General features: G+C 42.1%; 183 protein-coding genes, 16 tRNA genes, 1 other RNA gene and 2 pseudogenes. 79 read left to right on the forward strand and 123 right to left on the reverse strand.

What is annotated here, in order from left to right:
* Positions 1–108 precede the first annotated feature (108 nt).
* The 6 genes from U9670_RS04520 to U9670_RS04545 all read right to left on the reverse strand — a co-directional run bounded on the left by U9670_RS04520 (position 109) and on the right by U9670_RS04545 (position 5,186).
* On the reverse strand, positions 109–1,449 hold the full coding sequence (locus U9670_RS04520) for a type IV pilus secretin PilQ (protein ID WP_323841249.1): 1,341 nt from the start codon (positions 1,447–1,449) through the stop codon (positions 109–111).
* Between the two features lie 28 nt (positions 1,450–1,477).
* On the reverse strand, positions 1,478–2,071 hold the full coding sequence (locus U9670_RS04525) for a pilus assembly protein PilP (protein ID WP_323841248.1): 594 nt from the start codon (positions 2,069–2,071) through the stop codon (positions 1,478–1,480).
* A gap of 43 nt (positions 2,072–2,114) precedes the next feature.
* Complete coding sequence (locus U9670_RS04530; protein ID WP_323841247.1) at positions 2,115–2,792, reverse strand: type IV pilus inner membrane component PilO; 678 nt, start codon at positions 2,790–2,792, stop codon at positions 2,115–2,117.
* Positions 2,789–3,442, reverse strand: a complete 654-nt coding sequence (locus tag U9670_RS04535; protein ID WP_323841246.1) for a PilN domain-containing protein — start codon at positions 3,440–3,442, stop codon at positions 2,789–2,791. The genes U9670_RS04530 and U9670_RS04535 overlap by 4 nt, the downstream gene beginning before the upstream one ends.
* Positions 3,439–4,854, reverse strand: a complete 1,416-nt coding sequence (gene pilM / locus U9670_RS04540; protein WP_323841245.1) for a type IV pilus biogenesis protein PilM — start codon at positions 4,852–4,854, stop codon at positions 3,439–3,441. The genes U9670_RS04535 and pilM overlap by 4 nt, the downstream gene beginning before the upstream one ends.
* A gap of 80 nt (positions 4,855–4,934) precedes the next feature.
* Positions 4,935–5,186 (reverse strand): hypothetical protein, encoded by a 252-nt coding sequence (locus U9670_RS04545; RefSeq protein ID WP_323841244.1) that lies wholly within the window; start codon positions 5,184–5,186, stop codon positions 4,935–4,937.
* A 326-nt stretch (positions 5,187–5,512) separates the two neighbouring features.
* On the opposite strand from U9670_RS04545, the gene U9670_RS04550 reads away from it, so the two are divergent.
* Positions 5,513–7,201, forward strand: a complete 1,689-nt coding sequence (locus U9670_RS04550; protein ID WP_323841243.1) for an NAD+ synthase — start codon at positions 5,513–5,515, stop codon at positions 7,199–7,201.
* Between the two features lie 169 nt (positions 7,202–7,370).
* Here the strand turns inward: U9670_RS04550 and ribF are convergent, their stop codons facing one another.
* Both ribF and U9670_RS04560 read right to left on the reverse strand, forming a co-directional pair.
* Complete coding sequence (gene ribF / locus U9670_RS04555) at positions 7,371–8,345, reverse strand: riboflavin biosynthesis protein RibF (RefSeq protein WP_323841242.1); 975 nt, start codon at positions 8,343–8,345, stop codon at positions 7,371–7,373.
* Positions 8,346–8,408: 63 nt separating this feature from the next.
* Positions 8,409–9,041, reverse strand: a complete 633-nt coding sequence (locus U9670_RS04560; protein ID WP_323841241.1) for a UPF0149 family protein — start codon at positions 9,039–9,041, stop codon at positions 8,409–8,411.
* Between the two features lie 296 nt (positions 9,042–9,337).
* Here U9670_RS04560 and U9670_RS04565 point away from each other — a divergent pair, with 296 nt between their 5' ends.
* From U9670_RS04565 to U9670_RS04590, 6 genes are all read left to right on the forward strand, one after another.
* Positions 9,338–9,691: a hypothetical protein gene (locus tag U9670_RS04565; RefSeq protein ID WP_323841240.1), complete on the forward strand. Its 354-nt coding sequence runs from the start codon at positions 9,338–9,340 to the stop codon at positions 9,689–9,691.
* An 87-nt stretch (positions 9,692–9,778) separates the two neighbouring features.
* Positions 9,779–10,117 carry a cell division protein ZapA gene (locus U9670_RS04570; RefSeq protein WP_323841239.1) on the forward strand — a complete coding sequence of 113 codons (339 nt, stop codon included), beginning with the start codon at positions 9,779–9,781 and terminating at the stop codon, positions 10,115–10,117.
* Between the two features lie 198 nt (positions 10,118–10,315).
* On the forward strand, positions 10,316–11,335 hold the full coding sequence (locus tag U9670_RS04575; RefSeq protein WP_323841238.1) for a TAXI family TRAP transporter solute-binding subunit: 1,020 nt from the start codon (positions 10,316–10,318) through the stop codon (positions 11,333–11,335).
* A 2-nt stretch (positions 11,336–11,337) separates the two neighbouring features.
* A complete protein-coding gene (locus U9670_RS04580; protein ID WP_323841237.1) occupies positions 11,338–11,859 on the forward strand; it encodes a DUF1850 domain-containing protein in 522 nt (173 codons plus the stop codon).
* Positions 11,860–11,896: 37 nt separating this feature from the next.
* Positions 11,897–13,879, forward strand: coding sequence for a TRAP transporter permease (locus U9670_RS04585; protein WP_323841236.1), 1,983 nt, complete (start codon positions 11,897–11,899; stop codon positions 13,877–13,879).
* Between the two features lie 188 nt (positions 13,880–14,067).
* A complete protein-coding gene (locus U9670_RS04590) occupies positions 14,068–14,850 on the forward strand; it encodes a glutaminyl-peptide cyclotransferase (RefSeq protein WP_323841235.1) in 783 nt (260 codons plus the stop codon).
* Between the two features lie 80 nt (positions 14,851–14,930).
* On the opposite strand, the gene clpB is transcribed toward U9670_RS04590, so the two are convergent.
* Positions 14,931–17,504, reverse strand: a complete 2,574-nt coding sequence (gene clpB / locus U9670_RS04595; protein WP_323841234.1) for an ATP-dependent chaperone ClpB — start codon at positions 17,502–17,504, stop codon at positions 14,931–14,933.
* Positions 17,505–17,976: 472 nt separating this feature from the next.
* Here clpB and U9670_RS04600 point away from each other — a divergent pair, with 472 nt between their 5' ends.
* Positions 17,977–18,540 (forward strand): carboxymuconolactone decarboxylase family protein, encoded by a 564-nt coding sequence (locus U9670_RS04600; RefSeq protein WP_323841233.1) that lies wholly within the window; start codon positions 17,977–17,979, stop codon positions 18,538–18,540.
* Positions 18,541–18,764: 224 nt separating this feature from the next.
* On the opposite strand, the gene U9670_RS04605 is transcribed toward U9670_RS04600, so the two are convergent.
* The 6 genes from U9670_RS04605 to U9670_RS04630 all read right to left on the reverse strand — a co-directional run bounded on the left by U9670_RS04605 (position 18,765) and on the right by U9670_RS04630 (position 24,483).
* Complete coding sequence (locus tag U9670_RS04605; protein WP_323841232.1) at positions 18,765–19,043, reverse strand: hypothetical protein; 279 nt, start codon at positions 19,041–19,043, stop codon at positions 18,765–18,767.
* 18 nt (positions 19,044–19,061) lie between these two features.
* The gene (locus U9670_RS04610) at positions 19,062–19,856 is read right to left on the reverse strand and encodes an ABC transporter ATP-binding protein (RefSeq protein ID WP_323841231.1); all 795 of its coding nucleotides are present in this window, start codon (positions 19,854–19,856) and stop codon (positions 19,062–19,064) included.
* A complete protein-coding gene (locus U9670_RS04615; RefSeq protein ID WP_323841230.1) occupies positions 19,856–20,803 on the reverse strand; it encodes an ABC transporter permease in 948 nt (315 codons plus the stop codon). The genes U9670_RS04610 and U9670_RS04615 overlap by 1 nt, the downstream gene beginning before the upstream one ends.
* Before the next feature lie 194 nt (positions 20,804–20,997).
* Positions 20,998–22,011, reverse strand: a complete 1,014-nt coding sequence (locus tag U9670_RS04620) for an ABC transporter substrate-binding protein (RefSeq protein WP_416381483.1) — start codon at positions 22,009–22,011, stop codon at positions 20,998–21,000.
* 239 nt (positions 22,012–22,250) lie between these two features.
* Positions 22,251–23,291, reverse strand: coding sequence for an ABC transporter substrate-binding protein (locus tag U9670_RS04625; RefSeq protein ID WP_323841229.1), 1,041 nt, complete (start codon positions 23,289–23,291; stop codon positions 22,251–22,253).
* 295 nt (positions 23,292–23,586) lie between these two features.
* Positions 23,587–24,483, reverse strand: coding sequence for a hypothetical protein (locus U9670_RS04630; protein WP_323841228.1), 897 nt, complete (start codon positions 24,481–24,483; stop codon positions 23,587–23,589).
* Between the two features lie 211 nt (positions 24,484–24,694).
* On the opposite strand from U9670_RS04630, the gene U9670_RS04635 reads away from it, so the two are divergent.
* Positions 24,695–25,507 (forward strand): methyltransferase domain-containing protein, encoded by an 813-nt coding sequence (locus U9670_RS04635; protein WP_323841227.1) that lies wholly within the window; start codon positions 24,695–24,697, stop codon positions 25,505–25,507.
* A 162-nt stretch (positions 25,508–25,669) separates the two neighbouring features.
* On the opposite strand, the gene U9670_RS04640 is transcribed toward U9670_RS04635, so the two are convergent.
* Entirely contained in the window at positions 25,670–26,386 is a 717-nt protein-coding gene (locus U9670_RS04640) for a 16S rRNA (uracil(1498)-N(3))-methyltransferase (protein ID WP_323841226.1), read from the reverse strand.
* 219 nt (positions 26,387–26,605) lie between these two features.
* Positions 26,606–28,798 carry an FAD-dependent oxidoreductase gene (locus tag U9670_RS04645; RefSeq protein ID WP_323841225.1) on the reverse strand — a complete coding sequence of 731 codons (2,193 nt, stop codon included), beginning with the start codon at positions 28,796–28,798 and terminating at the stop codon, positions 26,606–26,608.
* A 260-nt stretch (positions 28,799–29,058) separates the two neighbouring features.
* Here U9670_RS04645 and U9670_RS04650 point away from each other — a divergent pair, with 260 nt between their 5' ends.
* The 8 genes and pseudogenes from U9670_RS04650 (at position 29,059) to U9670_RS04685 (ending at position 35,894) form a co-directional block, all read left to right on the forward strand.
* The gene (locus U9670_RS04650; RefSeq protein WP_323841224.1) at positions 29,059–29,409 is read left to right on the forward strand and encodes a protein tyrosine phosphatase family protein; all 351 of its coding nucleotides are present in this window, start codon (positions 29,059–29,061) and stop codon (positions 29,407–29,409) included.
* 136 nt (positions 29,410–29,545) lie between these two features.
* Positions 29,546–30,337: a type I methionyl aminopeptidase gene (gene map / locus U9670_RS04655; RefSeq protein ID WP_323841223.1), complete on the forward strand. Its 792-nt coding sequence runs from the start codon at positions 29,546–29,548 to the stop codon at positions 30,335–30,337.
* A 200-nt stretch (positions 30,338–30,537) separates the two neighbouring features.
* Positions 30,538–33,282: a [protein-PII] uridylyltransferase gene (gene glnD, locus U9670_RS04660; protein WP_323841222.1), complete on the forward strand. Its 2,745-nt coding sequence runs from the start codon at positions 30,538–30,540 to the stop codon at positions 33,280–33,282.
* 35 nt (positions 33,283–33,317) lie between these two features.
* On the forward strand, positions 33,318–34,106 hold the full coding sequence (locus tag U9670_RS04665; protein ID WP_323841221.1) for a WG repeat-containing protein: 789 nt from the start codon (positions 33,318–33,320) through the stop codon (positions 34,104–34,106).
* Positions 34,107–34,176: 70 nt separating this feature from the next.
* Positions 34,177–34,535, forward strand: a transfer-messenger RNA (tmRNA) gene (gene ssrA, locus U9670_RS04670).
* A gap of 379 nt (positions 34,536–34,914) precedes the next feature.
* Positions 34,915–35,005 (forward strand) — tRNA-Ser (locus U9670_RS04675).
* Between the two features lie 260 nt (positions 35,006–35,265).
* Positions 35,266–35,388 (forward strand): annotated as a pseudogene (locus U9670_RS04680) (Fic family protein); the annotation flags it as partial.
* Between the two features lie 308 nt (positions 35,389–35,696).
* A complete protein-coding gene (locus U9670_RS04685; protein WP_323843766.1) occupies positions 35,697–35,894 on the forward strand; it encodes a type II toxin-antitoxin system HicB family antitoxin in 198 nt (65 codons plus the stop codon).
* 307 nt (positions 35,895–36,201) lie between these two features.
* Here U9670_RS04685 and U9670_RS04690 read toward each other — a convergent pair whose 3' ends face one another.
* Positions 36,202–36,549 (reverse strand): helix-turn-helix domain-containing protein, encoded by a 348-nt coding sequence (locus tag U9670_RS04690; protein ID WP_323841219.1) that lies wholly within the window; start codon positions 36,547–36,549, stop codon positions 36,202–36,204.
* 264 nt (positions 36,550–36,813) lie between these two features.
* Here U9670_RS04690 and U9670_RS04695 point away from each other — a divergent pair, with 264 nt between their 5' ends.
* The 4 genes from U9670_RS04695 to U9670_RS04710 are packed head-to-tail and all read left to right on the forward strand — an operon-like array spanning position 36,814 to position 42,219.
* The gene (locus U9670_RS04695; RefSeq protein ID WP_323841218.1) at positions 36,814–37,482 is read left to right on the forward strand and encodes a hypothetical protein; all 669 of its coding nucleotides are present in this window, start codon (positions 36,814–36,816) and stop codon (positions 37,480–37,482) included.
* Between the two features lie 28 nt (positions 37,483–37,510).
* Positions 37,511–39,871, forward strand: coding sequence for a GTPase (locus U9670_RS04700; protein ID WP_323841217.1), 2,361 nt, complete (start codon positions 37,511–37,513; stop codon positions 39,869–39,871).
* 13 nt (positions 39,872–39,884) lie between these two features.
* Positions 39,885–41,582: a LeoA/HP0731 family dynamin-like GTPase gene (locus U9670_RS04705; RefSeq protein ID WP_323841216.1), complete on the forward strand. Its 1,698-nt coding sequence runs from the start codon at positions 39,885–39,887 to the stop codon at positions 41,580–41,582.
* Positions 41,572–42,219, forward strand: coding sequence for a HEPN domain-containing protein (locus tag U9670_RS04710; RefSeq protein ID WP_323841215.1), 648 nt, complete (start codon positions 41,572–41,574; stop codon positions 42,217–42,219). The genes U9670_RS04705 and U9670_RS04710 overlap by 11 nt, the downstream gene beginning before the upstream one ends.
* A 72-nt stretch (positions 42,220–42,291) precedes the next feature.
* Here the strand turns inward: U9670_RS04710 and U9670_RS04715 are convergent, their stop codons facing one another.
* Complete coding sequence (locus U9670_RS04715) at positions 42,292–43,419, reverse strand: aminotransferase class V-fold PLP-dependent enzyme (RefSeq protein ID WP_323841214.1); 1,128 nt, start codon at positions 43,417–43,419, stop codon at positions 42,292–42,294.
* Between the two features lie 151 nt (positions 43,420–43,570).
* The gene (hemA, locus tag U9670_RS04720; protein ID WP_323841213.1) at positions 43,571–44,902 is read right to left on the reverse strand and encodes a glutamyl-tRNA reductase; all 1,332 of its coding nucleotides are present in this window, start codon (positions 44,900–44,902) and stop codon (positions 43,571–43,573) included.
* A gap of 294 nt (positions 44,903–45,196) precedes the next feature.
* On the opposite strand from hemA, the gene U9670_RS04725 reads away from it, so the two are divergent.
* The 5 genes from U9670_RS04725 to U9670_RS04745 all read left to right on the forward strand — a co-directional run bounded on the left by U9670_RS04725 (position 45,197) and on the right by U9670_RS04745 (position 49,009).
* On the forward strand, positions 45,197–47,164 hold the full coding sequence (locus tag U9670_RS04725) for a tetratricopeptide repeat protein (RefSeq protein ID WP_323841212.1): 1,968 nt from the start codon (positions 45,197–45,199) through the stop codon (positions 47,162–47,164).
* Between the two features lie 54 nt (positions 47,165–47,218).
* Positions 47,219–47,824: a lipoprotein insertase outer membrane protein LolB gene (gene lolB, locus U9670_RS04730; protein ID WP_323841211.1), complete on the forward strand. Its 606-nt coding sequence runs from the start codon at positions 47,219–47,221 to the stop codon at positions 47,822–47,824.
* Positions 47,825–47,845: 21 nt separating this feature from the next.
* Positions 47,846–48,730: a 4-(cytidine 5'-diphospho)-2-C-methyl-D-erythritol kinase gene (ispE, locus tag U9670_RS04735; protein WP_323841210.1), complete on the forward strand. Its 885-nt coding sequence runs from the start codon at positions 47,846–47,848 to the stop codon at positions 48,728–48,730.
* Between the two features lie 100 nt (positions 48,731–48,830).
* A tRNA-Gln gene (locus tag U9670_RS04740) sits at positions 48,831–48,906 on the forward strand.
* Between the two features lie 27 nt (positions 48,907–48,933).
* Positions 48,934–49,009: transfer RNA gene (locus U9670_RS04745), tRNA-Gln, on the forward strand.
* Positions 49,010–49,018: 9 nt separating this feature from the next.
* Here U9670_RS04745 and U9670_RS04750 read toward each other — a convergent pair.
* Positions 49,019–49,228 (reverse strand): hypothetical protein, encoded by a 210-nt coding sequence (locus U9670_RS04750; protein ID WP_323841209.1) that lies wholly within the window; start codon positions 49,226–49,228, stop codon positions 49,019–49,021.
* On the opposite strand from U9670_RS04750, the gene U9670_RS04755 reads away from it, so the two are divergent.
* Positions 49,222–50,175, forward strand: coding sequence for a ribose-phosphate pyrophosphokinase (locus U9670_RS04755; RefSeq protein ID WP_323841208.1), 954 nt, complete (start codon positions 49,222–49,224; stop codon positions 50,173–50,175). The two genes, U9670_RS04750 and U9670_RS04755, sit on opposite strands and share 7 nt — an antisense overlap.
* Positions 50,176–50,325: 150 nt before the next feature.
* Here U9670_RS04755 and putP read toward each other — a convergent pair whose 3' ends face one another.
* The gene (putP, locus tag U9670_RS04760) at positions 50,326–51,822 is read right to left on the reverse strand and encodes a sodium/proline symporter PutP (RefSeq protein ID WP_323841207.1); all 1,497 of its coding nucleotides are present in this window, start codon (positions 51,820–51,822) and stop codon (positions 50,326–50,328) included.
* 447 nt (positions 51,823–52,269) lie between these two features.
* On the opposite strand from putP, the gene U9670_RS04765 reads away from it, so the two are divergent.
* The 6 genes from U9670_RS04765 to hemN all read left to right on the forward strand — a co-directional run bounded on the left by U9670_RS04765 (position 52,270) and on the right by hemN (position 60,856).
* The gene (locus U9670_RS04765; protein ID WP_323841276.1) at positions 52,270–52,941 is read left to right on the forward strand and encodes a 50S ribosomal protein L25/general stress protein Ctc; all 672 of its coding nucleotides are present in this window, start codon (positions 52,270–52,272) and stop codon (positions 52,939–52,941) included.
* A gap of 137 nt (positions 52,942–53,078) precedes the next feature.
* Positions 53,079–53,654, forward strand: a complete 576-nt coding sequence (gene pth / locus U9670_RS04770; RefSeq protein WP_323841206.1) for an aminoacyl-tRNA hydrolase — start codon at positions 53,079–53,081, stop codon at positions 53,652–53,654.
* 302 nt (positions 53,655–53,956) lie between these two features.
* On the forward strand, positions 53,957–55,153 hold the full coding sequence (locus U9670_RS04775; RefSeq protein ID WP_323841205.1) for a hypothetical protein: 1,197 nt from the start codon (positions 53,957–53,959) through the stop codon (positions 55,151–55,153).
* A gap of 18 nt (positions 55,154–55,171) precedes the next feature.
* Complete coding sequence (locus U9670_RS04780) at positions 55,172–56,455, forward strand: porin (protein ID WP_323841204.1); 1,284 nt, start codon at positions 55,172–55,174, stop codon at positions 56,453–56,455.
* A gap of 83 nt (positions 56,456–56,538) precedes the next feature.
* Positions 56,539–59,133 carry a prolyl oligopeptidase family serine peptidase gene (locus U9670_RS04785; protein ID WP_323841203.1) on the forward strand — a complete coding sequence of 865 codons (2,595 nt, stop codon included), beginning with the start codon at positions 56,539–56,541 and terminating at the stop codon, positions 59,131–59,133.
* Between the two features lie 322 nt (positions 59,134–59,455).
* A complete protein-coding gene (gene hemN, locus U9670_RS04790; protein ID WP_323841202.1) occupies positions 59,456–60,856 on the forward strand; it encodes an oxygen-independent coproporphyrinogen III oxidase in 1,401 nt (466 codons plus the stop codon).
* Between the two features lie 50 nt (positions 60,857–60,906).
* Here hemN and U9670_RS04795 read toward each other — a convergent pair whose 3' ends face one another.
* The 3 genes from U9670_RS04795 to U9670_RS04805 form a co-directional block, all read right to left on the reverse strand.
* Positions 60,907–61,458 (reverse strand): RDD family protein, encoded by a 552-nt coding sequence (locus U9670_RS04795; protein ID WP_416381495.1) that lies wholly within the window; start codon positions 61,456–61,458, stop codon positions 60,907–60,909.
* A gap of 242 nt (positions 61,459–61,700) precedes the next feature.
* Positions 61,701–61,777: transfer RNA gene (locus U9670_RS04800), tRNA-Arg, on the reverse strand.
* Between the two features lie 117 nt (positions 61,778–61,894).
* Positions 61,895–61,984 (reverse strand) — tRNA-Ser (locus tag U9670_RS04805).
* A gap of 205 nt (positions 61,985–62,189) precedes the next feature.
* Between U9670_RS04805 and U9670_RS04810 the strand changes: the two genes are divergently transcribed.
* The gene (locus U9670_RS04810; RefSeq protein WP_323841275.1) at positions 62,190–62,978 is read left to right on the forward strand and encodes a hydroxymethylpyrimidine/phosphomethylpyrimidine kinase; all 789 of its coding nucleotides are present in this window, start codon (positions 62,190–62,192) and stop codon (positions 62,976–62,978) included.
* A gap of 51 nt (positions 62,979–63,029) precedes the next feature.
* Here the strand turns inward: U9670_RS04810 and U9670_RS04815 are convergent, their stop codons facing one another.
* From U9670_RS04815 to U9670_RS04920, 22 genes are all read right to left on the reverse strand, one after another.
* Positions 63,030–63,896, reverse strand: a complete 867-nt coding sequence (locus U9670_RS04815) for a CBS domain-containing protein (protein WP_323841200.1) — start codon at positions 63,894–63,896, stop codon at positions 63,030–63,032.
* A 114-nt stretch (positions 63,897–64,010) separates the two neighbouring features.
* Positions 64,011–64,487: a YcgN family cysteine cluster protein gene (locus tag U9670_RS04820; protein WP_323843767.1), complete on the reverse strand. Its 477-nt coding sequence runs from the start codon at positions 64,485–64,487 to the stop codon at positions 64,011–64,013.
* A 73-nt stretch (positions 64,488–64,560) separates the two neighbouring features.
* Complete coding sequence (locus tag U9670_RS04825; protein ID WP_323841198.1) at positions 64,561–66,063, reverse strand: aminoacyl-histidine dipeptidase; 1,503 nt, start codon at positions 66,061–66,063, stop codon at positions 64,561–64,563.
* A 70-nt stretch (positions 66,064–66,133) separates the two neighbouring features.
* Entirely contained in the window at positions 66,134–67,495 is a 1,362-nt protein-coding gene (gorA, locus tag U9670_RS04830; RefSeq protein ID WP_323841197.1) for a glutathione-disulfide reductase, read from the reverse strand.
* A gap of 114 nt (positions 67,496–67,609) precedes the next feature.
* Positions 67,610–68,836, reverse strand: coding sequence for a phosphoglycerate dehydrogenase (gene serA, locus U9670_RS04835; RefSeq protein ID WP_323841196.1), 1,227 nt, complete (start codon positions 68,834–68,836; stop codon positions 67,610–67,612).
* Between the two features lie 248 nt (positions 68,837–69,084).
* Positions 69,085–73,311, reverse strand: coding sequence for a DNA-directed RNA polymerase subunit beta' (gene rpoC / locus U9670_RS04840; protein ID WP_323841195.1), 4,227 nt, complete (start codon positions 73,309–73,311; stop codon positions 69,085–69,087).
* A gap of 94 nt (positions 73,312–73,405) precedes the next feature.
* Complete coding sequence (gene rpoB, locus U9670_RS04845; RefSeq protein WP_323841194.1) at positions 73,406–77,515, reverse strand: DNA-directed RNA polymerase subunit beta; 4,110 nt, start codon at positions 77,513–77,515, stop codon at positions 73,406–73,408.
* 411 nt (positions 77,516–77,926) lie between these two features.
* Positions 77,927–78,298, reverse strand: a complete 372-nt coding sequence (gene rplL / locus U9670_RS04850) for a 50S ribosomal protein L7/L12 (RefSeq protein ID WP_323841193.1) — start codon at positions 78,296–78,298, stop codon at positions 77,927–77,929.
* A gap of 69 nt (positions 78,299–78,367) precedes the next feature.
* Complete coding sequence (gene rplJ, locus U9670_RS04855; protein WP_323841192.1) at positions 78,368–78,871, reverse strand: 50S ribosomal protein L10; 504 nt, start codon at positions 78,869–78,871, stop codon at positions 78,368–78,370.
* Between the two features lie 329 nt (positions 78,872–79,200).
* Positions 79,201–79,902 (reverse strand): 50S ribosomal protein L1, encoded by a 702-nt coding sequence (gene rplA, locus U9670_RS04860; RefSeq protein ID WP_323841191.1) that lies wholly within the window; start codon positions 79,900–79,902, stop codon positions 79,201–79,203.
* On the reverse strand, positions 79,902–80,333 hold the full coding sequence (rplK, locus tag U9670_RS04865) for a 50S ribosomal protein L11 (RefSeq protein WP_249101405.1): 432 nt from the start codon (positions 80,331–80,333) through the stop codon (positions 79,902–79,904). Before rplK ends, rplA begins: the two co-directional genes overlap by 1 nt.
* A 128-nt stretch (positions 80,334–80,461) precedes the next feature.
* Positions 80,462–80,992: a transcription termination/antitermination protein NusG gene (gene nusG, locus U9670_RS04870; RefSeq protein WP_323841190.1), complete on the reverse strand. Its 531-nt coding sequence runs from the start codon at positions 80,990–80,992 to the stop codon at positions 80,462–80,464.
* Positions 80,993–81,007: 15 nt separating this feature from the next.
* The gene (gene secE / locus U9670_RS04875; protein WP_323841189.1) at positions 81,008–81,487 is read right to left on the reverse strand and encodes a preprotein translocase subunit SecE; all 480 of its coding nucleotides are present in this window, start codon (positions 81,485–81,487) and stop codon (positions 81,008–81,010) included.
* A gap of 65 nt (positions 81,488–81,552) precedes the next feature.
* Positions 81,553–81,628, reverse strand: a tRNA-Trp gene (locus tag U9670_RS04880).
* Positions 81,629–81,870: 242 nt separating this feature from the next.
* On the reverse strand, positions 81,871–82,995 hold the full coding sequence (locus U9670_RS04885) for a GDSL-type esterase/lipase family protein (RefSeq protein WP_323841188.1): 1,125 nt from the start codon (positions 82,993–82,995) through the stop codon (positions 81,871–81,873).
* A 43-nt stretch (positions 82,996–83,038) separates the two neighbouring features.
* Positions 83,039–84,115: an SGNH/GDSL hydrolase family protein gene (locus U9670_RS04890; protein ID WP_323841187.1), complete on the reverse strand. Its 1,077-nt coding sequence runs from the start codon at positions 84,113–84,115 to the stop codon at positions 83,039–83,041.
* Positions 84,102–85,601, reverse strand: coding sequence for an MBOAT family O-acyltransferase (locus tag U9670_RS04895; RefSeq protein WP_323841186.1), 1,500 nt, complete (start codon positions 85,599–85,601; stop codon positions 84,102–84,104). Before U9670_RS04895 ends, U9670_RS04890 begins: the two co-directional genes overlap by 14 nt.
* Before the next feature lie 254 nt (positions 85,602–85,855).
* Positions 85,856–87,046, reverse strand: a complete 1,191-nt coding sequence (tuf, locus tag U9670_RS04900) for an elongation factor Tu (protein WP_323841173.1) — start codon at positions 87,044–87,046, stop codon at positions 85,856–85,858.
* Between the two features lie 140 nt (positions 87,047–87,186).
* The gene (gene fusA / locus U9670_RS04905; protein WP_323841185.1) at positions 87,187–89,316 is read right to left on the reverse strand and encodes an elongation factor G; all 2,130 of its coding nucleotides are present in this window, start codon (positions 89,314–89,316) and stop codon (positions 87,187–87,189) included.
* Positions 89,317–89,488: 172 nt separating this feature from the next.
* Positions 89,489–89,962, reverse strand: a complete 474-nt coding sequence (gene rpsG, locus U9670_RS04910; protein WP_323841184.1) for a 30S ribosomal protein S7 — start codon at positions 89,960–89,962, stop codon at positions 89,489–89,491.
* A 112-nt stretch (positions 89,963–90,074) separates the two neighbouring features.
* The gene (gene rpsL, locus U9670_RS04915) at positions 90,075–90,449 is read right to left on the reverse strand and encodes a 30S ribosomal protein S12 (protein ID WP_029102685.1); all 375 of its coding nucleotides are present in this window, start codon (positions 90,447–90,449) and stop codon (positions 90,075–90,077) included.
* Positions 90,450–90,638: 189 nt separating this feature from the next.
* Complete coding sequence (locus U9670_RS04920) at positions 90,639–92,372, reverse strand: EcsC family protein (RefSeq protein ID WP_323841183.1); 1,734 nt, start codon at positions 92,370–92,372, stop codon at positions 90,639–90,641.
* A 323-nt stretch (positions 92,373–92,695) separates the two neighbouring features.
* On the opposite strand from U9670_RS04920, the gene U9670_RS04925 reads away from it, so the two are divergent.
* The 6 genes from U9670_RS04925 to bioD all read left to right on the forward strand — a co-directional run bounded on the left by U9670_RS04925 (position 92,696) and on the right by bioD (position 98,757).
* Entirely contained in the window at positions 92,696–93,928 is a 1,233-nt protein-coding gene (locus U9670_RS04925; protein ID WP_323841182.1) for a beta-ketoacyl-ACP synthase II, read from the forward strand.
* 174 nt (positions 93,929–94,102) lie between these two features.
* Complete coding sequence (locus tag U9670_RS04930) at positions 94,103–95,485, forward strand: anthranilate synthase component I family protein (protein ID WP_323841181.1); 1,383 nt, start codon at positions 94,103–94,105, stop codon at positions 95,483–95,485.
* A gap of 63 nt (positions 95,486–95,548) precedes the next feature.
* Entirely contained in the window at positions 95,549–96,199 is a 651-nt protein-coding gene (gene nadD, locus U9670_RS04935) for a nicotinate (nicotinamide) nucleotide adenylyltransferase (protein ID WP_323841180.1), read from the forward strand.
* A 35-nt stretch (positions 96,200–96,234) separates the two neighbouring features.
* Entirely contained in the window at positions 96,235–96,618 is a 384-nt protein-coding gene (gene rsfS / locus U9670_RS04940; RefSeq protein WP_323841179.1) for a ribosome silencing factor, read from the forward strand.
* A gap of 142 nt (positions 96,619–96,760) precedes the next feature.
* The gene (bioA, locus tag U9670_RS04945) at positions 96,761–98,077 is read left to right on the forward strand and encodes an adenosylmethionine--8-amino-7-oxononanoate transaminase (RefSeq protein WP_323841178.1); all 1,317 of its coding nucleotides are present in this window, start codon (positions 96,761–96,763) and stop codon (positions 98,075–98,077) included.
* The gene (bioD, locus tag U9670_RS04950) at positions 98,074–98,757 is read left to right on the forward strand and encodes a dethiobiotin synthase (protein WP_323841177.1); all 684 of its coding nucleotides are present in this window, start codon (positions 98,074–98,076) and stop codon (positions 98,755–98,757) included. The genes bioA and bioD overlap by 4 nt, the downstream gene beginning before the upstream one ends.
* 73 nt (positions 98,758–98,830) lie before the next feature.
* Here the strand turns inward: bioD and U9670_RS04955 are convergent, their stop codons facing one another.
* Positions 98,831–99,607, reverse strand: coding sequence for an NUDIX hydrolase (locus tag U9670_RS04955; RefSeq protein ID WP_323841176.1), 777 nt, complete (start codon positions 99,605–99,607; stop codon positions 98,831–98,833).
* Between the two features lie 61 nt (positions 99,608–99,668).
* On the opposite strand from U9670_RS04955, the gene U9670_RS04960 reads away from it, so the two are divergent.
* A complete protein-coding gene (locus U9670_RS04960; protein ID WP_323841175.1) occupies positions 99,669–100,232 on the forward strand; it encodes an NUDIX hydrolase in 564 nt (187 codons plus the stop codon).
* Positions 100,233–100,290: 58 nt separating this feature from the next.
* Here U9670_RS04960 and U9670_RS04965 read toward each other — a convergent pair whose 3' ends face one another.
* The 9 genes from U9670_RS04965 to polA all read right to left on the reverse strand — a co-directional run bounded on the left by U9670_RS04965 (position 100,291) and on the right by polA (position 111,651).
* The gene (locus U9670_RS04965; RefSeq protein ID WP_323841174.1) at positions 100,291–102,435 is read right to left on the reverse strand and encodes a M3 family metallopeptidase; all 2,145 of its coding nucleotides are present in this window, start codon (positions 102,433–102,435) and stop codon (positions 100,291–100,293) included.
* Between the two features lie 228 nt (positions 102,436–102,663).
* Entirely contained in the window at positions 102,664–103,854 is a 1,191-nt protein-coding gene (tuf, locus tag U9670_RS04970) for an elongation factor Tu (RefSeq protein ID WP_323841173.1), read from the reverse strand.
* Positions 103,855–104,138: 284 nt separating this feature from the next.
* Positions 104,139–104,213 (reverse strand) — tRNA-Thr (locus tag U9670_RS04975).
* A 13-nt stretch (positions 104,214–104,226) separates the two neighbouring features.
* Positions 104,227–104,300, reverse strand: a tRNA-Gly gene (locus U9670_RS04980).
* A gap of 27 nt (positions 104,301–104,327) precedes the next feature.
* A tRNA-Tyr gene (locus U9670_RS04985) sits at positions 104,328–104,411 on the reverse strand.
* Between the two features lie 54 nt (positions 104,412–104,465).
* Positions 104,466–104,541 (reverse strand) — tRNA-Thr (locus U9670_RS04990).
* A 490-nt stretch (positions 104,542–105,031) separates the two neighbouring features.
* Positions 105,032–106,855: an autotransporter domain-containing protein gene (locus tag U9670_RS04995; protein WP_323841172.1), complete on the reverse strand. Its 1,824-nt coding sequence runs from the start codon at positions 106,853–106,855 to the stop codon at positions 105,032–105,034.
* A 228-nt stretch (positions 106,856–107,083) separates the two neighbouring features.
* Positions 107,084–108,589, reverse strand: a complete 1,506-nt coding sequence (locus U9670_RS05000) for an anthranilate synthase component I family protein (protein ID WP_323841171.1) — start codon at positions 108,587–108,589, stop codon at positions 107,084–107,086.
* A gap of 170 nt (positions 108,590–108,759) precedes the next feature.
* Positions 108,760–111,651: a DNA polymerase I gene (gene polA, locus U9670_RS05005; protein ID WP_323841170.1), complete on the reverse strand. Its 2,892-nt coding sequence runs from the start codon at positions 111,649–111,651 to the stop codon at positions 108,760–108,762.
* A gap of 169 nt (positions 111,652–111,820) precedes the next feature.
* Between polA and U9670_RS05010 the strand changes: the two genes are divergently transcribed.
* Entirely contained in the window at positions 111,821–113,404 is a 1,584-nt protein-coding gene (locus U9670_RS05010; RefSeq protein ID WP_323841169.1) for a peptide chain release factor 3, read from the forward strand.
* A gap of 111 nt (positions 113,405–113,515) precedes the next feature.
* Here U9670_RS05010 and glyS read toward each other — a convergent pair whose 3' ends face one another.
* The 5 genes from glyS to U9670_RS05035 all read right to left on the reverse strand — a co-directional run bounded on the left by glyS (position 113,516) and on the right by U9670_RS05035 (position 119,551).
* Entirely contained in the window at positions 113,516–115,597 is a 2,082-nt protein-coding gene (gene glyS, locus U9670_RS05015) for a glycine--tRNA ligase subunit beta (protein ID WP_323841168.1), read from the reverse strand.
* Between the two features lie 123 nt (positions 115,598–115,720).
* A complete protein-coding gene (locus U9670_RS05020; RefSeq protein WP_323841167.1) occupies positions 115,721–116,641 on the reverse strand; it encodes a CfrBI family restriction endonuclease in 921 nt (306 codons plus the stop codon).
* Positions 116,638–118,023 (reverse strand): DNA methyltransferase, encoded by a 1,386-nt coding sequence (locus U9670_RS05025; RefSeq protein ID WP_323841166.1) that lies wholly within the window; start codon positions 118,021–118,023, stop codon positions 116,638–116,640. The genes U9670_RS05020 and U9670_RS05025 overlap by 4 nt, the downstream gene beginning before the upstream one ends.
* An 18-nt stretch (positions 118,024–118,041) precedes the next feature.
* On the reverse strand, positions 118,042–118,992 hold the full coding sequence (glyQ, locus tag U9670_RS05030) for a glycine--tRNA ligase subunit alpha (protein WP_323841165.1): 951 nt from the start codon (positions 118,990–118,992) through the stop codon (positions 118,042–118,044).
* Between the two features lie 328 nt (positions 118,993–119,320).
* Entirely contained in the window at positions 119,321–119,551 is a 231-nt protein-coding gene (locus tag U9670_RS05035) for a PspC domain-containing protein (RefSeq protein ID WP_323841164.1), read from the reverse strand.
* A gap of 286 nt (positions 119,552–119,837) precedes the next feature.
* On the opposite strand from U9670_RS05035, the gene nadR reads away from it, so the two are divergent.
* Both nadR and pnuC read left to right on the forward strand, forming a co-directional pair.
* Positions 119,838–120,851: a multifunctional transcriptional regulator/nicotinamide-nucleotide adenylyltransferase/ribosylnicotinamide kinase NadR gene (gene nadR / locus U9670_RS05040; RefSeq protein WP_323841163.1), complete on the forward strand. Its 1,014-nt coding sequence runs from the start codon at positions 119,838–119,840 to the stop codon at positions 120,849–120,851.
* Between the two features lie 44 nt (positions 120,852–120,895).
* Positions 120,896–121,639, forward strand: coding sequence for a nicotinamide riboside transporter PnuC (pnuC, locus tag U9670_RS05045; protein WP_323841162.1), 744 nt, complete (start codon positions 120,896–120,898; stop codon positions 121,637–121,639).
* A gap of 81 nt (positions 121,640–121,720) precedes the next feature.
* On the opposite strand, the gene pgsA is transcribed toward pnuC, so the two are convergent.
* On the reverse strand, positions 121,721–122,368 hold the full coding sequence (gene pgsA / locus U9670_RS05050; RefSeq protein ID WP_323841161.1) for a CDP-diacylglycerol--glycerol-3-phosphate 3-phosphatidyltransferase: 648 nt from the start codon (positions 122,366–122,368) through the stop codon (positions 121,721–121,723).
* 305 nt (positions 122,369–122,673) lie between these two features.
* Between pgsA and U9670_RS05055 the strand changes: the two genes are divergently transcribed.
* Both U9670_RS05055 and U9670_RS05060 read left to right on the forward strand, forming a co-directional pair.
* Positions 122,674–122,749 (forward strand) — tRNA-Gly (locus U9670_RS05055).
* Between the two features lie 42 nt (positions 122,750–122,791).
* Positions 122,792–122,867: transfer RNA gene (locus U9670_RS05060), tRNA-Gly, on the forward strand.
* 208 nt (positions 122,868–123,075) lie between these two features.
* Here U9670_RS05060 and U9670_RS05065 read toward each other — a convergent pair.
* On the reverse strand, positions 123,076–123,921 hold the full coding sequence (locus U9670_RS05065; protein ID WP_323841160.1) for a DUF3025 domain-containing protein: 846 nt from the start codon (positions 123,919–123,921) through the stop codon (positions 123,076–123,078).
* Between the two features lie 137 nt (positions 123,922–124,058).
* On the reverse strand, positions 124,059–125,987 hold the full coding sequence (htpG, locus tag U9670_RS05070; RefSeq protein ID WP_323841159.1) for a molecular chaperone HtpG: 1,929 nt from the start codon (positions 125,985–125,987) through the stop codon (positions 124,059–124,061).
* Between the two features lie 350 nt (positions 125,988–126,337).
* On the opposite strand from htpG, the gene U9670_RS05075 reads away from it, so the two are divergent.
* Both U9670_RS05075 and U9670_RS05080 read left to right on the forward strand, forming a co-directional pair.
* On the forward strand, positions 126,338–127,492 hold the full coding sequence (locus U9670_RS05075) for an aminotransferase class I/II-fold pyridoxal phosphate-dependent enzyme (RefSeq protein ID WP_323841158.1): 1,155 nt from the start codon (positions 126,338–126,340) through the stop codon (positions 127,490–127,492).
* Positions 127,474–128,274, forward strand: a complete 801-nt coding sequence (locus U9670_RS05080; protein ID WP_323841157.1) for a methyltransferase domain-containing protein — start codon at positions 127,474–127,476, stop codon at positions 128,272–128,274. Before U9670_RS05075 ends, U9670_RS05080 begins: the two co-directional genes overlap by 19 nt.
* Here U9670_RS05080 and U9670_RS05085 read toward each other — a convergent pair.
* From U9670_RS05085 to U9670_RS05110, 6 genes are all read right to left on the reverse strand, one after another.
* Complete coding sequence (locus U9670_RS05085) at positions 128,271–129,158, reverse strand: class II glutamine amidotransferase (protein WP_323841156.1); 888 nt, start codon at positions 129,156–129,158, stop codon at positions 128,271–128,273. The two genes, U9670_RS05080 and U9670_RS05085, sit on opposite strands and share 4 nt — an antisense overlap.
* Positions 129,159–129,172: 14 nt before the next feature.
* Entirely contained in the window at positions 129,173–130,195 is a 1,023-nt protein-coding gene (locus tag U9670_RS05090) for a homoserine kinase (RefSeq protein WP_323841155.1), read from the reverse strand.
* Positions 130,196–130,387: 192 nt separating this feature from the next.
* Complete coding sequence (locus U9670_RS05095) at positions 130,388–131,116, reverse strand: amino acid ABC transporter ATP-binding protein (protein WP_323841274.1); 729 nt, start codon at positions 131,114–131,116, stop codon at positions 130,388–130,390.
* Between the two features lie 110 nt (positions 131,117–131,226).
* Entirely contained in the window at positions 131,227–131,889 is a 663-nt protein-coding gene (locus U9670_RS05100) for an ABC transporter permease subunit (protein WP_323841154.1), read from the reverse strand.
* Positions 131,886–132,629 carry an amino acid ABC transporter permease gene (locus U9670_RS05105; protein WP_323841153.1) on the reverse strand — a complete coding sequence of 248 codons (744 nt, stop codon included), beginning with the start codon at positions 132,627–132,629 and terminating at the stop codon, positions 131,886–131,888. Before U9670_RS05105 ends, U9670_RS05100 begins: the two co-directional genes overlap by 4 nt.
* Positions 132,630–132,715: 86 nt before the next feature.
* Positions 132,716–133,666 carry a glutamate/aspartate ABC transporter substrate-binding protein gene (locus tag U9670_RS05110; RefSeq protein WP_323841152.1) on the reverse strand — a complete coding sequence of 317 codons (951 nt, stop codon included), beginning with the start codon at positions 133,664–133,666 and terminating at the stop codon, positions 132,716–132,718.
* Positions 133,667–134,042: 376 nt separating this feature from the next.
* Here U9670_RS05110 and hisF point away from each other — a divergent pair, with 376 nt between their 5' ends.
* The 10 genes from hisF to glmU all read left to right on the forward strand — a co-directional run bounded on the left by hisF (position 134,043) and on the right by glmU (position 144,674).
* Positions 134,043–134,828 (forward strand): imidazole glycerol phosphate synthase subunit HisF, encoded by a 786-nt coding sequence (gene hisF, locus U9670_RS05115; RefSeq protein ID WP_501993682.1) that lies wholly within the window; start codon positions 134,043–134,045, stop codon positions 134,826–134,828.
* A 183-nt stretch (positions 134,829–135,011) separates the two neighbouring features.
* On the forward strand, positions 135,012–135,503 hold the full coding sequence (gene ribH / locus U9670_RS05120; protein ID WP_323841151.1) for a 6,7-dimethyl-8-ribityllumazine synthase: 492 nt from the start codon (positions 135,012–135,014) through the stop codon (positions 135,501–135,503).
* A gap of 220 nt (positions 135,504–135,723) precedes the next feature.
* Complete coding sequence (gene nusB / locus U9670_RS05125) at positions 135,724–136,287, forward strand: transcription antitermination factor NusB (RefSeq protein WP_323841150.1); 564 nt, start codon at positions 135,724–135,726, stop codon at positions 136,285–136,287.
* Between the two features lie 284 nt (positions 136,288–136,571).
* Complete coding sequence (gene thiL, locus U9670_RS05130) at positions 136,572–137,549, forward strand: thiamine-phosphate kinase (protein WP_323841272.1); 978 nt, start codon at positions 136,572–136,574, stop codon at positions 137,547–137,549.
* Complete coding sequence (locus U9670_RS05135; protein WP_323841271.1) at positions 137,549–138,136, forward strand: nucleotidyltransferase family protein; 588 nt, start codon at positions 137,549–137,551, stop codon at positions 138,134–138,136. Before thiL ends, U9670_RS05135 begins: the two co-directional genes overlap by 1 nt.
* Positions 138,133–138,723 carry a phosphatidylglycerophosphatase A family protein gene (locus U9670_RS05140; protein ID WP_323841149.1) on the forward strand — a complete coding sequence of 197 codons (591 nt, stop codon included), beginning with the start codon at positions 138,133–138,135 and terminating at the stop codon, positions 138,721–138,723. Before U9670_RS05135 ends, U9670_RS05140 begins: the two co-directional genes overlap by 4 nt.
* A 58-nt stretch (positions 138,724–138,781) precedes the next feature.
* Entirely contained in the window at positions 138,782–139,927 is a 1,146-nt protein-coding gene (locus U9670_RS05145) for an efflux RND transporter periplasmic adaptor subunit (protein ID WP_323841148.1), read from the forward strand.
* 1 nt (position 139,928) lies between these two features.
* Positions 139,929–141,872, forward strand: coding sequence for a MacB family efflux pump subunit (locus U9670_RS05150; RefSeq protein ID WP_323841147.1), 1,944 nt, complete (start codon positions 139,929–139,931; stop codon positions 141,870–141,872).
* Between the two features lie 5 nt (positions 141,873–141,877).
* Complete coding sequence (locus U9670_RS05155) at positions 141,878–143,254, forward strand: TolC family protein (protein ID WP_323841146.1); 1,377 nt, start codon at positions 141,878–141,880, stop codon at positions 143,252–143,254.
* A 61-nt stretch (positions 143,255–143,315) separates the two neighbouring features.
* Positions 143,316–144,674, forward strand: a complete 1,359-nt coding sequence (gene glmU / locus U9670_RS05160; RefSeq protein ID WP_323841145.1) for a bifunctional UDP-N-acetylglucosamine diphosphorylase/glucosamine-1-phosphate N-acetyltransferase GlmU — start codon at positions 143,316–143,318, stop codon at positions 144,672–144,674.
* A 136-nt stretch (positions 144,675–144,810) separates the two neighbouring features.
* Here the strand turns inward: glmU and U9670_RS05165 are convergent, their stop codons facing one another.
* The gene (locus tag U9670_RS05165) at positions 144,811–145,503 is read right to left on the reverse strand and encodes a CPBP family intramembrane glutamic endopeptidase (RefSeq protein ID WP_323841144.1); all 693 of its coding nucleotides are present in this window, start codon (positions 145,501–145,503) and stop codon (positions 144,811–144,813) included.
* 215 nt (positions 145,504–145,718) lie between these two features.
* On the opposite strand from U9670_RS05165, the gene upp reads away from it, so the two are divergent.
* Positions 145,719–146,360, forward strand: a complete 642-nt coding sequence (gene upp, locus U9670_RS05170; RefSeq protein ID WP_323841143.1) for a uracil phosphoribosyltransferase — start codon at positions 145,719–145,721, stop codon at positions 146,358–146,360.
* Positions 146,361–146,480: 120 nt separating this feature from the next.
* Here the strand turns inward: upp and U9670_RS05175 are convergent, their stop codons facing one another.
* From U9670_RS05175 to tauD, 4 genes are all read right to left on the reverse strand, one after another.
* Complete coding sequence (locus U9670_RS05175; RefSeq protein WP_323841142.1) at positions 146,481–149,450, reverse strand: insulinase family protein; 2,970 nt, start codon at positions 149,448–149,450, stop codon at positions 146,481–146,483.
* Positions 149,451–149,687: 237 nt separating this feature from the next.
* Positions 149,688–149,993 carry a PepSY domain-containing protein gene (locus tag U9670_RS05180; protein WP_323841141.1) on the reverse strand — a complete coding sequence of 102 codons (306 nt, stop codon included), beginning with the start codon at positions 149,991–149,993 and terminating at the stop codon, positions 149,688–149,690.
* A 181-nt stretch (positions 149,994–150,174) separates the two neighbouring features.
* Entirely contained in the window at positions 150,175–151,617 is a 1,443-nt protein-coding gene (locus tag U9670_RS05185; protein WP_323841140.1) for an APC family permease, read from the reverse strand.
* A gap of 122 nt (positions 151,618–151,739) precedes the next feature.
* Complete coding sequence (gene tauD, locus U9670_RS05190) at positions 151,740–152,606, reverse strand: taurine dioxygenase (RefSeq protein WP_323841139.1); 867 nt, start codon at positions 152,604–152,606, stop codon at positions 151,740–151,742.
* A gap of 293 nt (positions 152,607–152,899) precedes the next feature.
* Here tauD and U9670_RS05195 point away from each other — a divergent pair, with 293 nt between their 5' ends.
* Positions 152,900–153,349: a universal stress protein gene (locus U9670_RS05195; protein WP_323841270.1), complete on the forward strand. Its 450-nt coding sequence runs from the start codon at positions 152,900–152,902 to the stop codon at positions 153,347–153,349.
* 82 nt (positions 153,350–153,431) lie between these two features.
* Complete coding sequence (locus U9670_RS05200) at positions 153,432–154,433, forward strand: adenosine kinase (protein ID WP_323841138.1); 1,002 nt, start codon at positions 153,432–153,434, stop codon at positions 154,431–154,433.
* Between the two features lie 64 nt (positions 154,434–154,497).
* Here U9670_RS05200 and nfuA read toward each other — a convergent pair whose 3' ends face one another.
* Complete coding sequence (gene nfuA / locus U9670_RS05205; protein ID WP_323841137.1) at positions 154,498–155,124, reverse strand: Fe-S biogenesis protein NfuA; 627 nt, start codon at positions 155,122–155,124, stop codon at positions 154,498–154,500.
* A gap of 162 nt (positions 155,125–155,286) precedes the next feature.
* On the opposite strand from nfuA, the gene U9670_RS05210 reads away from it, so the two are divergent.
* A complete protein-coding gene (locus tag U9670_RS05210; RefSeq protein ID WP_323841136.1) occupies positions 155,287–156,279 on the forward strand; it encodes a bifunctional nicotinamide-nucleotide adenylyltransferase/Nudix hydroxylase in 993 nt (330 codons plus the stop codon).
* 82 nt (positions 156,280–156,361) lie between these two features.
* On the opposite strand, the gene U9670_RS05215 is transcribed toward U9670_RS05210, so the two are convergent.
* The 10 genes from U9670_RS05215 to U9670_RS05260 all read right to left on the reverse strand — a co-directional run bounded on the left by U9670_RS05215 (position 156,362) and on the right by U9670_RS05260 (position 169,239).
* Positions 156,362–158,158 carry an aminopeptidase P family protein gene (locus U9670_RS05215; protein WP_323841135.1) on the reverse strand — a complete coding sequence of 599 codons (1,797 nt, stop codon included), beginning with the start codon at positions 158,156–158,158 and terminating at the stop codon, positions 156,362–156,364.
* 338 nt (positions 158,159–158,496) lie between these two features.
* On the reverse strand, positions 158,497–160,023 hold the full coding sequence (locus tag U9670_RS05220; RefSeq protein WP_323841134.1) for a peptide MFS transporter: 1,527 nt from the start codon (positions 160,021–160,023) through the stop codon (positions 158,497–158,499).
* Positions 160,024–160,102: 79 nt separating this feature from the next.
* The gene (locus U9670_RS05225) at positions 160,103–160,579 is read right to left on the reverse strand and encodes a hypothetical protein (protein ID WP_323841133.1); all 477 of its coding nucleotides are present in this window, start codon (positions 160,577–160,579) and stop codon (positions 160,103–160,105) included.
* 175 nt (positions 160,580–160,754) lie between these two features.
* The gene (lnt, locus tag U9670_RS05230; RefSeq protein WP_323841132.1) at positions 160,755–162,374 is read right to left on the reverse strand and encodes an apolipoprotein N-acyltransferase; all 1,620 of its coding nucleotides are present in this window, start codon (positions 162,372–162,374) and stop codon (positions 160,755–160,757) included.
* A gap of 172 nt (positions 162,375–162,546) precedes the next feature.
* On the reverse strand, positions 162,547–163,116 hold the full coding sequence (locus U9670_RS05235) for a YggT family protein (RefSeq protein WP_323841131.1): 570 nt from the start codon (positions 163,114–163,116) through the stop codon (positions 162,547–162,549).
* Between the two features lie 50 nt (positions 163,117–163,166).
* Entirely contained in the window at positions 163,167–164,012 is an 846-nt protein-coding gene (gene proC / locus U9670_RS05240) for a pyrroline-5-carboxylate reductase (RefSeq protein WP_323841130.1), read from the reverse strand.
* A gap of 88 nt (positions 164,013–164,100) precedes the next feature.
* Entirely contained in the window at positions 164,101–165,450 is a 1,350-nt protein-coding gene (gene tilS, locus U9670_RS05245; protein WP_323841129.1) for a tRNA lysidine(34) synthetase TilS, read from the reverse strand.
* Positions 165,451–165,586: 136 nt separating this feature from the next.
* A complete protein-coding gene (locus U9670_RS05250; RefSeq protein WP_323841128.1) occupies positions 165,587–166,384 on the reverse strand; it encodes an acetyl-CoA carboxylase carboxyltransferase subunit alpha in 798 nt (265 codons plus the stop codon).
* A gap of 121 nt (positions 166,385–166,505) precedes the next feature.
* A complete protein-coding gene (gene ppx, locus U9670_RS05255) occupies positions 166,506–168,032 on the reverse strand; it encodes an exopolyphosphatase (RefSeq protein ID WP_416381496.1) in 1,527 nt (508 codons plus the stop codon).
* A 202-nt stretch (positions 168,033–168,234) separates the two neighbouring features.
* A complete protein-coding gene (locus U9670_RS05260) occupies positions 168,235–169,239 on the reverse strand; it encodes an RluA family pseudouridine synthase (protein WP_323841126.1) in 1,005 nt (334 codons plus the stop codon).
* A 775-nt stretch (positions 169,240–170,014) separates the two neighbouring features.
* Between U9670_RS05260 and U9670_RS05265 the strand changes: the two genes are divergently transcribed.
* Positions 170,015–173,662: an Rne/Rng family ribonuclease gene (locus U9670_RS05265; RefSeq protein WP_323841125.1), complete on the forward strand. Its 3,648-nt coding sequence runs from the start codon at positions 170,015–170,017 to the stop codon at positions 173,660–173,662.
* Positions 173,663–173,796: 134 nt separating this feature from the next.
* On the opposite strand, the gene U9670_RS05270 is transcribed toward U9670_RS05265, so the two are convergent.
* The 9 genes from U9670_RS05270 to U9670_RS05310 all read right to left on the reverse strand — a co-directional run bounded on the left by U9670_RS05270 (position 173,797) and on the right by U9670_RS05310 (position 182,345).
* Entirely contained in the window at positions 173,797–175,326 is a 1,530-nt protein-coding gene (locus U9670_RS05270) for a fumarate hydratase (RefSeq protein ID WP_501993683.1), read from the reverse strand.
* Between the two features lie 214 nt (positions 175,327–175,540).
* Complete coding sequence (hisC, locus tag U9670_RS05275; RefSeq protein ID WP_323841123.1) at positions 175,541–176,632, reverse strand: histidinol-phosphate transaminase; 1,092 nt, start codon at positions 176,630–176,632, stop codon at positions 175,541–175,543.
* A 47-nt stretch (positions 176,633–176,679) separates the two neighbouring features.
* Positions 176,680–177,999, reverse strand: coding sequence for a histidinol dehydrogenase (gene hisD, locus U9670_RS05280; protein WP_323841122.1), 1,320 nt, complete (start codon positions 177,997–177,999; stop codon positions 176,680–176,682).
* A gap of 14 nt (positions 178,000–178,013) precedes the next feature.
* Positions 178,014–178,661: an ATP phosphoribosyltransferase gene (hisG, locus tag U9670_RS05285; protein ID WP_416381487.1), complete on the reverse strand. Its 648-nt coding sequence runs from the start codon at positions 178,659–178,661 to the stop codon at positions 178,014–178,016.
* Positions 178,662–178,741: 80 nt separating this feature from the next.
* Positions 178,742–180,004 carry a UDP-N-acetylglucosamine 1-carboxyvinyltransferase gene (gene murA / locus U9670_RS05290; protein WP_323841120.1) on the reverse strand — a complete coding sequence of 421 codons (1,263 nt, stop codon included), beginning with the start codon at positions 180,002–180,004 and terminating at the stop codon, positions 178,742–178,744.
* 39 nt (positions 180,005–180,043) lie between these two features.
* A complete protein-coding gene (locus tag U9670_RS05295) occupies positions 180,044–180,286 on the reverse strand; it encodes a BolA family protein (protein ID WP_323841119.1) in 243 nt (80 codons plus the stop codon).
* Between the two features lie 217 nt (positions 180,287–180,503).
* Positions 180,504–181,367 carry a BON domain-containing protein gene (locus tag U9670_RS05300; RefSeq protein ID WP_323841118.1) on the reverse strand — a complete coding sequence of 288 codons (864 nt, stop codon included), beginning with the start codon at positions 181,365–181,367 and terminating at the stop codon, positions 180,504–180,506.
* Positions 181,368–181,463: 96 nt separating this feature from the next.
* Positions 181,464–181,880, reverse strand: a complete 417-nt coding sequence (locus U9670_RS05305; RefSeq protein WP_323841117.1) for a YraN family protein — start codon at positions 181,878–181,880, stop codon at positions 181,464–181,466.
* Positions 181,881–182,345: an RDD family protein gene (locus U9670_RS05310; RefSeq protein WP_323841116.1), complete on the reverse strand. Its 465-nt coding sequence runs from the start codon at positions 182,343–182,345 to the stop codon at positions 181,881–181,883.
* Positions 182,346–182,480: 135 nt separating this feature from the next.
* On the opposite strand from U9670_RS05310, the gene rlmH reads away from it, so the two are divergent.
* Positions 182,481–182,963, forward strand: coding sequence for a 23S rRNA (pseudouridine(1915)-N(3))-methyltransferase RlmH (gene rlmH / locus U9670_RS05315; protein WP_323841115.1), 483 nt, complete (start codon positions 182,481–182,483; stop codon positions 182,961–182,963).
* Positions 182,964–183,023: 60 nt separating this feature from the next.
* Here rlmH and U9670_RS05320 read toward each other — a convergent pair whose 3' ends face one another.
* From U9670_RS05320 to rsmH, 7 genes are all read right to left on the reverse strand, one after another.
* Positions 183,024–184,256, reverse strand: a complete 1,233-nt coding sequence (locus U9670_RS05320) for a multidrug effflux MFS transporter (RefSeq protein WP_323841114.1) — start codon at positions 184,254–184,256, stop codon at positions 183,024–183,026.
* A gap of 165 nt (positions 184,257–184,421) precedes the next feature.
* Positions 184,422–185,519 (reverse strand): phospho-N-acetylmuramoyl-pentapeptide-transferase, encoded by a 1,098-nt coding sequence (gene mraY / locus U9670_RS05325; protein WP_323841113.1) that lies wholly within the window; start codon positions 185,517–185,519, stop codon positions 184,422–184,424.
* A 60-nt stretch (positions 185,520–185,579) separates the two neighbouring features.
* Positions 185,580–187,055: a UDP-N-acetylmuramoyl-tripeptide--D-alanyl-D-alanine ligase gene (locus U9670_RS05330; protein WP_323841112.1), complete on the reverse strand. Its 1,476-nt coding sequence runs from the start codon at positions 187,053–187,055 to the stop codon at positions 185,580–185,582.
* 77 nt (positions 187,056–187,132) lie between these two features.
* The gene (locus U9670_RS05335; RefSeq protein WP_323841111.1) at positions 187,133–188,659 is read right to left on the reverse strand and encodes a UDP-N-acetylmuramoyl-L-alanyl-D-glutamate--2,6-diaminopimelate ligase; all 1,527 of its coding nucleotides are present in this window, start codon (positions 188,657–188,659) and stop codon (positions 187,133–187,135) included.
* A gap of 34 nt (positions 188,660–188,693) precedes the next feature.
* Positions 188,694–190,721: a peptidoglycan D,D-transpeptidase FtsI family protein gene (locus U9670_RS05340; RefSeq protein ID WP_416381488.1), complete on the reverse strand. Its 2,028-nt coding sequence runs from the start codon at positions 190,719–190,721 to the stop codon at positions 188,694–188,696.
* Positions 190,718–191,092: a cell division protein FtsL gene (gene ftsL, locus U9670_RS05345; protein ID WP_323841109.1), complete on the reverse strand. Its 375-nt coding sequence runs from the start codon at positions 191,090–191,092 to the stop codon at positions 190,718–190,720. Before ftsL ends, U9670_RS05340 begins: the two co-directional genes overlap by 4 nt.
* 60 nt (positions 191,093–191,152) lie before the next feature.
* Entirely contained in the window at positions 191,153–192,124 is a 972-nt protein-coding gene (gene rsmH / locus U9670_RS05350; RefSeq protein WP_323841108.1) for a 16S rRNA (cytosine(1402)-N(4))-methyltransferase RsmH, read from the reverse strand.
* A 401-nt stretch (positions 192,125–192,525) separates the two neighbouring features.
* Here rsmH and gltX point away from each other — a divergent pair, with 401 nt between their 5' ends.
* The 3 genes from gltX (at position 192,526) to U9670_RS05365 (ending at position 194,449) form a co-directional block, all read left to right on the forward strand.
* Positions 192,526–194,052, forward strand: a complete 1,527-nt coding sequence (gene gltX / locus U9670_RS05355) for a glutamate--tRNA ligase (RefSeq protein ID WP_416381497.1) — start codon at positions 192,526–192,528, stop codon at positions 194,050–194,052.
* A gap of 168 nt (positions 194,053–194,220) precedes the next feature.
* Positions 194,221–194,296 (forward strand) — tRNA-Ala (locus U9670_RS05360).
* Positions 194,297–194,373: 77 nt separating this feature from the next.
* Positions 194,374–194,449: transfer RNA gene (locus U9670_RS05365), tRNA-Glu, on the forward strand.
* 211 nt (positions 194,450–194,660) lie between these two features.
* On the opposite strand, the gene pnp is transcribed toward U9670_RS05365, so the two are convergent.
* From pnp to tpiA, 11 genes and pseudogenes are all read right to left on the reverse strand, one after another.
* A complete protein-coding gene (gene pnp / locus U9670_RS05370; RefSeq protein ID WP_323841106.1) occupies positions 194,661–196,751 on the reverse strand; it encodes a polyribonucleotide nucleotidyltransferase in 2,091 nt (696 codons plus the stop codon).
* A 231-nt stretch (positions 196,752–196,982) separates the two neighbouring features.
* Positions 196,983–197,249 (reverse strand): 30S ribosomal protein S15, encoded by a 267-nt coding sequence (gene rpsO / locus U9670_RS05375; protein ID WP_323841105.1) that lies wholly within the window; start codon positions 197,247–197,249, stop codon positions 196,983–196,985.
* Positions 197,250–197,525: 276 nt separating this feature from the next.
* On the reverse strand, positions 197,526–198,449 hold the full coding sequence (gene truB / locus U9670_RS05380; RefSeq protein WP_323841104.1) for a tRNA pseudouridine(55) synthase TruB: 924 nt from the start codon (positions 198,447–198,449) through the stop codon (positions 197,526–197,528).
* On the reverse strand, positions 198,449–198,850 hold the full coding sequence (locus tag U9670_RS05385) for a ribosome-binding factor A (RefSeq protein WP_323841103.1): 402 nt from the start codon (positions 198,848–198,850) through the stop codon (positions 198,449–198,451). Before U9670_RS05385 ends, truB begins: the two co-directional genes overlap by 1 nt.
* Positions 198,851–199,043: 193 nt before the next feature.
* Positions 199,044–201,599, reverse strand: a pseudogene (gene infB / locus U9670_RS05390) (translation initiation factor IF-2); the annotation flags it as partial.
* A 160-nt stretch (positions 201,600–201,759) separates the two neighbouring features.
* Positions 201,760–203,241 carry a transcription termination factor NusA gene (nusA, locus tag U9670_RS05395; RefSeq protein WP_323841102.1) on the reverse strand — a complete coding sequence of 494 codons (1,482 nt, stop codon included), beginning with the start codon at positions 203,239–203,241 and terminating at the stop codon, positions 201,760–201,762.
* A gap of 45 nt (positions 203,242–203,286) precedes the next feature.
* Positions 203,287–203,784: a ribosome maturation factor RimP gene (gene rimP, locus U9670_RS05400; protein WP_323841101.1), complete on the reverse strand. Its 498-nt coding sequence runs from the start codon at positions 203,782–203,784 to the stop codon at positions 203,287–203,289.
* Positions 203,785–203,944: 160 nt separating this feature from the next.
* A tRNA-Met gene (locus tag U9670_RS05405) sits at positions 203,945–204,021 on the reverse strand.
* 212 nt (positions 204,022–204,233) lie between these two features.
* A tRNA-Leu gene (locus U9670_RS05410) sits at positions 204,234–204,318 on the reverse strand.
* 71 nt (positions 204,319–204,389) lie between these two features.
* Positions 204,390–204,749 (reverse strand): preprotein translocase subunit SecG, encoded by a 360-nt coding sequence (secG, locus tag U9670_RS05415; protein ID WP_323841100.1) that lies wholly within the window; start codon positions 204,747–204,749, stop codon positions 204,390–204,392.
* 42 nt (positions 204,750–204,791) lie between these two features.
* Positions 204,792–205,550, reverse strand: coding sequence for a triose-phosphate isomerase (gene tpiA, locus U9670_RS05420; RefSeq protein ID WP_323841099.1), 759 nt, complete (start codon positions 205,548–205,550; stop codon positions 204,792–204,794).
* 397 nt (positions 205,551–205,947) lie between these two features.
* Between tpiA and U9670_RS05425 the strand changes: the two genes are divergently transcribed.
* The 5 genes from U9670_RS05425 (at position 205,948) to coaE (ending at position 211,337) form a co-directional block, all read left to right on the forward strand.
* Entirely contained in the window at positions 205,948–206,511 is a 564-nt protein-coding gene (locus U9670_RS05425; RefSeq protein WP_323841098.1) for a phosphatase PAP2 family protein, read from the forward strand.
* 331 nt (positions 206,512–206,842) lie between these two features.
* Positions 206,843–208,516, forward strand: coding sequence for a type IV-A pilus assembly ATPase PilB (pilB, locus tag U9670_RS05430; RefSeq protein WP_323841097.1), 1,674 nt, complete (start codon positions 206,843–206,845; stop codon positions 208,514–208,516).
* Complete coding sequence (locus U9670_RS05435; protein WP_323841096.1) at positions 208,509–209,762, forward strand: type II secretion system F family protein; 1,254 nt, start codon at positions 208,509–208,511, stop codon at positions 209,760–209,762. Before pilB ends, U9670_RS05435 begins: the two co-directional genes overlap by 8 nt.
* Positions 209,759–210,682, forward strand: coding sequence for a prepilin peptidase (locus U9670_RS05440; RefSeq protein WP_323841095.1), 924 nt, complete (start codon positions 209,759–209,761; stop codon positions 210,680–210,682). Before U9670_RS05435 ends, U9670_RS05440 begins: the two co-directional genes overlap by 4 nt.
* A 19-nt stretch (positions 210,683–210,701) precedes the next feature.
* The gene (gene coaE / locus U9670_RS05445; RefSeq protein WP_323841094.1) at positions 210,702–211,337 is read left to right on the forward strand and encodes a dephospho-CoA kinase; all 636 of its coding nucleotides are present in this window, start codon (positions 210,702–210,704) and stop codon (positions 211,335–211,337) included.
* 140 nt (positions 211,338–211,477) lie between these two features.
* On the opposite strand, the gene U9670_RS05450 is transcribed toward coaE, so the two are convergent.
* The 5 genes from U9670_RS05450 to U9670_RS05470 all read right to left on the reverse strand — a co-directional run bounded on the left by U9670_RS05450 (position 211,478) and on the right by U9670_RS05470 (position 219,342).
* A complete protein-coding gene (locus U9670_RS05450) occupies positions 211,478–214,531 on the reverse strand; it encodes an efflux RND transporter permease subunit (protein ID WP_323841093.1) in 3,054 nt (1,017 codons plus the stop codon).
* A 2-nt stretch (positions 214,532–214,533) separates the two neighbouring features.
* Positions 214,534–215,775 carry an efflux RND transporter periplasmic adaptor subunit gene (locus U9670_RS05455; protein ID WP_323841092.1) on the reverse strand — a complete coding sequence of 414 codons (1,242 nt, stop codon included), beginning with the start codon at positions 215,773–215,775 and terminating at the stop codon, positions 214,534–214,536.
* Positions 215,776–215,835: 60 nt separating this feature from the next.
* The gene (locus U9670_RS05460) at positions 215,836–216,366 is read right to left on the reverse strand and encodes a GNAT family N-acetyltransferase (protein ID WP_323841091.1); all 531 of its coding nucleotides are present in this window, start codon (positions 216,364–216,366) and stop codon (positions 215,836–215,838) included.
* A gap of 111 nt (positions 216,367–216,477) precedes the next feature.
* A complete protein-coding gene (gene recG, locus U9670_RS05465) occupies positions 216,478–218,583 on the reverse strand; it encodes an ATP-dependent DNA helicase RecG (RefSeq protein ID WP_323841090.1) in 2,106 nt (701 codons plus the stop codon).
* A 189-nt stretch (positions 218,584–218,772) separates the two neighbouring features.
* Positions 218,773–219,342 (reverse strand): hydrolase, encoded by a 570-nt coding sequence (locus U9670_RS05470; RefSeq protein ID WP_323841089.1) that lies wholly within the window; start codon positions 219,340–219,342, stop codon positions 218,773–218,775.
* Between the two features lie 214 nt (positions 219,343–219,556).
* Between U9670_RS05470 and argA the strand changes: the two genes are divergently transcribed.
* Positions 219,557–220,867 carry an amino-acid N-acetyltransferase gene (argA, locus tag U9670_RS05475; protein WP_323841088.1) on the forward strand — a complete coding sequence of 437 codons (1,311 nt, stop codon included), beginning with the start codon at positions 219,557–219,559 and terminating at the stop codon, positions 220,865–220,867.
* Positions 220,868–220,949: 82 nt separating this feature from the next.
* On the opposite strand, the gene bamJ is transcribed toward argA, so the two are convergent.
* The gene (gene bamJ, locus U9670_RS05480; RefSeq protein ID WP_323841087.1) at positions 220,950–221,732 is read right to left on the reverse strand and encodes a BamJ family beta-barrel-assembly machinery protein; all 783 of its coding nucleotides are present in this window, start codon (positions 221,730–221,732) and stop codon (positions 220,950–220,952) included.
* Positions 221,733–222,023: 291 nt separating this feature from the next.
* Here bamJ and U9670_RS05485 point away from each other — a divergent pair, with 291 nt between their 5' ends.
* The 3 genes from U9670_RS05485 to U9670_RS05495 are packed head-to-tail and all read left to right on the forward strand — an operon-like array spanning position 222,024 to position 223,526.
* The gene (locus U9670_RS05485; protein ID WP_323841086.1) at positions 222,024–222,992 is read left to right on the forward strand and encodes a mechanosensitive ion channel; all 969 of its coding nucleotides are present in this window, start codon (positions 222,024–222,026) and stop codon (positions 222,990–222,992) included.
* A complete protein-coding gene (locus U9670_RS05490) occupies positions 222,973–223,266 on the forward strand; it encodes a hypothetical protein (RefSeq protein WP_323841085.1) in 294 nt (97 codons plus the stop codon). The genes U9670_RS05485 and U9670_RS05490 overlap by 20 nt, the downstream gene beginning before the upstream one ends.
* 8 nt (positions 223,267–223,274) lie before the next feature.
* Positions 223,275–223,526 (forward strand): hypothetical protein, encoded by a 252-nt coding sequence (locus tag U9670_RS05495; protein ID WP_323841084.1) that lies wholly within the window; start codon positions 223,275–223,277, stop codon positions 223,524–223,526.
* Between the two features lie 259 nt (positions 223,527–223,785).
* On the opposite strand, the gene U9670_RS05500 is transcribed toward U9670_RS05495, so the two are convergent.
* Both U9670_RS05500 and ettA read right to left on the reverse strand, forming a co-directional pair.
* Positions 223,786–224,910 carry a hypothetical protein gene (locus U9670_RS05500; protein WP_323841083.1) on the reverse strand — a complete coding sequence of 375 codons (1,125 nt, stop codon included), beginning with the start codon at positions 224,908–224,910 and terminating at the stop codon, positions 223,786–223,788.
* Between the two features lie 60 nt (positions 224,911–224,970).
* Positions 224,971–226,632: an energy-dependent translational throttle protein EttA gene (gene ettA / locus U9670_RS05505; protein WP_323841082.1), complete on the reverse strand. Its 1,662-nt coding sequence runs from the start codon at positions 226,630–226,632 to the stop codon at positions 224,971–224,973.
* 359 nt (positions 226,633–226,991) lie between these two features.
* On the opposite strand from ettA, the gene U9670_RS05510 reads away from it, so the two are divergent.
* The 3 genes from U9670_RS05510 (at position 226,992) to U9670_RS05520 (ending at position 228,431) form a co-directional block, all read left to right on the forward strand.
* Positions 226,992–227,249, forward strand: a complete 258-nt coding sequence (locus U9670_RS05510; RefSeq protein ID WP_323841081.1) for a hypothetical protein — start codon at positions 226,992–226,994, stop codon at positions 227,247–227,249.
* Positions 227,250–227,527: 278 nt separating this feature from the next.
* Entirely contained in the window at positions 227,528–227,782 is a 255-nt protein-coding gene (locus tag U9670_RS05515) for a GNAT family N-acetyltransferase (protein WP_323841080.1), read from the forward strand.
* Positions 227,783–228,113: 331 nt separating this feature from the next.
* Positions 228,114–228,431 carry a hypothetical protein gene (locus tag U9670_RS05520; RefSeq protein WP_323841079.1) on the forward strand — a complete coding sequence of 106 codons (318 nt, stop codon included), beginning with the start codon at positions 228,114–228,116 and terminating at the stop codon, positions 228,429–228,431.
* A gap of 404 nt (positions 228,432–228,835) precedes the next feature.
* Here U9670_RS05520 and U9670_RS05525 read toward each other — a convergent pair whose 3' ends face one another.
* The gene (locus tag U9670_RS05525; protein ID WP_323841078.1) at positions 228,836–230,236 is read right to left on the reverse strand and encodes a Na+/H+ antiporter NhaC family protein; all 1,401 of its coding nucleotides are present in this window, start codon (positions 230,234–230,236) and stop codon (positions 228,836–228,838) included.
* Between the last annotated feature and the right edge of the window lie 450 nt (positions 230,237–230,686).

Here is a 230,686-nt window from a genome sequence, read left to right on the forward strand (position 1 = left end):
TGAATAATTTTTGAATAATTTTTGAATAATTTTTGAATAATTTTTGAATAATTTTTGAATAATTTTTGAATAATTTTTGAATAATTTTTGAATAATTTTTGAATAATTTTAGTGAATTGGCACCAGCTTTGGTGTAACAAAAATCAGCAACTCTTCTTTTCTGTCGGTGCGATTTTCCTGACGGAATAAGTGCCCAACAGCTGGTAAATCACCAAAAAATGGTACTTTGGTCACGCCTGCATGATTTGTCTGTCGATAGATGCCACCTAAGACAACCGTTTGTCCATCATCAACTATGACATTGGTTTCAAGAGCATCTTCTTGAATGGCGATCACCCCCAAATTGGTTACAGGCGTGCCGTTTTTAACATTAAGTTTTAAATGAATTTTACCATCTAAGGTGATGGTCGGCGTGGCTTCAAGCACCAGTGCCGCCTCTTTAAATGCGACATTGGTTGCACCGCTAGAGGTTTCTTCTTGATAAGCAATCTGCATTCCTGACGAAATGCGTGCCGTTTGTTTGTCAGCAGTCAAGACCTTTGGTGTGGAAATCACCTCGCCAAGGCGGTTTGCCTGCATGGCAGACAGCTCCAAATCCAAGAGTACATCGGGCAAATTAATAAGACCAAAAGCAATACGGCCTGCAGGGTTGGTCGCTCCTAAATTGACCGATAAGTTAGCTGGGCGTGTGATTTTATTGGTCAGATCCCCAGAGCGACGCATATCCCAAAGCGACGCATGAGAGCCCCCAATTTGTAAGTGCTTGGCGTTTGATAATAAACCAAAACTTACCCCCAATTCACGACTAAATCCATCATTAGCACTGACGATTCTTGCTTCTATCATCACTTGTTGCACAGGCACATCTAAGCGAGTTACAAGTGCCAAAATATCATCAACAACAGGTTTGATGTCCTTAATGATGAGTGTATTCGTGCGTGCGTCAACATTGGCCATGCCACGCTTAGAAAGCATGGTGGTCGAGCCGTCGCCATCATTTTTATGAGTGATGAGTGCCAAAATATCCTTAGCCTCGGCATGATTGATGTGAATATATTCAGTCTGCAAAGGCAAATATTGCTCAGATTGATGGCGTGATTGGGCGTGTCTTTGGCTGATTTGTGCAAGCTCATCGGCCGACGAAATACGAATCACACCCTCTTGTTCATGCTTGATAAGATGCTTGGCATCAACAACGACATCAAGGGCCTGTTCCCATGGAATATTATTGAGTCTCAGGGTGATATTCCCCGTTACACCATCACTTGCCACGATGTTTGCCTCTCCTGCGTGTGCCAACACATCTAAGACTGTACGCACAGGCATATCTTGAAACTCTATTGAAATGCGTTTACCCTGGTAACTTTTTTGTGAGGGCTCGCTGGCCAATGCTTTGGGTGCCAGCAGTAGCATGAGTATTATTGCCAGTTGTATTTTTATGATATTCATTATCCGACCAATCCAAATTCATCATAACCTATTCATTACCAACAAATTTTAGCTGCACCAACCGCTCATAATATTGCCCATCTGCCTGCACTACCGCCTCTGCGACGGTGATTTTCTCACGGTCGATATGTATGATTTTACCATGATTTTGCCCAACATATTGACCAATATGCACAGGATACGCCACCTTATCAGGGCCGATAAGTAATGCCGTCAGGCGACCATCTTGTTCTATCCGACCTTGATATTTTAACGATGACAACAAATGTTTTTCAAGCATTTGGCGTGAGCGATTGGGGTTTACCAAAACCTTTTTGCCAAAAACAACTTCCGCAACCACAGCATTTTCTTGCCTTTGATTCTGAGTGGTTTTGGGCATTTGATTGCCTACCAATTCAGCACTTGTATTTGCTGATTGTGCCTGCGTCTTTAAATCGGTTTGGCGTTCTGAATTGGCAACATAAAACGGTGAAACAAAAGGGTTATTTTTTGCCTGATAGTGTGTCTTTTTGACCACCATATCAAGATGTCTGACAGCAGGCGGTGGTGTGCTGACAGCATGAATGCCAGCAACTTTGGTATCAATCTCATCACTGACAGTTGATTGACGACAACCTGCCATACTTATGCCACATACCATCAGTATGAAGATCAGTTGCAAATTTTTAATTGGCATCATTGGTATTGTCAGCCCTCTTTTCCAGCTCTTTTTTACTCTTAGCTCGATAAGTCTTGGCTTGAATGCTGAGACGAATTTCGCTGACAGCTTGATGTTGGGTAAGTTTGGTCATTTCAAAATCATGAAAGGTAAGCGGTATGGGCAATAACGATAGCTCGGCCAACATTTGCCCAAGCTGATGATAATTACCAATAAAAACCAGACTTACTCTGCGCTCAAAAAACATCGGCGATTCACTTTGTACACCTGTTTTGACATCAGCCACCTGTACACCACTGCGTATCGCTAACGCATGAATCTGCTCAATCAGCGAGTTCATATCAAAAGCATTTGGTAGCTGTTCGGTAATGTCAGTCAGCTCATGATGCAGTGCTTGCGTCTGCAACTCAACTGCCTTTAATTGCCCTGCTTTGGTATATTTTTGAGCGTATTGTGCAATCAAAGTATTTTCTTGGACAACCAGCGAATGTCTTTCAAGCATGATTGGCTTGATGAACAACAACCAACCAAACAGTGCAATAAATACCGCCAACATGACAAGCACCAGTACTCTTAACCAAGCAGGTGCTACACCAAAATTATCCACAGTCAGCTCACCGAGCTGACGCCATGTCTGACGAAACTTGTCAAAGTCTGGACGATCATCTGGTAACTGATGATTCATGGATTATTCTCCATATTCATCGCACCAGATGACAAATCCTCACCCAGCGTTGCTGCATGATTGTCCGTATCATGATTTTTTATTTTATGTGCATCGCTCATTAAGTTTAGCCGAGCTGTCATCACAAAACTCACCCAAGGACCCTCAGATGACTGTTGCAAACTGGTTACTAGCACATCACTCATCATGGGTGTATCTGACATATCAGCACTCAGTCTTTGAGCAAATTGACTCACAGTAGTAGAATTTTTGGATACGCCTGTCATGGTCAATGTCTCGCCTGCATGATTGATGTGTGTAAAATAAACCAAACCGTCACTTAGATCTGCCAGCTGTTCAAAAAATTGCACCATCATCATTCGATTTGACCGCAAATTATTGATACTATTTGCTTTATTTATTAGTTCTTGCTGTTCGTTTTCAAAGGTAGCAATACGGGCAATATCATCATCAAGCGCCGCCATACGCTGCCTAATACCATCATTGATGGCCTGTTGATGGTCAAGTCTGTATTTTTGATAAGCATAAATCATTGACACCAATACCAAAGCTCCAACCGCCACCAACAAGAATGCACGACGAAATTGTGCATTTTGACGAATTTGGCGAAGCTGTCGCCATGGCAACAAGTTTATCATTGGTACATTCATGCGATACCACCCACATCAGCTCGCATGGCAGCACCGCATGCCATCATCATTTTTGGTGCAAGACAAACATCAATCCGCCCCAAACTCATACCCTCAAAAGCATTGGCCAACAGCACCGTTTTAGTAGTTTTTGCCGATAGTGCACTTGCCAGCCTCTCATCTACCAAGCCTGACAACACCACCACATCAACCGCTGATTGTGTACCAAGTTCATAGGCATCTACCACCTTTTGAATACTTGCTACATCATCGGCATGATTGATATTGTTGGCGTTAGCACCCATCGTCATGTGTTCGGTTTTTTTGCCCAAATCATCATTTGGTTCATCATCACAGTCATTTAAGTCATTAAAACAAATCGCATAGTCATTGTTGCTCTTTACATGATGATGCGTAGCGATTGATTCATAAGATGTTAATGCACAATTTTCTGGCTGGGCGACAGTTCCACAAGCAACATGATCGCCATCACTGATTTGGGTATTGATTTGGGTGATGCTTAGGTGTGTACTCTCATGAGTTTGGTCTTGTGCAACATATTGCTTGCTGTGCATCGCCAAAAATTCATCAAAACCCATGCCAGTAATTTCTCCGCCATTACTTACGCCCATGTCATCACTTACTTTAGTTTTAGTATCAATTGTGGTGTCCTCTTGGTTTGTTTCATCATTCAAAGATGGATTTAATGTCAAAATCTCGCCCAATTCATCTGCCACATCATGCGACTGCATTGAAGGCTTTAGACTTGCCCTTAGGTACTCTTGACGATAATCAAAGCCTTCAAAATCACCATCATTGTTGATATGGACAGCATACACATGAATCTTAGCATCATTCATGTGTACAACCAACACACGACCATGCACACTTGTTATCGTTAGCAAAAGTGCACGAGATAATGCAAATTCAGACACATCAAACACATTGATTTCAAGCCCACAAGATGCCAAAAGATTCACACACTCATCTATCACCACTGTGCGCACCACCACAAGCAACACCTGCATTTGCTTGCCATCATCGCTGACTACCGAAAAATCAAAATTCACCTCATCAAGCGGATAAGGAATGTGCTTGTGTGCATCTAGACGAATATGGACATCAATCTCATCATCACTTAGACCTGTTGGTAGCATAATCATGCGGCTCATCACAGGTGCAGATGACACCACCGCCACCCGACCTCTATCAATACTTTGCTTTGTCAGCAGTTTGGATAACGCCAATTGCACAGCAGCCACATCATCGCCATCAACATATTCCATGGCACACTTTTTGACATGAAATTTTCCCAAATGGCGAGTAAGTACAACCGTCCGCACCGACAGTGCGTCCAGCTCTATGCCAATCAAATTGTCATTTGGCCGCCAAAAGCTCAGCCAATCCAAGATACGCTCAAACCATCGACCCACGAGACATTCACACCCATAATTTTAAAACATTTTGATGATTTTATCAGTCGTTTTGCCGACTGTTTTGCCGTGTATCCATATCATCGTTGGTCTTTTTTAAATTGAAAAGCATTTTGATGCTCATCATTACAAAAAAACCACTGACCATCGCCATCATTTTGCAAAATCCCACGATAAGTGGCAAGTGAATGCCCACAATAATCGCAAGTACGCAGGCTTGTATCATCGCCTTGTTTTGGAAAAAATGCTTTGGGCGGCTTTGGATACATGAATTTGAAAAAAATTTTCATCGCAATTAAGATGATGATGACATTAATAAAAAAAGCAAACATAAGACCTTCAACCAAAATATCAATTACACAAACTTATCAAACTTTTTAAAAATAACATTCGCCATCTGACGATTGATAACCCCATCTTAATATAGCATAAAAATCCCCCACAAAACACGCAAGCGATGCCAAAAAACGCCAAAAAGTGAATTTTATGCTATACTACTAAGAGTGTGCCGAGTTATTTTACAAAAGAAGTTTAATCATTAAACCAAACACAGGATTTGGCACAAGTGCAAATATGGAATTTGCCCAACACGCCAATGATTCATGGCGATTAACCAAGATAACACTTTTTAAATTTTAAATCATTTGGAATTATAAAAATGTCAAAAATCACAACCAATAACCAAGAAATGTCTATACAAAGTACAGATACGCCACTGGGTAAAATTACTTTTGCCATCATGCAGACCAACTTTTGGGTTGGGGACATCGCAGGCAATGTAAAAAAAATGAGTGCGTTGGCAATTGATGCTAAAAACAAAGGTGCGGACATTGTCATTTTCCCAGAGTTATCACTCATCGGCTATCCACCAGAAGATTTGCTACTTCGCCCAACACTGGCAGAGCGTGTAAAATTTGCCATGGACGAGCTGACCAAAGTTGAGGACATTGTCATCATCTTAGGATACCCACATATTGACCAGCACGGTACATTCAACTCTGCTGCCATATTACAAGGTGGCAGTCAAAAAGGATTTTATCACAAGCAGTGCCTACCTAATTATGGCATTTTTGATGAACATCGCTACTTCACCAAAGGTCGCAATCAGGTACTTTTTGACTACAAGGGCATAACGATAGGATTGCTGATCTGCGAAGACATCTGGCATGAGGCACCCATTCGCACACTCAAAAAAGAAGGTGCCGACCTTGTTGTGGTCATCAATGCCTCGCCATTTGAGGTGGGCAAACAGCAACAGCGTCAAGCGTTATTGCATCAACAAGCCAAAACTAATAGCCTTCCTATCATCTATGCCAACACAGTCGGCGCACAAGATGACATTGTCTTTGATGGTGGGTCACTCATCATGCAAGCGGACGGTGCTATTGCTCATGAAGGTTCAAGATTTTTGAATCAGCTGATCATGGCGAAGTTTGACCCAAATACCAAGACCTTTGATAAACAAATAAAAGCTCCTCTTGTACTGTCTGAAGAATCTGAAATGTATCAGGCACTTGTTGTCGGCCTGCGTGATTATGTCAATCGCTCGGGATTTAAGGGCGTGATTATTGGATTGTCTGGCGGTATTGACAGTGCCTTGACACTGTGTCTTGCGGTTGATGCCTTAGGTGCGGACAAAGTGTATGCCGTAATGATGCCCTATGACTATACCTCAAACATGAGCTTAGAAGACGCTGCTGCCCAAGCTGCACGCCTAAATGTTTCGTACACAGTATGTCCAATTCATGATGCGGTTGAGGGCATGCGTGCAACACTTGCCCCACTACTTGCCAACAGCACGCCTGACAACACTGAAGAAAACCTGCAAGCTCGTGCTCGTGGCAATATTTTAATGGCTTTATCCAATAAGTTTGGTCATATGGTTGTCAGCACAGGTAATAAATCTGAAAATGCGGTCGGTTATGCTACGCTATATGGCGATATGGTGGGCGGGTTTGACATGCTAAAAGATGTCTACAAAACCGATGTCTACCGCCTTGCCAACTACCGAAATCGCCTAGAAGATGATCCTGTCATTCCAGAACGAGTCATCACACGCGCACCATCTGCCGAGTTACGCCCAGATCAAAAAGACCAAGACAGCTTGCCAGAATATGAAGTGCTTGATGCCATCTTGCGTATGTATATTGATGAAGATTTGGGCTACAAAGCAATCTGTGCAGCAGGATTTGAGCCCTCACTTGTTGAAAAGGTATTGCATATGGTTGATAATGCCGAGCATAAACGCCGACAAGGAGCCATTGGCACAAAAATCAGCAAAAAATCTTTTGGTCGTGAACGACGCTATCCGCTTGTAAACGGCTGGTCAGTTACTGGGTCGTTTTAATTGTCTGTACAAAAAGCACCGTCAGTAAGCGGTGCTTTTTACTTTTGACTTACCTTTGAGCAGTCTTGTTTGCTTTTCTTGCTTGCTTTGCTGCCAAACATATAGACGATTTGACCATGCAACAAAGCCACAAAGGCAAAACAACCACAGCAATGATTTAAATGACTTATCAAATCTGATTTGCACGCCACAAAAGCAAATCCGCCACATCTTTAGCGATGCCCTGCTTTAGATCATCTAGGTTTGCATATTTTTTCTCACCATGTAAAAAAGTGCGAAAAACCACCTTTAAGGTCAAACCGTATAAATCCGCCGAAAAGTTTGGCAAATGCACTTCTAGGCGGTTTTGTACACCATTGACACTTGGGCGTGTGCCGATATTGACCGCACCCCATAGACTGCCCTTTGCCACACCTGATATGCCTTTTTGGTTACCAAGTAATGACAAGTCAATCACTCTATCATCTTGATAAGCAAAAATATCCGCACCATAAATTCCCCACAAAGCAGGCTTTGGACGATTTAAGGCGACATTAGCAGTAGCAAAATTTAGCGTGCGACCTATCTTATCGCCATGTTCTACCACACCTTTGATGGCATAATCTCGCCCCAAAAGTCGCTTGGCAAGGAGAAAATCATTATCCATCAATGCCTGACGCACCGCTGTTGAGCTGATGCGTACACCATCATCAAATACAGTCGCCAAGTTGCTCACGCCCAACCCTGATTGGGCGAGCAACTGAGTATCACCCAATCTGCCATAGCCAAAACGAAAATCATCACCAAGCACCAAATGCTGGACATTTAAAGAGTGTAAAAGTTGGATAAAATCATCAACTGACAGCGAACGAAACTCATCATTAAACTCAGCAACGATCAGATAATCGATACCAGTCGCAGCCATAATCTCTGCTTTTTCAGACAGGCTTGCCAATCTGGGCGGTGGATCGTCAGGACAAAAAAATTCCCTAGGCTGGGGCTCAAATACCATCACTGCCGTTGCCAAATTTCTTGCCTGTGCATCTTTGATAAGGGCACCAAGCATCGCCTGATGACCCAAATGCACGCCATCATAATTGCCAATTGTCAAGGCAATCGGGGGTAGGCTGGCAGGGTTGGCAGGGTTTAGACAAATGATTTGCATGATATTATGTGATGATAAAAAAACCATTTTAGCATATTTGCCATCAAAATTTGGCGGTTTTGATTATTGTTTTTGTGCCATTGCATCAATAAACAATCCATCTTTTTCGTTGGCAATCTCCCAAGCAGTCTTAGCATTAATATCTAGCCCCTTGATGATCGGCAGACTCATCACATCAATACGCTTTCGCACTGATAGGCTGACAGGAACCATGCGTGCAAACTCAAACAAATGCAACCACATTTCTTCCCCACCATCAAAGTCTTCTGTATCATCTAGGCGAATGGCAGCAATTTTTGATAAGTCTTTAACCACTTCTTGTTCTTCTTTGGTGAGTACCACACCTGCCACGCCAAGCCCTGTGATATAGCCACCTGCCCAATCTTTCAGAGCAAGCACACGCTCATGCAAATCATGCTCATCATCTGGTACAAGTGGTTCATAATCATAAGCATCGTCCTTATCTTTTAGGGCAAAACTCACATCTTCGCCATATTCAGTCAGCAATTGTAGTGCAGTATCGCTTGGCATCTCAAAGCTCAGCTCTTCTAGTAGTCTTGCCCAGCCTGCTTCATCGGGTGCATTGCACGCTGTCATCACGCCTGTCATGATGCCATGCAATTCACTGATAGAAACATCTGACCAACCGTCAAATGCAGTCGCCCAATCATCAAAACCTGACAAAAAATCACTCACACCCAATCTCCTAACTTAGAACTTAAAACTTAGATTTGTTATGCAATACCAATCAATGCCAACCCCATTCACCAACAGCGACAAAGTAAGCAAACATTGATATTAAGAAAAATGACAAAAACTGCCTCGTTTTTATGATAAAAATTTATCCAAATCAATGTATTATATCATTTTTAAGAAAAATTTTTATGCAAAATATCATTTGACAGCACACATCATGACAGCGATAATATGATCATTATAAATGAATCAGTTTCATATTTTCATACTTTATTTTAAGTTTTCAAGGAATCACCATGCTAAGCCAGCTGCAAACGCTAGAACAAAACATTTTAGAGATAAAAAAACAGCACAATGTTACAGCAACCGAGCTTGCCAATCTCAAACACAAACTTGCCAATGATGACAGCCCCGCCATCATTCATAATTTACAGCTAAATCTAGACAAAGCCGAACAAGATTTAAAAGAACAAACCAAGCGAGCAGATGGCCTTGAACAATCTCGCAATGCCTTACAAGCACAAATCGAAGAATTGATTGAAAAAAATCAAACACTTTTGGCACACAACCAAGAACTGAAAGATAAAAACAAACTTGCCATCTCGCGTGCTGAAATCATTCAAGAGTGGCTTGCTAAAATTGACAATTAGTACCAGCTTTTAGCAATGTTGGTAAACAGCACTGACCATAACACAACCTATTAGCATTTTAGCAAAATTAAAAATTAAGGATACGCCATGACCAATCACAATGACCTAAATATCAAAGACGCCACCGAGTTCAAACCAGTTCATATCAGTATCGCAGGCACGCCACACCGCATCATTTGCCCCATTGATCGCATCAAATCACTTGAAACCAATGCCGACAAACTTAACGAAAAAATCCGAGAGATTCGCCAAGCCACCAAAGGCAAAATGCTCAACAATGAAGAGCTTTTGGTCCTTGCTTGCCTAGATTTGTATGACCAAGTACAGTTTTTGACAAATGATATTCAGCTACGCACCCAAACAACCACTCAGGCTGCTGCTTTGCTTGAAAAAATCAACAAAGACGCAAAATCAATACTCAGATGACATAAATTCTAGATGCTTATTCATCTGACACACAATCTGATGCTTGCCCAATCTGTATATTTAAAATAAATCTATAATCTATGCGACATTGTATGGCCGATTGTTATTGACAAATGATGGCAGATTGGTTAAATTTACCATCAAGACGGTTTAACTTTTTATTGGTTTTATATTATTGATTTTATAAGGATATGTCTTATGACCATAAATTTCAAAACTTTGGCACTATCTGCCACTTTCGGTTTTTGCACCCTTGCTTTGTCTGCTTGCGATGGCAACAAAACCAAGACCGCTGATACTGCCAATGAACCACAAACCCAAGTTGCTACTGCCGATGACAAGCTAGAAACCAAATTTGTTACCGTTGGTACAGGCGGTGCGTCTGGCCCTTACAATATCATTGGTACAGCATTAACCGACCACTATGCCAAACTGTTTGGTGCAAATGCCAAAACTCAAACTACAGGTGCATCGGTTGAAAACCTAAATCTACTGGCACAAAAAAAGCTTGAAATGGCATTTGTGATGAGTGATGCATTAAGCGATGCAGTACAAGGTCAAAACAGCTTTAAGACCAAAATTGATAATGTCTCACAAATCGCCAGTTTATATCCAAACTATGTGCAAATTGTTGCATCTGGTGCATCAGGCATTAAGTCTATTGAAGACTTAAAAGGTAAGCGTGTCGCCGTAGGTGCCCAAGGCTCTGGCGTAGAAGTGGCAACTCGTGCCTTACTCGAAGGCTTTGGCATGACCTATGATGACATTACTGCTGACTACTTAGGTTATGCAGAAGCTGCTGACAGCCTAAAATCAGGCAAACTGGACGCAGCATTTTTGACCAGCGGACTACCAAATTCATCATTGATGGAGCTACAACAAGGCTTTGATTTACAAATTGTTAGCATACCTGCCGATAAGCTCAATGAAATCGCCAAAACCAAAACTTTCTTTATCCCAATGGATATCCCAGCTGGCACTTATAACAATAGCGGTGCCGTACCAACAGCAGCCATTTTAAACGCCTTGGTAGTACGCTCTGACATGAGTGATGACGATGTTTATAAGCTGACCAAAGCCTTTTTTGAAAATTTAGATTCACTCAAAAATGCTCATCAGGCCGCTGCTGACATCAGCATCAAAAATGCTCAAAACGGCTTGGTCGCACCACTACACCCAGGTGCCAAACGCTACTATGACGAAGTTGCTACCAAATAAATATGCCTCTTAGCCTCAGTCATAAAACAGCCGTCGTGTCAGTCATGGCGGCTGCTGTGGCTATTTTTATGTTTTTTATGCCAATAAAAAGTACGCCTGTCGTATTTGGCGATAACATCACTTGCAAATTACCCAGTACATTTAGCCTAAAATGGCAACATTCTGTTGAGAAACAATACTGGCAGGAAGTGTATCAGCTAGATTTTCCCAAACTGATCCTGACCAAAGCTTATCTACAAACCTTTGGTGCTGGCACACCCAGCACAGGCAAACCTACGCTTGCACCCAAAGGCTATCTTGGCAAACGGCTTGATATACCAGTAGAGACACTCAACTGGCTTGTTTCAACCAATATGCAAGGCGAGATTTTATTAGGCGACGCCATTCAAAGCACGCCCAATGTTTTGCCAATTCACCAAATTGTAAGCAACCAAAGCACTGTCGTCATAAAACCAATACGGCTGACTGTTTGGCAAAGCGTGCAGATTGACAGTTGCCAAACCTTTTCTCATCAACCAAGCTGATCGCCTCATGACACCTTAATATCACATGGATAGCATCATGAATAACAACCAAACCTCCACCAGCCCAGACCATACCCAACAAATTTTAGAAAAATATGACCGTGAGTCAGTCACTCGCAATGGGCTTAACAAGATGACCAATCACATTATCGCTGTCATCGCTGTCATTTATTCAATTTTTCATTTATACATCACATTTAACCCCATGCCAGAACTATTGCAACGCTCCATTCATGTTGCAGTAGGCACCGCCTTGATCTTTCTGATTTATCCTGCCACCAAAAAATCTGCTCGCAATAAGATTGGCATCTTTGATTGGCTGTGGTCGGGTGCTTCTTTGACAAGTGCAGGCTATTTGTTATGGCAATATCAAGACATCGTTACTGTGCGTGGTGGCATACCAAACAGTATAGACATTGTCTTTTCGGTCATTACCGTGTTGGTGGTGCTTGAAACAGCACGACGCATCACAGGTTGGGTTCTGCCAGTATTTGCACTTATCTTTTTGGCTTACCCATTCATCAGCCATATGGATTTTATGCCAAATCGCTTACTAACCAGACCTTATGATTTGGGTGATATTTTTGGGCAATTATACCTAAAAACCGAAGGCATATTCTCTACCGCCATCGGTGCATCAGCAACCTTTATTTTTCTATTCATCTTATTTGGTGCATTCTTAGCACGCTCTGGCATGGGGCAACTATTTAACGACCTAGCACTCGCCTTGGCAGGGCATAAGCAAGGCGGACCTGCCAAAGTGGCTGTCATTTCAAGTGGTTTTATGGGCTCCATCAATGGTGCTGCGGTTGCCAATGTCGTTGGCACAGGTGCATTTACCATTCCGCTGATGAAGAAAGTTGGTTATGACAAAAACTTTGCAGGTGCGGTCGAAGCCAGTGCATCTGTTGGTGGTCAAATTTTACCTCCTATTATGGGTGCAGCAGCATTCATTATGGCAGAAACCACAGGCGTTAAATACAGTACCATTGCCCTTGCAGCAGTACTACCAGCCTTGCTCTACTATTTAGGTGTGGTCGCCCAAGTGCATTTTCGTGCTGGCAAAAATAACCTAAAAGGCATTCCAAAAGCCGATTTGCCAAGAGTTAAAGCGGTTCTAAAAGTTCGTGGGCATATGCTCTTACCCATTGTATTTTTGGTATATCTACTAAGCAAAGGCATGCCTGTTGGCTATGCAGCAGCCTACACGATTGGCATGACTGTTGTTGTTAGCTGGTTGCGTCCTGAAACACGCATGGGGTTTGCCGATATCATCGCAGCACTTATCGATGGTGCTAAGCAGTCACTGTCTGTTATGGTTGCCTGTGCAGTGGTTGGCATCGTGATTGGTGTTGTAAACTTAACAAGCTTTGGCATGGTGATGACCTCATCAATCGTGGCTTTGGGTGCAGGCTCATTATTGCTAACACTATTTTTGACCATGCTGGCATCAATGGTGCTTGGCATGGGTCTGCCATCTATCCCCGCTTACATCATCACAGCAACGATGGCAGCACCTGCACTTGCCAACTTTGATGTACCTGTGATCGTTGCTCATATGTTTGTATTTTATTTTGGTATTTTTGCTAACATCACACCGCCAGTAGCACTGGCCGCCTTTGCTGGAGCAGGCATCTCTGGTGGAGACCCCATGAAAACTGGGTGGCAATCGCTCAAACTGGCCCTAGCAGGATTTATCGTACCATTCATGTTTGTCTATAACCCCAACATGATGATGATTGATACAACAGGCATTGCTGTTACGGCTAAAGAATTTACCATGCCAGCATGGCACATCATCGCCAGTGTTACTATAACATCAGTCATCGGAGTGCTTGCTTTGTCTGCTGCTGTTGAAGGCTACTTTAAAACCCTGATGCCCATCTGGCAAAGACTGGCTCTCTCGGTAGGTGCGTTTTGCTTGATTATGCCTGAAACCACAACCGACATCATTGGCATCATTATAGTGTCAGCGATTGTCTTACTCAATACTCGCTCTGCCAAGCACGCCACCATTTAATCATCAAATGATCAGACCACAGCACCAAAAAACAAAAAACCAAGTTTAGGCTTGGTTTTTTGTTTAATAGTCCAATCGCACGCCCTTTTGTCAATCAGAGTTTATCAACAATTTGCTTGACGCTTGGTTTATTATGAGGTATTTTTATTCGCAGACAACTTTTTTTATTAATTTACCTATCATCTTATATGCTACGATATTTTTTACGCCATAGCAATATTAAAATCATTGCCATCTTATTTGTTTTATTTTTACAATTTGCCCACGCCACCATCACAGCCCCCACTCTCATTGCCATTCATGACAGCGACGAAAATGCTTTTGTGCAGGGCTTTGAAGTGATAAAAGACGACAAGCTACTCATGGCAACAGGTCTTTATGGCAAGTCTTTCATCGGGGTTTTTGATTTAGCGACGCAACGCTATACAATCAAAGACACATTGCCTGCTGAATTTTTTGGTGAAGGAGCAACAGTTACCCCTTACGGCATTTGGCAGCTCACATGGCGTGAAAACACAGCGTTTTTGCGTAGCTTACAAGATTTGCGACCAATACACACCAAACACTACGATACAGAAGGCTGGGGGCTGGCTTATGATGATGCCAACGACCGTCTTTATATGTCTGATGGCACATCAAAACTACAAATCCGAAACGCCCAAACCTTTGAACTCATTAGCACCCTACCAGTGCGTTATCATGGAAAGGACATCAAATTCATCAATGAGTTGGAATTTGCCAATGGTTTTATTTACGCCAACATCTGGCAGACCAATTTCATCATAAAGATAGACCCAAAAAACGGAAACATCTCCCAAATTTATGATGTCAGCAACCTGCTTAGCACCCATCTCAACCAAAGGGTACAACAAAATATAGATGTCCTAAATGGCATTGCCCACATCAAAAATGATCGATTTTATATTACAGGTAAGTTTTATCCTGTGATTTTTGAGGTTGAGCTACCCTAGTGTTTGCTGGTTCAATCCACCCTACAAATACAAAAAAAGCAGGTCTGACAACCTGCTTTTTTAAATGATGAAACCAAAAATTAGCTAAAACGCAATTTTTCAAACACAAGCTGACCATCATCCACACTCACCGAGATGGTATCACCTGCAACAAAATCACCTGCCAAAAGCTTTTGGGCCAATGGATTTTCAATTTGCTGGGCGATGGCACGCTTTAAGGGGCGAGCACCGAACACAGGGTCATAGCCTGCCAAGACCAACTCACTCATCGCTTCATCGGTCAGAACCAGACCCAAATCACGCTCTTTTAGGCGGTTACGCAAACGGTCAAGCTGAATATCTGCAATACCTGCCACCTGCTCTTGCCCAAGTGGGTGAAACACGACAATTTCATCAATCCTATTGATAAACTCTGGGCGAAAGTGTGCGTTTACCGATTCCATCACAGCGGATTTGATGTCCTCATAGTCGCTTCCTGCCATATCAAAGATGCTATGGCTACCCAGATTTGAAGTCATGATGATTACTGTATTCTTAAAATCCACCACACGCCCTTGTGAATCCGTCAAACGACCATCGTCTAAGACTTGCAGCAGAATATTAAACACATCAGGGTGTGCTTTTTCTACCTCATCAAAAAGCACCACGCTGTATGGCTTGCGGCGTACCGCTTCGGTCAGAACACCCCCCTCTTCATATCCCACATAGCCTGGTGGTGCACCCACCAGACGACTCACGCTGTGCTTTTCCATGAACTCGCTCATGTCAATACGCACCATCGCCGTTTCATCATCAAACAAAAAATTTGCCAATGACTTGGTCAGCTCTGTTTTACCCACACCAGTAGGCCCAAGAAATAAGAATGAACCGCTAGGCTTATTTGGATCAGAAAGGCCAGCTCGGCTACGACGCACAGCATTAGCAACGGATTTAACCGCCTCATCTTGACCAACGACACGATCGTGCAATTTATCTTCTATTGCCAGCATTTTTTCACGCTCCCCTTGCATCATCTTGGCAACAGGAATGCCAGTAGCGGCAGCAACAACTTCGGCGATTTCTTTATCGGTCACTTTATCACGCAACAACTTAGGCTCGGTATCATCAGCCATCTCATCATGTTCAAGCTGTTTTTGTAGCTCTGGAATCACGCTATATTGTAGTCGCCCCGCTTCGGTGTAATCACCTTCTCGCTGAGCCTTTTCCAACGCAATACGAGCTTGATCTAGTTTTATTTGAATATCTTTTGTGCCTGCAACCAAAGCTTTTTCTGCCTTCCAAACTTCCTCTAAATCATTGTATTCTTTGGACAATTCAGCAATCTGACTTTCTAGATGTGCCATCTCAGACTTAGCACTTTGACCATCATCGTTTTTTACTGTTTCTAGTTGCATTTTTAACTGAATGATTCTACGATCCAGTTTGTCCATGACCTCAGGCTTGCTGTCAAGCTCCATCTTGATACGACTTGCCGCCTCATCAATCAAATCAATCGCTTTATCAGGCAATTGACGATCAGTGATATATCGATGCGACATTTTAGCAGCAGCAATAATGGCACTGTCTAATATACGCACACCATGATGCAACTCATAGCGTTGTTTTAAGCCACGCAAAATTGCAATCGTATCCTCAACACTTGGTTCATCAACCAATACTTTTTGAAAACGACGCTCCAATGCAGGGTCTTTTTCTATATACTGACGGTATTCGTCCAAAGTTGTCGCCCCCACACAGCGTAGCTCGCCTCGTGCTAAGGCAGGCTTTAACATATTGCCTGCATCCATTGCCCCACTTGTCTTACCTGCACCAACCATCGTATGTAGCTCATCAATGAACAAGATGACATTGCCATCTTGCTTGGCTAGGTCGTTTAGCACACTTTTTAGACGCTCTTCAAACTCACCATGATATTTTGCACCTGCGATGAGCGAACCCATATCAAGCGACAATACTTCTTTGTTTTTTAGGCTGTCAGGCACTTCTGCATTAACAATACGCTGAGCCAAACCCTCGACAATGGCGGTCTTTCCCACACCAGGTTCACCGATTAAAACAGGATTGTTTTTGGTGCGTCGAGACAAGACTTGCACAGTGCGGCGAATTTCATCATCTCGCCCAATTACAGGGTCCAATTTGCCATCACGGGCACGCTCGGTTAAATTGATGGTGTATTTTTCTAGGGCCTGTCTGGTATCTTCAACATTTTGGTTTTTCACGGTATCTCCCCCACGAATATGATTAATAATTGCTTGAAGTCTTTGGGCGTTCACACCCGATTTTTCTAAAATGGTCTTGGTATCAGAAGTTTGCATCATGGCAAACAACAGCCATTCACTTGCCACAAATTCATCACCCGCCTTATCGGCAAATTTTTGTGCCAAATTCAAGACCTGCACCAAATCAGGTGCAAGATTGGCTTGACCTGTTGGTGTGGCCAGCGTTGCCAGTGCTTCTAGTTTACCAGCAAGCTCGCTTTGTACCCGACCCAAATCCGCCCCAGCTTGAACAAGCATGGACGAACAACTTTCATCTTCAATCATCGCAGACAACAAATGCACGGCAAAGATGGCGGTATTATCACGAGCCACCGCAAGAGCTTGGGCGGCCTGCAAGGTTTTTTGTACTTTTTGAGTCAATTTATCAAAATTCATATTATTTTTTCACCCATTCGTTGTTTATGGGAAAAATATTTTCCCCAGATGCCAAATATATGCTTGACAAATTTAATTTTTTCAATGAAGTTTTTTTTCATTATGCCAAAAATTTTGTAACTTATTGATTGTAATGGTAAATTATAAATTTTTTAAAAGACCTTGTAATTTCTTAAACAATTCCTATAATAGATTGATGGCACAAAATTAGTGGAAATTAGTGGAGCAAAATAGTAGCGTAAAATAGTAAAAATTTGGTATGAATTTGTTGGTATATGCCATCACAGCCATTTGATTAAAACATTTGATTAAAAATAGCAAATACCAAATAACCTAATTAACAAAGTTGCCATACTTAAATGGCTTAAATAAAATCACTAAAAAATAATGAACCTTAATTAATAAAATATCTAATTAAATCAATATCTTAATATTACCATCACAACCAAGCATGAATTTTAATAGGAGCAAAATGATGACTCGTCTGACCTTACACACCTTAGACACCGCCCCAGAAAAGGCCAAAGAGCGTGTAGAAGCAGTACAAAAAGCCAATGGTTTTATCCCCAATCTGATCGGTGTACTGGCAAACTCGCCACAAGCTCTTGAAATGTATCAAGAAGTAAGTAAACTCAACAGCAAAAACTCTCTGACCCCAGAAGAAATAGAAGTTGTACAGATCACCGCTGCCGTACATAATGGTTGCGATTTTTGTATTGCAGGACACACTAAAATTGCCGAGTCTCGTCTAAAAATGTCGCCAGCAGTGGTCGAGGCTTTACGCACTCGTACTAATATTGACGAGAATGCCAAATACCAAGCATTGGCACAATTTACCATGGCACTTATTGATCAGCGTGGTCAGATTTCTAACGAAGAGCTGGCTGTTTTTAAATCGGCAGGTTACAATGACCAAAATGTCCTAGATGTCATCATGGGTGTAGCACTGGCCACTTTGTGCAATTATGCCAATACCGTCGCACAAACAGACATCAACCCAGAATTGATGGCATTTGCTCCAAATCGTTCAGCCTGATTAAAACCGATTAAAAAAATTAATTCAATCATCATTTGATCCAAATGATTTTATTAAATAAATTAAAAAAACCTGCTGACATGGCAGGTTTTTTTAATTTTGGTATTTTTTTATTAAAGAGCTTTTGTCTTTTGTATTGACATCACAAAACCATCTCATCACATTGAATATAGGCCTAAATGATACAAAACTTGTAATGATGAACGATGAGTATTCATAAAGATTTAACTTGGATGAAACAGCTTAAAGTGGTAGATCAGCCATAAACCTATCGCCCAAACAATAATTTGAAACATCAACACAAAACGCTTTTGCCCCACGGTGGCAGTCGCCATCTTATTGCCTGATTTAATACTGATCAAGTCAGCCAACACCGACAATAATGCACATAATGCAAAAGCATGATAAGCATAGCCATTATTCTGAGTGATACTGATGGCAACCGCCACCACGCCAACAAAAAACAGCGTCAAAGATAAGACATTGGCAAGTCGTTTGTTCATAAAAATCCTACTGGTTCATCAACCCAAAATCAGCGAATCGTCTGTTACTTTTTCACCACGAGTTCGTTCAAACATTTCCAATAAATCATTAACCGTCATGCCACATCGCTCACTACCTGACACATCAAGCACCACTTTACCCTGATGTAGCATGACCGTACGAGTGCCATGCGTGAGCGCCTGATGCATGGAATGCGTAACCATCATGGCAGTAAGCTTACTGCCGTGGACGATTGTGTCGGTCAATTCTAGCACAAAGGCGGCTGTTTTTGGGTCTAGGGCAGCAGTATGCTCATCTAGTAGCAAAATCTTGGACGGTTGTAGGCTTGCCATCAGCAAACTCACTGCCTGACGCTGACCACCAGAAAGCAGGCCCATGCGATCAGTCAAACGATTCTCCAAACCCAATTTTAATACAGACAGTTTTTCACGAAAAATTTCACGGTTATTTTGATTAAGTGCCGCTGACAAAGTACGCACACTGCCACGCTTAAAGGCAAGTGCCATATTTTCTTCAATCGTCAACGCTTCACAAGTGCCTGCCATTGGATCTTGAAACACTCGTGCGACCAAGTGACTGCGCTGATGCGTGGGTAGCTTTGTAACATCTTTGCCGTCAATCACAATAGAGCCTGAATCTGGGCGTAATGCACCACTAATGGTATTTAAAAATGTGGATTTTCCTGCACCATTAGTGCCAATGACAGTAACAAATTCACCAGCGGCAATATTTAAGCTAACACCTTGTAAAGCAGGGTTTTCAATGGGCGTGCCTTTATTAAAGGTCAAGTATAAATCGTTTGCGGTCATCATTAGGCTGTCTCCTTTGACCTACTTTTCGATAAGTCTTTTTGGGTATTTCTACCAAAACCCAAGACATACAAGGCTTTTGAACGATATTTTGGCAACATCAGCACAATCACAACCAAAAGTGCCGTTACTAGGTTTAAGTCTTGGGGTCCAAACCCAACACTACGCAAAGTCTGATTAGACAAGGCAATCTGAATGAACAACTTATATAACACTGCACCAATAACCACCGATAAAGTAATCCAAAAAATCCGCTTGGCAGTCAATACTGTCTCACCAATAATGACCGCCGCCAAGCCAATCACAATTGTTCCGATACCAATCGATACATCAGCACCACCTTGGGTCTGTACAAATAGTGCTCCAGATAAAGCAATCAGGCCATTACTGATCGCCATACCAAGTATGATGACCGCCGAGGTATTGATGCCTTGTGCTTGTGCCATCTTGGCATTTGAGCCAGTAGCACGCATGGCAAGACCGATTTGTGTACTAAAAAACCAATCCAGCAACAGCTTAACAACCACAACCACGCACAGTGCCACAACCACTCGCACCCATACGCCATTAGTGCCATCAGTAAAGATGCTAAAAATAGTGGATTCACCAAGCAATGATAGATTTGGCGCACCCATAATTCGTAAGTTCACCGAGTACAGTGCTGTCATCACAAGAATACCCGCCAGCAAATGCAAAATGCCCAGCTTGACATTGAGCAATGCCGTCGCCATGCCTGCCATCATGCCTGCCATCATGGCAAAAATACAAGCCAACCAAGGGTTAAATCCCGAGACAATCGCCAACGCTGCCACCGCACCGCCAAGCGGAAAACTGCCGTCTGCCGTTAAATCTGGAAAATCTAAAATACGGAACGAGATAAGCACGCCCAACGCCATCAGTGCATAAATCAAGCCACTTTCTAACGCCCCAAAAAAGGCAATCATCGACATAAGTATTCCTAAAACTGAATATAAAGACACACACCAAAAAAATTGCGGTGTGTGCCCAACTATCCTATTGTAACATTTTAACAATCGTGATGGCTATTTTGTATGCAGCCATCACAAGAACCAATCAATACATCAATTTATTCATGTCATTCATAAAATCTAACAAGATTGGTTTGTACCACGAACCAACACAATCACTCAGCCACTTTACTGGCACGGTCAATGATAGATTGAGGCACGCTGATGCCTTGTTCGGCAGCGTATTTTTTACTCACCAACAAGTCAAGTTTTTGTGATGAATATACAGGAATGTCGCCTGCTTTTTCACCTTTTAAGATGCGTGCAGTGATTTTGCCTGTTTCACGACCCAAATCCAGATAATTCACACCAAGTGCAACTGCCGCACCACGCTCAATCGCTGATGGATCAGAAGACACCAATGGAATTTTGGCCTCTTTGGCGACCTGAGTCAAGGCCTCATAAGCATTAATGACATTATTATCTGTTGAAGTATAGATGACATCTACTTTGCCAACCAAACTTTGGGAAGCCATAGCAATATCACTAGATTTTTGTGCTGGGGCTTCAACAATATTTAAACCTTGCATTTGTGCTATCTTTTTTAGGTTTTTTAGGGCAACTGTTGAATTAACTTCACCTGGGCTATACACAAAACCGATATTTTTCACGCTTGGCAAAAGCTCTTTAATCAGCTCAATTTGTGGTTCAAGTGGTAAAACATCAGAAGCACCTGTAACATTGGTGCCAGAGCCATCTAGCTTACTAACCAATTTGGCCTCAACAGGCTCGGTTACCGCAGAAAAAACCACAGGAATGGTATTGGTCGCTGACACAACAGCCTGTGCTGATGGCGTAGCAATAGCAATAATGACATCGGGCGTATCTGCCACAAATTGCTTGGCAATTTGTCCTGCGGTCGCCATGTTGCCTTGTGCTGATTGGAAATTGACCGTTAAGTTTTCACCCTCTTTATAACCTGCCGCCGCCAGCTCTTCAATCGCACCTTTGCGAACCGCATCAAGTGCTGGGTGCTCAACGATGGCGGTGATGGCAACTGTTTTTGTTTCTGTGGCGGTATCAGCTGGCGTGCTTGCTGTTTTATTATCACCACAACCAAATAAGACAGCACCCAACAAAGTCATACCCAGCAGTTTTGAAAATCCATTCATGCGATTGGGGTTGAACATAACATTCTCCATTTTTTTAAGATGACGCCTCACAGAGCGAAAATTTAATAAGATATCATTCATCATAAACAAAATATTTGTAAATTTCAATCATATATTGAAAAAATATTTAATTTATTGGATATTCCAATAATTAACCAATGAGCCACAAAAAACACCCACAGATTGCAACTAAACCCTTGGGGTGTTTTTATGATGAAATTTAAACAAAAACAGATGTTTTGACAATCAAATAATCATTATTTTTTAGGCACTACATCTACATCAATGGCGTCTTTTTTGATTTCATCAACCAAGGCTGCCCCCTGTTCTAAAGCGTGCTTTGGACTGATATACAGCGTCAAATCATTCATGATACTAGGCTTGATGTCAGCAGGTTTTTTACCATCAAGCACGCCTGCAACAAGCTTGGCAGTTACCACACCAAAATCAAAATCATTCACACCAAGAGCAGCCGCCGCACCACGACGCACCGAAAATTCATCTGAGGCGATGATGGGTAAGTCAAGCTCATTTGCCACCTGAACCATCGCTTCCATGGCTGAGGCGACATTATTATCAAGCGATGTATAAATCAAATCAGCACGGCCGTCCAACGCACGAGTTGCAGCCGCCACATCTGCTGAACGATTGGCAGGGATATCCACAAGCGTCATGCCGTATTTTGGCAAGAGTTCATTTAAGCGGTCTTTTAAGGCCACCGAGTTGGCCTCACCTGGGCTGTACACATACCCAATGCGTTTGGCATTTGGCTTTACCTTGGTAAATAACTCAATCTGCGGTTCAAGAGGCAACTGACTTGATAAACCTGTAATATTAGCCTGAGTAGCCACACCGTTATTGTCAATGAGCTTGGCTGCCACAGGGTCGGAAACAGCAGTGTAAATGAGCGGAATGGTTTGGGTTGCTGCCGCAAGACTTTGGGAAGTTGGTGTTGAAATGGCAACTATTGCATCTGGGTTTTCTGAGGCAAATTGTTTTGCGATTTGGCTGGCGGTTGCCATGTTGCCTTGTGCTGATTGAAAATTCACTGTTAAATTTTGACCATCTTTATAACCCAAATCTGCAAGACCTGACATGATGCCACGACGAATGTCATCAAGCGATGGATGCTCAACAATGGCACTGATGGCGATGGTTTTTGAGTCTTTGGCGATTTCAGCTTGTGATTCGGCCTTGGCAGAATCGGCAGTATCCACTTTTTTTTCTTGGTTACAACCAAATAAGGTGAATGCTGACAGCATAAAAGCTGATAACTTAAGAACAGGATTATATTGCATCTTTTTCTCCAAAAGGAATTTGCCAAATTGGGCAAATTCGACACTATTAATTTTTCCGTTGTGCTAATACTTGGGTACTAAGCAGTCTTGGCTTAGCGATTAATAAAGTCTCAACATGAGTTTTTGATAAAATGGCGATATTTTTTGATTAATTTGCCTGCAATTGCCAAGACCGCCTGCCATTATACCGCATTTGTCAGCGTTTTTTATCATGATTAGTAAATACATCAAAACCCCAAATTAAGCATATAATTTGGGGTCGTCAAATCAATCATTAAAATGATATTGGCTGATATCAGTAAGTTTCATTGCTTTCAACAATGGTCAGCTCAACATTTTCATCTGCCACATGATTGCGTTTTGGCTTAGATTCGGTTTTCGTTGACTCTGCTTTTGACTTGGTCTCAGCTTTTGGTTTAGCCTCAGCTTTTGGCTTGTTTTTGGCAGGCGTATCAACTGGTGAACGACCTTCTGTTGGTGGCAAAAAAGCCTCATGCTCACGAGCTTGTGGCTCTCTTACCGCTTCTTCTGACGATTGAACTCGTGGCGTGGCAATTGGCTCAACTGGCTCTAAGCGAACTGGTGCATTTTGAGCATTAGTTCGTGATTGGCGTGCCATGCTGTGCGTTGATGCCACAATGGTATCTGCCACCAAATCAAGAATTGCATTATCCGAATCGAGCAAGGCTCTATTGTCCTCAATGGCATAAGAAAAACCTTTGGTCATCAATCGATTATTACCAATGAGTGCCGAACCAATCTCAGCGGCTTGCTCATCAAGCGGTGCAAGACCCGATTTTTTAAAGGCTTGACTGGCATGAGTCATGGTTTGAGCAGGCAAGGTAAAATGCACATCAGCACTACAAGTCGCTCCAGACGATGCGACATTTTGTAGGTCAATATTCACCTCGGTAAGTTTTTGACGAACTTGTTGTTCCAATCCCAAACGCATGGCATCATCGTAGTTTTGAATCGCCATCAAAGCACTGTCAAGCAAGCCTGCTTGCAGAGCATCAACCAGACGGTTACGCAAACTTGGCTCATCACAGACAACCTGAATCTCTTGAACCACAGGCTCAGCAACTTCCATTTCTGGCTCAGCAGACTGCCCCTCTTTATTGCCACATGCCGACAGCACCACAGCCACCAAAGATGCACTCACAGCATATCTTAATGCGTTGATTTTTCTCATAAAATACCTATTTGCTTTTTTAATTTAACAATTCCGCACAGCTTTGCTTTATGATAAAATACACACAAAGTCCGTCCGATATACTTTTTGTTATTATAACACAGCAATAACACAGCCATCACGACTTTTTGAGCACAAACCCAGACAAAAACCCAATTCAAACCCAAATCTTGTTAAATATTCGCCATTATTACCAAAATGCGACAACATCATGAATGAAATTTTTACACCAATCATCACACCCACCGACCGCAATTTTGACTGCATTGCCGACCACTTTGCCAAAAAAATCTATGGCGGTCTAAAAGGACAAATCCGCTTGGCCGTACTCAGCCGAGACATTGACAAGATGACAGCAAAGCTTGGCAAAAAACTTGGCAGACCTTTAAAAATACTTGATGTTGGTGCAGGACTTGCTCAGATTAGCCTACAACTTGCCAAAACTCATCACTGCACCATCAACGACATTTCTGCCAATATGCTAAACAAGGCACGCCAGACTGCCTGTGATGAAAATCTGGCAAATCTTCGCTTCATCACTTGCCCTTATCAAGATTTACCAAGCACCATTAAAGGTGAAAAATTTGATCTTATCTTATGTCATGCCGTACTTGAATGGCTTGGCAATCCTGAACAAATCATGGATTTTTTTGATGAGTTTTTAGCAGATGATGGTGTGCTTTCGCTGTGTTTTTATAACCCTGCTAGTCTGGTTTATCGCAATCTGATTATGGGAAACTTTTATCAGCTCGATAAACCAAAACCTGCCGACAACAACAGCCTGACACCAAACAGCCCTGTTGATAACAACACGGTCGAACATTGGCTGTCATCTTACGGTTATACCGTTTATGCTCACTCTGGCATTCGGGTGTTTTCAGACTACACGCCCTTAAAGCGTGGTGGGCTAAATAATGATGATGCCGTCATTGAAATGGAGCTAAAATATTCACAAGTCATGCCATTTCGTCTGATGGGGCGGTATTTGCACATTTTGGCAGGTAAAAACCGTTCATCGCCTTAAACGGCTTGGGCTTGGTGTTATGATTCACGCCAAGCCAACCAAAAATTTGTCGCCAAATTCTAATGGTTGGTTCAATATATTTGCCGCAAAATATTTGCCATAAATAGCGTTCTAACCATACACCAATTTGCCGTCATCAAGATTTAAAATCTTTGTTAATCATCATAATAAATAGCGACCAAGTACCGCATTAACCACACCCTCGGTGCGTAAAATTCGCTCGCCCAAAGCCACAGAGACAACACCAATTGACCTTAATAGCTCAATCTCATATGGCACAAATCCGCCCTCTGCACCGATAGCAACAAAAATAGGCAAGTCATTTTTACCACAAAATTCACCAAAACCCTGAGAATCATAGGGGTGAAACACCACCGCACGATTTGGCGTGATAAGAGCTGGCAAGCTATCTTGAACAAAAGGTTTAAAACGCTTAGCAAGGGTAATCTTTGGGGCCATCGTATCTACACCCTGCTGCAATCCCTCTATGATAAACTCATCAAGGCGACCAAGCAGGGGCGACCCCCAATAGCTTTTATCAGTACGGACACTGTTGATTAAAATGATGTGATCAACCCCAATGGCTGTCATATCTATGATAAGCCGTCTTAACACCTTTGGGCGTGGCAAAGCAAGCATGAGAGTAACGCCAAGTTTGGCAGGTGGCGACTTGTCCAGCACAACATTGGTAAACACCGCTTGAAAATCACTCAATTTAGCCAATACACCAATGCCCAAATGGCCACCAAGCTGACCTATTTTTAAAACATCGCCAATTTTGGCTTTTAATACGGTTTTAATGTGCAAAATTTGCCCTGCATTTGTGATGACGGCTGTATCACCATTAAAGCATTCACTACCTAACAATAAGACATTCATCTTAGTTTTCCTAATCATACATTACCAGTATCAATTGATGTGCCAAATTGATGAACTGGCATGGCAATGCCAACCATCACCCACAACCATTGTCATATGACTAAAACATATCAGCATTTCAAGATGATACGCATCATACACCAAAAAAAAATGCACAAAAATCAGCCTTACAGTTTTAAGTTGTCATATCAACAACCAAGTTTTGGCTCACATTTTAGCTCACACCAAAAGCCCAATTTCAAAGCCTTCTTTAATCGCACGCTTGGCATCTAGGCGTTCAGACTTTTTTGCCCCACCGATGACATGATACTGTGCGTGCGGTGCATCGCCAACATGAGGCATGAGTGCATTGACCGACTCTTGCCCCACACAAACAACCACCGTATCCACACGCAATAATTGCAACTGACCATTCACGGTGATCCACAGACCCTCATCAGTGATTTTGTTGTAAGTCGCCCCACCAATTTGCTTCACGCCCGCTTGTTTAATGACAGCTTTATGCACCCAACCTGTGGTCTTATTTAAAGTTTTTCCAAGCTTGCCCTCAGAGCGTTGAAGTAGATAGACTTGACGACATGGCTTGGCAGGACACGGCTTAACCAATGCCCCACCAGTTGTATAGTGAGCATTGCCATCTACACCCCATTGTTTAAAAAATTCATCTGGCGTCTGCCCATGGGGCTGATGATTGAGTGTATTGATCTGCCTATCAATACCCAACCCATGCACCAAAAATTCCGCCACATCAAACCCAATGCCACCAGCCCCAAGCACCGCCACACGCCTGCCAGCCACCTTCTTACCCGACAGCAGATCAGCATAGCTCATCACATTTGGCAAATTCACCCCTTCAATATCAAGCTGTCTTGGCATGACGCCAGTTGCCACAATCACATCATCAAACGCCATATCATCTAGCATTTGGCGAGTTACGCTTGTATTGACACGAACATCAACCTGATGCAAGGCCAGCTGTGCATGAAAATAACGAATCGTCTCAAAAAACTCTTCTTTGCCAGGGATAACTTTTGCATAATTAAATTGCCCACCCAATATCTCTTTGGCCTCAAACAATACCACACGATGGCCACGACGCGCTGCTGTCAAAGCTGCCATCATACCAGACACACCGCCACCAACGACAGCAATATCTTTGGGCTTTTTGGTAGATTTGATGGTATATTCACTCTCATGGCACGCCAAAGGATTTACCAAGCAACTGACACGATGATGATCAAAAACATGATCCAAACACGCTTGATTACAACCAATGCAGGTATTAATTAGATGCACTTGATTACGCTCTACCTTATTCACCCAATGACTATCTGCCAAAAATGGGCGTGCCATTTGAATCATGTCCGCCTGACCATCTGCCAAAATCTTTTCGGCAGTTTGGGGCATATTGATGCGATTGGCGGCAATAACAGGAATGTCAACCGCCTGTTTGACCGCTTCGGTATAACGCACAAAACTGCCACGAGGAACAGAGGTTATGATGGTTGGTATGCGAGCTTCATGCCAGCCGATGCCTGTGTTTAGCAAAGTTACGCCAGCGTCCTCCAACCATTTGGCAAGCTTGATGACATCTTCCATAACCATACCGTTGTCTACCAGCTCCACCATAGACAAACGAAAGCTGATAATAAAATTCTTGCCCACCTGCTCACGCACAGCACGAACAATATCAAGGGCAAATCTGGCACGATTTTCAAGGCTACCGCCATAATCATCGGTACGCTGATTGGTGCGCTTTGATAAAAATTGGTTAATCAGATAGCCCTCTGAACCCATGATTTCCACACCATCATAGCCTGCTTTTTTGGCAAGACTTGCTGTATGAGCAAAATCCTGCACCGTTGCATGGATATTTTTCACACTCATTTGGCGTGGCTTAAAGGGGGAAATTGGCGACTTAATCGCACTTGGCGCCACCACAAAGGGGTGGAAACCATAGCGACCTGAATGCAAAATCTGCAAAATAATCTTTGCCCCATGTCGATGCACCGCCCGAGTAACACGCACATGATGAACAACATCACCCAAGGTATTGAGTGTGCCACCTAATGGGGTCAGCCAGCCTTCACGATTAGGAGAGATGCCACCTGTAACAATCAACCCAACACCACCTTTGGCACGCTCTTCAAAATACGCCGCAAGCTTTGCATAATTAAAAAATCTGTCTTCAAGCCCTGTATGCATTGACCCCATGACAATGCGGTTTTTTATTGTGGTAAAACCCAAATCCAACGGGCGTAGCAGGTGTGGATACGCCAGATGCCCCTCGTTTTGTTCGGCTGGTTGATTCGGCTGGTTGAGGTTTTTGGCTGATTTATTAAGCAGTTTGGCAGATGGTTTTTGGCTGATTTGTAGGGCGTTTTGCAGTACTGACTTCAACAATGCTTTCATAATGATCCTTATGGCTGGCGTGAGCTGGCATCTTGTCAATTTTATCATAATACCATCTTGATATTTTAGGATTTTTTGGGCGTTTGACCACATGGTCATGACACACTCAGAATAAAGCTTTGTCTTTTTTATTATCATAATCATTATCATAAAATACCATTTGCCAAAAACCATAAAACAAGGTAATCTAATCTTTTTCCCCCATGCTCATATTTTTAATATTTTAAGTACCAACTTTTAAGCACCAACAAGGATAAAAAATGACCGAAGTCGCCCCAGAATTTCGCATCACCATCTCAGGACAAATCACAGCCAATGATGTTGTCAATCTTGCCGAACAAGGCGTAAAAACCATCATCAACAACCGACCAGATGGTGAAGAAGCAGGTCAGCCAACTTCTGATGAAATCAAAGCCGCCTGCACCAAACATAACATCGCCTATCAACAAATTGCCTTTGCTGGTGGTATGCTTGACATGAATCATGTACAAGAATTTGCCGATTTTTTCAATGCCACTCAACGCCCATTACACATTTTTTGTCGCTCGGGCAATCGTTCTAGCAACATATTGCAGGCAGCTCGAGAACAAGATTTGTTAGATGAAGAGTAATTTTCACTGAAAAACTAAGCAAAATTTGTCAATTTTTAGTAAAATGGGCGTTAAGATTCGCCCATTTTTCATTCTAAAAGTGTGCAACCAAGTTCGTTTATGAGCAAAAAAACATGAGTAAATAGAGTAAAAAACCATGAGTAAAAATATCCCCATTTTAAGCAACGAAGAAATTGAAAAAATGAAAATCGCAGGTCGTTTGGCCGCAGAAGTATTAGAGATGCTAGACTCTCATGTCAAAGCTGGTGTCAGCACAGGTTTTTTGGACGATTTGGCATACAAGCACATTACCGAAGTTCAAGATGCCATTCCCGCCTGCCTAAACTATCAAGGTTATCCATTTACGCTTTGCACCTCAATCAATCATGTGGTCTGCCATGGTATGCCCGACCATGAGCGTATCTTAAAAGATGGCGATATCATCAATATTGATGTTACTGTCATCAAAGATGGCTACTATGGCGATACTTCGGCCATGTGGATCATTGGCGAGGGGTCTATCATGGCAGAACGCATTTGCGACACCGCTCAAAAAGCCCTGTACGCTGGCATGAAGGCTGTCAAAAATGGTGCATATCTTGGCGACATTGGTGCTGCCATTCAAGAGGTGGTTGAGCCTGAACGATTTTCTATCGTGCGTGAATTTTGTGGGCATGGCATTGGCAAGACATTTCATGCCGAACCACAAGTGCTACATTATGGCAAAAAAGGCACGGGCGTACAGCTAAAAACAGGCATGGCACTCACCATAGAACCTATGATTAATCAAGGCGTGTGGCAAACCAAAATCATGAAAGATGGTTGGACTGCCATCACCAAAGACCGCAAACTATCCGCCCAATGGGAGCATACACTGATTGTTACTGACAATGGTTGTATTGTTACCACACAAAGACAAGGTGAGGATTTAAGTTTTTTGCGTGCATAATTGTTTAGCATGGCCTAATTAAAATGGCATACCAATCAAGCCATCAATCAAAATGCCAAGCACAAGATATTTTAATGGATTATTTTTTATCCATTAAAATATCCACCCAATAAGCCAATAAATCAATAGGCCATCAAGTTGCAATAAAACTAAAAAAATAAAACTAAAATTAGCCACAATGTTTCAATTTTTAAACCGTCATGAATGCACTTGCAACCCTACCACCCTTACCGCAAATTAATCAGCCAGCCGATAACACACCCTTTGATGGCACAACCATCAAAACATGGCTTGATGAATTAAATCGCCAAATTGATGAACAGTTATTAATTTCAGACGACCCCACCAGCCAGATTGGCAATTTAATCAAACAACGCACACACGCTGTTGATTTGTTACTGACCAAGCTATTTGATCAACACCTGCCCAATACCCTTGCCTTATTTGCCATTGGCGGTTATGGACGCACGGAGCTATTTCCTCAATCCGACATTGACATACTCATCTTGGGCGATGAAATACAGCCCTTTGAACAATCCATTGAACGCTTTGTGGCGGTGCTATGGGACATTGGCATCACACCTGCCATCAGTGTACGCACAGTAAAAGACACCGCTTTTGCCGTTACCGATCACACCATCGCCACGGCATTGCTTGAATCTCGGCTCATTGCAGGCAACCTTCATCTTAAAAATATCCCCATGCAGTCAATAAAAAAAGCATGGAGTGTCAAGACTTTTTTTTATGCCAAATTTGATGAATTAAAGACTCGCCATTTGGCTCATAACGCCACCGAGTACAACCTAGAACCCAACATCAAAAACGCCCCTGGTGGACTTAGGGACTTGCATATTTTGGTTTGGCTTGGCAAGTTTTATTTTGATGGCGTGCATGATTTGGCAGATTTGGTCAAGGTGGGCTTTATCAGTGATGATGAATTCATTGACCTAAAAAATGCCCAGCAATTTTTATGGTGCATTCGTCATCATCTGCATATGCTGTCAGGTCGCTGTGATGATCGCTTGCTTTTTGACCAACAAAAAAATATCGCCAAACGCCTAAATATTTTGTCAGATTCAACCGATGGTAAAATACTCACACACGCCCTAGAGAACATGATGCGTACTTATTATCAACACGCCATGCAAGTTGCTGCCCTTTGTGAGATGCTGTGTGCCTACTATCAAGAGTCCCATCTGACGCTTAATCATCATCACATCAGTATTGATCAAGACTTTTATCAAATCCTCCAAGCACATCAAACTGCAGAAACCAACAGCCAAAATAATTCAAATTCACCCGCACAAATCGCCGCTAAAGATGGCAATATTTTTATCAAAAAACCTGAAAACTTGCTAAAAATTTTTCTCATCATGGGGCAGCGTGGCATTAAAAAGATTGCCGCCAGCACACTTCGTGCTCTACGCCTTGCCAGCCATCAAATTGATGATGATTATCGTCAAAGTCATATCAATCGCACGCTGTTTTTGGCCAACTTACAAGAGAGTAACTTGCTTTTTTACCGCCTACAAATCATGAAACGATATGGCATTTTGGGCAACTATTTACCTGCTTTTGGGCAAATCATGGGGCTGATGCAGTATGACTTATTTCATCGCTATACAGTAGATGAGCACACGCTGCTACTTGTAAAGATTTTACACCACTTTGGTGATGCGAATAATATTGAATATCAACAAAAATTTGACCTAGTTGGCGAGGTGTATCAAAAAATCAACCGCAAAGACCTGCTCATCATCGCTGCTATTTTTCACGACATCGCCAAGGGGCGTGGTGGCAACCACAGCGAACTTGGTGCAGACGATGTGCGTGAATTTGCCAGCTTACACGGGCTGTCAGATGAAGATACAGATTTTGTGGCTTGGCTGGTGCGTGAACATTTAACCATGTCTTTAACCGCCCAAAAACAAGACATTTTTGACCCTGATGTGATTCGCAACTTTGCCAGATTTACAGGGACGATTGCACATCTAAACCATCTTTATGTATTGACAGTTGCTGATATGAACGCCACCAATTCACAGCTTTGGAACTCATGGCGTGCATCGTTATTAAAACAGCTTTATATCAGCACCCACCGTGTACTCAGTCTTGGTGAGGAAGTCATTGATAAAGACGCTGTCATCACTCACCGCAAAGAACGAGCAAAAGTCTTGATGAATGCACCAAATGATGCGATTGATACGCTATGGACAAATTTTGGCGAAGATTTTTTCTTAAAGCAAAAACACTCCGACATTGCATGGCAAAGCCAAGAAGTCATCACCCATGCCAGTCAACTCAAAGAACATCAGCCCATAATCTCCTTACGCAGGCATTCTGATTTGGCATTAAATGCAGTGCAACTATTCATCTGCACACAAGACCAAGACGATTTGTTTGCCGCAACAGTGAATGTGCTTGACCAGATGGGGCTGTCCGTGCTAGATGCAACAATTTTAACTGCAGACATCGATGGCATATCTGCCGCACTAGACTCTTATGTCTTGATTGACCGCTATGCCATCGGCGCTGGCAATGAACAAGACAACATCTTAACCAACGACATTCGCAGGCAAATGCTCATTGACAATCTAAGCAGAGCTTTTAAAGATGGCAAAAGTAAATTTGCACCACGCCGTTTTAGTTTGGATAGACAGCTTAGACATTTTAGCGTACCAACACAGGTACAATTTAGCGAAGCGACATCATTAACTCGCTCAGGTCAACACATGATGCTCATCACCACCAAAGACCGCCCCACACTATTGGCAAAATTAGGTAATGTATTTAGCCAGCTTAATATTGAGGTGCACGGTGCACGCATTACGACACTGGGTGAGCGAGCCGAAGATATATTTTATTTAAGTGATAAACACAAACAAGTGTTAAGCAGTGATAAACTAAATGCCCTAAAAATCGCTGTCATCGATGTTTTGTCATGATACAATAGGTACAACTTGATTAATGATATTTGATTATGAAACCAGCAACACTCAAACCAATACCAATATCTCTTGCCACAAGCATCATCTTGTCTTGTACTGTCAGCCATGCCATGCAATCACAACCACTCAACTTACCAGAATCGGCCATCGCTTGCGAAAGTCAAATCACCCTATCTGATGGCTATCAATTTTTGCACGAAAGCGAAGACTGCCAATACAACGAAAATCTCACTGTCGTCAAAAAAGGCAATCTGTATGGTTATGCCAACGCCCAAGGTAAAATCATCATTGAAGCACAGTTTGATATGGCAGCCAACTTTGATGATGGCTTGGCACTCATCAAAAAAGGTGGTAAATACGGCTACATCAACCCCAAGGGCAAAATCATCATAGAGCCACAATTTTCTAACGCATGGGGCTTTTGGGAAGGTCGTGCCAAGATCAAACAAAACGGCAAATACGGTTTTATTGACAAAAAAGGCAAAATTGTCATTGCCCCTATTTATCTTAATACTGGTGATTGGTTTGAAAATGGCTTGGTGCGTGTGGCGGTTAATGGCAAATGGGGCTTTATCAATAAAGATGGTAAAATTATCGTTGAACCAAGATTTGACACAGCAGAGGATTTTTCCGAAGGATTGGCATCTGTCGGCATTAAAGTTGATGATGGCTATAAATACGGCTACATCAATCCCAAAGGCGAGCTGGTCATTGCCACCATCTATGATACACCTGCCAATTTCATTGATGGCACCGCCTTTGTTATCAAGGACAATCATGCTTACTACATTGATAAATCTGGCAAAGAGGTTAGTTTTTGATACCAAGATACAAAACACTACATTCAAACCGTTGCAATTTGGCAGCTTATTTGTTAGGATACTAAGAATTGGGGATGTTCTGGCTTCGACGCTGGTAATGAAACTCAATAGTGCATGTCAAGAGTGGTAATCTCTTGTAAATACAATACCAATTAAAATAGTCGCAAACGACGAAACTTACGCTCTAGCAGCCTAAGGGCTACTTGGGTCGGCACAGATTGCCTTTGGTCTGGTTGCTCACCCCGAAGCGAACGCACAAAGGATAGTGCCTGTTAGTGTTGCGATGACAGGTGCGAAACTTTTAGCAAATCGTCCAATCCATCCTGACTGTCGGTTCGGTGCGGATTAAAGCCATAGACAGATTCTAAGCATGTAGAACTATGGGCGTAGTGCTGGCGGACGCGGGTTCAACTCCCGCCATCTCCACCATTTACATAAATCAAAGAAAATTAAAGTTAATCAAACTTAGTCAAAAACCCTTGAAAATAATAGTTTTCAGGGGTTTTTTGTTGTATAATCTTAGGCAAACTTAAACACGGTTAATCAAGGTTAATCAAGGTTAATCAAGGTTAATCAAGGTTAATCAAGGTTAATCAAGGTTAATCAAGATAAAAAGTTACATTTTTGTTACATAAAATGTAACACCTAAGACGGTACAACTTATGCTAACAGATACCAAAATCAAAAGCCTTGTAAATCAAGGCTTTTTTGATGGTTTGTTGTGCATCATAGTCAATCAACAAATATTAAAACAATCGCCAAAATTTTTAAGACAAATCCAAAAAAATGCGTTATAATACTTCAGACTGGAGACGTGGCTGAGTGGTCGAAAGCGCACGCCTGGAAAGTGTGTATACGTTAATAGCGTATCGAGGGTTCGAATCCCTCCGTCTCCGCCAAACTGGATTTTTAGCAGTAAAATCAATCATTATCACACCGTATCAAACAACATAAAAAACCCCATTCAAACCCTTGTAGCATAAGACCTACAGGGGTTTTTAATGCCTTGTCATTGTCTCAAAGCGTATCAAAAAACATCAATGGTTTGCTTGCAAGCTCAAGTTTTTAACAGTAAAATTGACAGTAAATAAATTTACCGTTAGGGCTTTTTTTGGCATAGCAAGAACCACTATGCCGCCCAAATCATCAAAACCACCAGCCCAAAATCTACAGCCGTGAATTGGTTGATATGATTTTTGAGATGTCGTATTGTCAGATTATCAATGTGATTGATAAGGGCATTGCCAAATACCAAACCGCCAGAAGTGTGAGTAAAATCTAGGTAATTTAGCAAACAGGCCGTCTTTGAGCAGATTAATGACCGTATCGTCAAATTGCGCTATGTTATTTATAATAGCCTATGTTTGTATTGTTGAGATTTTTATGGTATCGATACTTGCATTGGATAATATTTATTGATACTATGGCGTGATGCCAGACAAGTCAATATCTTAAAAAACATCAAAATACCACAAGCCATTTTAGACCACACCCAAACCCAAATACCAACAAAATGGAGAGGGTAGGTGTAAAAAAACGAGTTGATGGTACAAACATCGCACCAACGGAGCTAAAACAATGACCAACACCATGACAATTAATGACCATGAAGCCATCATCACTTTTGACAGTGAGATTGGTTTATTTTATGGGGAGTTCATCGGACTAAACGGCAGTGCAGGCTTTTATGGTGATAGCACAGACGACTTATACGAGCAAGGGGCGTTGTCATTACACAGGTTCTTGGAAGTATGTAGTGAACAAGGCATCAACCCCTATCAATCATAATCACATTAGAGCAATCGCACGCCCGCCAAAAAAACCATACAAAAACCCTGCTTGCACTGGCAGTCTTTAGTTATACAGTATCAATAAGAAAGTGGTGAATTTGACTCAGCCATCAAATTGACAGCCAAGCGTTAGACAGCTCAAAAACCCGCTTAAATGCTCCAAATAGGTTTGTATGTATAGTCATTATTACCGCATGGGCTGTAGGGCAGGGTCTGATCCCCCATATAATATCTAATTTGGTACAACAAATCTCACCAAACAGTGATTTGTACGGCTTTAAAACATCAATGACGCCACCTATAGCTCACCGATGATTTAAGTGCCAATCTACCATACTCTCCACCATATCTAAAAATTTCTCTCGCTCCAGCTCATCTAATCTGGACAAAATATCGTGCATGCGTTCAAGTTGATCTATCAGCCGTGGACTACTACCAATCAAAAAGTCCGTCGTCTTACAATCCAAAATCTCTGCAAGCTGTATCAATCGTGGTATGCTGGGCATGATGCCACCCCGCTCCATTCTGGACATGGCATCATTGCTGATATTCATCTTTTCAGCAAGCCCAGCCTGAGTAAGCCGCTTTTGTTTACGATATTTAGCAATCATTTGTCCGATACGTTCTGCAATTTTTTGATTATCATCACTCATGGCCGTCATCTTATTGGCATAATTTTACGCAATATTAGACATTTACCACTTGATGTACAGGGAGTTTTAGTTATATACTAAGAGTTTAATTCTTATATATGGCTATTTGGTTTAATTTTGTAAGCATATCGTAAATTTTTACCAAAGAAAACAGCCAACAGACAGTGTTGCGACATACTATGACGGAGCTTTTAGACAAATGCCTATATTTTTGGTGGGGATTTTGTTATTTTATTAACAACTTAACAAACTTAGTGAAACAAAATGAGTATAACCAACGAAAATCACATCAAAAGACAATGGCAGATTATCCAGTTTTTAATCGGGCAAGGCAACTATACATCTAGCGATGATGTATTGAGGCATTTGCAAAATTTGGGCTTTGATGTTAAAGAACGCACTGTGCAAAGAGACCTAAATGCTTTGGCAAACATCTTTCCGCTTGAATGCCGAAAAGATGACAAGCCGTACAGCTGGCGGTGGCAACGAGTAGCGGGTAGTAAAAAGAATAAAATGAGCTATGAGCAGGCGTTGATTTTTATGTTGATGGATAACGAATTAAGAGATATGCTGCCTGATGATTTGCTACAGCGATTGCAACCACTATTTGTCAAAGCAAAAATGGTGATGGCAGGGGTAGATTATCAAAAACGTGAAATGTCCGCACTTGACCGTAAAACCACCTTACCTGGCTCTCATCTCTATAATCGCAGAAAAAATGCAATTCCACCAGGGCCGCCCAAAAAGTTTTTTGCGATTGCGGGCAAGTTAAATGGTTTGTTTAGAAAAGATAAACTTGGTGTCATGCTGGGTTTTTATGATGATGGTGTGGATAAGGACAGTTTGCTTGCTTTAAAAAGTGAATTGGAAAAATTTGGACTGTCAGAATTTGTTGTAGAAGTGGAAAAATTTATTCAGTTGAATAGATTGTGAATTTGTATTAACTTTTTGGAGTAAGATTGTGTCTCAAATCAGGAATTTGGATATAGAAAATCCCAAAACTGTTTATAGTTTTGTAAAAAATATGGTTGATGTTATTGTCCAAGATTTAGGTAAGGTTCAAGGCAATACAAAAATGGATAAAGAAAGCTATCAAAAATCTGCTGAGATTTTGCAAAAAGTTCAAAGCGAGATTGACGGGTCTGTCATTCAGCTAGAAAATAATGCTGAGTGGGATACATTTTCTATTGCTTTTTTTGGGGAAACCAAAGCAGGTAAATCAACTTTAATTGAAACTCTGCGTATTTTAATGAAAGAGAAAACCAAGCTGGAACAGCAAGAACAATTTAATAATTTAGCCAATCAACTCGGTTTATCTGAAGATAAATATTTAGATGCAAAAGAAGAATTAAATAGCATTCAAGAATTACTTTATAGATTAAATGATAAAAAATCAGAAATCCATGCTACATTTAATGAAAATATTTCAAAAATTCAGCATAAAAAAAACGATATCGAAAAACAATTTCGGCAACAACTCATTAATTTTGGTAGAAAGCCAAAGATTAAACAAAAAAAGCATCACAAACCAAAAAATGACATTGCAGAATGGCAAGAGAGTTTAAGATTTTTTGAAAAGCTTTTTTATATAATGATCGATTTTTTAAGAAAAACTGATGCTGAGAAAGAGTTTATTTTATCAACCTATCGTCTGAATAAGTTGACAAAGAAAGATGAGTCAACCGAAAAAATTAGCGAATTAATGAATCAGGAACTTAGCCATATACAACCAAAAATCAACCAACTGCAACAAGAAAAATCAAATAAACTAAACCAAATTGAAGGTGAAATCTCTAATGCAAACGACGTATCGGCTAAATTAACAAACTGGCTAAATAGCTTTGAATTCCAAACCAAGCAATTAGAGCCTTATGCTGATGGTGGTATTATTGGTGATGGTACGTCCGACTTTACAAAAAATATAACAGCTTATTTATTTAATATTAGCAATCAAAACATTAGCATTTTTGATGTGCCAGGTATCGAAGGCAACGAAAAAATTGTTACTCAAGAAATTAATAAAGCTGTGCAAAAGGCTCATGCCGTGATATATGTTATTAATAAAAATGGTAAACCAAATGAAGGAACTTTAGAAAAAATAAAAAGTTACTTAACCAGTCAAACGGAAGTTTGGGCAATTTATAATAAGTCTATAAGAAATCCTAAGGCCTTAAAAGAGAACCTGATTTCTAACGATAATGAAAAAAATGCCCTTGATGAATTTGAGACTACATTAAAGCAAAGCCTAGGTCAAAACTATAAAGGGTTGCTATCAATAGCAGGGTTACCCGCATTTTTATCACAGGCAAAATGCCTGGTTCCTCTATCACAACATTTTAATTACCAAAAAAAATTTTTGGAAAACACCGATTCTGATGGTTTATATTCAGCATCAAAACTTGATAACTTAGAAAAATTGCTAACTGAAAAAATTATTTATAATGCTCAGGGTAAAATTAAAAAGAGTAATTTTAATAAAGTGAAAGTTGTCTTAGACAAAACAGCAGAACAACTAAAACTTGCGTTAGAGACCTCAAAATTATTTGAACAAGATATCACAAAAAAAGTACGATTAGCCAATAAAAATATTGATAGTCATTTTCAAACAGTTGAAATGCAATTAACGGCTAAGCAAAATACTGAAATTAATAACTTTAGAAATTGTGTCCGTAAAGAGATATATGCATACATCGATTCAGATGTCAGCAATGATAGCTTTAAATCTGAATTTAATGATATTTTAAAATTTCAATCAAATGATTTTGAAGTGGCATTAAAAGACTCGTTTGGGCAAGTTTTTGATGAACTTCGTGAAAATATTGAAAAGACACAAAATGAATTGATGCATAATATACAAAAATTAAGCTCAGATTATCAAAATTTTTTTGATATGAATAATAGCCTTGACTTTGATTTAGATTTTAATATTTCAAATGGCATTAACAAAATGGGACTGATAAGTGTTGCTATTGGTATTGGTATGGCAATATGGTGGAATCCCGTCGGTTGGGTAGCGATTTCAGCAACAGCACTCGGCTTGATTTTTAGTTTTGTTAAATCTGTGTGGGGATTTTTCTCTAGTGATTACAAAAAATCCCAGCAAAAGAAAAATGTTGATAGCAATCTACCAAAAGTCACTAAGCAAATGGAAAAAGGAGTTAGTAAGAATATTCAACAAATAACTCAAAATTTGATACAGGAAAACCAACAAATAAAGCAACAATTTGATAGTATTGTTGCTAATATTAAATCAGTCAATAAAAATTTAGAATCATCAATTCTTTCACTAACCAGACTATCTGCCAAACTAGATATTAACTAATCGGAGTGCTATCATGAATGACACTATTCAACTATATCATCAAAGACAACAAGCTTTGGGTAAATTAACAGAGAAACTAGCGAAGTTTATTCAAAAAGGTCAGCAATTTGGTTTACAACCACCCAACAGTCTTAAAGAAAAAATTAAGGCTTCGGTTGATTTGAAACAAAATGAAAAACTAAAGATTGCCTTGATTGGTGGATTTTCTGAAGGTAAAACATCGATTGCTGCCGCTTGGCTTGGCAAAATTGATAAATCAACAATGAAAATTAGCGCCTCAGAATCATCAAACGAAGTAACGATTTATGAGATTGACGATGATTGTGTACTAATTGACACACCTGGCTTGTACGGCTACAAAGAGCAAAAAAGTTCTGATAATGAAGTTGAAAGATATAAGGACATTACCAAAAAGTATGTCAGTGAAGCACATATTGTGTTATATGTAATGAATTCAAGTAATCCAATTAAAGAAAGCCATAAGGAAGACTTAATTTGGCTATTTAGAGAATTGAATTTATTATCAAGAACTGTGTTCGTGTTAAGTCGTTTTGATGAAGTGGCTGATGTTGAAGATGAGACAGACTATCAAAACAGTTTAAAAATAAAAAGAGATGATGTTACTAAGCGTTTAAACGATTTTTTAAATTTATCTATTGAAGAAAAAAATGCGTTACATATTGTTGCGGTATCCGCTAATCCTTTTGATGAAGGTGTGGAGTATTGGCTTGAGAATCTAGAAGAATTTCGCCAATTATCACATATTGATACTTTGCAACAAGCCACTAAGGATATTGTTGTACAAAACGGTGGGCTCGATAATGTCGTAGTACAGACTCAAAAGTCAATTATTAACGATATTTTATTGCAAGAAGTGCCAAAGATTGAAGAAAAAAATCATGAGTTGGTAAAAATAGGTAATGAGTTAAATGATTTATACGATTTAAAGTATAATGAACTTCAGCTTTTAAGCAAAAAAATTCAGCAAGCACGTGTGAATATTAAAAGTAGCTTAAGAAATTTATTTGATGATATTTTCATACAAGCCGATGGCGTTAGTATAGAAACAGCACAAAATTTTTATAATCTAAATTTTGGCAAAGATGGCTGTTTAGTGCAAAGTGCTATCAATCAAGTTTTGCTGAATGAAACAGCGAGTATTACCAATGAACTGAACGATCAGGTAATTAAATTCAACGCTGATATTGATAATATTGACAGTGCTGTGAATAAAATGGCAAAGCAAGGACTAAACCACCTTGTAAAAAATGTAAAAATAAATAATGCTCACGTTTTGGCAGTCAGAGATGGTATTCGCTCTATGGCTAGTATGGCAGGTCTTGATTTTTCCAAGGCATTAAAATTTAAGCCTTATGGAGCAGTTAAGTTTGCAAAAAACCTAAATGGTGCCATTGCAATTTTAGGCGTTGCAATGGAATTTTATGATTCGTATAAAAAACAAAAAGCAGAAGAAGCATTTCAGCTTGCAATGGAGGCCCTAAGAGATGATTTGCAGTCACAACAAAAAGATTTATTGGCTTTTATTGATAGCAATAAATTTATTCCGATGTTTTTTGATGGATTTTTTGATTTGGATAAGGCGGTGAATAGCTTAAAGCAAGAGCAGGACAATATTGTGAATCAACAAGCCAATTTCAATCAGTGGAAACAAGAAGGTGAGATTATTGAAGGTGAGTTCCGTGAGCTATGAAAATATCTACACCCAATTTACCAATGACAAACCCAACCGTCCCGACAACCTAAACCTACGCCTGCATCGTGCTCTAAGCTGGCTACAAAAAGCAGAAAACAGCCAAGATGATTTGGACATACAGTTCATCAGTCTTTGGGTTAGCTTTAATGCCATTTATGCCAAAGAGCTCGGCACACATAGCTCTGATAGGTATAATTTTGTAGAATTTTTGCGTCATATCTGTCAGTTGGATAAAGATAAAAATATTTATCAGCTCATCTGGCAAAAATTCTCTCAAAGTATTCGTACCATGTTAAACAATCACTATGTATTTCAGCCATTTTGGGATCATCATAATGGCAAAATTAGTCAGACGGCATGGCAGGAAGATTTTACAAAATCCAACAAAAAAGCCTATCAAGCCCTGTCTAACAAAGATACTGATGCAATGATGATTGTGATTTTTGATAGGCTTTACACCCTAAGAAATCAAATCGTTCATGGTGGTGCGACCTATGACAGCAGTATTAATCGCAAACAGCTCCAAGATGCCTGCCAAATTCTAAAGAGCATCATTCCAATCGTCATACAGATCATTCTGGACAATCCACACAGAAATTGGGGCAAACCATTTTACCCTGTGGTTATTGATTAGCTACTTGATAAACCAATCCCCTTTTGGTAATTTTCACCAAAGGGGGTTTATGATTGATATAATCAATTTCTATCAGGCAAATACTTTGTCCGCCGTCGCTTTAAACCGTGCAATTGTTCCATCAACATCGGTCAGCTTATCAAGCCCAAATAGCCCAATGCGAAAACTCTGATAACCTTCAGGCTCACCCACTTGTAGTGGCGTACCTGCAGCAATCTGCAATCCCTGCTCAGCAAATGCCACACCCTTATGCACCGCCTCGTTTGGTGCATGGCACACAACCACACCACTTGCTTGATAGTCTGGGTGAGCAACACTGCTGATGCCTTTATCATTTAGTACCTTTAAAATACCCTGACCCAGCTTGATTTGGGCGGATTTTAGGACATCATAACCAACCGCCCTTGCTTCAAAAAGAGCATCTCTTAGCTGTCTTAGCCCATCAGTAGGCATGGTTGCATGATAGGCATGACCGCCCTTTTCATAGGCCATCATTATATTTAGCCATGCTTTTAAATCCAGAGCAAAACTGCTTGGCACACTTGCCAAAACCATTTCACAAGCCATCTCATTCATCATCACAAGACCAGCGCATGGCGTGCTAGACAGACCCTTTTGGGGCGCGCTAATCAGCACATCAACCCCAAGTGCCTGCATGTCCAGCCACATACAACCTGAGGCAATACAATCAATCACTAAGACACCACCCACTTCATGTATCGCCTTGCCTAATGCCTTGATATAATCATCTGTCAGCATCATGCCAGATGCAGTCTCAACATGTGGAGCAAATACCGCTTGTGGCCTGTGCTTACCAATAAATGCCACCACCTCATCAATATCAGCAGGAGCAAATACCGCTTGTTCGGCCTTGTCATGGCTGGCACAAAACGCCTTGCTTGACTTTGCCACGCCCGTTACCTCCAAAATCTGCGTCCAGCGATAACTAAACCAGCCATTGCGGATAATCACAACATCTTTATCCTTAGCAAAGACCCTCGCCACCGCTTCCATGCCAGAAGTTCCAGAACCAGGCACAATGGCAACCGACTGAGCATTGTATAGTGATTTTAACTCACTTGATAAATCACACATGACAGCTTGAAATGCCTTGGACATATGATTTAAAGCACGGTCCGTATAAACCACAGAGTACTCAAGCAATCCATTTGGGTCAATATCTTTTCTTAAAGCAGGCATCATCTTCTCCTAAAATAATCAAGCCGTCTTGTCAGTCAATTTATCAATCTTATGGACAAAAATCAACCATCAAATCAGGCAAATGCCAAATTTGCACAAAATCTTGATCATTTATTAGATGAATAACCATTCAATAAAAGATTTAAAAAAATCAATCACGATAGGCGTGGTTTAGCGTGTGCGTTATCATATCAAGCACATCAGGTTCGGCGGTTTGAGCGGTATGGCGAATCAGCTTAGATGGAGCGTGCACAAGTGTCTGTGTGAGAGTGCGCGCCAACTCCGTCATCACTTCGGTGGCATCATCACCATCAGCCAATCGAGCTAAGGCGATGTTCAGTAGGCGTTTTTTGTGATTTTCGGCGGTTTGGCGATAGCTGGCGATCTGCGTGCGTGAAGTCCGCACCTGCATTTGATGCTCAATATCAAGCACAAGCTGACTGACCAAAAGCTCCGCCTCTACTGCTGCTTGCTTTCGCTCTTCTAGGTTGCCTGCGATGACATGTTGCAAATCATCAACTGAATACAAATACACATCATCAAACTCACCCACAGATGGCTCAATGTCTCGTGGTACGGCCAAATCCACCATCAACATAGGCCGATGGCGACGGGTCTTTAAGGCGGATTTTACCATCTGATGCGTGATGAGTGCATTCATGCTGCCGCTACAACTGCTCACCACATCTGCCTGAGGCAAATAATCATCAAGTTGATTGAGTGGCACAAGCTCAATCTGCATGGTGCGATTGGCATTTTTTGCCATATTCGCCAATTCCATCGCTAGATTTTCAGCACGCTCACGACTACGATTGGCAATGATAACACGGCCCACGCCAAGTGATGCCACATTGTGTGCCACCAGACGATTCATCTCACCTGCTGCAACCAGCATGAAAGTCAGTTGATTTGGTTCATCAAAAATTTGTGTAACCAACTTGGCGGTAGCAAAACCCAATGTTACCGCCTGTGCCCCCACCTTGGTATCACGGCGAACCGTGCGTGCAGCAGCAAAGATTTGCTGAGTCAGCCAATCAAAACCCTGCCCCATGCCCCCATACTCACGAGACAAAGCAACCGCTTGACGAATTTGCCCCAAAATCTGTGGTTCGCCCAAAATCATTGAATCAAGTCCTGCTGCTACGCGTAGCCAATGATTTAAAGCTCGGTTGTTTTCATAAATGTATAAAAATGGTGCAATCTCATCAAGGCTCAAGCCTTTAAAATCCGCCAGCCAATGGCGTAACTTTTGTACAGCTTCGCTCATCAAATATGCATCATCATCGTCCTCACCAACCGTATTTGCATCACTGGGCAGTTTGGCATAAATTTCGCTACGGTTACAGGTTGAGACAATGACCACACCGTCTGTCAGTGCTTTTAGCTCATCAATCGCACACGGCAAATCCTGCCCAAACGACAACTTCTCACGAAGCTCGACAGGTGCGGTTTTGTGATTGACTCCGATGACGGCTAATTTCATCTCATTACTTTACTTTTGACTTGATTAAATTGATGGCAGACGGCAATTTTTGCCAAAAAACAATAAAATAACAATAAAACCGCTATTATAACAGCTTTTGGGCAATTTGTGATAAGATTGATGGTAATCACTGATAAAAGCATGGATTTGGCGAAATAAAACCAAAACAAACCACCATGCAATAAACATCATTTCCCCTTGCACTTATTAAAAATCCTCTTATAATAGATGAGTCAAAAAGCCCACTCTTTTGTTGCAATGTCAAGCACCAACCAAATAAAGCTCTAAACCACAATGAAATTACAATTCTGGCAGCATCTTTACCCCACCAAAAAAGACAGTCAACCACCGTCTTTGGGTGCCTTATTTGCCAAAACAAAACGCTCAAAAAGCGTGGTTACTGCCATATTTTGTTGTGCCATACTGCTACCAAACATCACACCTGTATATGCAGGCGTATTTGACCCATTATTAAAGATTTTATTGCCACTTTATAAAAAAAATAATCAAAACGATAAAGATGATGATTTGGTAGAAGAAGAGCCAGTTCAGCTCATTGATGATGGTAAAGATGATGACTATGTACCTGCACACCACAGCCTAACTGACTTGCTGGCTGATGATATCTCAACCAAAGAAGATGTGCCAACGCTGGATACGCCAGACTTATATGCACTATTGATGGCAGAGTTTGCTGTTGACCGTGGCAATATTGAGCAGGCTTTGGCGATTTATAAAGCCGAATCATTCAAAGCCAATGCCACTGCAGTTTTTGAGCGAGCACTCAGCCTATCTATTGAATATGAGCAACCACAAGAATCTCTTGTCTTTGCAAATACTTGGCAAGCCAAAAACCCTGATCACATTCCTGCATGGTTTTATATAACACATCTGGCATTAAAGGCATATGATTATAATCAAGCAGCAAGAATGCTTACGATGATTTTAAAATACGACCCCAAAGCAGATTTGACACAGATTTTTGGTAGCATTTTTCCCAACGAGCCCACAGACCAACAAGCACTTTTGCACGCTTTGCGGGAGATTGACAGCAAGAACACTTCGGTGGCAGCACTACGCTCAGGTCTGCTGATGCGACTTGGCGAGTATGAATTATCACTGTTTCATATTAACAATGCTTTAAAAGCTGAGCCGAATAATCTGGCTTTCATCAACCTAAAAATTGACATCTTAAACATCGCAAAACGCAAAGATGAGCTGTGGCAATTTTTGCACGCCAAACGCAAAGCCCTACCCCAAGAAACATCGCTGTACTTGTACGAAATTCGTCATTTCATCAGCCAAGGCAACCTACAAGACGCTTGGCGGTTACTATTGACTGCCAATAAAAACACCCAAAACCCTGATGTTACGCTCTTAGCAGGGCTTGTAGGGCTTGACATCGGCAAACACAAACAAGCCATAGAACTGCTCACACCATTGACCAAAAATCCTGACTTTGCCAGTCAGGCACACTATTATCTAGGCATTGGTTATGAGCGATTGGGTGATGCCCTGCACGCACGACAGCATTATGAAAAAGTTAAAAATGACGATAATGTCCTAGAAGCACGCACCAAAGTTGTAGGTTTTTATTTGCTTGACAACAATGTTGAGGCCGCCATGTCTACACTCGTGCGTCTGCGTGATGAATACGAAATTTATGCCACCGACAGCTACATCTTGCAAGCTGAAATCCGTTTACGCCAAGGCGATACTGAGTCTGCCAAGGACATCTTAACCACAGCAAACCGCCAATACCCCAATGATGACCGCTTACTTTTTGCCAGCTATCAATTGCTTGAAAACGAACTTGGCGATGATGAAAAGCAAGACATCATCGCCAAGTTGGTCAAATTAGACCCACACAATCTGGCCTATCAGCTTTCTTTGGCCAAGCTGAATTTACACGCCAATCCAAACGATGAAAACGCCCTTGCTATCGCCAAAGCCATCAGCCAGACTCGTGCTGACGATCCTTTGTATGACAAAGATTTGCAACTAAACGCACTCATTTTACTGAGTGAAAACGCCCTATTAAACAACGACTATCAAGCCATCATCAGCCACCTACAAGCACCTTATGAAGTGTCGCTTGATTTGAATGCAGGGATTTTGCTATTGCGTGCCTATCAGGGCTTGGGCAATGAGGACATGGTTCAAAAAATATTAGCAGAGTTGCAAGCCAAATACGACTTTAACAACCCAAACGATAATAACCCAAACAATCGGCCCAACACCAATATTACCCAACTTTATTGACAAGATGGGCAAATGATCTGCTCACTAATATTACAGGACATTCAAAAAATATTCATGAACAACACCAAAAAACCCCATCGCTTGTTTGCCCCATTGTGTGTGGGCATTTTATTTGTCAGCACAGTATTTTTGGCAGGTTGTCAAACAATTCTGACCCCTTTGCCCCCATCAATTGACCACAACATCAATGCACCAATAAAGTTTGATATCAGTGGCAAAATTGGCATCGCCAGCACATCAACTGGCAAAACTCAATCAGGTTCAGCATTTTATTCGTGGAAACAAGCAGGCGAGCGATTTGCGATTGGTTTGGTCGGTGCATTAGGGATTGGCACAACAACCATCAGCTTTGATGGACGCACTGCCACTGTTGATAATGAACTGACAGGCCCAATCACCGCCGATACCCCAGAACAGCTACTACAACAAGCGACAGGTTGGCAAGCACCGATCAGCCAATTGCCACATTGGATAGTTGGGCAAAATGCCCCAAGTGACAGCAGTCAGGACACAGATGGGCAAAATAGACTCATCAAAGCCATCAATGGTGATTGGACGGCGTATTTTGAATACAAAGATCAGGATAAAACACCGAGTCGTTTACGCATTACCCATACCGACGGTCATCGCATCATCATGACCATCACTCATCACAAATGACCTTATTTGGTCGGCTCATACATGAATAATTTTGACATGCAAACAATTTGCCTAATTTCTCCTGCCAAGATAAACTTATTTTTACACATCACAGGCAAGCGTGCCGATGGCTATCATGATTTACAAAGTGTATTTCGTGCAATCAATTTTGGCGATGAGCTCAGTTTTATGTTATGTGATGGCAACGAGCTATTACAACTTCATGGTGCCAATCATCTGACGGACACTCTTAACGATAATCTTATTGCTAAAGCCGTCTACACACTTGCCAAACATTATCCAAACCATGCCAAATCTGTACGCATTACCCTTAAAAAACATATCCCCACAGGAGCAGGTCTTGGAGGAGGCTCATCAAATTGTGCAAGCACACTCATCGCCATCAACCTACTCTGGCAGCTTAATCTATCCACCCAACAGCTGATTGGCATCGCTGCCACCTTAGGAGCTGATGTACCATTTTTTATCTTTGCCCATACTCATCGCTCAGACGCCATCGCCACAGGTATCGGCGAGAGACTATCAAGCATTGATTTGCCAAAACGCCATTATCTATTACTCATGCCAAACGCACATCTTGCCACTGCACATTTTTTCAGACACCCAAATCTTAAAAAAAATACTCATCTGATTCATGATTTACAGCAACAATATGCAGCATTTGACGCCAAGCTCACCCCACCATTTCACAACTGCTTTGAACACATTGCCAGCACCGACAGCCCGCCTGTCAAAATCGCACTTAACTACTTAGACGCTCTACCCAGCACCTCAACACCACGCATGACAGGCACAGGCAGTGCAGTATTTTTGCCATTAGCTGATGATGATTTGGTGCACGCCGAGCGATGGCGAGATAGTGCACCGTGCCGTGCAGTCATTTGCAGTAGCCTTTATGGTTCATGATCACCAAACAAAAGAAAAATTTAATCAATAATTTTTTTTAGATTTTTTTAAAAAAATACTTGCATAATATAAATTTTTCGGTATAATTATCCGCCTATATAGGGGCGTCGCCAAGTTGGTAAGGCATCAGGTTTTGATCCTGACATTCGTTGGTTCGAGTCCAGCCGCCTCTGCCATTTTTAAACTTTTTTAAAAGTTTATCTAGGGGTATCGCCAAGTTGGTAAGGCATCAGGTTTTGATCCTGACATTCGTTGGTTCGAGTCCAGCTACCTCTGCCATATTCAAGCCTAGCTTGAAACAAAAGCCAATTCTTCGGAATTGGCTTTTGTTTTATCCAGCCTTGACCTAATTTTCACACCATATAAAAACCAACAGCCTGCATCAGTTACAAGAAAATCAACCAAAGCGATGCAAATTTTGTATAAAAATGTTAAAATAAACACTAAGATTTTTTCTTTTATTTCTTTTAGCCTTTTTATAGGATTATCATATGTCATACATGGCCATCTTCTCAGGTAGTGCAAATCCACAGCTTGCTCAGATTGTCGCTGACCATCTTCATATCCCTCTAAGTAAAGCCGACATTACCCGCTTTTCTGATGGTGAAATTGCCATCGAAATTAAAGAAAATGTGCGTGGTAAAGATGTATTTATCCTACAGCCTACCTGTGCACCAACCAATGATAATCTCATGGAGATTGTGCTATTGGCTGATGCACTTCGTCGTTCAAGTGCAGGTCGTATCACAGCGGTAATTCCTTATTTTGGCTACGCCCGCCAAGACCGACGCCCTCGTTCGGCTCGTGTGCCCATTTCTGCTAAGGTGGTTGCTGATATGCTGTCAATCTCTGGTATTGACCGTGTGATGGTGGTGGATTTGCACGCAGACCAAATTCAAGGCTTTTTTGATGTGCCTGTGGACAATCTGTACGGCACGCCTGTATTGCTCAGCGATTTAAAACAGCAAAACTACGAAAATCTCATGGTTGTATCGCCTGATGTGGGTGGCGTGGTGCGTGCTCGTGCCATGGCAAAACTGCTTGGTGATACCGACCTTGCCATCATTGACAAGCGTCGTGCTCGTGCTAACGAATCACAAGTCATGCACATCATCGGTGATGTCAACGCTCGTGATTGCGTCATCATTGATGATATTGTAGATACCGCAGGCACGCTGTGCAAAGCCGCTCAAGCCCTAAAAGACAATGGTGCACGCCGTGTGGTTGGCTATATCACTCACCCTGTCCTATCAGGCAAGGCGATTGACAACATCAGCAATTCAGCATTGGACGAAATTGTTGTTACAGACACCATTCCGCTATCAGATGCTGCCAAAGCCTGCCCAAAAATCCGCCAAGTAAGCATCGCATCGCTACTGGCAGAAAGCCTACGCCGTATTAACAATGAAGAATCCATCAGTGCACTGTTTGACTATGGTGCATAAGGTTTTTATCAATTTTAAAAACCCATCAAGCCGATGGGTTTTTTATTTATACCTTTTATACTGCACTACTGGTCTTTACTATTAGTCTTTCAATCACCAATGAATAAAAAAACACCGTCAATGCGGTGTTTTTTTTATGGATCGATATCTTTATTTTAAGATTTTTTCCATTTGTTCAAAACGCTCAACAATGTAGGCTTTTGGTGGTGCTGTCATCAAACTTACCACAACAGTTGCAATGGCACTAAACACAAAGCCTGGCATGATAGAATAGATGGCATCATTGGCAGGCTGGCCATTAATTTCAAAACCGCCATATACCCAGATAATCACCGTCAAAGCACCGACAATCATACCAGCCAACGCCCCATGGCGGTTCATGCGTTTCCACATCAAACTAAACAATACCAAAGGGCCAAATGCCGCACCAAAGCCCGCCCAAGCGTGCGATACCAGTTTTAATACTGAACTGTCTTTATCACCTGCAATGATGATGGCAACGATTGACACCACAACGACCGAGATACGACCCACCAAAACTTGTCGTGCCTCCGAAGCCTCTTTATTCAAGAATAACTTATATACATCACGAGTAAGTGAGCTTGACACTACCAAAAGTTGGCTTGAAATGGTACTCATGATCGCCGCCAAAATTGCAGCAAGCAAGAAACCAGAAATCAGTGGGTGAAATAAGATTTGTGAAAATACCAAGAAAATGGTTTCTGGATCATCTAAGGTCATGCCTTGGTTATGAATATATGCCAGACCAGACAGACCCACCATCAACGCACCAATCAAGCTCAAAATCATCCAGCTCATGCCAATGGCACACGCTGTTGGCACATCTTTGTGTGAGCGAAGTGCCATAAAACGTACGATGATGTGTGGCTGACCAAAATAGCCCAAACCCCATGCCGCCAAAGAGATTGCTCCCATGACACTCACACCACTCATGATATTAAGATAGTCAGGATTAACTGATTGTGCTACCGCAAACCCCTCAGAAATACCACCGATTTGGGTAAAAGCCACAAATGGTACAAGTAACATAGCAACCAACATGATGATGCCTTGCACAAAGTCAGTCAATGACACCGCCAAAAATCCACCAAATAATGTATAGGCCACAACCACGCCTGCCGTTACCCATAGGCCAAGCTCATACGACAAACCCAATGAGTTTTCAAACAGCTTACCACCACCAACTAAGCTTGCTGCCGTATAAACCGTGAAGAACAAAATCACCACCAACGCAGAGCCCAAACGCAATGCGTGTGATGAGTCATCAAAACGATTGGCAAAAAAGTCAGGCAATGTGATTGCATTGTCTGCCAATTCGGTATAGATACGCAAACGAGGTGCAACCAATAGATAATTGGCAAATGCACCAACCATTAAACCGCCTGCAATCCAAAAACTGACAATACCAGAGGCGTACATATAGCCTGGCAAGCCAAGCAACAACCAGCCTGACATATCCGACGCACCTGCCGACAATGCAGCCACCGCAGGGCTTAGATTACGACCGCCAAGCATATAGCCTTCAACATCGTTTTGTTGTCTAAAATAAGCATACACCCCAATAGCAATCATCAATAGAAAATAGATTGCCAGAGAAATCCATACGCCAGAAGCCACATTGCTCATGACATTCTCCTTAAAATTTTTTAACCGTTAAAAGCATTTTTTGCAAACTTAAAAGCTTAAGCAAAAATTCAGTCTTGTCGCCTTGTTTTTTTGCTGATATGAGCCATATCATTACAAACATCATTCAAGGCGTGTTATTTTTGTAACAAACTTATCTATTATATAACAAAAACCTCCAAAATAGATAAAGAATATGAGACTTGTTCTCAATAATGGTGGATTTTTTAAATATTTTTACCAAAATTAACCATGAAACAACCATCTTTTCTTGGTAATAAGCTCAAATCAGCACGAAAACCTTTGCCAATGATAAAAATTTTTAGTATAATTGATGGCTAATTTTCCAAGCATAAAGCGAAGTTATCCTTCTTTTTTGCCAACTGCCTTGGAAGATGATTAGGCTGGTCGCAAGCCTAAATCTTTCATTCATTTCCCATTTAAGGAATCATCATGAGTTACACTCTAAATGCCGTAGCACGCGCTACCGAACAGCAGGGCAAAGGTGCGAGCCGCCGCCTGCGTAAAGAAAATCTAATTCCTGCCATCATCTATGGTGGTGAAGGTGAGCCAGTTTCTATTTGCGTAAAAACAAATGAATTAGTTAAAGCCATTTCAGAAGACGCGTTCTTTTCTAGCATCATCAGCATTGAGCTAGATGGTCAAAAGCACGAAGTGGTCATCAAGGCACTACAACGCCATCCGTCAAAGGGTTTTCCGCTACACGCTGACTTCCAACGCATTGTTCGTGGTCAAGAGATGAACTTTAATGTACCTGTACAGTTTGTTAATGAAGAAGCATCAGCTGGCAAAAAAGCTGGTGGCGTACTTACTCAGCTGATGAACGACATTCAAGTAACTTGCCTACCACGCAACCTACCTGAATTCATTGAAGTTGATGTGGCTGCACTAGAAGTGGGCGACAACATTCGCCTAGGCGATGTTGTACTACCAGAAGGCTTGACATTGGTTCTACATGACGACAGCGAACTAGACAACGCCGTTGTTAGCATGCAAGCACCAACTGTAGAAAAAGTTGAAGAAGAGAGCGAAGAAGAAAGCACTGAAGCACAAGCTGTTGAAGCACCTGCTGAAGATGCACAAAGCCAAGAAGAAGAATGATACAACCATCAGGGTAAATCATTCTAATGATTCAAAAGCCAGCAAAATTTTGCTGGCTTTTTTGTTACCAATTTATTTTCATTTTATTAAAAATTAACTATAATAATCGGTAATTTTTTTACTCATAAAGACAAGACATGACCATAAAACTCATCGTTGGACTTGGCAACCCTGGCAACGAATACAAAGACACTCGCCATAATGCAGGATTTTGGTTTATTGATAAAATTGCCGAGCAATTTAACATCAACCTAAGCCATGATAAAAAATACCACGGTCATGTTGGTCGTGGTATGATTTTTGGTCAAGATGTACGCCTATTAAAACCCGATACCTTCATGAATCGCTCTGGGCTTGCTGTCGCTGCCTTGGCAAAATTTTATAACATTTCACCAAATGCAATGCTTATCGCTCATGACGAATTGGATATTGATGCAGGCAGTATCCGCCTAAAAACAGGTGGTGGGCATGGTGGGCATAACGGACTAAGAGATATAGTACCGCACATCGGTGCTGATTTTCATCGCCTACGCATTGGCATTGGCCACCCTGGGCACGCCAGCAAAGTCAGTGGTTGGGTGCTGTCCAAGCCAAGTTGCAATGACTTCATCAGTATTGATAAAGCACTAGATTGTGCCATCGATAATCTAAAGCTTATCATGTCAGGCAATCTTGATAAAGCCCAAAATAACATCAACAGTTTTAAACTTTAACTCACATACAAGCTTGACGCTCCGTGCTATTGTTAGCCATGACACACATCAATCAGGCTGTTGATCACAAATATTTACATACAAAACAGATAGTCAGGCTTTTATTATTTATTTTTTAAAATTGTTGCTTGATTTTCAATATTTGTCATGCTAATCTAAACAAACCAAGAGTTTTGTATCATTTTACTAAATGAGCACTTTTGGTAATATTTGTCTTAAGACCCTTTCTTGCCATGACTGCTTTTTTTAAATTTACAGACACCGCTAGGACTGGTTTACTTGTTAAGGAGAACCGAATTTTTATGCTTAAGATAACCCCCCACACCAAACTTAAATCTACCTCAAAATTTTTATTCATCTCCATTCTGGCAGCTTTGGCAATGCCTGCTCACAGTGTGTGGATCAGCACTCCAAATGTCCGAGATGGTCTACAATTATATGTTGGTGGTAGTGTCAATCCTAGGCTTAGCACCACTTCAGATAAGTTTAACTATACCATGGCAGACCCTGCCATTTATGGTAAAGATGGTACATTAGCAGATGTACTGGCTGACCAAGACCGTAAAGATGCCGATGAGCGTCTCAAAGCAGAAGGTCTTGATGATGCAGGCATTGAGCTGTATGTTACTCAAGCATTGACCAAAAAACTTAAATTAGGCGGCACCACTTATCTGTATTACAACCAAAATTCTAGTACTAACTACGGTGCGCTTTGGGGTGTATCACTCGATTTTGGATCATTTGGAGAATTGGGTCGTGTTACTGTTGGTGATGGCTGGACTCGTTTGCCTGTCAAGCAGACCGATGTTGACAATATTCTCCAAAGCAGAGGTACAAATATCTCAGCTCGCTACACCAAAATACCCAACTTAACACTGGCTGGCTACCATTTATTTAATGCCTCGCCTGATGTCAACAGTCGCTATCAGTTTGGTTTGCATAAAAGTAGCGGTGTCTCAGCGGGATATGAGTTTGATTTTGGGGCAAGAAACAACTTAACGCTGGCGGCAGGCTACACCAAAAGCGAAGGACATAAAGACCCTTATTATGCTGAGGAAATCAGTCAGGGAGAATCTTATCTTGTGGGCATCGGTTTGCAGGACAATAATCTAAAACTTGGCTTAGATTATGGCCAAAGAAACAACAAGTACAATGGCTTTTGGTGGGACAACTTAAATACCAAAGTATATGGTGTTAAAGCAACCTATGAATTTACGCCTCGCCTGAGTGGCACTCTAAGCTACGCTCATAAGACAGACACCAATGGCAAAGCTGTTAGTTTCAAAGATTTGGCCAAACACCAAAATGTAAACGAAGCTCAATTTTTTGAAAAAGTTAAACAAGATCGCTATCTTGCCAAGCTAGAATATCAGCTATATAAAAACATCAGCCTAAATGGTGAGGTGTCAAACACCCAAACCAAGAACTATGTTACAGAGGGTGAATTTAGTAAGCGTGATAGACTTTATACTTCTGTTGGTGCTTCTTTCTCATTTTAATTTTAAAGGACTTTTTATATGAATAATACAGCCACTTTTCGCTTAACCAAACTTGCTTTAACCCTCAGTGTCATTGGTCTTGGCATGAGCAGCCATGCTGTGTATAATTTGTACACCAAAGACGGTCTAAGCCTTGACATCAACGGTCAGATTGATATGCAAGCCACCAACCAAGATGCCAAGCACCATATCCTAAACGATGGTGATGGTGAAGATTGGCACAGCGATGGCGGAGTATCACCTGTAGAGACTCCAAAAGATGCTACAGACAAACAAACCAGATTGGGACAAAATCAAGGGGTTTCTTATGTGGAATTTCGTGCCTCTCAAAAACTGCCTAATGACTGGCGTACCACTGCCAACATTGGTCTAGGATACAGCGACAGTCGCAATATGTATCTATCAAACTCAAGCTTATCAATTGACAAAAAGGGCATTGGTGCAGTCAGCTTGGGTCGTCAATACCTACACACCAATTATGTCAATCGCACAGGCACTGACACACCACTTGACATATTTAGCACCTCAGCACTTCGCTTAGACTACTATGGCCAAAAAGGACTGCACGCCAGTGCTTATTACAGCTTCTCTGGTGTGAATGATGTACGAAAAGATGATAACTCTGGCATCAAATCAGGCTATGGTGCTTCACTAAGCTACCGCTACCCAATCAAAGCAGACCACAGTGTTCGTTTTGGCTTGGGTTATAGCCAAAAAGAGGCAAATCCAGCATACACGCCTATTGTTTTAAACTCAGGTGGCAATCGGGTTGATTTTGGGTGGATTAATAACACCCTAAACCAACACCCCGCCCAAACCCAAAGTGTGGCTGGCTCTGTTGAATACCAAGTAGGCAAATTGCTGGTTGCTGCTGATATTGGTCGCAAAAAAGAGACTTTCTCAAAAGATGAAAAAACGCCACTTGACACCAAAACCAGCGACTACTTGGGTGCAAAAGTTGCTTATGACATCAACCCTATTTTCCAAGTCAGTGCAGGTCATGGCATCAAAAAAGCCAGCACGCAGCTTAAAAAAGGTGCAAAACCTTTAAGTACAGACCTTAGAACCCTTGATCCTAATGATCCCAAGCAATATTATTCTTATGTAGATGGTGATGAAACTCATCTGTTTGACAATGCCGATACCAAAGAAAGCTATGTTCAGCTTGACTACCGTGTGCGTCCTAATGTGCGTCTATACACCCGTTATGATATCGAAGAGACCACATTTAAAGTTGCAAGCAAAGACATCAGCCGTCTTAGCGATAAGAATGTTCGTGCTGGACTTGTCTTCACTTTCTAAGACCCATCACATGACCATCAAGAGCATTTTTACAATGTGATTGATGGTCATATTGAGGGACTGACTTATAGGAATAATTGTAAATGAAACCAACTCAATTAAGCACGCTTTTTCTTGCTTTGGCTGCTTGCCTATCTGCAGGTATGGCCCATGCAGAAGATGACAAAAACCAAGTAAAAAAATTAAACTACCCACACACACCCATTCATCAAGAACAGCTGGATCCATTTTTGTATGGCGAATTTGGCATATCAGCCAATACAGCTTCTACAAGAAATGCCGTACACAGCTCCAATCCTCATGCACCTGATGATGGCATTGACCATTATGCTGCCGCAACTCATGTTGATAAATATCGCTGGTTGGAAGACTACGATAATATTGATGCTCGTATTGCTAAAGAGAGCAGTAAAGATAGAGAACGCAACCTCATTGGCACCATTCAAGAAGACGACAAGCCTCTTACCCAAGCAGTTGTCGAGTACTTGCAAACCGTTCCAACACCAACCTCAAGCCGTGTCAATGACTGGGTTAATGCCCAAAATGCCGTCACTGAAAGCTACATTCAACAGTTACCTGTTTATGAACAGCTCAAAAAAAATGTCGACGCTCTAAAAAATGTCGAACACACCGTTGAGAGAATCTATCGCAAAGACATTGGTGAGATTCGATCGTATCGCCACAGCGATGGTTATTTTCGCATTGAGCGAATTGCTCCTGATGGTACACGGACCGAGCTTGTCAATGAGGCAAACATCTCTGCTGATGGCGAGAAAGCACCTGATGGCAAAGCAACCATTCGTGGCAGTGTCAAAGCCAGCAAAGACGGTTCTTACATTTCTTTTTTTGTAAGACAAGGCAGTGCTGATGTTGACCCTTGGTTCCTGCACATCATCAACACCAAGACAGGTGAACTTGCTACCCCAATCATCGGTCGCATCAATCGCACAAACCCTGCTGCAGAATGGTTCGATGATGATACCATCTACTATGGAGCGGTTGAAGAGCATCGTTCATTGGTCTTTTACCGTGACATTGGCAAGGAAAAGTTCATCGATCCTATCGCCATACCTCTTTCGCATGTTGATGGAGCTAGTATCAATAGCATCTCCTTTGAAGGCAAGGACAAACGCTATATCGTCATGGACACTTGGAACAGTGCTGACTCCGTTTATATTAAAGACCGTCAAACAGATTTAAGCTATCGCCTGCACAGCAAGAAATTCTTTGATGAAGTGTTCAAAAATAATCCATCTTTTAATAATAACATCTTAGCAAAACTGGTTCATTTTGATCCAGAGACACGCGATGCCTATATCATCAGCGGTGAGAATAACCGCAAGGGCGAGATCATCAAAATCAATCTTGACAACCTAAATAAGCGTGAGGTATTTTTAACCACACCGCCTGAATACGACATCATGCGTGAGGCCTACTATCACAAAGAAGGCGATGGCTACTTCTTGGTGAGCTATCTAAAAGATGGGGTGAGTCGCCTGATTCTTATAGACATCAAAACAGGAGAAAGTAAAGATCTGACCCCAGCACAAGGTGCAGGATATATTTCCAAGCTTTCAGGCAATGTCGTTGATGACTCTTCAGATGAGGAAGAAGACGCTGAAGCCAAAAAGCATGACCCAGAAGCCTCAGAAAACTATATCAAATTCCGATTTAGCAATCCAACTTTACCATCAACAGACTACAAGTATAGTATTGCCAAAGGAAAGTTCTTGGATATTCGTCGCTTCGACCTGACGCCTTTTGATGACAGCCAGTTTGAAACCAAGTTGGTATTTTACACCGCCAACGACGGCACAAAAATCCCAATGAACATCAGCTACAAAAAGGGCATCAAATTAGACGGCAAAAACCCAACATTACTATATGGTTATGGTGGTTATGGGGTTATCTATGACCAAGTGTTTGGTTTTCCTGCCAATGCCATCTGGCTAGAAAACGGTGGTGTGTGGGCACACGCCTTCATTCGTGGCGGCGGTGAATACGGTGATGCGTGGCAAAATGCTGCCAAACATGATAAACGCTTGGTAGGCTACGATGACTTCGCCTCTGCTGCTGATTATCTAAATAATGCAGGTTATGCCAACCCTGATCATTTGGGCATCATTGGTGGCTCAAATGGTGGTTTGCTGATTGGTGCAGCGATGGTTCGCCACCCTGGCAAATACCGAGTGGCATTCCCACAAGTTGCTGTACTTGACCAACTTCGTCATGAAAAAGCTGGCATCACCCAATTTTGGATGGAAGAATACGGCACACCTGAGGAAAGTCGCCATGTGTATGATGTTTTGATGAGTTATTCACCTTATCAAAACCTAAAATCAGGCAATTGCTACCCATCTACACTCATTCAGACCTCAAAACGAGACGACCGAGTCGTACCTTCACACTCCTACCGCTTTGCTGCCAAGCTACAAGAGGTTCAAAGTTGTGACAGACCTGCTTTGTTAAGTGCTTCTGAAGATCATGGCCATGGTCCTAACACCTATGCCGAACGCGTAGAGGATGAACTAACAACTGTGGCGTTTGCATTGAATGAAATGGGCATTACCAGTGTGCCAAATCTTGAGCAACGCCCAACTGCTGATGAGATGAAAACTGCTAAATGGCGTGCAGAAGATGCCAAAAAAGAGCAGGAATATTTAAAGCATAGACAATAAGTCAAATAACCTGTACTAAAAAAATAAAAACCGCTCGTGATGGGCGGTTTTTATTTTTTTAAACCAAAATCATCATTGTTAGCACAACTGCCAGAGCATAGCCCCCATCTGATCATCACTAGCAAACCAAACCTCCACCTATCACCCATATCAAAACCGCACAATCAGCACCATAAAAAAACACACCGCTAAAAAAATGAGCAAATCACTCTTTTAAAACATCTTAGCAAATATTGCCCGATAAATTGATAACCCATTAAAAGCAAGGTATAATAATCCAAACATACCAACTAAAAACAAATGCTAAAAAAAGGGGCGAGCCATGAATCCTTATGCCAATCATCAACCTCTACATTTTAGCGATGTACACTTTGATGAGTCCTTAATTAAAAAATACAACCGACAAGGTCCAAGATACACCTCCTACCCCACCGCACTTGAATTCTTGCCCATCGCTGATGGCGTAGAACAACAGATTTTAGCAAAAAAAGATCCCAAAACACCCATTTCACTGTATTTTCACATTCCATTTTGTCGTCATCTATGTTATTACTGTGGCTGTAATAAAATCATTACCAAAAAAAATAGCGATGCTGGCGATTATTTAGATTATCTCATCAAAGAGGTCAAGCACAAAAAATCCTATTTAAATGGCAATCCAATCGTCAAACAGCTACATCTTGGTGGGGGTACACCGACTTTTTTTAGTGATGATGAATTGGTGGCACTTTGGGAGTTTTTACAAGATGAGTTTGAGTTTGCCCCAGATGGTGATTATTCAGTAGAAATAGACCCACGAGAGCTTGGGGAGCATACACTGACCACACTCAGACAGTTGGGATTTAACCGCCTAAGCTTTGGCGTGCAAGATTTGAATGAAAAAGTGCAGATTGCTGTCAATCGTATCCAGCCAGAGTCTTTAATCCGCCAAGTAATGGCAGATGCTCGCAAACTTGGATTTTGCTCAATCAACATTGACTTAATTTACGGCCTGCCACACCAGACAATAAAAAGTATGGCAGATACAGTAGCACGAATCATCGACATCAGCCCTGACCGCCTATCGATTTTTAATTATGCACACCTGCCAGAACGGTTCGCCGCCCAGCGTCGTATCAAAAACGAAGACTTGCCAAGCCCTGCTGATAAATTGGTCATGTTTGGCAATACCATCAATACACTCAACGATGCAGGCTATCAATACATCGGTATCGATCACTTTGCCCGTCCAGATGATGCCATGGCAATCGCTCAACGAGAAGGAAAACTGCATCGCAACTTTCAAGGTTATGCCACCCTTGGTGAATGTGACTTACTTGCCTTTGGCGTATCCTCCATCAGTCAAATTGGCCAAGATATTCTTCAAAATCACACCGACCTGACTGAATATAAACACATGATTGATGATGGCAAATTGCCCGCTGTCAAGCACATCAAATCTAACGCCAAAGACAAACTTCGCCGTTATGTCATCATGAATCTTTTATGCCATGATCGCCTAGATTTTGCCGATATTAACGCAAAATTTAACATTGATGCAAAAAGTTATTTTAATAATGAGCTGATTCAGCTTGCCGACATGGCAGATGATGAATTGGTTGTCATCAATGAATCAGGTGTTGAAATCTTACCAAAGGGAAGGATTTTAGGACGCAGTGTGGCCATGCTGTTTGATGAATATCTCACACAAAAACACACCAACCGATTCTCAAAGGTCATCTAAAAAAAGCGTTCATGATGAATTTCATGAACGCTTTTTTAGCACAATCCATTTTATTTATTCAAACCCTTACGCCTTAATGAGGCAAAAAGACCTTCATGCTCAAATTTTGGCACCTTTAAAGTCATGGTGTTGGACAAAATATCATGCACCGATAAACCACGACGATTGAACCAGCAAAATACATAATTAAACATCAAGCCAAAAAAAGCACTCAGCAGAATCGCCAAACGAGAACCATTGACCATTGCACCTATCAACGCAAATAAAAATGGCACAGCACACGCACCGATAATACGCTTAAAGCTATCACCCCAAGTCAAAAGTTGACCATCTCTTGTAACGGTTTTTAGTCGCCAAGTCTGCATACCGAGCGTTTGTCCAGACTTTCGCCAAAATATGCCATAAAACCCCACCAAAGTCAGTACAAAGGCAGGGGTCATCACGCCGTTTTGATACCAAACTGGCAAAGATTTTGCATCAGCAGCACTGCCTCCCACCTCAAAAAACATCAGCGTACCAACCACTGATAATACAAGCCCCATTAAAAACAACATCGCCAAAATAAGCATGCCATCATACAACATGGTTAATAAACGAACCACAGGGCCTGAGATAACAATTGGCTCATCTTGAACAGTTTTGGTTTTTGGTGATTGAGAAATTTTTTGGTGTTGCTTCATAAACTTGGTCATGATGTATGATGAATTAAAATTTCGTTTTATTTTAGCATGAAACAACAAGAAATTCCCCAAACATTTTAATTAAAGTCTTTGCTACATTTCACCAGATTTTTAGCACAAAAAAAACCACCAAAACTATTTTGTTTTGATGATTTTTTGTTATATGGCGCACCCGGAGAGATTCGAACTCCCGACCCCTTAGTTCGTAGCCAAGTGCTCTATCCAACTGAGCTACGGGTGCATATTATCAAGATTTAACATCAACTGCTTTCATCTTGATGGTGTACTATTATACTAAAATAATTCAGTAAGTCAAGTATTTTTTTAATTTATTTTCAGAGTAACTCAAAAAAATAAATGGCGGTGACGGAGGGATTCGAACCCTCGATACAGTTTCCCGTATGCATCCTTAGCAGGGATGTGGTTTCAGCCACTCACCCACGTCACCGTTTTATTTGACAAAATGCGTGTAAATCACAGCATGTTGTGGGCGGTAATTATAACAAAGTTTTAATATTTTGCAAGCAATTTTTGACAAAAAAGCTAAAATTTTCAAAAAAAGCATATAAACCTATGAAAAAATCCGTAGAATTTGCTATGATATCATCAATCTAGCAAGCTCTATGATAAGGATTTTTATGGCCATACATACCATGCGTCCCACCGTGCTGTGTTTTTCTGGGCTTGATCCATCAGGTGGGGCTGGATTGCAAGCTGACATCGAGTCTATCGGTGCATCAGGTGCACACGCAGCGGTGGCGTGCACAGCCATTACAGTACAAAACTCTCAAGCGGTGCTTGGCTTTGAGCCAGTATCAAACACGCTACTAAAAGCTCAAGCACAGGTCGTACTTGATGATTTGCCCGTCAAAGCCATTAAATCAGGCATGTTAGGCACGGTAGACAATATCGCCATGCTCACCGATTTATTTGTCAGCAACATCATAGATGCAGGCACGCCATTTGTACTAGACCCTGTTTTGGTGGCAAACTCTGGCGGTCATCTTGGCGACAAAGACACGCTAGTCAAAGCATTCGCCCAACTATTACCTCACGCTACGCTCATCACACCAAACACACACGAACTGCGTGCATTAACAGGATTTGACGACCTACACGATTGTGCCAAGGCATTAAATGGTACGGGCGTAAAAGCTGTACTGGTCAAGACTTCACATGATTTTGAAAGTGGTAACATTGAACAATTTTTATATATCAATGAAAAAATTGCTCACACAAGCATCATTGAACGGTTAGATGGCGAATTTCACGGCTCAGGTTGCTCGCTGGCCAGCTACATTGCAGGAAGATTGGCAATAGGGGACGACTTAATTGGTGCGGTCAAAAATGCTGATACATGGGTCATCAACACCCTAAAAAATGCCGACAGACCACACCCAGACAATCCAAAAGCACAACTTATCCCCAATAGATTCATATAATAAAAATAAAAAAGCACAATTGATGATTGTGCTTTTGATGAAATTTAGATGTTAAACCTCTGATTGTGGGCAATAAGCTACTTCTAGCAGATGAATGAATCGCCCCTCTACATCAATGACCGTGACCTGCCAATCATCAATCTGTACCATCTCGCCCTCAAGATGGCCTACCGAACCAAGTGCCTGCATGACCAACCCACCCATCGTATCCACATCTTTGTCATCAAACTGTGAACCAATGGTTTCATTACAGCTACCAATCAGTGTTGATGCTTGAATCAGCCACACACCCTCTTTGGTGGCGTGCGGAACAATATTATTAATATCGCTGTCTTCATCAATATCATCATGCTCATCAACGATATCACCGACAATTTCTTCTAGCAAATCTTCCATTGTCACAATGCCTGATACCGAACCAAACTCATCAAGCACCACCGCCATATGAACTTGTGCCTTTTGCAATAGGCGAAGAAGGGTATCTGAGCGTGCTGATTCGTTGATATACAAAGGCTTTCTGACAATATCTTTTAATATAAACGGCTCATCAATGCCTTTTGCATGCTTGGCAAAAATAGGTATCAAATCCTTAGCAAGCAAAATCCCAATCACTGCATCATTATCATGGCTATCAAATACAGGATAACGGGAGTGCTCTGTATCAAGAAGCAATGCCAAAATGTCAGCGATACTGTCATTGCTATTTACAGCAGCAAGCTGTGGGCGTGGTGTCATGATTTCACGCACTTGGGTTGCTGGCAAATCAAGCACACCTTCAAGCATATCTACTGTATCAGGCTCCAAAAATTGGCGTGAATCCTGCACCAACTTCAACAAATCATCACGAGTTTCAGGGGCAGTGGAGAGCCAACGCTTTAGCCCTCGCCTCCAACTGCCCGATTGACTGTCGTCAGACATTGCAAATCCCTTAGAATTGATAGAAAGTTTCGTTTAATTTAGCGGATTTATCAAGATTATTCAAGCGTTAATTCAAATAATTTTTGTTGATTTCGCAATAAGCATACATCGCTTTTAGACTTTCACCCAGCGAATCACTCTTTCTTCAATATCTTCTTCGTCAAATAAGCTTTCAGACACACAGCGACCACGCACACCAACATCACTCATCGCTTTATTGTGCATTGTCTGCCCTGCAACAAGATAGTGCCAATATGGCAGTTGTCGCCCCAAATGCAGTCTTTTATAGGCACAATGCCTTGGTAGCCACATCATATCTGCCACCATGTCAGCGGTCAGACGAATACAGTCAGGAACATATTGTTTACGATTAGCATAATCAGAACAATGCCCAGTTGTGCAGTCAAGCAATTGACAGGCCACATCAGTATATGTGGTAAATTTTGGATCATCATCGTCCAAAAATTTTACCAAACAGCACACACCGCAACCATCGCACAGTGCTTCCCATTCATCATCATTAAGCTCGCTTAAAGGATATTTTTCCCAAAATCGCTCTCTGAGTTGGTCGGTTTGGCTGTTATGGTGCATTATCATGACTGGTGAGTGAATAAAAGATTTATATTGTTACAACAAGAATGATTTTTAAAAATTCAAACAAAAGTTAGGCTTTTTTGGGTGCGTTAGCTAAAATCTGCGTAAGCAACTGCCAATAAGTATTCACGCTATCAATATGTACCATCTCTTGTGGCGAGTGGGCATTTTTAATGGTTGGCCCGATAGAGACAATATCCATCTCAGGGTGGCTTTGCTTAATCAATCCACATTCTAGTCCTGCATGAATGACCTTTACCTCTGGCTCATGCCCCAGTATTTTGGCGTACAATTCATTGGTCAAGCGTGTGATTTTTGAATACTCATCAGGATTCCAGCCCACATAACTGCCCACAAATTCAGCACTCGCCCCTGCCAATGTTGCCAAGCTATTGATGGTCTGGCAAACAGCATCTTTGCCAGACTCCACCAAAGAACGAATCAATAAATTGGCATTTAGACCCAGTTCATCAAGGCTTAGCACACCAAAAGACAATGAAGTTTCTACTGTATTATTTGCCATGTCAGAGTTTCGTACCACGCCATTTGGTAGGGCATTCACCAGATGAATGATGCGTGCCGTATCTTTTATGCCTAGTACTTTATTTGCTTTTGCTGTTTTTTCAATCACACAAACAGCTTTTGGCTCTGCCTTTTTGATTTCATCAAACACCACATCAAAAGCCGATTGTAACGCCGTCATCAAGTCGCCTTGTGTCATTTCATCACACGCCAAAGTAATATTTGCTTCTCTAGGAATGGCGTTTCTAAGTGTGCCACCTTTTAGATTTGCAATAGCAAACTTACCATCAAATTTTGGCAAGACCATCGCCAAAATGCGAGACAAAATTTTTATGGCATTACCTCGATTCTTGTGAATGTCGATACCAGAATGCCCACCGCTAAGACCTTTTATGGCAAAAACAAAACTGCTGTCAAAATGATTGTCAATCTGCTTGCAAGGTAGGTGTACATTGGCATCTATACCGCCAGCACAACCAACATAAACCTCACCAATCTCCTCAGTATCAGTGTTGATCATCAGCTTTGATTTAAGCTCTCCTGCTTGCAATCCAAACACACCCACCATGCCTGTCTCTTCGGTCATGGTAAGCAGTACCTCAATGGCAGGGTGAGCCAAATCATCACTTTGCAACACCGCAAGACAGCTGGCCACGCCAATGCCATTATCCGCTCCCAAAGTCGTACCAGTCGCCATGAGCCAATTTGGATTTTCAGGGTTTGTTCGCAAAATAATAGAATCTTGTGTAAAGTCATGCAGTGTATCAGCATTCGCCTGTGGCACCATGTCAAGATGTGCTTGTAGGGCAATTGGCTCACGGTCTTCCATGCCACAAGTGGCAGGTTTGGTGATGATGACATTGCCTACACCATCACGGCGAGCGGACAGCCCACAAGATATGGCCCAATCCATGATATGATTGGCAAGTGCCTCTTCATGATGGCTTGGGTGCGGAATGGCACAAATTCTAGCAAACCATTGCCAAAGCAGGCTTGGTTTTAGATGTGCTACGACAGATGCATTGCTCTGATAAGCCGTCATATTTAGCATATTCTCACCTTCCTTTTGGTTTTAGATGCACCCATTTTATCACATTTAAGCATAAATCTCATGCTTGCCCTCATCTCATCGTAACAAATTCTTCTGAACCTGTTGGGTGAATGGCAACTGTATCATCAAAATCACGCTTAACCGCCCCCATCTTAATGGCGACAGCAAAGCCTTGAATCATCTCGTCCACACCCAAGCCCACACCATGCAAGCCCACCACTTTTTCATCATCTCCCACGCACACCAATTTCATGCGACATGGCTCACGATGGGCAGTGATGGCAGAATACATTGGCGTAAAGTTTGATTGATAGACCTTTACTTTATCTACACCAAACTGAGCCACCGCCTCACTCTCAGTCATGCCGACTGTGCCAATTGGTGGGTGGCTAAATACAACTGTAGCAACATTGCTATAATCTAAGCGTTCGTTAGGCTTGTTATTAAAAAGTCGCTCAGAAAGCCTACGCCCTGCAGCAACTGCCACAGGGGTCAATTCAATACCATTTTCAATGATATCGCCCACAGCATAAATACCATTGACATTGGTATTTTGAAATTCATCAGTGATGATTTGCCCTTTGACATTCGTCGCCACGCCCAGAGCTTCCAAGTTGATTGTATCAGTAGCAGGAACACGGCCTGTCGCCCAAATTAGGCATTCAACATTCAAATTCTCGCCACCATCTAGATGAACGGTTAAACCCTCGCCTTTTTCAATCTTTGTCGGATTGACGCCCGTATGGAAGGTGATGCCATCTTTTGTCATGATATCAGTTAACACCTCAACGATGTCATCATCAAAACCCTTTAAAATACCACTACGCACACAAAGGTGCGTCTGCACACCCAGTGCATTCATCACGCCCGCAATCTCAACACCAATATAACCGCCGCCTATAATAGCAACGGATTTGGGCAATTTGGTCAAATCAAAAAACCCATCTGAATCAATGCCAAATTCTGCACCCTCAATGTTAGGGCGGTAAGGACGGCCACCTGTGGCAATTAAGATATGATCGGCTGTGATGACCTCACTGGTACCATCTTCATGGTTGATCTCCACCGATTGAGCATCAACAAATTTAGCGAATCCATTGATTAAAGTAACACCATTTTTTTCAAAAGTATTTTTATAGGACTGATGAATACGGCCAATGTAGGCTTGTCTATTTTTGACAAGCGTGGCAAAATCAAAATCCTGAACATCTAATTTAAAACCATAATCAGGAGCGTAGTGATGGATTGCAGCTGCCATGTTTGCACCATACCACAGCACTTTTTTTGGGACACAACCAACATTCACACAAGTACCGCCGACATGCTTAGCCTCAATAATGGCAACTTTTTTGCCATACATAGCAGCACGATTTGCTGATGCAATACCGCCAGAACCACCGCCGATGGTGATGTAATCAAAATGTCTGGTCATGACTTTTTTCCTTATAAATTTTAATTAAAACTGCCCAAAAAATTAGCTCATTTTATCACAAAATAAAACCACCTCATCAAGAAAGCGGTTTTATTTTGTTAATGATTCGGTTCGTCAAAATAGTACCCGTACTCGAATTGTCTCAGCGACAGCACGCAAGCGAGTCATTGCTTTTTCAGAATCATTATCATCTACATCCATTACTAGATAACCGACATCACCCTTAGTCATGAGTGATTGTGCGACAATATTAATACCAGCATCAGCAAATGAGGCGTTAATTTGCGACAAAACACCAGGGACATTCTTATGAATGTGTAGCAGACGGTGCGTACCTACAATAAATGGGATTGAAACATTCGGAAAATTGACTGCACTGGTCGTATCACCTTGGTCAGAATACTTAACAAACTTCTCAGCGACTTCTAGGCCAATATTTGCTTGTGCTTCTTGAGTTGAGCCCCCTACATGTGGCGTCAAAATGACATTATCAAAAGCACGAAGCGCAGAGACAAATTCTTCATTGGCAGATTTAGGCTCTTTTGGAAACACATCAATTGCCGCACCCAAAATTTTGCCACTTTCTAGGGCCTTTGCCAATGCATCAATGTCCACACAGCCACCACGAGCTGCATTAATAAAGAATGCACCATCTTTCATTTTAGCAAATTCAGCCTTGGTCATCATGTTACGCGTACTTGGTAAATCAGGCACATGTAGTGTTACCACATCAGCGTTGGCAAGCAACTCATCTAAACTGGCAACTTGAGTGGCATTACCCAAGGGCAATTTGGTCATCGCATCATGATAAATCACTTTCATGCCCAAACCCTCAGCAAGCACTGACAATTGAGAGCCAATAGAACCATAGCCTACAATGCCCATCGTCTTACCACGCACCTCAAAGCTATCTTTGGCAGATTTATTCCAACCGCCACGATGCACAACCGCATTCTTCTCAGGTATGCCACGCATCAGCATGATTGTCTCAGCCAGCACCAGCTCCGCCACCGAGCGAGTATTGGAATAAGGAGCATTAAACACAGGAATGCCCAATTCCAAAGCAGCATCTAAGTCTACTTGGTTGGTACCAATACAAAAACAACCAATTGCGATCAACTTCTCGGCAGATTCTAACACCTTGCGAGTTAATTGTGTGCGTGAGCGAATACCAACAAAGTGTGCGTCCTTGATTTTTTCAATCAGCTCAGCCTCATCAAGTGCAGATTTGATGTATTCAATATTATGATAGCCTGCATCATTTAGTACTTTTAAGGCGTTATCATGCACGCCTTCAAGAAGTAAAAAGCGAATTTTGTCTTTTTGGAGCGATAAAGTCATAAAAAATTTCTCACATAGTAAAAACAAGGCAGAATATAGTTATACACTGATTATATCAATTTTGCAACCAATTGCCTTTAAAAAGCAATACAAAAATCTCTCAAACCAATCAAAAAGCCTTTGCAAATAGCAAGTAATCATCAGCTTTTTTAATAAATTCATTCAAAGTCAGTATCATGCTTGGTACTAAAATCAGTATCATCATGCCATAAAAAAAAGCTCACCATCAGTGAGCTTTTTTTATATTTTTAGCTGTCTTGACCCAGCTCATCAGCAAAGGCCTTGGCAAAGCTGTCCTCTGTCGATAAAGCATCGCTTGGTGCTAAAATATCATCAAGCGTGATATCGTCATTGGTTGTTGTATTTTCCAAGGCAAGCTCTGCTTTACGCTTGCGGTTTTGGTGATAAGCAAGTCCAGTACCTGCTGGAATCAAGCGACCCACAACAACATTTTCTTTTAGACCTGTTAAGTCATCAACCTTGCCCATTGTCGCAGCCGCAGTAAGCACTCGGGTAGTCTCTTGGAATGATGCTGCCGAAATGAAGGATTCGGTTGCAAGCGATGCCTTGGTGATACCAAGTAGCTGACGCTCAAACTGTACTGGGAACTTATTGTTTGCAATCAGCTCTTCATTCAGTGCACGAATCTTCGTATATTCAGCCTGATCACCTTTGAAGTAGCTAGAATCGCCACCATCGGTGATTTCAACTTTACGCAGCATTTGACGCACAATGACTTCAATGTGCTTATCATTGATCTTAACACCTTGTAGACGATAAACTTCTTGCACTTCATTAACGATGTAATTGGCAAGTGCTGTTTCGCCTTTTAAGCGTAAGATATCATGCGGATTTTGTGGGCCATCAGACACCACCTCACCACGCTCAACAGTTTCACCTTCAAACACATTGATCTGACGCCATTTTGGAATCAATTCTTCATGAACATTACCATCTTCATCAGTGATGATAAAGCGGTTTTTGCCTTTGGTTTCTTTGCCAAAAGAAACCACACCGCTCATTTCTGCCATAATAGCGTGATCTTTTGGACGGCGTGCTTCAAATAGGTCAGCAACGCGTGGCAGACCACCCGTAATATCTTTTGTGCCTGAGGTAGCTTGTGGCACACGACCTAACACCGAACCTGCAGTAACTTGCTCGCCTTCTGACACACGAATGACCGTCTCAGCAGGTAGGAAATAAATCACTTCCTTGCCATCAGCAGTATCCAAAATGATTGCAGGACGCAAATCTTTTGCGATACTTGGGCGGTCTTTACTTGCCAAAATTTCAAATGAACTCATACCTGTGGTTTCGTCCACTTTTACGGTTGCTGTCATGCCATCTGTGATATCGCTAAATCGTGCCACCCCTGCAAACTCTGTGATGATTGGGTGAGTATGCGGATCCCACTTGGCAATCACATCGCCTGCCAATACCTCAGCACCATCACGGAGCAATACATTAGAACCATAAGGCACTTTATAGCGTTCACGCTCACGACCTTGTGTGTCTGCAACGCCAATTTCTGCCGAACGAGACACCACCACCAAATGACCATCAGCATGTTCTACAGTTTTCATGTTGTGGAAACGAACAGTACCGTTGCTACCTACAGAAACACTGTTATCAACAGCTGCTGCACTTGCTGCACCGCCCACATGGAAGGTACGCATCGTAAGCTGTGTGCCTGGCTCACCAATTGATTGAGCCGCCATCACGCCCACAGATTCACCAATATTTACCAGATGACCTCGTGCCAAATCACGGCCATAGCACTTAGCACACACACCATGACCTGACTCACAGGTAATCACCGAACGCACATAAACCTCATCAATTGCGTTGGCATCTAGTTTTTCAACCATACGCTCATCTATCAGCGTACCAGCAGGGGCAATAACCTCGCCATCAGCGGTTAATACATCTTTTGCAGTAACACGACCAAGCACACGATCGCCCAATCGTTCAACAATTTCGCCACCATCAATCACAGGCGTCATACGCTGACCAGACTCTGTACCACAGTCATCAATGGTAATGACCAAATCTTGTGCCACATCAACCAAGCGACGAGTCAAATAACCAGAGTTTGCGGTTTTTAAGGCGGTATCAGCAAGACCTTTACGAGCACCGTGTGTCGAGATAAAGTATTGCAATACTGTCAAGCCTTCACGGAAGTTTGCCTTAATTGGTGTTTCAATAATAGAACCGTCTGGCTTTGCCATAAGTCCACGCATACCAGCAAGCTGTCGAATCTGGGTGGCACTACCACGAGCACCAGAATCTGCCATCATATAAATTGAGTTGAATGATTTTTCACGCTCAGTCTCACCATCGCTATTAACAACCTCATCGGTTGATAAATTATCCATCATCGCGTTGGCAATCTTATCTGATGTACGAGACCAAATATCAACAACCTTGTTATAGCGTTCACCTGCAGTTACAAAACCTTGCTCAAATTGTTGCTCAATTTCTCGCACTTCTGCATCAGCTGCTTCCATAATTTCTTTTTTGGCAGGTGGAATGACCATATCCTCCATACCAATTGAAATACCAGACAAGGTCGCCTGAGCAAAACCCAAGTACATCAAATGATCGGCAAATAGTACAGATTCTTTTACGCCCAATTTACGGTAGCACGAGTTCAGCAACTTAGAGATGTTTTTCTTGGTCATCTCCTGATTACATTCACTAAACGCCATGCCTTCTGGCATAATATTCCAAATAAGCAAACGCCCAGCTACAGTATCTTTAACTTCGGTTTTGGTGGTTTTTTCGCCTGTTTTTTCATCAATGATGGTTTCTGTAACACGCACCTTAATCTTAGCATTTACAGACAAATCATCAGAGCCAATCGCACGCAAGGTCTCATTAACGGTGCTAAACACCATATTTTCGCCTTTGGCATTAACATGGCTACGACTGATATAATACAGACCCAAAACAACATCTTGCGATGGCACAATGATTGGCTCGCCATTTGCTGGCGATAAGATGTTGTTAGTAGACATCATCAAGGCACGAGCTTCTAGCTGAGCTTCAAGTGTCAGTGGCACATGCACCGCCATTTGGTCACCGTCAAAGTCGGCGTTAAATGCCGCACAAACAAGTGGGTGCAACTGAATCGCCTTACCTTCAATCAACACAGGTTCAAATGCTTGCAAACCCAAACGGTGAAGAGTTGGTGCACGGTTGAGCAGTACTGGATGTTCACGAATGACGCTTGCCAACATATCCCAAACGGCTGGTTCTTCACGCTCTACCATTTTTTTGGCAGATTTAATGGTTTGAGCAATGTTGTTTTGCAACAACTTAGCATAAGTAAATGGCTTGAACAGTTCTAGTGCCATTTTTTTAGGCAAACCACACTGATGTAGACGAAGCGTAGGACCTACCACAATCACCGAACGACCCGAATAATCCACACGCTTACCTAGCAGGTTCTGACGGAAACGACCTTGTTTACCTTTGATCATGTCAGCAAGTGATTTTAGTGGGCGTTTGTTAGAGCCAGTGATTGCACGCCCACGACGACCATTATCCAATAAAGCGTCCACCGCTTCTTGGAGCATACGCTTTTCATTTCTGACAATAATATCAGGGGCATTTAATTCTAAAAGGCGTTTTAGACGGTTGTTACGGTTAATAACACGACGATATAAATCGTTCAAATCACTTGTGGCAAAACGACCACCTTCAAGCGGCACCAATGGACGCAAATCTGGCGGTAACACTGGTAATACTGTCATTACCATCCATTCAGGCTTATTGCCAGAATCACAAAAAGATTCCAACAACTGCAATCGTTTTGACATTTTTTTCAGTTTAGTTTCTGAACTGGTCTGTGGAATGAGTGCACGCAGTTCGTCAATTTCACCATCAACATCAATATCTTTTAGTAGATCTTGAATGGCCTCTGCACCCATTTTTGCAATAAATTCATCGCCATATTGTTCAAGAGCAGTAAAATATTCTTCATCGTCAAGCAACTGATATTTTTCAAGAGCGGTCATACCAGGGTCGGTAACAATATAGCTTTCAAAATATAGTACTCTTTCGATATCACGCAAGGTAATATCAAGCAGTAGACCAATACGGCTTGGCAATGATTTTAAGAACCAAATATGAGCCACTGGACTGGCCAGCTCAATATGCCCCATGCGGTCGCGACGAACTTTGGCAGTGGTAACCTCAACGCCACATTTTTCACAAATGATGCCTTGAAATTTACGGCGTTTATATTTGCCACACAGACATTCAAAATCTTTGACAGGGCCAAAAATCTTGGCACAAAACAAGCCATCACGCTCAGGCTTAAAGGTACGATAGTTAATCGTTTCTGGTTTTTTAACCTCGCCATGCGACCATGACTTGATGGTGTCAGGACTTGCCAAGGAAATTTGAATGCTGTCAAATTCTTTAATGCCGTTATCGGCAGGGCCTTTCATGATGTCTAATAAATCTTTCAAAAGGATTCTCCATTATGTTCGTCAAATCGGTATTCGTTAATTCATTCACCTAGGCAATGACAAGCCTAGATGAATGTGATTTCTCGGGTTTGACTTATTTTTTCTTTTCTTTTAAATCAATATTAATACCCAACGAACGAATTTCTTTGGTCAGTACATTAAATGACTCTGGCATACCTGGGTTCATATATTGCTCACCATCAACGATATTTTTATACATACGAGTACGACCTTCAACATCGTCTGATTTGACGGTAAGCATTTCTTGCAAGGTATAAGTTGCCCCATACGCCTCCAATGCCCAAACCTCCATCTCACCAAAACGCTGACCACCAAACTGGGCTTTACCACCAAGCGGTTGCTGGGTAACAAGGCTGTACGAACCAGTTGAACGGGCGTGCATCTTATCATCAACCAAGTGGTTTAGCTTAAGCATGTACATATAGCCTACAGTTACAGGACGGTCAAACTTCTTACCAGTACGACCATCGTATAGCGTCTGCTGGCCCGATTTATCAAGACCCGCAAGTTCCAACAGCTCTTTAATTTGTGTTTCTTTAGCGCCATCAAAGACTGCCGTACCCATCGGTACACCTTTGCGTAAATTTTCTGACATCGCTAAGATATCTTCATCAGATAGGCTATTTAAATCAACTTGCTCGCCACCAACTTTATTGTAAATCTTATCTAAAAATTCACGCAATTCTCTGACAGCCACCTGAGCACGCATCATATCATTGATCTTATCTCCAAGACCACGAGCTGCCATGCCCAAGTGAGTTTCTAACACCTGACCGATGTTCATACGCGACGGTACACCCAGAGGATTTAGCACAATGTCCACAGGATTGCCATTTTCATCATAAGGCATATCCTCAACAGGCATAATGCGTGATACCACCCCTTTGTTACCATGGCGACCTGCCATCTTATCACCAGGCTGAATACGACGCTTAACCGCCAAATAAACCTTAACGATTTTTTGTACGCCATGAGCCAAGTCATCACCTTGCGTTAATTTGCGTTTTTTCTCAGCAAATTTGTTATCAATTTCTTTTTGCTTGTCGCTAAGATACTCAGCAATTTGATTAAGACGCTCAGACACATCTTCTTTGGCTGGCTGAATATCAAGCAGACTTTCAAGCGATAAGCTTTCCATATCAGTACCACTTAGTATCGTACCTGCTTTAAAGCCTGCACCACCACTGATGGTTTCACCTTCTAGCAAATGTACAATACGACTGCGAGCTGCTGCCTCAAAGATGACCAACTCTTCTTTTAAGTCTTTGCGATAACTGTCAAGCATGGCTTTTTCAATTGACTTGGCACGGCTGTCTTTTTCTAGCCCATCACGGGTGAAAACCTGCACATCAATGACCGTGCCTTTTGTTGATGAAGGCACACGAAGAGAGGTATCTTTCACATCGGCTGCTTTTTCACCAAAAATCGCACGCAACAGCTTTTCTTCTGGGGTTAGCTGACTTTCACCTTTTGGTGTTACTTTACCCACTAAGATATCACCTGCATCTACTTCTGCACCGATATAAACAATACCTGCCTCGTCTAGATTGGCAAGTGCTGCCTCACCCACATTAGGAATATCGCCTGTAATCTCCTCAGGTCCTAATTTGGTATCACGAGCCACACAGGTTAGCTCTTGAATATGAATGGTGGTAAAGCGGTCTTCTTGCACCACACGCTCAGAAAGCAAGATAGAGTCTTCAAAATTATAGCCATTCCAAGGCATGAATGCCACACGCATATTTTGACCAAGAGCCAATTCACCCAAATCAGTTGATGGACCATCTGCCAAAATATCACCACGAGCAATGGCATCACCTTGGTTCACAATAATACGCTGATTGATACAGGTATTTTGGTTCGAGCGAGTGTATTTGATCAGATTATAAATATCAATGCCCGCCTCACCTGCGGTCATTTCATCTTCGTTCACACGCACAATCACACGGCTGGCATCTACTTCTTCAATCGTACCACCACGCTTGGCAACCACACACACGCCAGAATCTCGTGCGACATGACGCTCCATGCCAGTACCAACCAATGGCTTATCAGAACGCAAAGTAGGCACAGCTTGGCGTTGCATGTTTGCACCCATCAAAGCACGGTTGGCATCATCATGCTCCAAGAAAGGAATCAAGCTAGCAGCAACAGAGACAACTTGGCGTGGCGATACATCCATGTGTGTTACTTTATCCACGCCCATGCGTACCGATTCACCTTGATGGCGTACCATGACCATTTCTTCAGTCAATTCACCCTTGTCATTCATTGGTGAATCTGCCTGTGCAATCACAGAACCAACCTCTTCAATGGCACTCATATATTCAATATCATCGGTTACTTTGCCATCAATAACCCGACGATACGGCGTTTCTAAAAAACCAAAATTATTGGTTTTGGCAAATACCGCCAATGAGTTAATCAAACCAATGTTTGGACCTTCAGGTGTTTCAATCGGACAGACACGACCATAATGAGTATTATGCACATCTCGCACCTCAAAGCCTGCTCGCTCACGAGTTAGACCGCCAGGACCAAGTGCAGACACACGGCGTTTATGGGTAATCTCAGATAATGGATTGTTTTGATCCATAAACTGCGATAACTGTGATGAACCGAAAAACTCTTTAATTGCCGCTGCAACAGGTTTTGAATTAATCAAATCCTGCGGTGATAAACTGTCTGACTCAGCTGTGGTCAAACGCTCTTTTACTGCACGCTCAACACGAGCCAGACCGATACGAAACTGATTTTCGGTCATCTCGCCCACCGAGCGAATACGGCGGTTACCCAAATGGTCAATGTCATCAACTTCGCCACGACCGTTACGGATTTCTATCAACTCTTTTAGTACATCAACGATATCTTGGTTTGATAATACGCCTTGTTCACGCTGTGCATTGATATCATCGGTTTCAATGAACTCACGCCCCAAACGACGATTAAACTTCATACGGCCAACATTAGATAAGTCGTAACGCTCTTGGCTAAAAAACATTTGTTCAAACAACTTTTCAGCCGTCTCTAGCGTTGGTGGCTCACCTGGACGCATGACTTTGTAAATTTCAATCAAAGCCTCTTCACGACTAAGCACCGTATCGGCGCGTAAAGTATCGGCAATATACGCACCATGATCAATATCATTTGTAAATAAAATCTTAAATCCTTTGATATTCTTATCAGCAAGTTTTACCAAAAGTTCATGATCAATCAACGTATTTGCACGAGCAATCACCTCATCATGATAAACAATATCTTCTGCCAAAATACGCTCATACAAATACTCATCAGGCACAGCCAGCTTAGTCATGCCAGATGCCATGATTTCTTTGATGCGGCGAGCATTAATACGCTTGCCCTGCTCAACAATCACCTTGCCCTCTGGCGACACAATATCAAATTGTGCCATCTCACCTTGCAAACGCTCTGCCACCAATTGCACTTCAAAAGATTCTTCACCTTTATATACTTCAATGGTTTCAAAGAAAGTATTTAAAATATCGGCAGTATCCATACCAATGGCACGCAAGATGATGGTTGCAAGCAACTTACGGCGACGGTCAATACGAGCATATACCAAGTCTTTGACATCAAATTCAAAATCAAGCCAAGAACCACGATAAGGAATGATACGAGCATTATAAAGCACCTTACCACTTGAATGCGTTTTACCTTTATCATGATCAAAAAATACGCCAGGTGAACGATGTAATTGAGAGACGATGACTCGTTCAGTACCATTAATAATAAATGTACCATTATCTGTCATCAATGGGATTTCTCCCATAAATACACTTTGCTCACGAATGTCTTTGATGGCAGCCTTGCTATCTTTGTCCTTATTGTCTCTATCTTTTAAAACCAAACGGATTTTTACACGCAGTGGTGCAGCAAAAGTCGAGCCACGCATGATGCATTCACGCTCATCAAATTCTGGTTCACCTAAATAATATTCAACAAACTGTAATTCAGCATTACCTGAATGGCTGGTAATTGGGAAAATTGATGAAAAAGCTGCCTGTAAGCCAACATTTGCACGCTCTCTTGGCTTTTTATGCTCTTGCAAAAACTGCTCGTAAGAATCCACTTGAATGGCCAATAAATATGGCACATCCATGACGTCTGGAAGTCTAGAAAAACTTTTACGAATGCGTTTCTTTTCGGTATAAGAATAAGCCATTAAGATTCCTTACGTTAATTTGGAAGGGCCCATTGCAAGAACAAGAGCCAACCTTTAAAAATGAAAAACTGTCAATAAAAAGGACGGCTGTCAAACGCCCAGCAAACCCATGAAACCACCCAAACACACACGATGTGCCCAAACTGTAAGCCAACCACACAAACACGACAAAGTGCCAAATGCCATATCGGCACTTAGCTAAATCTTTGGTTATTGCTGAACAATGTCGTTTTGCATAGAGCGTGTTTGTCCTTTTAGGTTGTGTTACCCGATTGACAATTCGGATAGACACAAAAGGTCAAATACTAAATTATAATAAAAAAAAGCCAAAATTGCAAGTGCAAAATTGGCTTTTTAATAAATAATTTCATTCAGCTATTAACTAGATATTAATAGCTTGAACAGACTAAATTATTTAAGTTCAACAGAAGCACCAGCTTCTTCAAGTTTTTTCTTAAGCTCTTCAGCTTCAGCTTTAGATGCGCCTTCTTTAACAGTTTGTGGAGCACCTTCAACTAGGTCTTTAGCTTCTTTTAGACCTAGGCCAGTTACTTCACGCACAACTTTAATAACAGCTACTTTCTTGTCGCCGCCAGAAGTTAGAACAACATCAAAATCATCTTTTTCTTCAGCTGCCGCTGCTTCGCCGCCAGCTGCTGGAGCTGCTGCTAGAGCTGCTGCAGATACACCGAATTTTTCTTCCATCGCAGAGATAAGCTCAACGATTTCCATGACTGATTTTTCTGCGATTGCATCTAAGATTTGTTCGTTAGTTAGTGACATAGCAATTATTCCTATGAAATAAAATTATGAATTGAATAAAACGGATAATTTTCAAAAAAATTAAGAATATTAAGCCGCTTCTGCTTGCAATTTGTCGCGAAGTGCAGCAAGAGTACGCGCAAGTTTGCCTGCTGCTGCTTCTTTCATTGTACCCATTAGGCGGGCGATGGCCTCGTCGTAAGTAGGTAGGGTAGCAAGCTTATCGATTGATTTAGCATCAATAAATTCGCCTTCAAAAGCCGCGCCTTTGATTTCGAACTTGTCGTTGCCCTTTGCAAATTCTTTAAACAGACGCGCTGCCGCACCTGGATGTTCATTAGAAAATGCAATTAAAGTAGGACCAACGAATACATCATTCATGCAAGCAAAATCAGTATCTTCCAAGGCACGGCGTAATAAAGTATTACGCACAATACGCATGTCGACACCTGCTGCACGAGCTGATTTACGAAGTTCGGTCATCTGTGCCACTGTTACGCCACGAGAGTCGGCGACAACAGCAGAGAGCGCACCTTTGGCAGTTTCATTTACTTCAGCAACAATTGCTTGTTTGTCTTGAAGATTTAGTGCCATGGGTTGTCTCCATATTTATTATCTAAAAAAAGATAATAAGCAAATTTCACAAATCTATACAGATTTGCACCAATATACGGCGACTTATCGTCTTTCCGTCTGCGTAGGCTCATAATTTTATTTATAATTTAGGTGACTGCTTGCTAACAATCAATCACACCTACGGTCTTAGACAGCACAACCCGCTGTGCTGAACTAATAAAAATCGTTGTATTAATGAACTGTTACGGGAAATCATTAATCAATCGGTCATTATAAGTGAAAAACCACAAAAAGCAAGGATTATCTCAATTTGGTTTTTCACCAGTCATGACATCAATCATGAAAAATTATTTGTTGGCACGATGTGGAACTGGATCGATTGCAATACCAGGACCCATAGTGCTAGACAAAGTAATTTTCTTAATATAAACACCTTTAGAAGTAGCTGGTTTAGCACGCTTCAAATCATTCAACAACGCAGTTGCGTTTTGTTCAATCTGTTCACCAGTAAAGCCAATTTGACCGATAGAAGCATGGATAATACCTGCTTTATCAACACGATATTGAGCCTGACCTGCTTTGGTATTTTTAACCGCAGTAGCAACATCAGCTGTCACTGTACCAACTTTTGGGTTTGGCATCAAACCACGCGGGCCAAGAATAGTACCTAGTTGACCAACCACACGCATGGCATCTGGAGATGCAATCACCACATCAAAATCTAGATTGCCAGCTTTGATACTGTCTGCCAAATCTTCAAAACCAACAACATCAGCACCTGCTTCTTTGGCAGCTTCAGCAGCTGCGCCTTGAGCAAAAACAGCAACACGCTTGGTTTTGCCAGTACCTGCAGGTAGGTTGGTAGCACCACGAACCACTTGGTCAGATTTACGAGGATCAACACCTAGGTTGATAGCAATGTCGATAGACTCTTTGAATTTTGCCGCTGGCAAATCATTTAAAATCGCAACCGCCTCTTCAATGGTGTATAGTTTATTACCATCAATTTTTTCATTGATTAGCTTTTGACGCTTAGTTAGCTTAGCCATTACACACCCTCCACATTCAGACCCATTGAGCGTGCAGTACCTGCAATGGTACGAATACCCGCTTCAAGTTCAGCAGCGGTTAGGTCTGCCTCTTTGGTTTTTACGATTTCTTCTAGTTGTGCACGAGTTACAGTACCAACTTTGTCTTTATTAGGTACGCTAGAACCCTTGGCAATGCCTGCTGCTTTACGCAGTAGAACGGCCGCAGGTGGCGACTTCATGATGAAAGTAAAAGACTTGTCGCTAAAAACAGTAATAACAACTGGGATTGGCAGGCCTGGTTCAAAGTTTGCAGATGCTGCATTAAACTCTTTACAAAAAGCCATGATATTTACACCTTTTTGACCCAAAGCTGGACCAATTGGTGGTGATGGATTCGCCTTACCAGCAGGCACTTGTAGTTTGATGTAACCATCAATCTTCTTTGCCATAAAATTTCTCCAATGGTGGGTGATGACGCTAAAAAACTTAGCTCCCCAAGGTTAAGAATTAAAAAAACATTTAATTCAACGAAAAGCTCCAAGCATAGCTTAGAGCCAAAAAAATAATTATATCAAAATCAGTTTAATTTTTCAACTTTTGTAAATTCAAGTTCAACCTCTGTCGGACGATTGAACACGCTGACAGTTAAGTGTAACTTAGATTTATCATAATCCACTTTTTTCACCAGACCTTTAAAGTCGGTGAATGGACCATCAATCACCAACACCTCTTCACCTGGCTCAAACATTGTTTTTGGACGAGGTGCTTCACTGCCTTTTTGAATGCGATTTAAAATACGGTCAGCTTCAATTTGTGTGATGGGTGCAGGATTTTCTGGCGTACCCCCAATAAACCCTGTAATGTTTGGGCAACTTCTTACAATATGCCAAGTATCTTCTGTCATGTCCATATTAATAAGCACATAACCTGGAAATAACTTATGCTCAACGGTGCGTTTTTTACCATCACGCATCTCTATTACTTCTTCGGTTGGCACAAGCACATCACCAAAAGATTCGACAAATTCACTACGCTTAATACGCTCTATCAAAGAACGCTGAACTTGCTTTTCATAGCCAGAAAATGCTTGGATAATGTACCAACGCATCACATCACCTTTAAATTAGTTAAGGATTAAACCAATAATTTTATTAAAAATATTATCTAACAACCAAACCACCACACCAAAGATAATTATCATCAAAATGGTTTGCCATGTATAACGGAAGGTTTCATCTTTGCTTGGCCAAGTAACACGACGAAGCTCAATGCCTGCGTCTTTTAAAAGCGTCTTAAAAGCAGAACCTTGGTTAGTAAAAGCCAGACAAATAAGAGCAAAAATAACCAATCCTGCCGTGTTGGCCAACTGCACCCAAATATTATTGGCTGCTGGCAGATATCTGGGCAGATATTCTGATACCAAGGTCGCACCAATTAAAGCCAAAATTGCCAAACTCCATAACAAATAATCTTTTGCTGAGCGAGTTTTGGCAACTTCGACTACATTCTCTTTGGAAACGGTAACCGCCTTTTTTTGCTGAGCTGAGCCATTTGACGCCACAGTCTCTACTCGTGTATCAAAATTATCTTTATTATCGCTCATGCAGAAGTTTGCCTTGGAGTGACCAATTTTTATAAAATTAAAAGAATGGTTTAGAAAATATAAGATGGCAGGCGATGAGGGACTCGAACCCCCAACCCTCGGTTTTGGAGACCGATGCTCTACCAATTGAGCCAATCGCCTAAGGTGTTAAGGGCTGTTATTATAGCAGATTTTTTCTGCCACGCAAGTATTTTTTTCGATATTTAATTAATTTTTCATATCCTCTACACCGACTGCTTGATCATAATAAAAGTTACCCAAACTGGCATAATTTAGTCGGTTAAGTTTAAGTTTAACAGCTCTTATATTTACCACATCACAATGATTCATCGCAACCTAGCAATATGTTTTATCATTTTAAATAAAGACTCAAAACTTAAAATTTAGTAGGTGAATTCTATTAAATCATTAGCAAGCTGCTTGCCAAGCTGAGCATAGCCAGCATGAGTAAAATGCACGCCATCTTTAGCGGCTTTGCCATCACGCATCCATGTCGCCATCGAACACTCACCACCCATTGCTTGTTGCCAATCCCAAAATAAAGTTTGCTCACTCATGGCAACATCTTTTTGGGCCTGCTGAATCTGCGTAAGACCACTTGGACGAGTACCACACTGCCCCGAGGTACTTTTTAATGTCTCAGGCGATGAAACAATCATCACGGCCGCACTTGGCACAGCTTGACGAATGCTACGAACTTTCTCTTGTAGCACCTGCTGTACTACTTTTGGCTCCCTGTCGTTATACGCTTCATTCGTTCCATACGCCAGAATGATTAGGTCAGGAGCAACATCTTTCAGCTCATTTTGCCACGCCAAATCATTCCAACGATTCCAATGAGCCAACTCAGCACCATTAATGCCCAAAGCTGACACCACTGCCCCCGCTCGATTTGGCTCAAAAGCCCACCAGCCGCCAAGATAAGAATCACTCATCGCCCCTTGTGCTGTAATGATAAATGGCAACTTAGCTTGAATGTGAGCGGTTTGCCAAGTGCCATTTTTCACTGGTGCCTCTAACAAAAAAGACCTACCGTAAGCATCAATACCACTAAAAAATCCATCGCCATCACCTTGCTTGATACTCACCACAATATGCTGTTCTGGTTGATCTTGTCTGGATTTAATGGTCAGCTGGCTACCCATGCCATTTGGTTTGGCCAAAAGACCACCAATGGTATAATCTTCTTGATGATTACGGCGGCTAGAAATGGGGGTCCAGTCTTGTTTATCGTAGCCAAATTTTAACAATCTTTGACCACTAAAATACATAGGCATTGACCAGCCCATACCACCATTGCCATACCTACTTTGAAGCTCATCACGAAGTGTGCCTGTCATGCTGTCGCCTGCGGTATGCGAATCCCCCAACTGCACAACATGAAAGCTATGCCGTCTCATCGCTTCAATCAACTTGGTGGCATTTGGTTCATTATAGTTGCTAAGATAGTTGGCAAAGCCATGCGTACTGACAGACAATACCAACAAACCCATGAATATTTTTTTCATCTTTCACCCCAATCATTAATCAAAGCAGTCACTTAATGAGAACCTAAGGAACAATGCTCAGATGCTGCTCCAATACTTGTGCCAATAATTTTTGCCCCTGAGCCGTAAAGTGGATGCCATCAGAGCTACGCATTTTAATCTGCTCACCATCTTTTACAAGATAATCATTGTAAACATTGTTACTACCCCCTACCAAGGGGCGAGTATCAATGACCAAGGCATTGTGCGTTTTTAACTCAGCTTGCATGATTTCATTAAGATGAGTCATTCGCTCGTTAAGACTGACCTTTTTCATGTTTGGTGGCGTCATCCAAATCACCTTGACATCATAGTTTTTGGCAGTATTTAAAATACTTGCCATGCGTTCACGATAGCTCATGTCCCACTCTGGTGTACCATATTTTAAAAATTTACCACCTTTCAAATTTGGCATATCCCAAGGGTCATTTGGTCCCAAAAATACCACTAAAATCTTAATCTTTGAATTATTTGCCAAAGTTTCCTCAATGGTTTTTGGCCAATTAAAAAAACTTGGATAAGAAAGCCCTGTACTTTGCTTACTCAGATTGACCGACTTGATGTTGTGAATTTTTTGTAAAAATTGCTGCGTATGAGGCGCCACTCCTTGCATCATCGAATCACCAACAAAAAAAATTTCATCGCCAGCAGAGATGGATAGTGCGTACTGATTTTTCGCCTCAATTTCTTTGGACTGCTCATCAACCAGCGTTGCTTGCTCAGCGACAAGACGCATTTGCTCAGCAATTTTAGCCTTGTATTTAGGTGTATAAGCATGATGCTCATTAAAATAAACCACCATTTGCTCATTGGCGGACACAATCGCATCGGTAAACCTTCCATGATACCAATACAATTGATCGCCGATTTCTCCACCAGTACGCCATAGCTGATGATGTTCCAACATCGTCAAGGGGCTAGGCTTGTGGTATGTCTGCAAGTAGTAAGCATTGACTGAGTTTTGCATGATCCAAAGACCTAGTACAAAAAATGTACTCAGCACACCCAATAGATAGGCTAAGGTTCTACCATGCTGATAAGCATCGCTTGCCTGTGTTTGCGATTGGCCTTTTGGTTTGATGATACGATTAAAAGTTTGCATAAATAAACCCTGGAATTCCTGATGGTGCAAAAATCAACACAATCACAAAGCCAATAAACAACAGCCCAACGCATAGCACCTTAGGAAGTCTGTCCGCTTTTTTTACCCAAACAGGCAAGCGAGGGTATACCAATCCATAAATTGGCCATGCCAATAAAAAAATAGCAAGTATATACAAAGGATTGTTATGCCAAATAACATCATGACGATTGCCAAACAACGCCATAAAAACCTGCATGGACTCCGACCATGTTGTCGCTCTAAAAAACACAAAACAAATACTGACAAAAGTAATTGTAATAAAAATACTCAATGCTTTACCCATGAGGCTGTGCTTATACAACAAATTGCGAGCATCTTTGGTAGAAAGCTGATAATAATTTTGGCAGAATTTGTCCGTACAATTTAACCAAATAATCGCCAATCCATGCAGCAACCCCCACACCAAAAAATTCAAGCTAGACCCATGCCAGATACCTGATAAACCCATAGCAATCAATAGGTTTAACTGCGTGCGTGCAAAACCACCTCGACTACCCCCCAAAGGGATATAAATATAATCACGAATCCAAGTGGACAAGGTGATGTGCCAACGATCCCAAAAAACACGAATATTATGAGCAAGAAGTGGTGCTTTAAAATTTACAGGCAAACGAAAACCAAGTAACAACCCAAAGCCAAGCATCATCTCACTATAACCTGAAAAATCCAAAAACAACTGCAAGGTATAAGCATAAATCGCCACCAATACTTCTAAACTATGAAATTGCATGGGGTTGGCAAAAATGGGATTAACCCAATGGTCTGCCAGCCACCCTGCCAGCCACCATTTTTTAATCAGTGCCAACAAAATCAGTGCCAAGGCCACTGTCGGTAACAATATTCGTCTTGGGGTCTGTTGGCGAATTTGCACACTCATGCTTACTGGATTATCTTGCAAGTCTGTCAATCCTGACGCTGATTGAGCTCGTGCAATCGGCCCTGCACTGATAGTGGCAAAAAATGAAAAATGCGTTAATAGCTCAAACAAGTTAAATGATGGGACTTCGTTCTCATCATGATAGCGACTCACCAAATAACTGATTGCCTGAAATGAATAATAAGAAATCCCCAGAGGAAATAAGATGTTTGCCATCAGATGAGATGAATCTAATTGCAACAAATCCAAACCATATTTGATATTTTCTCTAAAAAAATCATAATATTTAAATACGCTTAATTGTAGCAATGTCATGATGACGCCAACAACCAAGAATATCTTTTTATGATCATGATATTTATTCATCAACTGACTGATCAGATAAATCAGTATGCTAAAACAAAATAACACACCAATTGCCACAACGCCCGCCATCAGATAAATAATCGCATGGCTGATCAAAATAAGTAAGAGGTTTTGCCATTGTGGCTTTTGGCGAAATGACCAATAGATACCCAAAAATACAATCAGCAATAAGGAAAATTCTACAGAGAGAAAGGAAAACATATCAAACACAAAGAGGTGATCATAAAGAATGCAAAATTATATCACACAGTCTGTGCTATTGCATGGTCATATCAATAGGTCGTTTTTGTTTTGGCGGTTCAAACTGGCGAATACTCATATCAAAAAAAGGTGGTCAGACGATCCCATAGAACACTCAATACCAAACACCCACAAACTTTAACCAACCAAAAACCCCCACCATCAAGGCAGGGGTTTTTGGTTTTAGATTCGTGCTTTGGCACTATTGTTAAAGATTAGCCTTTAACATTGGCAACAACACCAGCACCTACGGTACGGCCGCCTTCACGGATAGCGAAGCGTAGACCTTTGTCCATGGCGATTGGGTGGATAAGCTCAACGCTCATCTCAACATTGTCACCAGGCATAACCATTTCAGTACCTTCTTGTAGAGTGATGGCACCAGTTACGTCGGTAGTACGGAAGTAGAACTGTGGGCGATAGCCGTTTAGGAATGGCGTATGACGACCACCTTCTTCTTTTGATAGTACATATACTTCTGCATCAAACTTGGTGTGCGGGGTGATTGAACCTGGCTTAGCAAGTACTTGACCACGCTGAACCTCTTCACGCTTAGTACCACGAAGAAGAACACCACAGTTCTCACCTGCACGACCTTCGTCTAGTAGCTTACGGAACATCTCAACACCAGTACAGGTGGTTTTGGCAGTGTCTTTGATACCAACGATTTCAACTTCATCACCAACTTTGATGATACCAGACTCAACACGACCAGTTACTACAGTACCACGACCTGAGATTGAGAATACATCTTCAATTGGCATTAGGAATGGACGGTCAATGTCACGCTCTGGCTCTGGAATGTAGCTGTCTAGAGTGTCTAGTAGTTCAAGAATGGCTTGCTCACCATATTGACCTGCATCACCGTTTAGACCCAAAAGTGCAGAACCTTTGATGATTGGTGTATCGTCACCTGGGAAGTCATAGTCAGATAGAAGCTCACGCACTTCCATTTCAACAAGTTCAAGAAGTTCTTCGTCATCTACTAGGTCACACTTGTTCATAAATACCATGATGTATGGTACACCAACCTGACGAGACAGTAGGATGTGCTCACGAGTTTGTGGCATTGGACCATCAGTTGCTGCAACAACCAAAATGGCACCGTCCATCTGTGCTGCACCAGTGATCATGTTTTTAACATAGTCAGCATGGCCTGGGCAGTCTACGTGTGCGTAGTGACGAGCTTGTGTGTCATACTCAATGTGAGAAGTGTTAATGGTAATACCACGCGCTTTTTCTTCAGGTGCTGAGTCAATAGCAGCATAGTCTTTTGCTTCACCACCGTGATGCTTAGCAGCAACAGTAGCGATAGCAGCTGTTAGAGTAGTTTTACCGTGGTCAACGTGACCGATGGTACCAACGTTGACATGGGGTTTGTTGCGTTCGAACTTGGCTTTGGCCATGGGTATGATTCCTTTTAAAGTACCAAAAATAAAAAAATACTTTGGCAAATGATTAAATGGTTTAATTCACGCTCTTAGTCATATACTAAGCCACAACTAAGAGCATCTGCTTTTAAATATTAAGTTAAATAAACAATGAATTACTCATCATCGTCATCTTTGGCAGAGAATTTCTTAATGATCTCATCAGCAACATTCTTAGGAGTTTCTTGGTATTTAGCAAATTCCATAGAATAAGTTGCACGACCTTGAGACATAGAACGCATCTGGGTTGCATAACCAAACATCTCTGCCAATGGGACTTCTGCACGAATGGCTTTAGTACCACCAGGCAAGTCATCCATACCTTGAACCATACCACGACGACGGTTTAGGTCGCCCATGATATCGCCCATGTAGTCTTCTGGTGTCTCTACCTCAACTTTCATGATAGGTTCAAGTAGTGCTGGAGACGCCTGCATGAAGCCTTTTTTGAACGCCATAGAGCCTGCCATCTTAAATGACAATTCGTCAGAGTCAACATCATGGTAAGAACCATCATATAGGGTTGCTTTAACATTGACCACTGGGTAACCAGCCAAAACGCCATTTTTCATGCGTTCTTGGATACCTTTATCAACCGCACCATGATATTCTTTTGGCACAACACCGCCAACGATTTCTTCTGCAAATTCATACTCTACATCGCCTGTTGGGTCAAGTGGTTCTAGGCGTAGCCATACATGACCAAATTTACCACGACCACCAGTTTGGCGAACAAATTTGCCTTCAACTTCAACAGTTTGGCGAATGGTTTCACGATATGCAACTTGCGGTGCACCGATATTTGCTTCAACACCAAACTCACGCTTCATACGGTCAACAATGATGTCAAGGTGCAACTCGCCCATACCTGAGATAATGGTTTGACCAGATTCTTCATCAGTGCGTACGCGGAATGATGGATCTTCTTTTGCAAGACGGCCAAGTGCGATAGACATCTTCTCTTGGTCAGCTTTGGTTTTTGGTTCAACAGCCAATGAAATAACTGGGTCTGGAAATTCCATACGCTCAAGCGTAATGACATTGTCATTATCACATAATGTATCACCAGTAGTTACATCTTTTAGACCTACAAGTGCAACGATGTCACCTGCACGGACTTCATCAACCTCATTTTGTGAGTTGGCATGCATCTCAACAATACGACCAATACGCTCACGCTTCATCTTAACTGGGTTGTAAACGCTATCGCCTTGTTTTGCTACGCCTGAATACACGCGCACAAATGTCAAGTTACCGACATACTTGTCGTTCATGATTTTAAATGCCAACGCAGCAAACGGTTCATCATCAGAAGATACACGACTACCCTCAGACTCGTCTTTGTCATCTAAGATACCTTTAATGGCATCAACATCAGTAGGTGCTGGTAAGAATTCAATGACAGCATCAAGCATTCTTTGTACGCCTTTGTTTTTAAAGGCTGTACCACATAGCATAGGCTGGATTTCGCACGCAAGAGTACGAGTACGCAAGCCCGCTACGATATCCTCACGGCTCAAATCACCTTCTTCTAGGTATTTGTCCATCAGCTCTTCTGAAGACTCAGCAGCTGCCTCAACCATATTGTTACGCCATTCTTCGGCAACATCAGCCAAATCAGCAGGGATTTCACCATACTCAAATTTCATACCTTGAGATTCTACATCCCAAATGATGGCTTTCATTTCTAGTAGGTCAACAACACCCTCAAAAGTATCTTCTGCACCAATTGGCACAACTACTGGCACAGGGTTACCACCTAGACGGCTTTTAACCTGCTCAACCACACGGAAGAAGTTGGCACCAGTACGGTCCATTTTGTTAACAAATGCCAAGCGTGGCACTTTATATTTGTTAGCTTGACGCCATACAGTTTCTGACTGTGGTTGAACACCACCAACGGCACAGTAAACCATACACGCGCCATCAAGAACACGCATAGAACGCTCAACTTCAATGGTGAAGTCAACGTGGCCGGGGGTGTCAATTAGGTTGATGCGGTGTTCTGGAAATTGGTTAGACATACCTGACCAAAAACAGGTTGTTGCAGCAGAAGTGATGGTGATACCACGCTCTTGTTCCTGCTCCATCCAGTCCATCGTTGCAGCACCTTCATGCACCTCACCAATTTTGTGGCTTTTACCTGTATAAAACAGGATACGCTCTGATGTGGTGGTTTTACCTGCATCAATGTGAGCCGAGATACCGATATTACGATATCTGTTTAAAGGGGTTTTACGAGCCATAATTTTTCCTAGAAAAATTCTGATTAAATTGGGTGCCTGATGCGTAGATTTTATTAAAATTGACTAAAATCACAGCATCAGACTGATTGGAATTAAATTGGGCAATTAGGTAATTGACTTTTTCCAATTTAATTTAATACAGCTTTAAAAAAAAGCCTAAATACACCTTGAATTAGAAGCGGAAGTGTGAGAACGCTTTGTTTGCATCTGCCATACGGTGAACATCATCACGCTTCTTAATGGCAGCACCTTTGCCTTCTGCAGCATCATTTAGCTCGCCTGCTAAACGAAGTGCCATTGATTTTTCAGAACGCTTGGCAGCAGCATCAGCCAACCAACGCATTGCTAGGGCTGTACGACGGGAGGGACGCACTTCCATAGGCACTTGGTAGGTAGCACCACCGACACGGCGAGCTTTAACCTCAACCGTTGGACGAACACTTTCTAATACTTCTTCAAAGAAAGCCACAGGATCTTCAACATTGCGTTTGGTAGCAACAGTCTCTAGTGCACCATAAACAATTTTTTCTGCAACTGATTTTTTGCCATCAACCATGACATGGTTGATGAATTTTGCGATGGTTTGGCTGCCGAATTTTGGATCTGGTAGGATTTCACGGGCAGCAACAACACGACGTCTTGGCATAATAGTTCCTTATATCTTCAGGATAATCTGGTATAAAAGCTAGCTTAACCAGCCTTACTGCGTAAATGGGCTTGACACACCAAACCCCAAGTACGCAAATGATGTCTTAGGCTTATGCCTTAGGACGCTTAGCACCGTACTTAGAACGGCCTTGCTTACGATCTTTCACGCCTGCACAGTCAAGTGCACCACGCACGGTGTGATAACGCACACCTGGTAAGTCTTTAACACGACCACCACGGATTAGCACAACGCTATGCTCTTGAAGGTTATGGCCTTCACCACCAATATAGCTAGATACTTCATAGCCAGAAGTTAGACGAACACGGCACACTTTACGCATGGCTGAGTTAGGTTTTTTTGGAGTCGTAGTATATACACGAGTACACACACCACGGCGTTGTGGGCATGCTTGTAGTGCAGGTACTTTCGACTTTTCGGTAATGGTCTTACGACCCTTACGGATAAGTTGGTTTGTGGTTGCCATTGGCAATTTCTCCCGTTATTAACAAAATGGCTAATTTTTTTATAAAAAGCCGACTATTCCCCACTTGGGGGCAATACATTATATGTGTAAAGAAAAAAAAATACAAGAGTAAAACAAAGAATTTCGTTTTACTCTTGCGGTTCTTATTGACGCCCATTTGCTCAATATTTATTTTTCATGATGAACGACTTAAGCGTTTGGTGATTGTTCGGTATGATCATTCAATAATTTTGGGTTTTCTGGACGGAAAGTCGCCATCGCAGTACCAAGCACTTCCTCAATCAACTCATGGTTGTAATACACGCCCACACCTACCGATGTGACCGGTAAAATACGCTTAAACCAGCTTGTATTAAGCTTATCAATGTCAATAAAATTTGACAAATCATCAAGCTGTTTGGCGAAAGTGTCGCCTGTGCGATATTTTAAACCTACTTTTTCAAGTTCTTGTTTTAGGCTTGAATCCTGAGCGTTGATAAAAAAAGCATTGCCAAGTGCCAGTGCTGTCAAGAGAACTTGCTTTTCTTGCAATTTGCTCAAATTGGCACCAGACAACACGCCATAGGCAAGTTTTACGCCATCTGCACCCAGCAGTGGCTTATCATAAATGAGTGCCAGCTGATAAACAGATTTTAATGACACCATAAGTAGCCAAGCGGTATCAGCGATGACACCTTTAATGCCAAACAGTCCTGACAACCCACCCATCACCGCCAAGGCACGATTTTGGTTTGCGACATCACGAGCAAATTCATCACGCTCAGCTTCACTAAGCGTTGTTAGTTTATCAAAACGAGCATCTTTACTCAGATCCTTTTCTGCCCACTTATTCGCCCAATTTGCCACTTTATCAAACACAACTTGTGAAATGCTCTGAGCATTGGCATTAGGAGCCACCTTACTTACCAAAGACTGTGCGGTAGCAAGCTTTCCACCAAATAGCTGTGAACCAATGGTTGCTACCTGCGCTCTAAACGCATCTTCACCAAAATCTTCATTATTCAAATCCACTGACGAAAAGTGCGTTTGCTTAGCATCATTCATGCCAGCAAAATATGTGCCAATTTTTGCCAAAATACCTGAATTTGACTGCAAAGCATCATCGGATTTGATGCGTTCAACATCGCCAGAAAGACTCTCCGCCTTATCTTTGGCAATTTGTGTCAATTGCTCTACTTTATCTTTAACTTCCTCGGTCAGCTGTTCAGCTTTGTTTTTTAGCTCACCAACTTTTTCTTGAGCATCAACTTTTAAGGTCTCGGTTTTTTCTTGTGCATCAGCCTTGACATGGTCAAATTTATCTTTGACATCACCGATGACATCATGAGCAACTTCTTTGGCGTTATCAATGGCGTCTTGGACTTGTTGTTTTAACTCAAATGCTTTATCTTTAGCAACATCAAGAGCATCGCCTGTCTTGTCTTTCAACTCTTCAGCTTTATCTTGAATATCACCCTTAATGATTTGTGCCTTATCTTTGGCATCTTGCAAGGCTTGCTCGGCTTTTTGCTTGACCTCATCAACAGCATCTTCACCTTTTTCCTTCAGCTCTGCCACTTTTTCTTGAGCATCCGCTTTTAACTCTTGTGCCTGATCAACCACCTCTTCTTTGATGTCCGCCACTTTTTGCTGAGTATCCAGCTTAGCTTCTTCCACCTTGTCCTTGGCGGCTTCTACTTTGTCATGGACGGTCTTTTTTACTTCATCTTTTACCTCATCAAATTTTTCTTGGGCGTCTTTTATGACTTTGTCATCAAGGTCATCGCACTGCTTGTCATCATCTTTTTTAAAAGAACCTTTTACCACCAGCACATCTTGTACCGACTTGTTGGCGATATCAACATGACCCACCACTTCCATGTCATCAGCATTTTTAACACTTTCTGCAAGCTGGTTAAGATTTTCGTTTTTTGCGTTTGACACCATCATCTCCTTTAACATTTTTTTAACATTTTTTTCAATTTCCAATAATTACATCGGACTGGCTAAGATTACCACAAAACCATCAGTTTCATCAAATAAAAAGTTAGGTAAATTGTTACCATGTCAAGCAAATATTACTAGAGTATGATACAAAATGGTGGACAAGTGAAAAATTATATAAAAACGCTTAATCTTGCATGAAAAATTGGTAAATTTTTTTAGAAAATTCTTCCATATATTAAATAATTTGTTACAATAGAGTCAAAATACAAGTGTAAACTTTTTATTGAATTGATTAAAAAAAGCAAATAAAGGAACATCTTATGAAGCGTGTTGTCATCACAGGCATGGGCATTGTCTCTAACATCGGCAACGACCTAGCTAGCGTAACCAAAAGCCTACAAACAGGTCAATCAGGCATCATTTTCAACCAAAGCTATGCTGATCACGGCTTCAAATCCTGCGTATCAGGCTCAATTGACCAAAGCCTACTTGACACCCATGCCATTGACCGCAAACTAAAACGCTTTATGTCAGATGCAAGCCTTTATGCCTATGTCTCAGCCTTATCTGCCATTGAAAATGCTGGACTGACCATAGATAGTGTTGCAAACAACACACGCATAGCTGTGGTAGCAGGCTCTGGTGGTGCCAGTACTGCTGATGTGGTGAGCAGTGTGGATAATATGAAAGAAAAAGGACTGCGTGGGGTAGGTGCGGTTGCCGTACCCAAAATCATGAGTAGCACGGTATCTGCCACATTGACTACAGGTCTAAAAATCAAAGGGGTCAGCTATTCTTTATCATCTGCATGTGCAACTTCTAGCCACTGCGTAGGTCACGCAATGGAGCTGATTCAACTTGGCAAGGCGGACATGGTGATTGCTGGGGGTGGCGAGAGTGAGCATTGGACACAGTCATGTATGTTTGATGCGATGGGGGCAATGAGCACCCAACATAACGATACACCCACCACTGCCAGCCGTCCTTATGACAAGACTCGTGATGGCTTTGTCATCGCAGGGGGTGGTGGTATGGTTATCTTGGAAAGCTTAGAATCCGCCCAAGCTCGTGGGGCAACCATACTTGCCGAAATCGTGGGCTATGGGGCAACATCAGACGGGGCAGAAATGGTTGCTCCAAGTGGAGAGGGGGCGACTCGCTGTATGCAAATCGCTCTTAACCAAGCAGGGCTGGACACTGTAGACTATATCAATTCTCATGGAACAAGTACGCCACTAGGAGACATTACCGAACTTAATGCCATTGCTGATGCATTTGGAGGTGTGGACAAAACTCCGCCCATCAGCTCAACCAAATCGATGACAGGACACAGCCTAGGGGCAGTGGGTGTACAAGAGCTGATTTATTGTGTGCTGATGATGAATCATGACTTTATCGCCCCAAGCATCAACATCACTGCGTTGGACGAAGGTGCAAAAGGCTTTGACATCGTAACAACCACTCGCCAAACCGACATCAAAACCGCCATGAGCAACAGCTTTGGCTTTGGTGGGACAAATGCAGCATTGGTGGTTAGAAAATTTGAACAGTGATATGAATGCCATAGGGGGTTAGAGTGAGGTCAGAAGTAGTGGCGGCCACACACAACCACAAATTTAATCACATCGGTGAATCTGTCATAGAAGATTGAACAGTACAAGCTCACTTTTCTCTTTTCACCTTCTACATTTTGCTTTACAATTTGCTTTTTTATCGTTATTTTAAAAATGCTTACACATCGCTTTATTACGCCACGCACACCAAGCCAGATGACCTCGCTCATCGCTATACACCGCCCCCATTGGCAGGTGTGTTTTTTAAACAACACTTGCCACCCCATCATTGGCATTTGCCCTGCGGTGTCATGGACAGCGACTTTTTCAGGCAATCTAAACATTCACAAAAACAATCGCCAAAACCAAAGTCAAACCTACCCATCAACCTACACCGATTGGCAAAATGAGCTGATTGCCTACAGCAAGAATTTTAGCACACATTCTGGTCATAGCGATTATACAAATGGCTTGATGGGTTTTATTGGCTATGATTTATCCGCCCATCATCTAAATCCCACCATCTCCATTAAGCCCAACCAACCTTGTGCCTATTTAGGACATTATGATATTTATTTAAAATTTAATAAAAATGGTTTTGACTTGGTTGGGGTAAATGACGATGACGATGACGATGACGCTTTTGCTATTTTGCTGACACACATCAAAAACGACCTTGAAGGTTTGTTAACCAAGCACCTACCAACGCCTAAACCAGCCCGCTTTACCCCAACTTGGACACAAGCAGATTATCAAATCGCTTTTGACCAAACCCAAGAATACATCAAAGCAGGCGATACTTATCAAATCAATTTGACACAAAAATGGCAGGCAGATTTGGACAATTTGGCAGTTCATCTGCCTCATTTACAAGGCACCATGAATGCTCCATTTGCTGGGTTTTTAAAAATAAATGATTTTGAAATTTTATCAGTATCGCCAGAGCTATTTTTTGAGTTTTATCAAGAAAATGGCAGTATTCATTTAATCACCAAACCCATCAAAGGCACACGCCCACGCCACAATGATGGTCAGATTGACGAGCAACTAAAAAACGAGCTGGCAAACAGCGAAAAAGACATCAGCGAAAACTTAATGATAGTAGATTTGCTCAGAAATGACTTGGGAAAATATGCCAAAATTGGTGCAGTCAAAACACCCAAACGCTTTGCGATTGAAAGCTTTAAAAATGTACATCACATGGTCAGCACCATTTGGGCAGAGCTGGACAATACACACGCCCTTGCCGTGCTTTTTGGTTCATTACCAGCAGGATCAATCACAGGTGCACCAAAAAAGCGTGCCTGCGAGATCATTCATGAGCTAGAAGTCGCACCTCGTGGGGCATATTGTGGGACCATGGGCTATATGAATTTTGATGGTACTGGCATTTGGAATGTGCTGATTCGCACTGTACAAAAATCAGATCAAGCTGAAATTTGGGCAGGTGGTGGCATCACTATCCAATCTAAATCAGATGAAGAATATCAAGAATGTATAGATAAAGTGGGGGTGATTTTGGCGTGTTTTGACAATTCAAAACCCGCCAAATCATAATAAATTTGTCAATCGGTCAAAATTCTGCTACACTCAATACCAAATTCTTTTACCCATCAAACCATGAATATTCGTGCTTTTCTTGGTGGCTCTTTTGACCCTGTTCATTCATCGCACTTATCAATGGCACTGAGTGTACACACCTCACTGATGAGCTTTGCGAATGCCAAAAACATCACCGTAAGCCTAATGCCCACCAAAGGCAATCCTTTTAAGGATAAGCCCACTACTGATGAACATCGCCTTGCCATGCTACATCTTGCCACAAAAAACACACCGATTAATATTGAACCATGCGAACTTAATCGCACACCGCCCATTTATACAATACAAACCGTACAACTACTAAAACAGCTTTACCCCACCGATAGGCTGATTTTTATTCTAGGACAAGACAGTCTATACACTCTGCCAAGTTGGAAAAATGGCAATGAAATCTTAAATCACATCAATATCTGGGCCTTTTGGCGTGGTGAGTTTCAACAAAATGGTGAATTTTCGTCATCAATCTTAACAAATTTGACCGATGATTTGAGTGAGTTTTTAACTCATGACGGCAAAATTTACCAAGACAATACGCCCATTCCACCCATGTCATCAAGCCACATTCGTCACTTAATCGCCAACAAAGATCCCGAATCTGCAAAATTTTTACCACCAGAAGTATTGGGCTACATTCACAAAAACACACTTTATGACACAACTGTGCTATAATCTTGAGTTTATCTCATTCAAATTTGACAAAAAATATGAACAATCAACACAACACCAAAAACCTAAGCCTGGATGGGCAAATACAGCTTGCCACAAATGCCCTAGACGACCTAAAAGCAAGCAACATCACCGTCATGACTGTTGAGCATTTGACCGAAGTCGCTGAACGCATCATCATCGCTAACGCAACCTCTAAACGCCATGTCAAGGCATTGGCAGATAAATTGGGTGCCAAAGCCAAAGAAGCAGGACTCATGCCATTAGGTCGTGAAGGCGACAAAGACAGCGACTGGACACTGGTGGATTTGGGTGCGGTGGTAGTGCATATCATGACACCACAAGCTCGAGAGTTTTATGATTTAGAAGGCTTGTGGTCATCGCCAGAGTCTTTACGAGCATTGGCTGTACAAAAAGAGTAATCTATTGGCTTAAAAAAGTCGCTTGATATTAATATCATTAATATCAGGTGGTTTTTTGTAACTATTCTAGTCTAAATTTTGGCAGTTTTGGCCAAATGCGTAAAATTAAATTATAATAGTGCTTTTAACATCAGAAGGCCACATGGATTTGAACCACTCACAAAAAGCACAAATCTTTGACCGCACCCATCTTTGGCATCCGTACGCCAGCCTGCCCCCAGCTTATGACAATCATTTGATTGGCCATGCTCATGGTGTACACCTGCATATGGCAGATGGTACGGCACTCATTGATGGTATGTCGTCTTGGTGGGCAAGTGTTCACGGCTATAATCACCCTACTTTAAATCAGGCCATCATAGAGCAACTTGGCAAAATGAGCCATGTCATGTTTGGCGGGCTAACACACGAACCTGCCATCAAGCTTGGCGAGAAATTGCTTGGCATCACCCCAAAAAGCCTAACCAAAATATTCTACGCCGACAGTGGTAGTGTGGCTGTGGAGGTCGCTTTAAAAATCGCACTACAATACCAATTGGCTCAAGGTCTGCCACACAAAAACACCTTTGGTAGTACACATTCTGGTTATCACGGAGACACTTGGCACGCCATGAGTGTCTGCGACCCCATCAACAGTATGCACGCCATCTACGGCAAACAACTTCCAGTACAGCACTTTTTACCATCGCCGCCGATGGGTTTTGATACACCACTAGATGACGCTACTCGCCTGAGCATGGATAGGTTTTTTGGGCGATACCATGACAAATTAGCAGGGTTTATCATTGAGCCGATTGTACAAGGAGCAGGTGGCATGAGATTCTATTCGCCTGCGTATTTGTCTCATTTGCACGCACTTTGTCAGTATTATGATGTGCTACTTATCTGTGATGAGATTGCCACAGGTTTTGGCCGAAGCGGTGAAATGTTTGCGGTAAATCATGCCAATATCTGCCCTGACATCATGACATTAGGTAAGGCTTTGACAGGTGGATATATGAGCTTTGGGGCAACCATGAGCACCGACAAAGTAGCTGATACCATTCATGACAGCGACCACGCCTATCTTATGCACGGCCCAACTTTCATGGGCAACCCACTTGCCTGTGCCACAGCCACGGCAAGCATTGAGTTAATTTGCCAAAATGACGCACCCAATATCGCCAAGAATATGCAAATTAAGCTGAATGATCATCTGCAAGTCATTCAATCATGGAGTATGATTGCCGATATTCGCACGCTTGGGGCAATCGCAGTCATTGAAATGACCAAGCCGATTAATATGCCAATTTTTCAACAGCTTCTACCTAAATATGGCATTTGGGTACGGCCTTTTGGCAAGCTGGTTTATCTCATGCCTGCCTATGTGATGAGTGATGAAGATTTGAAGAAATTGTGTGAACAGCTGATTAAACTTTTAGAAGAGTATTTTTACATCACAGAAAAATCATTCAAATGACTACTTATTTCATCACAGGCATAGACACCGACATTGGCAAGACTTATGCCACAGGTATTTTGGCTCGTCAGCTGATGGCGTATGGCAAATCGGTCATCACCCAAAAACTGATACAAACAGGGGTAACAGGCGACATCGCTGATGATATCATCACGCACCGACAGCTCATGGGCATGACACTACACACGCTTGATATCAATGGTACAAGTTGCCCCATTGTCCTTGCTAAGCCTGCCAGCCCTCATCTATCAGCACGCTTAGAAAACCGCACGCTAGACACAGACGCCATCACAGATGCCACCGCACGGCTACATGAGCACTTTGACATCGTTTTATTAGAAGGGGCGGGTGGTGTTCTGGTGCCATTGACTGACAAGCTACTGACGCTAGATTATGTTGCCAAGAAGCACTATCCTATCATCGTGGTAACATCAGCAAAGCTAGGTAGCATCAATCATACTTTGCTGACACTAGAAGCAATCAAGGCTCGTGGACTTAACTTATTTAGCGTAATATTTAACCATCATTTTGATACCGATACCGACATCAGTAGTGATACACAGCTATTTTTGCAAAAATATGTGGCAAAAAATCATTCAGGCACGCTATTTTTACGATTGGTCAATGGAAAGATTATTAGCGCTCATGAAAAGATGGCGGATTTTATGAATAAATTTTAGATTTAAATGTATAAAAAACACTCTCAATAAGGTGAATCAAATAGATTTTTATTCATCACAAACAGCACATCAATTAAATACCAAGGCCATCTTGTTTAACAATTCGGTAATACCATTCATACTGCAAGCCAAAGCCAATTTTCATCAAATTTGCCAAAATTCGCCCAGTCAAACCCCAGATAATCTCTGTCATACCATCATTGTTTACATCATAGACCCATGCAAGGGTGTGTAGCTTGGCTGTTTGGTCAGTCAATTGCCCATCAAAGACATAGTTAGTGGGGGCAGTTTTTAGCAACTCAAAGGGCAACCAAAATACTCGTGCTATCTCATCATCATTTGGCATAATCTTATCCACGGCATCAATGGGGATTGATACCACCACAGGTCGTACAAGCAGACCTTTTTTAGAAATTTGCATCGGCAGATAGCCGATGATATCCACCCCCAACCCATCAAGCCCCACCTCCTCGTACGCTTCACGCAAAGCAACATCAACAGAACTTTTGTCTACCTCATCACGCTTACCACCCACAAAGGATACCTCTCCAGCGTGACTGCTCAACCTATTTGATCGCCGTGTCAGCAGCAGCCTAGGGTTTGGCTCGTCTGTGATGGCAACCAGCACGCAAGCCTGCGGCAAAGGATTTTTCTCTAATAAATCTTCATCATGCTCCGCCGCCTGTTTACCAGTCAATCCTGTCGGTAGTTCATTATTGTTAGCATACAAGCAAATATCTAATCCCTGATAAGCATTTATCTTGACAGATAAATCATAAAAGCGGTGGTCAGTTGGTAGGCAAACAGGGGCTTTATCTATAAAATCGTTTGTTATTTTAAGCATTTTCATTTAAACTTACCCAGTCGGCATTGACATTACTTTTATTATAACACCAAAACAACACCCAGCCATGCCCTACTGCTTAGAATGTGGTCATCAGGCCACACACATCATTCCTGATGGCGACACCAAAAAACGCCTTGTTTGCCCTGACTGTGGTCATATCCACTATGAAAACCCCAAAGTGATTTGCGGGGTGCTTGCTGTACACAAAGACCGCATTCTACTATGTCGGCGTGCCATTGAGCCACGCTATGGTCATTGGACCTTGCCAGCAGGATTCATGGAGCTGGGCGAAACAATGGCACAAGGGGCTGTTCGTGAAACAGCAGAAGAGGCAGAAGGTTTGGCAGTAAACTTAAAATTATACGCCCTGTTTGACCTGCCAAATCTAGGGCAGATTCATGCCATGTATTTGGCAAATTTACAAGACGGAGCATTTGGTGTGGGGGCAGAAAGCCTAGAATGCAAGCTATTTTTTACACATGAAATAGACATGAAAAACCTTGCTTTTGAGACTGTCCGCCAAACCATTGAGAAATATTTAGCAGACAAAGCAGCATTAGAAAAGCTCGGCAAGGACAGCGGTAATTTCAATCACTATCCATTACACGAAATATGTATTTGTCGTTAATTCACCAAATAACAAAAAACCACAAATATTTTGTGGTTTTTATGGTTTATGTTTATTATCAAATAATACCTCTTGCCTTTAAGAACGCTGTCACAGTCGGCTTTCTACCCATAAATTGCTCAAATAGCACCATTGGCTCATTTGAACCACCTTGTGACAAAATCGCATCAACAAAATCCTGCCCAGTCTTACGATTGAGCAATCCTTCATTTTCAAAGCGGGTGAAACCATCGCTTGCCAGAACTTCCGACCACAAATAACCATAGTAACCAGCTGAATAGCCACCAGAAAATATATGACCAAAACTGTGTGCCATGCGTACCCAATCAGGTTCATTAAGCAAAGAGATATTTTGGCGAATATTCTCACGAATTCTTGCAATCGCATTGTCATCGCCTGATTGATATTCAAAATGCAACCTAAAGTCAAACAACCCATACTCAAGCTGACGGACGATGCTGGTTGCTGACTGATAATTTTTCGCTTCAAGCATTTTATCAATGATGTCTTTTGGCAAAGGCTTTCCTGTCTGGTGATGCTTGGAAATGATCCTAAGCGTGTCTGCATTCCATGTCCAGTTTTCAAGCAGCTGGCTTGGAAACTCCACAGCGTCCCAAGCGACACCGCTGATGCCTGATACTGCTTGTACATCAACTTGGGTCAGCATATGATGCAGGCCATGCCCAAATTCATGAAACAGTGTTTCTACATCGCCATGTAATAATAAAGCGGAATCGCCAGTACCCGCAAAATTACAAACAATCATGGACACAGGCAGTTGAATTTTTCCTTCCGCAGTTTTGTAACGCCCCATAACACCACTATGCCATGCACCACTTCGTTTGTTTTCTCTGGCAAACAAATCCAAGTAAAAAGACGCAATGTGCTTATCATCTTTAAACATCTCAAAAAACCGCACATCTGAATGGAGTATAGGCACGCCCATCTTTTCACGCACCGACACACCAAACAAACGCTTAACAATCTCAAACATTCCAGACAATACATGATTGACAGGAAAATAAGCTCTTAGTGCTTCTTTGTCAATGCTGTAACGCTCTTGTTTCAACTTTTCGGACACATAAGCAAAATCCCAAGGCATGAGTTCATCAGATTCTGCCAAAATTCCTTTTTGCTTACCATAAGTTTTAAGCTCTTGAATTTCTATTTGAGATTTTTTATGGGTTTTTGTCAGCAAATCATTTAAAAAATCAAGCACCTGTGCTGGGCTTTGCGCCATCTTTGTGGCAAGTGAATACTCAGCATGCGATGCAAAACCAAGTAATTTTGCACGCTCCAATCGGAGCTCCACCAGCTCGTTCATGATGGGTGTATTATCCCATTTTCCAGCATTAGGTCCTTGATCCGAGGCACGAGTACGAAATGCTTCAAACATTTGATGTCGCAATTGACGGTCATCGGCATAAGTTACGATAGCAGCATAACTTGGATAATCCAAACCAAAACGGTAGCCCAGCTTACCTTGTGATTCTGCTGACTTTTTAGCATTCGCCAACGCCGTTTCACCCAGCCCTGCCAGCTTTTCTTTGTCATCAATGAGCATTTCAAAACCCATCTCTGAGTCAAGCACATTGTTGCTAAATTGAGTAGACAGCTCAGACAGCCTCGCAGACACCTCAGCATAACGCTTGGCTTTAGCCCCCTCTAAGGTTACGCCTGACAATCTAAAATCAAGCAAGGCGTTATCAATCGCTTTTTTTTGGGCTTGCGAAAACCGAGCATACTCCCCGCTCTGCTTAAGCTTATTAAAAGCATCATAAAGCGGTCGATACATACCAAACCATGTATCAAATTCTATTAAAGATTTTTGTGCATCGTCATAGACCGCTCTTAGCTCATCAGAATTTTTCAAAGAGTGAAGCTGATTGACCACTGACCATACACGCTCAATCTTATTTTGAGCGTCTTCTAAGGGTGCATAAAAATTCTGCCAAGTGATGTCTTCTTGTGCAGTTATTGCTTTGACAACATCGGTGTTATATTTGATGACATGAGTTATGGCAGGTTTGATATGCTCAGGCTTGATGACAAAAAAGTTAGGCAAGCTTGCAAAATCCAGCAAAGGATTCTTTTGCAATTCCTCACTTAGTGTCAATGGTAAAGAGCTGGCCATGCCAAATTTTGGCAAACTGATGGCAAGCACACCACCAAGCCCATATTGCAAAAAACCTCGACGCTTCATAAAATCTCCTTATTTGTTTATATTTCATCTAATAACTTTGATGATATTTAAACTCGCTCAAAGCAGTGATTAGCCTATGCAAAACCCATCAATAAGTCAAGATTTTCTTATGAAAAGTTTACAAAAAATTTTTCATCTTCAATCTATAAAATCCACCAACCAAAAACCCCCACCATCAAGGCAGGGGTTTTTGGTTTTAGATTCGTGCTTTGGCACTATTGTTAAAGATTAGCCTTTAACATTGGCAACAACACCAGCACCTACGGTACGGCCGCCTTCACGGATAGCGAAGCGTAGACCTTTGTCCATGGCGATTGGGTGGATAAGCTCAACGCTCATCTCAACATTGTCACCAGGCATAACCATTTCAGTACCTTCTTGTAGAGTGATGGCACCAGTTACGTCGGTAGTACGGAAGTAGAACTGTGGGCGATAGCCGTTTAGGAATGGCGTATGACGACCACCTTCTTCTTTTGATAGTACATATACTTCTGCATCAAACTTGGTGTGCGGGGTGATTGAACCTGGCTTAGCAAGTACTTGACCACGCTGAACCTCTTCACGCTTAGTACCACGAAGAAGAACACCACAGTTCTCACCTGCACGACCTTCGTCTAGTAGCTTACGGAACATCTCAACACCAGTACAGGTGGTTTTGGCAGTGTCTTTGATACCAACGATTTCAACTTCATCACCAACTTTGATGATACCAGACTCAACACGACCAGTTACTACAGTACCACGACCTGAGATTGAGAATACATCTTCAATTGGCATTAGGAATGGACGGTCAATGTCACGCTCTGGCTCTGGAATGTAGCTGTCTAGAGTGTCTAGTAGTTCAAGAATGGCTTGCTCACCATATTGACCTGCATCACCGTTTAGACCCAAAAGTGCAGAACCTTTGATGATTGGTGTATCGTCACCTGGGAAGTCATAGTCAGATAGAAGCTCACGCACTTCCATTTCAACAAGTTCAAGAAGTTCTTCGTCATCTACTAGGTCACACTTGTTCATAAATACCATGATGTATGGTACACCAACCTGACGAGACAGTAGGATGTGCTCACGAGTTTGTGGCATTGGACCATCAGTTGCTGCAACAACCAAAATGGCACCGTCCATCTGTGCTGCACCAGTGATCATGTTTTTAACATAGTCAGCATGGCCTGGGCAGTCTACGTGTGCGTAGTGACGAGCTTGTGTGTCATACTCAATGTGAGAAGTGTTAATGGTAATACCACGCGCTTTTTCTTCAGGTGCTGAGTCAATAGCAGCATAGTCTTTTGCTTCACCACCGTGATGCTTAGCAGCAACAGTAGCGATAGCAGCTGTTAGAGTAGTTTTACCGTGGTCAACGTGACCGATGGTACCAACGTTGACATGGGGTTTGTTGCGTTCGAACTTGGCTTTGGCCATGGGTATGTCCTCTTGTTGTGAAGCCCAGACCCTAATGGGTAGGCTAGTTGTTGTCAAAATAACTCATGAAAAATGATAAAATTTTTCATATATTGCCAATTATACCACAAAAATCTGGTTTTGATACAACCCTATTTATGTGTTTTTCTTAACATTTTACTAAGTTTTTCAAAAAACTCACAAATTATTAACAATGTCAGACTCGTGAATATAGCATAAATATGAATGACATACACGGTATTGGTCAAAAACCCTTGAAATACTCATTTCAAGGGTTTTTTGTATGGAGCTCTTATCGAGAATTGAACTCGAGACCTCTCCCTTACCAAGGGAGTGCTCTACCGCTGAGCTATAAGAGCAAAATTTTAATAATGGAGCGGGTGGCGGGAATCGAACCCGCACCATCAGCTTGGAAGGCTGAGGTTCTACCACTAAACTACACCCGCAGGGTAGTAAATATAAGGCAGGAATAATGGTGGTGGGGGAAGGATTCGAACCTTCGAAGCTTTCGCGACAGAGTTACAGTCTGTTGGGTTTGACCGCTCCCCAACCCCACCAAGATGGTACAGATAATTTTATTATAAAGATATCTGAATAAGTTTTTTTAGGATTGGTGCCGGCTGCCGGAATCGAACTGGCGACCTACTGATTACAAGTCAGTTGCTCTACCAACTGAGCTAAGCCGGCGGTACTTCCTAAGTGGTGCGTATAATAACATATTTTTGATATTGTGCAAGATTTTTTTTTATTTTTTTAAAATAATTTTTTTAAGTTATTGTTTTTATTATTATTTTAAAATAATAATATTTTGATTTAAAAATAACCAGCAGGCACGGTCCACTCATCGGCATTCCACACTCAGACCACCTGCATCTTACCTTAATCGTGGTTTTTATTCATTGAGATTAGCATTAGCTTAAATTCTACTGCAAAATCAACATCAATAATTCACAGCATTAAATCAATCAAATGTAGTGGCGGGCTCAATTTCAATCAAAATAAGATAGTAATTTTAATATCTTATCCAAAACAGTTTCAAAGATTACTGGCTGGCGAATTTAAAAGAGTATGATTTAAAGTGATCGTAAAGCGATAAAATCTAAATACCCTCTTGATATAATAAACAAAAAAGCGACATTGTCGCTTTTTTGTTGTGGTTAATATCGTATATTTAGCATTAAAAATTCTGTACGATGCTAGCAAATCCCATAACATCTGGTTTGTTTTTACCCAATTGCTTGGTCGCATGGGCACCCACTTGCAGTGCTGTGTGTTCAAATTGACCGTTAATGGCTAAATGATAATTAACAGCATACTCTTTATTGGCATCAACAACAGTATTAAAGCCCTTGCTGTACTGCTGAATCGATGTCAATGACGCATTGATGGCTTGTTTATCATTGATGAATTCATGCCCATAGCTAACCCCACCCACCATAGAGACAGCTGGGCTAATGGCATAACCAACATCAACACCCACCTCACCTTGTAGCGATTTGCGTTCTTGCTCGCCAAACCTCATGGCAGTAGACAAATTAGGCTTACTTTCGGTTAATGTGTGAATTTTTAATTTTTGAGCGTTGGCACCAATATGTGGACGAATTGTGGCCTGACCAACATCAACACCATAACCAATTTTTACGCCACCATGAAGGCGTCTGCCAGATGTATCAGCTGTATGAGCACGAAATTCACCTTCCCAATCAATGCGGCGATTTGTGCTGATGGACAGTTTGTCAACGCCAACATTGGCGTTTAAAGACAAATTGCCAAAATTGTGGCGATGATACAACGCAATGCCAGTAATACCAACATCTGAATCCATATTATTGCTTAGTTTATAAGCATATTTTTGACGATTCAGATAAGTACCTGTATGACTATTTTCGCCAGCAAAATCAAGACCAACATTTACCGAATGTTTGTTATTAGAACTGGTAGAGACATCTGCCCAAATACCACTTGTCTTTTTGCTAAATTGGTCAATTTGACGATTTAAATGACGGTCATTAACACCAGCTGAGCTTAGGATTTTTTGAGGCAATTGACCTACTGTGGCAGGCGTATCAATGATAGAACGGTAATATTGGGCTAAGATGCGATGCGTACGCCCTGCTGGGTGAATATCATCAGCAAAAACATAAGTTTCGTTTGCAGTTGGCGTTTTCCAAAAGTCTTTTTTGCATTGTGTTGATAGTGGCAAAAGAGATGATACATCTTTACAAGCATAATCATTGGCATTTTGAAAACCAAAGGCTTCTTTATGTGCAACGGTTTCTTGCAATAAGGCAAATGTATTAGCAGGGACGACATTCGCTTGGCTTTTATTTAGGCCTGTAAATAGCATATTGTTGTACAATGTGGCAGCCCTGGTCGACTTCATCGAGCTCTCTGAGTCTTTGAGCATTCTTGGCGTTAGGCCCACATCAGGCAAGTTTGGTACCAAAATGGTGCTCGCACCTGCATCATGTAAGCGATTGATAGATGAAATTTCAGATGTTGCCGCCTCTGTTAAAATGGCAACAGCCTGTTTTATATCCCTTTGATTACCGGCCTCTATCAAATCATTTGCACCAATCCATACTGTGTATAAAGCCTTAGGGTCGGCCTTATTATTAGCTTGCAGATGGTTATTTATTTGCTTTTCAACCGATGGAACAGTAAACAACACAAAATTCGCATCTTTCTTAGCCTTGGCACCACCAAAGGCATAATTGGTACCTTTTAAGGTCTCATTGTCATTGGGGTCTGCGGTATGCCCATAAGATGATGCCAACACGCCCGCCCAGGTCGTATCTGGATTGGTGATAAAAGATGGCTGAGCCTCGCCAAGTATAGGGGCTTTATCAGCTATCGTCTTAGCAAATGCTCCTGTATCTGACAAGCTATCACCAAATGTTATCAATTGGCTATAAGTTGCAGCGTGTGTAAAAGAAGCGTACAAAGCCAATGACAAGGTCAAAGCAAGCGGAGAGTATTTGGTCAATAACGATTGTTTCATGTGCAAATCCTTTTAAAATTAGACTTATAATTCTATAGGCATTCTGATAGCAATACAAGTGTTTTTTTAGCCGCTGGCAAAAATTTATGGCCGATATCATTGATAAAAAAAACCTTCTTAGCCTCAGCCAACCCAATTTGATTGACTTAATTTAGCCTGACCAAATAGAAGTCTGTTATCAATCGATGCCCACCGTCAAATTCAAAGCCAAGAGTTTGTCATATCAAGTTAAACTTCCAGCCCCTCGCACGCCATCTCCACCGCCTTAACAATAGCAAGGGCTTTTTTGTTGGTCTCGTCCCACTCTGCCACAGGATCGGAGTCTGCCACCACACCTGCCCCCGCTTGAATGTGTACCTGCCCATCTTTAAGGACCGCTGTGCGAATGGCAATTGCCGTATCCATATTACCAGCCCAACCCAGATAACCAACCGCCCCACCAAACACGCTGCGACGGACAGGCTCAACCTCATCAATAATCTGCATGGCTCGAATTTTAGGAGCACCCGACAATGTCCCTGCTGGGAAAGTCGCACAAAAAACATCAAGTGCATCTTTATCCGCCGATACCACACCCTCAACATTGCTGGCAATGTGCATCACCTGAGAATAGCGTTCAATAAACATTTTGTCGGTAACTCGCACCGTGCCAATGTCACATACCTTGCCGATGTCATTACGCCCCAAGTCAATCAGCATCAAATGCTCAGCGATTTCTTTGGTGTCAGCAAGTAGCTCTGTTTCTAGTGCCAAATCCTCGGCCGAATCTACGCCACGCCGTCTTGTACCTGCAAGCGGTCGTACTGTTACTTTGCGTTCATCGCCCACCGTCTCAATGCGTGAGAGAATTTCAGGAGATGCACCAACGATGTGAAATGGCTCATCATCTAAAAGCTCGCCTTGAATGAGAAAAAGATATGGAGATGGGTTTAAATATCGCAATGCACGATATACCGCCAATGAATCACCCTCAAACTCCCCACTCAAACGCTGAGCAGGGACGACTTGCATGACATCGCCCGCCCTGATGTATTCTTTGATGCGATTAACATCGTTGCAAAATTTATTTTGCCCTGTTTGTGAAACAAAATGAGGCAGAGCCTGTTTTTTTACAATCAAATCAGGCTTATGATTGAGCAGGCTTTCAATGATTTCTAAGTTTTTCAATGCTTTTTTAAAGCCATCTTTTACATTTGTATTGGCATAAACCACAATGGATAAAGTATTTTGTAAATTATCAAAAACCACCACTTGATCAGATAAGGTGAGCCACATATCAGGCAATGCCAAAGGGTTGGGGGAATTAGAATCGCCCACACTTGGCTCAATAACTCTTATCATGTCATAGCCAAAATAACCCACCAGACCACCACTAAATGCAGGCAAATCGGGCAATTCTTTATTTGTTGGCGTTTTATAATTTGCCATAAATTGCCGAATAAAATCAAAAGGATTTTGTTCGCTTTGTGTCATGGTGTCGCTGTGCTTATCTTTTAACAAAACTTTGCCATCGTGATAGCTGATGCTGATGTCCGAACCTAGCCCAATCATCGAATATCTTGCCCAACGCTCACCCCCCACCACTGATTCAAACAAATAAGCAGACGAAAAAAATTTACGCAAATTAGCAAATACCGAGACAGGGGTGGCGTCGTCCATTAGGCGTTTTTTGATGAGCGGGATATGCGTATACCCTTGTTCAGCAAGGACATTAAACTCTTTTAAGGTTATCATGGTTCTTCCTAATTTGTCATAAAACCGACCAAGTGGCATTAATTGGCCGATCATCGTATTTTATCACAACTGCTTTCACATGATAATACGATAAGACATAAACAACTTAAATTAAAATCATGACTATGTAGCCAGCCAACTTTACTCAAGCACTAAGCCTTACCGCATCATCAATGAGCCTTATCCCAACTGTCTCCTATGCCGATCTCCACCAAAAGTGGTACAGCAAAATCAACATTCCAGCCCAACTCTTTGGCAGTATGAGTAAGAACATTTTGCATTGCCGTTTTGATCATCTTGCCAATCTCTTCTGCTTTATCATCATCTACTTCAAAAACAAGTTCATCATGCACTTGCAATAATAATTTGGCATGGTCTTTTGGCAAAACTTTGTCCACTGCCATCATCGCAAGTTTAATGATCTCAGCCGCCGAACCTTGTAAAGGTGCGTTAATGCTTGCTCTTTGAGCCCCCTGCCTTATCATGGCATTGCTGGCATTAATATCAGGAGTATAAAGCTTACGACCCAATATGGTAGTAACACAACCTGCTGTTTTTGCTTGATTTTTGGTATCTTCCATATAATCATTAATCGCAGGGTAGCGAGCAAAATACCGTTTGATATAATCTTTGGCAACATCATTACTCACGCCCAACTGTTTGGCAAGTCCAAACACGCCCATACCGTATAACAACCCAAAGTTTACCGCCTTAGCTGAGCGTCTCTCGCTGGGCGTTACTTCTGATAAGTCTTTGCCCATAATCTCGGCAGCAGTAGCAGTATGAATGTCTAGATTTTGCTTAAAAGCACTGATTAGGCCTTCATCACCGCTAAAATGAGCCATAAGTCGTAGCTCAATCTGCGAATAGTCCGCTGCCAATATCACACGCCCTTTTGGAGCAATAAAAGCCTCACGAATGAGCCTACCTGTGTCGGTACGAATGGGGATATTTTGCAAGTTCGGATCGCTCGATGACAATCGCCCTGTACTTGTTAATGCCTGATGATAGCTTGTGTGCACCCGCCCATCTTTGTCCGCTGCCTTTGCCAATGCGTCTGTGTAGGTGCTTTTAAGCTTAGATAAGCTACGATGTTCTAGCACAACCTCTACAAGTGGATGCTCAATCTTGGCAAGCACGGCTTCTGAAGTGGAGTACTGCCCTGTTTTGGTCTTTTTTCCACCTTTAACGCCAAGTTTTTCAAATAAAATCTCGCCCAACTGTTTGGGGCTGGCGACATTAAATGACTCTCCTGCTAGGGTGAATGCTTGATTTTCAAGCAGGCTGATTTGATTGTCAAAAGCAAGTGATAATTGGCTCAAAAATTCGGTCTTAATTAAAATGCCATCATGCTCCATTTGTGTGAGTATTTGAGCAGTTGGTAGCTCTAATTTATCCAATAAATGCTTGGCGTTATGATCATTTTTTAAATACTCATCAAATACGCTAAATAGGCGATAAGTAATGTCCGCATCTTCACAAGCATAATGGCCTGCCGTTTTTATGTCCACTTTATCAAAGGTAATTTGTTTGGCACCTTTGCCTGCCACCTCTTCAAAAGTGGTGGTTTTAACACCCAAATAGTGCTCTGCCAAACTGTCCATATTGTGCCGAGTGGCGACTGAATTGATGACATAGCTGGCCAACATCGTATCCATGTGCCAATTGACCAAATTAATGCCATAATTTTTAAAAATATGTGCATCGTATTTAATGTGCTGACCAATTTTGCCAATGCTCACATCTTCTAAAATGGGTTTGAACTCATTTAGAACAAAATCCCTATCAAGCTGATTTTCTAATAAAATATCAAAATCGCCCGTATGTCCCACAGGAATATAATAAGCTTCGTAATTGGCAGTGGCAACACTTATACCAACCAGCTCTGCTTTTTGCCAATTGATATCAGTGGTTTCAGTATCAATGGCAAAATAAGAAACGGCTTTTAATTGGTGAATGAGTGCCAAAAAATCAGCCTTATTATCAATCATCTTATAAGTGGCTTGTTTAAGTGGCAAGGTTTTGACAGTCAGCTCATGATTGACATCATCATTTATAGGATCTGATGGGTTTGTATTGTCATCTTCAAACAAACCACTCGTCGTGGGCGAATCAGCAACGCTCAGCAAAGCTTTTTGTTCTGCCATTTCTTTTTTAAATTCTAATTGCTCAAATAAAGGATAGAGCTTTTGAGCTCGTTGGGTCTGGATTTGTTTGCTGTTATTTAATCTGATGTCATCAAACGACACAGATAAATCAAGATTGGTGACAATAGTTGCCAGCGTACGATTTAAAGGAATGGTGTTGGCATATTCAGACAAATTTTTACCTACCATGCCTTTGATTTGTGATAAATTGGCCAAAATGCCCTCAATATCGCCGTATTCATTTAACAATTTGCTGGCTGTTTTTTGCCCAACCTTAGGAATGCCTGCGATGCCATCAGACGCATCACCCATGAGTGTAAGATAATCAGCGATTTGAGTATTTGCCACACCAAATTTTTCTATCACGCCCGCCGTGTCAGTTACTTTATCTTTAAAGCTGTCTTCCAAAATGACACACTCATTGACAAGCTGTGCCATGTCCTTATCGCCTGTGGATATGACCACAGGATAGCCATGAACACAAGCGGTATGGGCAAGTGTACCGATGATGTCATCGGCTTCGTAGCCATCAATTTTGATCAGTGGTATGCCCAAGCTTTCAATCATCTGATGAATATAAGGAATTTGTACTCGTAAATCTTCATCCATTGGCGGACGATGAGCCTTATAAGCATCTGACAGCACATGGCGAAAAGTAGGAGCTTTGGTATCAAAAGCAACCGCCATGTGCGTAGGTTCATACTTCTTAATCAGCTTATTTAACGCATTTAGTACACCACGAATGGCATTGGTGGGCAATCCGTCTTTGTTGGCGAGTGGTGGCAACCCATGAAAACAACGAAACAAATAATACGAGCCATCCACAAGTATGACTGGCGGTTTATCTTTATCAATTAAAGTTGTATCAAAGGTGGCAAGATTGGGAATGGTGGTGTAATCGGTTAGGTTGGTCATGATATCTGCATTGGTTTTTTTAAATTGAATCTATTATAACCAAAAATCCAATACTTTGGGAAAGTCATTACAAAAAACCAATCCGCAAGCACATCTGTTGGTTAATTATCCCATCAAAACATGATATAATCATAGACTTTATCCACTTTTATTCATATTAATTAGTATCATGACCAACCTCAATCAAGAAATCGCCAAACGCAGAACATTCGCCATCATCTCGCACCCCGATGCAGGTAAAACCACCATGACCGAAAAACTGCTACTTTGGGGGCAGGTTATCCAAAAAGCAGGCGAGGTAAAATCTCGCAAAACTGATAAACACGCCACCTCCGACTGGATGAGCATGGAACAAGAGCGTGGGATTTCTATCACAACCTCAGTCATGCAGTTTCCTTATAAAGACCACATGGTGAACCTGCTAGACACCCCTGGTCATGCTGACTTTTCAGAAGATACTTATCGCACGCTGACCGCTGTGGATTCTGCCTTGATGGTGATTGATGGTGCAAAAGGTGTAGAAGAACGCACCATTAAACTCATGGAAGTTTGTCGTATGCGTGATACGCCCATCATTTCATTTGTGAACAAACTTGACCGTGAAATCCAAAATCCACTCGCTTTACTGGATGAAATTGAAAATGTACTAAAAATCCGCTGCGTGCCCATCACATGGCCGCTTGGCATGGGACAGGATTTTGTGGGGGCGTATCACATCGCCGAAGACAAATTATACATGTATAAAAAAGGACATGGTGGCGAAATCACCGACATAGAGATACGAGATGGCTACGACCATGCTGACATCAAAGAAAGACTTGGGGATTTGGTTTTTAATGAATTTAAAGAAACATTAGAGCTTGCCCAACTGTCTGCCAGCGACTGGAATGAAGAAGATTTCTTAAATGGTAAAATCACACCTGTACTGTTTGGTACAGCCTTGGGCAACTTTGGTGTTAATATGGTGCTAGATGTATTAACACAATACGCCCCTGCACCAAAAGACCACACCGCTGTTGAACGCATCGTCAAGGCAGATGAGCCCAATTTCACAGGGTTTGTTTTTAAAATCCAAGCCAATATGGATCCAAAACACCGAGATCGGGTTGCTTTCATGCGTATATGCTCTGGCAAATATGAAAAAGGCATGAAAATGAACCATGTGCGACTTAATAAAGAGGTGCGAGTATCGGACGCTCTTATGTTCCTAGCAGGCGATCGTGAAAGCCTTTTGGAGGCCTATGCAGGCGATATTATCGGCCTGCACAATCATGGTACAATTCAAATTGGTGATAGTTTTACCGCTGGCGAAACCTTGAATTTTACAGGCATTCCACACTTTGCCCCAGAGCTGTTTCGCCGTGTCGTACTAAAAGACCCGATGAAATCCAAACAATTACAAAAAGGGTTGCAGCAGTTATCTGAAGAAGGTGCAACTCAGGTATTCATGCCTCAAATCAATAATGATCTCATCTTAGGTGCGGTAGGCGTATTGCAATTTGAAGTGGTGGCACATCGTTTGCTAGAAGAATACAAAGTACAATGCAGTTTTGAACCAATTTCCATCGCTACCGTGCGTTGGGTGCACTGCGATGATAAAGTGGCCTTTGAAAAATTTAAGAAAAAAGCTCACGATCAATTGTCTGTAGATGGCGGTGGCTATCTGACTTACCTGGCACCAAGTCGTGTCAATCTGCAACTCATGCAAGAGCGCTATCCTGAGGTAGATTTTCGTGCAACTCGTGAGCACTAAGACCATTGGGCTTAGATAAAATCCTCAATCCTTTGCCTTACTGCCAGTTACCAACAACAAAAGCCCACCAAGTTGATGGGCTTTTGTTGTTGGTGATACTTTGAGAATCAGCTAAAGCACAAGCTCGCCCACATCTGCCACACTCAAAAACAGCTGACGCACTTGCTTTAACAATGCCAAACGGTTGGCTTTTAAATTCACATCATCGCTATTGACCATGACATTATCAAAAAAGGCGGTAAGTGGTTCATCTAAACTCACAAGCGTTTTTAAAACGCCTTCATAATCGGCTCGTTCAAGTAGCGGTTGGCACGCTGTTTGAGCATCAACCAAAGCACCAAACAAGGCTTTTTCGGCAGGCTCTATCAATAAACGCTCGTCAATATCCGCCAAAATGCTTTCATCTGCTTTTGCCAAAATGTTCGCCACTCGCTTGTTATTTTGTGCCAGCGTTTTGGCAGACGGTTCATTTTTAAAGCCTTGTACCGCCCAAATACGGTCATCAAAATCAAGGGGCATATGCGGATTGACCGCTTGCACCGCCAAAATCGTATCCACCGCCACGCCCTGCTCTTCGTACATCGCCCGATAGCGTGCATTGATAAATTCCATCACATCGGTAAAGGTTTTGGCAAGATTGGGCAGTTTGTTGCCATAGCCTTTTAGGGCTTGTTCAATGAGTGCCACAAGGTTTAGGGCGATTTTCTTTTCAATCAAAATCCGCAAAATCCCAATGCTGGCTCGGCGTAGGCTAAATGGATCTTTGGAACCTGTTGGCACTTGCCCAATCCCAAAAATCCCAACCATTGTGTCAAGGCGGTCAGCGAGTGCCAAACACACGCCAATGTCGGTTTTGGGTAAGTCATCGCCTGCAAAGCGGGGTAAATACTGCTCGGCGATACTTTCTGCCACTTCACTTGGCTCATTGTTAAGCCGTGCATAATAAGTGCCTGCAATGCCTTGCAATTCTGGGAATTCGCCCACCAAAGTGCTTGCCAAATCGCATTTTGACAAAAGTCCTGCTCGTGTGGCGTTGTCCACATTGGCGTGGGTTTGGGTAGCGATAAAGGCGGATAATTTGGCAATACGTTCGCACTTTTCCCAAATCGTGCCCAGCTTGTCTTGAAAAATGCGTGTTTTTAGGTTTTCGGATAAGGCAAACAACGGGCGTTTTTGGTCTTGCAAAAAGAAAAACTGGGCGTCCGCTAGGCGTGGGCGTACCACTTTTTCGTTGCCTTTGATGACTTGGTTTTTGTCCTTGCTATCAATGTTGCTCACAAACACAAAATAAGGCAACAGTTTGCCCGCATTATCAGTCAGACAAAAATATTTTTGGTCGGCTTGCATGGTGCTAATCAATGCCTCTTGTGGCACTTGCAAAAAGCCCTCATCAAAGCTTGCTCGCAGGGCAACAGGATAATCCACAAGGGCGGTAACCTCGTCCAATAAATCCTCTGGCACGATGGCGGTCGCCCCCACTTCATCGGATAGCTGACTGACTTGCTCAACAATCTTGGCTTGGCGTTTGGCAAAATCGGCAATCACTTGATGATTTTCAAGCAATTTTTCATAATTATTGGCATTATCAATCACAAAAAACGCTGGCGAATGATAGCGGTGTCCACAAGTTTTGTTGTCCGTTTTTAGCCCTTGAATTGTGGCGTCAATGACCGTCTCATCACGCATCAAAACCACCCATTTGACAGGTCGCACAAACTCGTGCTTGTCCGCTCCACTTCGCATACGCTTGGCAATGGGTAGCTCATCAAGGGCTTTTTGGATAATTTTTGGCAAAATATCGTCCACTTTTTCGCCTTTGACACTCATCTCATAAGCGATATACTCGCCTTTTTTGTCGGACACAGTGATTAAATCGTCTTTGGTCAAGTGAAGACTCGTTGCATTTAGCCCTTGCAAAAAGCCCTGCCCTGCTTTTGTCAGCTCGCCTGCCTCATCAAAACTTGCCTTGATGTTAGGGCCTTTTTTGATTTCCACCTTGTCAGGCGTAGCGGCCGCCACTTTCAAAATCTGCACCGCCAAACGCCTTGGGGCGCAGAATGCCTGAATGCTCTCAAAGGCGATTTGACCGTCCACAAGCGATTTTTCAAGGCTTGTTTTTAGGGCGGTTTCTAGGGTTTTGAGTGATTTTGGCGGTAATTCTTCACAGCCAAGTTCAAAAAGAATAGTGTTCATTGTTTGACCTTTTTTGGTTAAATTTTAAAACTTAACTGTTACAGTTTTCAAGATAATTATTTTTCTAGATTAGAAAACTTTACAATTACTTATGCTTAATACAACTTAATTGTCTTAGTCACATTATTCCGAAAAAACAATATCCAGTACACTATCCAAATTTTTCAAATTATCTTGATAAGTTTTATGGGGTATTTGCAACTGTTGTAAGATTTCTTCAAATTTAGCAAAACCATTTTGCTCTCTTAATGCAACCCATTTGACATTAAGCTCATCACATTGGTTCTTATTTTGCTTAGATAATGTATCGGCGATAAAAATATCTGTGTTTCTAGCAATAATTGCATCTGCACTTTCAGGATTTCCCTTGCCCATAAGTTTTACTTCACATAAGTATTGTTTACCAGATTGATCAATAAGATAAAAATCAATTTCTCTATCTACCTTTTTACCTTTATTTTTGACAAAGGTTGTAGCGTTATAATATTGTTTTGGTATCTTATACAAATGGCATAATGTTAGCATCAAGGGCTTTTCTACCGTTTTTCCAGCAGTACTCCACAATCCACCTCGCAATTGGGAGCGTTTTACAGCCAATGTATTGATAACAATCAAACTTTCACTGATATTTAATTCAACACTTGCATTTTTAAATTTAATGGTTAGATAGATATCAAGTTCATTATTTTCTAACTCTACTAACTTCTCAATATTATCGTATAATGCCGAAAAATGTTCGGAAGAAGCATCAATTACAATTTGCTTATTTGCACTACCATACATATTAGAAATCGTTTTTTTATTTAGCCCAGAATGAATGATGATATCTTCGGTAGATGTAGTAGTTGGGGATAAAAAATGTTTTTTATACCAATCTATAGTAATGTCTTGAGAATCTAATTTTGCACTAATAATTTTTTTGAAAAAATCAATCGTAAATTGTAAAAATTCAGCATTTAATATATTGACAATTTCAATCCGATAATCTTGCGATTTTAAGAGTCTTGAAATAATATTTCTTGCGACTTGATCTGTAATTTTCATTTTATGCTTTCCTTAAATTCATCAAAAGTTAAAAAATTCGTTTCTAGCATATTATCCATCACCTCATTTGATTTTAAACTTTTCATATAATTAAAATATTCATCATTTTGTTCTGTTAAAAAGAAATACCGTTGCATCATTTTGGCCGTTCTACCCAATGTACCACTACCCGCAAAAGGATCAAAAACCAAATCACCCTTGAATGAATAATAACCAATCACTCTTTGACACAATTCCACAGGAAATACAGCAGAATGTACTTTGTGTGATTTTGGGCTAATTTGCCAAACATTTGTTGTCTCAAAGCCGTCTGCAACTTTACTTTCATTAACCACATCAAAAGGATACTGCTTGATATTCCAGTCAATCAATTTTTGAGTTTGTTTTCTGTAAACCATCAAATATTCAGTTACAGAGTTTGGTTTATATGCAAGTGGCTTTCTGTGCTGCTGAAAACCACCAATGCGATTTTTAACGCTGTACTCTGGTTTCATCCATACGATATCATCAACAAACTCCCAACCTAAATTTGTCAAGCGTGCGTGCAAATCAAAGGGTATAGGGTAACGCTTACTAGAATGCGCCCTGCTAACTCGTGGTATAATAACAGGTGATGTATTAATAATCAAAAACCTACCTTCTTTTGTAATCCTGTGCACCTCATCAAACACCTTTGTTAAAAAATCCAAATAAGCAGCATAGCTACTGTAAATAGAGTAGTCTCGAGCATTATAGTAAGGTGGTGATGTAAATGTTAAATGAATACTTTCATCAGAAATTAATCGCATAGCATCTAAAGTATCACTGTGTACAATAACATTTTTTAAATAATCAGGGCTCTTAATATGCGACTGCAAGGTATTTTTATCTGATTTTAAGAAATACTCTTTTAATATGACACTTCTAACCATCTCATTGTCGTGATTTACAAGATTTTTGAGATGATTATCAACTACTATTTCGCCTTTAAATACCAAAAGCCCACGAATAGCTTGACAAACAATCTTGGGATCATCATCACCTAAAAGACAAATCAAAAATTCCTTTACACCATTATCTCTCAATCTACCAATAGCCGATACTGCTTCTCGCCTAACAGTAGTATCAATATCGTTATTAATAACATTTTTAAGCAAGTTTAAATATTGCATATCTTTTAGTTTTGCAATATTTTTTATAGACCAGTATCTTACTAAAGCATTGTGATGCATCACATAGTCCAACAAAAAATGACTATTAAAATTTTTAGGGAGTTGCCCTAAGTTTTCTAGGACAAAAACAATAGAACTAACATCCTGATACTGTTTAATTAAATGCCCTATATTGTCATTTTTTTTATGCTGGATAACCAATTCTTTTGTTAAGATTTCAGAATTATACATAAAAATTCTCGCAATTATTTATATTTTGATATCTTTGCAGATGACAACTTCATCGCCCAACCACTTCTCCAATGCTTCCTTTTTATGCTCATCATCAGCCAATGGAAAGCCCAATTTGGCTCGTGCCACCGTGTAGCTTTCGGCGACTTTTTTTGCCAAAGTGCGTACTCTTAGGATAAATCTTTGGCGTTCGGTAACGCTAATCGCCCCACGAGCGTCAAGCAAATTAAAGCTGTGCGACGCTTTTAGCACCATTTCATAGGCAGGCAAAGGCAAATTCACGCCGACCAATCTGTCCGCCTCTTGTTCATAAAAATCAAACAGTTCAAACAGTTTATCCACATCGGCATATTCAAAATTATAAGTAGACTGCTCCACTTCATTTTGGTGGAATACATCGCCATAGCTCACACGCCCAAACTCACCGTCCGCCCACACCAAATCATAGACGCTGTCCACGCCTTGAATGTACATCGCCAGACGCTCCAAGCCATAAGTAATCTCGCCTGTTACAGGAAAGCACGCCAAGCCCCCCACCTGCTGAAAATAGGTAAACTGGGTAACCTCCATACCGTTTAGCCACACCTCCCAGCCAAGCCCCCACGCCCCAAGCGTAGGACTCTCCCAGTTGTCCTCCACAAAACGCACATCGTGGGTCAGCGTATCAATGCCAAGTGCCTGCAATGACCCCAAATACAGCTCTTGGATATTGTCAGGATTGGGTTTTAGCACCACTTGAAATTGGTAATAATGTTGCAAGCGGTTGGGGTTGTCGCCATAACGCCCATCGGTGGGTCGCCGAGACGGCTGAACATAGGCGGCGTGCCATTTTTCGGGCGTTAAGGCTCTTAAAAAAGTGGCGGTGTGAAAAGTCCCTGCCCCCATTTCCATATCATAAGGCTGTAAGATGACACAGCCTTGATTTGCCCAGTAATTTTGTAGTGTTAAGATGATTTGTTGAAAAGTCATGATGAATAATACCTAATAAAAATAATTTATTAAAAAACTCATTAATGTACACAAAAACCGTTGATTTGGCAACTTGTTTTTAATGAAGCAAACAAGACAGCCAAGTTGCACGATCAAACCTTAGCACTAAAAAATATTGATAATAAATAGTGAATAGATTCTAACCATATCTAGCAACACAGCCCCATTTTGTTGATGAGATTTGATTGCAAAAATTCATGTTTTTACATCTTACAGTCAAATATTAATATTGCCCTTAAACACTCAATTTCATAATAAAAAACACCCAAATTCATTGGGCGTTTTTATGTAAAGCATTATCAAAGCTTTAATGCTCTATGGCATAAGATGCTGGCGTCGCCTCTGGCATGACAAACCACAAAATAAGATAAGCCAGCATAGCCATCGGCAAGGTAACGCCCGCACTTAAAATAATGACGGCAAAAAACAGCATACGAACCATATTTGGTGACCACCCCAAATATTCAGCAATACCGCCCAGCACACCCGCAAAAACACGATACTTAACAGAGCGATGAAGCTTCATCATTTTTTTCATGATATTTTCCTTAGTTAGTGTGTCAGCCCAACAAACAATGACCGATGAGTAATGATTTATGGCTAAGTTTTCTAAATTTCAATAAAAAAGCCTGCCCAGTTTACCAAAGTAACACAATTTTTTTAGGTCAGGCATGTGATGTTAAATTTTGTAACTTCACCCAAAGGTTGTCATGCCTTATTCATATTCGTAATGACGCCTATTGTAATTATTAGAAGCAAGTACTAAAACCGTTCAATAAGTTTGCTATAATACTGTTTCTCCAACCACCAAACTGGATAAAAACATGAAGACAAGCACAGGATTGCTCATTGGGCATTTTGAGCCACTGCATTTAGGGCATTTAAGGGACATCAATACTGCCGCAGGTCAATGTAACACCCTACACATCATCATCACGCCAAAGCTAGGCAACAGTCGCTTTCGCCCCACCATGCAGGATAAGGCTCGTTGGGTACAGGTAGCTTGCCAGCACTTTGACTTCATCAAAGTACATACAACAGATGGCCTTCATATAAATGCACTGGGCGATTATGGCAAAACCCTCTACCTTGATGAGCTGATTGTTAAAAAATTGGGCATAGATGATAACAACAATCACCTAAAAATTTTCATCAAAGATGGCGTAAGTTTAGACGAAAAGTTTTCAAAGGTGATTTTGCCAAATTGGGTTTATGATGATGACAAGATTTATCAAAACCCCATCGCACATTTTTATGACATTGCAGCACCTGCCAGACCCAACTATGTGCAGACGGTGTGTATCGTGGGTGGCGAAAGCTCTGGCAAAACAACTTTAGTGCATAAACTGGCAAACCATTATGGTGCAAGCATTGCCCTTGAAATGGGTCGGATATACACATACAGCAATTTAGGTGGCACAGAGCTTGGATTGCAATACAGTGATTATACACCAATTGCCATCAGCCATGCACAAGCGATTTTTGACGCAAAAAAACACGCCACTGCACCGATTGTACTGGTTGATACTGACTTTGCCACAACACAAGCATTTTGCGAAGAGTATGAAAATCGTCCCAATCCTGTGGTAGCCGCACTTAGCAATGACATACGCATGGATTTTACCATTTACCTAGATAATAATGTCGAATGGGTGGCGGATGGCATCAGACGGCTTGGTGGCACCGCTGAGCGTACACGCTTTGCAAATAGAATCTTAGAAATGCTGGCTCGCCATGACATCACACCTTTTGTGATTGATGATGCCGATTATCACGCACGCTACGCACAGGCGGTGAAGTTCATTGATGAGAATGTATTGCGCCAAGATGCGGCGTGACCTGACAATATTATAAAAAATAAAAAAAAGCGGAGTATGATTGCATGAAAATTGCATTTTTAGACAACATCACAGGCCATGGTGAAAAAGACTGGACAGCACGATGGATCTTAATCTGGTTTACTTTGGGTGCGATGGCGTTATTTACTGGTTTTTGGCAGACGACAGAGCGAGCACCGCTTGATTGGTTCTATTTTGGCGTATCCATCATCGGCCTTTTGTGTGTGGTTGGCTTGTCTTTTCGCAAAAACTTGCTTGGCAATGGGCTTGGTATGGCTGCCACCGCAGGCGAAGTAATTGTACAGGGTACGGCTGGGGCGGTTGGCCTGATGCTTGCACCGATTTTTAACTTTTTTACGCACGCTTATGGCATGATAAATTGGCGTGAACACACCGACAAAAATGGCAACATGACCCCCAAATCTGCCAACAAATACATCTGGGGTATTACCGTCATATTTATTACCATCGGTCTGGCATCATTCCCACATATCAATGAATGGCTCATCAACCAAGGCTACGGTGTGATTGAAGATGATGGTGGTAGGTTTTTGGGCATTGTTAGCTTTTTTTGGATCAATGTCATTGCTTTTGTACTGTCTATCACCGCCCAAGTAACGATGATTTTACGATATTCCTTTAATTGGTGGCTGTGGATTTTGGTCAATATTGTATGGCTGATTGTCAACATCATGTCAGGCAATGTCATTTTTGCCATTCAGACAATGATTTACCAAGTCAATGCCATCATTGGGTTGTATGGCTGGCAGCGAAGCGAAAGCCAATGACTAAACTCTTAATGACTCATTGATGGCAATTAAACCCTAAACCAAATCTCAAATGATGGGTTGTGAGTACTTATTTGATCATTAGGGCTGTTTTAAATATGGCCAAGCCGCTCTTAGATAAATCATCATTGACCACAATGTCAGTAGCACCGCAATCATCATCAACACATAGCCAATGACATCAAGACTTTGCCAATTTAAAAGCAATACAGAGATGGCTATCATCTGAAAAGCTGTTTTTAACTTGCCTACATATGACACCGCCACACTTGTGCGTGCACCAAGCTCTGCCATCCATTCACGCAATGCCGACACCGCAATCTCTCGAGAAATAATAACAATAGCACAAACCGCCATGATGATATTGGCATGCCACTGCACCAAGACAACCAAAGCAGCAGCAACCATCAGTTTATCTGCCACAGGATCTAAAAACCGCCCAAATGCTGATGTGATGTTGAGTTTGCGTGCCAAATAACCGTCTAGCCAATCCGTAATCGCCGCCAAAATGAACAAAAAAGCCAATAAAAAATGACGAAGCATACTGTCACTGTATTCAAGCATACCAAGACGTGCAATCGCATTGTTGGTGATGGCTGGTACGCCAATCCCAAGTGCAGGCGGCCAATAAGCAATGGCAATAAACAGCGGAATCATTGCGATGCGTGCGATGGTCAAGTTATTTGGCAAATTAAAAATTGTGTGCTTGGCTTGGCTTGGCTTGGTCATGGTGGTTTTATTTTGACTTAAAATCAATAAAATTAGCAATTATCAATGATGAATGATGATTTTAGAGATTCTTAGATGTTTGGATAATTACTGTATCATTGTACTGTATGATACCTTAATTTTGCTATTTTTTGGCGATTATTTGTGTGCTTTAAACAAACTTTTTCAAAATTTTTAAAAAAAGTTTGAAAAAATGGTAAATTTTTCAAAAATTTTGAAAAAAAAATATTGACACCTGCTAAAAAATCTATATAATACGCTCCCATGCAATGATGTATGTCATCTTAAATCAAAGATGAAAAATTGCGGGAATAGCTCAGTTGGTAGAGCACAACCTTGCCAAGGTTGGGGTCGCGAGTTCGAATCTCGTTTCCCGCTCCAAATTTTCAAATACACATTGAATACCAAAACATATGACCATATGCGGGAATAGCTCAGTTGGTAGAGCACAACCTTGCCAAGGTTGGGGTCGCGAGTTCGAATCTCGTTTCCCGCTCCAAATTTTAAAGTCCAATTCAAAAGAATTGGACTTTTTATTCATTCAATTTTTTTACATTGACTACTGTTCAAATGCCATCATTTAACATGAACTGATGATTGTTACGGGTCGTTTTCTGTCCAGCCCACCCGACTATGGGTTTGAATTTAATAAGCTTTTTTGACACCCTCTTTGCATATTAATAGATGTTTTATTCATCAACACACCATCACGCCTTTCTGCCTCTTCTAAACACAAATTCATCTTCATAAAACGACAGACTTGCATTATCCCAAAAGAACGGTACGCCCAAAATTGGTAGTGGAGACAAATCTTTTGGTGTTGCTCCATCAACCAACCAATCACCCAATTCTTTGCTTAGCCTATCATCAAGGTCAGTTAATTTTTCAGTCAAACTTTTGGCAAAAAAATCATCACCAACCTTGATAATCCAAGTATGACTACACAGAGGCTTTCTAGGATTGATGAGCTGTTCAAGCAAGGCATGGCCAAAAATAAAAGCTTGTGCTTTGTCATCATCTTTTGGTTGGGTAGGATTACACCAAAACCGCCTTGGGGCGACCAAAGCATTGTACCAATCAAAATCTCTTAAAGACTTGCCAATATTTTCATCACTCACCACCAAAATCGCTCCATTTTCATCAAATACCGTAATGGCATCACGCACACGATTTCTTAAGCCCTTATCGCCATTATTTGCCATTTCACGAAGATGCACATGATTTAGGATCGCTTTTGATTTGGGAAACACTGACCAAATACACGCACCAAACCAGTCGTGTAAGTTATTTCTGGTAGGAATGTGTGCTGTGGCAAAAATATGCCTTTCATAAGCTGTGCCATGCGGCAAATCATCTTGGCTGACAAAATATAGCGGTCTATTTGTACCATACAAGGCTGGTGCGATGTGGTTTTTGGCAAAATAATCATTCAGCCAATCGGCCAGCTCGCCTGTATGCTTGCACTCACTAAAAGCATGATGAATGTGTGCATAAGGCTCCAGCCAAGGTGCTGATCGGTCAATGGTTGCAAATAGGATAGAAAAATCACTCATAAGAAAAAATAGCTTAATTTTTTTGGTTTATTTTACAACTTTTTAATGTTTTACGCATGAATTTATATAATACATCAACCCACGAGCAATAAAAAAACGCCCAAAGGCTGAGCGTTTTTTTATGGATATCAACAAAATCATTTAAGCAACAACTTATTGATGCGTTTTAAATAGCCTGCTGGGTCATCAAGCTGACCACCATCAGCAAGCAAGGCTTGATCAAAGATGACCTGTGCTAAGTCATCAAAATCACCATCATCTTCCAAGCGAGTGATGAGTGGGTGCGTCGGATTAATCTCCAAAGTCGGCTTGATATCAGGCACGGCCTGCCCCATCGCCTTTAACATTTGTACCATTTGTGGAGACAACTCACCATCTGCCACCACAAGACAAGCTGGACTATCCACCAAACGACTAGACACTCGTACATCTTTGGTTCGTTCGCCAAGTACAGATTTGAGGCGTTCAACCACAGGTTTTAGGCTCTCTTCTTGTTGCTTGACTGCTTCTTTTTCAGATTCGTCAGTCAGGTCGCCCAAATCCACCGCCCCTTTGGCAATATTTTGCATTGGCGTACCATCAAACTCGGTCAAAAAGTTCATCGCCCATTCATCGACTTTTGAGGTCATTAGTATCACCTCAATGCCTTTTTTATTAAACAATTCAAGTTGCGGAGAATTTTTGGCACTTGCCATATTGTCAGCAGTCAGATAATAAATTGCCTTTTGCCCATCTTTCATGCGTGCCTTGTAGTCTGCCAAACTTGTGGCAATCTGGCTGTTTGTGGTGGTGGCATAGCGAAGCAGCTTGGCAATTCGCTCTTGGTTTGGTACATCTTCCCCCAAGCCTTCTTTTAATACATCGCCAAATTCGGCATAAAATGCTTTGTATTTGTCTTGCTTTTCTGCATCTTCAGAATTGGCCAAACTCGCCAATAGCGTTAAAATACGGCGGGCATTCCCATCACGAATCGCCTTAACATCTTTGCTTTCTTGTAAAATCTCACGGCTAACATTCAGCGGTAAATCCTGACTGTCAATCACACCTTTGACAAAACGCAAATACATCGGTAGTAATTGCTCGGCATCGTCCATAATAAAGACACGCTTAACATAGAGTTTAAGCCCACGCTGCTGCTCTCGTGCATACAAATCCATCGGTGCCTTAGATGGAATATAAAGCAGCTGCGTATACTGCACACGCCCCTCAACTCGATTGTGCGTCCATGTCAGCGGATTGGCAAAGTCATAACTTAATGTCTTATAAAATTCATGATATTCATCAGTAGTAATGTCATTTGTAGGGCGTGTCCATAGTGCCGATGCTTTATTAATTGTTTCGTATTCCTCTGTTAAAACATACTGCCCCTTGCCCGCCATAACTTCGCCATTTTCATCTAGCTCATCTTGCCATTCTTGCTTACGCATTTGGATTGGCAGGCTAATGTGATCAGAGTACTTATTAATCAGCGATTGAATTTTATGGCGATCCAAATAGTTTTGCTCGCCTTGTACATACTCATCTTTTAGATGTAATGTAATCGCTGTACCGTGCGTGTCTTTGTTAATGATTTCTGTGGTGAATTGCCCTGTACCGTTTGATATCCAGCGTACGCCTTGATTGGTTGGCTCGCCCGCCTTACGACTTTCCACAACGATTTTATCCGCAACAATAAAGCCAGAATAAAAACCCACACCAAACTGACCAATTAACGCACCGTCTTTTTTGTCGCCATCAGATAATTTGTCCAAAAAAGCTTTTGTGCCCGACTTGGCAATCGTACCTAAATTGTCAATCGCATCAGCTTCGTTCATGCCAATGCCATTATCACTGATGGTCAATGTCTTGGCAACAGAATCAATATCAATTTTTACTTTCAGTTCACTGTCATTTTCATACAGACTGTCATCACTGGTTGCCAAAAAGCGTAATTTATCACAAGCATCTGACGCATTAGACACAAGCTCACGCACAAAAATATCAGCATTGGAATACAACGAATGCGTTACCAAATGCAACAACTGTTCAACTTCGGTTTCAAAATGATGCTGGGTAGGATTGGACATGATTTCTCCTTGATTGATAAAATGACCAATTGATAAAATAGCCAATTGATAAAATAATAATGTTGAAAAAATAAGGATACTTTAAAAATTTTCAAGACATCTTACTCAATCCATATTCTTTTAATCAAAAAAAAATACAATGTTTTGTGATTAATGTCATGTCCTTGACAACAAATGCAACAACCTAAAACCAAAATCAAACCAAAATCTTTTTAAAAGTGCCAGCAACACCGATGCTTTTGATTTGGACATTGTTAATTTGATATTATTAAAACACAATTCAATACTTGCATTTGTGCCATATATTTTTTAAGATACGCCAAAATCAATACACCATAACCAACACACCAATGCACAAATTCCACCGCCATCAGGCATTGCTTGCCAACCTAAAAGCCACAGACAGTCTACGCCAGTTACGCCTCACCCCTCACAAGATACTCAATTTATCCAGCAACGATTACCTTGGCGTGGCAAATGACTTAGACCTTAAAAATCAATTCATTAATACCCATCAAGACCATGCCGACTTCGTATTTGGCTCGTCGTCATCACGGCTTTTGACAGGCAATTTCACCGCTCACGATGAATTAGAAGACACACTGAGTACAGCCTATGGTCGCCCTGCCCTGACTTTTAATAGTGGCTATCACATGAATATTGGCATTTTGCCTGCCATTGTAGATGATAAGACGCTCATTTTGGCAGATAAGTGGGTACACGCCAGCATGATTGATGGCATCCGCCTTGCCAAACAATGCGGAGCAAAATTTTATCGCTTTAATCATCAAAATTTTCATCAATTAGATGAGTTACTCACCAAGCATCACGCCCATTATCGCCATATCATCATCATGACAGAATCGGTATTTAGCATGGACGGTGATATCACAGATTTGGCCCTATTGGTAGCCATCAAGCGTCGATTTGACAATGTCTCTTTGTATGTTGATGAAGCACACGCTGTGGGTGTATTTGGTGAGCGTGGACTTGGCGTAGGCGAAATGATGGGTGTGATGAATGAGATTGATTTTTTAGTAGGAACCTTTGGCAAAGCATGGGCAAGCGTAGGCGGTTTTATCATTTGTGATGGCACAATTAAAGACGCATTGATTAACACCGCAAGGCCTTTGATTTTTAGTACCAACATTCCGCCTGTTAATGCACTATGGTCAAATTTTATCGTCAGACAATCTTTGTTGATGACAAAAAAACGCCAGACTTTGCTTGATAATAGCCAGTACTTCATTCACAAAATTTGTCAACTGGGTCTTAGCTGTCCAAGCACCAGTCAAATCATTCCCATCATCATCGGCAACAACCAGCAAGCCATCAATCTTGCACAAAGCCTACAAACACAAGGCTTTTACGCATTGCCCATTCGCCCACCTACCGTGCCCATGAACACTGCACGCATCAGGGTATGCTTAACAGCAGACATCACACGAATGCAGATTGATGAGTTTTGTCACATCTTAGAACACACATGGCAGAGCGTGCAATGACCACCAAAAACACCCATATTGATAGTCAAATGGTTGCTAAAAACTTCGCCAAAGCATATCTAAGCTATGACAAAAATGCCATCATTCAACAAAAAATTTGTCAAGAGCTGATACAACGATTACCAAACATCAGCCCAAGCTCTGTTCTAGAAATTGGCTGTGGCACAGGCAGTCTAACCAATCTTTATGCACAAAGATGGCAATTGGACAAACTGTATCTTAGTGATTTGCATGACAGCGTCAAAGACAACCTTGTTTATTGTCCAACCGAATATCTGATTGGTAATATAGAACACTTACCATTGCCAAAGATTGATGTGGTGCTGTCAAGCTCTGCCTTGCAATGGATTAAAAATCTGCCATCTTTAATGGCTCGCATTCATCACGCTTTGCATGATGGCGGTATATTTGCATTTAGCAGCTTTGGCATGGATAATCTCAAAGAGATCAGGTCATTAACGGGTAAAGGCTTAGATTATCACGCCCTAGACGACATTAAATTCATGTTAAAGCAAGCAGGTTTTAAGGTGATGTACGCTTGCCAACGGTACCACACACTCAACTTTACTCACCCAAAAGATGTTTTACACCACATTAAAGATACTGGTGTATCGGTAGGTGGCGGTGTATGGAATAAATCATCGTTGCAGACATTTTATGATGACTACCACCAACGCTTTGCCATTCACCAAGAGGGCAAAGAGAATCGATGGCTATACCCCCTTACTTATGATGCACTGATTTTGGTTGCCAAAAAAGCCCACCAACTCCATCAATCCTAAACGCTTGCACCCACACTTCTGGCCAAAGCGATACCATCTTCAATGCTCATGTAGGTCTTTTTGCTTGGCGTGTCACAAAACACCACTTCACCTTCACAAAATACCAAACATTCATCAACAGCAATCTGTTGCCATTTTTCATTGGTGGTCAAAGGAATCGTTACCAAAATTGTTACCCTATCCTTGTTGGTTGTCATGTCGCCAAAGTTCACACTCACCTCACCATCGGTCAAGTGTGCCTCACCAAACGGTGCTTTGCGAGTCAGATAAAACAGCAGACTGCCTGCATAAGCCAACTGCCAATTACCATTGGAAATCAAGCAATTAAACAGGCCATTGGCCGATAAATAGCGACACTGCGCCGTCAAAAATGCAAACAACATCTCATCAGATGGGCGAGTTTTGAAGGTGGCTTTTAGGCGATTTAAAAGATAACAAAATGCCAATTCACTGTCCGTCGTCCCTACGGGTGAATAATATTCAGCATTGCCATTAGTGTGCAAGCGTTCAGTGCGACGGATAAAACTGTTGGTCATCTGGCCATTATGTGCAAACGCCCACTGCTCGCCCCAAACCTCACGCACAAAGGGGTGTGTGTTGGCAAGGTTATTTTTTTCACCTGTGGTTGCCTTACGAATATGAGCAATGACATTCATCGCCTTGATGGGATAATGATTAATCAAATCTGCCACAGGCGATAGATGGCTTGGTTGATTATCATGAAACTGTCGCAAACCAATCCGACCTGATTCACTTTGCTCAAAAAAGGCAATCCCAAACCCATCAACATGATGGTCGGTCAACCCCCCACGCTGGCGAAACCCCTTAAAACTAAACCCAATGTCGGTGGGTGTGTTACAGTTCATTCCTAATAGCTGGCACATATCGGCTCACTTTTTTAGCTCAAATTTAAGTTTTGTGATTTTGCATTATTCCAATGCCAACTTGCCAAGCGTTTCATTAAGTCGGGATTTTTTACCATGATATCATCACCCGTCCGCCCTTGTTCACGATTATAGTGAATGACATTTAAGCGAAGTAGCCAAAAGATGGTTGCACTATAAGCCAGCATGATGGGCAGGGCAGATTGTTCGTCAGCGGTCAGTGGGCGGATACTCTCATAACCCTCGATAAAAGCCTTCATTTTATCCGTATTAAAATTCACGCTCTCGCCATCGGTTGCATCACCCCAAGTGGTACAAAAGTCATTGATGGTGATGGCAATATCCATCAAGTAATGCTCAACAGACACTTCAGTGAAATCAAGCAAGCCTGTCAGTTTGGCGACATGACCAGAAAAGTCCCACAGCGTATTGTCGGTAAACATATCCAAATGACACAAGCCTTTTGGTAAATTGGCAGGTAAGTTGGCATAAGCGTCCCAAATATCATTCATCAGCCGAGCCTCATCAGCAGGCATAAAACCAGTTTCACGCTGTTTGACCCTTGTCCAGTCATAAAGTGGTACACCATAATCTTCGGCAGGTTGCAAAGTTTGCAAAGTTTCGTGCAAAACAGCAAGAGCCTTGCCCATCTCAAAACACATTGGTTCATCGGTCGTTGTTGGGTGCTTGCCTGCCAGTTTTGGCACAACCAAAATCGCCTTGTTTTCATATCGCATCACACAATCTTCACCGACATTATTGCCCTTGGCGGTCAGTTTTATCAGCGGTGGTGCGATGGGCAACTTATCCTTCAAAGCGTGCATGACGGTTACCATTTTGATGATATCAGCAGGCACTCGCTCTTCATACAATGTGAATACATGACTAAATTCATCGCCAGCACCACCACCTGTCTGAATGAACCAATTGGAGTTTTTAATGCCCTGTGTGATGGGAGTGGCACGCTTAAATTTCACACCAAACAAGCCACAAAAAGCAAAAAATTCATCTTCGGATAAATGGGTATAAACAGACATGATGCTCTCGACAAAGTGATGGGATACCGTGATGGGATAAGTATGGCAATCAACCTATTTTAAAACTTTTTGGATCAATTTACCATCATTTATGTAAACATACCAATTCAACATCAAACCACGCCCCAAATCCAAACTAACATTCAATCAAGATAAAGGGCTGGCTTAGGTATGTGGTTTTTGTCTTGCGGATTAATGATTTAAAATCTTACTTAAAAATGACTGTGCTCGCTCACTTCTTGCACCGCCAAAAAACTCATCACGACTACAATTTTCTACAATGTTGCCCTGGTCCATGAATATGATGCGATTTGCAACTTGGCGTGCAAAGCCCATCTCATGCGTCACGCACATCATCGTCATGCCATCTTTAGCCAGACTGACCATCACATCTAAAACCTCTTGAATCATTTCAGGGTCAAGTGCCGATGTCGGTTCATCAAACAGCATAGCGACAGGATCCATTGACAAGGCACGAGCAATCGCCACACGCTGCTGTTGTCCTCCTGACAGCTCGGCAGGATATTTGTTGGCGTGTGCAGACAACCCCACTCGGTCAAGATATGCCAGACCTTTGGTATTGGCCTCAGACTCTTTGCGACCCAGCACCTTAATCTGGGCAACGGTTAAATTATCCTTGATGGACAAATGTGGAAACAGCTCAAAATGCTGAAAGACCATGCCCACACGACTACGCAATTTGGCCAGATTGGTCGCTTTATCACCTACCGATATATCACCTACCATGATTGTGCCAGCTTGAAACGATTCTAGTCCATTAACCGTCTTAATCAAGGTTGATTTACCAGAGCCAGACGGTCCACAAATCACCGTTACATCGCCCTTATGCACATGGGCCGTGCAGTCGGTTAATACCTGAAAATCACCATACCACTTGGATACATTGCTGATTTTAATCATCATTTCATCAGTGGCATGCCCTGCGTCGGACACCAAGCCACCAAATTCATTTGTCCATGTGGTTGCATCAATTTGTTGTACGATTGTCATAATTTTTCCTTATTGTTAGCTTAAAATCTCAAACGGCGTTTTAGTGCATTAACCGCTGTGGAAGCTGTCAAGCTGATGATGAAGTACACCACGCCGGCCCCTAAAATATATGGCGTAAGTAGCCCCATCAAATCTCCACGCACATAAGATGCACGGAAAAAATCCACCAAACCAATGGCAAATACCAAGGTTGTATCTTGGAATAAGATGATACATTGTTGCAACACAAGCGGTAACATTCTGCGAAATGCTTGTGGCAAAATGATGAGTTGCATTGTCTGCTTATAAGTCATGCCCAGTGCATAAGCTGCCGAAACCTGACCCCGCCCAATAGACTGAATGCCTGCTCGCACAATTTCTGAAAAGTACGCCGCCTCAAATACCATAAACGCCACCACGCATGAGGTAAAGGCGGTATCTAATGTAAAAAACTTCCCCGTAATCCAGTTATACATCATTGGTACAGCAAAATAAAACCAAAGTAACACAAGTAGTAGCGGTACTGAGCGAAAATAATTCACATATAAAGTGGCAGGCACCGACAGCCATTTTTTGCCAGACAATCGCATCAGTGCCAGCACTGTACCGATGGCCAGACCACCAATAATGGCAAGAATTAGCACCTTTAAGGTTACCCAAAAACCCATCATCAAAGCAGGCATGGCAAGCTGTAATTCACTCATACTGCACCCCCAATCTGTCCTTTGATACGCACTTTTTTCTCCAAAACTGTCATGCCAAAAATCAGCGTCATATTAAAAATTAAGTAAATGATGGTTGCAAAAGTGTAAACCTCAAAGTGATTTTGTGTGTATTCGCTGATTGTTTTGGTTTGACTGATCAGCTCTGCCACACCAACAAGCGATGCTACTGATGCATTTTTAAAACAGTTGGTCAACTCCGAACTCATTGGTGGCAATATCACTCGAAATGCCTGTGGCAAAAGCACATGACGATACACCTGAGCTGTATTAAATCCAAGTGCATAGCCTGCATTCGCTTGGCCTCTTGGCAGTGATTCAATACCAGTTCTAACCTGTTCAATAATGCGTGCTGCGGTAAACAAACCCAAGCCGACACTTGCCGAAATGACAGCCGTCGTGTTAAAAGACAGTGATTTAAACCACCAATCCTGCATTGTTTGCGTCAAAAAACTCGGTGCCACATAAAACCAGAAAAATAACTGTATGAGCAATGGTACATTTCTAAAAAACCCCACATATACTGTGGCAATCGTGCGTGCCGTCTTGTTGGGCAGAGTTTTCATCACGCCAAGCACACTGCCGATGACAAGTGCAATCAGCCATGCTGCCGAGCCAATGACCAGTAACCAACCAAGCCCTGTTAGCAGCCAGTGCCAGTATAACTCACCACCCACACCAGTAGGCTGTAACAACACACCCCAATTCCAATGATAATTCATGCAAAATTCCTATCTATTCCAAAAAACCACTCAAAAAGAGTGGTTTTGTCAACGCTTTTGGTTGCATCAAGCAACCGTATTAAAAATTATTGCGGATCTGCTTTATCATGTGGGTTTGCCAATAGTTTTTTTAAGTTATCAGACATTGCAAAGTCCATATTGACATTTTTTGGTGGAATTGGTTGAGTGAACCATTTGTCATAGATGCCATTGATCTCGCCAGATGCGTAGACAGATGTCAAAGTATCATCTACAACTTTCTTAAAGTCGGCATCACCCTTACGAACCATACAGCCATAGATTTCAAATGATTGTGGCTCACCAACGATATGCCATTTGGCTGGTTCTTTTGACTTGGCACGCTCGCCTGCCAACAGCACATCGTCCATCATGAACGCATCAGCACGACCACTTTCTAACATTAAGAAGCTCTCGCCATGGTCTTTGGCCGAAACAATATTGATGCCAGCTTTTTTCTCATCGTTATATTGCTTGATGTAACGCTCAGATGTTGTTCCTGCGGTAGTTACCAAAGTTTTGCCCTTAAGGTCAGCAAAATCATTGATGCCAGAATCGGTGGCGGTCAATAGACGCGTACCAATTTCAAAAAAACCAACTGAAAAATCAACTTGCTGTTGGCGTTCGGTGTTATTGGTGGTAGAGCCACACTCCAAATCTACTGTGCCATTTTGAATCAAAGGAATGCGAGTTTGAGAGGTAACCAGATTGTAGCGTACTTTCAAATCAGGCATTTGTAGTTGATTTTTAAGTGCTTCGACAACTTTTAATTGTAGGTCGTGTGCATACCCAACTGGTTGATTTGGATCATCTGCAATATAAGAAAATGGAATGGAAGAATCACGATGTGCCAAAACGATGGTGCCTGATTGCTTGATTTTATCCAGTGTACTTTGAGTGGTGGTGGCTGGTTCTTTTGTATCAACTGCTGCATCTGTCGCAGGGGCTTTATCACCGCCACAAGCTGCCAACAATGCTGCCGATAGTGCCAAAACGGCAAATTTTGGTAAATGCTTCATAAAAATCCTCTTTTTATGCAAATAGTTAAATAAAGTAGGTAAAACAGCCAATCTATCATGACCATATCACAAGACAGCATACAGCCAAAAATAAATTGCATGACTTCATCATAAAAGAAATTCACCCCAAGTGCAATATTTTTTTAACATTAATGATACTTTTGTGCAAAGATTGGTTAAATCAGCCGAATAAACATCAATTCTTGTCAATTCTTGTCGTTATCGATTCATCAAATGCCAAACCCAGTTGGCAGACTTTGCCAAGAAAATTTTTCTTAACGAAAAATAGAATATTAGGCATCTTAATGGTTGTGTAAATTTTTCTTTATTGTCATAATAGCCCACCAAATCCTCTTTGCTAAAGTAAAGGAAAATCATGCTAGCCAAACGCCTAATTCCCTGTCTTGATGTTGAAAATGGTCGAGTCGTCAAAGGGGTGAATTTTGTAGACATTAAAGATGCTGGTGATCCTGTGCAAGTCGCCACTCGCTATAATGACGATGGTGCAGACGAGATTACTTTTTTGGACATCACCGCAACATCAGACGGACGCAACACCACTTATGATATGGTTGAACAAATCGCCAAAAATATCTTTATTCCACTCACAGTGGGCGGAGGCGTGCGTAAAATTGATGACATTCGCAATCTTTTAAATGCAGGGGCGGACAAGGTTGGCATAAACTCTGCTGCCATCACTAACCCTGATTTGGTCAGTACAGCTGCCGCACGCTTTGGCTCTCAGTGCATTGTTGTATCCATTGATGCAAAACGCGTGGTCAAGGCTGATGGCAGTATTGGCTTTGAGATTTTTACACATGGTGGTCGCCATGCGACAGGCATTGATGCGATTGACTGGGCAGTACAAATGACTCATCGTGGGGCAGGAGAGTTACTCGTTACCAGTATGGATGGCGATGGCACAAGGGCTGGCTACGATTTGCTACTGACACGCACCATCAGCGATCTGGTAGATATCCCTGTCATTGCATCAGGCGGTGTGGGCAATCTGCAACATTTGGCAGACGGTGTACTACAAGGTGGTGCAGATGCGGTGTTGGCAGCAAGCATTTTTCACTTTGGCGACCACACAATCCAAGAAGCCAAAGAGTTTATGGCAAATCAAGGTATTTTGATGCGACTGATTAAGCAAGCCCAATAAGCAAACTTGCTTTAATTAAGGCAGTTTTGCTAGATAGTCCACCAAATTATTTTTTTAGGTTGTTTTTAGGTGTTTTGAATTTTTAAATAAATGCTTGCAAAACCATCTAAAAATCGCCCTATTTTGATCAAAATATGCTATCATAGTCGGCAATTTTTTTTAATCAATTTAAACGAGCAAAATATGAATTACACCACTCAAAAGTTCGCCGTCAGTCATATTGACGGTGCTTTGGACCAAAGCCAAGACCTACGCATTGGTATTGCCGTTGGTCGTTTTAACGGATTTTTGGTAGAAAGTCTGGTTGAGGGGGCGCTTGATGCTCTGCTGCGTCATGGTGTCAAAGGTGAGAATATCACAGTCGTGCGTGTGCCAGGAGCGTTTGAATTGCCATTGACCGCAAAACGCTTGGCGACATCTGGTAAATACGATGCCATTGTGGTGCTGGGGGCAATTATCCGTGGGGCAACACCTCATTTTGACATCGTAGCAAGCGAATCTGCCAAAGGCCTAAGCCATGTCGCCCTGCATCATGACATTCCTGTAATTAATGGCATCTTGACCACCGAGAATATCGAGCAAACCATTGAGCGTGCTGGCACCAAAGCAGGCAACAAAGGCTATGAAGCCGCCATGACCGCCATTGAAATGGCAAGCGTGCTAAAAGCCCTATAATCAACGCACCTCAGGACAAATTTAAGCGGTTTGCCCTTTTTTATTATTTAATAGCACAATCAGTCGTTTTGACACTCAGTTTCATCGTTCCAAGGTGTTTTTATCAATAACTATCCAAAAATTTCCAAAAAAGCTTGATGATAAAGATGAAAAAATAAGATTTTTGGTTTTTTGTTATGATCAATCAGCACCAAAACAGACACCCAAAAGAGCCATATCCATGACAGACCAAAATACCGAATCCATCATCAAAAATGATGATTACAGCTATAAGACCAGCTACACTGCCGTGCGTAAGGCACGACGCTTTGCCCTACAAGGTCTTTATGAATGGCTGATGACCGATCATCGTTTTGCCAATGAACACCGTGATTTTTTAGGCGGTAACGAACCACACGCCATTGTCGCTCGCACCCGTGCAGATAACGCCATGCACACCGTACATTTGGGCTATTATCACGAGCTTATGCGTGAGATTCCAGAAAAAGCAGGCGAGCTGACGATTGAAATTTCGCGTTATCTTGACCGTAGTTTTGACCGCCTAGATCCCATTGAACGCGCAGTATTGCTCATCGGTGCTTATGAGCTTAAGTATAGCCTGCACATTCCTTATAAGGTCGTATTGGACGAAGCCATGCAACTGAACACTTACTTTGGGGCGACAGACGCACACAAGCTGATCAATGCCGTACTAGACCGCTATGCCAAACTGGTCCGCCAAACTGAGAAAAATGAAAAAATCACAGAGCCCAGTAAGACTGGCGATGTACCAAATTTGGGTTGAGTGTTTACAAAATGCGTCATTGAAAAATGGCGTATTTTTGATACATCAACACAAGCATCAAATCAGCCGTTGCATTCATCATTCAATTCAATTAACTTAGCTTAAACCTAACAAAAAACTTTATGAAATTGCCTTAAAATGTATTTTCCTTTAAATATATTTTAAGGCAATACAAAAGTCATCAATGGCTGACCATTTAATTCACCCATAGAAATAAGAACAATATTTTGGGCGTTCAATTTAAATCTGCAATTTGCAAGCCAAGTCTGCGAGTACCACCTAAAATGTCCGAATTTTCTTTGATTGACCGCCATTTTCAAAATGCCACCGCCTGCCACAAAAACACCGTGCTTGGCATTGGCGATGACTGTGCGATAAGCGTGCTACCGCCAAACTGTCAATTAGTTAGCTGTGTTGATGTGTCGGTGGCAGGACGGCATTTTGTCCACCAAACACCGCCCCACGCTATCGGCTACAAATCGGTGGCGGTCAATCTGTCCGACCTTGCCAGTATGGGGGCGACCCCTTATGCCATTTTGCTGGGGCTATCCCTACCCACGCATTTTGCCAATGACGCATTTTTGACGCCCTTTGCCCAAGGCATTGGCGACATTTGCAATGATTTTAAGGTCTCGCTCATTGGTGGCGACACCACAAAATCGGATATTTTAACCATTTCTATCACCGCTTTGGGCTTTATTGGACAAGGGCAAGCCATTCAACGAAGTGGGGCGAAAGTTGGCGATATTATTTGTGTCAGTGGCAATATTGGCACGGCAAGTTACGCCTTGCACCACATTCTTGACGATTTAAATGGCGACGGCAATGCCTGCCCAAATGCGTTGGCAAATCTGCCCACACCGCTCAAAACCGCCTTGCAATACCCAGTCCCAAAAGTGGTTTTGGGGCAACAGCTTATCGGTTATGCCAGCAGTATGATTGACATATCGGACGGTTTGGGGCAGGATTTGGGGCATATTTTAAAGGCAAGCGGTGTGGGGGCAAGATTGGATTTGGACAAAATTCCGTGTAGTGCGTTTTTGGACGCTCTGCCCTTTGCACAAAAATACCGCCATATTGTCAATGGGGGCGATGATTATGAATTGTGTTTTACCATAAATCCAGATAAATTTGCCAAATTTAATGCACAAAATCCCAATACCATTTATCCGATTGGACAAATTACACAAAATACAGGCATAAAGTTTTATTTTGATAACAAACCAGTGGATTTTGTGGTTAAAGGGTGGGAGCATTTTTGATGATTGATGTTATGGGCAACCCTATCAATATAGAAAAAACAGAACGGCTTATTCGTGAAATCAACCTCATTCACGCCAAATATTCTACTGATTATTTTGAAACAGGCAAAGTACAAAAAATCAATCTAAGCCATACCCTAAATAAAGTACCAATCGAGCATATTTTTTCTTATCGGCTGAATTTGCACGAAGCAATCAACGATTACTTGTTGTTTGCTGACACCAAGGACATTGCTTTTTATTATCGGGTCAAAACCTCTGAAAGTATCCAAGATAAAATCAATCGCTATTTACAACGAGAAAACCAATATCCTGTCAATAATATTTTAAATGATATTTTTGGTGCAAGGATTGTTCTGCCATCTGCTGATATTGCGGTAATTTTGGCTAATTTAGACCATTGGAGAAAAAAATATGGTTTAAAAAATTGGTATTTGCGAGATGTGGACGGCTATATCGGCATTCATATTTACTTTAAGAATGCCAGTAACTTTTATTATCCGTGGGAATTGCAAATTTGGGATGAAAAAGATGCACGAAGCAATATCAAAAATCATATTGCTTATAAAAGAGGATTTGTTAAATGACCAACCGCAAACCCAATATCTACAAATCAAACCCTTGCCCCCCTTGTCCGCCTACCGCCACCGCCTTTGACAAATTCATTTATTGGCTGGGCATTGGCTTGGGTTCTGGCTTACCCAAAAAAGCTGCTGGTACTTGGGGGACGGTGGGTGGACTTGTGATAGCATTGCCGATGTTATTATTAGGCTTTTTGGGGTTTTTTGCCATTACTGTTTTGGGTTGTTTGATTGGCAGTTTTATTTGCGGTAAGACATCAGATTTAATGCAAGTTCACGATGACCCGCATATTGTCTTTGATGAATGGGTAGGAATTTGGATTGCGTTGTTGCCAAGCGTATGGCTATTGGCAAATACACAAGATGAGAATAAAACAGGATTGGCATATCTGCACCCCAGTTTGCTTTTGTTATTTATCATACCCTTTGTCTTGTTTCGTTTTTTTGATATCATCAAGCCGTTTCCGATTAAATGGGTGGATAACAATGTCTCGGGCGGATTTGGTATTTTGATTGATGATGTGCTGGCGGGGCTTATGGCAGGGGTGATTTGTTATATGCTTTTTATGCCAGGGGGGGGTTTAGATAATTGAGGACAAGTTGAGTTTAGATTATTATTTGTTATAATATATTATTTTTTGGCGGTATCACATGACTTTTAAAAAGAAATTATTCATTGCTATTATTATCATCGGTCTTTTTGTGGTGGTTTGGTTTTGGCAACGGCAACAACCGCCACAATTAGAATACTTAACCGAAACCGTAACGCTCACCGACATTGAAGAGACCGTGATTGCAGGTGGTCAGGTGTATGCTGAAGAGTTGGTTGATGTGGGGGCACAAGCGACTGGGCGAGTGGATAAACTTCATGTTAAACTTGGGCAACGGCTCAAAAAAGGCGATTTGATTGCTGATATTGATGCGACACAACAACAAAATACCCTAAAAGATGAACAAGCCAGTTATCAGGCGTTAATCGCCCAACATGACATAAAAAAATTACAACTTGCCCAATCACAAAACGATTTTAATAAACAAAAACAAGGCTTTGATGCAGGGATTGTGTCAGAAGTAGACTTGAACAAAGCCAAAAACGCCTTGTCAGTTGCTCAAAAAGAGTTATCTGCCAGCACATCACAACTTGAGCAGGCAAAACTCAAAATCGCCACTGCCAAAACCAACCTTGCTTATACTCGCATTACCGCTCCCATTGATGGCGTGGTGGTGTCGGTCGTTACCAAAGAAGGGCAGACCATCAATGCCATGCAGTCATCACCTACCATTATTAAACTGGCTCAAATTGATACGGTACAAATTAAAGCCAAATTCTCTGAAGCCGACATTCCCAAATTAAAAGTCGGTATGACGGCGAATTTTACTATCTTAGGCTTGCCAAATCAAAAGTTTAACGCCACACTAGAAGCGATTGAACTTTCCCCCATTGGCGATAGTTCGCAATCTGGTGCGGTGTACTATTATGGCTTATTAAGCGTGCCCAACCCCAATCACGAACTGTTTATTGGTATGACTGCCAATGTAACGGTGATGATTGCCAAAAAAGCCCAAACCCTTGCCATTCCACTCACCGCTTTGGGCAAACAAGTTGGCACGGACGAATTTGATGTGCAAGTCATAGACAATCAAGACAGCGATACGCCCACGATTAGCACTCGTAAGGTCAAAGTTGGTATCAACGATAAAATCAATACCGAGATAGTATCAGGCTTAAAGCAGGGCGAAAAAGTCATCGTCTCACAGTCAGACGGCAAAATAGCAACGCTAGATGTGGGGCTATAACATGAATACCCCCATTTTATCATTGGCAAACATTACCAAAAAATTTGGCTCTGGTGAAAACGAATTGCAGGTGCTACATGGCATTGATGTAGAGATTTTTGCAGGGGAAATGGTCGCTATTGTGGGTCAATCAGGCTCTGGCAAATCCACGCTAATGAATATTCTAGCGTGTTTGGACACCCCAACATCAGGCGATTATGCCATTGACGGCGTACCCACGACTGATATGGACAGTGATGCGTTGGCAAGTTTACGGCGGGATAAATTTGGCTTTATTTTTCAGCGTTATCAATTACTTGGCAGTCTAAATGCCCTAGAAAATGTCGCCATGCCTGCCATTTATGCAGGAACAAAAAACCACGAACGAGAACAAAAAGCCAAGCTATTATTGACAAAATTAGGCTTGAAGCAACGGCTTTATCATTATCCCAATCAGCTATCAGGTGGACAACAGCAACGAGTGTCTATCGCTCGTGCCTTGATGAATGGCGGTCAGATTATTTTTGCAGACGAACCGACAGGGGCGTTAGACAGCAAAAGTAGCCGTGATGTGATGGATATTTTAACCCAGCTTAATCAAGAAGGTCATACGGTGATTTTGGTAACACATGACCCAAAAATCGCCCAAAGTGCCGAGCGAGTGATTGAAATTTCAGACGGTCAAATTTTAACCGATACAAAAAAAACTCAAAGTAAGCCACTGAGTGTTTCAGTAAATTTTTCCCAAAAAGCCAAAAAAAACTTTAATATTCAAGCCATCAGTCGTATTAAAGAGGCATTTCGCATGGCGGTTTTAACCATGATTGCCAATAAGATGCGAACACTTTTAACCATGCTTGGCATTATCATTGGCATTGCTTCTGTTGTGTTGATTGTCGCTTTGGGTAACGGCTCAAAACAGCAAATTTTAACGCAAATTAACAGTATCGGCTCATCAACGATTAGTGTTTCTACAGGGGTTGAAAATGGTGATGATAGCGTTAAGCCCAATGATTTGACCCTTGATGATATGTATGCACTTGAAAAATTGCCCTTTGTAGAGAGTGTGTCGCCTGATTTGTCAATGACCATGCAAGCCCAATTTGGTAATCACACCAAAAGCGTACAGGCGGACGGCGTGGGGGTTAATCACCACCGATTACAAAATGTGGAATTTGTCGCAGGGGGTATGTTTCGTCAGTCGGACTTGGATAATTTTAGCCAAAAAATTATCATCAGTGAAAAAGTCAAACAAACTTTTTTTAAACAAAATGATGCCCTAGGGCAAGTGATACTGTTAAATGGTGTACCGACGACGGTTGTTGGCGTGTTTAAATACAAGGGCATTGAGGGTAATTATGACCGTGGTTTAAAATTTTGGTTGCCTTATCGCACATATCAAGCTCGCTTTGCAGGCGAGTCGCCACAACTTAATAGCATTACGGTACTCTTAAAAAAAGACCAATCTTCTGCCTTGGCAAGCGAAAATATCAGCCAAGTACTCACCAAACGGCATGGCAAAAAAGATTTTAGCCTATTTAACAGCGATAGCCTTGCCAAAACGGTAGAAAAAACCGCCCAATCTTTGACCTTGCTTATCGGAGCGATTGCGGTAATTTCGCTACTGGTTGGCGGTATTGGTGTGATGAACATCATGCTGGTGTCAGTTACCGAACGCACAGGCGAGATTGGTGTGCGTATGGCGGTGGGCGCGACCTATAAAGACATCGTTTGGCAATTTTTGATTGAGGCAATGGTCGTTTGTGCATTGGGCGGTGTTTTGGGCGTATTATTGGCTGCTGGGCTGGGTATGCTTGTGCAACTATTTAATATTAAAGTGATTTTTTCCATTGCGTCTATTGTGCTTGCGGTGGGTTGTGCCAGTCTGATTGGGCTTGTGTTTGGCTTTATGCCTGCACATCGTGCAGCAAAAATGAACCCAATTGATGCGTTAAACAAAGGATAATGACAATGACAATCAAATCTTTGAGCTTAGTATTGGCAATTTTGACCTTATCGGCTTGCCAAACCGTGCCAAAACAGATACATTTATCAGAAAATCTAAACAATTATCCTAAAAAATGTACAAACATTGATGATGAATCTTGTAATAATAACTGGTGGCAAGCGTTTGACGACCCAGTGTTAAACCACTATATGCACCATGTCATCACGCATAATCGCGAATTATCTGTCGCCACGCTTACCCTACAAAAGGCGATTTTTAACCACCAAAAAATCCAAGACAACAAAAAAATTATGATAAGTAGCACCGCCCTTGCCAATCAGCGTGCACAAAAATCGCTTGCTACAGGTGAAACAAGCACAACGGGTGGTTTTGAGGTGAATGTCAATGCCAGTTGGGAAATTGATTTATGGGGAAAACTGGCGTTACAACAAAACATCAGTGAATGGGAAACACACGCAAGTCATGCCGACCGCCAAGCCGTGTTTATGAGCCTTACTGCCACAGCAGTCCGAGAATATTTTAACTTTTTGGGCATTGTGCAAAAACGCATAGACAATCAGCAAGCCTTAAATCACCAACAAAAACAACGCCAATTTTTACAAAATCAGCTAAAATTAGGACTGATTGCCCCTGCTGACACCGTACCGATTGAACAGACAATCAATAACCTACGACAAACCGCCAATAATCTAGTGCAACAACAACACGAAAGCCTAACCACGCTGTCATTGTTAAGTCAAATTAATAAAAATGATTTGGAAAATCAGTTAAATACGCATCAATTTGCATTCAAATTACCAGAAAATATTCAAAAACTGCCCATGAATGTGATAAATAACCGTCCAGACATTCAAGCACAACTATCACGACTGACGGTCAGTTTGGCACAAAAAAATCTCATCAAAAAAAACCAATATCCAACGCTGGTATTCACAGCAGGGGCAAGCTCACAACACAGTCATTTATTAGATTTACTAAAAGTGCCTGTACTTAACTGGGGGGTTTCGCTAAATATTCCGAATTTTAATGCAAAAGATTATCAGCATCATTTAAATCTTGCAAAAATTGATGAGCATATTGCAACATTGCACTATCAAGACAGCGTGTATAAGGCGTTGGCAGATGTGCAAAACAAATTGAAAAATTTAGCAAATCTTAAACAAAATCATCAACTTATCTTAACAGCCGAACAGCTTGCCCAACAGCAACGCTCGCACCAACAAAAACGCTACGAATTAGGGTTTATCTCTGCCAGAGAACTAGAAGACAGTAAAGAACAAGCCCGCCAAACCCAAACAGCGGTTATTGATAGTTTGGTTAATCAAGCCCAAGCCCTAGTGAATATCTACCAAGCGGTGGGCGGTGTGGTTGATTTGTAAATGCTAACGCTTGTGTTATAATGATTTGATTACTCTATTTTTAATAGTGCAGGGAATTATTATGACACTTACCACCATCATCATGTCCGCAGGCAAAGGCACTCGTATGAAGTCTGCCAAACCCAAAGTCTTACAGCCCTTAGCAGGCAAGCCACTACTGGCTTATGTGCTGGCAACTGCCAAACAATTAGGCAGTCAAAAAACCATTGTCATTTACGGCTTTGCAGGCGAGCAGGTCAAAGACGCTTTTGCCTGTGAGCAGATTGACTGGGTGGAACAAAAAGAGCAACTTGGCACAGGACACGCTGTGATGATGACCTTGCCTGTATTGCCTAGAGACGGTAAAAGTCTGATTCTATCAGGTGATGTACCGCTGATTGAGGTAGATACCTTACAAAGACTTACCCAAACGGACAGCCCATTTGCGATGCTGACGATGGACACAAAAACCCCCTTTGGGCTTGGGCGGATTATCCGTAGAGACGGACAAGTTGTTGCCATTGTAGAAGAAAAAGACGCCAACCAAAGCCAAAAACAAATCACCGAAATCAACAGCGGTGTGTATTGTATTGACAATAAAATTTTGCATACCTATTTAAATAAACTTACCAATGACAATGCACAAGGCGAATATTATCTGACCGATATTGTTAAAATGGCGGTAGATGACGGCATTCACATTGCCACCGTATCGCCAACTTATGCCTTTGAAATTGAAGGGGTAAACGACCGCATTCAACTTGCCAACCTAGAACGCACGTATCAAAGATTTCAAGCCCAAAATCTTATGAAATCTGGCGTGCATATCATTGACCCTGAGCGTTTTGATTTGCGTGGTCATTTGACTGTGGGGCAAGATGTTGAGATTGATATCAATGTGATTTTTGAAGGCGATTGCGTTTTGGGCGACAATGTCAAAATTGGTGCTGGCTGTGTCATCAAAAATACGACCATCGCCAGTAATACCGTAGTACAGCCGTACAGTATTTTTGACAATGCGGCGGTGGGCGAAAATAACCAAATTGGACCTTTTGCAAGGTTGCGACCTGATGCCATTACCGCCCAAGATGTCCATATCGGCAACTTTGTGGAGCTTAAAAACACCCAAATGGCAAATGGAGCAAAAGCCAATCATCTGGCGTATCTGGGCGACAGCACGGTGGGCGAGCAGACGAATATCGGTGCTGGCACGATTACCGCCAATTATGATGGCGTGAATAAATTTAAAACCACGATTGGGGCGGGCGTGCGTGTTGGCTCAAATGCGGTGTTGGTCGCACCTGTAACATTGGGCGATAAAGTAACCATTGGGGCAGGCTCTGTCATTACCAAAGATTGCGATGATAACAAACTGGTGATTGCTCGTGGCAAGCAAGTAACCATTGAAGGGTGGGTAAGACCTGAAAAGCCGAAAAAATAGTTAAAAGCACATAATACTAAAAATGATTTTAAACTAAAAGTATAAATTTTGATTACAAAGTTTTTAGGTTTTATACACCCTTACAATCATCTTTTCAAGTTGTAAGGACATCATAAAAAAATAGCAATAAAACTCATTACAAAAATAAAAATATGATCCCCGCCCCAAACACATCAAAGACAGCGTGCGCTATCGCAAAAGGCGTGATGGATTTTATTTTTTGGCGTAATGCAATAAAGACAACACCCATCATGGCAATCGCTACTGCCGACCACAAACCCTGATAAATATGAAAAATAAAACGAACAAACACGCTGCTTATCAACGCATAAAGGCGATGCTTGGGCAAGACAGCAAATGTCAGACCCATGAAAAACAATTCTTCATAAAATCCATTGATCACTGCGAACAATAACAATGCAATGCTAATATGTGCAAATAAATCAGTTTGTGCTTGGGTTGCGTCAGGAATAAAAGGACTACCCCCTGTTGATATGCCATAACTGACATACAACACCAAATCTGTAGTCAACCCTCCCACGATGAGCAAACCAATGACCATCGGCAATGTCATTTTATTAACTGAAAAATCCAGCAATTTAACATCAAATTTTCGCCACCACAAATAAATACCAGCTACCACTAAAAATGTCAGCTCAATCAGAATGCTAGACCAGTTGGCATCATCAGAAAAAGACGATGCCAAAATGGGGTCTGGTGTAGGCTCATGAATATAGCCCACAACAGAAACATAAGCAAAATACCCAAAAAATATGAATGACAAAACGACAAAGTCAAGATAAGTTAAAGGACGCTTTGCAGACTTCATAAACTTCACAAAAAAGTAGCCAAAAGCATTATTCTACAACAAAGTCTTTAAGGGTGTCAATTTGACCATTCACAGCGTGTCTAAGTTTGGTTTAAAACCCACATTAACAGCCATATTAACGCCGATCAAACAAAACCATATAAAAATATTCAAATATTTGGTATCATAAGCAAAATCAATTTAAACCATTTTAGTTAATTTAAAAAGAGGACAATATGACCGACCTAAACATACAAGTCATCAATCACCCCCTTGTCCGCCATAAACTTTCACTCATGCGTATGGCTGATTGCAGTACTTATAAATTTCGCACTTTAACCAAGGAGCTGGGCAGATTGATGGCGTATGAAGCCAGCCGTGATTTTGAAATTGAGACCTTTAAAATGCAAGGCTGGTGTGGCGAGATTGATGGTGAACAAATCAAAGGAAAAACCGTAACGCTTGTGCCAATTTTGCGTGCAGGCATTGGTATGCTTGATGGCGTCTTAGACCTATTACCAACCGCCAAAATCTCTGTTGTGGGTCTGCAACGAGACGAAGAGACATTAGAACCTGTGCCATTTTTTGAAAAATTTGTCAAAGACATTGACCGTCGCCCTGCTCTCATCTTAGATCCGATGCTTGCCACAGGGGGCAGTATGGTTGCCACTATTGATATGCTCAAAAAACACGGCTGTACCAACATTAAAGCTCTTGTGCTGGTTGCTGCACCAGAGGGCGTACGCTTGGTTAATAAGGCGCATCCTGATGTCAAAATCTACACCGCAGCACTTGATGACCACCTAAACGAAAACGGCTACATCATTCCGGGCTTAGGAGATGCTGGCGATAAAATTTTTGGCACAAAAGAACTTTAAGCGATTCAAACTTTAATCATAAAAAACACCTTCCATAACCACCCCAAAAACCATATGTTATTGGGGGTATGGAGGGTATCTTTTTATTGGGTCAGCTTACAATTTAAGCCAGATTACAATCTAGGCTAATTTTTTAATCACAAAACCAAAATCCTTCATCTTGGTTTCTTGTTCAAGTGGGGCAAGGCTGGCTTTGGTATGTGGTTTATCTTTAAGATATTTTTGAGCCACTCTTTTTAAATCATCAAGCGTTACCGCCAAAATCTTGGCACGCAAGGCTTGCTGGTATGCCTTATCACGCCCATGAAGCTCAGCAAAACAAGATTTGACCGCCTCGCCTGCAGGTGAGCCTGGCTTATCCATGCCAGCAATGATGCCCAAAATCGCCTCTTGCAATTGCGATTTGTCATGTTCATGTTCAATCAGCCAGTCAATGCTTGATAAAAAATGCTCAAAAGTCGCCTCACAGTTGGGATCTCGATAACTATAAAATTTAAATGACGCTGCATTGCCATCAAAGCTTGCACCACCGCCATATGCACCACCTTTTTCCCGAATGGCAGAATGCAGATAGCCATTACGCAAAAACGGTGCAAGCACCATAAGAGCAGGTGTATCAGGGTCATCTGATGTGGTCGCAGGATAGGCAGAAGCATTGTGATAAACATTGGTTGGAATAAGCCAAGCGATGTCCTTGTCATCTTTACCACCCTCATCATCTGGCAAGTCTGACAACTCATCAAAAGGAAGTGATTTGGTGTTTGCGGTGATGGGTCTTGCACCCACATTCAAGGTGTTGCTAATCTGAGCACTCAAAGTCTGTGCTACTTCTTTTTCACAAACCAAAATGACATCTTTTGGCAAATTGATCATCTGTGCATGAAGTGCCGATAGGCGTTCGGATAAGATTGTCCATTTTTCATCATTGTCATCTGCCAAAAATGCCTTTAATGCCACAAGTGCAGGCAATCCAGAAAATGCATATTCAATCTGTGCAAGCCTACTCATACTTCGGCTGGCGGTCTGCATGGCATAAGCATGACCCGACCCTGCTAAACGAGATTGCCAGCTGGTTTGCTTTTGTTGTAATAGCTCACGAATGCGGTCAGTTTCGCCAAATATCGTCTCATCAAGCACTTGATTAACCAGTTGCATCGCTTCTGTTTTGCGGTTTAACGCACGAGTCGCTAGCACAAAATAGCTGGTCATTTTATCTTTATCTATCATGTCAGTACGCTGACTGATACGAGCGGTCACACCTGATGAACACGCTGCCTGCACCGCTTGAAACTCTCGTGCGTCATACTTGCTTGTACCCACTTCTGACAGCAGTGTCAGATAAATAGGCAATAAAGGATTGCTTAAAATTTCATCTGCCTGATCACCCAACGGCATCACCACTTGATAGTAATACAAGCCGTTGGTTCCTGCGTGATATTGATACAAAGTACGCTTTTGACCACTCAAAGTGATGGGTTTTTTATCAGCGTGTATGAAATGAATGTCAGCTGGAATGTCTTGTAGCCCCACTTTTGGTAGCAGATCAACATCATCAGCCATCATTTGGCGAGCCTGCAAATCGGCCATTTTTTGACGAATGACCTGTCGCTCTTTGTCGCTTAGCTTTTCATCAAGTTGTTCAAGACTCGCCTGCTCATCAGCCACCAATTGACTTGCTTTGTCTTTATCTGGCAAGGCAGTCAGGCGGACACGATGCGGATTATCAATCAAATGTTTTTTGATCAGTTCTGGTACAAAGCTTGGATCGCTCGCTTGTTCCCTAAGCCAACTTAAATGCTCATCAATCTGCCAAACATCTAAGGGGTCTGCCCCATGAACTGCTGTACTAAATGCCTCTAGCATCAGTGTTAGGCCATATGGCATACCATCACCACCGATGTGCCTTTGATCAAGCTCTATTTGATGCAGTACAGTCTCAATGGTGTCATTATCCACACCCTGACTTACCACATCTTTGAGCAATGCCAAAATCCCCTGCTCAACATCATCAGCATATTCAGCATCAGAGCCACGCACACCAGCATAGAACACCATTTCATAATGACTGTCATCAAGTCCTAATAATGGACTTGGGGCGACAGCATGCTCATAGCTTTCTAAATACGCACGCAGCGGTGAACCAGAATGTTCTACCAATACCCCCTCCATAAGACGAAGTGCCAATCTTTGCTTTGGGTCACTGATGGTTGGTAACAACCACGATAAAATATGATGGGTCATCTGCTCACCATCATCATCGGCAATATAAGTATCTTGCACACGAACTGGACTGGTTAATCGCTGTTCAGTAACCGAAGTAAACTTTTTGCCAACTTTTGGACGCTCAATATCATTAAATCTATCTAGCACATTGTCCTGCAAATACGCTTGAATGTCGCTTGCAGGAATGTCGCCAAAACTCATGACAATCGCATTTGATGGGTGATAATGCGTTTTGTGAAAGGCAACCAAATCATCATGAGTCAAATCAACGATATGTTTAGGGTCGCCCCCAGAATTATAATGGTAAGTTGTCGTTGTAAATAAATGTGGCATCAGCGAATGATAAATCTGATCAATCTCGCCACTCATCGCCCCTTTCATTTCATTAAAAACAATGCCATGATATTTGGGTTTATCATGCTCATCAAGCTCAATACGAATGCCCTCTTGAGCAAAATCCAACTCATGAATATTGGGAAAAAAACACGCATCAGCATAAACGGACAATAAGTTAAAAAAGTCATTTTTATTTTGAGTAGCAAACGGATATACCGTCCAATCTGCTGCCGTCATGGCATTCATAAAGGTTTGTAAAGAACGCTTAATCATGCTAAAAAACGGGTCTCTGACAGGATACTTTTCAGAGCCACACAGCACAACATGTTCTAAAATATGAGCCTCGCCACGAGAAGTCATTGGCTGTGTGGCAAAGCCTATCATCAGTGCATTTTCATCATGATCGCACGCCAAATGATAGTGGATTAGTCCAGTTTCAAGATGCCGATAGTGCATCACATCAATGTTCAAAGCATCAATTGTGGTTGTACTAATCAGCTCAAAAGCAGGATTTGTTGCACAATTAGTCATATCTCCCCCTATTATTTTTTTTAGATATAAATTTAGACACAATAAGGGTGGTAGTTTAGCATAATTTGCCATAAAAGATGATGGCCAGTGGATACATTTTTGGCAAAATATGCCTTAAAAAACAAAAAACCGTAAATTATTATTACGGTTTTTTGTTACCAAGAGCTTTAAAGACTTTGACAAAATGACAAAATTGCACAAAATTTTTAAATCATATCAATCATCAATCATCAATCATCAATCATCAATCTCACTTTTTAATATTTTGCCAGTTTTTGCATCAACAGATACATGATACTCAACGCCTTTTGCATTGACGACATCAACATCAAAATGTGCGCCAAGATGATGGTCATGATCAAACTCCACTTTTTTGACCGAAGTACCTTTGATGTGGGCTTTGGCAAGCTTACTCGCTTTGGCAAGCGAAATGTATTGTGCTTTATTTTGTTCATAAATACGCATATCATCGTCTGCCATCGCAGGAGCGGCAAATGCTGTAGCAGTTAATGCAAAAATAGATAAAGCCAAAATGTGTTTCATGGATAATCTCCGTTGGTTACTTATTCAAATTACTTATTCAAAACAAAAACATAATAACAGCAAAAACTCAGCTTGATATTGAATATTTGCAACTTTTTGTAAAATTTTCAATCATTTTGTCAAGTTTAAAAGCACATTGGCTGATGTAGCAATTTGGCCACTGGTATTATTTATCATCAATTTAGCCAAGTTTGGCAAAAATAATTTGTTTAAGCTCAGCATCACTTTTATGCTGAACATCTGTGCGTCTGGTCGCATAAAAGATAACGCCAAGCACGATCCACACCGCCAAAGCATAACGAGACGGTGTGCTTAATGCACTGATGGAATTTGGCAACAACAAAAGCAGTAAAAACCCCACTGAAATGATCATGCCTAAGACACCCACGAATGCTTGCAAGGCACTCTTTGGTTGTACACGCATACCAAATACCACACCCTCACGCCCCAGTTTGTACGCACAAGCACAAGTATAAAAAAAGGTTATTGCGATACCGACGCTAGCCATATCAACAATCCACAATAACGCTCCTCTCCCAAACCAAGGGCTAATCATACACACCGCCATGATTGCGTAAAAAGCCACTGTTGGCGTTCCATGTACAAAATGCACTTTACCAAACACAGGTGGTAGCATTTGGCTGCGACTTAGCGTCAAGACCACACGACTGGCTGCCACATAAAAACCATTCAATCCTGTTAGCACACCCATACTGACCGCCACAACCATCAGCACCAATCCAAATTTGCCCATCACCGATGCCATCACTGCACCTGTCGCCCATGAACTGCTTGCAAAATTTGACAAATCATCACCAAAAGCAAGAGCTGCTGCCACAATGATTGCAACATACAAACAACTTGCACTCAAAACACTGGCAAGGAGCAACTTCATAATCTTGGTACCACAAAAGCGAAACTCGCCAGCCAACTGCGGAATACCATCAAAACCCACATAAGCCCAAGGCACAAAAGCAACAATCGTTGCTACTGCCGACCAAAAACTCACGCCATTTGGCGGTAACAACAATGGCCCTACGCCATGATTGGTATAATGAATGCCTGCACCAAACAACACTGCCGCCACCGCAATAAACATCAACATGACTGCCAAGAATTGAACACGCCCAGAGATGGCAGTATTATTAGCATTTAAATACGCAAAAGCCACTAAAAATAGCGACGACACCGCCACCTCTGGTGCATAAATTTTCCAACCAGCGATCTCATACAACTCCCCTTGCATCATCATCTCAGGGACAATCAACCTCAGTACAAGCGTTACCGCTGACGCATTGAGCGAAATGATGCTGATATAACCCAGCATGAGTGCCCAACCTGCAATAAATCCATGTATGCGTCCAAAGCTCGCCAACGCAAAAGCAATGCCACCACCTGTTACAGGCAAAGATTTGGTGGCATAACCATAGTTAATCGCAATAACGCCAATCAAAATCGTACCAATCAAAAAACCTGTAATCACAGCCATCAGACCGGCTGATGACAACCATTCGTAGGGCAACACAAACGCACCCCAGCCCACCGCAGAGCCAACCGCCATCGCATAAACCCAGCCCATCTTAAAACCTTGGTTGATTGGTACAATTTGGTTGGAATGATTCATTAAAATCCCTCATCACTGATGATTAAAATTTGATTAAAAAAGATTGATGGTTTGTTGTGAGGCGTATTATTTATCATAAGATGATTTTAATGAGCACGCTGACCGCACAGTCTACTCATCAATCAAGCCACATAATATGGCACATCGCCATTGATGGTGGCACGATGCATGATACGATGAGCATCACCATAGTCAAATAATGCCTTATGCTGCGTAACACGATTATCCCAAATTGCCACATCACCTTCTTGCCATTGCCAACGCAAATGAAATGCCTCTTTAACAGCGTGCTGAGTCAAAAAATCAAGCAGCTCACGGCTTTCACTTTCTGGCAATTCATTGATTTTGGTGGTAAATCCTTCACTCACAAATAATGCCAGCTTACCTGTGTCAGGGTGTGTGCGTACTACAGGGTGGGAGACGGGTGGATTTTTGCGGTAAATTTCTTCAAGCCTTGCTTTTTCTGCCTTGCTTGCACCACCAAATCGCTCCTTTGGAAAAGACAGGCGAATGTCGTGCGTGGCGGTCAGACCCTTGATCTTATCTTGAATTTTTATATCCAATGCATCAAATGCCGCCGTACCACTTGCCCACAGCGTATCACCGCCCGACTTAGGGACTTTCACTGCTCGCAAGACACAGCCCAATGGTGGCGTTTTGCTGAAAGTTACATCGGTATGCCAAAGTTCATTATCCCTTAGGTCTGTCTCATGACTATCTAAAACGATCACCTCAGGGAAATTTGGCACTGTTGGAAAAACTGGGTGAATGTGCAAACTGCCAAGCGACCTAGCAAGATTGACCTGTGCTGGTGTTTGTAAGTTCTGATTACGAAAAAATATCACTTGATGCCTTAATAACGCTTCTTTTATTTGAGCAAGCACCCCACCCTTAATGCTGGCACCATCAAGGTGGTTTAGGTCTACGCCACTGATGATTGCACCAATGGTGTCTTTGATGGGCGTGATGGTAAAAGATTGTGATGTCATGATAAATCCTTTGGGCAGACCGCCCTAAAAAGCCAATGATATGGCAGCATGGTAATGACAATCATCAAAAGTTTAAAACAATAAAAATGAATTAACTAAGTATTGATTGGCATAAAACACGATTGGCATCAATCTTGTTTTATTTTGTGGATGAATTACCCAATACTCATCACCAAAAGCACGCTTTTTAAAGGAAATAAGCTGACGATGGTCATAAATTTTGTTATACTAAAAATGTCGCAATCATCAATTTTTGTATCTATGAGTCTTATGCTTACAAAGGGAGAAATATGATGTATCAGCATGTTTTATTGGTTACAGATTTGCAAGATGACACCGATTTGGTTGCCGCCAAGGCAAAATGGATTTTGAACGCCTCACCAAATGCACAGCTTTCGGTTTTGCACATTGTTGAAGAAACCATGCTTGGTTTTGGCTATGAACTGATTCCTGCATCCGCCTTGCATGAAGAGATTGACAACGAACGCTGTCAAGAAGCTCGCATACGCCTAGCACAGGTGCTTGCTAGAAATGATTTGCACGCACATAATATCAACATTAAAACCGCCATTTCGGGGAGAAAAGGCATTGTTGATTATTGCCATAATCATGCCATTGACCTAATCATTATTGGTCGCCACAAGCGTACAGGGCTTTCTGCATGGTTATCTGGTGCAACAGCAGACAGCATTTTGCCTGATGTAGATAGTGATTTACTCGTAGTACAACTTACGGCCGAATGATTTTGTCTTTAAAAAACTTGGACGCATCTCTTTTGAGCAATCGTGTTAACTTTCGTTTAATTTAAACCAACTTAGGATTACCATGTACGACATCATCGCCATTGGCAACGCCCTTGTGGATACCGAATTTAAAATCACCGACCAAACTTTGGCCGCCACAGGGCTGACCCGTGGCAACATGACGCTTGCCGAACTCAACACCCAAAATAGCTTATTTGCCACATTAGATCAAGCAGGACATCAACCTGCTAAGCAAGCAGGCGGCGGCTCGGCAGCCAACAGTATGGTAGCATTTGCATCATTGGGCGGTCGTGCATTTTATAACTGCCGAGTAGGTGGCGATGACATGGGCGATTTTTATCTGGCCGACCTTGAAAAGTCAGGCGTAGCAACCGATGCTGATATTGCCATTGATGCCGATGGCACAACAGGCTCGTGCGTGGTATTGGTTACACCAGATGGTGAACGCACCATGCAGACACATTTGGGCACAAGCGGTCAGATTGATGAAAGCAACATCAGTTTTTATGCCCTAAAAGATGCAAAATGGCTTTACCTAGAAGGCTATCTTGCAATGTCTGAATCCATCACAGATGGCATGGCAAAACTACGCACCCAAGCCAAACAAGCAGGCGTAAAAATTGCCGTCAGCTTTGCCGATCCTGCGGTAGTAAAATTTGCCAAAGACAAATTAAAGGCCATATTATCAGAGGGTATTGATGCAGTTTTTTGCAACCTTGAAGAAGCCATGCTTTATACAGGTGCAGACAGCCACGAATCAGCAGTGCGGGCACTAAGGCAGTTTTCTGATTTGGTCGTAGTAACCAACAGCGACAAACCAACCCTAATCGCTCAGCATGATGACATCATCAGCATACCCTCAGCCACCATCAAGGAAGTATTGGACACCAACGGTGCAGGTGATAACTATGCAGGTGCATTTTTATACGCTCTAAGCCACAACCACTCAATAGAACAATGTGGAAAACTTGCAGCTCATGTCGCAAGTCGTGTTGTCACACAATTTGGCCCACGGTTATCAAAACAAGACTACCAAGCCATTAAGCATGACATCTTGGACTAAATCAAAACAAAAAAAATCGCTCAAAAAACTTGGGCGATTTTTTGTTTTTTTAATGATGAGTGTGTCATTTATAATAAGCATTCTGACTTTGACTATGGTCAGTCTCATCAACAACCTGCATCAGCTCTGGAATTTGCTGTTTTAGTTGCACCTCCACGCCTTGACGCAAGGTAACATCAACTGCCGAACAGCCTTGGCAACCACCACCAAATTTCAACACTGCCGTCAAACCTGCTTCATCTTCTATCAGGTCTATCAGCTCTACCATACCGCCGTGGCTGGCAAGATTTGGGTTAATCTCTGATTGCAAGACATAGTTAATACGCTCTTCAATGCTTGCATCAGCACCAACTTGTGGGACTTTGGAGTTTGGTGCACGAAAAGTTAATTGCCCACCAAAACGATCTTTATTATAATCAATCACCGCATCATGCAGATATGGAATGCTTGGTGCATCAATATAAGCATTAAATGCCTCAAACACAATTTGTAAATCCTCTTCATCAACCTCATCAGGCTGACAGTAGCTCATACAGCATTCAGCGCGTGGTGTGCCAGCGTATTCTACAAAAATACGCACACCAACGCCTTCAATGTCTTGTTTGGCAAGCAAATCTGCCAGATAGGCTTGGGCTGATGGCGTGATGATGATATTGCTGGTCAATGGGGCGTTATTGTCTTTGTCGTGCATGACTTGTCTCTTTATAAAAAAATAATCTTGACCAAATCGGTCGGTTTATTCTCTTTTATATGGTAACATAAGATGGTTTTATCAAGGCAATTTGATGAACTTTTTCTTGTTGTTGTGTTTTTTTGATCATTGGTTATGATTTTTTGATTATTGTAGGTTTGTATGAATGATAAATTTGATTATTTGATTTTTATTGGGCGTTTTCAACCTTTTCATCATGGGCATGAATTTGTTGTCAAAGAAGCACTCAAAAAAGCCCATCGTGTCATCATGCTCATCGGCTCAGCCAACAGCCCACGCACCATCAAAAACCCTTTCACTTTTGATGAGCGAGCCGAGATGATTTTAAAAGCCTTTGATGATGAGTGTAGGCATCGCATTTGGTGCGCTCCTATTGATGACAAACTGTATAACGACCATCAATGGTTACAAAATGTGCAAACCGCCGTCTGCCATTTGGTAGAAAAAAATGCACGCATCGGCGTCATCGGACACACCAAAGACGACAGCTCTTATTATTTGTCATTATTTCCAAATTGGGAGGCGATTGAACTGCCCAATTTTGAAAATCTATCCGCCACACCGCTAAGAAAGCGTTATTTAAAAAATGGCGAAATTGATGAACAAATGCCAAAATCCTCACAAGAATTTTTGGCAAAATTTAAAAATACCAGCGATTATACTCATCTAACTGATGAATATGCCCACATTCAAACTTTTCAGGACGCTTGGAAAAACACGCCCTACCCACCCATATTTAATACCGCTGACGCACTCGTCATACAATCAGGTCATGTTTTACTGATTGAGCGTAAGGGAGATTATGGGTATGGACTGTGGGCATTACCAGGAGGGTTTTTAAACTCTCACGAAAGTTTGCTTGATTGTGCGGTGCGTGAACTACACGAGGAAACTGGACTGACCGTAGACAAACACAGCTTAAAATACAGCCAAATCTTTGACGCACCAGAACGCTCTTTGCGCGGCCGTACAATCACAAGCGTGTTTTATTTTGAGCTGACAGGTGCCAGCTTACCAAAAGTTGTGGGCAAAGATGATGCCAGCCAAGCCTTTTGGTTGCCCCTTGCCAACCTTGATGGCAAAATGATGTTTGAGGACCATTACAGCATCATCACCAAGATGCTCGGATTATAACATTCATTACATAACAGCACCCCAAAAGTAGTGCGTCCAACCTTTGGGGTGCTGTTGATTATTGCTAGTTTGAGGGCATCAATCAAATCGCCTTTGTACGCTCAATCAGCCACGCTTTTGCATCGCCATGCACACGATCAATGATCTCATCACAAACCTTTTTATGATAGTGATTAAGCCACTCTTTTTCTTGGGCGGTCAATAGCTCTGGTAAAATCAGACGAGTATCAAACGGACATAAAGTCAGGTCCTCAAACTTGGCAAATTCACCAAACTCAGTACGATGTGCTGGTACGGTTGCCACCAAATTTTCAAGACGAATACCCCACTTCCCTTCACGATATAGCCCCGGTTCGTTGCTGGTAATCATACCAATTTGCATGGTGCGTTCTGGTGTCGCAGGTGCATGATAAGAGATGACCTGAGGGCCCTCATGAACATTTAAAAAATATCCCACACCATGGCCTGTACCGTGGCCATAATCAAGACCTTGTTGCCACAATTGATTGCGTGCCAGCACATCAAGATGAGCAGATGAAATGCCCACAGGATAAACAGCCATCGCAAGGGCGATGTGCGCCTTTAATACATAGGTTACATCTTGTTTTTGTTCATCACTGATCTTACCCACGCTTGTCATGCGAGTGATGTCGGTCGTGCCATTATAATACTGTGCACCTGAGTCAATCAGCAACAAGCCATCACCTTTTAGCGCCATGCAAGTTTCTGGCTCGGCTTTATAATGGACAATCGCCCCATTACTACAAAAACCCACAATTGAATCAAAACTGGCTGATACATGATTTGGCTGACGACTACGCGCATCATTTAGCATGGCATCAATATCCACTTCATTTAAAGACTCACCTGACGCCACACGCTTTTCAAAGTCACTAAAAAATTCACAAAGTGCTGCACCATCTTGACGCATGGCTTCACGCACATGATCAAGCTCCTTGTCAGTTTTTATCGCTTTTAAAACAGTACTAGGATTCATCGCACGCAATATCTTGACATCATTCGGCACTTCTTTGATGGTTTTGACTGCAACTTTGGCAGGGTCAATCAGTAGCGTCCCTGAAACATTCGCCAGACCATCTATGACATCAGCATACTCTGCCACAACGATATTGGCAGATTGCAAAGAAGCCTTTGCATCAGCATTTAGCTTGGCAGTACCCACAAACAAAGTTGCTTTGTCTGCACTGATGAGCAAATGCCCCAAAAACACAGGATTAAAAGGTACATCAGAGCCACGCAGATTGGTTAGCCATGCAATGTCATCAAGGCTAGACACTAAATGAAAATCCGCACCAAGCTCACGCATTTTGCTACGCACCTTGGTCAGTTTATCCACCGACAAACCATCAACAAACTCCTCAGCATGAGGATAAATTGGTGCAGTAGGCAAGCTAGGGCGGTCTTGCCATATCTCAGCAAGCAAATCAATGTCGGTAACAAGCTTGATATTTTTGTCTTTAAAAGCCTCTGTCAGGCTGTCGGATTCCGCTACTGACAACACCGCACCATCAATAGCAACTTTTGCATCATTCGGCAAATGTTCTGCCAAAAATTTAGCAAAAGTCGGACGACCTTGTTGCATTTTTTGTAGCTCAATACCCACACCTTCAAGCTGAATCGGTGCTTGCACCCAGTAACGGCTGTCCGTCCACAATCCTGCAAAATCCTGACTGATGACCAGCGTACCGACCGAACCTGTAAAACCAGAAACCCAGCTTCTTCCCTCCCAATGCACTGGCAAGTACTCCGACATATGTGGGTCAGCAGATGGAATGATAACAGCATCAACATCATGTGATTGCATGAGTGTGCGAATTTTGGCAACGCGTTCACGGCGGATTTGAACTGAATTTGACATACGATTCCTTTTTGACTTTGGTATTTAATTGGTGGATAAGGCGTTTGCATCACAAAACGCCATTTTATCACAATCATCACCTTTTCCCAACATCAGTTACACCCAGCAATCTAAAATTACTCATACTTACTATAATCATGGCAAAATATAATACTTTTATTTTTCCAATTTAGCTCTTTATCGCTCTTTTGTAAAGACAACAGCACATCGCAATAACGATAAAAATGACCAAATAAAAAAAGGGGCAAATCCTGCTAACCACAGCAATTTGACCCCATCAAAGTAAACCTAATTTTTAGGTTAATTTAGGTTTGTAATGCTGGTTGTTTTTTTCAACATCACTTTTCAACACCACTTAGCATCTTGGTGATTGGCTTTGATAACACCAACAAAAGTACACCAGATACCACCAAGAATATTGCCAATGTCAAAAACAGCTTTGGCAAATCAACGATGGTCTCAGCCGACACATAACCAGCAGAAATAGAACCAATCAGGCCGCCCAATGAGACCGAGGTATACCACAGACCCATCATTACCCCTTGCATTCCTTTGGGAGCAAGTTGAGTCATACTACTCATGCCCACAGGTGAAATGAACAACTCAGCCAATGTCAAAAAGAACATTGATGATATCAGCCACGCCATTGAGACACCTGCACTACCACTCACAATAAGCTGACTTGCACCAATCATAATCGCAAAAGCCACTGCGGCAATCAGCATACCGAGCGCAAACTTCGTCATGCTATTTGGATTTTTGTGATGCTTGCCAAGCTTAATCCAAACCATGCTCACCACAGGAGCAAACAGAATGATAAAAATCGGATTTAACGACTGAAACCATACCGTTGGAATGCTAAAATCACCCAAATGACGATCAGTATAACGCTCAGCAAACAGATTAAATGACGCAGGTTGTTGTTCAAAACTTGACCAAAATAAAGACGCACCGATGATTAAAAAAAAGCACACCAACAGGCGTATCTTATCCGCCTTATCAAAACGCAAGCTCAAAAAAGCCCACCCAAAAAATAAGAACAACGCACCGATAATCAGATAGGTCAGCATATCACGAAGCATGACCACATTAATGCTGATGACATCTGTTATGATAAAAACCACCAAAGTGCACAATATCAAAAACAGTGTAAAAACCGCTTTGCCCACATGATTAACCTTGCGTACAGGTTTCTCCCAGCTTACCGTCATGCCTTTGCTATTGGCGTATTGAGCAAGCTGTTTTTTGGCAACAAAGCGATATATCAACAACGCAACAAGCATGCCCACACCACCGATGGTAAACCCTGTATGCCATTGCCCTTTTTCAGCAAAAAAGCCTGTCACCAAAGGGGCAATCATCGCACCAATGTTAATTGCCATATAAAATACAGTAAAACCAGAATCACGACGCTCATCATCTTGTGCATACAATGAGCCAACCATGACCGCAATACAAGTTTTAAATAAGCCTGTACCAAGCACCAGCAAAACCAAACCAATAAAAAACATCGTCATGCCAAGCATGGGAAAGGCAGACATACCAATGGCCAAATGCCCCAGTGCCATGATGATGCAACCCCACCACAATGAACGCTCCTGACCCAGCCAATTATCAGCCAACCAACCGCCAGCCAATGGCACAAGATAAAGCATACCACTAAACAGACCATAAATCGCCGCTGCCGTCTCATCATTAAAGCCAAAACCACCAGAGGCGATGGCAGTTGTCATGAAGAGCAATAATAGCGGACGAATGCCATAATAAGAAAAACGCTCCCACATTTCTACAAAGAATAATCCTTGTAGTGGTTTTGGGTGGCCCAAAAAATCTTTATCCAGTTGTTGAAAATCAGAATTTGACATCTTAACTCTTTTTTGTTTGTTTTAAGTATGATTTTTTGGTTAAAAACCAATTAATCGCATTATTTATTTTGGTAGCAATTCATACAATAAAAACAACCTTGCCGTACAACAAGGTTGTTTTAGGTATTGATGAATGATAAAACATCATTAAAAACTTATTTTTTTCGTCAATTTTAGCTTCGGTTTGTGCTTGTGCTTTTTGCTCAGCTGTTTCTGATACAGGTGCTGGATTTGTTGTTTCAGTAGGGGCAGTTTCAGCAGCTGGTTTATCTTCGGTAGCTGTTGCTTGTGTTGGTGCTTGGGTGTTTTCACCTGTTTGCTCAAGTTTTTCTTGAGCCTCCGCTACCGCAACACCGCTCGCCTGCGTATCCGCCGCTGGCATTGCTTCGGTTGTAGGGGCAGACTCCGCTACTGATGCTGTTGGCTGATGCTCTCCTGCTGGACGCAGCCATGCAAAAATAGCAATACCTGCAATCATCACAAGTAAAAGAACGATGCCAACTAGTGCCGATAGCGTTTCTTTGGTTGGGTTGTTATTTGATGCATCATGTGCCATAAATCACCTGTCGTAACGATGGTTGGTTGTTAAGTTAAAATAAATTTACTCTATTATATACCAAATTTTACTTTTTTGTACAATTCCTTTGACATATCAAGGAATTATTGTGCAAAAAAGCAATCAGCTTCATCAATGATTACTGATTATCTTTTGATGAAATTTTTGGTAGACATCAATCACGCACGCCTTTAGCTGTGTAGTATTTTTGGTTAAGACTGGTAGCAGATTGGCTATTTTTGGCCATAAAACTTAGGATAATAAGCAGTGCACTTAGCCCCAAAATAGGATAGCTACCAAACCGCACAAAAGGTGTTACACCAACCACCATTGGTACCTCGCCACGCAAAATGGTGCGTTTAAACTGTGGTGCCTGACTTTCGATTTGTCCTTTGTGATTGATGATGGCTGTAATGCCTGTGTTGGTCGCTCGAATGAAATAGCGTCCCGTTTCAAGACTACGCATTTGCACCATTTGTAGGTGCTGCCAAGGCCCTGCTGTCGTACCAAACCATGCATCGTTAGAAATTGTCAGCAGTACCTCGGCATTTTTGGCATTGAGGCGTGTCGTGTCTGGATAGGCCACTTCATAGCAGATGGCTGCACCCATGTTTTTATCCTTGACAGTCAGTGGCGATTGGGTGTCATCACCTGCACTGATGTTCACCGTCCCTTGCATATTGGCAAGGTCTGGCAAAATATTTAACAGCCCCGCAAAAGGCACATATTCCCCAAAGGGCACAAGGCGTTGTTTTTTATAAAGACCAACACCAGTATTGTCAATGGCAACAACACTATTATAGATCGATGGATAAGCATCTTTGGTCTCATCATATCCATCAAAATCACGATACATCAGCCCTGTTACCCAAGCTGAATCATGTTGTATGGCAGTGCTGGCGATATGATTGATAAAAGGTCTGGCCTCATTTTGAGACATTGGAATCGCTGCCTCTGGCCATATGACGACATCACGACCCCACTCGCTTTTGGATAAATTTTCATAAATTTCCAATGTATGTGTGCGATATTGGGTCAGCCATTTTAAGTCTTGAGGAATGTTGCCTTGCACAAGAGAAACGGACAATTTATCATTATTAATTTTGACCCAGTCAGCTTGACCGACTAAAAAACTTGCCAATAACGCCAAAACTGACAGAACAAAAAAAGCCAATTTTTGGCGGAACAACTCCACTACCGATGCTGCAAAAAATACCGCCACAAAACTGATACCAAACACCCCAAAAATAGGTGCAAGCCCATTTATCCAAGACTGCTCAGTAAATACATAACCAACAAAAAGCCAAGGAAAGCCAGAAAATACCCAAGTTTTAAGCCACTCTTGAATCACCCAAAGCGATGCAAAAGCAAGAGGTTGTCGGCCGACAAAGCGTACAAAAACCCATGCAAACACCGCATGAAATAGCCCCATCACCATCGCCATCATGCCAATCATGATGACCGCCAACCAAGACGAAATGGCACCATATTCATGAATCGAATGATACAGCCAAAAGGCACCAACCGCCCAAGTACCAAAACCATAAGCCTGCCCAATCCAAAAAGCCCTGCACGCACCATCTTCATTGATGAGCAGTGCATATAAAGCCATGACAGAAAATATCGCCACAGGCCATAAATGATAGGGGGCAAGTGCCAAACTAAACACCCCACCAGCAAGCAATGCCAATAGCATTGCCACACCCACAGGCAAGCCAATGGCACGCTTTTGTCTGATGGTTGATTTGGCTTTGTTGGTTGGAATGACTGGGTGGTAAATGGACTTTGTTGTCATAAAAATTTTCTTATGGTGATTTAAAAGAGGCTTTAACAGTGCTTAAAATGATACGCAAAGAAACACAAAGCAAGGTTTGTGTTTTTAAAGTTGAACAACTGGCTTTTGACAACCTTAAAAAAACACCAAATCCATGCCTTGCAAACTTTTTTGGTTTTTTTTGGTGATTAATTTACATTCTTCCCAAAATATTGCCACCAATAATGGTGATGAACTCTTGTGCAAGTAATAATCCAAAAATCGCCGCAATCGGAGATAAGTCAAGCATACCAAGATTAGGTATGATACGGCGAAACGGTGCAATGATCGGCTCGGATAACTGCATGATGAGATATGCCACAGGGTGTGAGACATTCATCAACATCACAACCCAGCTTGCAATCACCGACCCAATGATGATGTAGCGTAGCATCGCTAAAAATTTAATGATGGCCTGAAGCGTCCCCACAAAAAACAGCGTTATTGCATCTATTGATTCTTTTAAAATAAAAACATTTGCTGTCATATTGACCCAATACAACAATAACATCAACACAATCGCCGCTGTGCTGATATGACGCTCCGAGCCAACATTAGGAAAGATACCAGAGAACACATCAACCACGCCTGTCATACGCTTGGTAGCTTGCATATAAGGGCTTTTTGCATCCACTTGGGCAAATTCAAACATAAACCGTAAAAATAACACCACCAATGCAAAATTAATCACAGCATTAGCAAGAATAAAAAGAGGTGTATTCATAAATACCAAACCATTACTCAAATCCAAATTTTAATCAAACCGCCAACAAGTCAGCCTTGGCTTAATATGCCACCAAGCTCACGACTGCGATAAGCACAAGCGTCCATGCCATCTTGAATGGCTCCTGCCAAGCCTTTTTCATCAAAAGCCGCCAATGCTGCAGCGGTCGTACCGCCTTTTGAGGTTACCTGCGCACGCAAAGTTGCTGGCTCAGCGTTTTTTGCCAGCTCGCCTGCACCGATAAGGCTTTGAATGGCCAGAGCCTTAGCACTGTCTTTATCCAGCCCCATTTGTATCGCTTTTTCAATCATATTTTCTAAAATATAGAAAAAATATGCAGGTGCAGAGCCTGCAACTGCTGTTACTGCGTGCATGAGATTTTCATCATCAAGCCATACAACAAGGCCAGAGGCACTCACGATGGCATTCACGATGGCCTTATCATCATCATTCAGATGATGGGCAAACAGCCCTGTCGCCCCAAGTCCTATGGCTGATGGTAAATTTGGCATACTACGGACAATTTTTGTGTAGCCATTGAGCATATTTTGTAAAGCCTCAACCGATAGCCCTGCTGCCACAGACAGCACAAGCTGAGTGGATAGATGCGGTGCAATTATTTGACACACCTCTTTCATCACTTGTGGCTTGACCGACAGCACCACCACATCAGCATCAGCAACAACAGTCCATGCCTCATCTGGGCCAATCGCTTGCACACCCTTGGCTATGAAAGATTGACGCTTAGGCTCATTACGGTCGGATACGCAAATTTCAAAATCAAGCCCTGTGGCATGTTTAACTTTCAACAGCCCATCAATGATGGCATTAGCCATATTACCACCGCCAATAAAGACGATTTTTTTGTGATTCATGACATTATTCAAATTATTCATAGCATTCCTTAATGACCACCACTCATCAATATATCATATCGGTTAATACATCAGCGATTCACGCACCATTGTACACCATCTACACCCATCAAGCAAAGTAAGCACCCTTTATCATGACATCTTTATTGTCAAGTCGCCATGCACACCCGACTGTAAGCAACAAAACTGGCCTATCCTCACAACAAACAAGCCATAAATTATCCCTTAGCCATACAGGGATACCAAGTGTCTGCATAAGCTTTTTACCGTGTAGATGTTTATGAAAAAATGGCACAACCATTTGTCGTGTTACGCTTTTTATGGTGATAAATCGCCCTATCAAGTCATCAGGGATCTGCCAATGTATCATACAATTTTTGCAATTTTTTAGGGTAAAAATACCACCACAGCCCCCAAAATCAATGGCATCATCTCCTTGATTCTCCGCCAGTAGACAGTCCCAAGCATCATCACGATAACGGTAGATATACTTGCCATATCGACCAATGACATAACCGCTTTCCCCTTGCCAAAACAGCTGTGTCTGATGGTCATTGCTTGTGCGATGAACAAGATGCAACACATCTTGAACCAGCCTATGACTTGGCGGTAACGGCTCATCTTGTGTCAGCCACGCATGAATCAGGGCAGATTGCAACAAGTGTGGGACAGTTGTCAATTTATCAATATCCAACACCTCACAAAATGGAGGCTGTGAAAATGTAGCACTCACCACCCAAGCCATTTTTTCACCAACAACCCAATCCACAATCTGGGCAGACTGTGCTAAAAGCTCGCCAGTTCTTGCAATATTTTGTATCGCTTTTGGGTTAATTTGCTTTAAAGTCGGCATGACATGATTGCGAAGTCTGCCACGCACATACTTATCATCAAGATTGGTCAGATCGTCCACATAAGGCAAATGATGCTGTCTGGCAAATTGGCTAATCTCATCACGAGTGATGGTCAGCATGGGGCGAAAAAGCCGTATTGTCTTGTCTTTGCAACATTTTTGTTGCCAAACTTTGATTGCTGATAAACCCTGCACACCCGCCCCATTAATAAGACGCATCAGCATGGTTTCGGCTTGGTCGTTCGCATGGTGAGCAACCAACAGTACATCGCCATCATTCATCACATTCATGAAGGCATCATAACGAGCAATTCTAGCAGCGGTCTCGCTATTTTTTTGTAAACTGACAGGCAATATCTGGCAGATAAAACCTTGTTCGCCTGCCCAATTTTGCACCAACTTAGCCCAATCATCATTGACGCTTTGCCAACCATGATGCACATGAAGCAAGGTTGGTAACATTGGTAATTTGCCTTGTTCATAGAGCAATTTGCACGCCCACGCCAAGGCAAGCGAATCTCGCCCACCACTACACGCCAAAAACAGCTGACCGTCTGCCAAGTTTTTTTGATGAATTTTTAGAATTTGCGATAATTGATCAAGCATGAATCAAACTGACAATAAAATTAATAGCAAAGTAGAAAATAGATGGTAAGACTGGCAATAAAAAAGCTAGAATATCATCATTCTAACTTTTTTAAGCATTTTTTGTGAAGTTTTTTTTAAATCAAACCAACAACAATCACAGCGAAACCGTTGAGTTGAACGACATCAAACGCTGATAACGCTGTTCTAACAGCTCGTCAGTTGGTAGTTGTTTAAGTTCATCAAGCTGACGAGCCAGTGTGGCTTTTAGCGTGTCCATGACCAATTTAGGTTCTTGGTGTGCACCCAAACCCTCTTGAATGACCTCATCAATCAACCCAAGCTGATACAAATTATTGGCGTTTAGTTTTAATGCCTCAGACGCATCAGGTGCTTTTTCAGCGGTTTTCCACAAAATAGATGCACAGCCCTCAGGGGAAATGACCGAATAAATACTGTTTTCAAGCATATTGACTCTGTCTGCCACACCAATAGCAAGTGCACCACCTGAACCGCCCTCGCCAATAACGGTGGCAATGATAGGTGTTTTAAGGCTACTAAATACCGCAATTGACTTAGCAATCGCTTCTGCCTGACCTCGCTCTTCAGCACCCACGCCAGGATACGCACCTTGTGTATCAATAAAAGTAAACACAGGCAGGCCAAAACGCTCAGCAAGCTGTACTAGGCGGATAATTTTGCGATAGCCTTCTGGGTGTGCCATACCAAAATTATGGGCGATACGCTCACGAGTTGAACGGCCACGATGCTGACCAACCACCAACACAGGCTCACCATCAAAACGAGCCAAACCACCGATAATCGCTCTGTCGTCTGCAAAGGCTCGATCACCATGTAGCTCATCGAACTCAGTAAACATCTCCGACACATAATCTAAAAATAATGGTCGCTTGGCATGGCGAGCAAGCTGAACACTTTCCCAAACTGTACTCATCTTTTTATCCTAAATGAACAAATGTAAACTTAGTTAGTGTAGCATATTTTTTGATATTTGCTAATTATTTTGTCATTTTTTTAAATGGCCAATGTCAAATTCACTGCTTTTTAGATGCCACCTAGGCCACTTCAAGCACCACACCCCATTTGGCAAACTGTACCACATCAGCATTTAGCTGCGTACCGATCAGCTCTGCGTGCAAGCCCTCACCCACCGAAACTTGCCAATGGTCTTTTTTTACAATTTTAAGCGAAATTGGCGCTGCTTTGGTGGTACGGCTTTGATTAGCTTGCACCGCCAAACGCAAAATTAAGCAAAGATAGAGCAATTTGCGACCACCTAAATTCTCCACAGTCTCAAGTGCATCTGCCTTTAATTTGCGTCTATGGTGCAAGGCAATTTGTGCCATCATCGCCTGCCCCGCCTGAGAAAATCCTGCAATGTCAGAAAATTCTAGCAAATAAGCACTGTGCTTTTGATAATTACTGTGTCCAATCGCAAGCCCAATTTCATGCAGATTTGCCGCCCGTCTCAATAAATCACGGTCTTCATCATCAAAATCCAACTTGTCTTTACTGCTTTCAAACAGCCTTGCACAAGTTGTCATTACCCGATTTGCCTGCTTGATATTGACCGAATATCGCTCTGCCATCGCTGCAATGCTACGGTCTCGCACATCTTCATCACCAGACCGACCCAACATATCATACATCACCCCCTCACGCAATGCTCCATCAGAATAGCCAAGTTGCTTGATGCCAAGCGTCTGCATGATGGCATATAACTCTGCCACACCCGCAGGAAAAACCGCTTGTCGGTGTGCCTTTACACCTTCAAAGTTAATCTTATTGACTTTACCAATCTTGATGAGCTGGTGTTTTAATTTCATCATGCCTTCAATGGTGATAAACTCATCTGCCAAACCCAGCTCTTGTAGCACAAGCAGTGTTGCCTTGGCCGTACCACTTGATGCAATGACATTATCCCAGCCAACTCTTTTATAGCGTTTTGCAATAGATAATAGCTCGGTTTCAGTGGTTTTCATGGCATTATCAAAAGCAGTTTCGGTAATCTTGCCATCGGCAAAAAATTTTTTGGTGAATGACACACAGCCCATCTGCAAACTTTCCATTTCAAGTGGCTCAAAACCCTGACCAATGATGAACTCGGTTGAACCACCACCGATATCAATCACCAAACGCTTATCAGTACTGGCGTTTGAGTGCGACACACCCAGATAAATCAAACGCGCTTCCTCACGCCCTGCAATGACCTCAATGGGGCGTGGCAACAACCGATTAGCACGCCTGATGAATTCTTGTGCATTCACCGCCTTACGCAAGGCATTGGTCGCCACAATGCGTAGTAGACTTGGATTGACCTCGGTTACATGCTGAGCAAAACGATGCAGACAATCAAGTCCTCGTTGCATTGCTTCACCAGACAGAACATTGTTTTCATCAAGCCCTGCGGCCAACTGAACCTTCTCAGAAATCGATGCCACCTTACGCACTTCACCATGATCAAGGCGTGCGATGGCAAGATGAAAGCTATTTGAACCCAAATCAATCGAGCCGATCAGCTCTTCTCGACCAACCAAAGCCTCCGCCTCGGTGATGGATTTGGCGATTTGCTCATGACGCATGGTGGTATCAATTTGCACAGTTTTCATAAGTTTTCCTAAATTTTTATTTCAATACAAGTACATTTGGCAAGCAGTCAATAAAACAACAACATTGTGCTTTTTTGTGTTTTGTACAACATACAATCAAACCATCAGTATTGACAATTTGACATTTTTTTGATGATCAAATTTTATCAAACCTTTTACCTTTTTCTCATCTCATTTAAGCAACAAAAAACCCACATTTTTCTGGAAATAAGTTTGCCATATCAGATGGCACATCGGCGATGAATTTAGTTGGCAGATTAGCATCGCCATGAGTAAACACCAATTGCCAAGCGTGCAAACACAGACGAGGTACAGCAGGAGCATCTTGGGTCAAGTATTTATCATCGCCCAATAGTGCATGACCGATACTTGCCATATGCACACGAATCTGATGAGTCCGCCCTGTCAGTGGCGACGCTTGCACCAAACTAACCGCCTGCCCATCAATCTCAAAGCGTGCCAAAATTTGAATGCGAGTCTGGCTGGGTTTGCCATCTTTATCCACTTTGACACGACGCTCTGAGCTTGGCAAAGTGTATTTTAACAACGGCTTATCAATGATTTGCGTATCTGCTTTAACATGGCCTGCCGCCAAACACAGATAACTTTTTTGAATACTTTTTTCACGAAAATTTTCTTGCAAGCTTTTTAAGGTGCTGCGTTTTTTAGCAATGAGCAACAGCCCTGAGGTGTCTTTATCAATGCGGTGAATGAGTTCAAGATATTTTTTGCCAGTTGCCACACGCATCGCTTCAATGACCCCAAAACTTTCGCCAGATCCACCATGCACCGCCATGCCACTTGGCTTATTAAGCACAATCAAACCCTCATCTTCAAAAATGATACGATTTAACAATGAGTTGGCAAAACCCTCGCTGATCACAGGCTCCTCACGCACCGACAGACGCACAGGCGCAACACGCACCACATCTCCTACTGCCAAACGATCGTGAGGCTTGCAGCGTTTTTTATTGATACGAATTTCATCATCTCGAATGAGTTTATAAAGGTGCGAACGAGGCAATCCTTTAAGCCTTGCCAGCAAAAAATTATCAATACGCTGACCATCTTGGTTAGGTGTTACCGTGATAAAATTAACCCGACTAAAATCACTGATGGCATCATCAGCACTTTGAATTTTTTGGACCAATTTTGATGTTGATTTGCGTACACTTTGCATTTTATTGGTCGTATTTTTGGTGAATTGGCGTTTTTTTTGCATAATTTTAGTAAAAATTGTTAAAAATAGAAAATTTTTGGTAGGAAAATGACTGAAATTTTGGTATAGTTTAGCATGTTGCACGCAAAAAGGCGAAATTCTCAATCAAAAACGCCTTTTTACCAAATCTTTAAATCAATTTTATGAAATATCGGTCACAGATGGCTTGATTTTATAACTGCACAGAGCAGCGTATCGGTCTGACACACCGCATTGATTTATATGGCAACCCAACAAATTTTTTGGCAGTAAATGCCACAACATCCGTTTGAGATACACAAAAAGATTATCAATATGAATGTAAGAATTTTGCCAAGTTTTAAGCTGATTTGCAAAGTTCTACACAATGAAATTTTTATTAATTTTTGTGGTTAATTTTGGCTCATTGGCACAAGACAAACTCTGCCTTTGAAAGAAGACAAGCCCAAAATACCACTTGCAACCTTGGTGCAGGCAACGGTTGTGGCTGTGTTGTGCAATCAACACAGCTAAGCATATTAAGAATTTTTTATACCACCTGTTGCTATGTGAGGGTGGTTAAATTTGACAAATAAAATGAGTCAATGGTTGACCAGCTTATCTTGTGAGTCACTCATAAGATAGATACACCATCTTTATAATAATCTTTTAATCACCTAAGAAATGTCAAATCCAAAAAACATCTCTTAGGCCATCATCAAACGGTGTTGCCAAACTTTACTTGGACAATCCAAGTCAATTTTAGTTAAGGAACACCATGAAACGCATTCTTATCAACGCCACACACAACGAAGAAGTTCGTGTTGCACTGTGCAAAGACAATCACCTATACGACTTTGACCTAGAAAATCGCACTCGTGAACAAAAAAAAGCCAACATTTACAAAGGCCATATCACTCGTGTTGAGCCATCGCTAGAAGCGGCTTTTGTTGAATATGGCTCAGTACGACAAGGTTTTTTGCCCTTGCGTGAAATCGCTCCAGAATACTTGCATGGTAATGCACGAGAAGATAACATTAGACAGCTTTTAAAAGAAGGCGATGAAGTTATTGTACAAGTTGAAAAAGAAGAAAGAGGCAACAAGGGTGCGGCATTATCAACTTATATCTCACTGGCTGGTCGCTATCTTGTCTTAATGCCAAATAACGCCAAAGCTGGCGGTATTAGCCGTCAAATATCTGGCAAAGTCCGTGAAGAGATGAAGCAAATCATCGCAAGCCTATCCATTCCAAAAGGCATGAGCGTCATTGTACGCACAGCAGGTCTTGGTAAAGGCTTTGAGGATTTGCAAAACGATTTGAACCATCTGTTAGACATTTGGACATCTATCCTAGATCAAAACAAAAAGCGTCCCAGCCCATGTTTGGTACATCAAGAAGCTGGCGTGGTAACTCGTGCGGTGCGTGACTATCTGCGTGATGACATTAGCGAAGTGTGGATTGACAGCGAAAACGCCTATAACGAAGCGGCGAATTTTATCGCTGCGGTCATGCCAACTCAGCTTGATAAATTACGCAAATACACCGAATATGAGCCAATGTTTGCACGCTTTGGCATTGAACGCCAGATTGAAACAGCCTATCAAAGAGAGGTACGCTTACCGTCTGGTGGCTCTATTGTGATTGACCAAACTGAGGCAATGGTCGCCATTGACATCAACTCATCAAGATCTACCAAGGGCTCTGATGTCTCTGAAACTGCCTACCACACCAATCTAGAAGCGGCTGACGAAATTGCACGACAGCTACGCCTAAGAGACATGGGGGGGTTGATTGTCATTGATTTTATTGATATGGCAGATGCTCGCCATCAAAAAGATGTGGAGAAACGCCTCATTGAAGCAACTCGCCACGACCGTGCTCGTGTGCAGTTTGCCGAAATTTCTAAATTTGGTTTGATGGAGATGAGTCGTCAGCGTCTGCGTCCTTCATTAGAAGAATCCACAGGCTATATCTGCCCTCGTTGTCATGGCAATGGCATGATTCGTGATTTACGCTCGCTTTCTTTATCCATCATGCGTCAAATTGAACAAATTGCCCTAAAAGAACGCATGGGCGAGATCCAAGCTGAGGTACCAACTGAAATCGCTGCATTCTTACTGAATGAAAAACGCGAAAGTCTTGTGTATTTAGAGCAAGACAGTGGCACACGCATCACCGTCTTGCCACACGCCCACTTAGAGAGCCCAAATTTCAGCCTGCACTTCAACCCAGATGGCTTTGCACCATCAAGCTATGAACGCATCGCTCACGCCGAAGAAGAAGAAATGGGCGACCGTGGTTATGATACCAACTGGCACACCGAAAATGAACAGGTTGAAAATAAAGGCAAAGACACGCCAAATCGCTGGCAAAAAGCCAATACCGCCAACGAAAAGCGTGAAAAAGCCATTGAAAAACAAGCGGTCGCAGAAGTCAAAGCTGAGCCACAAGTTGCTGCTTGGTTATCCAATTTATTTGCACCAAAGCCACAGGCACAGCTTGCAGGCAGTCTGAACAACTCAAATGCAGCCGCCGCCATTGAATCCATCATCAATGCAGGCGGTGTCAGCCTTGGTGCAAGTGGCACAGCAAACCTTGTCCTACACACAAACAACACAAAAGACAGCAGTAACAATGAAGGCAGCGATCGTAGCGGCAATGACAATCGCCCAGCAAGAACAGCAAACACTAAGGCCGAGCGAAACGCTCGTGAAGACAACCAAGAACGACGCAATAAGAAAAAAGTAAAAAAAGAAGTTGTTATTGAAGAAGCAAAAGAAAAGGCAGACAAAAAACCAAAAAAAGAAGAATCAAGCCATCCTAAACGCGAATCAGGCTCTCGCCGTGATTCTCGTGGTGAGATTTTGCGTGGTGAGACACTGAGCATTGACAACATCAGACCCAACCATAAAGCTGATGAAAGAGCCAAGCAAGCCCATAAAGAATCATCGGTTACAAACACGCCAAACGAAGTTGTGGTGAATGTTACACCGATGATTAAGGAAGAAAAGACAGGCGAAACCATACACATTTCGCTAGATGGTAGCAAGCCTGATGTCGTCAAGGCAGACAAACCCAACAAAACAATCAACGCACAATCAGATCTGACTACACCTGATGCAAAAATCCAAACTACTGATGAAGTGATTAATGCTGCTGACACGCTTAGCATCACGCCAGCACATAATCAAGACAATACCACTCCTACTGTTGCGGAGGTCAGCGCATCCGTTATAGCCACTGACAATGCCCAGCAGGCAGAGATGGGCAAGATGGAGGAGCAATTTGCAGACCAAGCTAGCAACCAGACCATCGCACCCAATTCACGCCTGATTGAACTGGCTCGTCAAATGAATAAAGCAGTCAATGACCCTAGAGTCGTCATTGCCAATGAAAGTAAACCAAATGCTGTCTTTGGTACAGCTGGCGAATTCATTGAGCGTGTACTTGGCACGGATAAAGGTGATGATTTTGTGCAAAATTTCATCAATGCTTGCACCAAAAATCAGGTCTCTGTTGCTGAATTTAATTTTTCTAATTATGGGTATGCACCATTGGCCACTACATACCTAGCAGCATTTGACAAAAAAACCAGCGTCGCATCACGCATCAGTGCTCCGCAAGGCAAAACCAAAGCCCCAGCATTACGCATTACTCGCCGAGCCACCAACGACCCACGAGGTCAGCACCCAGACTTTGTTGAGGCAGGCAATGAGTCAGATGCAACAGTGAACACAACCAAACAAAACACAAATCAGGACGAAACATTGCCCAAAAAGACGGTGGGTTTATCGGTTGGTTTGGCAGTTGATGAATCAAAAGTTGATACCAGCAAATCTGCTTCTTCAACCAAGCAGATGGACGCCACATCTGATGAACAAGCACAGGTAGCAGACAACAGCAACGACGCCAAACAGAGCAAAGCTGATGAGGCAAACACGGCAAAATCCAAAGAAAAGCCAGAAGAAACCCTCATTGAGCAAATCAAAGATGGTTTGGAGTCTGCCATTGATGCTCTTGGCGACACCATTGGCGACTTATTCAATGAGACTAATGAGACCGACAAAGCAACCAAAGCAAATGAAACTGATGAAGTCTCTACCACCGACCAAAAGGCGTCAAGCAAGGCACCTGCTGATGTAGCCGACTCATCAGTAACGCCAGATGCCAGTAGCTCTGAAGACAACAAAAAGTCTAAAAAGCGTACCAACAGTTATAAGGACATGATTGAAAATGTCGCAGGTCAGCTACTGCCCCAAGTAGGCATTTTAAACCTAGCACAACCAAAACCTGCCAAGACACGCATCAAAAAGACTGCAAGCAAAAGCGGTAATAAGCCAAAGTCTGAAGTGCGTAAGGCGGGTGAAAAAATTTCAAAAAGCAAATTAAAAAAAGACCCCAATGAAAGCGACACCAACAAATAGTCTGGCTTAACAAATACAAAGCATTTGTTATTTTAATGCCTATTTTTCAAATGACTTTATAAAAAAATGTCTGATTTAATACAAAAAACCCAAGCCATATTGGTCTTGGGTTTTTTGTATTTTTTGGTAGATAATCACGCTTCGGTGACTGGAATTTTACCAATTTTAGCTTGCCAAATTTTTGGTGCAGTGGCATGTACCGACACACCATTACTGTCAACCGCCACGGTAACTGGCATATCCTTCACCTCAAATTCATAAATCGCCTCCATGCCAAGCTCAGCAAATGCGACCACTTTGGCCTCTTTGATTGCCTTAGAGACCAAATAAGCTGAACCACCCACTGCCATCAGATAGACCGCCTTATTATCAGCAATGGCTTCGCACGCCACTTTACCACGCTCAGACTTACCAATCATGCCAAGCAGACCTGTTTGTTCTAGCATTTGCCGAGTAAATTTGTCCATACGAGTGGCGGTAGTTGGGCCTGCTGGACCGACCACTTCATCACGCACAGGATCCACAGGGCCGACATAGTAGATCAGCTTATTGGTAAAGTCAACAGGCAACTTTTCACCATTATTTAACATATCTATCATTTTTTTGTGAGCGGCATCTCGTCCTGTATAGATTTTACCGTTTAAAAGCAATACATCGCCTGTTCTCCAAGTTGCCACCTCATCTTTGGTTAGGTTATTGACATCAACCCTCTTGCCATTTTCAGGATTATAAGTAATGTCAGGATATACCGATAAATCAGGTGGTGTTAAAACAGCTGCTCCACTGCCATCTAGTTCAAAATGAATGTGGCGAGTGGCTGCACAGTTGGGAATCATTGCCACAGGCTTAGAGGCCGCATGAGTTGGGTAGTCCAAGATTTTAACATCTAGCACAGTTGTTAATCCACCCAAACCCTGTGCACCAATACCCAATGCGTTCACTTTTTCAAAAATCTCTAAACGCAATTTTTCAGTGGTTGATAAATCCGCACCCTCTTCTGCTTTTTGTTTTAGCTTATGAATATCAATATGACTCATCAGGCTTTCTTTGGCCAAAAGTGTGGCTTTTTCTGGCGTACCTCCGATGCCAATACCAAGAATGCCTGGTGGACACCAGCCTGCACCCATTGTTGGCACAGTTTTAACCACCCAATCCACAATGTCATCAGATGGATTGAGCATGGAAAGTTTAGATTTATTCTCACTACCGCCCCCTTTGGCGGCACAGGTTACATCTACGGTATCGCCTGCAACCACCTCCATGTGAATCACCGCTGGGGTATTGTCCTTAGTATTTACTCGTCTGCCAGCAGGGTCAGCAAGAACACTGGCACGCAAGGTGTTATCAGGGTGATTATAAGCACGGCGAACACCTTCATTGACCATCTCAGTAACACTCATGGTAGCATCCCATTTAACATTCATGCCAATTTTTAGGAACACGGTGGCAATGCCTGTATCTTGGCAAATAGGGCGATGTCCTTCGGCACACATACGACTATTAACCAAAATCTGGGTCATGGCATCTTTGGCAGCGGGATTTTCCTCACGCTCTAAGGCATCAACAAGTGCAGTGATGTAATCGGTAGGGTGATAATAGCTGATATATTGGAAGGCATCGGCAATAGAGGCAATAAAGTCTTCTTGTTTGATGACGGTCATGATTATTCCTTTTGGCTGGTTGTAAACAATCCAACCTATTCAAAACAATACCTTCAAACTTACTTGCCGCACTACCTGTACAATTTCGTTCGTTTGTCTTGTTTTAAATTGGCTAAATTGGCAACTGGCTGATAAATTAATACAAAAAAGCTCTGTCATTGTAGCATAAAATGACAGAGCTTTAAAACATTTAACCACGCTCAAATCAGCTCAAAACCTATAAAATCTGCCTAAGTGCATCAAGCAAACGCTGATTTTGTGCATTTGTGCCTACCGTAATTCGTAAATAATCCTGAATGCGTCGTGCGTCCCAATGCCTCACGATGATGCCCCGCTCACGCAATTTTTCAAAAACATCTTTAGCAGAAAGCATGGCATGATTTGGCTTGACAAATAAGAAATTTGCCGATGATGGCAACACATCAAAACCAAGATTTTGCAAAGACTTGGCTAATTTTTCACGCAGTTTAATCACCGCTTGGCGTTTTTCTTCAAAATACTCATCATCTAAAATACTGGCCATCGCCCCTGCCTGTGCCACTTTATCCAAAGGATAGCTATTAAAGCTATTTTTATAGGTTGATAATGCGGCAATCAAATTGGCATTGGCAAATGCCGCACCCACACGCAAACCTGCCAATGAACGAGATTTTGAAAAAGTCTGTGTTACCACAATGTTGTCAAACTCACCAATCAAGCTGACCGCCGAGGCACTGCCAACATCGTCAGCATAGTCAATATACGCCTCATCAATAACAATAACAGCATTAGGATGTTCATCAGCAAGCTTACGAATACCATCAATTGGCAATAACACACCCGTTGGGGCATTTGGATTTGGCAAAATCACACCGCCACACGGAATGCGATAATCATCAGGATCAATGCTAAAATCATCTTTTAGGGCGATGGTCTGCACATTCACATCAAAGGTCTGTGCGTAAACAGGATAAAATCCATAACTGACATCAGGCATCAGTAGCGGACGCTCTTTGACAAAAAAACAAGCAAAAATAAACGCCAATACTTCATCAGAGCCATTCCCCACAAAGACCTGTTCACGACTTAGCCCGTGATAATCTGCCAAAACCTGACAAAGCTCGTCTGACTCAGACTGAGGATACAGTCTGAGTGCATGGCCATCGTCAGCAAGCACCGATTGCATGGCCAAGATTGCCTTTGGGCTTGGCGGAAATGGGTTTTCGTTGGTGTTTAATTTACACAAGTTATCCATTTTTGGCTGTTCGCCTGCCACATAAGGGGTTAGCCTGCGGACCTTACCACTCCAAAGCCTTGTGTCAATACTCATATTTTATCCTAATTTGACTGTCTTATTTAATAAGTATTTGATTGATGTTATTGTAAATCCACCACATCATGACGATAGCGTGCCGACAAGGCATGTGCATTTAGGTCTTCTTGCACCGCCAATATGTCTGCAGTTTTTGCTAGTGGCTTTGAGCCATCTGCCGTACAATAAATGATCGATGTTTTTTTGGTGAAATCATACACGCCAAGTGGTGAGCTAAATCGTGCTGTGCCTGATGTTGGTAAAACATGATTTGACCCTGCACAGTAGTCGCCAATGGCTTCTGGTGTATGGCGACCTAAAAAAATCGCCCCCGCATGACGAATAAGCCTCTCAACTTCCTGTGGCTTATCCAATGACAACTCCAAATGCTCTGGGGCAACTTGGTTAATCACCGCGACCCCTTCATCTCGGTCTTTGACCAAGATTAACGCCCCACGAGCAGACAAAGCTTGCCGTGCAATGTCGGCTTTTGGCAATCTTTTCAACGCTTTATCCAACGCATTTTTGACATCATTGAGCTGTTTGGCACAAGTGGTAACAAAAATCGCCTGTGCCACCGTATCATGCTCGGCTTGACTCAATAAATCCATCGCCAGCCAATCAGCATCATCGTTTTTTTCACCCTCAGCATAGACCAACACCTCTGATGGGCCTGCAATCATATCAATACCTACCTGACCAAAAACAGCTCGCTTAGCAGCGGCAACAAATTTATTGCCTGGGCCTGTAATTTTATCTACTTTGTCAATACGCTTTGTGCCGTACGCCAATGCTGCCACCGCCTGAGCACCGCCAATTGTAATGACATTATCCACGCCCGCCAAGTATGCCGCCGCCAAGACAAGCGGATTTAGCCTGCCATTTGGTGCAGGAACAACCATCGTAATCACGCCCACGCCTGCAACTTTGGCTGGAATGGCATTCATCAATACACTAGAAGGATAACTCGCCAAACCACCTGGTACATAAATGCCTACACGATCAAGAGGTGTCACTTTTTGCCCCAATGTATTCCCCAAAGCATCAGTGAATAAAAACCCTGCTTCTTTTTGATGTTCATGAAAATCAAAAATACGCTGGGCGGAAAATTCTAGGGCAGTTTTAATCTCATCTGTCAAACCATCAAAAGCCGATTTTAGCTCATCAAAGCTGATAAATAATTCATCAATACTGTCAGCTGGATGTGCATCAAAGCGTTTGGTCAATTCAAATACCGCCTCATCACCTTGGGTACGCACCTGAGCGATGATGTCATCAACTGTCTTAATCAATGCTTGATCAGTGATGGTTTCAAAAGCAAGCAACTTAGATAATTTTTCTTTAAAATCAATATCTTGACTATTTAATATGGCTAAATTTGGCATGATTTACCCCAAGATTAAGTATGGTTATTTTGGACAGCGTTTTGCAAAATATCCAAAATTGGTTGTAGCTGGCCAAACTTTCGCTTGTAGCTGACAGGGTTGGCAATCAGTCGTGATGAAACATGGCAAATCTCATCAAGTGGTTCAAGACCATTGGCACGCAAAGTATTGCCAGTATCCACCACATCAACAATCAAATCGCCCAAGCCCACCAGTGGTGCAAGCTCCATTGAGCCATACAGCTTGATGATATCCACCTGCTCACCTTTGCTGGCAAAGTATTCTCTGGCAACATTGGTGTATTTGGTGGCAATTCGCAAACGGCGAGACGGTAAGACAGCCCCTTTAATGCCTGCGGTCATCAAGCGACATTTGGCAATATTTAGATCAATAAGCTCATAGACATTGGCATCATATTCCATCAGCACATCTTTGCCAGATACGCCAATATCTGCCGCTCCATGCTCAACATAGGTTGGCACATCAGAAGCACGCAACAATAAAAATCGCACATTAGGATCATTACTTTCAAAGATCAGTTTGCGTGATTTATCCATATCATCTATCGGATGAATGCCAGCCTCCCGAAATAAAGGTAGGGTTTCGTCCAAAATCCGCCCTTTGGACAGGGCAATGGTTAAACCGTTAAAATCTGTCATCATCTCATCTTTTTCAAATTTTAAACTTATTAAATTTTATCTTATCAAAATAAGACGCACCGCCAACAGGCAGTGCGTTCAAATCAACCCTTGATGCGTTCAATATTCACACCAAGTGCTTTTAATTTATTTTCCACATCATCATAGCCCCTATCAATGTGATAGATGCGATCAATGATACTCTCACCCTCGGCACACGCTGCCGCCATGACAAGCGACATAGATGCACGCAGGTCTGTCGCCATCACAGGTGCAGGGGTAAATGTCTCTACACCTGTGATAATGGCGGTATGCCCATCAATACGAATATTTGCCCCCATGCGATTAAGCTCTGGCACATGCATGAAACGATTTTCAAAAATACTTTCAATCACTGTACTTGTGCCTTTTGCCAAACAACACACCGCCATCAATTGAGCTTGCATGTCGGTTGGAAATCCAGGGTGAACTTGTGTGCGAATATCCACCGCCTTTGGGCGACCTTTCATCACTGCACGAATCCAGTCATCGCCTGTGGTGATGCTCGCACCCATCGCCTCAAATTTTTTCAAGACAGGGTGTAAAAATTCTGCTGATGTATTTTTAGTTAATACATCACCCTCACTCATCAAAGCACCTGCCAAATATGAGCCAGTCTCAATACGATCAGCAATCACGCCATACTCACAACCATGCAGACTCGCCACACCTTCGATAATCATCGTAGGCGTACCGATGCCACTGATTTTTGCACCCATGGCGACCAGCATATTTGCCAAATCAACCACTTCAGGCTCACAAGCACAGTTTTCTAGGCGGGTCGTACCTTTGGCAAGTGATGCTGCCATGATGACATTTTCTGTACCGCCGACCGTTACCATATCAAAAGCAAAGTTACAGCCAATCAAGCGTCCACCAGCAGGTGCCCTGGCTTTGACATAACCATTTTCCACAACAATGCTTGCACCCAATGCCTCAAAAGCCTTTAAATGCTGGTCCACAGGGCGAGAGCCAATAGAGCACCCGCCAGGCAACGACACCTCTGCCTCACCAAAGCGAGCAAGTAGCGGTCCTAACACCAAAATAGAAGCACGCATGGTGCGTACCAACTCATAAGGGGCATAATAGCTGGTAACAGAGCGTGCATCTGCAATGACGGTATTGCCTTGTTTTTTGATACTAACGCCAGTGCCTGCAATGAGCTTGATAAGCGTTTCGGTGTCTTTTAGGGTTGGCACATTATGCAGGACGGTTTCATCATTTGGCAAAAGCATCGCAGCAAGCAATGGCAATGCTGCATTTTTTGAGCCAGAGATAGTAACCTCGCCAGCAATGCGACTTTTGCCAATGATTTTAAATTTATCCATGATAAATCCTATTTTATTTATCTGTCAGCTATTGATCTATCAGCCTTGTTTGGTTTGATATTCAGCAGGTGTCAAGGCATGAATGGTCAAAGCGTGCATTTCTCCACTTTGAATGCGTGGATTGACGATGGCATAAACGCTCTGCTGGCGTTGCACAAGGCGTTTGCCATGAAAGCATTCATCAACAATTAACACCTCAAATTTATTACCTTGATTTACCGCTTGAATTTCAGCATCTGGGAAATGTGGGCGTAGCAATTTAATCAAATCATCAGCATTCATGGTTTTTTCCAAGTATTTAAAAATTAAAAAAGCAGTTTATTATAGCAAAAGTTGTACTTTTTATACCCAGATTTATGGCATTTTTGTTAAAATTTTTCATGCCCAAGCAACTTTGAGCAATAGATCAAGCAATATTGGTCAAAAAGCTGGGGTACTTGACGCATTTTTAAAAATAATTTGCGATTAGGTTTTAACAACTGCCATCAACGGATACAAGTTAAGGCGTGCTTGTGCCTTGATATAGTTGCACATAATCACTGGTCGCCTTGCCTTTGGGTGCATAGACAGGAGCACTGTTGGTTGGGGCATTAGTACTTGCATTTGGAATATAGATTTCTTGCAAGGCATACGAAGTCGTCTGCTTATTACCACCATGGGTTGCACCGTTTGGTGCATTTTTTACAGCATTTACAGTAACAGCACTGGCTGATGTATTGGCATTGGTCATACCGACATCAGCTGTACTAGAGCTTATCATGCCAGTGTTTGGCACATTGTCATTACCGACCAAAGTTGTCAAAGTAACCGCCGATGCCATGCCTGCGGTTTGTTGCACTGCTTGTAATATGTAATCTTGCTGCATGGCTGTCATATAGCCCATAATGTACGCTGTGCGATCACGAACAATAATTTTATATTGCGATGCCTTGATGCCATGATTGGTAATAAGGCGTGCGTTAATCTTAGATTTTAGATAGCTTTCATGCACCGTATGACTTTGGCTTTTTGGCGTATCAGTAACAGTTAAGTAGTTGTACACCACTGCCACATCTCTCATTGATTTTAGCATGGCTTCAATATCGGCCTTGACGGCTTGACTTGGCACTTCGCCTGTTACCAAAACTTCACGGCGAAAGCTATCTAATGCAATACGCACCGTACTTTCACTCACCCCATTGATGTGTAATAGATTCTTGCGAGCAGTAAATTCAATACTTTCATCAATAATACGCTCAGGCAAGCTACGACCCAACTCATAGGAACCAAAATTTTGATTGGCATCACCACTTATGGTCAGCGTACTACACCCTGTCAGTGCCATCATCGCACCAAACACAGTAATAGATATTAACTTTTTCATAACTTCCACCTTTTTTAAGCTTCTTTTTTTTAGGTTTTTAGTTCAAACTTTTTGGTTGTCAGTTTTTTGGTCCAAAATGGCTGGCACGCCACTTTATCATTCCACCAAAAACGCCGCTTTTAGCCAGTAACTCATGCTGTTTTGTCCATTTTTTCCATACTCATCAAAGGCAATGACATCAAAACGACAGTCATGCTTAATAAACTCTACATGGTTTTGTAAAAAATGATTCGCAGCTGCGATGATTTTGCTTTGCTTAGCAGGGGTGATACTCTCAATTGCACTGGCAAATTGATGATACTGACCATGCCTCCTAACACGCACCTCAATAAATACAAGCGTTTTTACCAACCTTCCAAGTCGGTTGGTCTTGCATTCCTCAGCAATGATATCAATCTCGCCCAATCTTGGCACATTGTAATTACGCATAATGATGGCCAGTCCGCCATCTTGCACCATTTGGCAAGCACGGTTCTCATAGGCATTGCCAACACGCTTTGCACTCTGGTGCATTTAGCGTTCACGCACAACAACGCTTTTGGCAAGTTTATCATGCCAGCTTTGTTTTTTCTTATCAAACGCCGCCCAAATATAGCCCAAGCCAAACACCAAAGACGATAAAATATAGCCAAAATATCGAACAAGTGATTGCCCAACAGTCAGATAATTACCCGTTTTATCATCTAACACTTTTAGACCAAAAAGCATTTTGCCAGGCGTTGCCCCTTTTTTTAACCAAAACCAAATGGTCATCACAATTGGTAAAACCCAAGTAACCAGCACATTAACAACACCAAAAGAATGCTCATCACTAGAAAAATAGGCATCACCATAAGTCAGATACAAAATTGGTAAAACAACAAGCAAAAACAGCACGCCGTCCACAAGATGTGCGGCAAAACGCACCCAAAAACCTGCGTATTCATACACAATATTATTGCGTGCAGGGTGGTCAACATGATAAAAATCGTTATTCATGACTCATACCTTACAAAAAAAATTTGGCCCTTAGCATAGCAAAGTTTTTAAATTTACGCCATTTTTTTGCATCAATAAACAAGATTTTTTTGTGATTTTTCTTTAAAATAGACAAAAAATTAACACGAGATTATCATGAAACTAAGAATTTTGAGCATCGGACATAAGATGCCTGCATGGGTGCAGTCTGGCATAGATGAGTATTTTAAACGCATTCAACCAATGATAAGTACCGAGATCATAGAACTTACACCTGCCAAACGCACCAAAAACCCATCGCCTGCCGACATTGAAAAATACAAACAGCAAGAAGGACAGGCCATCTTGAATGCTCGCCACCCAAAAGAACAACTCTGGGTGCTAGAAATCAAAGGAAAAATGCTGTGTACCGAGCACTTGGCAGACAAATTGAGCATGGCAATGACCGATGGTGCAGATATCGCTCTTGTCATTGGTGGTGCTGATGGGGTATCAACAGAAGTGTTGGCAGCTGCAAATTTTAAATGGTCGTTGTCCAATTTGACTTTGCCACATCCTCTTGTGCGTGTGATTTTGGTTGAACAGCTTTACCGAGCAATGAGTATCATCAACAACCACCCTTATCATCGTGGCGGTTGATTTGAACCAAAATAAAGGCTGTGTTGTGCTAACAGCACCCAAACACACCAAAAACAAATCTCAATCAACTTTGGATAAATCCAGCTTGGCATCTAAACGATACACCAAAAATGTACCAGCGACTGTCAAAATAGTCGCCGTAATGCCAAGTTTTGACACAGGATTGACATCAAATATGCTTAGTATTAATCCACCAAAAATCCCCACCGAAAACTGCAATGCACCTTGCATTGCTGCCGCCATGCCTGCGCGCTTTTTTTGAAAAGCCAGTGCAATCGCTCCTGCATTCGGCTGTGTAAAGCCAAGCCCTGCAATACAGACAAAAATCGCCACAAAAACCAACACAAAATTTGCCCCGCCACCAAATATCAGCCCAAGCATTAACAGGCATATTGCTGAAATGACTTGCATCAGTGCCCCAAAACGAAGCAACTGCACCAAACGAAATTTTTTGGTCAAAAACTGATTAACCTGAGTCAGTGCAATGAAACCAAAGGCATTTGTCCCAAAAGCAATTGCAAATTCTCTCTCAGACAGCCCATAATTTTCCATAAAGAGTATACTAGCAATTGATAAATAAATAAAAAACGAACCTTGTAGCAGACCTGCTGCCACCGCAGGAATGGTAAAAGTGCTGTCTTTTAACAAATCCACATAGCCAATAAAAGTCTCGCTCACAGGACGAGTATTGCGATTTTCTGGCAGTAAAGTTTCTTTTAAAAACAACTTGGTTAAAATAACAATCAGCACGCCATAAGCTGCCAAAAACCAAAATAGCACATGCCAATCAAAAACCTGCAAAATCATCGCTCCAAGCGTTGGTGCCAAAATAGGTGCAACCCCCATAACCAGCACCATCAAGCTAAACGCACGAGCCGACTGAATGGGGTTGAGTGTATCACGAATGGTCGCACGCGTTACCACACCTGTTACGCACGCCCCTAGTGCCTGTATGGTACGAGCCACAAACAACACCCATTCATCATTAGTCATGGCACAAATCACAGATGCGGTAATAAAAATCGTCATACCAATGTACATTGGCTTGACACGCCCAACTCTGTCGGAAAATGGACCATAAAACAGCTGACCAAATACCAGTCCGATAAAATAAGCAGGCACAGAGCGAGCCACATTGGTGGTGCTCACACCAAATTCCTCTGCCATACTTGGCAAAGCAGGCAAATACATATCAATCGCCAGCGGACCTATGGCAATCATCACACCCATGATAAGCACCCACAGTGTTGGGAAGGGCTTTTCTTGCACAATTTGGTTTGGACTATTATTCATCATTTGCCTATGTCTATGGTTTATTCATTGTTAATTTTAGCTTTAACAGCTGGTATTTTTTGATTTGCGTTATTCTAGCATAACTGCCACACATCATGTGTTTTGATATGATATAAAATTAAACCCATGCAAAACATGGGTTTAATTCATTGATTAGCGATGGATTTAACGCAGCTTTAAGGTCATCAAACCCAAAACAACAAGTATGATACAAACGATATAAAATCTTGCCACAACTTTGGTTTCTTTTAGCCCCTTCTCTTCAAAATGATGATGCAAAGGTGCCATTAAGAAAATGCGTTTTTTGCGAAGCTTATAAGAGCCAACTTGTAAAATTACCGACACCGCTTCAGCAACAAAAATCCCCCCCATAATCACAAAAGCAAGCTCCTGACGAGTCATCACTGCCATCGTCCCCAACATACCGCCCAAGGACAACGCCCCCACATCACCCATGAATACATCTGCTGGGGCAGCGTTATACCACAAAAACCCAAGCCCTGCACCAATGATGGACGCACAAACGATGATGACCTCAGCATTATAAGCAATATATGGCACATGCATATAGGCTGCATAATTTGGCGAGCCAGAGATGTATGCAAACACCCCCAAGCCCGCTGCCACAAGAACCACAGGTAAAATCACCAGTCCATCAAGCCCATCGGTTAAGTTAACAGCATTTGACGAGCCATTGATTGTAAAATAAGTCAAAATGATAAAGCCCAGCCCAAATGGAATCACCGACAAGGGAATGACCCAGCTTTTAAATATTGGCACCAGCAAATCTTGCATGGCAGCAGCGGTCACCGCATTTTGTTGCATGGCAATATAATACAATGAAATACCTACAAATAACGACCCTACCGATAGCCAAAAATATTTCTTTCGGGCAATCAAACCTTGTGGGTTTTTATGCTTAATTTTGAGCCAGTCATCTGCCCAGCCAACCGCTCCAAAAATCACCATCACCACCATCAAAATCCATACATAAGGATTGGATAGGTCCGCCCATGACAAAGTGGCAATGCCAATCGCTGCCAGAATAAGCACACCGCCCATTGTTGGCGTACCTTGCTTAACCAGATGCGTTTTTGGGCCATCATCACGCACTGCTTGACCATATTTTAAAGTACGAAGATAATTGATGACAGGCTTGCCTGCCCCAATCACAATCAAAAGTGCGGTAATGACCGCAAGCAGTGCTCGCAATGTCAAAGAAGAAATAGCGATGTCGCTATGTTGAAACAACCAATAAAGCATTATCAAACCCTTGTGGCATTCTCACTCATGCCGTTTTACTAAATTTTATTTCAAAATCAACTATTGATGGCCCATCAAATGCTCAATGAGCGTCTCCATTTTCATGCCACGAGAACCTTTAAATAATACGGCAGTCTTCGCCTCTTGTAGGCGTGATTTTAGGGCATTAAGCAGGTCCGACTTATCATTAAAATGCGTAGCAATCGCACGAATCTCGTTGGCACCACGCACCATTTGAGCCATGTGCGTACCCAGACCAAAAATCTCATCAACTGCAAGCACAGCCAAATCTTGACCCAGACGATGATGCTCATCATCTGCCACATCGCCCAATTCAAAAATATCGCCAAGCACCAAAATCTTGACCAAGTCCTCTTGCTCTAAGACTTTGGCAGCAGCTATCATGGAGGTTGGATTGGCATTATAGGTGTCGTCAATGAGCGTATGCTCGCCAAAAGCAATGCGTGTCAAACGACCTTTTGGTGGGGTTGCCTTTTCAAGACCCCTTACAATCAGATCAAGCGGTACGCCAAGTGCATAAGCACAAGTTGCAGCCGCCAAAGCATTGGCGACATTATGCTCACCGATGAATGGCAAAGATACAAGCAAGCTTTCAATTTCATCAATTTCAAGATTGGTATTTAGTGTAAATGTACTGCCAGCTGGCGTTATATCAATATCATCAGCAAACAAATCGCCCATCATTAGGACCGAGGTTACGCCCTGCTCAAAAAGTGTTTGTACATCTTCATCTGATAAATCGGCTTGCTCAATCGGTATTTTTGCCTCACCAAAGGTTAGAATCTGATCAGTAAACCCGCTGGCACTTTCACCCAAAAACTCAAAAAATTCATCGCCAAATGGCACAACTGCCACACCATCTGCCGTCAGCCCCGAATAGATTTCAGACTTAGCTTTGGCGATGTTTGTGCGTCCACCAAACTCGCCCAGATGTGCTGTACCAATATTTAGTACACATGCCACATCAGGACGCACAAGACCGCTGGTATAAGCAATTTCTCCCACATGATTTGCACCAAGCTCCATCACAGCAAAGCGATGCTCATCGGTGAGTTCTAAGAGCATCATTGGCACGCCCAAGTCATTATTTAGATTGCCACGAGTAATCAGTGTAGGGGCAATCAGACCCAAGATGCTACCAATCATCTCTTTGGTGGTGGTTTTGCCAGATGAACCTGTCAATGCCACCACCGTCAAATCATGGTGTTCATTGCGACGATACTGCCCCAAAAGCCCCAAGGCCTTTTTGGTATCACCCACAATAAGCTGTGGCAACTTGTTGTCCACTACTGTATCAACAATCACCGCCACCGCCCCTTTTTCTTGGGCGACATCAATAAAAGCATGTCCATCAAAATTATCACCTTTGATGGCAAGAAAAATATCGCCTTGCTTGATGATGCGTGTGTCGGTTGTAATTTTTACACTTTTTTTGTTAAATTCACCCTGCCAAGTGCCATTTGTGGCAGCTTGCAGATTGTCTTTGTGCCAAATATAAAGGCCATTTGTTGTCATGTCTTGCTCTTTTTTTTAGTTTTATATTGCCTTAAAAATACATACAAAGGCAGATTGTTTTATCATCTTATCAGTGATTATTTATTAAACTTAAGAATGGCCTTGCCGAGTACCGCCACATCATCAAAGTCATGACGCACACCGTCAATCTCTTGATAGGTCTCATGCCCTTTACCCAAAAGCACCACAATATCGTCCCCACTTGCCATCTTAACCGCTTGTTCGATGGCGGTTTTACGATCAGGCTCAATAATGGCCTTGTAATGCTCTTGACAAGTCAAGTCTGTTTGCATATCTTTTAAAATCTGATTTGGGTCTTCAGAGCGTGGATTGTCCGCAGTCAAAATGGCGACATCGGCGTGTGTTACGCCCATTTTTGCCATAATAGGACGCTTGGTTTTATCCCTGTCACCACCACAACCAAACACCGCAATCAATCTACCCATACAATGATTTCTAAGGTTTTTAAGCACTTGCTCGAGTGCGTCTGGTGTATGTGCATAATCCACGATGAACAAACCTGATTGCGATGGCACTCGCTGCATACGACCACGCGCACCTTGCAATCTGGCGACCAAATTTGGTAGGTTTTTACGCTGATTTGGATATAGTGCTAAAAAAGCCGCCACAGATGCCATGAGATTTTGTACATTAAACAAACCAAGCAATGGGCTGTTTAGCATGATTGATTCACCTTGTGAATCAAGGGTAATATTCACACCATTTAAGCTTGGAGTCATGGCACTGGCAAAATAATCCGCCTTATTGTCGGTTTGGCTGTATGTCAATAATTGATAATGACAAGAAAAATCATCGGTAAATAGCGAGTATTTAGCATCAGCATTGATGATACCGCACATCAGCGTACTAAAATATTCATCATCAAACAAGCGTGCCTTTGCTTTGGCATAATCAGCCATATCAGCATGATAATCTAAGTGGTCATGCGACAAATTGGTATAAACCGCCACCTGTACAGGCACGCCTTGTAAACGATGCTGGTGCAACCCATGACTGCTCGCCTCAATCGCCACCAATTCCACCCCATCGATTGCCATCTGATACAAAAACTCATGCACGGCCAGCACATCGCCTGTTGTATTAGACGACTGCACCAGATTATTTAGCTTGCCATTGCCTGCTGTACCCATAACAGCAGATGGCACTCCTGATAATTCAGCAAGCTGTGCGACAAGCTGGCTGACAGTTGTTTTGCCATTTGTACCAGTTACCGCAACAACAGCAGGCAGTTTGGCGGGTTTTTGTAGCTGAAATCTGGCGGCAATTAAATCGCCCAAATAATGACGAATGGTTGGCAAATGAATGATTGGTTTTTTAAAATTCGTCCAGTCTAGATGTTTAGGGTCAATTTGAGATAATACAAAAGCCACTTTGGTTTCAATGGATTTTAGGTAGCCATTAACACGCTCAAAATCATCTTGTTGCCCAACACTTGACAACAGCACAAACACATCGCCATGCTCAATCTTGCGACTATCAAGACAAAATCGCACAAAAGGCAAATTTGCCACACTTTGGACAGCATCATCAAGCATGGTTAAATTTAATTGAGCAAACAGCTCAGACAGCGTAATGGGCCTCATGGCAAATCCTTTCTAATAAACTAAGCTAATACAACTAAGACAGCGGTAAATCTTTGGCATTGACCTGCAATGGCTTGTCAAATGGTACATTGTACAAACGCAATGCCTCTTTCATGACATTGTGAAAAACTGGTGCAGCAACCACCCCTCCATAGTGCTGACGGCGTGGATCCTCTACCAAAATAGCCACCACAAAGCGTGGATTTGACGCAGGGGCAATGCCTGCAAAGGTTGTGCGATACTGATCGGTATAATAACCCCCTTCAGGCTTAGCTCGGCGACTTGTACCTGTCTTGCCCGCCACACGATAACCATTAATCGCCGCCGCACGAGCCGTACCACCCTGCTCAGTAACCAACTCCATCATCTTAACAATCGCTTCAGCATGGCGAGCTTCAATCACTTTGGTGGGTTCAGCACTTTCTTCACTTTTGACCAGACGCAAAGGATGCATTTGACCATAACTAGCAAGACCGGCATAGGCTTGGGCGACCTGAGCCAGCGTAACACTTTGCCCATAACCGTAGCTTAAAGTTGCACGGCGTGTTGTGTCTTTTTCGCCATTTGGATTTTTGACACTGCCAGATGCTTCTGCTGGAAAATTAAGTGCTGTTTTTTTTCCAAAACCAAAACGACGCTGAATATCGGCAATATCATTAGCCCCAAGGCTCAGTGCAATCTTAGCAGATGCAACATTGCTTGATTTTTGAATGAGTTTGGCCAGTGTGATGGAGCCATAATTACTGCTATCACGAATGGTATAGCCACCAACATACATACTGCCTGGGGCGGTATCAATGAGTGAATTGACCGAATACTTACCAGATTCTAGTGCTGCTGCCACCGTAAACGGCTTCATGATAGAGCCTGGTTCAAATGTGTCTAATACAGGGCGATTGCGTTCGTTTGCCCCCGTCCGTTCAGCAAGATTATTTGAGTTAAAAGATGGCCAAGACCCAAGTGCTAACACATCACCAGTCAAAACATCCACCACAATACCTGAACTAGAACGAGCTGATTGTATCCGTCCCACCTGTTCAAGTTCTTTGTATAAAACATACTGCAAACGAGAATCAATGGTCAGCTGAATGTCTTGACCTGCAACTTGTGGCTTAATTTCTTTGAGCTCTTTAATCACGGATCGGTGTGCATCTTTTAGAATTAACACCTGCCCTTTTTCACCTGCCAATTGTTTTTCATATTTGGCCTCGATGCCTGCACGCCCTACATAACCGCCATTTTTTTCATCATTTGACTGTGCCATATAGCCCAAAATCTGTGCATTCGGCTCGGCTTGTAAATAGTATCTTTGAAAAAATTTCTCCTCACTCACACCAGCAAATTTAAGTTGCATTAACGGTTCAACCAACTCAGGTGGTGCTTTTGATAATAAAATTATCCGCCTTGAACCTGCACCTTTTGGCAAGACCGCATTAACCGCCGATTCGTCTGTGACATCAACCGCAGTATCAATCGCTACGGCTTTTTGTAGCTTATCCAAGGGAAAGTTTGCCATGCCAGACAGCTTCACCAAGTCCATTTCTTTGAGCTGCTTTAAGGCCTCGTCCCTTTTTTTTTGGTCTGGTGAGGTTTTGATGATTTTATCAAGATCATAATACTTTAACGCATAGTCATAGGGGCTAAACACCACCGTTGATAACGGAGCATTTGCCGCCAATGGTGCACCTGCGGTATCGGTAATCATGCCACGATAGACAGGCATAGCACGCTTGGCAGTGATGAGCTGATCGCCTTTTTCAATCAAAAATGGTGAATTGATGACCTGCAAATAAAAGGCTCGAGCAAACAGTAATAAAAAACTCATCGCCATCACCACCCAAACCGCACGATATCGCCCAACATCATGCATGCCACCGAGCATCGTAACTTGGCGACGACGCTTTGCTAAGCCCATTTTGTCCAAAAGCCATGAACCAAAATTTCTTTTTTGCTCTTCTTGATGATGCTTGGCAGGATTGGCTTTATTTTGGGTGGGTTTTTTGCGAAGTGGCGGAGTAACTTTGGACGACGCACCTTGCTTTTGGTTTGTTTTTTTCATCATTCGCCTGCCTGCTTAGCTTGTGTTGACTGTATACTGGCACTTGAGCTGATAATACGGCGACTGTCTCCTACAGGAAAAAACATACCCAATTCGCTGACTGCACGGCGGGCAATCTGCGGTGTGGCACTAAAAGTTTGTTGCTCAATAAGTAGGCGTTGTTTTTCAACTTGCATGGCTGTCAATTCTTCTTTAAGTTGTTGCAGTTGCCGATAGACTTCATGATGTGCTTGTGTTTGCTTGGCAATACCAACCCCTGTCCACATAATCGCCACAAAAAGCACCATCAAAATCAAACGGTACAACCCCACCATGCTGACCGAATCATCAGCGTGGGCGTCAGACGAAATTAAATGAGCGTGCTTGTCAATCATGGTGTCTATGTCTTTATGTCTTAGGTTATGAGTAAAAAACTGCTAAAAATACAAAATTCATCAAAAATGACGACATGCCACATCTGTGCGTACTGCCCCTCGCAACCACGCACTTCTAGCACGAGGGTTAGCGTCAACTTCCGCATCAGATGGTGCAACTCGCCATGGCTTACAAAAATATTTGGCACGCTGGGGTGGTATGGGGAGCTTATCATCATCTTCCCAACGGCCACGGCTGTGATTATTTAAAAACCGCTTAATGCGTCTGTCCTCTAATGAATGAAAGCTGATCACTGCCAAACGCCCACCCACCTTTAACGCTGTCAAACTTTGATTCAAAAAATCATCCACATCGCCAAGCTCATTATTAATAAAAATCCGCATAGCCTGAAAGCTTTGTGTGGCTGGGTGCTTGCCTTTTTGCCAAGCTGGGTGTGCCTGCTTGATGACCTCCGCCAAAGCAAGAGTGGAATCATAATTTTCCATCGCTTTAATCGCACGAGCAATTTTACGGCTATGACGCTCTTCACCATACTCATAAAGCACATCTGCCAAAGTATCTACATCTACATAAGACAGCCATGCTGAGACAGGCTCTCCACGGGTGGTATCCATACGCATATCCACCCTGCCATCTCGCATGAAGCTAAAACCACGACTGCCATCATCAAGCTGCGGACTTGATACCCCCAAATCCGCCATCAAACCATCAACCTCTGCGATGTTCAATTGATGCAGTTGCTCGTTTAAGCTGGCAAAACTATCATGAATGACAGTAACACGCCTGTCTGTTCTTGCCAATTCATTCGCTACTTGTATGGCTTGTATGTCCTTGTCAAAGACAATCAGCCGTGCATCCTTGCTAAGATACTCAAGCAACAGACGACTATGACCACCACGCCCAAAAGTTGCATCTACATACACACCATCAAACACCCCTTTTTGCGTCTTTGACAATACTTTAACACCAAGTATCATCGCTACCGTTTCATTTAATAAAACCGTCTGGTGCGTAAATTCAAAACTGCTCATGCTTGGTACTCGTGATGACTTGATGAAGTGATAAAACGGCGAACTGGTGGGGTTTTAATTTTTATACGATTGGTAAATTTTAAAGCAAAAAATTTTTAGTGTGTATTATCGCAAGCTCTGCCATATAGTCAAGCCATTTGTAACATTTCTAATGAGTTTTTTACAAAAAAACAGAAAAGTGCTTGCCAAAACTTCAAAAGATGTGCCAAATCTGGCTTAATCATCTATTTTATCAAGGATATTTTGTGCAATCCAATTTGTTTTTGTTGTAAATTGTTGCCAAATTCTATGTGTATTTTTTGCTATAAAAATAAAGCTAATTTTGCTATCATATACGGCAAATCTGCACTCTTGTATTTGATTAAATGACTCATACAATGATTTGAATTTACATTTTACTTATCATCGGATTATCAGAGAAAATTATGACCACCAAGCCAGTTCGTACTCGTATTGCTCCAAGCCCCACAGGCTTCCCTCATGTGGGCACAGCTTACATCGCTTTATTCAATATGGTTTTTGCCAAGTCTCAAGGTGGCGAATTTATTCTACGCATTGAAGATACCGACCAAGTTCGTAGTACCGCCCAATCTGAAAAAATGATTTTAGACGCTCTTAAATGGGCAGGGCTGTCGTGGTCAGAAGGTCCTGATGTGGGCGGTCCATTTGCCCCTTACCGCCAAAGTGAACGAAAAGAAATTTACCAAAAATACGCCCAAGAGCTCTTAGATAAAGGACACGCTTTTCGCTGTTTTTGCACCACCGAAGAATTAGATGCCATGCGTAAAGAGCAAGAGGCACAAGGCTTATCTGTTCGCTATGACGGTCGCTATGCTAATCTTTCGCAAGCAGAAAGCGATGAGTTGGCAAAAAGCGGTAAGCCCTTTGTCATTCGTATGCGTGTGCCAACCGAGGGTGATTGCGTGATTCACGACCTTTTGCGTGGCGATATCACAATCCCTTGGGAAACTGTGGATATGCAGGTATTATTAAAGGCAGACGGTCTACCAACTTATCATCTTGCCAATGTTGTAGATGACCACTTGATGCAAATTAGCCATGTGATTCGTGGTGAAGAATGGATTAATTCTGCTCCCAAGCACAAGCTTTTGTATGAATATTTTGGCTGGGAAATGCCTGTATTATGCCACATGCCACTACTTCGCAACCCCGATAAATCCAAGCTCTCAAAACGCAAAAACCCAACAAGCATCACTTATTATAAAGACGCAGGCATATTACCAGAAGTGCTAATTAATTACTTAGGTCGCATGGGGTACAGTCTGCCATCAGAAGCAGAAATCTTCACTTTAAATGAAATGATTGAAACATTTGATATCCAAAGAGTGTCTCTTGGCGGACCTGTATTTGATATTGAAAAGTTGTATTGGTTAAATGGCGAATATTTGCGAGCGATGAGTGCTAATGAATTAAAAAACCGCCTCTTATCTTGGGCATTTGATGATGACAAATTAACCAATATCGCCAAGGCCATTCAGCCACGCATTAATACCTTAACAGATGCCGTAAACTGGGCAGGGTTTTACTTTCAAAACCTCCCAAATGTAACAGCCGATGACTTTGCTCATAAAACTTTGAATAACGAACAAATCTTGGAAATCCTATATCTGGCTACTTGGCAACTAGAACGCCTACCCGTATGGAGTGAAGAGAATATTTATCAGACCTTAAAAGGCCTAGCCTCTCATTTTGAGATTAAACTCAAAGATTTCATGCAGCCATTTTTTGTTGCCATTGCAGGCTCAACCAGCTCCACACCTGTGATGAATTCAATGTATATCATTGGTGCAGACATGACTTTAGCAAGACTACGCCATGCTTGTGAGGTCTTAGGCGGACTTGGAAAAAAGAAACTCAAAAAATTAGAAGAGGCAAACAAATCTTTGCCTGATTTTTTAAATTCATAAAAACCTAACAAACAAAGCCAATAATTGACAAAAAAATTATTGGCTTTTTATTTGATGGTCAATTTAAAAAAATAATAAAATCAATAATCTATAAAATTTTTATAAGTTTTTAAAATATTTTATTGACATTTTGTCAGTCTCCTTATATAATACGCCCACCTTAGCAAAGGGGCTATAGCTCAGTTGGTAGAGCACTTGCATGGCATGCAAGGGGTCAGCGGTTCGACTCCGCTTAGCTCCACCAAATTTGATAAGGACGAATGTAAGCACCTAGGCAATCATCTTACATTCTTATAACAAAGTTGCAAAACTTTATTTTGTGCTCCATTCGTCTAGAGGCCTAGGACACCGCCCTTTCACGGCGGTAACAGGGGTTCGAATCCCCTATGGAGTGCCAATATTCCAAAAAGCCAATCATTGAGATTGGCTTTTTATTTTTTAAATACATCAATTACGATAATACACCAATCATTAACCCATGCTCATAAAACATACTTAATGATCTAAACTTAGTCAGACCATACCAAATCACAGTTAAATTTTGGATAAAAATTTTAAATAAAAAAACCGCTCCAAGCTTAGAGCGGTTTTTTTTAAATAGTAATAATTTATTGTTCAATGCCTTTCATGGTCAATTTAATGCGTCCACGATTATCAATGTCTTGCACCTGAACTTTAACGGTTTGGCCTTCTTTGAGGTAATCAGTGACATTTTCTACACGCTCATCAGCAATTTGGCTGATATGCACCAGACCATCTGTACCTGGCAGAATATTAACAAACGCCCCAAATTCTACGATACGAGCAACACTACCTTCATAAATCGTCCCCACTTCCACCTCAGCGGTAATGGCTTCAATCTTGGCAATAGCAGCACGAGTAGAGGTTTTTGACTCACCAAAGATGCGAATCACACCATTATCATCAATGTCTACAGTCGCCCCAGTCTCTTCGGTTAGTGCACGAATGGTTGCTCCACCCTTACCAATGACATCACGGATTTTCTCTGGATTAATTTCAATGGTTGCATAGTTTGGTGCATGGGCATTAATCTCAGTACGAGAAGTTGAGATCACTTCATTCATCGCATTTAAAATGTGAATACGACCTGCGTGAGCTTGCTTTAATGCCTGCTCCATGATATCGGCAGTGATACCTTCAATCTTAATATCCATTTGCAAAGCGGTGATGCCGTTTACCGAGCCTGCCACTTTAAAATCCATATCACCCAAATGATCTTCATCGCCCAAAATATCGGACAATACTGCAAAACGATCACCTTCTTTAACCAACCCCATTGCAATGCCAGCTACAGGTGCTTTTAGTGGTACACCTGCATCCATCAGCGATAATGACGCACCACAAACAGATGCCATTGAGCTTGATCCATTAGATTCGGTAATGTCAGACACCACACGAATGGTGTATGGGAAACGGTCAGCCGCTGGCAACATGGCTTGTACGCCACGACGAGCCAGTCGGCCATGGCCGATTTCACGGCGTTTTGGACCACCTTCACGACCAGTCTCACCCACTGAGTAGTGTGGGAAATTATAATGCAGCATAAAATGGTCTTGCTTAGTACCAGCCAAAGTATCCACCAAGTTCACATCACGGCTGGTGCCTAGCGTAGTGGTTACAAGAGCTTGGGTTTCACCACGAGTAAACAACGCCGAACCATGTGTATAAGGCAGTACCCCTACTTGAATGTCAAGTGCACGCACGGTTTCCAAATCACGGCCATCAATACGAGGCTTGCCAGACAAAATATTATCACGCACGGTGCGATATTTTAGGGTTTCAAACAATTCTTTGATTTGACCAACTTTATCAGCATAATCTTCTGCCGTTTCATCACCTGCCAAAGTCAATGCCTCAGCTGCCAATTCATCAAGGCGTGCATAACGATCTTGCTTTACTGTAATGGTATAAGCCTCACTGACTTTCTGAGTAAATTTTTCTTTTAAAGCATTGTTCAGCTCTTCATTAATCGCAGGAGCGATAAATTCGGCTTTGGCGTTGCCAACCGCTTGTGCAAAAGCATTAATATTATCAATCACCACCTGTTGTTGGCCGTGGCCATACAATACAGCACCGAGCATTTGATCTTCTGACAGCTCTTTAGCTTCTGATTCCACCATCAGCACCGCAGCTTTTGTACCAGCCACCACCAAATCAAGCTGACTTTCTTGCATCTGTGCATGATTTGGATTGAGTACATATTCACCATTAATAAAACCAACACGAGCCGCACCAATTGGGCCATTAAATGGTGCCGCAGAGATGACAAGTGCCGCCGATGTACCAATCATCGCAGCAATGTCAGCATCTTGAGTCTTACCAGATGAAATTACAGTTGCGGTAACTTGAATTTCATTATAGTAGCCTTCTGGAAATAGCGGACGAATAGGGCGATCGATCAAACGAGATGTTAGGGTTTCAAACTCTGATGCACGACCTTCACGCTTACCATAACCACCAGGAATCTTACCTGATGCGTACATTTTTTCTTGATAATTTACAGTCAATGGGAAAAAGTCTTGACCTGCCACAGCTTCTGGACGCACAACCACAGCAACCAACACGGATACATCGCCCATGTGGACAACCACCGAATTGGCCTGACGAGCGACACGGCCTGTTTCTAAGACAACTTGTTGATTGCCATACTGAAATTCTTGGCGAATGATATTAAACATATTTTGTTCCTTGTGATTTTAATTACAAGCCATAAAAGGCTAATGAGTAGAATTGTTCTTAGGGTATGCATAAGACACAACCCAACAAAACTTGATGCTAAAACCCACTCATTAGCATTCTAAGGCAATGCAATCAAACATGATAAAAAAAATTAAAAAGCAAAAAACGGCGTTCACACAAAACACCGTTTTTTCATTTAGGGCTTCATAAACATAAACCCAAACACCAAATTAACGGCGTAGTCCTAGTTCACCAATCAATGCGGTATAACGATCTAGGTTTTTACCTTTTAGGTAGTCTAGTAGTTTACGGCGTTGGTTAACCATACGAATCAAACCACGACGACTATGATGGTCAGCCTTGTGAGCTTTAAAGTGGTCTTGTAGGTCGTTGATACGAGCGGTAAGAAGTGCTACTTGTACTTCTGGGCTGCCAGTGTCGTTCTCAGCGCGTTTAAATTTGGCGATGATGTCTTCACGGTCTTTATTGGTTAGCATGACTAAATTCCTATATGAGCAATGCAAAATAATTCGGGCAAGCTGTGCATTGCCAAAGCCTGCCTAAGCCTATTGGCACGGACTTATGATTATAACACAAAAACCGCAAAAAGTCATTGAAAGATGACAAAAAAATCAACATCCGACCATCAGAATGCACAAATTCGCTAATCCAATAACCAACCAAGGGCTAAAGATTGAAATTGGCGCCCGTAATCTACTTAACAAATGAATAAATCTAACAAAACAGGATAAATAGACAAACACCAAAGTCGGTTATCTTTGCACCACTTTGATGGGCTGTAATCGTCCGCTGGCCTCAATGACACCCAACCCAACGAAGTCCCCATCGCAATACAGACGCACTTGACAAGTGTCGTCACCAAATTCAGACGCCGTCATACGGTCTTTGACATTTAGCCTTTGCCCCATTTTGATACGCAGGGTTTCTTGATGATTTAAAACCACAATTGACAAATGTGTCAATAGTGCGTCGATTGGCAGCAGCTTAGCAAATCGCTCATTAAATGACAAATGACCAAGCTCATCAAGCGTAACAGCATCTGCCACCTCAAATCCGCCAGTACTGATGCGATGCAAGGCGGTCAAATGCCCAACCGTTCCAAGCCCTTCAGCCACACTCTCACCCAGCACTCGTACATAAGTACCTTTTGAACAAATGACACTTAAATGAATTTCATCATCACTCAATTTGGTCAAATTGAGATTATGTATGACAATGGGGCGTGCCTCTCGCTCTATTTGTATGCCATCTCTGGCATATTCATAGAGTTTTTTACCGTCTTTTTTTAGGGCAGAATACATCGGCGGAGTCTGATACCGCTCACCTGTCAGTTGCTTGGCAAGCTCATCTAACCCATGCTGGTCAAATGGCATTACGGGCAAGATGTTAAGACTCTGCCCTTCTTGATCACCTGTATCGGTTTGCTCGCCCAGCTTAATGACAGCAGAATAACCCTTATCAGCATTCAATCCAAAACTACTAAATTTGGTTGCCTCACCCAGACAAATCGGCAAAAGCCCTGTCGCCATCGGATCAAGCGTGCCTGTATGCCCTGCTTTTTTACTGTCAAAATCAGCCGACATGAACAAGCGTTTGGCTTGATTTAGGGCGGTATGTGAGCTTATGCCTTGCGGTTTGTTTAGTAATAGTACGCCTGATACAGTCTGCTTTGCCATTACTCACCAACTGCCTCGTCGTTGGCCGTTTCGCCTGTTTTTTTCATCGCCTCAGACACCAAACTCATCATGTGATTGCCATGTGCGGTCACCTCATCATAATGAAAACGCAAGCGTGGCGTGGTGCGGGTCTTCATGGTATGAGACAACTCAGTACGCAAAAATCCTGAGGCATTTTTTAGCACTTGCAAACTTTCTTGGTGAGCATTAGCATTCATGCCACCATCTTCAGATGGTTCCAAAACAGTTACATAAATATCGGCATAGCCCAAATCTGGACTGACCTTGACAGATGAAATGGTAACAAAACCTGTCAAACGAGGGTCGTTAATTTCATCACGAATCAGCACACTCAGTGTACGCTGAATCTGGTCTGCCAGGCGTTGCAATCTTTGATTCATAAATATTCTCTCTTGTTAGCTTGTTGACAGCTTAATAAACCGCTTTACTTTAAAAGTTATCGTTGATTAGTATAGCCTATTTTTACAAATTAAACCAATCACTTGATTTGAATTTTATTTCTTAGTTCCCAAACAATCGCAAATAATAAAAAACACCTCAATAAATTAAGGTGTTTTTTATTACGACAAACGACTATAGCTGACGCTTAACCTCGTGAATCTCGAAGACTTCAATTTTATCGCCTGCTGCCACTTCATAACCTTTGACCGCAAGACCACACTCTATGCCAGCTTTAACTTCATTGACATCGTCTTTATAACGGCGAAGTGATTGTAATTGACCTGTAAAAATAACTTTGTCATCACGCAGAACGCGGATCGGCTTATTGCGATAAATGACGCCTTCTTGAACCATACAGCCTGCCGCTGCACCAAATTTGCTTGAACGGAATACTTCACGCACCTCAGCAATGCCCAAAATCTGCTCACGATGCTCAGGAGCCAGCATACCACTCATCGCTGCCTTAACATCATCAATCAGACCATAGATCACGCTATAATAACGAATATCAATGCCAGCTTCATCAGCCTTACGCTTACCTGCATTATCAGCACGCACATTAAAACCAAGCAGTACTGCCTCGCTGGATTCTGCTAAAATCACATCCGATTCAGTAATTGCACCCACGCCAGAGCTGATAACACGAACCTTCACCTCATCGGTTGACAATTCATCAAGTGCGTTTAGCAAGGCTTCTAATGAACCACGCACATCAGTTTTTAGAATGATGTTTAATGTTGCAATATCATTACCCATACTTTCAAACAGCGTATCTAGACGCATCTTGTTTTGACGCTCTAAGATACGATCTCGTTCACGAGCTGCACGAAAATCTGCCACTTCACGCGCTTTTTTCTCATCAGAAACAACAAGGAATTCAGACCCTGCCATCGGTGCATCTGGCAAACCCAAAATTTCAACAGGAATTGAAGGGCCTGCGGTCTTGATACGCTGAGCATTTTCATCTGTCATCGCACGCACCCTACCATAGAACTCACCTGCCAAAACAAGATCGCCTTGATTTAGTGTGCCTTTTTTAACAAGCAGACTGGCCACTGCACCACGTCCTTTGTCAATACGAGATTCTATCACCACACCTTGTGCCGCACCATCAACAGGTGCTTCAAGCTCCATGATTTCCGCCTGAATGCTGATGGTTTCTAGCAGCTCATCAATACCCATGCCAGTTTTGGCAGAAACTTTTACCATCGGTACATCACCACCCCAAGCCTCTGGCACGACTTCTTTAACCGCAAGCTCATTGATAACACGGTCTGGGTCAGCAGCATCTTTATCCATCTTGTTGATGGCAACAATCAGCGGCGTGCCTGCTGCACGAGCATGATCAATGGCCTCTTCAGTCTGTGGCATCATACCATCATCAGCGGCCACAACCAATACAACAATATCAGTCGCTTGTGCACCACGAGAACGCATTGCAGTAAAGGCAGCATGGCCAGGGGTGTCTAGAAAAGTAATCACACCACGCTCAGTCGTTACATGATACGCACCAATGTGCTGCGTGATACCGCCAGCTTCGCCACTGGCAACTTTGGCTTCACGAATTTTATCAAGTAATGATGTTTTGCCATGGTCAACATGACCCATGATGGTAACCACTGGTGGGCGTGCTTGAACATTCCCTGATTTCTCATCAACTGCCTCTTGCAAATCATCTTCAAGTTTGGTATCAGAGACCAACACCACATGATGGCCAAATTCTTCAACCACCAAAGAAGCTGTGTCTTGGTCAATGGAATCAGACTCACGCACCATCTCACCCATTTTCATGAGTGATTTGATGACCTCACGCACCTTGACCGCCATCTTTTGGGCAAGGTCAGACACGACAATAGACTCGCCCACCTCAACATGATAAACAATTTTCTCAACGGGCATTTCAAACTTGTGTTTGCCTGCTTGTGATGATTTTAGACCACGCTGTTTTGGTCTAATCTCAAGCTCTTCTTTGCCTTTTTTCTTACCGCTCTTACCACGGCTTAAATTGGCACCTGAGCCACGCTTGATTTCTCGGCGTTCTTTTTCAAAAGACTCTTCTAATGCCGCACCCACCAAACCTTTGGCAAGCGGTTCATCTTTACGCACTATGGTGGTGGCAGTGTCGTCTTTTTCGCTATAACGACTCGCCATCTGCTTCATTTGTTCAAGGGTGCGTTTTTGTGCTTCTTCGGCTGCCTTACGACGATTTTCCGCTTCTAGCTGACGCAATTTTTCTTCTTCAGCCTCACGAGCCAACCGAGCTTTTTTAGCCGCAGCAGTTTCAGCTTTATTTAGTTTTGGAGATGATTTTTTTGCTTTATCTGCTTTTGTATCGGCCTTGCCTTGAGTTGATACATCATCTTTTTTGGCTTTTTTAACAACCACCGATACATTGCTTGTTTCAGATTTGGCATCGGCCGTATTATTGGCACGCATGGCAGCCAATGTTGCCGCCTGACGCTCTGCAGCTTCTTTTTTTGTGCGTTCGGTGGCTTGCTTTTCTTCAGCAGCTTTTAGGCGTGCTTCTTCGGCAGCTTTGACCTGTGCAGCGACCTCTTCTGCAATCTTATTGGCATCTGGTTTTTCAAAGACTTTTCTTTTGGTTTTGACGACATTGACCGCTTTGGCTTTGCCTGATGTGCCAGTTACTTTGGCAGTGGAAGTAGTTGTTGATTTAATACTGATTCGTTGATTTTTATCTTGGGTAGAATCTACCATAATTTTCACCTAATTTTGGTCAGAGTAAGTCCACTCTTTGTTCGATTGCTTGCCAAATCCCAAAAATAGGTTTGGCAAGCGTTAATTAAATGCACCCATCACAAGGTACCTATACCATCAGCACGCATGGTTATTCAAACCACGACTGACGAGCACTCATGATAAGCTTGCCTGCAAGTTCACCATCTAAGCCTTCAATGTCTTCAATATCAAAGATGGCTTGTTCTGCCAAATCATCTAATGTGATGACATCTCGCTCAGCAAGTTTGTAGGCAATTTCAGTCGTCATGCCATCTAAGGCCAACAGCTCGGCACTTGGCTCTTTGATATTTTTTTGTTTTTCAAGTTCATCGGCAATAACTATGGCCTTAGCACGCTCTTGGATAGTAGCAATCGCTTCATCGTCCAAACCTTCAATGTCATAGAAAGCTTCCACAGGCACATAGGCAACTTCTTCAATAGTAGTAAAGCCAACCTCCACCAAAGCCTCTGCCAAGTCTCTATCAACTTCTAAGCGTTCATAAAACAAACTGATGATGGTCTCCGATTCTGATGCTTGGCGTTCTAGATATTCAGATTCTAGCATCATATTGAGCTTATAACCTGTCAAATCAGATGCCAGACGCACATTTTGACCCTGTGAGCCAATCGCACGGGCAAGCTGGTCATTGGTGGCAAAAATAATGTCCGCAGTCTTTGAGTCTTCATCTAAAACAAGGCTTGACACATCAGCAGGCTCAAGAGCACTGATGATGTACTGTGCTGGCTCATCATTCCACACCACCACATCAACACGCTCTCCATCCAGCTCTTGTTGCACAGCTTGTATGCGAGTGCCTCGCATACCAATGCAAGCACCCACAGGGTCAATGCGATGGTCATTAGTCTTCACAGAAATCTTAGCACGCAAACCAGGTAGGCGTGCCACATCACGAATTTCAATAATACCTTCACTAATCTCTGGCACTTCTTTGGTCATGAGTGCAACAAGCATATCATTATGCGCACGAGACAATAAAAGCTGTGAGCCACGACCATCACGATTGACTTGATGTAGCAATGCTGTTACTCGTGATTTTGGGCGTAACATTTCTCTTGGCAATGCTTGGTCTTTGGCAAGATATCCTTCGGCATTATCCCCCAAATCAATCACATACCCATCACGGCTTTGCTTTTTGACCTCACCAGTGATAAGCTCACCCACTCGTGCCTCAAAAGCATCTGCCACAAGAGCACGCTCCGCTTCACGAATTTTTTGAATAATGACCTGTTTGGCCTGAGTGGCGGCAATACGACCAAATTCAATAGATTCAATTTGCTCTTCTTTGATATCACCGATTTTCCATTCATTCTCATCAAGGTCGCTGATGGCAAGCTGACACGCTGGCATTTCATGGTCTTCATCTGCCACTACCGTCCAGTAGCGATAAGTATCATAATCGCCTGTTTTACGGTCAATCGCCACACGAATCGCCACCTCTGGCTGTTCGGTGTAGACTTTTTTCTTGGTAGAAACAACCAAGGCCTGCTCAATTGCTTCAAAAATATCTTCAGGATTTAGCCCTTTTTCGTTACTTACCGTCTCAACAACGGTCAAAATCTCACGGCTCATCGTATATCCTTTGGGTTAATTTTGGGTTAAAATCAAATCAAAACATCAATCTTCATAAATCAGATGTGCTTTGTCCACATTATTAAATTCAATGTCAAACTCTAGTTTGTCTTCGGTAATAACTTTCATGCTCACCTCTCCTACTTCAACAAGACGACCAACTACTTTACGACGCTTGATATCACCTTGCCCAATGGCATGAATCAAACGCAAATTGACGATTTCACCCACAAACAATGCGACTTGTTCTGGTGTAAACAGTGGACGGTCAAAGCCAGGACTAGACACCTCTAAAATGTACTCACCTGCAATCGGATCATGCACATCCAGCACACCTGATACCTGATGATTCACCGCAGAACAGTCATCAATGGTGATGTGCTCACCATTTGTGCGTTGTTGGGCAGTCACTTCGATGTAGATTCTTAATAAAGACTTACGCCCTTGTGGCATAAATTCAATACCCCACAAATCTACACCACACGCCTGTACAGCAGGGGCAATAAGTTCGGTTAATTCAGCGATTTTACTCGATGGTTTCATGTGTTTTATAATGTCCTTTTCAATAGAAAATCGGCAAATGACAAATACAAAAAAACCCACAAAGCATCTTGGTGGGCTATAACTATCAATCAGCCTAGTCTTCTTTTTAAGAAAGAAAACACCTTAAATAATTAAAAGAAATATTAAGGATTTGAAAAAGTGGTAGCGGGGGCTGGATTTGAACCAACGACCTTCGGGTTATGAGCCCGACGAGCTACCAGACTGCTCCACCCCGCATCAATTTAGGAAGCCATTATAGCATGATTTTAGTAACTGTCAAGAATTAATTTACTTTTTTTATTTTTAATTTCAATCTTTATTTTAAGTCATCGCCTCATCAATTCCTCATCAATTAAGGAAGTCTTTTTTTTGCTTAGGCTGGGCTTTAAAACCCAATAAAAAGACCAAGCAACCAGTCTTTTTCCGATTGCTTGGTCTAACTTCATATTTGGTGCGATCGGAGGGACTTGAACCCTCACGCCGTGAAGCACCACCCCCTCAAGATGGCGTGTCTACCAATTCCACCACGATCGCAAATTATGCACCTATTATAATGATAAATCCTAAAATATCAAGAAAATTTTATCATACTAAGCCATTCTAAGTTATTGGTTGTTCGATGTCGCTGGTTCTGCAGTCTCAACGGCTGGCACAGCATCAGCTGTACTTGGTGGTACAGATGGCGGCTGTGTTGTATGCATGACTGGTATGTCAAGGCGACGCTGTTCATCTGCTTGTTTTTGAGCATACCATGCCAAGCCCAAGCTTGTTACAAAGAATATTGTCGCCAAAATTGCCGTCGCACGAGTCATAAAATTTGCCGAGCCTGCCGCGCCAAATACTGTGCCTGCCGCACCTGCACCAAATGATGCACCCGCATCTGCACCCTTGCCATGTTGAAGCAGAATAAAGCCAACCATCGCAATGGCAATGATGATATGAAGTGCTAATAATACTGTAAACATAATCTAAAATCACTATTTAAGGCAGATAATCCACCAAGATTGTTAAAATTGGGCAAATGCCTCTACGATTGTCGCAAAGCTCTGAACTTTTAATGATGCACCACCAACCAGCGCCCCATTCACGGCATCACAACCAGCAAACTCAGCGGCATTTTTGTCATTGACACTACCGCCATACAGCACACAGACATCATCAACACCTAAATGCTGAAGATTTGCCTTGATGTGGCGATGTGCAGCCACTACTTCATCAATCGTCGGCGTAAGACCTGTACCAATCGCCCATACAGGCTCATAGGCAATAAGCAACTTGTCTTGTACAAATTTGTCTTGTAAAACAGTCAAGCCATTTAATACAGACAGCTGATTATCTAGCACCCCTAGAGTCTCACCTTGCTCATATTCGCTCTTGGTTTCGCCCACACACAAAACAACCGCAAGGCCTGCACTGATGGCTTGTGTGATTTTTTTGACAAGCAAGCTGTTGTCTTCTTTGTGATAAGCACGGCGTTCAGAATGTCCGATGATGGCAAATTTTGCCCCCAAATCCACTGCCTGCACTGCAGAAACATCACCAGTAAATGCACCTGTCGCCCCAAATGCACCAATATCCTGTACACCCACCCACACCGATGAGTGCTTTAAAATTTCACGCACCGCCGCTAAATGTACAAAGCTGGGTGTACAACCAATATGGCAATTTGCATCATTTGCCATTGCTCCAATAGCATGAGCAAGTGCAGTCGCCTCAGTCAAAGTTGCAGGGTTCAACTTCCAATTACCAATGACATACTTTACCATATTTTACTCTCTGTCTGTCAAAGCTGGTATCACGAATTTGTTAATTTCATTCTTAAATTCGCCAAAACCATTCACCAACTCAAAACTCGTTTAAACGAATTATTATAACGCATTTTTGCTAAAATTTTCAAAATATCATGGTTTTTTTATCAATCATAACACCAAAAATCAAACTAAATACCAATAAATACTCATGGCTTTTTTAAATATTTTTAAAATAAAAGTATTTTTTGAACTTTGAACAAAGGCATTTTAAAAAAATTTTAAAAAATAAGAAAAGCCATGAATTTACATTCATCTACTTATCATATTTATCGCAAATTTCATGATGAATATGACATTGATATCCGTCGTAAAAATGATTATAATTGAATGTCTTTGTATTTTTAGGATAAGAATGATGTCGTCTAAATTTTTTAACAAAACTGGTGTACTGGCGGTCTGCTTGTGCTTACCTACGCTCAGTCATGCCATGTGGGACACAAGCGACCCACACCGCTTTGCAGGCGATGTGCTACAGCTGGCTTTGCCTGCCACAGGGTTGGTTGTAGCTTATCATAAAGATGATATGCAAGGTGCCAAACAGCTTGGCAAAACAATGGCTGCCACTGTCATTACCACCGAAGCACTAAAAACAGGATTTAACAATACCGCACTTGGCAAACGCCCCAATGGTGGCAGTCGCTCTTTTCCGTCTGGACATACCAGCAGTGCTTGTGCTGGGGCGACCTTTATTGGACAGCGTTATGGCTGGAAAGCAGGTCTGCCTGCAATGGGTGTGGCAGGTTATGTGGGCTGGACACGGGTACACGCCAAAGCACATCACCCACGAGATGTGGTAGCGGGGTGTGCGGTGGGTGTGGCAGCGGGGCTGTTATTGACCGACCCAATGAGCGACACCCAAGTGTTGCCGTGGTACGAAAACAAAACTTTGGGCGTGTCGGTAAGCTCGGTTTGGTAGTGCGACAAAACTGACGGCATTCTACTTATAATATGGTAAGATTTTGTGCCATACTCGTGTTTGGTGTCAATTTTAACAGTTTTAAAATATGAAAGGCCAACTTTCTTGCTTTTTGTCAAAGCATGCATTTTTTAATAAACATACCAGTGCCAGTTAAAGTTGGTGCTGGTATATTCATTCAGCAATCCATCTTTTTGATAAAACTTAATCAAAACTTAATAAAACAAGTCTAAAACACAAGTCCAAACTTGGGTGTTTTTAATCATGTATTCTTGATTTGGCGTATTCTATTATAGTATGATGGCTCATCTATCTCATTAAAACCTTGATTATGAATGCGTCGTTCTCTACCAATCTTGGGCGATTTTTAGTTGATAAAAACCTACTTACCCAAGATGAAATGAGTCGGGCCCAAGAGCAGGCCATGCACTCTCAGGTAAGTCTTGCTCGCTTTTTAGTGCAAAATAACCAACTGTCATCACAAGTGATCGCCCAGACTTTGGCGGACATTTTGGGTGAAAAGCTGGTGGATTTAAATAAAATAAACCTTGCGGATTTGCCAACTCATTTAATTGACCCTGCCTTACTTATCCACCATGAAGTGCTGATTTTGGCACAAAAAGATGGGCAGATTTTCATTGCAACAAGCGACCCAACGCGTGCACAAATGCTTGGTGAGATTGCTTTTGCCACAGGGCTACACGCCACGCCCGTTTTGGTTGATGAGCTTAAACTGTCCAATGCCATGCAAAGTCTTAATTTAAGCACAGCACACGGTTTTGACGATGGTTTTGACGACGATTTGGATACAATGGCTGAGGAGGCAGATCTTAAGCTGGATGCACCAACAGTCAAATTTGTACAACAGATTCTGTCAGATGCAATTAAACAAAACGCATCTGATATTCATTTTGAACCATTTGAGCAATATTATCGTGTGCGATTTCGTATTGATGGTGTCATGCGAACCATCGCAACACCACCTAAGGCTTCTGGCAACAAAATCAGCACACGCTTAAAAGTCATGGCACGCCTTGACATTGCCGAACGGCGAAAGCCACAAGATGGGCGAATGAAGTTCGTGCCTTATAAGAATAATCCAAAATCAGTAGATTTTCGTGTCAGCACCACCCCCACGCTCTTTGGCGAGAAAATTGTACTAAGGCTATTAGACTCTACCCAAGCTCTGATTGGCATTGACACACTTGGCATGAATGATGAACAAAAACAGCTATTTTTAACCGCCCTTACCAAACCGCAAGGCATGATACTCATCACAGGTCCGACTGGTTCTGGCAAGACAGTCTCGCTCTATACTGGGCTTAATATTTTAAATCAGCCCAACATCAATATTCAAACGGTAGAAGACCCTGTTGAAATCCAGCTTGATGGCATCAACCAAGTCAATACCCACCCAAAAATTGGGTTAGATTTTGCCGATGTGCTTCGTGCTTTTTTGCGTCAGGACCCTGATGTCATCATGGTTGGTGAGATTCGAGATATTGAGACAGCAGAAATTGCCATTAAAGCCGCCCAGACAGGACACTTGGTGCTGTCCACTTTGCATACCAATTCTGCGATTGATACACTCATTCGCCTAAAAAATATGGGCGTTGCAACTTTTAATATTGCAAGCTCAATCAACCTAATCATCGCCCAAAGGCTGGCTCGCCGCTTATGCGATAACTGCAAAAAACCAATCCAAATCCCCCCTCAAAGCCTTGTTCAGCTTGGTTTTGGTGCCGATCATATCGCTCGGGCCACACTCTTTGAGCCTGTGGGTTGCCACGCCTGCAAAGACGGCTACAAGGGGCGAGTTGGCATTTATGAAGTACTGCCCATCACACCAGAATTTGCCACACTCATCATGGCAGATACAACCACACACGACTTATTAAATTACGCCAGACAACATGGCTTTTGTACACTACGAGAATCCGCCATAGACAAGGCAATCCAAGGCATCACAAGCCTACAAGAGATGGAGCGCCTGACCCATGGTTAAGCCAATTAAGCCCCACTCTACTCGTACAAATGCCAAACTTGCCAAACCCAACAACAAAACCTTTGTCTACAAAGGTCTGACCTTGCGTGGCAAAAAAATTGTGGGTGAGATTGATGCAATCACCGCCCAAATGGCTCGCATTAAACTGCAACAACAAGGCATCACCACAAGCTCAATCCGCCAAAAGCGTGCAGGTTTATCATGGAAAAAGCCGATCAAATCCATTGACATTACACTATTTTTTCGTCAGCTTGCCACCATGCTATCAGCAGGCGTTCCACTCACACAAGCTCTTACCATTACCGAACAAAACAGCAAGAACATCGCTTTTAAAAGCATCATTTCAACCATCAAAACCGACATTGAATCAGGCTCAAATTTTGCCTCTGCTGCTGCCAAGCACACCTCTTTTAATCGTTTATCCATCTCTTTGATAGATGCAGGAGAACGCTCAGGCTCACTTGATGTCATGCTAGATAGAATCGCCACTCACCAAGAAAACCTAGAAATTCTCAAAAACAAACTCAAAAAATCTTTTCAATACCCCATTGCTGTACTGACCGTTGCAACCATTGTAACAGCGATTTTATTGGTTAAAGTCGTGCCAATCTTTGCCAAAACTTTTGCCGACCTAGGTGGTGAGTTGCCCTTAGCTACTCGCTTGATTATGGCATTCTCCGATGGCTTGGTGGCATACATTTGGATGATATTACTGGCAATTTTTATTGTCATTATCAGCATATTATATTTGCACATCAAAACCAATAAAATCAAAAATTTCATTGACAACATCAGTCTAAAACTACCCATCATTAAGACTTTAACCAAAAAAAGTGCAGCTGCTCGTTTTAGTCGGACGCTTGCCACCACTTTTGGTGCAGGCATTCCACTTCTAACGGCATTAGAACTATCTGCACAATCAACCAATCATCTTAATTTTATTCAGGCATTGCAAGGCATTAGCAACAAGGTACAAGGCGGCCAAAGATTAAGCCAAGCCATGTCTCAAAGCACGCTATTTTTACCCATGATAATACAAATGATTGATGTGGGTGAAGAGTCTGGCAAGCTCACACAAATGCTTGAAAAGGTCGCTGATTATTACGACAACGAGGTTAGCGAACAAATAGATGGCATGACAAGCCTTATTGAACCCACCATCATTGTCATATTAGGGGTGCTTGTTGGCGGAATTGTACTGGCAATGTATTTGCCAATTTTTCAAATTGGGGTAGGTACGCCATGACAGATGTGATGACATTTTTACAAAATATGGAACAATTATCCGCACAACATCAAATCATTTTTTTTGCTCTCATCGGTATCATCGGATTGATTGTCGGTAGCTTTATCAATGTGGTTGCTTATCGCACACCTCTTATTATGATGAATGAATGGCAAACACAAATCAGCGAATTCATCTGCCAAGATGCCAACATTAGCCCCGCCATCAAAACTCAAATCAGCAAAAGCTATCAGTGCAACCAAAATAATCAACATCTTAGCCTGTCATTGCCACGCTCGCATTGCCCACATTGCCAACACCAGCTCATCTGGTGGCATAACATTCCTGTGGTGAGCTTTTTAATGTTGTCGGGTCGTTGCAAAAGTTGTTGTACTGCAATATCCCCCACCTATCTTATTGTTGAGATTTTAACCGCCTTGTTATCACTGTTGGTCGCATTAAATTTTGGGTCAAGCATTCAGATGGTTTTTGCCCTTATTTTGACATGGTTTTTATTAGCATTGTCTTTGATTGACCTAAAAGTGCAATTGTTGCCAGACCGCCTGCTTGCACCACTTGGTATGATTGGTCTACTTGCCAATATTCACGGCATATTTACCACGCCAATTCTTGCCATGTGGGGACTGGTTGCAGGCTTTGTATCGTTTTGGCTCATTAATATTCTGTTCAGATTGATTGTCAAAAAAGACGGCATGGGGCTTGGAGACGCTAAGCTCATTGCTGTGCTAGGTGCATGGCTTGGCGTAGAATTTTTACCAATGATTGTGTTTATTGGAGCATTGCTGGGCGTAATATTTGGCGTATTTTTTCAGAAATACAAGCAACCTTTTGCTTTTGGACCATACTTAGCCCTTGGCGGATTGGTGGCTTTATTGTGGGGTGAAGCACTACTGGCATGGTATTTGGGCGGATTGTTATGATTCATCAAATGGAGACGATATGGCAAAATTAACCATCGGGCTGACAGGCGGTATTGGCAGCGGAAAAAGTGCTGTGAGCGACTGGTTCGTCAATCAAGGCATTGATGTCATTGATGCTGATGTCATCGCTCATGCCATCACCGCCAAGAATAGCCCTGTTTTAGATGAGTTGGTACATGCCTTTGGTGAATGGATCGTGATTGACGGCAAATACAATCGTGCTGCCATGCGTGATTATATTTTAAAAGACCGCAACGCCATCAACACATTAAACAATATCATACACCCACATATCCAAACACGCATTAAAGACGAATTGGCTTGTAGCACCAGCCTATATCACATCTTGTCGGTGCCACTGCTCGTTGAAGGCATGAATAAATCACCAAGTCTGGCCAAATTATGCGACCGTATTTTGTTGGTTGATGTGCCAGAATCGGTACAGATACAGCGTGCCTTAGGGCGAGACGCTACCAAACTAGCCACGCACAGCGACCCTACCGCCTACATCAAAACCATCATCGCCAAACAAGCCACCAGAAACGAAAGGCTGGTGGTGAGCGATGATGTGGTGGACAATAGTGGCACGCTTGATGAGCTGTATAAACAGCTACAAAAATTGCATGAATTTTATCTGTCGCTAAGCAACAGATAAAATTTTTGCTCTAAACTTCTTTATTTTCGGGCAAAAAGAGGTATGATTAAGCAAAACAACTTAGATAAGACATGACACTCTTTAGCCACTTAAAAATAAAGATAAAACATTATCGCTGTATGCTCCAATATTTTAAGACGCTAAAACCTGCCTTTTACCCACACGCTCAAATCATCCATCAAGGCATACACCACAGGAATGACTACCAAACTGAGCAAAGTAGAAGTGATCAGTCCGCCCAATACCGCTGAGGCCATCGGACGGGTAAAGGTCATATCAGCATGACTAAAATTGATGATCAATGGCAACATTCCCACCCCCATCGCAATCGTGGTCATGATGATAGGCTGGGCCCGTTTTTTACAAGCGTCCATCAAGGCATCAAATCGACTCATGCCCTGTTTGTCTTGAGCGATGATGGCATAATCGACAAGTAAGATGGAATTTTTGGTGGCAATGCCCATCAAAAGTATGAGCCCAATCATTGCAGACATAGACATACTACTGCCCGTAGCAATCAAGCCCAAAAACGCACCGCCAATAGATAAGGGTAAAGCCATCAAGATGGTAAAGGGTTGTAGGATACGATGGAACAAAAGCACCAACACCGCAAAAATACAAAAAATCCCAACCACCATCGCCACAATAAAACCTGTGAACAACTCGGCCATATTCTGTGCCTGCCCTTCATCAATCACATTAACGCCACTTGGCAGGTTACTGATGGTTTTGGTATTTTTTACCGCTGCTATCAGTTCTCCCACTGCACTATCTTTGGGATAAACAGTAATCTTGATAGAACGCTCTCTTTGAAAACGCGTAATGCTGGACTCGTCCGCTCCAAAATTTAGGGTTGCCACTTCTTTGACCTGCACTGGCACGCCTTTGGTTGATGGCACATACAGGCTCATCAAGTCAGTCAGCTGTCGTTTATCATCATTATCAAGACGAATGACGATGGGCAACTGACGAGTGTCTAGATTAAGCTTGGGAAGTGCTTGGTCATAATCGCCCGCTGTCGCTATTCTTAGGGTCTTGGCAAGTGCCAAGGTGCTCACCCCTTTATCTGCCATCGCCAGATTATTTGGCGTAACAGTAAGCTCAGGCTGAGGCAATGCCTGACCGCTGACCACATTGGCGACTTGCGGCAAAGATCTAAGCTCACCTAAAATTGCCCGCACTGTCTGTTCTAGCAGTACCTTCTCACTGCCAGTTACTGAAAATACATAACCTGTTTCTGATGCACCCTTAGCAACACCCACCTTAAAGCGAGCTGATGGTACTGACTTTAAGGTTTCATTAATCGAGGCCTCTATTTGAGATTTGCTTGGGCGGCTGCCCCGCTCGCTCAACTTAACTTCAAGCGTAGCAATATTGACAGAGCCACTACGATGACCACTAGGCTCGCCTGCTTTTTGTCCTTGGCCCACCATCAATAATACCTCATCCACCCCATCTATCGCCCTAATTTTATTCACAACAAGCTCACTAATGCGAATTGTATCCTCTATGTTGGCATCAGGGGTTAGCTCAACCGATACTTGGGTTTGGTTTGCTTCATCAGGTGGAAGAAAGGTACTGGGTATCTTAGATGAAAGCATCAGCGAACCCACAAAAAACCCCAAGGCCAAAAGCATCGTGATCAATCTGTGCGACAGCGTCCATTTAACCACCGACAGATAACCTTGCATCATCTTGCCCGTCGGTTTGTCAGTGTATTTACTTGGCTTTAAAATATAAGCCGCCATCATCGGTGTGATGAGTCTTGCCACCAAAAGAGAGATAAAAATAGAAATGGCTGCCGTCCAACCAAACTGGCGAAAAAACTGTCCCACCACCCCATTCATAAAGGCGGTTGGCAAAAACACAGCAATCAAGGTAAAGGTGGTTGCTACCACCGCAAGCCCAATCTCATCGGCCGCTTCCATCGCAGCTGCCATCGGTGATTTACCCATATTTAAGTGGCGTACAATGTTTTCAATCTCAACAATGGCATCGTCCACCAGCACCCCAATCACAAGAGTTAAGGCCAAAAGAGAAATAATATTAAGACTAAACCCAAACGCATACATCACAAAAAAGGTGGGAATGATAGACAAGGGCAATGCCATCGCTGCCACAAAGGTGGCTCGCCAATCCCTCAAAAACACAAAGACCACCAAAGTTGCCAATACACACCCTTCTACAAGCATTTTTAGGGTAGAATGATAAGTCTCCTCAATGGGTTTTGCCCAGTCTACGATTTTTTCAATCTGCACACCACTTAATTCTTGATTGATTTTGGCGATTTCATCATCAATCGCCCTAACAACCGCTACCTCGCCCGCCCCCTTTGAACGAGTAATGCTAAATGCCACCACAGATTGGTCATTCATTTTTGCCAGTGAACTGATATCAGCGTGGGTGTCTTTAATGTCTGCAATACCATCAAGGGTAACCACCCCTCCTTGCGGAGTGGTAATTTGCATTTGACGCAAGCTCTGTAGAGCATCACCCATACCCAGCACTCGTATGGTCTGAGTTTGCTGACCAATCTTAGATTCGCCGCCTGTGCTGTCTTGCCATCTGCCATAAATCTGCTCAGAAAGCTGACTGATTGGCATCGTCAGACTGGCAAGTAAATGAGGCTTTGGATTGACTTGTATTTGTCTTTCCACACCGCCAATACGAGTCATACTACCCACCCCCTGAACATTGGATAGGCGTTTGGTCAAGGCATCATCAACAAACCAAGACAGCTCACTGTCATTCATATGCTCAGCACGAACCGAATAAGTAACCACAGGAAAACCTGATGTGGAGACTTTTGAGACGATGGGTGGGTCGGCAGCGACAGGCAGGCTACCTTGCACCTCGCTCATCGCAGAACGCACATCATCTACCGCCTCATCGGTGTCTTTTTCTAGCACAAATTCAGCAAAGACCGTTACCACACCTGTCTGCAAGGTGGTGCGAATATTTTTAACACCCTCGATATTGACCAGCTTATTTTCTACTTTTTTGGCAATATCGTTTTCCAGTTGGTCAGCGGTTGCCCCTGACATTGTGATGGTTGTAACCACCCCAGGAAAATCAATGTCAGGAAACTGCTGAACTTTCATATGGTAAAAGCCAAATACCCCAAGTAAAGTCATCAGGGTAAAAAACAAAATGGCAACCAAAGGATTTTTAATAGAATATGCAGAAAAATTCATCATCACTGCCCTTGTGCCTGATTTTGGATTGGACTTTGCGACAGCGTGACCACATCGCCCTCATTTAAAAACGCACCACTTCTTGCCACGACCAACATCTGTGGCGATAAATCAGTTGCCACCCGATCACCTTCATAAGACAAAATCGTTATCTTGGTGCGTACCACTTGGTACAATCCTTTTTCATTCACCTTGGGAGTCAGCGTCCATACATAGTCATAGCCATCTATCGTCATGATGGCAGATTTTGGTACAGTAGGAGCAATGCTTTGACCAAAAATAAGCCTACCTGTTTGATACATACCTTCGCTTAGCGGCGCATCAGGTGGTAAGGATACATACACTGTCATTTCACGCCCTTGATTGGCAGTGGGTGAAATCCTCGTAACCTTACCCATGACGGCTGTGCCTGCTGTGTCAATCATGGCAGTCTGTCCGATGCTAATTTTGGTAGCGTCCTCTGGTGAGAGTGTCGCCTGCCATTGTAGTGCCCCATCTTTAATGATGGTAAATAGCGGATTGCCACTGACTAATACGCCCACCTGTGCTTGGCGTTCGCTCACAATGCCTGAAACAGGAGCAACAATCTTAGCATTGTTTAGACTGGTGGTGGTGCTATTTACCCTAGCCTTTGCCGCTACGACAGCTGCATTTGCTTGCTTAAGAGCGGTGCGGTAGGCATCAACCTGTTGCTTGCTGATGGCATCGATTTCAAGTAATGGTTCGGTGCGTGCAAGATCAGCACGGGCTTTTTCAGCACTAGCAATGGCTTTATCAAGTTCAGCAACCGCTTGGGTGTGGTTGTCTTTTAAAGATGATGCATCAAGCACAGCCAGCACTTGCCCTGCTCGCACCACATCACCTACCTCGACCAATATCCGTTCAACGGTCGCCCCTGTGATGCGTCCGCTGACTTGTGCGATGTGCTTGGCAGCGATGTTGCCATTTGCTGTGATACTTTGTACCACTTCTGTCATGGCTGGATACACCGCCTCAACCATCATGGCAACAGATGCGGTGCTGTTATCAGATTTGCTCACCTGATTTTCTGCTGTCGTATTATCCACACCATCGCTATCGGCCCGTGAGATACTAAATCCAATGGCAACGCCTGCCAACAACACAGCAAGCAACACCATCGCCAAAACTGCCATCATCACCGCTGACATACGCCCAGATTGTAAAAGTTTGACAGCTTTTTCATCGCTGTGTGTGTCTTGATTGATATGATTGTCTTGATTCATCTTATTACCCTAATATCTTTATATTGGCAGTTGGTAGGTGGTTTGGCAGGCATTAGGTCATCAATCATCAAAGCGATAGACATATACCGCATGATTAAATATCTTACCATTCACGCATACATTATTAGCAAGAATGCCACAAAAGTCAAAGCCCAATCGTTCAGCCACTCGGCGACTGGGCAAATTATGCTCGGCGGCACGAATTTCCAACACCTGCACGCCATAATAATTTTTGGCCATCTCCATCAGTCCACGCACCGCACGGGTCATGATACCACGACCTTGATGCTCTTGGTCAAGCCAATAGCCAATGTCTGCCTTTTTGAGTGATGGATAGATGTTGTTTAAACTTACCGCCCCAATAATCTTGCCCTGATGAACGATAGAAGTATCCACCCCCTTGCCCTCAGCGTATTTATTTAGAGCAAATTTTACAAAAGCTTCATAGCTTTGCTCATCACAGGCATTCACCCAAGGCAAATACTGACCCAAATAGTCCTTTTGGCGACCAACCAGCTGTACCACCTCTTTGGCATCATGTCCATGCACCAACGCCAGACTGATGTCGTCATCAACAGGGTAACAAAACATACCTTTCTCCTTTGATTGTATTTTGGTTTGAGTTTATTCATTAACCAAAAAGCGTGCCTGTTCTTTTTTAATCTTAATATTTCTACGATGCCTAGATTATTGCCAACCTTACTAAGCATTTACATATTCTTTAACATCAGGCAGCCAAGTATTGACAATATGGTGAGAAAGTGTCCGCCTACTGACATCACCAATCAACCGATGAGCAATGCTTTGTGCAGCGATGAACAGACTTTCATCACGCACGATGTCCGCCAAATAATAGCCCATATCGCCTGTTTGTCGCTTACCAAGTAACTCACCTGCTCCACGAAGTTCAAGGTCTTTTTGAGCAATGACAAAACCATCGTTGCTGTCTCGTAGCACATTTAACCGTTCAATGCCTGTGGGTGATAGTGGCATTTGATACAGCAATACACAAAAAGACTTGGCACAACCACGCCCCACTCGCCCACGCAACTGATGCAATTGGGACAATCCCAAGCGTTCAGCATTTTCAATGACCATCAAAGACGCATTGGGCACATCCACACCCACCTCAATGACGGTGGTCGCAACCAATAGGTCAATTTTTCCCAACTTAAAGTCATTCATGACCGCCTGTTTATCGGCAGATTTCATCTTGCCATGTACCAGCCCAATGTTAATATCCAGTCGTTCACACAAATCCTCATACAGCAGTTCCGCCGATTGCACATCTAGTACGCTAGACTCCTCAACCAGTGGACACACCCAGTACGCCTGCTTTTTATCTTTACAATTCACTCGTATTCGCTCAATCACTTCATCACGACGGTCTCGACTGATGGTTACGGTCGTAATCGGAGTGCGATTGGGTGGTAATTCATCAATCACCGACACATCCATGTCGCCATACATACTCATCGCAAGTGTTCTTGGAATGGGCGTTGCTGTCATGGCAAGCTGATGTGGCGTGGAATTCGCCACACCCTTATTGGCAAGGCGAAGTCTTTGTTCTACACCAAAACGGTGCTGCTCATCAATGATGACCAAGCCCAATTTAGCAAAAGCCACCCCATCTTGAAAAAGTGCGTGCGTCCCTACGACAATCTGTACATCATTATTGATGATTTGATCAAGCATGACATTCCGCTCTTTTGCGGTCTGTTTGCCTGCCAAAAAACCCACACCCACACCCAAAGGCTCAAACCATTTTTGAAAATTAATAAAATGCTGTTCTGCTAAAATCTCCGTCGGTGCCATCACTGCCACCTGCCAACCACTATCAAGTGCATAGCAAGCAGTGATTGCTGCCACCAATGTTTTACCCGCACCGACATCGCCTTGAATCAGTCGCAACATGGGTTTGCTTGTCGCCATGTCCGCTACAGCCTCGCCAATGACACGACTTTGGGCATCTGTCAGCTCAAATGGCAGATTTTCCATGAGCTTGTCCACCAAAAGGCTGACCGACTCACAGCGTGGGGCTTTGTGCTGATAAACATTATTACGACGATAAAGAAATGCCAACTGATGTGCCACCAGCTCCTCGATGATGATTCGCCTACAAGCTGGGTGCGTACGGTCTTTTAATCCTTCAAGCAAAGTCGTCTGAGCAAAAATATCCGCATCTTTATCAGGCAGATGAATCTGCTTTAAAGCAGTCAATAAATCTGCCTGCACATCAAACACACCAACGCTTTGCAATTCATCAATTGACAAACAATGCAAAGTTTCATGTGAAACGGCATTGATTGCCAGTCGCACAAGCTGTCGAATCTTATTTTGATGAAGTCCTTTGACTGCAGGGTAAATGGGTAACAATCCACCATCAAGGGTTTTTGTGCCTGTAATATGATACTCTGGGTGTGCCATTTGCACACCATAACGGCTGATTTTTATCTCGCCAAAAGCTGTGATGTTTGCCCCAAGTGTCATCGTATTTTTAAGTCCAGCATAAATCTTAAAAAATCTTAAGATCAGCACGCCAGTATCATCTTCTATTGCCACGCTCATGCCTGTACGATTGGTCTCAATATGCGTAACCACACCACTGACAAGCACGCTCATGCCATGTTGTACATCGCCAATAGGCACAAGGCGACTGCGGTCCTCATAATCTCGTGGCAAGTGCATAAGCATATCAAAAATACGATAAATCCCAAGCTCTGTCAGTCGCTCCGCCAGTGAATTACCCACCCCAGACAAGGCCGTCATGGGCAGATTAATGATTGGAATGGCTGATGATTTTGACATGGCATACCTTATTTTATGCACCTTTATAATACAGTTGCATATAATACTACTGTTCATTTAATTAAAACAAGTCAGACAACTGTTCATTTTCAATATTTTGGCTTCAACTAAAAATTTAAACCAAAAAACGCAACCGTCTGATGTTGCGTTTTTTGGTTTGATGTTTTTAAGATTTTATGTAACAAATTTTTACTTCACCAAATGACTGATCACCTTAAAATCAGGGTGCTTGCTAGAACGCAACAACTCAAACAAAATTGCCTCAGTGGTTGTTACTACCGCACCTGCTCGACGCATACGACTCAGGGCAATCTTTCGGTCATAAGGGTCTCGTGAACTGGTCGCATCACTAATGATGACAGGTTGCATGCCGTTATCAAGCAAATCAAGTGCAGTTTGTTGCACACAAACATGGGTTTCTATGCCAAATAGCAAGACATGATGGCGATTTTGCATGGCAAGATGTCGCCAAGTTGATTCATCATCTACCGAACTAAATGCCGACTTTTCAAAAACATTCACATCGCCAAATACAGCTGATAGCTCAGCAATCGTATGCCCCAAGCCCTTTGGATACTGCTCATTAACTGTCAGTGGTACATCTAGTGCATTAAGCCCTGCAATCAAAATGCGTGCCTTGTTTGTGATTTTTTCCATTTCATGAATGTGTGGCACAAATTTATCCTGCATATCAATCAGCAATGCTTGTGTGTCTTCTGTATGGATACGATAAGTGCGTGTAATGGTAGTGGCAGGCACGGCCTTCTCCTTGATGGACCAATATTTTTTAACTCTACTAGAATTTACCGACTTGGTCAAGGTATTTTTAATGCTCACATCATCTGCCACCAAATTACCATTTTACCATCTGGTAAACACAACCAACACCAGAACCTGTGGTTTTGTCAAAAAAAATGCTTGCATTCGCCAAAAAGCTGACTATCATAATAGGATTTAATCAACAGCTCATGCCATGAACAACCACAGCCAAGACAAACAAAACCCAATCCAATGGTTTCGCCATTCTGCCCCCTACATCAATACCCATCGTGGCAAGACCTTTGTCATCATGTTTGGTGGCGATGCGGTCGCTCACGCAAACTTTGAGCATCTGATTCATGATTTTGCATTGCTACATAGTTTGGGCATTCATCTGGTGCTGGTGCATGGGGCACGCCCACAGATTGAAAATTCCCTAAATCTTGCTGGTCTATCTAGCAACATAACAGGGCATTTGCGTATCACACCTCCTAATGCCATGCCACACATATTATCAGCCGTAGGGGCAATTCGCCTACATATTGAAGCTCAGCTGTCCATGGGGCTTGCCAATTCACCCATGTTTGGTGCACGCATCGATGCAGTATCAGGCAACTTCATCACCGCTCGCCCTTATGGCGTGCGTGAAGGCATAGATCATCAAATGACAGGTGAGGTACGCAGTGTAGACAGCACCGCCATTCATCACAACTTACAACACAACCACATCGTCATTTTAAGTCCGATTGGCTTTTCGGTAACAGGTGAGATATTCAACTTGTCTGCTGAAGAGGTTGCTATGCACGCTGCCATTGCTTTACGAGCAGATAAGCTCATTTTTCTTGGTGAAGATGCTGTCCGACTAAACGGTAAAATCATTCGAGAGCTGACCACCAAACAAGCACAAATGCTACTAGATAGCAACAATCTACCCGATGAAATGGCACGATTTTTACAATGTGCCATCAATGTGAGCGATGCGGTTGAACGCACTCAGATTTTACCTTTTGATAAAGATGGCGCACTCATTGAAGAGCTGTTTACACACGATGGGCTTGGCACGATGATAACGCACACGCCTTATGACAACATTCGCCCTGCCACACTAAGCGATGTAGTGGGCCTACTGGCGTTATTAAAACCCCTAGAAGAGGCTGGCATTCTTATCAAACGACCACAAGAACGCTTAGAATCAGACATTGAATGCTACACCATCATTGAGCGAGACGGCATGGTGATTGGTTGTGCTGCACTTTATCCATTAAATGAGGTCAGTGCAGAGATTGCCAGCATCGCCATTCACCCCAATTATCGTGGAGGCAGTCGTGGCAATGATTTGTTAAAATTTGTTGAAACTCAGGCCAAATCAGCAGGATTTAGTCAGCTGTTCGCCTTAACCACACACACCAGCCATTGGTTTATTGAACACGGCTTTGTTGAAACTGATGTTAAAAATCTGCCAGCAGAACGACAAGTCCGTTATCATAATGGCAGAAATTCAAAGATTTTTATCAAAAATATTTAAACCAAAAAGTCATACAAACACAAAAAACCCTTGCAAATCAAGAGTTTTTTGTGAAAATAAAAAAGCAATATCTAGCTTGTGATTACTTCTTAGTCTCGGTGGCTGATTGTGCTTTTTTTAGTGCATCTTTAACGGCAGCTTCATTTAAGAGCTCTACTGTGAAGATAAGTACGCTGTTTGGCTCAATCACAGGATTGCCCGCATCACCATAGGCAAGCTCACTTGGTACATACAGTTCATACTTGCCACCTTCTTTCATCAATTGCAAGCCCTCAGTCCAACCTTTAATCACTTCATTTAGCTTAAACTGGGCAGGAATCCCACGCTCATACGATGAATCAAATACCTTGCCATCAATGAGTTTTCCCTCATAATGCACGGTTACAACATCTGTTACTTTTGGTTGTTTGCCAGTACCTTCTTTAATAACTTTATATTGCAAACCAGATGCGGTGGTCTGTACACCTGCTTTTTTGGCATTTTCAGCCAAAAATTGTTCGCCATCTGTTTTGTTTTTGGTGGCTTTTTCTTCAGCTTCTTTAATTTTTCGCTCTTCAAAGGCCTTACCAACCGCCTCAATCTGCTCATCAGTCAAAGCACTTTCTTTACCAGTATAAGCGTCTTTTACAGCCTTAGTGAAGATATCCATATCAAGCTCTTCACTCATCTGCATGGCAGTGTTCTTTAAGTTTTCGCCTTGCTGATAACCGATGATATAGCTGATTTTCTGAGTTTCGGTGCTTTGTTCGGTAACTACGGTAGATTTTTTAGCAACTTTGGTTGTGGTTGCATCAGCATCTTTGTTACAGCCTGCCAATGCTAACATTGCCATGATACTAGCAGCAAGTAAAGTTTGTTTTTTCATAATATTCTCAATATTGTATGATAAAAATTGGTTGAAAATTTTTAAGCCAATGAGCAAATACCCATAACGGTACATCATACCAAAAAATACGCCCCAAAACCACGAATTTTAGCTCACAATGTATAGTAATTGTTAATATTGTTATGAAAGCTTATCCACAGCAAAATTTTGGCTGTTTGAGGTGTTACAATTTGCACGATTGTAACTGATTTGATTGATGAATTCAACCTTATCACAACAAATCATACCAAAAAAAAATCTTAGCTTCGGAGTATATTTATGGAACACCATATGAATATGAACTTCGCCATCTTTAACCAATACCTACAAGGTCCTATCGGTTCTGTCATTGGTGCAACTTTAATCTTTATTTTAGGTTGGATAATCGCCCTAAGCTTGGCATCATTAACCAAAAAAGGCTTGGCCACGCTCAGCCTGAACGAACGCATCAGTCAATCAACAGGCCATCATTACGACCTGAACAACATGATTGGCAAAATCGTCTTTTGGTTTGTGCTCATCATTAGCATTTCTGCGGCACTCAACCAACTCAACCTAAACTCAATCTCCGCTCCATTTGCCAATATGGTTAACCAAGTCTTGTTATTCTTACCCAATCTACTTGCTGTTGTTGCTATTGGCGTGATTGACTGGATTGTTGCAAACATCACTCGCAATGCACCAAATACCGCCCTAGCCAAAACCACGCTTGATGAAAAACTTTGCCAAGACGCTGGCATAAAACCAATGAGCGGTACAATTGCCGACATCATATATTGGTTCATTCTTCTTATGGTATTGACCATTGTGCTGGGTCGATTGGGACTAGATGGTCTATTTGCACCACTGACTCATATGATTGATAAAGCTTTTAATTTTATTCCAAACGCTTTGATGGCAGGTTTGGTATTCTTTGTTGGTTATATCGTTGCCAAAGTGGTTCGTGGTATTGTAACAAATCTGGTTTTAAGTTTTAATATCCAAGCACTGGCCAGCAAAGCTGGTATTAGCAAACAAAACAGCCTGCCATCTATTGCAGGTTCTTTGTCATTCATGCTGGTCATCGTGCCATTCACCATTGCCGCATTAGATGCCCTAAAAGTTTATGCCATATCTCGCCCAGCAACAAATATGTTAAATAAAGTCCTAGAACAGTTGCCAAATATATTGACAGCAGTAGCAATCTTAGTGATTACTTATTATGTGGTGCGTATGCTTGCCAACATCATCAAGGGGTATTTTGGCAAACACCCAAATTGACACACTGCCCACCAAACTTGGTCTTCAAAGCGTTCTTGGTGAGAAAAAATTCTCTGATTTGGTTGGGTGTGCCATTGTGTTCTTTGCCATGCTATTTGCAAGCATTGCGGCCGCAGATTTGTTGGGCTTTAATCACATCAGCAACATCATTGCTTTGTTTGTCGCCTTTGGTGGCCAAATTATCTTAGGTGCAATCATCTTGACCATCGGTTTTTGGTTGACAAACATCATCGCAGGGGCAGTGGCACGCTCTGAACAAGGCAGTCAATTTTAGCCAATATCGTGCGTGTGCTGATCATGGGCTTGGTGCTGGCAATGGGTCTAAAAGCAATGGGCATCGCAGATAGTATCGTAAACCTTGCCTTTGGTCTAACCCTAGGCTCAGTCGCTGTGGCATTCGCCCTATCCTTTGGTTTGGGTGGTCGTGAAGCAGCTGCTCGCCTTTTAAGGCGTATCCAAGACAAGGCAGAAAGCGAAGCTAACCATAAAGTCATTTTGCCAAAAGACACACAAGATAAAGATGTGCCTCTTTAATTCAAAATGACAAAGCAAAAACGACATCGAAGAATGTCGTTTTTTATTGCTTTATGGTTTTTGCCCCACTGAGTTTGATAACAAGATTTTGGGCAAAATTAACATCTTGATCGTCCTTTAAGCCTTTTGGATATAATAAAATGCATCATTTTGACGATAATTTTATAAAATCTTTATTGATTAAAATTAAAATATTGTGTACAAATTATCGTCGCTAGAGTTTTGAGCTGGTTAAAGATATCGTTTATCGCTCCGTTGGTTAATTTAAATAATGTTCGCTGATAAGCTGTAAATATTTGCCGTCAATGACTAGGCATTTTTTGGACATTTCATTTCTTTTGTCTTGATTATCGGCTTTAAAAAAATCCACCGACACAGGGCAAAATACTTTGGTGTTGCCCAAATTCCACGCCATATAGCCGTATAGAGCGTTTTGTCTTTGGTTAAAGATTTGTTGGTTGTCATTTTCACATTTTGTTTTAAATTCTCCATTCAAACCAGTGCAATCTTTTGCATTAAAAATCTCTTTTGCTTGTATAATGTCCGTTTGGTTTAGTCCGTTTACTGTATTAGAATTGGTATTGCCATTATGAATAAGATACCAAGATGCGTTTTTGGTTTTTTCTATAAAACGAACAGCATATAAAGACTGATAAGGTGCATTGCCTTTAATAGAAAATAGTAAAAAATAGGAAGCAGAGAATACACCAAACATAATCAAGAATATATTTTTAATCTTAACATTTGTTTTTGGACTAACAGCAATAACCACAAAAGATATTAAATACATTAAGATATTTATACTAGGAATAAGTAAAAATAAAACCCATTCGTCAAGGCTTTTATTTGAAAAGTCTGATATGGGATAAATACTAAGAATTATAGGGTAATGCTGAAATATGGTTATTGCAAATATTAAAATAATCATGTCCATGCTATGACTATTTTTATGATCAGGATTTTTTATAGTAATGATATTGCATAAAAAAATCAAAATAGCAGAGCCAAGTAAAAACCATAAATAATATAAATTTAAACTAAAAAATGGTATTAAAAAATAAGGCAAAAATCCAACTATTAAAAATACAACTTGTAAAATCAAGAACTTAATGCTTAGCTGATGATTATTGTAAAAAGACTTTATCAAAAAAGAAATCAATAAAGGAAAAATAAAACAAATGCCAATCAAGAAAGCAAGAATACAGTAAACGACAGAAATCGCCACAAGAATTGAAAAATTATTAACAATATCGCTAAACAAAGATAGTTTATCAATAAATTTTAAGTAAGTATAACTGGTAATAACACCAAACAGCATTGCTATGATAAAAATCCATTTATCATAAGATATCAGTATTGCTTTAAAAATATTTTTAATATTCATTTGACTTAACTATTAAAAAACAACGAATAGCCAATTAACCATTCGTTGTTTTTGTGGTTTTTAACCCCCAATCTTCTTATACTTCACTCTTTTGGGGGTGGCGTCTGCACCGAGTCTGTCTTTACGCCATTTTTCATATTCTGAATAGTTGCCGTCAAAAAATTCAGGCTCTTCATTTTCAAACGACAAAATATGCGTACAAATTCTATCCAAAAACCAGCGGTCGTGCGAGACAACCATCACTGTCCCTGGGAACACTTGCACCGCATCTTCCAACGCTCGCAAGGTTTCCACATCAAGGTCATTGGACGGTTCATCTAGCAAGATGACATTGGCACCTTGTTTTAGGGTTTTGGCGAGTTGCAAGCGATTGCGTTCACCACCTGACAAATTGCCGACCAGTTTTTGTTGGTCTTGACCTTTAAAGTTAAAGCGTCCGATATACGCACGGCTTGGCGTGGTGTACTCGCCCACGGTAATCATATCCAAGCCGTCTGACACTTCCTCCCACACGGTTTTTTTGTCGTCCAGATTATCACGCACCTGCCCCACATAGGCGACTTTGACGCTCTCGCCAACTTCTACTGTACCTGTGTCAGGTGTGTCTTTGCCTGTTATCATATTAAACAGCGTGGTTTTGCCCGCCCCATTTGGACCAACAATGCCCACAATCGCCATTGGCGGTACGGTAAAGGATAGGTTCTCATACAATACACGACCGTCAAAGGATTTGGAGATATTTTTAACTTCAATGACTTTGTTGCCAAGTCTTGGTCCTGGTGGGATATAAATCTCTGCCGTTTCGTTACGCTGTTGAAACTCACGAGAGTTCATTTCTTCAAAGCGTTCTAGGCGAGATTTGGATTTGGCTTGTTGACCTTTTTGGTTTTTACGCACCCATTCAAGCTCTTGCTTTAAGGCTTTGGCAAAGGCTTCTTCTTGCTTTTGCTCTTGTTCTAGGCGTTTATTTTTTTGTTCTAGCCATTCGGTATAGTTGCCCTCATACGGATAGCCATAGCCACGGTCCAGCTCCAAAATCCACTCTGCCACATTGTCCAAAAAGTAGCGGTCGTGGGTAATCGCCACAATCGTGCCTGAATAATCTTTTAAAAATCTTTCAAGCCACGCCACACTTTCGGCGTCCAAATGGTTGGTCGGCTCGTCAAGTAGGAGCATATCAGGCTTAGACAAAAGCAGTCGGCACAATGCCACACGGCGTTTTTCACCGCCAGACAGCTTGGAAACATCAGCGTCCCACGGTGGCAGGCGTAGGGCGTCCGCCGCTTTTTCTAATTGGGTGTTTAGATTATGGGCGTCCCACGCCTGAATAATGTCCTCCATTTTGCCTTGCTCTGTCGCCAATTTGTCAAAATCGGCATCAGGCTCGGCATATTCGGCATAGATTTGGTTTAGGCGGTCAAGCGCGTCCAGAGCTTCACGCACGCCGTCCTCCACATTGCCACGCACATCTTTATTGGGGTCAAGCTGGGGTTCTTGGGGCAAATAGCCAATTTTGATGCCAGCTTGGGGGCGTGCCTCGCCATTGTATTCGGTGTCCACGCCTGCCATAATGCGTAGCAAGGTGGATTTGCCTGCACCGTTTAGCCCCAAAACGCCAATTTTGGCACCAGGGAAAAATGACAATGAAATGTCCTTTAAAATCTCACGCTTGGGCGGTATGATTTTGGAGACTTTGTTCATCGTGTAGATGTATTGAGCCATAGCTATCCTTTTGATTTAAAAAGAAAAATTAAAAAATAAAAACAAGGGTTTAACTTAATATTATCGCATTATTTGGTCTTTAGGGCAAGGTTTTTAAATTTTATTAAAACTTTGGGTCTAAACCAAGTTAAGCTCAAAACCCAAACCATTTTCTCACAATTTTCAGTTTTTGTGATGGCATATTACCTAATCAGTTTAAAGTGCTTAGGAGATATAGTGTGGGGTCTAAGGATTGTTTATGTCAGCTTACTTTCAATATTTTAAAATTTCTCACAACAAGCCTTGACATTGCGGGAGGGAGTGATACTATAAAGAACCATAGTCTCTAATTTTTAGTTCAAACTGTTAAGGATTTTATCATGAAAAAAGTGATATTTATTAGTTCGCTCACCATAGCTACTATGTTTGCCACCCAAGTCGCTTCTGCTAGAGCTACTTACCATTGTAAGATTGATGCTAAATATAGTAGTGTTACAATAGAAAATTTAGCAACAGCAAAGATTACAGCAGATTCTAGTTCAGGAGCAAAGAGTATTTTTTGGGAAATGCTTCAAGATCAAATGTCAAAGCAGGTAAAAGATTATAATCTTAAAAAAGATGATGTAGTTTGTCGCTAGTATTTAGATTTTGACAGAACCTTTACATAAAAAAAATCCTACTGATAAGTAGGATTTTTTTATGTAAATTCTTTTTGAATTTCAAGGCATAACAAGCAAAAAATATGGCTGTACTAGATAAGTCATAGACATCACACTATTTTCTCAAAATTCTTTAAGTTTTTCTAGTGCATGGTAAACACCTACGACTACGATAACTTGCCATTTTTCATTTTATAAAATTTGTATTAGCATAATCCAAATTTCCCCATTTTGCAAGCCATTTTAAGGACTTTACAATGCACATCACCCATAACCCCACCACCCAAAGATTTGAAACCGTGATTGACAGACATACCGCCTTTTTAAGTTATGAAAATATTGATGATAATACCTTAGATTATAACCACGCCATTGTTCCGCCTGAGCTTGGGTGGGCGGGGCGTGGGACGGATCTGGTCAAATTTGCCCTTGATTATGCGCGTGATAATGGTAAGACGGTTGTACCAAGTTGCAGTTTTGTGGCACGGTATTTAGCAAAAAATCCGCAATAAAAAAACCCCAAAGCCAGCACAATGCCAACTTTTGGGGCGTGGGAAAAATAACAATGAAAATGTCCTTTAAAACCTCGCGCTTGAGCGGTATGATTTTGGAGACTTTGTTCATCATGTAGATGTATTGAGCCATAAGTTACCTTTATTTTTTAAAATTTAACCAAATGTTATCGCACGCTTTGGGCTTTGTAGCAAATCATTTTGTGTGATTACAAAAAAATCTTGTGTCTACTAATTGACTTTTTGTTAAGTTGTTGTATAGTTGAATAATTGATATGTTATTATTTTAACTTATCAATATGTATACAAATCCAAAATCAAGGAAACTCTTATGAAAATCAAATTTGCTGCCATTATTGCGACCGCTGCGATACTGTCTGCTTGTGCGACGCCACACATTGTTGAAGCCAACAAGCTCAATGACCATCAGCTGACCTGCGAACAAATCAAATCAGAAATTGCCGAAGCCAAAAAATTTGAGCAAGACGCTCGTGCAGAACGCAAGGTTACTGGCAAAAATGTCGCTGCGGCACTGTTCTTCATTCCTGCATTATTTGCTACTTATGCCAACACTGAAGAGGCGATTGAGGCTGCCAAAGAACGCCAAAACAAACTTACTGATATTTATCAAAAGAAACAATGCCGTTAATTATATCAAACAAAAATAGCCATTATGTCGTAATGGCTATTTTTTCATAAGTTTAGGTGGTTTAGATTTTTAGCCAACATCGCCCAAGTATCTACTTTGGGTGAAAACACCATTGCCAAAATCACTGCTGACAGTCCGCCCACTGGAATAATTATCGCCAATAGTTCTACTACCTCGCCAATTCAGGGCATAAAAAATAAACTTGCCACACTACCTACCAAAAATACTTGTGGGTAATTAAAATTTTGCCCAGTGACCACTTGTTTATGCACCAAAAAATAGCCTTCAAAAAAGACGGCAACCAGCCCAAAATAATAGGGGCATCTTAGCCCCCATGATAAAAATGCCAAAATACTCAGACAAACACTTCCCCTACCCAAAACTTTGTCCAAAACAAATGATGATCATCCATCATTATTGGTAGGCTCTAATTGAGAAATCGTAATCCCAGTAAACCCAAAAATCAATGTTAAGACAAAGCACAAATAACAGAAAAACGCATATGGCACATAATGAATGACAGGCATACCAAATACGCCCGTCAAAAATCCCCCATATACCCCCCAAGGCACAAGCGGATTAATCACTGTACCTGCATCTTCAATGGTACGAGACAGATTGCGTGGGTGCAGACCCAATCGCTTATATTCAGGTAAAAAAGCATTCCCTGATAACAATAAACTCAAATACTGCTCACCGACCAACACATTAATCCCAAACGAAGTAAATGCCGCCGCAGCCACGCCACGACTTGCTTTGGTTAAAAGATGACGCATACCGTCAAGCAAAGCAGGTAAAATGCCCAAACCTTGTAACAGCCCACCCAATGAAAGTGCTAAAATCACCAAAACTTGGGTAAAAAACATACTTTGCAAACCACCACGAGCCACCAGTTTACCAACCGAACCCAAATCCACTCCATCAGGTAACGAATAACCTGCAAAAAACCAACCGCCAACCTGTGCCAAATCAGGACTAGAATGCGTATAAGTCAACCCTAATGCCACAACAATGGTCGCTGTAATGGTATAAATCGCATTGACTTTCATTAAGGCTAAAACAACCAGCACCGCAAAAGGCAACAGCGTGTAGCCATGTACCAGCCCACTTTTTATCAAATTACCCTGCAATTCTGCCACTGCTGAAAAATCACCACTGGCAGACGGCATAAATACAAAAATAATAGCCGTAATCACCCACGCAGGCAGGGTGGTATACATCATATTTTTGATATGGTCAAACAAATCCACCCCCACAATAGATGCCGAAATGGTTGTCGTATCTGACAAAGGCGACATTTTATCGCCAAAAAGTGCCCCAGACACCACCGCCCCTGCCACGATTGCAGGATTTGCCCCAAAAGCCGTTGCCATACCCAAAAAAGCCACGCCCACCGTTGCACACGTGGTAAAGCCACTACCCAATGCCAACCCAATCACGCTGGATAAAATAAATGCCGACAAATAAAACCACTCTGCCGACAATACATCAAACCCATAATAAATCAAAGTCGGAATCGCCCCACTCATCATCAGAGCCGATACCAATAAACCAATAAACGAAAATAAATAAATCGCCCCCATACCTGTGGTAACGCCATTTATCATTTTGTTTTGCATAGCGTCAAAGGTTACACCCTTTGCCATGCCATACATCATCAAGCCAAAAATCACAATCAGCAACGACAATAAAGGCACAAACCCCCATTTAATCATCGTTATACCAAGTACAAAAACAATCATCACCGCAATCGGAATGGCTTGTTTTGGGGTTAAAGTAAGAAGTGAAGAGCCTGTCTTTGACATAGTTTTAACCTAAAAAGTAATAAATTGATGCTATTTTGCTAATGTAAGTGATTAATTGATATCATAAAATTTCAAAAAGTTCACCAACCCCCTGATTTTGCTTTTAAATATGCTTTGTTTATCACGGCCCTTTTATCACCATGACAAACAATCCTAAGGTCTTTAATCATTTAATAAACCGCCATTCTAACAAAAAACAACCGCACAATTCAAAGAAAAACGCACGGTTATTGACAAGATGAAAAAATCATCTATGAATTAAAAAATACACTCTCTCATTGGATTGTCAAATAGATAAATCACAAGTGCTTGATTAACACAATCAACCAACAAAAAACACTTATAACCCCAAAAAATACAGCATCAATGTCGCGTCAATGGACTGTTGCAAGTCATTCATCTTTATCATAAAATAGCCACCCACATGCACAACTGATTTTTTTGTTTTTA

This window comes from Moraxella tarda (genome assembly GCF_035181405.1).
Taxonomy (GTDB): Bacteria; Pseudomonadota; Gammaproteobacteria; order Pseudomonadales; family Moraxellaceae; genus Moraxella.

Bases quoted from the DNA above. Each gene is read 5' to 3' on its own strand.
- clpB (WP_323841234.1), bottom strand. From the start codon at position 17,504: ATGAATTTTGATAAATTGACTCAAAAAGTACAAAAAACCTTGCAGGCC.
- U9670_RS05450 (WP_323841093.1), bottom strand. From the start codon at position 214,531: ATGAATTTTTCTGCATATTCTATTAAAAATCCTTTGGTTGCCATTTTG.
- U9670_RS05185 (WP_323841140.1), bottom strand. From the start codon at position 151,617: ATGAATCATTCCAACCAAATTGTACCAATCAACCAAGGTTTTAAGATG.
- U9670_RS05330 (WP_323841112.1), bottom strand. From the start codon at position 187,055: ATGACAACAAATGGCCTTTATATTTGGCACAAAGACAATCTGCAAGCT.
- truB (WP_323841104.1), bottom strand. From the start codon at position 198,449: ATGGCAAAGCAGACTGTATCAGGCGTACTATTACTAAACAAACCGCAA.
- proC (WP_323841130.1), bottom strand. From the start codon at position 164,012: ATGAATAATTTGAATAATGTCATGAATCACAAAAAAATCGTCTTTATT.
- bioA (WP_323841178.1), top strand. From the start codon at position 96,761: ATGGATTTGAACCACTCACAAAAAGCACAAATCTTTGACCGCACCCAT.
- U9670_RS05035 (WP_323841164.1), bottom strand. From the start codon at position 119,551: ATGAAAAAAATGATGAAGCTTCATCGCTCTGTTAAGTATCGTGTTTTT.
- U9670_RS04630 (WP_323841228.1), bottom strand. From the start codon at position 24,483: ATGAGAAAAATCAACGCATTAAGATATGCTGTGAGTGCATCTTTGGTG.
- htpG (WP_323841159.1), bottom strand. From the start codon at position 125,987: ATGTCCAATCCTACCCAGCATCATTTTGAAACCGAAGTTGAACAGTTG.
- U9670_RS05215 (WP_323841135.1), bottom strand. From the start codon at position 158,158: ATGTCAAATTCAGTTCAAATCCGCCGTGAACGCGTTGCCAAAATTCGC.
- ribH (WP_323841151.1), top strand. From the start codon at position 135,012: ATGAATTACACCACTCAAAAGTTCGCCGTCAGTCATATTGACGGTGCT.
- U9670_RS05180 (WP_323841141.1), bottom strand. From the start codon at position 149,993: ATGAAACACATTTTGGCTTTATCTATTTTTGCATTAACTGCTACAGCA.
- U9670_RS04635 (WP_323841227.1), top strand. From the start codon at position 24,695: ATGAATGAAATTTTTACACCAATCATCACACCCACCGACCGCAATTTT.
- hisG (WP_416381487.1), bottom strand. From the start codon at position 178,661: ATGATGACAGATTTTAACGGTTTAACCATTGCCCTGTCCAAAGGGCGG.
- rplL (WP_323841193.1), bottom strand. From the start codon at position 78,298: ATGTCACTAACTAACGAACAAATCTTAGATGCAATCGCAGAAAAATCA.
- murA (WP_323841120.1), bottom strand. From the start codon at position 180,004: ATGGATAAATTTAAAATCATTGGCAAAAGTCGCATTGCTGGCGAGGTT.
- U9670_RS05295 (WP_323841119.1), bottom strand. From the start codon at position 180,286: ATGAATGCTGATGATTTGATTAAATTGCTACGCCCACATTTCCCAGAT.
- mraY (WP_323841113.1), bottom strand. From the start codon at position 185,519: ATGCTTTATTGGTTGTTTCAACATAGCGACATCGCTATTTCTTCTTTG.
- glnD (WP_323841222.1), top strand. From the start codon at position 30,538: ATGAATGCACTTGCAACCCTACCACCCTTACCGCAAATTAATCAGCCA.
- rplK (WP_249101405.1), bottom strand. From the start codon at position 80,333: ATGGCAAAGAAGATTGATGGTTACATCAAACTACAAGTGCCTGCTGGT.
- glyS (WP_323841168.1), bottom strand. From the start codon at position 115,597: ATGAACACTATTCTTTTTGAACTTGGCTGTGAAGAATTACCGCCAAAA.
- U9670_RS04610 (WP_323841231.1), bottom strand. From the start codon at position 19,856: ATGATGACCGCAAACGATTTATACTTGACCTTTAATAAAGGCACGCCC.
- U9670_RS04545 (WP_323841244.1), bottom strand. From the start codon at position 5,186: ATGTTTGCTTTTTTTATTAATGTCATCATCATCTTAATTGCGATGAAA.
- U9670_RS04615 (WP_323841230.1), bottom strand. From the start codon at position 20,803: ATGTCGATGATTGCCTTTTTTGGGGCGTTAGAAAGTGGCTTGATTTAT.
- pilB (WP_323841097.1), top strand. From the start codon at position 206,843: ATGAATGCGTCGTTCTCTACCAATCTTGGGCGATTTTTAGTTGATAAA.
- U9670_RS04715 (WP_323841214.1), bottom strand. From the start codon at position 43,419: ATGCCTGCTTTAAGAAAAGATATTGACCCAAATGGATTGCTTGAGTAC.
- U9670_RS05165 (WP_323841144.1), bottom strand. From the start codon at position 145,503: ATGAAGTCTGCAAAGCGTCCTTTAACTTATCTTGACTTTGTCGTTTTG.
- U9670_RS05300 (WP_323841118.1), bottom strand. From the start codon at position 181,367: ATGAAAAAGTTAATATCTATTACTGTGTTTGGTGCGATGATGGCACTG.
- serA (WP_323841196.1), bottom strand. From the start codon at position 68,836: ATGACTTTATCGCTCCAAAAAGACAAAATTCGCTTTTTACTTCTTGAA.
- rpsO (WP_323841105.1), bottom strand. From the start codon at position 197,249: ATGCTAACCAATAAAGACCGTGAAGACATCATCGCCAAATTTAAACGC.
- U9670_RS05025 (WP_323841166.1), bottom strand. From the start codon at position 118,023: ATGTATAATTCTGAAATCTTAACAAAAGAATTGGTTATCCAGCATAAA.
- U9670_RS04530 (WP_323841247.1), bottom strand. From the start codon at position 2,792: ATGAATCATCAGTTACCAGATGATCGTCCAGACTTTGACAAGTTTCGT.
- U9670_RS05065 (WP_323841160.1), bottom strand. From the start codon at position 123,921: ATGAGTGATTTTTCTATCCTATTTGCAACCATTGACCGATCAGCACCT.
- nfuA (WP_323841137.1), bottom strand. From the start codon at position 155,124: ATGCACGACAAAGACAATAACGCCCCATTGACCAGCAATATCATCATC.
- secE (WP_323841189.1), bottom strand. From the start codon at position 81,487: ATGAGCGATAATAAAGATAATTTTGATACACGAGTAGAGACTGTGGCG.
- U9670_RS05080 (WP_323841157.1), top strand. From the start codon at position 127,474: ATGGCAGAGCGTGCAATGACCACCAAAAACACCCATATTGATAGTCAA.
- pgsA (WP_323841161.1), bottom strand. From the start codon at position 122,368: ATGACCAAGCCAAGCCAAGCCAAGCACACAATTTTTAATTTGCCAAAT.
- hemA (WP_323841213.1), bottom strand. From the start codon at position 44,902: ATGAAATTAGCCGTCATCGGAGTCAATCACAAAACCGCACCTGTCGAG.
- upp (WP_323841143.1), top strand. From the start codon at position 145,719: ATGACCGACCTAAACATACAAGTCATCAATCACCCCCTTGTCCGCCAT.
- U9670_RS05095 (WP_323841274.1), bottom strand. From the start codon at position 131,116: ATGATTAAAATCAGCAATGTATCCAAGTGGTATGGTGATTTTCAGGTA.
- U9670_RS05385 (WP_323841103.1), bottom strand. From the start codon at position 198,850: ATGAATCAAAGATTGCAACGCCTGGCAGACCAGATTCAGCGTACACTG.
- tauD (WP_323841139.1), bottom strand. From the start codon at position 152,606: ATGACATCACAATCTTTTACCATCACGCCCATCAAAGACACCATTGGT.
- nadR (WP_323841163.1), top strand. From the start codon at position 119,838: ATGAAGACAAGCACAGGATTGCTCATTGGGCATTTTGAGCCACTGCAT.
- lnt (WP_323841132.1), bottom strand. From the start codon at position 162,374: ATGACAACAAAGTCCATTTACCACCCAGTCATTCCAACCAACAAAGCC.
- U9670_RS04570 (WP_323841239.1), top strand. From the start codon at position 9,779: ATGACCAATCACAATGACCTAAATATCAAAGACGCCACCGAGTTCAAA.
- U9670_RS04690 (WP_323841219.1), bottom strand. From the start codon at position 36,549: ATGAGTGATGATAATCAAAAAATTGCAGAACGTATCGGACAAATGATT.
- U9670_RS04755 (WP_323841208.1), top strand. From the start codon at position 49,222: ATGTCATACATGGCCATCTTCTCAGGTAGTGCAAATCCACAGCTTGCT.
- U9670_RS05140 (WP_323841149.1), top strand. From the start codon at position 138,133: ATGACCAACCGCAAACCCAATATCTACAAATCAAACCCTTGCCCCCCT.
- U9670_RS04625 (WP_323841229.1), bottom strand. From the start codon at position 23,291: ATGCAATATAATCCTGTTCTTAAGTTATCAGCTTTTATGCTGTCAGCA.
- bamJ (WP_323841087.1), bottom strand. From the start codon at position 221,732: ATGAAAAAACAAACTTTACTTGCTGCTAGTATCATGGCAATGTTAGCA.
- U9670_RS04650 (WP_323841224.1), top strand. From the start codon at position 29,059: ATGACCGAAGTCGCCCCAGAATTTCGCATCACCATCTCAGGACAAATC.
- U9670_RS05150 (WP_323841147.1), top strand. From the start codon at position 139,929: ATGAATACCCCCATTTTATCATTGGCAAACATTACCAAAAAATTTGGC.
- U9670_RS04565 (WP_323841240.1), top strand. From the start codon at position 9,338: ATGCTAAGCCAGCTGCAAACGCTAGAACAAAACATTTTAGAGATAAAA.
- putP (WP_323841207.1), bottom strand. From the start codon at position 51,822: ATGAGCAATGTGGCTTCTGGCGTATGGATTTCTCTGGCAATCTATTTT.
- U9670_RS05235 (WP_323841131.1), bottom strand. From the start codon at position 163,116: ATGAATACACCTCTTTTTATTCTTGCTAATGCTGTGATTAATTTTGCA.
- U9670_RS04640 (WP_323841226.1), bottom strand. From the start codon at position 26,386: ATGAATGTCTTATTGTTAGGTAGTGAATGCTTTAATGGTGATACAGCC.
- U9670_RS05110 (WP_323841152.1), bottom strand. From the start codon at position 133,666: ATGAAGCATTTACCAAAATTTGCCGTTTTGGCACTATCGGCAGCATTG.
- ispE (WP_323841210.1), top strand. From the start codon at position 47,846: ATGAATAATTTTGACATGCAAACAATTTGCCTAATTTCTCCTGCCAAG.
- bioD (WP_323841177.1), top strand. From the start codon at position 98,074: ATGACTACTTATTTCATCACAGGCATAGACACCGACATTGGCAAGACT.
- U9670_RS04575 (WP_323841238.1), top strand. From the start codon at position 10,316: ATGACCATAAATTTCAAAACTTTGGCACTATCTGCCACTTTCGGTTTT.
- U9670_RS05175 (WP_323841142.1), bottom strand. From the start codon at position 149,450: ATGACTAATTGTGCAACAAATCCTGCTTTTGAGCTGATTAGTACAACC.
- U9670_RS05460 (WP_323841091.1), bottom strand. From the start codon at position 216,366: ATGTTTTGTTACCCTGTTGATGACGACATCAGTCTGGCGTTGGTGCAT.
- U9670_RS04775 (WP_323841205.1), top strand. From the start codon at position 53,957: ATGCTTAAGATAACCCCCCACACCAAACTTAAATCTACCTCAAAATTT.
- U9670_RS04550 (WP_323841243.1), top strand. From the start codon at position 5,513: ATGTCAAAAATCACAACCAATAACCAAGAAATGTCTATACAAAGTACA.
- U9670_RS05340 (WP_416381488.1), bottom strand. From the start codon at position 190,721: ATGATGAAAAAAACAAACCAAAAGCAAGGTGCGTCGTCCAAAGTTACT.
- U9670_RS04960 (WP_323841175.1), top strand. From the start codon at position 99,669: ATGCCCTACTGCTTAGAATGTGGTCATCAGGCCACACACATCATTCCT.
- nusB (WP_323841150.1), top strand. From the start codon at position 135,724: ATGACAGACCAAAATACCGAATCCATCATCAAAAATGATGATTACAGC.
- U9670_RS05145 (WP_323841148.1), top strand. From the start codon at position 138,782: ATGACTTTTAAAAAGAAATTATTCATTGCTATTATTATCATCGGTCTT.
- U9670_RS05260 (WP_323841126.1), bottom strand. From the start codon at position 169,239: ATGCAAAGTGTACGCAAATCAACATCAAAATTGGTCCAAAAAATTCAA.
- U9670_RS05425 (WP_323841098.1), top strand. From the start codon at position 205,948: ATGATGTCGTCTAAATTTTTTAACAAAACTGGTGTACTGGCGGTCTGC.
- glyQ (WP_323841165.1), bottom strand. From the start codon at position 118,992: ATGACTTTTCAACAAATCATCTTAACACTACAAAATTACTGGGCAAAT.
- U9670_RS05435 (WP_323841096.1), top strand. From the start codon at position 208,509: ATGGTTAAGCCAATTAAGCCCCACTCTACTCGTACAAATGCCAAACTT.
- U9670_RS04930 (WP_323841181.1), top strand. From the start codon at position 94,103: ATGCTTACACATCGCTTTATTACGCCACGCACACCAAGCCAGATGACC.
- gorA (WP_323841197.1), bottom strand. From the start codon at position 67,495: ATGACCAGACATTTTGATTACATCACCATCGGCGGTGGTTCTGGCGGT.
- U9670_RS04890 (WP_323841187.1), bottom strand. From the start codon at position 84,115: ATGCAAACTTTTAATCGTATCATCAAACCAAAAGGCCAATCGCAAACA.
- U9670_RS04520 (WP_323841249.1), bottom strand. From the start codon at position 1,449: ATGAATATCATAAAAATACAACTGGCAATAATACTCATGCTACTGCTG.
- hisC (WP_323841123.1), bottom strand. From the start codon at position 176,632: ATGAGTATTGACACAAGGCTTTGGAGTGGTAAGGTCCGCAGGCTAACC.
- U9670_RS04750 (WP_323841209.1), bottom strand. From the start codon at position 49,228: ATGACATATGATAATCCTATAAAAAGGCTAAAAGAAATAAAAGAAAAA.
- U9670_RS05135 (WP_323841271.1), top strand. From the start codon at position 137,549: ATGATTGATGTTATGGGCAACCCTATCAATATAGAAAAAACAGAACGG.
- fusA (WP_323841185.1), bottom strand. From the start codon at position 89,316: ATGGCTCGTAAAACCCCTTTAAACAGATATCGTAATATCGGTATCTCG.
- U9670_RS05510 (WP_323841081.1), top strand. From the start codon at position 226,992: ATGAAAAAAGTGATATTTATTAGTTCGCTCACCATAGCTACTATGTTT.
- rsfS (WP_323841179.1), top strand. From the start codon at position 96,235: ATGAACAATCAACACAACACCAAAAACCTAAGCCTGGATGGGCAAATA.
- U9670_RS05520 (WP_323841079.1), top strand. From the start codon at position 228,114: ATGAAAATCAAATTTGCTGCCATTATTGCGACCGCTGCGATACTGTCT.
- U9670_RS04995 (WP_323841172.1), bottom strand. From the start codon at position 106,855: ATGAAACAATCGTTATTGACCAAATACTCTCCGCTTGCTTTGACCTTG.
- rplJ (WP_323841192.1), bottom strand. From the start codon at position 78,871: ATGGCACTAAATCTTCAAGACAAACAAGCAATTGTTGCTGAAGTAAAT.
- coaE (WP_323841094.1), top strand. From the start codon at position 210,702: ATGGCAAAATTAACCATCGGGCTGACAGGCGGTATTGGCAGCGGAAAA.
- argA (WP_323841088.1), top strand. From the start codon at position 219,557: ATGAACAACCACAGCCAAGACAAACAAAACCCAATCCAATGGTTTCGC.
- rlmH (WP_323841115.1), top strand. From the start codon at position 182,481: ATGAAACTAAGAATTTTGAGCATCGGACATAAGATGCCTGCATGGGTG.
- tuf (WP_323841173.1), bottom strand. From the start codon at position 87,046: ATGGCCAAAGCCAAGTTCGAACGCAACAAACCCCATGTCAACGTTGGT.
- U9670_RS05000 (WP_323841171.1), bottom strand. From the start codon at position 108,589: ATGATAACCTTAAAAGAGTTTAATGTCCTTGCTGAACAAGGGTATACG.
- U9670_RS05200 (WP_323841138.1), top strand. From the start codon at position 153,432: ATGTACGACATCATCGCCATTGGCAACGCCCTTGTGGATACCGAATTT.
- hemN (WP_323841202.1), top strand. From the start codon at position 59,456: ATGAATCCTTATGCCAATCATCAACCTCTACATTTTAGCGATGTACAC.
- hisF (WP_501993682.1), top strand. From the start codon at position 134,043: ATGCTAGCCAAACGCCTAATTCCCTGTCTTGATGTTGAAAATGGTCGA.
- U9670_RS05210 (WP_323841136.1), top strand. From the start codon at position 155,287: ATGAATGATAAATTTGATTATTTGATTTTTATTGGGCGTTTTCAACCT.
- recG (WP_323841090.1), bottom strand. From the start codon at position 218,583: ATGTCAAAATCATCAGCCATTCCAATCATTAATCTGCCCATGACGGCC.
- U9670_RS04620 (WP_416381483.1), bottom strand. From the start codon at position 22,011: ATGTTCAACCCCAATCGCATGAATGGATTTTCAAAACTGCTGGGTATG.
- ftsL (WP_323841109.1), bottom strand. From the start codon at position 191,092: ATGATTGACAAGCACGCTCATTTAATTTCGTCTGACGCCCACGCTGAT.
- U9670_RS04580 (WP_323841237.1), top strand. From the start codon at position 11,338: ATGCCTCTTAGCCTCAGTCATAAAACAGCCGTCGTGTCAGTCATGGCG.
- U9670_RS05455 (WP_323841092.1), bottom strand. From the start codon at position 215,775: ATGAATCAAGACAATCATATCAATCAAGACACACACAGCGATGAAAAA.
- U9670_RS05155 (WP_323841146.1), top strand. From the start codon at position 141,878: ATGACAATCAAATCTTTGAGCTTAGTATTGGCAATTTTGACCTTATCG.
- U9670_RS04525 (WP_323841248.1), bottom strand. From the start codon at position 2,071: ATGGCAGGTTGTCGTCAATCAACTGTCAGTGATGAGATTGATACCAAA.
- thiL (WP_323841272.1), top strand. From the start codon at position 136,572: ATGTCCGAATTTTCTTTGATTGACCGCCATTTTCAAAATGCCACCGCC.
- nusA (WP_323841102.1), bottom strand. From the start codon at position 203,241: ATGAGCCGTGAGATTTTGACCGTTGTTGAGACGGTAAGTAACGAAAAA.
- map (WP_323841223.1), top strand. From the start codon at position 29,546: ATGAGTAAAAATATCCCCATTTTAAGCAACGAAGAAATTGAAAAAATG.
- U9670_RS04645 (WP_323841225.1), bottom strand. From the start codon at position 28,798: ATGAAAGCATTGTTGAAGTCAGTACTGCAAAACGCCCTACAAATCAGC.
- U9670_RS05305 (WP_323841117.1), bottom strand. From the start codon at position 181,880: ATGCACCAGAGTGCAAAGCGTGTTGGCAATGCCTATGAGAACCGTGCT.
- U9670_RS05320 (WP_323841114.1), bottom strand. From the start codon at position 184,256: ATGAATAATAGTCCAAACCAAATTGTGCAAGAAAAGCCCTTCCCAACA.
- U9670_RS05525 (WP_323841078.1), bottom strand. From the start codon at position 230,236: ATGTCAAAGACAGGCTCTTCACTTCTTACTTTAACCCCAAAACAAGCC.
- U9670_RS04665 (WP_323841221.1), top strand. From the start codon at position 33,318: ATGAAACCAGCAACACTCAAACCAATACCAATATCTCTTGCCACAAGC.
- U9670_RS04705 (WP_323841216.1), top strand. From the start codon at position 39,885: ATGAATGACACTATTCAACTATATCATCAAAGACAACAAGCTTTGGGT.
- rpsG (WP_323841184.1), bottom strand. From the start codon at position 89,962: ATGCCAAGACGTCGTGTTGTTGCTGCCCGTGAAATCCTACCAGATCCA.
- rpoB (WP_323841194.1), bottom strand. From the start codon at position 77,515: ATGGCTTATTCTTATACCGAAAAGAAACGCATTCGTAAAAGTTTTTCT.
- U9670_RS05090 (WP_323841155.1), bottom strand. From the start codon at position 130,195: ATGTCTGTTTATACCCATTTATCCGAAGATGAATTTTTTGCTTTTTGT.
- pnp (WP_323841106.1), bottom strand. From the start codon at position 196,751: ATGTTTAATATCATTCGCCAAGAATTTCAGTATGGCAATCAACAAGTT.
- ppx (WP_416381496.1), bottom strand. From the start codon at position 168,032: ATGCGTCATGAGCAAATCGCCAAATCCATCACCGAGGCGGAGGCTTTG.
- tpiA (WP_323841099.1), bottom strand. From the start codon at position 205,550: ATGGTAAAGTATGTCATTGGTAATTGGAAGTTGAACCCTGCAACTTTG.
- rimP (WP_323841101.1), bottom strand. From the start codon at position 203,784: ATGAAACCATCGAGTAAAATCGCTGAATTAACCGAACTTATTGCCCCT.
- U9670_RS05075 (WP_323841158.1), top strand. From the start codon at position 126,338: ATGCACAAATTCCACCGCCATCAGGCATTGCTTGCCAACCTAAAAGCC.
- lolB (WP_323841211.1), top strand. From the start codon at position 47,219: ATGAACAACACCAAAAAACCCCATCGCTTGTTTGCCCCATTGTGTGTG.
- U9670_RS04965 (WP_323841174.1), bottom strand. From the start codon at position 102,435: ATGAAGCGTCGAGGTTTTTTGCAATATGGGCTTGGTGGTGTGCTTGCC.
- U9670_RS04600 (WP_323841233.1), top strand. From the start codon at position 17,977: ATGATGACTCGTCTGACCTTACACACCTTAGACACCGCCCCAGAAAAG.
- tilS (WP_323841129.1), bottom strand. From the start codon at position 165,450: ATGCTTGATCAATTATCGCAAATTCTAAAAATTCATCAAAAAAACTTG.
- U9670_RS04605 (WP_323841232.1), bottom strand. From the start codon at position 19,043: ATGAACAAACGACTTGCCAATGTCTTATCTTTGACGCTGTTTTTTGTT.
- U9670_RS04785 (WP_323841203.1), top strand. From the start codon at position 56,539: ATGAAACCAACTCAATTAAGCACGCTTTTTCTTGCTTTGGCTGCTTGC.
- U9670_RS05265 (WP_323841125.1), top strand. From the start codon at position 170,015: ATGAAACGCATTCTTATCAACGCCACACACAACGAAGAAGTTCGTGTT.
- U9670_RS04810 (WP_323841275.1), top strand. From the start codon at position 62,190: ATGCGTCCCACCGTGCTGTGTTTTTCTGGGCTTGATCCATCAGGTGGG.
- U9670_RS04885 (WP_323841188.1), bottom strand. From the start codon at position 82,995: ATGAAAAAAATATTCATGGGTTTGTTGGTATTGTCTGTCAGTACGCAT.
- rplA (WP_323841191.1), bottom strand. From the start codon at position 79,902: ATGGCTAAGCTAACTAAGCGTCAAAAGCTAATCAATGAAAAAATTGAT.
- U9670_RS04925 (WP_323841182.1), top strand. From the start codon at position 92,696: ATGAAGCGTGTTGTCATCACAGGCATGGGCATTGTCTCTAACATCGGC.
- U9670_RS05105 (WP_323841153.1), bottom strand. From the start codon at position 132,629: ATGAATTATCATTGGAATTGGGGTGTGTTGTTACAGCCTACTGGTGTG.
- U9670_RS04820 (WP_323843767.1), bottom strand. From the start codon at position 64,487: ATGCACCATAACAGCCAAACCGACCAACTCAGAGAGCGATTTTGGGAA.
- pth (WP_323841206.1), top strand. From the start codon at position 53,079: ATGACCATAAAACTCATCGTTGGACTTGGCAACCCTGGCAACGAATAC.
- U9670_RS04685 (WP_323843766.1), top strand. From the start codon at position 35,697: ATGACAATTAATGACCATGAAGCCATCATCACTTTTGACAGTGAGATT.
- nusG (WP_323841190.1), bottom strand. From the start codon at position 80,992: ATGCGTTGGTACATTATCCAAGCATTTTCTGGCTATGAAAAGCAAGTT.
- U9670_RS04695 (WP_323841218.1), top strand. From the start codon at position 36,814: ATGAGTATAACCAACGAAAATCACATCAAAAGACAATGGCAGATTATC.
- U9670_RS04780 (WP_323841204.1), top strand. From the start codon at position 55,172: ATGAATAATACAGCCACTTTTCGCTTAACCAAACTTGCTTTAACCCTC.
- glmU (WP_323841145.1), top strand. From the start codon at position 143,316: ATGACACTTACCACCATCATCATGTCCGCAGGCAAAGGCACTCGTATG.
- U9670_RS05020 (WP_323841167.1), bottom strand. From the start codon at position 116,641: ATGAAAATTACAGATCAAGTCGCAAGAAATATTATTTCAAGACTCTTA.
- rpsL (WP_029102685.1), bottom strand. From the start codon at position 90,449: ATGGCAACCACAAACCAACTTATCCGTAAGGGTCGTAAGACCATTACC.
- U9670_RS05220 (WP_323841134.1), bottom strand. From the start codon at position 160,023: ATGTCAAATTCTGATTTTCAACAACTGGATAAAGATTTTTTGGGCCAC.
- rsmH (WP_323841108.1), bottom strand. From the start codon at position 192,124: ATGAGCAGTTTTGAATTTACGCACCAGACGGTTTTATTAAATGAAACG.
- U9670_RS05100 (WP_323841154.1), bottom strand. From the start codon at position 131,889: ATGAGTGAATTACAGCTTGCCATGCCTGCTTTGATGATGGGTTTTTGG.
- U9670_RS05500 (WP_323841083.1), bottom strand. From the start codon at position 224,910: ATGAATATTAAAAATATTTTTAAAGCAATACTGATATCTTATGATAAA.
- tuf (WP_323841173.1), bottom strand. From the start codon at position 103,854: ATGGCCAAAGCCAAGTTCGAACGCAACAAACCCCATGTCAACGTTGGT.
- U9670_RS05440 (WP_323841095.1), top strand. From the start codon at position 209,759: ATGACAGATGTGATGACATTTTTACAAAATATGGAACAATTATCCGCA.
- U9670_RS05010 (WP_323841169.1), top strand. From the start codon at position 111,821: ATGACCAACCTCAATCAAGAAATCGCCAAACGCAGAACATTCGCCATC.
- U9670_RS04585 (WP_323841236.1), top strand. From the start codon at position 11,897: ATGAATAACAACCAAACCTCCACCAGCCCAGACCATACCCAACAAATT.
- U9670_RS04825 (WP_323841198.1), bottom strand. From the start codon at position 66,063: ATGCTAAATATGACGGCTTATCAGAGCAATGCATCTGTCGTAGCACAT.
- U9670_RS05485 (WP_323841086.1), top strand. From the start codon at position 222,024: ATGAATATGAACTTCGCCATCTTTAACCAATACCTACAAGGTCCTATC.
- pnuC (WP_323841162.1), top strand. From the start codon at position 120,896: ATGAAAATTGCATTTTTAGACAACATCACAGGCCATGGTGAAAAAGAC.
- U9670_RS05310 (WP_323841116.1), bottom strand. From the start codon at position 182,345: ATGAATAACGATTTTTATCATGTTGACCACCCTGCACGCAATAATATT.
- ettA (WP_323841082.1), bottom strand. From the start codon at position 226,632: ATGGCTCAATACATCTACACGATGAACAAAGTCTCCAAAATCATACCG.
- secG (WP_323841100.1), bottom strand. From the start codon at position 204,749: ATGTTTACAGTATTATTAGCACTTCATATCATCATTGCCATTGCGATG.
- U9670_RS04535 (WP_323841246.1), bottom strand. From the start codon at position 3,442: ATGAATGTACCAATGATAAACTTGTTGCCATGGCGACAGCTTCGCCAA.
- U9670_RS04955 (WP_323841176.1), bottom strand. From the start codon at position 99,607: ATGAAAATGCTTAAAATAACAAACGATTTTATAGATAAAGCCCCTGTT.
- U9670_RS04815 (WP_323841200.1), bottom strand. From the start codon at position 63,896: ATGTCTGACGACAGTCAATCGGGCAGTTGGAGGCGAGGGCTAAAGCGT.
- U9670_RS04895 (WP_323841186.1), bottom strand. From the start codon at position 85,601: ATGTTTTCCTTTCTCTCTGTAGAATTTTCCTTATTGCTGATTGTATTT.
- U9670_RS05250 (WP_323841128.1), bottom strand. From the start codon at position 166,384: ATGAGTACAGTTTGGGAAAGTGTTCAGCTTGCTCGCCATGCCAAGCGA.
- ribF (WP_323841242.1), bottom strand. From the start codon at position 8,345: ATGCAAATCATTTGTCTAAACCCTGCCAACCCTGCCAGCCTACCCCCG.
- U9670_RS05225 (WP_323841133.1), bottom strand. From the start codon at position 160,579: ATGGCACATGATGCATCAAATAACAACCCAACCAAAGAAACGCTATCG.
- U9670_RS05515 (WP_323841080.1), top strand. From the start codon at position 227,528: ATGCACATCACCCATAACCCCACCACCCAAAGATTTGAAACCGTGATT.
- U9670_RS05085 (WP_323841156.1), bottom strand. From the start codon at position 129,158: ATGTGCCAGCTATTAGGAATGAACTGTAACACACCCACCGACATTGGG.
- polA (WP_323841170.1), bottom strand. From the start codon at position 111,651: ATGACCAACCTAACCGATTACACCACCATTCCCAATCTTGCCACCTTT.
- U9670_RS05195 (WP_323841270.1), top strand. From the start codon at position 152,900: ATGTATCAGCATGTTTTATTGGTTACAGATTTGCAAGATGACACCGAT.
- U9670_RS04725 (WP_323841212.1), top strand. From the start codon at position 45,197: ATGAAATTACAATTCTGGCAGCATCTTTACCCCACCAAAAAAGACAGT.
- U9670_RS05335 (WP_323841111.1), bottom strand. From the start codon at position 188,659: ATGAGGCCCATTACGCTGTCTGAGCTGTTTGCTCAATTAAATTTAACC.
- U9670_RS04590 (WP_323841235.1), top strand. From the start codon at position 14,068: ATGCTACGATATTTTTTACGCCATAGCAATATTAAAATCATTGCCATC.
- hisD (WP_323841122.1), bottom strand. From the start codon at position 177,999: ATGCCAAATTTAGCCATATTAAATAGTCAAGATATTGATTTTAAAGAA.
- nadD (WP_323841180.1), top strand. From the start codon at position 95,549: ATGAATATTCGTGCTTTTCTTGGTGGCTCTTTTGACCCTGTTCATTCA.